Genomic DNA, 230,686 nt, shown 5'->3' on the forward strand with positions numbered 1-230,686 from the left:
TGTTGGGCCTTGAGATGGGTGCCGATGACTATATCGCCAAGCCTTTTGAGCCGCGTGAGTTATTGGCTCGTATCCGCGCTGTGATTCGCCGTCATGAGCAACCAAACCAAGCAGACAGCCAGTCAGATAGCTTGACGTTTGGCCGCTTAAGCGTATTTCCTGACAGTCATGAGGTGACGATTGATGATGAGCCGGTACGTCTGACCACGCATCAGTTTCAATTACTACACTACTTTGCCACGCATTCTGGTAAAGTACTCAATCGTGAGCAGCTCTGGCAGGCGATGCCAAATGATGACAGCTCAGACAATATCGACCGCGCCATTGATGTGCATATTTCACGTTTACGCGCCTTGATTGAAGACAACCCTCGCCAGCCCAAACGTATCATCACCGTACGCGGCGTCGGTTATCAATTTGCCACCGATCAGGTCTGATTTTTTGCTCATATTATGAGCGGCAGCACGCTATAAACGGCAGACCATATAGTAACCGTTTTGAATCGTTATAAACGTCTGATAATAGAGATGGTTTAATGCAGCACTTGGGTTTTCGCTCTTTATTTGCCAAGCTATTTGCCAGTGTGATGCTGGCGCTTATCTTATTTGCAGTGGCGATGGTGCTGTTGACCCAGCTGGTCCATGATAAAGATGCGGGAATTCGCTCCGAGGTATTGGCCACTCAGATCTTAGGGCAAATCGATCCTTTTTTGCATGAGCTAAATACCGCCATTAGCAAAGACAACCGTTTGCAGTCGCGGTTTATGCTGGCGGTCGTCAAAAAAAGCTTTGATATTTTTGACGAGTCTTTACAGGCCAAAATGGGTCTGTATGACAGCGATGGTCATTTGCTGATGCAAACCGACCACAGCGATTTGCCATTAGAGCTGCCGCCTACCCCATCTTTGTTATCACGCGTTTTCCCTTCTTTTTCTGATACCGCCACGACCCAGCAAGCACAAGTATATAGCAGCACAGGCTATACGCTGCTGTACGAATCGCGTTTACCGCCCAAAAAACCAGCCCTTTCTGCGGCATTGAACCTATTTACTGGCACCTTATTGCTGCTGCTTATCATGGCAGGGGTTTTGTGGATTATTGCTCGCACCATGACGTGGCGTATCAATCAGATGAGCCAGCAGATGACGCAGCTGGGTGATGGTGATTTTACCGTGCGAGTCAATGCGCGCGGTAATGATGAGATTGCTTCTTTGGCGCGCGGTTTTAACCAAGCGGCACAAAAAATCGAGCATTTGGTCGATGCCAATAACTTACTGCTGGCGCACGCCTCTCATGAGCTGCGCACACCCATCACGCGTATTCGCTTGCAGATTGAGATGATGGACATGCTGGCAGGCGCGCTGCCCTCTGATATCAAAGAAAAGTTTGATAAACGCGCCCAAGCCATCAATCGCGATTTGTCTGGGCTCAATGACTTGGTAGAAAGCATCTTGCTGGTCAGCCGCTTGGATGCAGGTCATGCGTTGCAGCAAGTAGAGCGCCTAGATCTATACGATCTCATCAATCAAGAGCGCCAACATTACCCTGAAGCGACGTTGATCGGCGAGCACATCGTCATCGATGGGCAGGCCTCTATGCTAACCCATTTGATTCGCAATCTATTGACCAATGCGATGCTACATGGGGTGCCGCCAGTGACCGTACTGCTATATGGCGTACAGACCATTGACGAGGCCGATAGCATCCCAGACTACCTGCTGCAAACCCTCATTTGCAGTAGTTTCGCCGACTATAATAGCTCAGACTTTGACTCCTATGATGAGACTGCGGCATCAGCGCAAGGCGACGATACCGCGCTCACAGATACCGCCGCGGCTGAAGCAGACATGACAGAGACGGTCATGACCCTGCCTGCACCGCCTATCTACAAAAACGGCGAAACGCTCGTTGACGAGGCCGCTGTCGTTAATGAGGCAGATAATACTGATGCTACTCACACTGCGGTCGACACGACAAACGACAACGCTGCTGACCGTCCTAACCACGATGCAACACCAAGCTGCGAGACGCATCAGATTAAGACATCTGCAGTAGGGGCGGATGACACGCTTGCAACGGAGACGGATGATAACGCTCTCGCTTCGGCCAATAACCATACCGCTCTTAAACCAAAGGACGCGCGCGCATCGCTATCTGAAGAAGCTGCCAAAGCTGCCGAAGAAGCTGCACCAAAGGACGCGCGCGCATCGCTATCTGTGATGACAGACTATCAGCGCTTTACCTCTGAGTTTGCGGACAAAATCAAAAAAGTCATTTGGCGTGCGCTACCTGAGAGCGCGGCGCAGGCTGATAGTAACCAGCCTCCTATCCTTGACGCGGCAGCAGCGGATAGTGACCTTACAGTACAAAAAACCAAAGACAGTCTGATGAGCAAAGGTATCAATGCGCTAAAAAATGGCCACAGCCAAAAAAGCGCCATTGCCGATAGTACAGCCACTAGCGATGATAGCAAAAAGCCAAAAGACCAAAAAACCAGTAGCAAAAACGCGACGCAGCTTGACGGGGAGGCTATGGACGCGCCGCGCAAAGAAGGCTTGTTTACCAAGCATCTCAAAAAAACCAAAACAGAGCCTGAACGCCCTCTGCCCAAATACGCGGTACTGGCCGTCATCGACGAAGGAGCTGGCATCCCTGAAGAAAAGCGCGAAGAAGTGTTTAGTCCATTTGTGCGTTTGCAACAAAAAAACAAAGGCTCAGGGCTGGGGTTATCACTGGTATCACAAATCGTCACCGCGCATCAGGGCCGTATCATCACTGATACCATCAATGGCCATACAAGGTTTTTGGTCATACTGCCAGTCAAGCATAATCCGCACTATCATCCAAATGGCTAGGACGTATTCTTATCTTGCTAGCGCAAACCCCTCTATTAAGTGTGCCTATCTAGTCTCCTTGTCAAAAACTGCTCTTATTATCTGCCTCTTTTCCTCGCCTTCCCTGCCTAATCGCTATTCATCATAAGCGAGTCGCGGATGCGCATATCCAAAGTACCCGACAATATGCTATATTAGCGCCCCTTATTATAGGGTTATGAACGGTTGTTTTTTTACCTCTTAGATGACGATAGAGGCAAAACAAGGCGTTTGTGACATTAAAAAAACCATTGAATTTTGAGCCCTCCATGAATGACATGATTGTCTTAAACGATGTGACCAAAAGTTTTTTAAGTGACCGCTCAATCAAAGACAAAGATGGCAAACCCCACTGGTTTACTGCTGTCGAGCCGACGTCACTGTCCATCCAGCAAGGTGAAATCTTTGGCCTAATGGGCTATTCAGGTGCCGGTAAATCCACCTTGTTGCGCCTGATCAATATGCTTGAGCGTCCAGATTCAGGTCAGGTCATCATCGATGGCACTGATTTGACCACCTTATCAGCCAGCGACCTACGAGTGGCACGCCACAATATCGGTATGATATTTCAACAGTTTAATCTCATGTCCAATCGCACCGTCTTTGACAACGTGGCCTTTAACCTGATGGTCGCAGGCTATCCGCGTCGTGATATTCATCAGCGCGTCATGGACTGCCTGGAGATTGTTGATCTGACTGATCGCGCCGGCCACTATCCTGCGCAGCTCTCAGGTGGCCAAAAACAGCGCGTTGGTATCGCCCGCGCGATAGCGCCTAGTCCAAAGGTGCTACTGGCCGATGAGCCGACCAGTGCCCTCGATCCTGCGACAACTCGTAGCTTGCTCACCTGTCTGCGTGATATCAACGAGCAGCTAGGCGTGACCATCGTCATCGTCACCCACGAGATGAGTGTGATTCGCAGGCTTTGCGACCGCGCCGCCTTATTACACCAAGGCAAGCTGCTTGAGGTTGCAGACGTAAGAGATGGTCTGATTCAGGCCACCACCCCGATTGGCCAAGGCTTAGTCGTTGAGGACTAATGAGGTAGGAGAAATAATATGTTAACTGGTACGGAACTATCCGCCTCGATCGACAAGCTTTTTGCGCTGCGTAAAGAGATTGTGACTGCGTTTATTGATACCTTTATCATGCTGGGTATCTCAACGACGGTTGCCATTTTGATCGGTGGGCTATTTGGAATATTCTTATTCTTATCCAGCGATAGACAGTTTTTGCAAAATAAAACACTATATGGTGTGTTAGGCGGCATCACCAACTTTATGCGCGCCTTCCCGTTTGTGATTTTAATGATTGCGATGAGTCCATTTACCAAAGCCATCGTCGGTACAGGTATCGGACCGATTGCCGCCTCTTTGGTGCTTGCGATTGCCGGCTCGTTTTATTTTGCCCGTTTGGTCGAGCAAAACCTGCGTGAAGTCCCGCGCGGTATCATCGAGGCCACCGAGTCAATGGGCGCTCGCCCCTTTACCATTATCAAAGTCTTGCTCAACGAGGCGCGCTCAGGGCTGGTACTGTCAGTGACTATCTTGTGTATCAGCTTGCTGTCATACTCTGCGGCGGCGGGTATGATCGGCGGCGGCGGTTTGGGCGATTTGGCCATTCGTTATGGTTATTATCGTTACCAAACTGAGGTGATGATTTTTATCGTGATTATGCTATCGATCATGGTCATTGCTATCCAAGCGTCTGGTAACTGGCTGGCCAACCGCTTAGACAAACGTTAAACCGCTTTGGCAAATACTTGACATTGCCAGCGACTCGGTTTATTTTTGGCAGTAATGAATCCTCTTAGCTCTTATCATAAAAAGCAGCATTACTATGTAGAATGTTGCTTTTTTAATGCTCAGGCGCGACTCACATAACCCAATCCCATGTACGAATAAGGAAATTTTATGAAATTAACAGATATCAGCCGTCAGTTGGCCACTGCCTTTGCAACCGTTGGTATGACGGGGCTCGTATTGGTGGGCTGTAACAACTCATCAGCGCCAGAAGCCAACAAAGAAGCGGCGACTGAAAACACCACAGCCCAAACGGCAGACAGCGATATCGATCCTGAGCATAGCAAAATCGTCATCGGTACCACTGAAGGTGACTTTGCCGACATGGTACGTAACCAAGTCAAAGGCGCGCTAGAAGAACAAGGTTATGACGTTGAGCTAATCGCATTTACCGACTATGTGCGTCCTAATTTGGCGCTGGCTGAAGGCGACTTGGATATCAATATCTTCCAGCATAAGCCTTATCTTGATACCTTTAAAAAAGAAAACAATCTAGATTTGGTTGAGGTATTCCAAGTACCGACCGCCCCGCTTGGTCTTTATTCAGGTAAAAAGACCAGCCTTGATGAAGCCTACAAAGGTATGAGTGTCTCAGCACCAAACGATCCAAGCAACTTTGCGCGCGCCCTTGTGATGATGGACGACCTTGGCTGGATCACGCTAAAAGACAATATCGATCCGTTGACAGCCTCAAAGACTGATATCGCGGATAACAGCAAATACGACATTAATATCGTCGAATTGGAAGCCGCACAGCTGCCACGTGCCCGTGATGAAGTTGATTTTGCGGTGATTAATGGTAACTATGCCACCGACTCTGGTATCAAATTGACCGAAGCACTGTTTCAAGAGCCAAGCTTTGCTTATGTCAACTGGTCAGCGATCAAGTCTGCCGATACTGGTAAAAAATGGGTAGAAGACGTCACCAACGCCTATAACTCAGAAGCCTTCAAAAAGTACGCGCATGAGACATTCCCGGGCTACAAATACCCAAAAATCTGGGGTGAAAACACCGCCGACGCAACCAAAGCCCCTGAAAATGCGGCTGTAGAGACCGAAGCGGCGCAGTAATTTATAACCGTGCTTCCGCGTCTATAAAAGCGCCCAATATCAATCGATATTGGGCGCTTTTTTTGCTTATCTCTCATCCGTCCGCTACGCTTCTTACGCCTTGACTCTACTGTCTTTTCTGACTCTCGTGATTACACTGACAACGTTTATCCATAAGTCAGACAGCTTTAGAGCGTGTCTTCATCTCAAAAATAATGATAAAAATGACGTTACAGCCTGTTTGTCCTTTGTAGGAAAGCGTCAACCGACCTTTTACTTTATTCTATTTTTTTCTATAGTAACTGGGTTGCCGAGTTGTTTTATTAGGGCAGGTTTTACAATCAACACTATGATACGACTGTTATTTATTCAGGTTTAAAAGCTTCTCACTCAGATGGTGACATTGATAGGTAGTGATATTGATAAGTAGTGACACTGAATTTAGTGCTTACTTGTTTAGAGAACAGTTATATAAAGAACACTTATATAAACAGCCATAAGACCACACTCAACACATAATAAGGATAATAATATGAGCAAGAAAACTTATAATATTCGTACCGCCGGCCAAGCCAATATTCCTGTGCTAGGGCTAGGTACTTGGCAATCAACAGGCCAAGACTGTATCGATGTCGTCAGCCAAGCGTTAAAAATGGGCTATGAGCACATTGATACTGCGCAAGCTTATGACAATGAAACAGAGGTCGGAGAAGGTATCAAGCAATCAGGCGTGGCGCGTGATAAGTTCTTTTTGACCACCAAGATTTTCCCTGATGATATGAAGTTTGAGCCAGAAAAGCTGATAGCCGCCGCCAAGCGCTCATTAGAAAACCTAGATACCGATTATGTCGATCTACTGCTATTACACTGGCCTGATGATCGCGTGCCATTGTCTGAAACCATTCCTGCGCTGTGTGAACTGCAAAAACAAGGGCTGACGCGTCATATTGGAGTTTCTAACTTTAATATCGCTCATATCATCGAAGCCAAAAAACACGCCGATGTGCCTATTGTCGTCAACCAAGTAGAGTTTCATCCGTTTATCAAACAAAATACCTTGCAGACTTTTTTGAATAATCATCATATTTTATTAGAAGCCTATTCGCCACTGGCGCGCGGTGATGTGTTTGACAATGAGGTCATCAAAGAGATTGCGGATAAGCATGGCGTGACACCTGCGCAAATATCACTGGCTTGGATATTATCGGACAAAAACCGTGTGGCCATTCCCAAGACGTCCAATCCCGACCATCTACAAGGCAACTTGGATGCCATCGATATCCAGCTTAGCGCTGATGAGTTAGAAAAAATCGGCAACTTGGCCCGTAGCGATGGCCGTAAAATCGAGCATCCTGACTATACGCCTGAATGGGATGACTAGGGCGTATCCTCAATTCAATCGATAGCCATCTAAATGGGCCAAAAATAGCTAAATCTGACCAAACGGTGTCAGATAGCTGACTAATATCTCGATATTATCTGCGCTATTTTCCTTGTTTGACGGCGACTTATCTCGTTTTTATCGCCATTTGCAAAATGAGGACATGCCCTAATGTTTTTATCAAAACCCACATAAAAAAGCGCCGCTAATCAAACATTAGCGGCGCTTTTGCGGTCAGTGTGGCTATTTTTGAACGCTACTGCTGCAGCGTTTGGGTCTCATGGATTGGCTCTGCTGGATTGTACTGCTCAGAAGGCGGCGTCAATCCATTGCGATTGTTTTCTTTCATAGATTTGGCAACCTCAGGCGGCATGTAGTTTTCGTCGTGCTTGGCCAGCACTTCCCCTGCGACAAAGGTCTCGCCTTGCATTTTACCTGTAGCAACCACGCCTGAGTTTTCAGCAAACAAATCTGGCAAGATACCTTGATAAGTCACAGGCACCGTCGATTCAAAATCGGTAATCGCAAACTCCACACTCAGCGGATCATTTGGTGCTCGCTGCACGCTGCCAGCGACGACCATACCACCAGCACGGATACGCTTATTTTGCGGCGCTTCCCCTTGGGCGATGGCCGTTGCATCAAAATAGTAGTCAGTCTGCTGCCCAATGGCATAGATGACCAACGCCACGGCTATCGCGGCTCCTGCCAGCGTAAACATCACCCACATCAGTTTTTTGCGACGAACTGCGTTCATACCACTACCTCATTGATGAGTCACTGTCTTATAGTCAAACCATTCTAAAAATAACATAGTGCTATTGGGATAAATGTTGCGAGCTTCGAACGATAACAGCACGCAAGTAAAATTTATACCAGTAGCGCGTTTAAATCTAAAACGGTTTTACTTTGAACTGACCATATCAGTCATATCCAATGCAATATAAACCCATAAAACAGAAAATATTAAAGAAACCACCATTAGAAAAATCTTTTTTAAATATTTTTCTAATCGTACTTTCTAATGGCTATATAGTAGCATTTTTTGCATCAATCAATAAGCCCCCAAGCCTTCATATCGCCATATAGTGACGATATAGACACCCTGGTCTTGCGGGCTAAACTGATGATATTCAGATGATTTTTTGACTATTTGGTTGTAGGACTGGAGGTGTTGGCAGTACGCTGTGCTTGCCGCGCTTGCTGGATGGTCAATTGCTTAATCAGCGCTTGTCGCTGCCTTCGGCTATAAAGAATAAAAGCCAGCACCACACCCACGGTAATCGCCCAACACGACCAGACAAACACGCCATGCTTACCCATGGTGATAAACTCAGACACGCTATAAAAATAAGGCTGCATCATCATCTCCTAGCCGTTATTTGTTTTGTCCACGAATATATTCTTTGACCCAAGCCTTGCCTTGATCGCGGTACAAAATCAAAGTATTGGTGCGATAAATCGCCAAGGTCGCCACCAGTAAATAGCTACCGACGACCATAAGCAGCAGCGGCATCCACATATCGGCTGACATTTTTGGTGCAGCGGTCAAGGTAAAAGTCGAGCCTTGGTGCAAGGTGTTCCACCACTGTACCGAGTATTTGATAATCGGCAGGTTGACCGCACCGACGATGGACAAGATAGCTGCCGCTTTGCCGCGGTTGGCGGTATGCTCAAAGGCGGCAAACAGCGCCATGACGCCCGCATACAAAAACGCCAAAATCAGCATCGAGGTCAAACGCGCGTCCCAGACCCAATACGTCCCCCAAGTGGGTTTTGCCCAAATAGAGCCGGTGATTAAGCTGATCACACAAAGCAAAAACCCCAGCGGCGCAAGCGCTTGCGCCACCAAACTGGCTGTCTTGATTTTCCAAACCAAAAAGATAACCCCCAACACCGCAAGGGCAAAATAGATGGAGATGGCCAGACTGGCTGCCGGTACGTGGATAAATATAATACGGTAGCTGTTGCCTTGTAAGTAGTCAGGCGGCGCAAATGCTAGCCCCCAGATACTACCAATCGCAAGGCAAATACTGGCAAGTATGGCAAGCCACTTGACCCAAGGCGCAAAAATGCGAAAAAACTGCTTGGTACCAACAGTGGTCAAAAAGCCTTGCCAAATGCGCTGCCACAGGCTAGGAGATGAGACATTATTCAGGTTGGGCATGAGGATAAACCTATTTACACAGCATAGTGGTTTGACAGATAGGGCATCATGGACACTACGACATCATGATTGCTACTATCCGCTAACCTGCCGGCGTTAAACACTGGATAGAATCTACAAGTGACTTGTTTGTATCGTTAATTGGCTATTATAGCAAAGTTGCCCGTTTTCAACATGCTGTTGATATAAAGGTTTTTTTTAATTGAGCCACGCCATCTTTAAGGTCACGGCAATCACCCATGGCATCACCAGCACAGAGATGATGCTGCCAGCTAATAACAGCGCTAGTATCGGCAAACCATTGAGACCTGTGGCAAACAAATCCACCGCCCCAGTGGCAAAAATCAGTACCGGAAGTTGCATGGGCAAAGCTATCAGCGGCACCAGCACAGCACCGTTTTTTAATGACAGTGTCAAACTACTGGCAACGGCAGAGAGCATCAGCAGCATCGGACTGCCAGTGACGATAGAGGCTAGTAATATCCACGCCTCAAACCAGCTAAGCTGAAATAGCGGCACCGCCAATAAGCTAAGCACCGCCACAATACCGCTACTAAAGATCCAGTGTATGACTAAGCGGATGAGCACCCAAAGCGGTAGCGATGCTCTGGCAACCACCAACTGCGCCAGCGTGCCATTATCGAGCGCGGGCTTAAACAGCCCATCAACCCCCATCACCAATGATAAGAGCGCGGCAATCCACACAGCAGAAACGCCTAAACGCTGCAATAGCGCAGGCTCACTACCGACGGCCAGCGGAAACAAGGTAATAATCACTAAAAACAGTACGAGCGGATATAACCACTGTACCGCTCCTTGCTGCTTGACCTGCCATTCGCGCCGCCAGAGCTGCCCAAAGCTGATACCGCGCGTACCGTCGGAGGTATTTGAGCGCGGCTTTGCCGCTTGCATTGGTGCAGACTGTACTGGGCTATCTGTCATGATCCATCCTTTTACTGAGACTCATCGCCCTTATACCATATAATCTGACAAATCGAGCATTTGATTGGCGACGCCGACGGCCTGATGACTGGTCATTAATATCGCACCGCCCGCACTTGCAAAGTCGCATAGCCTATCCTCCATTCGTGCCACCATATCGACATCCAGCGCGGTAAACGGCTCATCCAGCAGCCATAACGGTGTCACCGCAGGCGTCAATAAATACAATCTGGCAAGAGTAATACGCCGCGTCTGCCCAGCGGATAGATGGCTTGAGCTTACGGTCTCAAAGCCTTGTAACCCTACCCACGTCAGAGCAGCATCAATGTCAGTGCTGCTTGGCGCGATGCCATATAGATTGAGCAAAAACGTCAAGTTTTGTGCGACTGTCAGATTGGGATGGATACCCAGCTGATGCGAGACATATAGCGGCTGTACAGGTAAGCTCTCGACGCCTTGATAGCGCATGGTACCTGTCAGCACTGGCAGTAGTCCTGCCAGCTGCATCAGCAGCGTCGTCTTGCCCGTACCATTGGCACCGATGAGATGGCAGATATCCCCTGTAGACAGTGTGAGCGCGACCTTTTCGCATAGGGGAGTCTCACCGCGCTGGACGGTCAGTTCAGCGAGCGCAAGTAAGGGTGCATCCAGTACCGTCATCAAATCTCTCGTTATTTATTAAGCGTTAGCAATATTCATCACAACAAAACACCGCGTTCGTGACATAATAGTTGATGCGTTTACCATTCACAAAAACTTGTCCGTGCTTCCTAAATGAATAAGGCTGACACTGATAATCGTATTTTTTGGGGTTGATATTACCCCAGCCACACAGTATAACAAATTGTCCATCACTATGACCTCAAAACCTATGCCGACTTCACAAGATAACCCTAGTTTAGAAACCCACCCTGCCCCCTCTCAGAGGCAAACAGCAGATGTCCAGCCAAACAGCCAGTCAAACACTAGCGCTGGCGCGCCTCTCAGTCTTGATAGTATCATCGAGGCACAAGTTGGCTTTATGCAGCAATGGCTTAGGGCACAAGCAGATACCTTGAGCGTGCAGGCATGTCAGTGGTTTGGCGAGCAGCCATTATGCCAGTACCTACAGGCTGATGATTTAAAGCGCCTCATCAATGACGGCTTATTACAGCAGCCGATGAGCGACGTCATGCGCACCGATATCCGTGATATCCTGCATACCGTTATCTACCATCCGATCAATGACAATGTCCCATTGTCTGAGCTGATAGACGACACCCAAGTCGAGACCCTTGCCAGCTATGTCGGCCGTCATGACGAGCAGCGCAACGCCCTTATTCATACGCTCATCGGCAACGAAACCTTTGCTGACCTACTCACCCAGACGCTTTATCACGCTATCAATGATTTTATGGAAAATACGCTCGATAAAGCAGGTGGCGTGGGCAAACTGATGAAGCTTGGCCGCAGCTCATTTGAAAAGGCTACCAATAAAAACCTAGATGAAAAACTGCAAACTTATTTGCACCGTAATATTAAAGACTTGACGCAGCGCGCAGAGACCAACGCTCAAACGCACTTGTCTAACGATGAGGTCGCGCGGCTGTTGGTCATGGGCTGGTCACGTATCAAAGACCTACCGATCAGCGAGATACAAACATACCTAAATGACGAGGCCGATAATAACAGTATCGAGCATATCGAAGCCAGCATTCAGCAAAGCTATAACCGCTTGCGCTTATCGCCCTATCTGCGCAGTCTAGTAGCAGCCAGCATCGACACGTGGTACAGCAATCATCAATCAGACACCATTGCGGCAGTGGCGGCGAGCCTACCTATCGATACCTCGCTCGCCTCACCACTGAGCACAGCATTACGACCGATCATACAAGACGCGCTTGACAGTCCATGGTTTACCGCTCATATTCGTGAGATGCTACAAGCTTTTTATGCGCAGCCTGCTATCAAAGCTTCGTTTGCGGGGCACGGCGATGAGCCCCGCTAATCACCCAGCGCGGTAGTTGATAGGGGCGGCGTAGCAAACAGTATGGTCATCGGCAAAGTGACATTATTGTCTTTACGGTGTTATCTTTACTATATTGCATTTACTGTAACGCCCTTACTTCTCTATCGATCATGGCAATCTTATGAGTCAACGTAACAAACTCAGCTTATGGCAACGACTCAAGCGGCTGCTGACAGAGGCCGCGCCGCCTGCTGTCGTCGATGACGATAATGACGACTTGCGGCAAACCACGATCGATGATGAGCCCAATGACAGGCCGTTATCTAGCGACAGATCTGCCAGCCGTCTAGACAGCCATCAAAAAAACAATCAAAACAGCAATCTAAATAACGATCTAAAAAGCCATATAGACGCCTCTGATAATGATAGCAAGCCTATCGGCACCGCGCCTCCTCAACCTACGTCAGATAGCACTCATCAGTCGCCCGATCCTACCGACACTCATATCGATATTGTCGAGTGCTTAAAACAATACTTTGAGCAAAAACAATGGCACTATGTCTACTATCGCCCAAGCAAAGGCGATCAGCGGCAGTCGCATCATTTGTCGCTAAAGATGCAACATAAGCAGCTAAGCTGTGGCTACTTGTTTCGTGTGCCAGCAGAAAACAAGCTGCTGGCCGTATATGGCATATTGCCTTTTTTGATTCCAGAGAGTCACCAAAGTGCCGCGATGCTATTGATTACCCAAATCAACTATGACATGCTGATTGGTAATCTAGAGATGGATATCAACGATGGCGAGGTACGCTATAAATATGCTATCGATGTCGAAGCCGTCGGTATCAATGACGATATCATCGAACATGTCTTACAAAGCGTCATCGCCATGACCACAGTCGCCCATGAGCTGTTTTATGATTTGATCAATCAGCAATATCCTGCCGAAGACATGCAAACGTTACTGACAGAGCTGCGTCAACAAGCAGATTCGCGCACCTTCTTTTTGCCAACTCAGTATGTTCAGTAATCCACTGATTCTGATGGCTATCCGCAGCTTTTACAATTCCTCACCAACCCCTCATTTTCAAAGCGTTTAAACTTATCTATCCTTAAAACACTTTTCAAAAAAGACATGCTTTAACACTATGCTAAAAATTGCCTATTCTGACGTGTTTCGTTACAGCGTGCCTGACAAGCACCGCTTCCCTATGCAAAAGTACACCATGATTCCTGAGCGCTTGCTTGAAGAAGGCACCATTACCCATGATAACTTTTTTGCGCCAAAACGTCTGACAGAAGAAGAAATCTTAACCACGCATACGGCGGACTACTGGCATAAGCTTAAAACCCAAACCTTGCCGCGCAAAGAAGCGCGACCTATCGGTTTTGAGATGACCGAAGCTTTGGTTGATCGGGGTCGTCATATCGCGCACGCCACTTATGAATGTGCATTATATGCCCAGCAATACGGTGTGGCGATGAATGTCGCGGGCGGCACTCATCATGCATTTGCCGATCATGGCGAGGGGTTTTGCGTGTTTAACGATGTGTGTATCGCCAGTAATCTACTGCTTAATCGCAGGCAGGCGCAAAAGATTTTAATCGTGGACTTGGATGTCCATCAAGGCAATGGCAACGCCAGCATTATGGCGGATGAGCCGCGTGTTTTTGTCTTTAGTATGCATGGCGCCAAAAACTATCCGTTTCGTAAAGAAATATCCGACTTAGATATTGAGCTGGCGAACGATACGGGTGATGCAGAATATTTACAGATATTAAAAAACACCTTGCCGCGTTTGATCAGCGAGGTTGCACCAGATATGATTTTTTATCAGTCTGCAGTCGATGTGCTGGCGACCGATAAGCTGGGTAAACTTGGTCTCACGCGCGCTGGCTGCAAAGCTCGTGATGAATATGTGCTTGAGCAAGCAAAAGCCGCTAATATTCCAGTTGCTATCGTCATGGGTGGGGGTTATTCTGAAAATATTGAAGATGTGGTCGAGGCGCACTGCAATACCTTTCGCATCGCCCAGCAGCTGTATTTTGGTGAAATAGCTGGTTAAGGTTCAGCGCATGTATGGTGGAGACAAAAGAGTAAAATAAGATTAGCGAGGCTTATATGGCAAAGATATTGATTATTATAGGGGCTGTACTGGTCATTATCGGGGTTATTTGGCTGCTGTTTCCTAGCGCGTTTTCTTGGATAGGTAATCTGCCAGGCGATATTAAGCACACCTCAGGCAATACTCGGGTTTATTTTCCAGTGGTCACTATGGTAGTGATCAGTGTTATCGCGACCATCGTGTTAAATTTATTCAATCGCTAACCTGAAAAACACTCCCTATAGTCAACTTACTTTAAACCGAGTCAGTGCTACTGGGAGGTTGTTTGTGCAGCATCGAACGATAGCAGCACGCAAGATTTATACCAGCAGCCCGTAATAGTTGATGGTTTGATTCTGTTTGTTTCTGTTTATTACTGACTATACTACAAAAACGCCATTACCCCCTGCCAGCCCACACGCAGCCCCAGTACGGAGAGAATCACTAAAATAAGCTGACGAAAGCGTGCTTGCGGCAAATAACGACGCAAGCGGATACCAACCAACAACGTCGCAACCGACAATACACTAAATACCGCTATCAGCTGCCACTCACCACGGCCAAGCGCCATGATTGGCTCACGCAATACGATGATTTGAGCGATTTTACCCAAAAAATAACACATATTGCCGACTTTGGCGATGGTGTTTTTATCATTGCTGGCAGAGAGCAAATACATCATCAGGATGGTCGACATCGCATTGGTCGCACCACCAATAACGCCTGCACTAAAACCTACGATAATCAGTACTGGCTTGGTATCAGGCAGGCGGATTTGCTTACCAAGTAAGCTACTGACCACATAATAGCCAATGACCGCCGCCAGCAGTACTAAGATGTACGCGCTATCGACCCACAGTAGTAGCTTTGCCCCCAAAATACTGCCAAGCAGACTGGTCAACGCCAGCAGCCAGTAGCGTCTGCCATAATAGATAAAGTTTTGCCAAATACTACGGCCACCGCCAGCCAGCCACGTCAGCGCGTTGAGCAGTAATGACGGAAAAATAATCAGCACAATGGCGTATGGCAGCGGGTACATACTCGCAAGCGCAGTGGTGGTGACCAAGGTGACGCCCAGCCCGCTAATACCATGCAGCAGTGATGCTAGCGCAAAGATAGCCATCAGTAATACGGTCTGGGTACTTGTATCATCCATCATACCTACCACACCGCCTTAGCGCCCGATTTGACCCAACTGATCTGCATCACTATTCTGACATCACCATATAGCTGTGCCTTGATAGCTGTGCCGTGATTGAGCTATGACTAAGCATCGTACCGCTGCCAGAGGGTCTCACCGATAATACGGATCAACTGCTCAGCGATTTTATCCTTGCTTGCTTTTTCTAACGTGACACTGTCGTGCTCATAACGCTCGGAGAAAAACACTTGCATGGCGTTATCATCACTGGCAAATCCAATATCCGCGCGAGACACATCATTGCAAGCAATCAAATCCAAGTCTTTTGAGACAAGCTTACCGCGTGCATAACGCTCGACATCTTGCGTTTCTGCTGCAAAACCCACGACAAACAGCTCAGGATGCGCAAGCGAGATAGTCGCTAAGATATCAGGGTTTTTTACCAAGTCTAGTGTCATCGACTCTTGGGTTTTTTTGATTTTTTGCGGCGCCGCGTCTCGGGTACGATAGTCAGCGACAGCCGCAGTGGCGATAAAAATATCAGCGACTCTAGGCTCGTCATCAGTGACATGGTCGTGCATATGAGTGTGACCACCTTCGTGCTCATGCGTCTCACCGCAGCCACAGTCATCGTGATGTTCGTGCGAATGGTCATGAGAATGCTCAGAATGGTGTTCATGCTCCTCTTCGGGCATATACTGTAATGCCGTATGCGTACCTGCCACACACTGCTGAGCCGTCAGCAACATCTCTTCGGCAGACAGCACATCGATACGCGTGACATTGAGCGGCGTCGGTAAACCCACCTTGCCACCTGCTATCAAGACCACCTCGGCACCGGCGGCCACGCAAGCGCGCGCTAACGCAAAGCCCATCTTCCCTGATGAATGATTGGACAAGTAGCGTACCGGATCGATTGCCTCGACCGTCGGCCCTGCAGTAATGACCACTCTTTTACCAGCCAATAGCTGCGGCGTGGTCTGCATGGCATTGAACAATAGCACCTCGGCCAACAGCGCCTCAGGTTCAGGTAAGCGGCCGGCTCCCACATCACCGCACGCTTGCTCACCGCTGGCAGGGGCAATGATTTGATAGTTCATATCGCGTAGGGTCTGCACATTGAGATTGACCGCAGGGTGCGCCCACATCTGCTGGTTCATCGCTGGCGCAACCAGCACCGGCGCGCTCGTCGCCAGACAGACTGTGGTGAGCAAATCGTCCGCCATACCCATCGCTAGGCGTGCCAAAGTATTGGCAGACGCAGGCGCGATGACGACCAAATCTGCCCATTTTGCCAGCTCGATATGCCCCATACCCGCCTCCGCTCGCTCATCGAGTAAAGAGATATGCACCTCGTTACCCGTCAGCGCCTGCAATGTCAGAGGCGTGATAAAGGCTTGCGCGCCGCTGGTCATGATGACGCGCACATCAAAGCCTGCTTTGACAAGCAAGCGAGCAAAAATAGCGGATTTATAAGCGGCGATACCGCCGGTGATAGCGAGCACGATATTGGACATAAGCATGGCATCAATAAAAAAGTGGAAAGATAAATTGCGCTTATAGTAACAATTATGAGATAAATTGGGTAAAAATTTACGTATTTCGCCCATTTATCGATACGGGCGTGTTTATCAAAATAGCACTTTTAGGAAATAATAATGGCAATCAAGGACTGGCACGAAGACGACCGACCGCGTGAGAGACTACTCAAAAACGGGGCAGCAAGCTTGTCTGACGCTGAGATTTTGGCGATATTTTTACGTACGGGTACTCAGTCACAGTCGGCAATCGAGCTGGCGCGGCATCTTATCGACCAATTCGGTAGCCTCGCTGAGCTGTTGGCCGCCCCGCAAGACACCGTCCTCGCCTGCCATGGCATCGGCCCTGCCAAGTACGCCCAGATACTGGCCTCGCTTGAGATGGGGACACGCTACTTGGACAGTCAGCTAAAAACAGGGCAAGCGCTTGGACGCTCGCAAGTGGTCAAAGACTATATCAGCACCCAGCTACGCGGCGAGCACCGCGAGGTCTTTGCTGTACTGTGCTTGGACAACGCACTCAATTTATTGAATTTTGAGATACTGTTTACAGGTGGTATCTCCTCTTGCTCTGTCTGTATCAAACACGTCCTACGCCATGCGCTGAGTCATGCAGCCAATCAGCTTATCATCGCCCACAATCATCCGCACACCGATGCGACCCCATCGACTGCCGACAACGTGCTTACCTATGAGCTAAAAAAAGCCTGCGACCTAATCGACTTGTCATTGGTGGATCATATCATCGTGGGGCGCAACAACACGTTGTCTTATGCCGAAAACGGCTTTGCGCCTTTTTCTTAAAGGCGCCCGTAATACAGACGGTAATCAAAGTATTGATAATAAAGTCAGTGATAAAAATATCGATAGTCATCCCATAATCACCATACCTAGCGTCTTATGATACATATTTTCGACACAGCGTAGCACTTTCGCTATTGATAGTCATCGACAACTATTTCATATTGATGGCTAACTGTGTCTTTCGTAGAGATTTGACTCTCAGTATTTTGACACACGGCCATAAATAACACTTAAAAACCCACGTCAGAAAAACTATAACTATATGTATCTGACCTGCATTCACACATTTTTACGCTATTGTTTGGCGTTATAAAGGAGACAGTCATGGCAATTGGCTTATTTATTTTGGCAATATTCATTCAATTAGCCATGGTCTTGGCCATCTTTTTGATGTCCTTATCACGTGTCACAGGCAGTATCGTCGCCCTTGCCACCGTTATCATCACTGCTGTTATCAGCCCGTGGTCGCTTGTTTTGGGTATTCCAGTCGCGGTGTTGTGCTTGATACTGCTTATCTCGCCGCTGCGGCAGTCCCTTATCACCAAGCCGGTCTATAAGACGCTGGGCGGTGCGATGCCCAGCATGAGCGATACTGAGCGAGAAGCGCTGGATGCTGGCACCAGCTGGTGGGAAAAAGAGCTGTTTATGGGTGCGCCCAATTGGGACACTTTTGCCAAATATCCTTATCCAGAGCTGTCAGATGAAGAGCAAAGCTTCATCGATAACGAAGTAGAGGCGCTGTGCGCCATGCTTGATGAATGGAAAATTCAGCATGAGGATAAAGAGCTTTCGGCTGAAGCATGGCGATTTATCAAAGACAATGGCTTTTTGGGTTTGATTATTCCAAAAGAATTTGGTGGCCGAGCGTTTAGCTCTTATGCCCAAAGTCGGGTGATGAGCAAAATCGCCTCACGCTCGCCGACAGCAGCAGTGAGCTGCATGGTGCCAAACTCACTCGGCCCAGGCGAGCTGCTCATGCATTATGGTACCGATGAGCAAAAACAGCGCTGGCTACCGGGACTGGCAAGCGGTGATGAAGTGCCTTGTTTTGGTTTGACAGGGCCTGAAGCAGGCTCCGATGCAGGCGCGATACCAGATACAGGTGTGGTGTGTTATGGCAGGCATGAAGGCGAGCACGTGCTCGGCCTACGGATGAATTTCTCAAAACGCTGGATTACTCTGGCTCCTATTGCGACAGTCGTGGGCTTAGCCTTTAAGATGCACGATCCAGAAGGCTTGCTTGGGGATGCTAAAAAGACCGACTACGGCATCACTTGTGCGCTGATTCCCGCCGATCACGAGGGCGTGGTCGTCGGGCCTCGTCACAATCCTATTGGCTCACCCTTTATGAATGGTACGGTCGATGGCAAGGATGTCTTTATTCCGCTGGATTATATCATCGGCGGCGTCGAAAACGCGGGGCGCGGCTGGCGTATGCTGATGGAGTGCTTGGGCGTCGGCCGCGGCATCTCTTTGCCTGCTCTGTCCACGTCGGCCAGTGAGATGACCTATCTGTCTGTCGGTGCCTTTGCCAAAGTCCGCGAGCAGTTCAAAATCTCTGTCGGTAAGTTTGAAGGAGTACAAGACGCCACCAGCCGTATGGCCAGTCATACCTATATGTTAGAGGCGTTTCGTCATCTCGTCACCTGTGGTCTCAACCAAGGGGGCACACCATCGGTCATGACGGCCATGGCAAAATACTACGCCACCGAAACCATGCGTGAAGTGGTCAATGACGGTATGGATGTGGTCGGTGGCCGTGCAGTACAGATGGGGCCACGCAACTTTTTGGCGACGCCTTATCAGGCAATCCCTGTCTCTATCACCGTTGAGGGTGCCAATATCTTGACGCGCTCACTGATGATATTTGGTCAAGGAGCGATGCGCTGCCATCCTTATCTGTTTGATGAGCTACAACTGCTACAAAGCGAGGACAAACACCACGCTATCCGCGAGTTTGATACTTTATTCTTTAAGCATTTGGGTTATACCTTTAACCGCGGGGCAAAAGCCTTTGTCGCAGGCTATGTCGGCGGCAGCAATCATGTGCCAAGCTTTGCCGATCGCTTTACCCGCCCTTACTATAAGCACATCAACCGTTTGAGCGCCAGCTTTGCCTTGACTGCCGATATGGCGTTGGGGCTACTCGCAGGTGATCTAAAGCGTAAAGAGATGCTCTCTGGGCGTCTGGCTGATATTCATAGTCATTTATTTATCGCGACGGCCATCTTGCAGTTTTATGAGCATGGCAACAAGTCTGAAGCGGAGCGTTTGCATGCCGAAGTCGCTTTACAAAATAGCCTGTTCACCATCCAAGAAGCGTTTGAGTCATTTTTTGAAAACTTCCCAAATCGCTTTGCCGCAGCGTTGGTTGGATTTGTGACTTTCCCCAGTGGCCGCATCTTTACGCCGCCAAGCGACGAGCTAAAACGTCAGCTCGGCGATGCCTTTATGGACGACTTTGAGGCCAATCCTTTTCGCGATTACCTCAAGACCATGGTCTATTACAACACCGACGAGGACGATGTGACGGGTCGTATGGAAAACGCCTATCAGACCTTGTTGGGTATCGAGCCGCTGTGGCAAAGATTTAAAAAGGCAGAGCACAAAGACAGCTTTGCCGGTTTGAGCTTTGAAGACCATGTGGTCTATGCCAGCCAAAACGAAGATATCACCGAAGAAGAAGCCGAAGTGCTTATTCAATACAATGCCATACGTTTTGATTCACTATTGACCGATGTCTTTGACAAGCATCTATCACAAGCGCAGCCACGCTTTAACCCTCATACGCTCGAAAATGCGGTCAATCAGTTGACTGACTATGCTGAGCGCAAACGTGCGGCGCAAGCTCAGAGTGACGTCGCGCCTTATGATGAGTCTGCTACCGACACAGTCACTGACACAGCAGCCAATAGCATAGCAGCGGGCGCAGCTCACAATGCCGTAGCGGCAGAAGGCTTGCAGGCCTCAGCAGATGAGCCAACAGGCGATGATAACCCCAACCATGGTTATGAGCCTGATGGTGAGGTAGAAATGGTCGCAGAGCAAGACTCTCAAAAAGAAAGACTGGCTCAGACTGACTTTGATGACTCTCATCCTGAGATTGAGGCCTTGGATGCACGTCACCGTGACGCCGCCTCGCACCTCAATGAGCGTATGGGCAACAATCATCGTAGCACAGCCTCAGAGCGCGCTGAGCCAGACAGCGCTCAACTGCATGGCACCCAGCTTACGGACAATGCCGACCAGATAGATACTGACCATGCCAATACTGATGAAACCAATCACGACGACGTCAATCAAAAAGACAGGGCGCAAAAAACGCAGTCTATCGACGAGCACTTAGACGAGCTGGGCGATAGTGAGCCATGGCAAGACAAACATCGCCACGAGGAAAGCAAAAACTAAGCGATGAACTATTTAGAAAGTGCCTCTTTAGAAAGTGCTTCTTTAGAAAGCACGGTTGCTTATTAGCGCGTGACCTCATTTAGAGAGCTATCGATAGAATTAAGAATACGCCTAGCCTCTCATCTTGATAGACTTATGTTTTATAGTAAGGTAATTCTTACCAGTGGCCTGAGACTTAACCATTGATATATTATCTGTCATTTTTACAAAAGACTGCCGCGGTTAGGCAGTCTTTTTTTTGTCCGAGCGTTTTTGGTCATCGCACCCTTTTGATGATGACATTTAACAAAAACGCGTTGGTGCTGGCTTAAATGTCGATATTTTAGCGACGTTAGCCTAATGATTATGGTGCTTTTGGCGATTTATAGCATCGGATCTGTTTTTTGCTAAGTGATTATCTCAGCCAATTTTTTGACAAAAAAGCTTAAACCGCCTTTAATCAGTTATAGATTATTATTTAAGTTATAAAAAAATCTTGCAGCGACCTTAACAATTATTTTATATTGTCGAATAGCCTGACATGAAATGACAGACAAATTTTTGCAGATGCAACACCATCAGGCGTAAGGATGGCAATCATAAACGCATTAGTTTAGTAGCACCCTTGATACTGAATGTTGCGGATAAAAGGATAGAGTTTATGTGGAAAAATATGGGACTAACGGGCAAGATCATCGTTGCCATGGTGCTCGGTATCATACTGGGATTATTTATCAACTATTCAGGACTGAACGCTGAGGGCGGTTTTGTTAGTACATATATCACCAATGGGTTTTTGGCCATCATCGGCAAGCTATTCGTAAACTCCCTCAAAATGCTGGTCGTGCCTTTGGTACTTATCTCGCTGATTTGCGGGGTGTGCGGTATTGGTGATATTCGCTTGCTTGGACGCATAGGTACCAAGACTTTCCTAATCTATATGATGACGACCGCGCTTGCCATTGCAACTGCTATCGGGCTTGGGCTTTTATTTGGTATCGGTCAAGGCATGGAGGTTGAGACAGAAGCGGCATTTGAAGCCAAGTCTGCGCCACCTCTACTCGATGTTTTTGCAAATATCATTCCGTCAAACCCCATCAGTGCGATGGCAAATGGCGACATGCTGTCGATCATCTTCTTTGCCATCTTGATCGGTATCAGTATTTTGATGGTCGGCAAACCTGCCAAAGGGTTGGTACAAAGCTTGGAGCTGATTAATGAAGTCATCTTAAAGATGGTGACCATCATTATGAATCTTGCGCCTTATGGGGTTTTTGCGCTATTGACCAAAGCCATGGCGGAGCTGGGTTTAGATCTGATTTGGTCGTTGCTCGGTTATGTTGCGGTACTGATTGGCTCACTGGCTTTCCACTTTTTTATCACTATGATGATCGTGCTAAAGCTCTTTTCTGGTCTGTCTATTAAGACGTTTTTGGCGAAAATGCGCGAAGTACAGATTTTTGCTTTTAGTACCTCAAGCTCGAACGCCACCATTCCGATCACGCTGCGTACCGTCACCAAGCGTATGGGTGTCAACAACTCAGTAGCCTCGTTTACCGTGCCTTTTGGGGCGACCATCAACATGGATGGTACGGCCATCATGCAAGGTACGGCGACCATCTTTATTGCCAATATCTATGGTATTGATTTGGGTGTGACCGAGTATCTAACGGTTATCTTGATGTCGGTGCTGGCCTCTGTCGGTACCGCAGGCGTACCTGGTGTGGGCTTGATCATGCTGTCTATGGTATTTGCCCAAGTCGGCCTGCCCATCGAAGGTATCGGTTTGATCTTGGGTGTGGATCGTATTCTTGATATGCTGCGTACGGCGGTCAACGTCGGCGGCGATGCAGCAGTGACAGCAATCGTGGCAAAATCTGAAGATAAAATGGACGTCGCTATCTACAACGATCCTGCGGCGGGCACCAAAGACGTCTTTGATGGTCACATCGATGAAGACAATGAGCGTGAGTTCTCTCAAGTGTTTAGTGATGGCATCATGGGTAGTGAGTACGATGATATTGATCGTCGCCGCTAATCGATAAAGCGTTTATTTATTCAATCATAAAAACCCCGGCGATATGAACCCAACCCCATAAGTTGGACACAACTTATGGGGTATTTTTATGGCTGCACTGCCTATAAACAGGCTGTATCGATACTCAATAAATCACAGCTTGCGTTAGCCAATCACATACTTGGTAATCATGGCAAGGCAGACCAGCACGATAACAGGACGAATTAGCTTACTCCCCCCTTTGACCACCATATGCGAGCCAAAATACGCCCCTATCGTTTGTCCGACCATCATTGCCAGACCGACTGTCCACAACACATTACCGCCCAAAATAAAAAAAACCAGCGAGCCAATATTGGTCGATAAGTTCAAAACCTTAGCCGCGCCTGTTGCCTCGATGATCTGCCGACCACGTAGCGCCACATTACCCAGCGCAAAAAACATGCCTGTCCCTGGCCCGATATAGCCATCATAAAACCCAATCAATGGCGCCACAATTTTTTGCCACTTGCCCTCTGAGATACGCGGCGCCGCTTCCACCTCGCCAAGCTTGGGCGCAAACAAAGTATAAATCCCAATAGCGGCAATCAAAAACGGAATCAGCTTTTCGAGCAGATCCGGCGGCGACATCTGTACAGCGATGGTACCGATGACTGAGCCAATAAAAGCCCCGACAATCGCCACCTTTATATTTTTAGGGTTGATGACGCCTTTTTTTATCATCGTAATCGAGGCCGCGAGCGCACCTGATGCCGCTTGCAACTTATTGGTGCCCAAGGTTAGCACGGGCGGGATATTGGCAAGTAGCATGGCAGGAATGGTCAATAAACCGCCACCGCCCGCGATAGCATCGATAAAACCTGCCAGCGCCGCAACCGCCGCCAGCATTAAAATAATCTCGATAGAGAGTGATATGTCCATGACACTAACCTTGAAAATTTGGGGTATAAAAAAGCAAACGCAACGTTAAGATTTGTGTAAAGGCGCTCATTATAAAGATAAAACCGTAAAAAAAACCAAAAACCTAGCAAAGTCTGCTAGATTTGTTATATTCTCGGCTTTATCAGTACGCCTTTTGGTAGGCTTCGCCTGTTTAAAAAAACCGCATAAAACCGTTAACGTATTTAATTGTTTATATGAATAAGATTGTGAGAAACTAGAGCCATCGGTCTGCTGCGTCATTTTTAATGATAAGGGCAGCATGAATGATGAGGGTTTATGTTTAGGCGAAATGGATTTGAGCAAGCCAAAGTAAGAAAGCAGGCCAGAACAATTTAGAAATTTGAAGTTTTTGAATGATTTAGCACGTTTTATTTAGTTAATGAGGATAATATGGCAATACGAAGGATTAAGGCATTTTTTGAATTTGAGGCAGCAGGCGGCATCGTGTTAGCGCTGGCAGCTATCGCGGCAATGATCATTGCCAACTCCCCTCTAAGCACATGGTATGAAGGCTTTATCCATGCCCCTGTTGCCATTCAAATCGGTGATTTTGCGATTGCCAAAGACGCCCATCATTGGATCAATGACGGCCTAATGGCGATTTTCTTTTTTTTGGTCGGTCTTGAGCTCAAGCGCGAAGTGCTCATCGGTGAGCTGTCCAATGTCAAACAAATCATTTTGCCAGCGGGCGCGGCCATCGGCGGGATGATCATGCCCGCTGCAGTCTATCTACTCTTTAATTATAATGAGCCTGAGTTTTGGAAAGGCTGGGCCATTCCAGCGGCGACGGATATTGCGTTTGCACTCGGTATCTTGAGCTTGCTCGGTAGCCGTGTACCCAACTCTCTAAAAGTCTTTTTGGTATCCATTGCTATTTTTGATGATATCGGCGCGATTTTAATCATTGCTTTGTTTTATACCAGCGACTTATCTTTGACATCACTTGCTATTGCCGGCTTATGCTTGCCATTTCTTTATTTGCTCAATCGTCGTAACGTTACCAGACTCACACCGTACCTATTTATCGGTGTCATCATGTGGGTTGCGGTACTGCAATCGGGTATTCATGCGACATTAGCGGGCGTGGTGTTGGCGTTGTTTATTCCTATGTTTGATCGCACTGACCCTGAGCACTCCCCTGTCGAAGAGCTAGAGCACGACCTACACAACACCGTGGCTTTTGGTATCTTGCCACTATTTGCCTTTGCCAACTCAGGCATCTCGCTCGAAGGGGCAGGTTTTGCAGAATTATTCCACTCAGTCCCGCTTGGTATCGCCGCTGGTCTATTTATCGGTAAGCAGTTGGGTGTCATGATTATGTGTTGGCTGGTCTTTAAGCTTGGTTTTTCAACCATGCCAAAAGGGATGGATTATAAGCAAATATACGGCGCCGCTCTACTATGCGGTGTGGGCTTTACCATGAGCTTATTTATCGGAGGTCTTGCTTTTGCAGGCGACACCACGTTATTTGATGAGCGTCTAGGCATCATCATGGGCTCTATCATCTCTGGGGTTGCAGGTTACCTCATGCTAAAAGTCAGCCTAAAAGACAACGTCAGCGGCACCTCAGTCGATTTGACGCGGCCTCAGCCATAATCCATCATCAGAAAAAGGCGAGCTATTTTGCGGTTATTTAGCCAACACATAGCTCACCGCTTTCTTCTTTCAACCCTAACAGTAAAAACAATAACCGCAGAAAAACAGCATCGCAAGCCATGTTTGGATAAAGGCAGTAAGCGCAATGACACCTCGCCTCGTGACATCTAGATGCACACTGGGCGCAACTGATAGCAGCAGTCTTAGGAGATGACCATGCAGGGACTTATCAGACCTATATCGCTTAGTCTGCCTATCCTTGGCAGTATGGTTTTACTATCATGCGCGACTCTCTCCAAACAACAATGCCTGATCGGTGATTGGCAAACGATAGGCTATAACGATGGCGTAGCAGGCTACTCCTCAGAGCGCCTCGCCTCACACAGCAAAGCCTGTGCCAAAGCACATGTGACCCCTGATTATCTTGCGTGGGAGCGCGGCCGCAAGCTTGGTCTGCAACAATACTGTACGAGCAACAATGCGTACAATGTCGGTCGCCGCGGGCGCAGGTTAAACAACGTCTGCCCTGCTGCTATGGTAAATCGCCTTCAACAGGCCAATCAGCACGGCCTAGCCTACTATCGTCTAGACAACCAGCTCGACACAGACAGACGCCTATTAGATGAGTATCAAACAGAGTTTGATCAGCTTGAGAGCGGCGCAATGCTAGACTTTGCCAACGAAAAAGACGCTCGCAAACGGCTGTTGTTTTTGGCCGATGAGCTTGGGTCGATTAAACGTCGCCTCGATGACACACAAAGGCAGCTCGATATGCTCAACCACACGTCTAAATATTAGGCCATCATAAAAAGCCTACTGATAAAAACATTTGCTACCTATGGATCCAAACAATACAGCCCAGACACAGCCAGCGCGCGCGTCCAAATCGAGCCAACCTACCTTTGCATCGTATCAGCGTCATGGGCGTACCACAGCGATTGATGATCATCATGACCTACAGGTCTTAAAGCGGATCAAGCGCTATTTGCTGCCCAAAGATTTTGTCATCTCGCAAGATTTAGTAGAGGAGATGGTCGCAGGCTACGACATCGGCGACCCCCTGACAGATACGCTCGCGGCTGACGGCCTGCGTTTTGCCAAACCCTTACAGCAGCTTATCCTCGATAACAAAACCGATAATAAACTCGCAGCTTATCCGTCCTTTTGTGCACTGGCTGAGCAGTTTAGCGACCATCCTGCTTGGTTTGATCCACAGCTTGCACAGACTGGGGCCGTTGCCTATCGGCGCTATCCGCTGATGCTGATTTGGCTACTACGAAATGTGGCATTGATGGCAGGTTATAGCATCCCTGCCCTATCGCTGCCACTGATCCAAACCGGCGCGTTGATGCACGATGCCCTGCCAAGACTCATGCGCACTTATGCTTATATTTTGGCTGTCTCTGAGCATCCATTATTGCCCAAAACAAGCACACGTATGCCGCGCACACGAGTGCCTATCGATAGCGTTTTGGCGATCGGCTCTGAGGGTTGGCGTCAGTCGATTCAGGTGCGGCAGATTCACACGCTCGTACGGCAAAACTTGCTCAGTGGCAAAAACAACGCGGCAAAAGGCGTCGCCACAGAGGCCGATCAGCATCGCAATCCCGATGGCAGCTGGAACACTACTTATTGGGGTGTACCGATCAACCAAACTGATATGATTGCCACTCATCTGCAGTTCTCGTTACTGATTATGCGCGGGCTACGGCTGCTTGGCGCGCGTATCAGTAGCGAGGAGGCCGAGGGAATTTTGCATTTATGGAATCTTGCCAGTTACTGGATGGGTGTGGATTTAGAGCGCCTACCAAAGGATGAGGCCGCCTGCTGGGAGTGGCTCTACACTTACTTGTCCATTCAACAGCTAGACTTTGAGATGGGACAACCTTTAGCAAAAGCCCTACATGATCTGCCGCGGCAACTGATGGGCGAAGACAATCGCCGCGGGCGTTTTGTAGAGATGGTCAATGCCAGTGTGACACGTACTCTGGTCGGTGATGATATCGGAGACGGCTTAGCGCTACCAAAATCAAAGCTTCGGTTTGGTGTCTTATCCTCCGTGCCTATCTTGTTTGCGCTCGATACCGCCCGTCAGCACAACCAAACGGTAGCCACCAAACTAGAAGCCTTTCGCGCCAAACGTCAAGACAATATGAACTGGTGGCTCAAGAAAAACGACGCCTATTATCAATGACGCAGCAGCTATCGGCTCAGCTCATTACAATCTTACAATCGGCTGTCTTGCACGCGGTAATACCATTCTAACTGCCGATCAAAAGCTGTCTCTAATAAGCTGGCAATGACGCGGCCTGTCAGCCCCCAGACCGTCTCGCCATCGACTTGCCAGCTGGGCGTAAGTATCGTCGCCACCTGATCTTGCATGGCATATTCTATCGCGTACTCAACGGTAGGCTGCGTGAGTAACGCCTCAAAATCTGCCCAAAAAATACGTGATATCTCACCGATCTCAGGTACCAGTACCAAATCAGGCGCGATCAAAGCCACGATTGGACGCACGCTCATGCCGCTTTTGGAGGTCTGAATGGGTAGCTGACCGATTAGCTGTACCTTGTTGGGCGGGAGAGCCGTCTCTTCACAGGCCTCACGTAGCGCTGTGACGACGTTATTACCATCCCCTATCTCGTATTTACCGCCAGCGCAAGATACCTCGCCTGCATGGCTATTCATGTGCGCGGCGCGGCGCGTCAAAAGCAGCTTGGGATGGCGCTCATGGGTGATGGCCACCAGTATCGAAGCATCGGCAATGGGCGTCTGGTATAGACTGTCTAAGACACGCGCGCTGCGAGAGCTTTGCTGCGCGGTATGCAGCGCTGAATCGGCCAACGCATTTAACGTCTCTTGCTGAACCCGCTCGGTCAGTTGCCTGAGTGTCGGATAGCGAATAAAAGGTGGTATAGCAACCGACTGCTCATCTAACTGCACAGTCTGGGAAGGGAGTAACATGATCTTGCCTTATGTTTTGATCAATATGTGGCGTGACTAGCTGTAGACTAGCGTACTCTTCACGCAGCTGCATGCTATTTGTGTGACTGTTCATTTGTCATGAGGTGTTTGTCATGAACGTCTCAAATCGCATCGACAGACAGGCGCCGCGTATTGTTTTTATAAGTCAACGTGTTTTATGAATTAGCGTGACCGCTTATGACAAACGGCGGTGATGGCTTGCCACGATGCCACGGGGCTTTGCTGTCATTTATCGGACTATGATCCGCCAGCGATATGCAGCGTTACTGTTATCATGCTGCGCTACGAGCAAAATGTGTGCTATCTTAAGGCGGTGCTTGCTTATTAGAATAACATCTTGCAGCACCGCTTTACCGGTATCCTGATAGCACACACAAAAACCAACGTATGAAGGGCGGGCGCGTCTGACAATGACGGGGTGTTGTTGCCATTAGGAGTCCTGACTCTTTATCTCTTACGCTTACTACATTTATAAAGGCAGTTGATATGCGCTATTGTCTCCAATGCGGTCATCAAGCAGAACGAAAAATACCAGCCACGGATAATATGCCGCGTTTGGTATGCCCAAATTGCAACTATATTCACTACGAAAACCCAAAAGTCATCTGTGGGTCGCTGGTCGTACATAAAGACAGAGTGCTGCTATGCCGCCGCGCGATAGAGCCGCAATACGGTCTTTGGACGATACCGGCAGGCTTTATGGAAAACGGGGAAACCATGGCAGAGGGCGCCGCGCGTGAGAGTTACGAAGAAGCGGATGCGGTGGTGTTAAACCCTCATCTGTACTGTATCTACGATCTGCCAGACATCGGACAGATATACTCAATTTATTTGGCCGATCTCAAAGACGGTGCATATGGTGTCGGCTCTGAAAGCCTTGACTGTGCGCTGTTTAGCGAAGAAGACATCCCGTGGGATAGTCTCGCCTTTGAAGCGGTGCGCCGCACTTTACGAAGCTACTTTGCCGATCGACAGCAGTTTAGCCAATTGTCTGAGTTTCCTATTCATCAAGATATGATTGGCAAAGACTTGAGTATCAAACGTTTTTAAACGCCTTTAAACATTGACTCAATCATCAGTCTTTTTACTAAAAACTATAAAAGCAGACAATAACCTAGTATTGTCTGCTTCATAAATGCTCACAGTGCCAGATTGGTTTTTATCCAAAAAACACCATTAGCTCTTTATTTTGCAAACGTTAAAGCCGAGGTTTTTCACGGTTTCTTCTTTATCATAAGGCGCTAGTACTGCACGTACATGCTGTTGCCCTTGCAGGTATTGCTTGGCCACGCGCTGTAGGTCCGCCACCGTCACATCCAATATGGCGGCGCGCATCTTACGTTGCCAGTCAGCACCGCGATGGTGCAAATCAGCAAAGCAGGCTTTGACTGCCTCGCCAGCTGGAGAGCCTGGCTTATCCATACCCGAGATGATACCTAAGATGGCTTCTTCTAGCTGCTCATCGGTCTGCGGCTCATTTAGTAACCACTCAATACTGGCCTCAAAATGCGCAAAGGTCTCAGCACACTGCGGGTCGCGGTAGCTAAAGAATTTAAAAGCGCAGGCATTGGCGTCATAGCCTGCGCCGCCGCCGTAAGCACCGCCGCGCTCACGGATAGCGCTGTGCAAGTAGCCATTGCGCAGATACGGCGCTAATACCATCAAAGCAGCGGTATCAGGATGATCGGCCGCTGGCACACGATAAACGCTGGCATTATGATAGACGTTGGTCGGTACCAGCCATGCCAAGTCCTCGGCATCGAGCGCAGCGCTGCTCTCTCGTGCCTTGATGGTGTCTGTCTCGCCATTTAACGCTGCCGCAAGGTGCAGCTCGGTAAACTCACTTGGGATAGTGTCTTTGATAGTCGCATCAGAGTCACCCAATTGCGCGGCAAGCGCTGGCGCTTGACTGTCTTTCCAGCTCTCGACAATTAAGTCGCTTAAGCGCTCGGTTTGCTCAGCTTCACAAATGATCACGGCATGCTTGGGCAAGCTGATCACACGCTGGTGCAAGTCCATCAGGCTGGTTGCCAATTTATCCCACTGCGTGTCATCATCACTGGCATGCGCCAAAAAGTCTTTTAGCGCGTTTAGTGCAGGCAAGCCACTACGCACATACTCAAGCTGCGCTTGACGGCTCATACCGCGGCTGGCGGTTTGCATGGCATAAGAATGCCCAGAGCTTGCCAAATTCGACTGCCAGCTCGCTTGACGCTGCTGCAAAATTTCTTTGATACGGTCATGCTCGCTAAAGACGCTATGCTCCATGACCTCTTTGAGCAAATCAATCGCTTCAGGCTTGCGGTTGAGCGCACGGGTCGCCACCACAAAATAACTGCTGATCGTTTGGCTATCATCGATACTGGTGCGCTGGCTAATACGCGCCGTCACGCCAGAAGAATGCGCCGCTTGCTTGGCCTGCATCTCATGAGCACTCATCGAGTCAGTACCCAGCTCTGATAGTAGGCTTAAATAAATCGGTAGCAATGGATGATTGATTACCTCGTTCACAGGCAAACTACTGGTGTCCTGATTGCCAATGGCATCGGTCAACGGCACAATCACTTGATAATAATACAAGCCGTTGGTGCCTGCTTCATATTCAAACAGCGTACTGTCTTGCCCGCTTAGGCGCACTTGTTTTTGTGTGCCTTGCTTAAAGCTGATATCGGTCGGGACATCCTCCAGTCCGACTTTTGGCAATAGGCTTAAATCATCAGGCGCTGCTTGCCGCGCTGCCAAATCAAGGGCTTGCTGTTTTAAGATGGCTTTATCATCAGCGCTCAAGTCCATCGCGATGGTATCAAGACGGGTCTGCTCTGCTGCGGCAAGGCGCGCTGATTTTTCACTATCTGGCGTCAGCGTCACGCGCACACGGTGCTGATTGTCTAGCAGATGGGTTTTGATAAGGTTTGGTAGCCACTGTGCGTCTTTTACTTGCTCACGCAGCCACTGCAAATGCTCATCCACTTCCCAGACGTCGATCGGGTTGCCATCATGAATGGCAGTACTAAAGGCTTCGAGCATCAAATTTAAACCATAAGGGATACTATCGCCGCCGATATGGCGCTGATCGATCTCGATCTGATGCAAAATGGTCTCAATCGTATCATCATCGATCGGTTTACTGGCCACTTCAGTCAGTAAATCCATAATACCCTGCTCTACTGCCTCGGCATGCTCAGGGTTGGAGCCGCGTAGACCGGTATAAAATACCATCTCATAATGGCTGTCATCGAGTCCCAACAACGGACTTGGCGCTTTGCCAAGCGGATGACTGTCGAGATACGCACGCAATGGCGAGCCAGCATGCTCGACCAACACGCCTTCTAGCAGACGCAAAGCCAGACGCTGCTTGGGATCGGTGATCGATGGCAGCAGCCACGCCACCACATGATGGGTTTGGTCAGGGCCCGCCTCGTCAGCCGTATAAGTATCGATAGCGCTGATTGGCGCAGGCAGGCGCTGCTCTGGACGTGAGACGTGTTTTTTACCCGCTTCAAACTGGCTCAAAGCATCGTCATGGATTTTCGCTTGGGTCTCGGCGACCGGAATATTACCAAAGCTCATAATCACGCTGTTTGATGGATGATAATGGCTTTGATGGAACTCAACGAGCTCGGTGTGGGTCAAATCAGGAATATCCGCAGGATCACCGCCCGAGTTATAATGATAAGTGGTCGTTGGGAATAAATGATGAGCGACCGTATGATAGAGCTGGTCAATCTCGCCGCTCATCGCGCCTTTCATCTCATTAAAGACAATACCTTTAAACTGCGGTTTGTCATTTTCGTCCAATTCTACGCGGATGCCTTCTTGAGCAAAATCAAGCGGATGAATATTGGGGAAAAACGACGCATCAAGATACACAGCAAGTAAATTGAAGTAATCGTTTTTATTTTGTGTGGCGTACGGATACGCTGTCCAGTCGGCCGCGGTCATGGCGTTCATAAAGGTGTTTAATGAGCGCTTAATCATCGAAAAAAACGGATCACGAACCGGAAACCTTGCCGAGCCGCAAAGTGCCACATGCTCCAAGATATGTGCCTCGCCCTTTGAGTCCATCGGCTGAGTACGAAAGCCAACCAAAAAGGCGTTTTCATCACTTGGGTGCGCCAAATGATAATGCATCGCGCCGGTTTTGACATGCTGACTGATCAGCACGTCCATTGACAACGCCTCGATATGGCGATGCTCAATCAACTCAAACGCTGGATGAAGCGTTAGATCGGCGATAAATGGCGTGTCAGTCATAGTGATCCTTATCAAATTATAATATATAGGGTGCCGTAGTAGATGGGGCTGCTGTTTTGATAAGTCAAGCGATCTGAGCGTTAATATTCTACGTCGCCCCTTCTCTTTATGAGTCGATTGACAGGTCGTTTTGTAAGTCGCTTGATCAACAAAGTCTTATGGACTGTCTGTTAAATGCTAAATCACTTAGGGGGTTATAAAGATTGTCTATCTGGGAATACCCATAACAAAATAATGGATTTAACCCTTAACAAACACCGCCACCACTGCTACTTTGACTTCCTCCCCTCCCTAAACGGAGAGGATTCCTACTAAAGACGGCCAAGCCCGACCGCGAGAATGTTTTTTGCTCCATTAACATCTCTGTTATGGGTCGTTTTACAAGAACGACAAAACCACTCGCTTATACCAAGCCCTTCTCTACCTTTCGGACTGTCTTGGCGGGAGCCGCAACACGAGCAGGTTTGGGTGCTGTACGCTTCATTGACTTCGATATAGTGGCAACCTGCGTTCGCGCATTTGTAATCCAGTTGCCGCTTAATCTCAAACCAACCAGCATCATAGACGGATTTGGCCAGTTTGCTTGAAGTGAATGATGTTGATTTAATTTGACCAACAACGATTAGACTGTTGGCCTTAACAAGCTTTGATGTGAATTTATGGATTAAGTCTCGGCGGGTATTTTTGATCTTGGCGTGAATGGCCTTGACCCGTTTTTTATTCTTGGCTCTTTGAGCAATTGCCAGTTTTTCAGCGTATTGATGGGTGACTTTGATTTGTAGCTGATCACCCTCACTACTGACTGCCGAATCCTTGCAGCCTAAATCAATACCGACTTGGCCAGTACCACACTTAATCTTTGGAAACTCTTTGACGGTGATACAGGCATACCAGTAGCCGCGATTGTCTTGCACTAGCTCCAGAGTATTGATGCTGTACAGGGCTAGGTTATAGCTGTCCCATAGATCTATAGTAAGTTTTTTGCCTTTAGCGAGGCTTAGCTGAATAGTAGATTTAAGGCTTTTATTGCCTGATTGACGGGTTGAAAGGTGTTTTACGGCTGTCTTTTTAAAAGGAATCCAGCCCAAACTTCTTCTCTTGGCCTTTGGGTTGTTGGTACGCCAGTTGAGTTTGGCTTTTTTAAACTGTTTACGAGCCTTGGCATGGGTTTCAGAGATGGCTTGTAGGGTTTGGCTGTGCAAGTTTAAATACTCGCCACTGCCTTTGGTATAAGCGGCCAAGTCATAAGCTGAAAAGAATTTGCCTGTGCGCTTAAGATGTTTAAAACTTAATTCATTGACATAATTCCAGACAAAATTAACCGACCCAGCCAAGATATTGAGCTGAGTGGCGTGTTTGTCTTTGATGCGTAGCTTGAGCGTTTTCATGGAATAATTATGATCTCAATGGGTGTGGTTATCAAGGTATTCGCAATATTGTACGACAATGGCTGACGCCTGATATCCACGCCCTAGAAGGACGTGGTTTTACGGCGCTGGATGATAAAATAAACGTCTTAATAGGAGCTGATGATGGGCTATCAACATATTTTACTGGTCACCGACTTGTTGTCTGATGCAGATGCCGTCGCACTCAAGGCCAGACGTATCCTTGCAGGCTCTCCTGAAGCGAGGCTGTCTGTATTGCATATCGTCGAGGACGACATGGTGCGCTTTGGCTTTGAGCTGGTGCCAGCCTCCAGCCTATCAGGCGATGTCGATGGCGAGCACTGGCAAGAAGCACGAGAAAAACTGGCGCAGTTTTTGGCGCGTAATGAGCTGCATGCGGTCAACTCTGAGGTGACATCTGCTATCTCGAACAGTAAGGGTATCGTCAATTATTGCCGCGACCATCAAGTCGACTTGCTCATCATCGGCCGCCATGAGCGTCACGGTATCGCCGCATGGTTGGCCAAAGCGACAGCCGACAGTATCTTGCCAAATATTCCTTGCGACAGCTTGGTGGTCAAGCTCGACCAGCCCTTTGCAGAGTAATACGCCGCCTGCGTCATCTGTATGATGACACCTGATGACGACTTAACAGCGCTCTGTAGTAGTGCTATAGTAAATACTATCTGACATGAGGAAGACGCTATGAGTTACGAACACATACTACTGGTCACCGACTTACTCTCTGATGCCGATATCGTCGCACAAAAGGCCAAACGTATCGTCGATAACCGCCCAGGCGCTAAGCTATCCGTACTGCATATCGTCAAAGACACCATGGTCGGTTTTGGTTATGAGTTGGTCCCCGCCTCGAGCTTATACGATGAGATCGATGATGAGCGCTGCCAAGAAGCACGGGCAAAGCTGGCGCAGTTTTTGGCGCGTAATGAGCTAGACGCCGTCAACTCGCAAGTGACCACCGCCATTTCTAGCAGCGAAGGCATCGTCAATTATTGCCACAAACACGACGTCGATCTCTTGGTCATCGGTCGACACAAGCGCACAGGCATCGCCGCGTGGATCAGCGGTGCTACGGCGGACAATATCCTGCCCAACGTCCCATGCGACAGCTTGGTCGTAAGACTCGACAAACCCGTATCCAAGTAGCGCCAATAAAACGTTACTTAGTAGCGCTCAAACCGTAACGCACAAATAGTCGCGCTCAAAACCTCAAACACAAAAAGCGCGGTGTATCTACGACGCCGCGCTTTTTGTGTTTGCTCAATCGTCTTGTATCATATCTATAAAAGTCTGCCAAATCGGGCTTTGATGGCGGGCTTTGTGCCAGACCAACCACCACGTCCGTGACAAATCGATACCTGCGACTTTTACTTGTACCAGCTTTCCTGCTGCCAGCTCCGCCTCGATGACATGCTGAGACAGGCAGCCAAGACCGATATCGGCACTGACCATATGTTTGATGGCCTCCGACTGCTGAATTGCCATAATCACCTCGGCCTCTGGCAGATGTTTGAGCAGCTGCTCATCGATGATCTGCCGCGTGCCCGACCCCGCCTCTCGCACCAGTAGCGGCAGTTTGGCCAACTGTGTAAGAGTCATATGATACAGACGTTCAGTCTCTTGATAGTCTGCAAGACCTGCCAGCCATCTGCTATCGCGTTTGGCAAATATCATCAAAGTATCTGTCCGCCATGCGCGCTGCTCGATGGTCTTAATATCTGTGGGGCGCGGCATGCCTTCTACCAACGCGATATCAATATTTAACTGCTCAACCTCCGCCACCACCTCTTGCGTATTGGCGATATACATATCGACACGAGCGTCTGGCAGCACCTGATACAGCTTGGCCAGCAGCGGCGGCAAGGCATAATTACCGATGGTGGTGCTGGCGCCAATATGAATCTGACCGGCTTGATACTTATGATAATGCTCCAGCGTCAACGACTGCTCTAAGATCGCTTGCGCTTGTATATAAATAGGATGGGCATTGGGGTGCTGGTTGAGCCTGCGTCCGACCCGCTCAAATAACGGCATCTGCAGACGCGCCTCCAGCTCACTCAGCGCACTACTGACGGCCGACTGCGAGAGATGCAGCACTTCACTAGCGCGGCTGGTGCTACCAGTTTGATAAATACTCACAAACACCGCCAGTTGCTTTAGGGTAATCTTCGGTAGCGTTTGCGTGGCTTTTTTCATTGTCTCACTTGCCTTATATCCGTCTGTAGATGTATGTCACACGACCTATATTTTTTAATACACAACAGATTTAACAATCTGTCTTTTACTATAGCGAATTCAGTATAGTAAAAGACACAGTGGGACTGGGATAAATTTTTCGCAGCCTCTGTCTGCGTAGGCACAGCACGCAAGGAAAATTTAGACCAGTTCCACCTTGATATATAATGTATCTGTTTTATTTAGGATCGACTATAAGCTTGTTTTAACAACGCCTTCGTCACTGCTGGCACCTCTGCTTTTAATAGAGGTGTTTTTCACGCCACTTTTACCTATATTTTCGATAGCTTCTATCTTATTAATCTATTTTTATTATAAGTTGGCTTGTCTTATACTATCTACTCATAAGCTTATGCTTATTTTGATTATATCCATGAGGACGACGAGCCATGTATGCTTTTACACAGTCAATGAATCACCATTGCCCGCGCAACCGCCACTTAGCAGGGCTGGTGGTGGTGTTCTTTGGTAGTTTGCTGTGCTTGTGGTTGGATGCCAGCATCGATAGTTGGTCAAATGGCCGTATCGTTGGCCTCTCTCCGTTGACGCTGGCGATATTGCTTGGCATGGTACTGGGCAATACCGTCTACCCGCAGTTTGCGGAGCACTTACAGATGGGCGTGGCCTTTGCTAAGGGGCAAATATTGCGTCTGGCCATTATTTTTTATGGCTTTAAGCTGACCTTAACACAAGTCTCCAGTGTCGGAATGCCAGCGATCATGACCGATGCTCTGGTCTTGACCTCGACGTTTTTGTTGACTTACTGGCTCGGTACCAGATGGCTAAAGGTCGATAAGCAAACGACACTACTGATTGGCTCAGGGGCTAGCATTTGCGGGGCGGCGGCAGTCATCGCCGCAGAGCCTGTGATCAAGGCCGAAGCGCACAAGGTGACGATCGCTGTGGCGACGGTAGTGGTATTTGGCACCATTGCCATGCTGCTTTATCCATTTTTATACCATCTTGGCTGGCTGCAGCCGTGGCTCGACGCTCAACAATACGGTATTTATACCGGCTCCACCATTCATGAAGTGGCGCAAGTGGTGGTCGCGGGTAACGCGGTGAGCACCGAGGTCGGCAATACCGCGGTCGTCACCAAAATGATACGGGTCATGATGCTCGCGCCATTTTTGCTTATTTTATCATTTGCCTTGACCTCATCTGGTAGTGGTCAAGCTGACAAACCTTCCCTAATGAGCCGTGTGCGACAAGTGAATGTCCCTTGGTTTGCTTTTATCTTTATCTTGGTGGTGCTGTTGCACACTTGGATACCGATGTCCGATGACTTTGAGCAAAGTATGGTGATGTTAGATGATGTGATGCTGACGATGGCGATGTTTGCGTTAGGCTTAACCACACATATGAGCGCTATCAAACAAGCTGGCGTTAAGCCGCTGATTTTAGGAGCAGTGATGTTTGCTTGGTTGCTGCTCGGCGGCGGGGTGATCAATATCGCTATCAGCTCATTTGGTTAACCTGCAGCTCATTTGCCTAAAACTAGAAAGACCAACGATAGTGAAGTCGTTGGCCTTTTTTATTGCTCGTCTGTATAAGCGATAATAGCCATCATAGACGACAACTATCTATAATCCCATAACTTACGATCCTTAACTACAGACGAAAAAAAAACGAACCCAAAGGCTCGTTTTTTTATCTTGCTCTATTTATCTATAAAAGACAAATTAGATAGCAACGATGTTGTGTGCTTGTGGGCCTTTTTGGCCTTGAGTTACAGTGAACTCAACTTCTTGGCCTTCAGCCAAAGTTTTGAAACCTGAGCCTGAGATTTCGCTGTAATGAGCGAAAACGTCTGCGCCGTTTTCTGGAGCGATGAAACCAAAACCTTTAGCTTCGTTGAACCACTTAACTGTACCTTTTTGAACGTCTGACATAGTCATAACCCTGATATTTAATTTATTTGTGGTCTAATAGACCGATAACGCTTGCAAATAGCTACTGAACGATAAATATTAAAACGAAGGATTATAACTAATACTACGAGGTAATGATTTGGTGCAGAACTGCTCTTAAGCTTGGATATATTATAGGGGGAACATCCTAGTATCGCAAGCCTTATCTCAGGTTTTATGTAACTGGACTTAACTATTGCCCTATATTGGCGACTTTATTTGGCATTTGGCAGACGAAACAAATAGGCGGCAACCCCGCTACAGACCAGTGCTACCAGCCATGCCGCCCATGTCATATCAGCGGGCAGACGATAAAACAACATGGCAGTCGATATCGCCATCATGATGGTCGCAAGCCACTTAGCATAAAGCGGTACTGCATGATTTTCTTCCCAATCACGGACATATTTGCCAAAGTATTTGTGATTGATTAGCCAAAAATGAAAGCGCCGCGAGCTACGTGCCCAGCACCCTGCCGCCAGTAATATAAAAGGCGCAGTCGGCATCACGGGTAGCAAAATGCCGATGATACCCAGCACAAAAAACAACCAGCCTAATATAACAAATGTCCAACGCACTGTCGGGCTGTGGTGCTGATTGGTCTTTGGACGGTAGTAGAAGTGCTTTTTTTGGCTCATAAAGGGTGTCGTTGGATAGTGTCAGATAATCAGGTTTTGGCCGGCAAATTTATGACAAAGACGGCGGCTGATAGAACTCACTAAGGATGCCGTATCAGGAGACAGGCTACAAGACTATTTTTATGAGGGTTTTGCTATCAATCGGTATGTTTGGTTAGTGATTGGGTAAGTTAGGCCTATCGCCCTATCACGAATAAAGCAAAAAGACCGCTGCTTTATGATGATAGCGGTCTTTAACACATGTGTCATATAAATGGATTAACTATCTATCTACTCAGCAATATCTATAGCGTCATTACAATAAGCACACTGGCTCTAAAGTTGGCTTGTAGGTGTAAGAGAACTCTTGACCATTTGGATAGGCTTGCTGCAACTCAGGGTCGCTAAAGCTTTGGTTGAGTACCAGCGTTTGTTTGGGTGCCAGTTTTATGACCTTAACTTGGGAGAAGACTGGCTCGTTTTCGTATTGTAGCCCTACTGCGGTACGGTTGGGCTTTAGGTTATATTTTTCTACGGCCGCTTGCTGATAGCTACCATCGGTATAGCATTTAAAGCGATAATTGTAACTTGTGCCATCTCTGCGAAAGTTGACTACAGCGGCTTGACCGCCCATTCCTGCTGTCATTGCCCAATAGCCGTCGTAGATCTGTTGTGGCAACTGGTAGGTGTTATTGACCTGATCGTTTGGGTGTGATGGCGACATGCCAGTACTGGCACAGCCGGATAAAAACAACGCCCCGCCTAGCATGGCAGCGGTAATCTTAAGATAATGGCTCATGGCTCGTCCTTTAGTTATGAGTAAGTTGATGGGTTATAAAAGTTATATAAATGGTTTACCTTAGCACTTTAAGACAGATAGCATATCACTCTTTAATCATGGCACATTGGTCGAAACATGAGAATGAGCATTAACAATATTCACAAAAAAACGCCATCACAATCGTGACGGCGTTTTCTACTTATGCAGATATTTCTATGCTAATTACAACGCTTTTAACTGCTCCATCTGCGCTGTCATCGTTTTAAGCTGCCCTTCTAACTCAGCCAGTTTTGCCTTTTCAGCATCGACAACTTCGGCTGGCGCTTTACTGACAAAGCCTTCATTGCTCAGCTTACGCGCGATACCGTCGGCCTGCTTTTGCAGCTTTTCATGCGCTTTGTCCAGACGTGCCAGCTCAGCCGTTGGATCGATTAGCCCTTTCATCGGTACCAGTACGCGTAGCTGACCGACCATACTTGATGATGACAATGGCACCTCATCACCTTCTTTGACGATCTCTAGGCTCTCGACTTTGGCAAGCGCTTTGAACTGGTTTTTGATACGTGATAGACGCGCTTCTTCCTCATCTGAGATATTTTGTAGCAATACTGGTAGGCGTACGGCGTTACCGAGTTTCATCTCACCTCGGATATTGCGGATACTGGCGATCAGCTCTTGTAGCCATGCCATGTCCGCCTCCACCTGCTCACTGATCTGCGCATTATCAGCTTGAGGATAGGCTGCGACGACGATGCTGTCGGTATCTTTACGGCTCAGCAGTGGCGCGACAGTCTGCCAAATCTCTTCGGTCAGATACGGCATGATCGGATGGCTAAAGCGCAGCGCCGTCTCGAGCACATGCAGCAGCACGTAGCGGATTTGCGCTTTACGCTCGTCTGTCACCGAATCGTCATTGAGGCTGGCTTTGGCAAGCTCGACATACCAGTCGCAGTATTCGTTCCAGATAAACTCATAAATATCATGGCTGACCATATCGAGGCGATACTGGGCAAAGTGCTGATGGATATTGCTAATCGTCGAGTTGAGACGGCTCATGATCCATTTTTCTGGTAATTCCCAAACATCTACGTTGGCTGCTTGGTCGATAGGTTTGGCGTTACCGTCATTATCGATACAGTTCATCAGTACAAAGCGGCTGGCGTTCCAGATTTTATTACAGAAGTTACGATAGCCCTCAACGCGCTTGAGATCAAAGTTGATGTCGCGGCCAGTACTGGCAAGAGAGGTGAAGGTAAAGCGCAGCGCATCGGTACCGTAGGCTGGGATACCCTCTGGGAATTCTTTACGCGTTTGTTTTTCAATCTTCGCCGCGTCTTTGGGGTTCATCATATTGCTGGTGCGTTTTTCGACCAGCGCTTCTAGATCGATACCGTCAATCAAATCAATCGGATCTAAGACGTTGCCTTTCGATTTGGACATTTTTTGACCATTGCCATCGCGTACTAGGCCATGGACATAGACGGTCTTAAACGGCACTTGCGGCGTACCATCTTCGTTTTTGACAAAATGCATGGTCATCATGATCATGCGCGCCACCCAGAAGAAAATAATGTCAAAACCAGTGACTAACACGCTGGTCGGGTGAAAAGTCTGCAGCACGCGCGGATCGGCCTTAGGGTCTGCCCAATCTAGCGTACTAAAGGTCCATAGCCCTGAGCTAAACCACGTATCAAGTACGTCATCATCTTGGCGCAATACCACATCATCGCCTAAATTGTATTTAGTGCGAACCTCTGCCTCACTACGTGCGACATACACCTCACCTGCCGCATCGTCGTACCACGCTGGGATGCGGTGACCCCACCACAGCTGACGGCTGATACACCAGTCCTGCAGGTCAGTCATCCATGCCATATACATGTTTTTGTACTGCGCAGGGACAAATTCAATACGACCATCTTCGACCGCATCAATCGCTGGTCCCGCCAGCTTATTGACGGCGACATACCACTGATCAGTTAGCCATGGCTCGACGATGGTACCACCGCGCTCGGCACGCGGCGCTTTTAGCGCGTAGTCTTCGATGTCTTCTAGCCAGCCTTCGCTACTTGCTTGCTCGACCAGTTGCTTGCGCGCCGCAAAACGCTCAAGCCCAGCGTATTCGCTCGGCGTGGTCTCAAGCGATGGCTCACGCGTTTGCAGATCAGCATAGACCTGCATCTCAGGCAAAATGTTGGCACGCTCATCTAAGATGTTAATCAGTGGCAAGCTGTGACGACGGCCCAGCTCATAGTCATTAAAGTCATGGGCAGGGGTAATCTTGACACAGCCTGTACCAAAGTCGCTTTCGACATAATCATCGGCCACGATCGGCACCACGCGGCCTGTGATTGGCAAAGTAATGGTCTTGCCGATCAAATGTGCATAGCGCTCATCGCTTGGGTTGACGGCCACGGCGGTATCACCCAATAATGTCTCAGGACGGGTGGTGGCGACCACCAGATAGTTTTTGCCGTCTTGGGTGGTGATGTCTGTATCAGTAAAATAGTAGCGAAAATGCCACAAGCTGCCTTTTTCATCGACGTTTTCTACCTCTAAATCAGACAGCGCGGTTTGGAACTTAGGGTCCCAGTTGACCAAGCGCTTACCGCGGTAAATAAGACCTTCATCAAACAGACGCACAAACACTTCTTTGACCGCATTTGATAAGCCATCATCCATGGTAAAGCGCTCACGCGACCAATCCACCGAGCTACCAAGACGGCGAATCTGACGGGTGATGTTGCCGCCCGACTCTTCTTTCCACTCCCACACTTTATCGATAAAGTCTTCGCGCGTCATATCACGGCGGCGGATGCCTTGCGCCTCTAAGCGGCGCTCAACGACCATCTGGGTTGCGATACCAGCGTGATCGGTGCCCGGTTGCCAAAGCGTATTGTCGCCGTCCATACGGTGATAGCGGGTCAGCGCATCCATGATAGCATTATTAAAACCGTGCCCCATGTGTAGCGAGCCTGTGACGTTCGGCGGCGGCAAGGCGATAGAAAACGACTCATCCTTATCAAAAGTTGGGGCAAAATAACCGCTCTCCTCCCAGCCTTGATACATGCCCGCTTCGACATCCTTTGGGCTGTAAGCATTTTCTAATTGGCTCAAGGCGGCTTGAATAGACTCGGTCAAGTTGGTCGTGCTGTTGGTATGATTCTCAGGATTGCTCATAATAGAATAATCTTTTATTAATAATGAATGAATTCGGTCAAACAAATAACATGAAACGTAAGCGATGGGATTGATAGAGTGATTTTAACGCAGATGGCCAGATTTTGTTAGATGCTAAGGCAATTTATCGGCTTTTCGGCTTTGAAGCGCATCCATTAAACAATTAACGAACAGCAATCCCCCTCTGGCAAATATAATACGTTATAGTCATGCTATAACATATAACGTCTGTCCATATATTGGCCGAGACCTTCTGCCAGTCGGTAGCGCCCCATCATTGTCCCATAACCAGCGAGTTTACTGTGCCCAAAGATACCGAGCATAACAACACCTACCAAGCCGAGCCATCACGCAATAAGTCTACCGCAGAGGATATCGCGCGCCCTGACGATACGCCAGCCAATGACGCTGCCGCAGACCACTACCCGCCAGACCACAGCGAGGTACAAGCAACTAAGACCCTAAAGGATGAAGACCTACCCAAAGAAATCAGCGATAAAGACAAAGAAACCATCAAAAAAGTCGCAGGCGATGACAATCTAAGCCAAGCAAAAAGCTATGCCAGTATCTTAGTCGAGCAAGTGATACATGCCAAAGAAACCTTTGAGCGCTCTTTGGGCTCATTATTTACCAGTGCCTTTACCGCAGGGTTTGAGATTGGCATCAGCTTTTTTATGATTTTATCAGCCTTTACGCTACTGAACGCCGTCATACCTAGCGAGTATGCCATCGTCCTCGCCTCCTTGCTGTATCCGGTGGGCTTTATCATCGTTGTCATCGGCCAGTCGCTATTATTTACCGAGCAGACCTCCCTCCTAAGCCTGCCTGTCTTAAACAAAATCGAACCCTTGCACAAGCTGCTAAGGCTATGGGGCATTGTTATCGCAGGCAATATCGTCGGCGGCTGCCTGTTTGCCACCTTGATGATTGGCCTTGGCCTGAATATGCAGCTGTTTGGCGCCAGTGATATCGATGCTTATGCTGAGCATATTTTGGGGTTTAGATGGTGGGTCATCTTTGGCAGTGCCGTACTGGCAGGCTGGATGATGGGCATCGCGGCATGGCTTGTGACCTCAGCGCGCGATACCATTAGCCGTATCGTCTTGGTAACGCTAATCACCGGTAGTATTGGTTTTTTGGGACTACATCATAGCATCGTCGGCAACATCGAGATTTTCTCCGCCCTGCTATATGGCAATACCGTCAGTCTGTGGCGCTATTTGCTGTTTTTGATAGTGGTGCTGGCTGGCAATACGGTGGGCGGCGTGGTCTTTGTCGCGATACTAAAAAACCGCGCTTTTTTATTTGAAGTGGAGCGTATCAAAGAGCAGACCGACGACAAAATATAGTCAGTCTGATATAACATTGGCACACTTTATGTCATATGCCACTGGTATGTATTTTGCGCAGTATCAAGCAGCATCGAGCAACATCGGCACAGCGCGCAAAGAAAGCTAAACACCCGTAGCGCTGTACCTATTTTAAAATAGATTACTTATAAATATCGATGCGCGTGGCCTTAGCGCTGGTCAACACCCTATAAAACCAATACAAGGCGACACAGGGCGACTCGGATCGCTTTGAGTAGCCAGTTATAAGCGGCGAGCAGCTAAAACGCTCATCTCCACCTCTGAGCGCTTTACTTGACGATATTTGGCGCCAAACACTCTGACCAAGATACCAGCAGTCAAAAACATGATGAGGGTATAAATCGCAGGCGTCATCGACATTTTATAATTGGCCAATAGGGTCAATGCCATAAAGATAGATAACGTGCTGTTTTGTAGGCCGACTTCTAAGGTTACCGACGTTCTTTGCGCCAAATTTAGGCCGAACCACTTACTGCTATAGTAGCCAAGCGCCATGGTCGAGAGGTTGAGAAGCAACGATACCGGGCCTGTCGCGAGTAGCGCCTCGACGAGGATATCACGCTGGACATAGCTTAAAAACACCACCAAAAACGTCAAAAATATCACCCCAAATCTCGACACATAGACCTGAGAGTTATCAGCGATACGCGGCGCATAGCGTTTGATCAGCATACCGAGGCTGATAGGCACGATGGTCAACACCACCAAAGTCAGCACGGTTTTTAGGACAGGTAACTCAAACGCACTACCAGCACCCATAAAATAAATCAGCGAAAAGCTCAGCACCACAGGAATGCTAAAGACTGTGATGACACTGGCAATCGCTGTCATCGTCACTGACAACGCCACATCGCCTTTGGCCAGATAGGTAAATAAATTGGAAGTGGTGCCTCCTGGGCACAGCACCAGCAGCATGACGCCGACGGCGTATTCAGGCTCTAGAGGCATGATATTGGCCAATGCAAAGCCGATGAGCGGTAATAACAACAGCTGATTGGTCAAGCCGATACCAACTGCCTTGGGATATGTTAAAACGCGTTTAAAATCATTGGCGACGAGAGTGAGACCCATACCCATCATAATCAAAAACAAACAAATGGGGATGATAACTGAGTTGACTAAGGTGACAATTTCCAGACCTTCCATAACCACATCCTTGTAGATACTACCCGCCCAAAACCCGCAACAGCAGCCACTTTCACTTCAAAGCGTCAGCACCTGTGTATTGTTTTTTGACCAGATATAAGACCCTGCGTGGGCCGGTGTATGACAGCATTCCATGCCATCGTGTCTATACGCTCCCTCTTGGAGCGGTATAACAAAGTATATCGTTGTAAAAGCAGCTTTATCTGTTTTATTCAACGACTCATCAGTCAGATGTGACGGTCTAAGCAAGGAGAGCAAACTAGGAAGGAAAATCAGGAAGGCAAATAAAGTGTAATAGCAAGACAATTAGGGCGTGTCATCGATACTGTGTACCGCTGTGCCATAAGCAATGGCCTCCACCATGCTACCGAGCTGGTTGACATTGGTCACCTCAAGGCGCAAACCATAGATGTGATTGTAGCCTTTGGCATGTGCTTGAGTGCGCATACGTACGATGGCCTCGCGGCGCGCGCGATCCAACAGCGTCTCATAAGTGGTTAGGTTTTTGCCAAAGATGCTCAGCACCCGCGCGACGATCATTTTAAAATAATCCTGCGCGATCACGACGCTGCCGAGCACCAGCTCACCTTGCGTGTCCGCCGCCAGTTTGGGACGATAAAAACGCTCGCTTGAGACCACGATATGACCCAGCGTTTGCTCGGCTTGGCGTAGCTGCGCTAGATGCTGACGCTCATGACGGGTGCCAAAAAACCACCCCACCACAAACAATACAAGGAGCGGCGCATAGTTGATAAGCATTTGGGTGAATGACTGGTTCATGACACGTCTCTTCTTATAAAAAAGCGGATAGGCTTTTTAGGTGGTTAACCAAAAGGGTTGAAACGTGGTAAGTCATCAGCTGGCACTGCGCTTGGCTGGGTGGTCGCGGCTTGCGGTGGGCGTGATGAATCATCGTGACGATGGGGCGGCTGAGACGCTGGATCCGGCATCGGTACGGCCTTGACCGCCGTACCATAGACAAACAGCTCGGAAGCCCCTTGAGCGATACTGGAGGTCGAAAAGCGCAAGCCCACCACCGCATCTGCGCCCAGTGCTTCGGCCTTGACCACCATACGATCGATTGCCTCTTGGCGCGACTCTTCTAACAGCTCGGTATAGGCAGTCAGCTCGCCACCGACGATGTTTTTTAGCCCAGCAAACAAGTCTTTGCCGACGTGTTTTGAGCGTACCGTACTGCCATAGACCACATCCAAACGCTCAGTGATCTGATACCCTGGTAGATGCTCAAGATTGGAGAGTTGCAAAGCCATGATATTACCTTATGCATACAAAATAACAGCGGCAGCTGTTTGTTAAAACAGTTGCTACTTAAAAGAACTGACGCGTGGGACGATCTAGGTACGGTATCAGTCGTTGGTATGAAACAACAAAAACAGCTCGGTCAGATTGCCTTCGATACTATTGGCCATCTGTGCCAGCTTGTCTTCATCACGGCGCATGGCGGCCAGCTCAGGATCTTCATCATCGATACCACTGAGCACAATCATCGGTAGCGTCAATACCGCCACATCCTCGCTGGTTTCTTCATCTTCAAACCAATCACTGGCTTCCTCGCCATACATCGCATCGACAAAACCAATCGACCAAGCGACGATGTCTGACTCATCGGAGAAATCTACCGCCACTTCCTCATCACCAGCGTCTTCGTTGAAAGGCAGCTCGATGGGTGTCTCGTTTTTTAGCTCAGCCATGATAGCGGCACGCCAGCGTTTGATACCATCGACGACGTTTTCTGGAATCTCGCTCACATGACCTTCAAAAAACGCATCCAACCAATTAGGCAGCGGGCGACCGATAACGGTGGCGGTCAAAAAACCATGGGCGGCGACACTATCGAGGACGTAGGGGTTTTCTTGGGTGTCTAAGTAGTCTAGTAGTTCGTCAAAGCTTAATGGATCACTCATGAGTAAAAGTCCTTAAATGAGGGGTGTCAATCGCAAAACGATCGAAGATAGGCATGATGATGGAAGGGACAAGAAAGCGACTGTTAAAAGTTACGTATCCAAACCGTCATGATAAAAAATAAAAGCAGGCAACGCCAAATCTCGATAGAAAGATGAAGCGCTGCTGTAGAGCGGTCATTAAAAGGCTTTAGTTGACAAACATACGGCGCTAGAGCGACAGACGAATGCTGCTGGCAGAAAAAATGCCGGCACTATGACGTAGCCGCTCAGATATCGTCGTCGTCCCAATCATCGTCGTCTTCATCGAAATCGTCGAGATCATCGAGATCGTCTTTTAGCTCTCTTGCCAAACGCTTTTCTTCGAGCAGGTTATCGATCAATCGACGCTTTTCGAGGCTACTTAAGCGTGTGCGCACACTTGTCTCAGCCTCTTCTACTATCTTTGCGTCATCATCATCGACAAAGTCATCATCAAAATCGTCGTCAATATCAGCATCACTCATGACAAACTCCTATCAGTTTTAGCAAAGGTATAAAAAATACATCAATATATATATGCCTTATAAAGTCTCTGTTGAGAGTTGTCAATCCTTTTTGTCAATATGGCATATTTCCCAGTCCCAGCCAAACCTCTTTGCCAAGCGGTATTGTAGGCAATTGTACAGACTACATCGGTACAAGACAGCGCTCTTGATGAGCACTTATGAATAAGAAGCCTCTTGATTGTCGACCATCAATACCGCATTACGCACATCCGCCAACCGCTGAATCATCGCGTCATTGCCCCCATCAAATATCGCACACTCACGCTCATAGACGGTCGTTGGGCGCATGATGCTCTGTACCTGTACATGGTGGCTGATTTGTTTGAGACCTGCATTGGGCAATAAGATCAGCATTTGCTCTTTTTTGCCGATACCATGCAGCAGATGCATCATAGCTTCACTTTGTGCATCATCACTGACGCCTGCTTTGGCAGGTAACGCAAAACGCGACAGCTCGATATGCTTATCATGGATGATTTTGTTTAGCATCAAATACAGCTTGCCCAGCATCACGCCTGCCAGCGCCACTTTGGCATGGCTGTTGTCGGCTTTGAGCAGCACACTGGCTCCTTTATCATCAAAACTTGGCTCATTTATCACGCTGACACCGAGCAGTAGCGGCTGTTTTAGTAGCTCGGTCGTCGCTTGGTTGAGCAGCTGTGTGCATAGTGCCAGATATGGTAGGCGCTGGGCGGGCGCTAGACGCTCAAGCATATTAAACTCATCATGAAAGACGATTTGTACCCTGACACTATCAAATGTACGCGTGGCTGATAGGTGCGCGCTGCCATGAGCCACTTTGCCTATGTTTTGGTTATGGCTTGTTTCTGATGGCTTATTCTCTGTATGATGGGCTGACTCTGCTTTAGATGTCGCATCAACATCGTCCTTTATACCCGCACTTATATCCGAATCATGCTCGGTATCAGTCCGAGTATCAGCATCTGCAGACGTTGCGCCTTGGTGCTCTCTTATATAGCTATTGACTGCGCCATGAATGTTTAGCGTACGTACCGCAGCGCTGGCATCGGCGGTGGTTGTATTGTCAACTGTGCTCTGTGTCACCTCAACGTCTGCGGCGCGGCGGTCGTCCTCATAGCTGCTACGATCATAATCGCGCTCAGAGCCTCGCTGATCGAGCTGTCTAAACTGCTCGCGATGTAGCTCTGAGATATCACGGCTGATAGCGTTGATTTGCTCTTTGGTCGGGCGCGCAAGATAACCATAAATCAGCCATAGCAATAGATGCAGGAGCAGCATGCCAATGACAAACGGCCACTGCATGGCGATAATCTCGCCCTTGCTGATATCTTTTAGCGTCAGCGCCACACTACCGATGACCGCATCGCCTTTGGTAGCGATTTGACGGATAGTATCGCCCTGCTGCATCGGTGCGTTGCCCACTGGTACCAAGATATCATCGTTGTTGTCTTTGATCAAAATACGCGTCACGTCCTGCTCACTGGTGTAGCGATTGGCGATGACACTGAGGCTGACACGGTCTTTGTTTTCTAGCGACAGCCTCGCTTCATCTATCAGTTGTGCGACCATCTGTTCGCCTTTTAACGCACGACTTTTGCTCAACTGCTGATCAGTACTGATGACCAATAGCAGTGTCTGCAAACAAAAACTAACCAGAAGAATAATGGCAAACAACCCTTGCCGCGGCGCTAAATACGTCATGATATGGTAAACTTTTTTGGATAAATGAAATTAAAAAACGAGACTGTCGCTCATTTTTTGGCTAATTTTAAAAAATCGTCGGTCTTGTCTATTGTGCTTGCTATCATACTTACACACAGCTGTGCTTACATATCGCTATCGCTCTTATCATACAGACCAAGCGGGCGCGCTTATCATAGCTACTATAGCACCATAATAAGCCTTATAGCGTTAGCAGTTTTAGAAATTTATGTGGGCAACGCAGCCGTTTTTTGCAGACCATAATACTTTGCGCGCCATCTATAGGCGCTGACCTGTAAAACTGTTATTATTCCTAATCTTATATGAGCATACAAGGGACAATTGAGTCATGCCAAAAAATACCTCTTATTCGTTACCAAAAGACAGCAAAGCATGGCAACAAGCCGTGGATTCTGTTGCATCGCTACTACCCAACAATACGAATTTGCAAGATTTTGACGCATTGCAGTCCCTTCCTGTTTTTGCCCTTATCGTCGTCCTGCCAACTCACGTATCAGCGCTGGACATTCATCAGTATGTACAGTCTTGGGTCGATGAGCAGCCCAACTGGCATTTGGTCACCGTAGCAGAAGACGCCGATGCCAGCTTTGTCAATATCACGGTGTCTGATACCGAGCCTACAGCAGGTGATGCGCAGCGCTTGCCATTTACCCCCGTGCAGGTCTATCGCTATTTGTTGGTGCCTGTGACCGACACCTTGATGCACCCTGCCAAAAAGACGGCAGCCGCCCACATCATCGACGATCAGCTCACCACCCGCTTACGTCACGACTTGGCCAAAGCCTATAACAATACAAGCCGTACAGACAGCGGCGAGCAGCTAGATGTGGTCGATTGTCATATCCTGTCCATCGGTCATATGCTGCGCACGCACAAGCTTGCCTGCTTTGATATGGACTCGACGTTGATCGAACAAGAAGTCATCGTCGAGCTGGCCAAAACCGCTGGCATCGGCGAAAAAGTCGAAGCCATCACCGAGGCGGCAATGCGCGGAGAGATCGATTTTGATGAGTCTTTTGCCCAGCGCGTGGCGCTACTCAAAGGCATCTCAACCGATGTCCTCGATGATATCTGCCGCCGTTTGACCTTATCGACAGGCGCGCGCACCACGATCAGTGCGCTCAAAGCACTGGGCTATCATACGGTACTGGTATCAGGGGGCTTTACCTATTTTGCCAACTATATCGCCGAGCAGTTAGATATCGATGAAGTACACGCCAACGCCTTAGATATCGATGAAGGTGAAGTGACCGGTCATGTGCAGCTGCCTATCGTCAATGGTGCCAAAAAAGCCGCCATCGCCGAGCAGACTGCCGAGCGCTTAGGTATTGATATGTCACAAGTAGTCTGTGTCGGTGACGGTGCTAATGACTTACCGATGATGGCCATTGCTGATTTGGGCGTCGCTTACCACGCCAAACCCATCGTTCAAGCGCGTGCCGACGCTGCCATCAATGTCACAGGACTTGAGGGCGCGCTTTATGCTTTGGGTTATCCAGCGCTCGCCTCGACCAAGTAACGGCAAAACACACTATAGCCAGTCCTCTATAATACTGGCTGGCAAGATACTATGTACTACTGGGTGCCACGTGCTACTGGTATTTATTTTGTGCAGCATCTATCGGCGTAGGCACAGCACGTAAGAAGCATAAACACCAGTCGTGCTGTGCCTGTTCTAAAGTAGAGTAGCTATACGCTCAAAAAAGCTAGGTTGATACCTTGTCATCGACCTAGCTTTTATGTTTATCTCGTTGCATTTTTTCTTTATTAGCTTTGTTGCACTATTAGCTTTGTTTCACTCGATATTTTACCCCATCACGTATTTTTGTATAAAGGATGTACCCATGACGGCACCTCAATCACCGCGGCCAAGCGAGTCGTCAGCAGCGGATAACCAGCCAAAATCGCTAGCAGCCACTTATATCAAGGGCATGGCGATGGGCGCCGCTGATATTGTCCCTGGTGTCTCTGGCGGCACCATTGCTTTGATTGCCGGCATCTATGAGCGCCTGATCAATGCGCTTGGCAGTATTGGCCCCAGCTTGTGGCAGGTGTTTCGCGCAGAGGGCGGTTTACGAGGTTTGCTTGCGGTCTGGCGACAAGTCGATGCCACGTTTTTGTTGTTTTTGTTGCTGGGTATTGCCAGTAGTTTTGCCACGTTAGCAGGTATGATCAAGCATCTCTTAGACCATCAACCACTACTGATTTGGTCGTTCTTTTTTGGTCTGGTCGTCGCCACGGTATTTTTATTACTGACAGAGATTAAACGCTGGAATATCGGCCGCATGCTACTGTTTTTGGTAGGGATTATCAGTGCTGTGGTGATTAGCAGCCTACCAATCATGACCACCACGCCAAGCTTGCCTTATTTGTTTTTTGCAGGGGCAGTGGCTATTTGTGCGATGATATTGCCTGGGGTATCAGGGTCTTTTATTTTGCTGTTATTGGGTGCTTATGACGCTGTGTTAGAAGCGGTCGATACCATGAACCTTAGCATTCTTTTGACCGTAATCGCTGGTATGGCAACAGGGCTGTTGTTATTCACGCGGGCGCTCAAATGGTTACTAGCGCACTATTACCAAGCCACGCTCGCTCTACTGACCGGCTTTATCGCCGGCTCCTTGGTCAAAGTATGGCCGTGGAAGGTCGATGCGTTGGGGACGATCGACAGCGACGCCATTTATAACGTCATGCCATGGCAGTATCCGGCAGGCGCGCAGTGGGCAACTACGATAGGGCTAATGCTGCTTGGCGCTGTATTGGTATCCTTGCTCTCGTGGTGGGGTAATCGTCACGCTTAAGGCCGCTTATCGGCTTTGTAATTGGTGCCTAGCATTTTAAAAAACCAAACGTCAACGGTTGTCGCAAAGTCGCCTCTACCCTCTTTAGCTTTACTCAGCAAGCTTTCATAATAGTCACATTGTTATAAGAAATTCACCTTATCAATAGCGAGATGAATGATGTTAATGACTGTTTTTTCCTTTATCGGTATAGATAGCTTGAGTGGTACGGCACTGTTTGCGTATGGGCTACTGGCAGGTTTGGTGCTGGCGTTGGCGTTTTCATCACAGCGCTGGCTGCTATGGTATCTGTTTGGCGGTATGGCCTATTGGCTAGCAGTCGAGGCCGTCCAAAGCTTATTGATCAGTCGCCCAGCTCTGCTAGCGCTATCAGAGTGGCACAGCTATGTCATCGCCATGGGTATCAGCTGGTTGCCGCTGGCAGGCTGGGTGCTGTATCGAGCCATACGCTACGATGATGTCAGTCAGTCAGTACAGCAGCAGCGCGAGTTGCAAGCCGCGCGCTATATCGAGCATACGCCAGTGTATGACGACGATTATCAGCCGCGTTTTCATTGATGATGGCTAATGTTACAAGATACTAAACGCTCTCTACTTAACTACTAAAGAATGGATGGTATTTGATGGTTTATACTCTAACTATATATTTGCCGAAAAAATTCATATAAAGTACGCTATATTTTTTGTCTTATTCTTTAGGAGTTTTATGATGTTTACGCTACCTGTATTAGATATCAAGTCTGACCCGTTAGATGTATTGCTGGCAGTGATTGGCTATCGCCTCTCTATGCTGGCCGATAGTGATAATGAAGACGTACAAAAGCTGCTTGCGGATCGTGATGTGACCATCGAGCTTGCCAGCACTGAGTCTGGTATTACACGTTATTATCGCTTTGACAATGGTCAGTTTAGTCAGCAAAGTGGCCATGCAACAGAAGCCGATTTGACCATTACTTTCAAAGACTCGATGACGGGCGTAAAGCTGCTAACCAAAGGCGATTTACCAAGCTTTATGACGGCGGTACAAGAAGGCAACTTAAGTATCGAGGGTGACTACAGCTTGATGATGTGGTTCAATAAACTTGCCAAGCACATCGTGCCCACCATCCCAGAAGAATACAAACCTTATATCCAAAAGGCCAAGCCTTACGCTTATAAAGCGCAGCAGTTTGCCAATCATTGGATCGGCGTTGCCAAGCACAAACTGGGTAAGTAATCACCTATTTGCTAAAGTGTCCTTTATAACTCTATAGCTCTATATTCCTTTATTATTCTATAAAGGCTAGACTTATCAAGTCGTTGTCATTGGTGTTTTGATGGTATCGATTGCCGGTACGCTTTGGTAGCATTCTGACTTTCTAAAAAGGTTGCGGTATACTATATCGTAGCCTTTTTTATCATATAAAATCATAACCTACCCTCTTCATCATATTATAAAAGGATTTACCTTATGGCAGGATTGCTTAATATCTCAGAGCCCAGCAGCCAGCAAAACACAAAAAACAACGGTTTGGAGCCTGACTTTTTGACCGATATAAAGACCGAAGCGACGGCGCAGCCTACCTCTCATAGCAGCTATAGCCGTGATGATATCGCGCGGTTGTTTGATTTGCCATTGATGGACTTGCTGATGCAAGCACAGACTGTGCATCGTCGGCATTTTACAGCCAACGAAGTACAGATTAGCACCTTATTGTCTATCAAAACTGGCAACTGCCCTGAAGACTGTGGCTACTGCTCACAATCAGGCCACCACCGCGACACCACCAAACTGCAGGCAGAAAAACGTATCGAAGTCGATAAGGTCATCGCCGCCGCTAGGCGCGCCAAAGCCACGGGTTCGTCGCGCTTTTGTATGGGTGCAGCTTGGAAACACCCAAGCGCCAAAGACATGCCGTATGTGGTCGAGCTGATCAAAGAAGTCAAAGCATTGGGGCTTGAGACCTGCATGACCCTAGGTATGCTAGATGACCAGCAGGCCGCGCAGCTGGCTGATGCAGGGCTTGATTATTACAATCACAACCTAGATACCTCGCGGCGCTACTACGAGCAAGTGGTCAGCACCCGCAGTTATGATGAGCGCCTAGACACTCTCGCTCATGTTCGTAACTCTGGTATCAATGTCTGTAGCGGCAATATCTTGGGGATGGGCGAGAGCCGTGATGACCGTATCGACTGGGTACATGAGCTGCTAAAAATGCCCAAAGCGCCTGAATCTATTCCAGTCAATCTATTGGTGCCCATTCAAGGCACACCGATCGGTGATAAAGTCTTAGCAGAAGGCCAGCTCTCTGTGCTGGAGTGGATACGTACCATTGCGGTGACGCGTATCTGTTGTCCGACCAGCTACGTGCGCTTATCTGCTGGCCGCGAGAGCCTCTCTGATGCCGAGCAAGCTTTGGCCTTTATGGCAGGTGCCAACTCGTTTTTTTATGGTGACAAGCTATTGACCACAGGTAACGCCAGTCAATCGAGTGACAATAGGCTGATGCGTGAGCTCGGCCTCACTGCTCAGTTTGCCGCCCCTCGTGCGCCAAAGCAGGTACCTGTGCTGGATGCGATGAGTGGTCATCAATCACAGGTCGTGTTGGCGCAGTAGCCCTTTGTATGCCATTGATTGATAGCTGCGTTGGTAGTCATGTTGGTAGTTGCGCTACTAATGAGCAATATGTGCTAAGCTTGCCGACATGATGGAGCCTACGCGACCAAACAGTAAGAGAGAGGATAATGGCAGATTATTTTAATTGGATCAAAGCGGCGCATATTATTTCTATGGTTTGCTGGTTTGCTGCGATATTTTATTTACCGCGCTTGTTCGTCTATCATGCGATGAGTGAGGACAGCATCAGCCACGAGCGTTTTGCTATCATGGAGCGCAAGCTGTATCGCGGCATCATGACGCCATCAATGATAGCGACATGGGTTTTTGGCTTATGGATGTTAGGACTGGGCTGGGAGGTGTACAAAACCCAAGGCTGGCTACATGCCAAGCTACTGCTGGTGGTACTGCTCTCAGCCTATCACGGTGCTTGCGGTTTTTATCGCAAAAAGCTGATCGACAACCCACATTACAAAACCCATAAGTTTTGGCGCTGGTTTAATGAGATACCTGTTTTTGCCTTGATATTTATCGTGATTTTGGTGGTAGTCAAACCGTTTTAAAGACAGCGACACGAGCTAGATTGATCAAACCAAAACGCCCGTCATCTCTTTAGATAACGGGCGTTTTTTGTAAAGCATGTAAGGTTGCTGTGCAAAACTCATCTTCGTCTCGCTGTAGTGTTTTTATCCTGAACCTATTTATCACGCTTAAACACTTGGGCGCATGATTTGATAGACATTGCTCAAATCATACACGCGGTAACGCGCAGGCTCTCGGCGGTTTTCGCCTGCATAGCTGAGAATCAGTGCTTGCTTGGCACGCTCATCGACCCAGCCGACAAACAAGCCGCTATGCTCGACGCCATTGTAGCCGTGATTGATATAATACAGCCAGTCACCTGCTTCTATTTGACTGCTATGAGCATAAGGCCCTTGGCGGTATGTGCCTTTGTGCACCGTATCGCGCGTCACCCCTGCTCGCTTAAACACCGCATCTAAATAATCCCAGCAGCCGCCTTGAATGATTGTACGCTCATTGAGCGCCATTTTACGCGCTGTACTAATGACTTCACGCGCTGCCATACTGCTTTGGCGCTCTGCGCTACTCAGTATCGGTAAATATTCACTATCGACATTGTCATAGCTACCAGACAAAAACGCTGGCAGCACAGATGGCGCTTGATAGGCGCGCTCAGGATAGCGATATGCTGTGCGCCTCACTGGTGCAGTAACTGCCGTGTCAGCGCGATAGCTATCGGCGCGCTGAATACGAGAGCGTGTACTGATCTTAGCAGAAGGGACGGCTGAATATGATGGGGTATAACGGGCGCTCAGATCTGACTCAGCTGATTTTTGCGCGATAAGCGCACTCATACTATCGGCATGAGAGGGTGTCATGCCACCTACAAGTAGCAATAACACGCTACATGACGCTGTAATCGGGGACGATACAGACAGTGACATAGACAATGACAAACGCGACATGACTGACTCCTTGTCAAAGGTACCATTGACAATAAAAAAGCAAAATACCAGTTTTCAGTCTTACTTATAAACCATTTGGGCATAAATCTGCAAGCACTATAGTTCAGTCACTATAAACACAATACCGTGTAACTGGTATGAGCATATCGATTTTATTTCGAGCTGACTATAGCACCGCTTAGAGAAAGGAAGTCAGGCCTAAAAAAGGTAGATAGAAAAACTAAAAGGGAGGCGGGTTGTCATTCATCTTAATATTGACATGGCGTTTGCCAAATGTCTGGCCTTGTAATATCGCTTGGGCGGCTTTGGCCTCTTGTACACTCTCAAAGCCGCTGATCTGACACTTACAGCTACCATCGACATCCGTAATCTGTAGCTGCTCACCCATCAGTGTGACATTATCACTAGTGATCAGGGTAATGTGTTGACGCTTGCCTTGATGGTCATGCACCAGCTCACCACTACGCACCCACAGCACACCGCTACTGATATTTTTGCTCAAAGCTTGTTTTTGCTGCTGGCGTTTTTTATTAAAAATAAAACTACCAACGATGAGCAAAGCCAGCGCGCCAATAGCAAGGCGCTCAGGCAACAAACTCATGGCCATCGCGACTGCCACGGCACCCACGAGCAAGGCGGTACCAAACCAAAACATACCATTGTCAGCCGCTGGCGCTTGATTTTGTAAGATGATTTTGGCGCCGTCATCGTTCAGCTTGAGCATGTATCGTTACCTATTGCCGAGTATTTACTGCAAAATTAATGCGTTGTTAGAGGACGATAAGACCAAAAAAAACGTCGATTACCAGCCCAGCGCCGTCTGCTGCATGGTAATGAGCTCTGCAATGCCTTTTTCGGCCAGCGCTAGCATATCGTCTGCTTGGGCACGAGTAAACGGTTTTTCTTCGGCAGTGCCTTGTAGCTCAATAAACTCGCCTTTTTGGGTCATGACGACGTTTAGATCGGTATCACAGCTAGCGTCTTCTTCGTAGTTGAGGTCCAAGTACGCTTTGCCATCTTTCATACCCACAGAGACCGCCGCCACTAGGCCAATCAATGGATCGGCTTTGAGCTTTTTGGTTTTTTGTAGGCTCTCTAACGCATCGATAAGCGCGATGGCCGCTCCTGTGATACTGGCGGTACGCGTACCACCATCAGCTTGGAGTACATCACAATCAAGATAAATGGTGTTTTCACCAAGCTTGCTAAGATCAATCATAGCACGCAAGCTACGACCGATGAGACGCTGAATCTCTTGCGTACGACCTGACTGCTTACCGCGCGCCGCTTCGCGTTGGTTACGGGTGTTGGTCGCGCGTGGCAACATACCGTATTCGGCCGTGATCCACCCTTTACCCTTACCCTTTAGCCAGCGCGGTACACCAGACTCAACACTAGCGGTACACAGGACTTTGGTATCGCCAAAGCTGACTAACACTGAGCCTTCAGCATGCTTGGTATAATGGCGCTCAAAGCTGATCGAGCGAAGTTGGTCAAGCTCACGATTGTCAATACGCATAAAAATTCCTAGTACTTGTTTTAAAGCAGTGTTGTAAAATAAGTGTTGTCAATAAAAGGTTGCACGCGCAAAGCGGCATGAACCACAAACTCTCAGCCAGTCAATGTCTAAGCCGATGCCCGTATGACGATATCCTAACGTGGCAGCGGCGCAATAGCAAGATTCACTCCAGCCATTACGCCGCTGCAAAAAAGACGCTGGTGTTATTCTAGACCTTCCATCTTACGCAATTCTTTACGCAAAATCTTACCGACGTTTGACTTTGGTAATTCATCGACAAACTGTATATGACGCGGACGCTTATAGCCTGTCAGTTGTTTTTTACCAAAATCAAGCAGCTCTTGCTCGGTGACCTCGCCTTTTTTGACCACAAACAGCTTAGGCTCTTCGCCGCGCTGCTCATTTGGCACACCAATAGCGCCGCACTCCACCACGGCTGGATGCTCGCTCATGGCTTCTTCGATTTCATTTGGATAGACATTAAACCCTGACACCAAAATCATGTCTTTTTTGCGATCAACGATTTTGATAAAGCCTTTTTCGTCCATGATACCGATGTCGCCTGTTTTTAGGTATCCATTGCTGGTAAAGGTCTCGGCGGTTTCTTTTGGACGGTTTTGATAGCCGATCATCACCTGTGGGCCTTTGACGCAAATCTCGCCGCGATCGCCTAATGCCACTTCGTTTTCGTCCTCATCGATGAGTATCACATCAGTGCTCGAAGCTGGAATACCAATCTTGCCAGTAAACTCAGAGATGGTCATTGGGTTAAAGGCCACCACGGGCGAGGTCTCAGACAGACCATAGCCTTCAACGATAGGCAATCCTGTGATTTTATGCCACTCTTTTGCCACGCTTGGCAACACCGACATCCCGCCGCCGATAGAGGCTTTTAGATTAGAAAAGTCCAAGTCGGCAAAGCTTTCTTTGTGTACCAAACCATTAAACAAGGTATTGACCGCTGGGATAAACGAGGGCTTGTATTTGCCCATCTCTTTAATCAAACCATCCAAATCGCGTGGGTTTGGAATCAGCAGCCCTGCATAGCCTTGATACATGCTGTACATACCGCAGACCATAAAGGAGAAAACATGATACAGCGGTAATGCTGTCAAGATGACATCATTGGCATCGACATCATCATCAAAGGCACTATTCATCAAGGCACTAATCTGTAGCATATTGGCGACTAGGTTGCCGTGAGAGAGCATGGCACCCTTGGCCACGCCTGTGGTGCCGCCGGTATACTGGAGCAGCGCCACATCGCTGAGGTTCATATCTGGACGCTGGTACTTGCTGGCTGATACAGCGTTTAGCGCCTGTTTAAAGCTCACACTGTCTGGCAAGCTATAGGCTGGAATCATTTTTTTGACATGGCGAGCCACAAGATTGACCACCGCGCCTTTGACCGTGCCCAGCATATCGCCGATTTTGCACAAGATCACATGCTCGACCTGACCTTTGTCTTCGGCATCTTGATAAGTCTTAGCAAAGTTTTCGACGATAAACAGCGCTTTGGCACCGCTATCATGCAGCTGATGCGATAGCTCGCGGCTGGTATAGAGGGGATTGACATTGACCAGCACCATCCCTGCGCGAATGATACCCAAGGCCACGACAGGATACTGCAAGATATTGGGCATCATCACTCCAACCTTATCACCCTTGACCAGTCCTAGTGACTGCAAGTAGCTGGCGATTTGGCGACTGTACAAATCCAATTGCTTAAAGCTAACAGAAGCACCCATGCAGATATAGGCAGGCTTTTGCCCATAACGCCTAAAATTACGCTCAAACACATCAAGTAAAGAGGTATTGTCCTCTGGCATATCGATAGTTGCTGCGATGCCATAACGCTCATAAGCACTCAACCACGGACTGTCGCTGTCTATCGTCGGCATATCGGGAAAGGCGTTGTCTTGATATGCCTGCCTAGCAGTATGGCCCGTGGCAGCTTGATCCTTTGTCGTCTCTTTATTGATACTGTCGGTCATAATTTTCCCTAAATGTTGCCGTTAAAAACATAAAATAATCAAAAGCGCGTCATCATTTCTCGCCCTTTAGTGATGCATTGATTAAAAGCAATACATCGATTAAAAGCAGTGCATCGATTCAATGAAAGACATGCCCCAATAAAGCACCCTTATCTATCGCAGCAAATCTGTGGCTACAAAAGCTTATGAATAAAAAAACAAGGCAACACCATTGGGTTTATCATTCATAAGCTTTGCAAGTCACAAAGCCATACCACGTCATCGATAAGTGGCACCATGCCTTAGCCATACGCTAAGGTATACCTTACTGTCATTAAGATGGTTTTGCCAAACCGCTCAAGCCAAACCAACAGATATATACAAAAATAGGTCGGTGGGCACTATAGCAGTTTTATGCAAAATTCTCTATCTATGGCGATGATGTTGTACAGACAAAAATAGCAGAAAAGACAAAAAATGATAAAGCAGCAACCAGCGGCCTTATCATTTTTGTGTACGATGACATCTCGAGCAAAACCCACTCAGACTATAAAATCATAGCCCTAGTGAGTCATGAATAGCTGATCAGCTCGGCTTAAGCAAGAGCCTAACCGTGGTTTTTTTCTTCAAGCTCTCGCAAGTCTTTGCGTAAGATTTTACCCACGTTTGACTTTGGTAGCTCGTCGATAAACTCCACATAACGCGGACGCTTATAACCCGTTAAATTCTCTTTGCCATACGCGATGACTTCTTCTTCTGTCAAGCTGTCATCACTACGTACCACATAAATCTTTGGCACCTCGCCGCTTTTTTCATCATCGATACCGATGACACCGCACTCTAAGATTTTTGGATGGCCTGACATGACGTCTTCTACTTCGTTTGGATAAACGTTGAAGCCTGACACCAAGATCATGTCTTTTTTGCGATCGACAATCTTAAAGTAGCCTTCTTCATCCATCACACCGATGTCACCGGTACGGAAATAACCATCCGCCGTCATCACCTTGCTCGTGGCATCATCGCGTTTCCAGTAACCTTTCATCACCTGCGGCCCGCGCACACTAATCTCTCCGCGCTCACCAATCTCAACCTCATTACCCGCCTCATCCAAGATGGCCATATCCGTGGCTGGCATTGGCAGACCGATGTTGCCTGAGAACTCGCCTGTCCCTTGTGGGTTTGCTGAGGCAACGGGCGAGGTCTCTGATAGACCATAGCCTTGTACAATGATATTGCCCGTGATTTGCTGCCATTTTGCCGCTGTATCCTTTAGCACAGCCATACCGCCGCCCATCGACATCTCAAGCTTGCTATGATCGAGCGCTTTGAACACCTCACTATTGGCAAGCGCATTAAACAAGGTATTTACCGCTGGGAAAAACGCAGGTGGATAATCTTTGTAGGCTTTGATTAAGCTTGCGCCATCGCGTGGGTTGGGTACCAATAGTCCAATACAGCCGCGATAGAGGCCGTACATACCACAAACGGTAAATGAGAAAATATGATATAGCGGTAGTGCCGTCATAATCACTGGCTGCTCATTCATTTTTTCAAACTTATCAAAAGCCTCGCCTAAGTACGTGTCACACTGAATCAAGTTGGCAACCAAATTGCCATGCGTGAGCATCGCGCCTTTGGCCACGCCTGTGGTGCCACCGGTATACTGTAGTACCGCGACATCATCCAAACCGATGTCATTGGGGCGCTGATAGCTGGCCGCCGAAAAGCGATTAAGCGCTTTTTTGAACTTGACGCTACCATTGATATGATAGGCTGGCACCATTTTTTTGACATGGCGCACCACCGTATTGACGATGAAGCCTTTCAGCGGGCTCATCAAGTCGCCCATCGATGTCACCACCACATGATCGACCATCTCCTTGCCGATATCTTCATAGGTTTTGGCAAAGTTTTCTAATAAAATCAATACCTTGGCATCAGAATCTTCTAGTTGATGGGCAAGCTCTTTGCTGGTATAAAGTGGGTTGACGTTGACCAGCGTCAGACCTGCCCGCAGCACGCCCAAGACAGCAACGGGCAGCTGCAGGATGTTTGGCATCATTACCGCGACTTTATCGCCTTTTTTTAGGCCAAGGGACTGTAGATAGGCGGCGACCTGCTTACTATAACGGTCTAATTCTTCGTACGAGAGCTTGACATCCATACAGACAAACGCAGTTTTGCCAGCGTGATTGATGAAGTTTTGCTCAAGTATCTCGATCAACGAGGTGTCGGCGGGCGGCATATCGATATCGTACTGCATGCCAAGTTTTTCGTAAGTTTTGACCCATACTTTGTCGTTACGACGAATCAAGTTACCGTGATTTTCCATAATCTTTTCTCTCCTAGTAATAGTACGCTACCGTCCATTCATACAAATCACAGCGTGACAAACACACAAAGTCTCAAAGCGCTGGCAAACCATGATGATGGCTGTCAGGCATCGACCTTGTTGTGCATCGACCTTGTTGTATGGTGACAAGCAAACCCTATAGTGGTAAATAGCCCTTTGTTCATTAACATACACACTTTATAAAGACTACTCAATACAAAAGATTGCTACTTGCGTTCGCAAAGCTACTTGACGCTCATTAATACCATTATTATCAAATAGTTAAGTAATAAATGACTCGCCATTTCATAGATTTTCATTTTCCTGTTTATTACTAGACAATTTTCTGATTTTATACCAAACAACCCTCACTGATACGGTTATTGCTAAAGCGTGGCAAAAACGCTGGCTTTTATGGCGTGTGAAGCAAGTTGTATTATTTTACCTTGCCTGCCTGCCTGCCTGCCTGCTTGCTTGCCTGAATAGGCGCGTCACACCTTGTCGTCTATTCTGAGTTATCTCTTTTTAATTTTGCTGATATCCTTTACGATAGCACTATCTTATTTTGGCGCTGATGCGCATTATTCATACCTATTACCGATACCTATTAAAACTGATAAGTGAACCTTACTTTATGTCCGATGTTATTGACCATACCGCCCCTGCCGCCCCTTCTCATGAGCCGATGGACACCCGCTCGGTAGCGGAGTTCACCGAGCAGGCTTATCTCAACTACGCCATGTACGTCATCATGGATCGGGCGCTACCAAATATCGCCGATGGTCTAAAGCCCGTCCAGCGCCGTATCGTCTATGCTATGAGTGAGCTTGGCCTAAAATCCTCTGCTAAAGCCAAAAAGTCGGCCCGTACCGTTGGTGATGTACTCGGTAAATACCACCCGCATGGCGACAGTGCTTGTTATGAGGCCATGGTACTCATGGCGCAGCCGTTTAGCTATCGCTATCCGCTCATCACCGGTCAAGGCAACTGGGGCAGCCCTGATGACCCCAAATCCTTTGCTGCCATGCGCTATACTGAGGCCAAAATGTCTGCCTATGCCAACACCTTGCTGGCCGAGCTCGGCCAAGGCACGGTCGATTGGCAAGATAACTTTGATGGTACCTTACAAGAGCCTGTCACCCTGCCTGCGCGCCTGCCCAATATCTTGTTAAACGGCACGACAGGGATCGCCGTCGGTATGGCCACCGACATCCCGCCGCACAACCTAAATGAAGTGGTACGCGCCGCCATTCGCTTACTAAAAAATCCTGAGCTATCGGTAAAGCAGCTTACCCAATCGATACCTGCGCCTGATTTGCCCACGCCAGCTGAAATCATCACCAGCAAAAAAGACTTGCAGGCGATGTACGAAAGCGGCCGCGGCAGCTACAAAATGCGCGCGACCTACCATATCGACCCCAAAGAAAAAAACCTCGTCATCATCGATGCGCTGCCCTATCAAATCTCAGGCAACAAAGTGCAAGAACAAATCGCCAAACTCATGCTGGACAAAAAACTGCCATGGGTGACCGACATCCATGACGAGTCTGACCACGAAAACGCCTGCCGTATCGTGCTTGAGCTACGCTCTACCCGCGTCGATGTCGAGCGCGTGATGAGTCACCTGTTTGCCAGTACTGACCTTGAGAGTAATTATCGCGTCAATATGAATATGATTGGCCTAAACGGTAAACCGCAGGTCAAAAACCTCAAAGAAATCCTTGAAGAGTGGCTGATCTGTCGTCGCTCGGTGGTCACGCGGCGCTTGCAGTATCGCCTCGATAAAATCGATAAACGTTTACATATCTTGGCAGGGTTGCTGATCGCTTATCTACATATCGATGAGGTCATTCGTATCATCCGCGAGGAAGACGATCCAAAGTCAGCATTGATGGAGGGTTATGATCTGACCGATATCCAAGCCAATGCCATCTTGGACATACGCTTGCGTCAACTGGCAAGGCTCGAAGAGATTGAGCTGCGCCGTGAGCAAGATGCACTAGACGCTGAGCGCGCCACCATTCAAGAGTACTTGGACAATCCAGACAGCCTGACCAATCTGATGATTGAAGAGCTGAACGCCGATATGAAAGAGCACGGCAACGAGCGCATGTCACCACTAGCAGAGCGCGAAGAAGCGCAGGCGCTAAAAGAGTCGGATCTGGTACCAAGCGAGCCTATCACCGCGATACTCTCAAAAGCAGGCTGGATTCGCGCTGCGAAAGGTCATGACGTCGATGCCGCTGGCATGAGCTATCGCTCAGGAGACAGCTATCAAGCGCACGCACGCGGTAAGTCCAACGAGAGAATCTACGTACTCGATAGCACAGGGCGTAGCTATAGTGTCGACGCGCATAGCCTAGCCTCAGCGCGTGGTCAAGGCGATCCGCTGACCAGCGTACTCAAGCCGCCAGCAGGTGCCAGCTTTGAGCAGCTAATAACTGGTCGCGACGATCAGCGCATCATCCTCGCCAGCTCTAACGGTTATGGCTTTATCAACACGCTTGGTAACCTCGATAGCAATCAAAAAGCCGGTAAAAAAATCATCAATCTAGCGGCTGACAGTCAGCTATTGCCAGTAGCCCGTATCGACGCGCCAGCAGAAATGGCGACCCATGCTGATGGTGAAAACAGCAACGAAAACGTGGCACCTGACCATGTCGCTGTGGTGACCAATGCCGGATATCTACTGATATTTGCCCTCGATGATTTGCCCGAGCAAGCACGTGGTAAAGGTAATAAGCTGATTAAACTAAAAGACGGTGAAGAAGTGCTTGCTATCACGCCACTCAGCTTGCAAGACAGCCTAGTCATCACCGCAGGCAAACGTCATGTGACGCTAAAGCCCAATGATTTGGCCAACTATACAGGCACTCGTGGTAATCGCGGCGGTCAGTTGCCAAGAGGCTTTCAGAATGTGAGTTCGGTTGCGGTTGGGTGATTGGTTGTTAGGCTTTGAATTCTGGGCTGAAAAATCAGCCCGCGCTAGACTTATCCGCAAGCTTAAAAAGAGTAGTGATTTATGAAAATAGGACGTAATGAGAAGTGTTGGTGCGGTTCAGGAAAGAAATTCAAACATTGTCATCTTGGACGTGAGAATGAGTCTCCTGTGAATAAAGGCGAAGCTATTACTCATAGTCAAAATAACGCTTCTCGAAAGTGCTGTTATGTATCTTCTGATTTAAAGCATGAGTGCAGTAAAAAAATTATCAATGCTCATACCGTCTCAAAAAGTAGCAGCCTAAAAGAAATTGCAGATGAAAGCGGTCATGTTTTAGGATTAAAAATAAACTTAGCAAATATTATAAAAAATAAAGGAAAGCTAGTTCCAGAAAAAATAGGAATTAATCAAGCTTCTACCTTTAAAGGGTTCTGTTCACAACATGATAAGTCTCTTTTTTCTTGTATTGAAGATAGAGAGTTTGTTGGAGATGACGAGCAGTGCTTAGCCCTAATGTATCGCTCAGTAGCGAAGGAGCTTTATGCTAAAGAAGGTGGGCTTAACAACTCCGAGTTTGCTAAAAATGGTGATAAGGGTAAGCATTTATCAGATCAACTATCTATTCAAAATTTTATTGCAGATCAACAGAAAGGGATCAATGCTGCTCTCTCAGAATTATCGGAGCTTAAATCTGAGCTTGATGATCAGCTCCTAGGAAAATCAGTTGGCAATTTAAGCCATCTTATTATTGATTCAACATCACCTATGCCTGTCGCTGTTTCTTCAGTTGTTGCCCCTATGAATGACTTTGATGGAAATTTAATCCAAGATTTAGGTGACTTAAATATTGTTGCTGATCACTTAGTGTTTAATTCGTTTTCTAGTGACGGTAAAGGGTATGTAGTTTTCAGTTGGTCAAAAGACTCTGCCAAAGTGTTAAGTTTTATCAGCTCACTACTAGCTTTGGAAGATAACAAAATTTTTAGTGCGCTAATAAGGTTCTTTTTTGGAGTTGCTGAAAATACATTTATTTCACCTGTATGGTGGAACAGTTTATCGGACAAACAAAAAGATAAAATTAATAGCCTTATCATGTCGGGAATAAATCCGTTCGAGCCTAATGATAATAACTTACTGGTTGATGATGGTATTAATTTTTCGGGGTGGGAAATCGGTAATATTAGGAAAATAAATTTTTGAGTAGGATGCGTTCCGCGCACCAATAAACGCTAAAACAATCGTAGTACTTTGATATTTTGTTCGCGCAACGCTTTCTTATATAAGATAACAGTTGGAATGAGGTCTATCAATATACCAAAGCCGAACATCAAGCATATATTTAACAGCGTCGGTGTAAATACACCTAGCTTATATAAAAGAAACATCGTGCCATAGTAGCCAACATTGACCCAAAGTGACTGAAAGAACATATAATTCGTTTTACCTAAACCATATAAAGTCGCGTCTAAAATACTATTGTTGAATATGAAAACAAAATAGAATACTGACTGTATTCCAACGATATAGATTACTGTTTTTATGTCCTGCACATTCATGACATTAGCTAGAAAGCTATACCAAAACGGTATAGTAATACACCAAAGGAGAACGAACGCTAATCCCAGTAAAAAATAGCCTTTCGTGTTTCTGGTAATATTATTTACATTTGCACCAACATCTCTTTTTACCAACTCGGACAATGCTAATGCAGGTAATAACAACCAACCCCAAATAAAGCTATTAGCTACCCAATAGTTACCCTGCTCCTCAACCATATTAATCATTTTTATGATCATGACTATAAAAGCAATATTTCTGACTAGCGATTCTAATCCTGAAAATACACCTGTCGTCCACCACTCTTTCATCCATGTAAATGACATTTGATTGACCGATAAAAGCTTCAATCCATGTTGTCGTATAGAAATATAGGTGGCTAATAAAATAGCTATATTGACAATGATATTCGTCCAAGCAATACCGATAACACCCATATCCAGACTAAACTCAAAAGGTCCGAAAAACACACTATCTAACAATATAGACAGCGTCATTTGCACCGCTAACAAGCCGTAAATATACTTATCTTTGTTCAAACTAACGATAACGACTGTCATATATTTGACTAGCGTTGCAAACATGATAGCTATAGTTTCTAATCGAATATATTGCGTCGTTTCTTCAACAATCTGTCTAGACTGCTCCATAAAAATCACAATATTTTGTGAATAAACGAATAAAATCGTAGATAGACAAGCCATGATATAGTAGATTCAATTTAAAAATGTTATAGCGCTACTGGTATAAATTTTCCTTGCGTGCTGTATACACAGAGGCTGCGAAAAATTCCTCCCAGTAGCGCTTTGGAACTTATGACAGTTTTGTTTTGAACTGACTATACCCAAGATAACGATAAACCCTGTTTGAACTTTATTTTCAAACTCGTTTTTATCAGACAGAGATTTACCGAATAAATAAAACAAAGGTAAAATTAGTGCCTCTTGCGCTATCTCATAAATCAAACTTAGCCACAGTATTTGACTAGCAATATTAATTCCTGCGTCACTAGGTAAGTCACCGAGAAAATTTACTCTGACGGTTTGATAAAGTGACGGAAATACCATCATCGAGGTAAGAGCGATTAACAGTCTGATATTGATATTCTTGAACATAAGGCTTTATCAGAAATAAGACATTTGAAGTAGAGTACGTTATAAATACCCTTAGCAACAATAATTTTTAACAAATGCGCATGGAGCTCACCCTACAAATAGCTAGAGTCCGAAAACCAAACCCTAACCCTGTCGCAACCCCAAAATAGGAATAACCAAATCTTCCTCATCACTCAGATGCTGCGAGAGTAAATTGGTTACGTCCACCAAGGTTTGATGCAATTGTACTGCCAGTACTTTATCCTCAACCTCCGTTCTCGCCAGCTGATCATTTTGCGCTTGCAATTCATCAAGTAGCGCATCCAAACGCTCATGGTCGCGCCTCAATATCTCAAACCCTTCCTGTAGCTGCGGGTACATACGAATAAATTCAGGGAAAAACCCCTCGTCCTCAACACCATGATGCTGATGCAGTTTAAGCACATGCATATTGATGCGTTTCAATATTTGTGAGCGGTATTCGCTCCAGCCAAACTCCCCTGATTGATAGGCCGTACTTATCTGTGTCAAGATACGCTGGCGTTTTCGTATGTTAGTATGTACCTTTAGCCAGCCCGATGTCTTATAGGCATAATCTGCGCCAAACCATTGATCAGGCGGTAACTTATTGAATAAAAATAACCACTCCGCCTCTAGCCGACTCTCAGGATGACGCGGTGATGGAGCAAACAAATCATCGTCTAATACTTGTGGACTAGCCTTATTGTCGCTTGTGATAGAGAGAGTCATCAAGGTATCCTTAGGTCGTAGCTTTGGCTGATGGCTGGCGCTGATCATGCTCACTCAAACGTATCACCAAGCACTTATATATTTGCTATTTTATTAAAAATAACTGCACTTACAATAGATAATATTTAGATTTTATATAGGCCGTGCCCCACTCTGACCCATTAACTCAAAAGACTTACACGGTTGTTTTTTAAACATAAAGGATGCTCATGTTTATAGTAGATAAGGCTGCGACAGCCAGTATGCCTCACAAGCTGCCCATGCCAAAAGTGATATTTTTTGATATCGACGATACGCTAAGCCGCAACGGTATTATTGCAGCGCACAACAAGGCTACCCTTGAGGCGCTTGCCCAAACCGACATTAAACTGGTGATTTCTACAGGGCGCTCTAAAGCGATATTGCCGGCTGATATTTTAGCGTTGCTCGAGGCAGAGGTTTTAGACGCCATTATCTGTATGAACGGACAGTACAGCTTTGATAATCAGGGCTTAATCAGTCACTATCCGTTGTCTGCTGAGCAGGCGGACAAAATCGTGCAGTTATGCAAAACAAGCGAGCTCATTCATAAGTTTGACTCAGCGACTCATATCGCTTGGTCGGGGGAAAATGAGCGTCTACGCGAATTCAATGCCAAAACCCCCAACTCCATCGTCGATCCCCTCTACTATCTATCAAACCCTGTTTATCAGTGCTCGGTGTTTTTTAATAATCAATTCGATAAAATGCAGGATATCGACTTTGCGCGGGACGATTTAAAGCTGGTACATTGGCATCAAATTGGTGCGGATATTTTGCCAGCAAACGCCTCAAAAGCCCGTGGCATCCTAGACGTTTGTGACTATTACGGCGTAAATGCCAATGAATGTATGGCGTTCGGCGATGGTTTTAATGATTTGGAGATGTTTGATTTGGTCGGCTATGCGGTCGCGATGGGCGATGCTCAGCCTGCGCTGATCGAGCGCGCAGATTTTGTCACAGGTACCATTGAAGAATATGGTATTCAAAAGGTGCTTGAGCAATTTAAGGTGGCGTCATAAATAGAATATAGTGGGTTCAGTATAAAAACGATACAGTGGGACTGGGATAAATTTTACACAGCATCGAGCAGCGCAGGCACAGCATGCAAGGAAAATTTATACCAGTTCCACGTTGACATATAATGTATCTGTTTTATTTAGAATTGACTATAGTCTTAAGCAAAACCCTTCAAAACTCTTTTCTTTATCGCCCAAAAAAACCCTTGCCAATCGCTGACAAGGGTTTTTATTTTGCGAATAACAACTACTGAGCAGGATAATAGGTCTCTGCGCCAGGGCCGACTGGCAGACCCAGCACAAACACCCAGACAGAAAACAATATCGTCCAACCAATCAAAAAAGCCATGGAGTACGGCAGCATCATCGCCATCAAGGTTCCCACCCCAGTGTCTTTTTTGTAGCGCATTGCTACTGCCAATATAAGACCAAAATAGCTCATCATCGGCGTGATAATATTGGTGGATGAGTCGCCAATACGGTAAGCCGCCTGAATCATCTCTGGCGCATAACCTGTGAGCATGAGCATCGGCACAAAGATCGGTGCAGTCACCGCCCACTGGGCAGATGCCGAACCGAGCATAAGGTTGACCAGACCACAGATCAGGATAAAACCAACCAATAGCAGCGGTCCAGTTAGGCCAACATCACTTAAGAAGGTCGCGCCAGACACCGCCATCACCGAACCAAGATTTGACCACTTAAAAAACGCGGTAAACTGCGCGGCAAAAAACACCAGCACAATATAAATACTCAAGGAGCTCATGGCGTTGCTCATGGCATCGACCACGTCTTGATTGCTCTTGATGCTACCGGTAATCTTACCGTAGATATAGCCTGGTAGGGCAAAGAATACAAAGATAAAGACCACGATGCCTTTTAAAAATGGTGAGCCTGACACCAGACCCGTCTCCGCATTACGCAAGATGCCATCTGCAGGCACTACTGTCCACGCCAGCAATAAGCAGAATATGAGCATGCTGATACCGGCCCATAGTAGACCCTTTTTCTCAAGTGCGGAGACTTTTTCGATTTGTGTGTCGAGTACTGAGGCATCATCAGCATCTTTAGGGTTATATTTTCCTAAGCTTGGCTCAACGATTTTTTCGGTGACAAAATAACCCAGGCCACTGATCAAAAAGGTACTGGCGATCATAAAGTACCAGTTGGCCTCTGCACCGACGGTGTAGGTAGGATCGATGATACGCGCCGCTTCTTGGGTAATCCCTGATAATAAAGGATCTACCGTACCAAGCAATAAGTTAGCACTATAGCCGCCTGACACCCCAGCAAACGCCGCGGCCAGACCGGCTAGCGGATGCCTACCAAGTGAGTGAAAGATAACTGCCGCCAGTGGTATCAATACCACATAACCAAGCTCGGCGGCGGTGTTTGACATGATGCCAGCGAACACAATGGTAAAGGTCACCATTTTTTTGGGCGCATTCATGACCAGACCACGCAGGGCAGCTGATATCATACCAGAGTGCTCAGCAATACCGACACCGAGTAAGGCCACCAGCACCGTACCAAGCGGCACAAAGCCGGTAAAGTTGGTGACTAAATTTTCAACAATGCGTGCTAAACCCTCGCCGTTCAATAGATTAACGACCTCGATCATGCCATCGGCACTACGTCCGCTGGTGCCCTCAGGGCGCGGATCTATCACCGACACCCCAAAATAAGACATCACAGCTGAGAGTACCAACAGCAGCACAGACATCCAAACAAACAAAATGACCGGATGCGGCAGTAGATTACCGAGCCACTCAACCCCTTGCAAAAATCGCTGCATACGAGAACTTTTCGCTGCGGTATCAAAGTTGTTGTTTGGTGGACTGCCATTTGGTGAATTACTTCCTTGCATAGCCGCTGCTCCATTTAGAACTTAAATAAATTGATAGGTTTCAAACATATGAAAAGATTGATAAAAGATAGCGATTGAAACATAGTTGGGAAACGGAAACAAATACTTTTTGCTCATAAAACCAAATGTTTGCAATTTTGGACAATCTATAAATGACAAGGAGCCTATATACAGTGCGTTCAATATAAAAACGCTACAGTGGGGCTGAGATAAATTTTACGCAGTCTTTGTCGGCGCAGGCACAGCACGCAAGGATAATTTATACCAGTAGCGCTATAACATTTTTAAATTAAATCTACTATATTCACCAGTACAATCATCAATACAAGTAAACCAAAAACAAAAAAGCGAGAGATTAGAATATCTCTAATCTCTCGCTTTTGCAGCGGTGCAGCAGTACTGCTATTAACGCGTGCGCGCTAGCAGACCATAAATCCAGCCGCCTATTTTATAAAGCCCAATCACCAGTAAAATCAGCACCAGCGCCGCCAGCACGTAAGCCAACCAATTCGGCACGCTGCTCAGCCAACCAATGGTAAAGGCCATCCCCATGTAGGTTTCTACCGGCCAATTGACGATAGGCGTCGGTGAGCCTGAGTTAAACATCGCCATAAAAACGATGATACCAATGATGGCAGCAATCACGCCGGCACGGTTACGGTTATTCATGCTTTCTCCTAATCTTACACATATATTTGGTTTTTTAATGACTTGCTTAGTAACATACCCTGAAACGACAGCATCACCTTAGTTGGTTTTGTTGTACTTTTTATGGTGACGGTAGGCGCGGTCAAAATCTCTTTGCGCCGACCCTTTAAATCAGTAACACTAATGGTCATAATAGTATCAATCACCGTATGCAGCGTTTAGTGCTTTGTATACGCCCGTTTTTATGCCGTTTTATTGATTTGACTTTATTATTTAGGAGAGATATTTTGACACACGTATCATCATCCCAAGCGCCTGCCCGCTCTGTGGCCGGCATCGGTCGTCTATTGCCTACGGCCGTGACAAAGACTGCGCCAAAAGCCTTGCTTGCTATGGCAGTCGGCTTGGTACTTGCCAGCTGTAGTAGCTCTGACAATGCAGCAGCGGATGGCAGTTCTGGCACAAGCAATGAGACGCTTAATCTGTATAACTGGTCAGAGTATATGCCTCAAGAGATTCTCGATGGTTTTGAAGAAGAAACTGGTATCGCCGTCAATTACACCACTTTCGACTCCAACGAAGCGATGTACGCCAAGCTCAAGCTACTCGATGACTCTAGCCAATACGACTTGGCGATTCCATCGACGTACTATGTCGAAAAAATGGCCAAAGAAGGATTGTTGCAAGAGCTCGATAAATCAAAATTAAGCAACTTTAACAACCTTGATACGTCATTTACCAATACCAAGGTCGATCCAGACAATAAGTACTCGATTCCTTATATGTGGGGCAGTACAGGTCTTGCCATCAATGGTGATAGCGTCGACCCTGCGACCGTCAATAGTTGGAATGATCTGTGGGACCCGAAATACAAAGGTCAAGTGATGCTGACCAATGACGTACGCGAAGTCTTTGGTATGGCACTACTAACCCTCGGCTACTCAGGCAACAGCAGCAATCCTGAGGAAATAAAAGCCGCTTATGACAAGCTTACGACCTTGATGCCAAATGTCAAAACTTTTAACTCAGATGCCACGCGTATGCCGTATATCGAAGGGGAGACGACGCTTGGTATGACGTGGAATGGCGAAGCGGTCATGGCCAATGATGAAGGCTTGACCAGCTTGGTTTATAAATACCCATCTGAGGGTGCGATACTGTGGATGGATAACTTTGTCATTCCCAAAAATGCCAAGCAAGTGGATGCCGCGCATAAGTTTATCGACTACCTGCTTCGCCCCGAAAACGCCAAAATCGTCAGTGAAGAGATTGGCTATGCGTCGCCAAACTTAGCCGCACGCGAGATGATGGACGAATCAGTGCGCAACAATCCGGCGATTTACCCTTCTAAAGAAGTACTGGCAAAAGCAGAGTTCCAAGAAGATGTGGGTGATGAAGCCTTGCAAATGTATCAGCAGTATTGGGATAAGCTAAAAACAGGCCGTTAATAGCCATGACGTAATCGCTTAATCCTAGTAGTTCAAAAATAAAAACGCTGATCTAAGATCAGCGTTTTTTATATTATAAATGTAGATCTGTCTCGCCGCCTTTGTCCTCGATGCGGCGTTGCTCACGGCGCTGATAGCGTAGACCTGAGGCTGCAAACCACTGCGGTTTAGTCGTTTGTAACAAGTCGCTCAACTGTTGCAACTGGGTTTGCAAGGTTTGGGTCAACCAAAAGTATCCCTGCCACTCAAACGCTAAACGCTGTACGATTGGATACTCTGAGACGGCAATACGCGTAATGGGACGAAACACTTCATCACTGGGACTACGTAGCACCGCAGCCATATGCTGCATCGCTTGCGTCAACTCATGCTGATAATGAACCAATAAAACATGGTTCTCCTCATCGATTTCAATATTTGCCAAGCGCGGCGCTGCACTGAGCAGCAAATCAATCGTCCCGATAATATTACGGTGGGTACGTTGAATGGTCTCCAGCGTCTCTTTTTCGATCCCTGACTCACTTGCGGTTGCAGCGATATGTGGACGCACGGCCAGTAGGCGCTTATTGATCTGTTGTAATGTGGTGACCAACGCTCTATCAACAGGTATTTCTTCAACTGAAAAAGCCACTGGATTTGATTTATGGGTCGTGTTGCCCGCCGCTCCGTCCGCTGCATCAATATGATGGCCAACGCTTGCATATAAGCTGCTACAAGCATCAAGATTGCTACTCAATAGAAATCGCCACATCAGCGTTGATTTTAGCGGTAAAATGAGTGTGACTGCGACCGCCACGCCTGTCCCTAGCAAGATATTGAGCGCACGATAAATGCCGTCTTGACCAATACTACTATTGCCTAGATCGGAGACAATCATTAACATCGTAATACCCGTCAGCAGCCCTGTGTAGCCAAGCTTACGAACGGCCAGATAGCCAATAATGCCGCTTAATATACCGATAAGTGCATAGTCGATCCATAGCCATGCCCCTGCATTTTGATTGAACCACAACACCCCTAATGCTGTGCCAATACCTAGTAGCGTGCCCAGCACACGCTCTTTGGCTTTGGTATAGATAGCGCCTTGATACTGTAACAATCCTAAAATAATAAAAACCGTAATGGTGGTCCACTCACCATGCGGCAGGTTTGTGACTTTATTGACTAATAGCGCCAGTATGACAGCCACTCCCAGACGACAAGCATGTAACACATCTGCACGTTGATAACGAATGTAAGGCTCGATGAATGGAGCAGTAACACGCTGGTAAAAAGTTGATTTCACGCAAGGCTACTCTTTTTAGTGAATAAACGAGTTTTAGTGGATAAATGAGGTAAACGATAAAGCATATAGGGTACGCACAAACATGCTAGCAGTCGAGCTTTTATTTACCAAGCATCACTCAAAAAAAACGCCTTTTGTCTGATAAAAGACAAAAGACGTTTACATCACAAACCACTAATAAATCGTGGAATCTAAATCTAGGTAATTATACTTCTAAAAAGTCTAAGATACCTTCCGCCGCTTCGCGACCTTCCCAAATAGCCGTGACAACTAAGTCCGAGCCGCGCACCATATCGCCACCTGCAAAGATTTTGGGATTGCTGGTTTGAAATTTAAATGTCTGCTGCTCGAGCGCTAGCACGCGGCCCGAGCTATCCATGGCCACTTGCTGTCTCTCAAACCAGTCGGCAGGGCTAGGACGAAAACCAAAGGCCATAATCACCGCATCACACTCAATGATCTCTTCTGAATTTGGAATCGGCTCAGGACGACGACGGCCACGATTGTCTGGCGCGCCCAGTTGTGTGGTGACGACCTTGACGCCATTGACCTTACCATTTAGGCCGATGATTTCGGTCGGCTGACGGTTGAACAAAAACTGCACTCCTTCCTCGCGCGCATTAACCACCTCGCGGCGCGAGCCTGGCATGTTCTCTTCGTCACGACGATAAGCGCAGACGACGCGCTCGGCACCTTGGCGAATGCTGGTACGGTTACAGTCCATCGCCGTATCGCCGCCGCCAAGTACCACTACCTTTTTACCTTTTAGATCAATGTATTCGGATGGGTCTTTTTCCCAATCATTGCAGCGATTGACGTTGGCAATCAGATAATCTAGAGCGTCATAAACGCCGTCGAGCTCTTCGCCTACAAAGCCGCCGCGCATATAGGTATAAGTGCCCATTCCCATAAACACCGCGTCGTACTCGCTCAACAGCTCATCGATAGTGACGTCTGTACCGATTTCGGTCTCGAGGCGAAACTCAATACCCATGCCTTCAAAAATCACGCGGCGATTGCGCATGACGTCTTTTTCCATCTTAAACTCTGGGATACCAAAGGTCAGTAGGCCGCCAATCTCAGGACGCTTGTCAAAAACCACAGGCTTGACGCCATTTCTTACCAAGATATCAGCGCAGCCAAGACCTGCCGGCCCAGCCCCAATGATGGCAACTTTTTTGTCTGTCCAAACCACATCCGACATATCAGGTCGCCAGCCTAAGGCAAAAGCGGTATCGTTGATATATTTTTCGACATTACCGATGGTCACCGCGCCAAAACCATCGTTTAGCGTACAAGCGCCTTCGCACAAGCGGTCTTGAGGGCAAACGCGGCCGCATACTTCAGGCAAAGTATTGGTACGATGACACAGCTCTGCTGCCTGAAAGATTTGGCCTTCGGTGGCCAGCTTTAGCCAATTAGGGATGTAATTGTGAACTGGGCATTTCCACTCACAATAAGGGTTGCCGCACTCAAGACAACGATGGGCTTGCTGCGCCACCGCCTCGCTCTCAAACGGCTTATAAATCTCAACAAACTCTGTCGAGCGAGTGGCAATGTCTTTTTTGGCAGGATCTAACCGTGGTACATCTAAAAACTGAAAACTATTTTCTAAGCGTTTTGCCATGATAACTGTCTCTTCTCTAGGTGGCTTTTATCGTGGGTGGGGAGCCGCTGCGACACACTATCAGTCCATCTGATATATGTCACTGCGGGCACCGACCTGCGAAAAAACCAATGTATTAAAACGTCTCTTATACCCTATACCCGACTACTGTGGATCAGCCATGGTGGTTTTTAGGAGACTGGCAATATTCGCCGCTTTGGGCTTGACCAAGTAAAATTTGCGCACATAGTGCTCAAAGTCAGCCAATATCGTCTGGCCCCAAGCGCTGCCTGTTTTATCTACGTGGTTTTCTATCACTTGCTGCAAATAAATGCGGTGCTCTTCGGTTTGCTCGCTGGAGATACGGTTTAAATCAATCAGCTCGTGATTGCAGCGATCAAAAAAGTCGCCATCCATGTCGAGCACGTAAGCAAAGCCACCGGTCATCCCTGCACCAAAATTCAGCCCTGTCCGTCCAAGGATGGTCACCACGCCGCCGGTCATATATTCACAGCAGTGATCGCCTGTGCCCTCTATCACCGCTTGCGCCCCTGAGTTACGTACGCCAAAGCGCTCGCCTGCGGTGCCTGCCGCATATAACTTACCGCCTGTCGCACCATAAAGGCAAGTATTACCGATAATGGCGGTCTCTTGGGTACTAAAACTGGCACCCTTTGGCGGATAGATAACGATCTCGCCACCAGCCATACCTTTACCGACATAGTCATTGGCATCGCCTTCTAGCTCGATATTTAGGCCGCCTGCATTCCACACACCCAAGCTCTGCCCTGCTGTGCCCGTTAGATGCAGCTTGATTGGCATATCACTCATACCAAGATTGCCCCAGACTTGAGCGATCTCACCGGAGATACGCGCGCCGATTGAGCGATCGCAGTTGCCGATTGCATAGCTATAATCGCCGCCTGTACCTTGACGAATATTAAGCAGCATATCACTGACCATCTGCTCAGCGAGCAAGCCCTTATCAAATGGCTCATTACGCTCTACCTGACACGTTTGCGCGTTGCCAACGCTGGCTGGATGACTAAACAAGAGTGGCGTTAAGTCTAGGTGACGCTGCTTTGCAGTATTGCCTTCTAACACCTCGAGCAAGTCAGTACGTCCGACCAGCTCTTCCATACTACGTACGCCAAGGGCGGCAAGCCATTCACGTGTTTCTGTCGCCACAAACTTAAAGAAGTTAATGAGCATCTCCGCTTCACCGATGAAGTGCTCGTCACGCAACTTGGATTTTTGGGTAGCAACGCCTGTTGGACAGTTGTTTAAATGACAGATACGCAAGTATTTACAGCCCACCGCAATCATCGGCGTGGTACCAAAACCAAAGCTTTCTGCGCCAAGGATAGCGGCTTTTACCACATCAAGGCCTGTCTTGAGTCCGCCGTCCGTTTGTACCCGCACTTTATCGCGCAGGCCATTGACGCGTAGCGACTGATGCGTCTCTGCCAAGCCCAGCTCCCACGGCGAGCCTGCATGATGGATAGAAGACAGTGGTGACGCTGCCGTACCGCCATCATAGCCTGAGATGGTGATTAAGTCGGCATAGGCCTTGGCCACGCCTGTCGCGATGGTGCCAACGCCTGGACGTGAGACCAGCTTCACCGAGACCAAGGCATCGGGATTGACTTGTTTTAAGTCAAAAATCAGCTGCGCCAAGTCTTCGATAGAATAAATATCATGATGCGGCGGCGGTGAGATGAGTGTCACCCCTGGTACAGAGTAACGCAGGCGCGCGATCAGCGCATTGACCTTACCACCTGGCAGCTGTCCACCCTCCCCTGGTTTTGCACCCTGAGCGACCTTGATCTGCATGACTTCTGCTGAGCGCAAGTACGCAGGCGTGACACCAAAACGACCAGAAGCCACTTGTTTGATTTTTGAATTGCGCAGCGTGCCATAGCGTACTGGATCTTCGCCGCCCTCTCCTGAGTTTGAGCGGCCACCGATGGTATTCATCGCCATGGCGATCGCTTCATGTGCTTCTGGTGATAGAGCGCCAAGCGACATGCCCGCCGAATCAAAGCGTGTCAAGATAGCCGAGATGTCTTCGACCTCATTTACGTCAATTGAGTTATCTGTCTTTAGTTGCAACAAATCCCGCAAGGTTGCTACAGGGCGACTATTAACCAAGTCGGCATAATGACGATAATTGTCATAATCGCCTGTCCGCACAGCGGTGTGCAGGCTGTTAATCACATCAGGATTAAAGGCGTGATACTCTTTGTTAAAGACAAACTTGAGCAAACCACCTTGATCAAGGGGCGCACGGCGCTTAAAGGCGTTGGCCGCGAGTATGGCCTGATCTGCTGCCAGATCGGCAAAGGTGGCGCCTTTGATACGGCTTTGCACACCTTTAAAGCATAGGTTTACCACTTCTTCTGAGAGACCAACCGCTTCAAATAATTGTGCACCGCGATAAGAGACGATGGTTGAGATACCCATTTTTGATAAGATTTTTAGCAAACCTTTATCCAAGCCTTTACGGAAATTGACCCGCGCCTGAATCGGATCGCCAAGCAGCTCACCACTTGCCACCAAGTCATCGATAACATCATAAGCCAAATATGGATAGACGCAGGTGGCGCCAAAGCCAATTAATACCGCCACCTGATGCGAGTCACGCGCCAGCCCCGTCTCGATGATGAGATTGGCATCGGTGCGGATACCTTGGGAGATCAGATAATGATGCACTGCCCCTGTCACCATGATGGCATTGGCAGGGACTTTGTCGGCGACGATGTTTTTGTCAGACAGTACGATCAAGGTATTGCCCGAGCGGATGTTATCTGCCACTTCTTCGCAAATAGCAACGATAGCATCAGATAGCTCTAGAGTACGGTCATAGTTCAGATCGATACGAGCCATCTTGAATGCTGGATCATCCAGCGTTTCAAGCTGCTGCATCTTGCTGGCTGACAAGACTGGTGATGACAAAATAATACGATGAGCATCTTTTGCTGATGGCGCAAACACATTGGTTTCAGCGCCGAGACACGTCTGTAGTGACATCACGATTGACTCACGTAATGGGTCAATCGGTGGGTTGGTCACCTGCGCGAACTGCTGACGAAAAAAATCGCCGACATGACGAATTTGCTGCGACAGCACTGCCATTGGTGTGTCATCGCCCATCGAGCCCACTGGCTCTTGACCATTTTCGGCATTAGGACGGATGATTTCGGTGCGCTCTTCATTGGTGATGTGATACATCTTTTGTAGGGCCTTGAGTGGCTCGCCGCGGCAGGCCTGCGCCGCCAGCTGCTCTTCTAGGCGCTCATCATCACGGATACGGGTCGCTTCTTCGCGCAGCCATTTGCGATACGGGTGCGCTTTTTTTAGTAAGGTGGCTATGGCTTTGGTATCTAAAATCTGGCCAGTCATGGTATCGATGACCAGCATTTGACCGGGACCGACGCGGCCTTTTGCCAGTACATCTTTTGGCGCATAATCCCAAACACCCACCTCAGAGGCGACCGTAATGTAGCCATTCTTCGTCGTCACCCAGCGCGATGGGCGCAAGCCATTGCGATCAAGCATGCACACCGCATAGCGCCCGTCTTGAATCACCAGACCCGCTGGCCCATCCCATGCCTCCATATGCTGCGAATAAAACTCATAAAACGCGCGCAAATCCATGTCCATGCTATCGACGTTCTGCCATGCCGGTGGTACCAAAATTGACATCGCATGAAATAAGTTCATACCACCAGACATCAGTACTTCAAGCATATTATCTAAGCTTGATGAGTCAGAGCCTGTGGTATTTACAAGCGGCGTCAATTTATTTAGATTCGGCAGTTTGTCTGATTTGAGCTTTGGTGTGCGAGCTTTAGACCAGTTACGGTTGCCCGTGATGGTATTCAGCTCACCATTGTGCGCCAGATAGCGAAACGGCTGCGCAAGCGGCCAGCGCGGTAAGGTATTGGTAGAAAAACGCTGGTGGAATACCACAATATGTGAGGCCAGGCGCTCATCTTGCAAATCCAAAAAGAACGCTGGCAAGTCAGACGGCATCACCAACCCTTTATAGATAATCGTCTGAGCGCTCAACGAGCACACATAAAACAACTCATCGTCTGCCAAACGTTGCTCGGCTTTTTTGCGCGCGACAAACAGCTTACGATTGAAATCATCTGCTGATAAATCATCAGGCGCATTGACAAACACTTGCTTAAAATCAGGCAATGTCTCACGGCCTATGTCACCGACAATCGTCAAATCAAGTGGCACATTACGCCAGCCCGCCACATCCAAACCTTGTGCAGTAATCTCTTCAGAGAGTATTTGCTGGCTGTGTTTTGCTTTAGCAGCGTCGAGATTGACAAAGACCATGCCCACCGCAAAGTTATCAGTAATATCAAACTGCAGCTCGGCGGCAATTTTTTGAAAAAACTTGGTCGGCGTTGCCAACAATAGACCACAGCCGTCACCCGTCTTACCATCAGCAGCAACACCGCCACGGTGCGTCATACAGCTTAAGCTATGAATGGCTGTTTTTACCAAATCATGGCTGGCCTCACCCTCAATGTGAGCGATCAAACCAAAACCACAGTTATCAGAGAAATCATCTGGCGTGGCCAAATGCGTATGGGAGGAAATCATTGACATGGCTAGTCCTTTTAATTGAACGGGTCGCTTATCATCCAATGCGGAGCATAAACGGCTATCCGTAGGCAGAACGGGCTAATAATTAATATTCGTATATCCGAATTAATAATTGATGTGACGTTCTTATTCATCATACTCTGAGAATCAGGTTAGCACCTTGACCCTCCTAGTCATTAATGATGTCTGAACAGATAATTAATGTATGAATAGACAGTAAGTAATAGATCTTGGCAATCAGATAAAAATCGTTTTATCTGCCAGTTACTCAGTTCTCAATCACATGCTATTGTTAACTGGAGTATCGCTTGTCACCGTGTATTACCGAACGCTATGATTATATTGGCTAGGTAGTGTAACGGTGCGATGATTTATATTGAATATTTGACGCTCTGTATTTAAGCGCTTTATTCACTCTAAAAAGAGCGACCGTAAGGGAGGCTGCGCCATTTATTATCGTATAAATGCAAATAAAAATGGCGGCGCTTGGGACAACAAACAGTAGCAAAGCGTCTTATAGATTTGATGCAAGCACTCACCGAATGCTCAATAAATAGTTATTTACGATAACTATACAGAACGTCGCCCACCGTTATCTTAGTTAATGATTGGCAAAAAATCTAGTCTTTTCTATCGATTCATCACCCATATTTTGTAAGAGAACGTATTACTAATGGTTATACAACGACGAAAAACAGCAGATAAAAATGCATATAAAGGCAGGTTTCAGCTATCATTTAAGCCATGGTTCATGCAACTAAGATAGCAGAACATCAAAGCAGAAGCGGTAACTGGAGAAAATAACAACTGTCACTTGACACATAAAATACCTGCCAAAAAAAACCCACCAGTATCTTTGCTAATGGGCTTTATTACTATCGCTACGGCTATGACTCTAATCAAATCAACAGACGCAACTTAATTGCTTTTTTCTTCAATCAGCTCTTTAATACTGTCGCCGTTATTTTTGGCAGCGTTATCGTTTTTAGCTACACCTTGGTTGGTACTTTTATTGTCCGTGCCGGTATTGCTATTTTTATTGGGATTACTGTTTTTATTGCTGGCGTTATTGGCACCGCTATTTGCCGCATTGTTTGCGCCCACATTTGCCCCACTACTACTTGGCGGCTTCGGCGTTGGCACGACTGGTGGCTTCTTATTGCTACTATCACCGCCTGCCGCTACCGGTTTTTGATTGTCCGCAGGTTTGTTGCTCGACTCTTCGTTGCCTGCGGTCACAGACGACTGCTCTTCACCGCCTATGATACGCTCCTCAGTAACAGATAAGGTCTCAGAAGTGTCGATAGACTGGCGAATACTGGTCTCACTGCTACTCGGTGCGCGCCGTGTTTCATCGACGTCGTTGCTGTCATCGGCAGGTTGACGCACTGGTACTTCGCGCTTGGTCGGGCGCAAATCAACCGCGCGCACTCGCCTATTGCTCAAATCTTTTATGGGATCGGGGCGCTCATAATTATCGATGATACCGATATAGCGATTGATTTCTTCTGGCAACACGCGGACATCAGCCGGTAATTTAAAGTCCACCAGTTTTGAGGCGCCAACCGCTTCTTGCGGACTGCTCATCAGCCCATAAGTTAGCATATAACGCGCTTGGTTTTCGTCATCTAAATAGCGAAAATACGCAAACTTTTTGCGATCATCACGGCTTTCTAGATAGCTGACGATGACGTCGTTTTCGGCGACATTCATCACCTGCACTGTCCATTTGCCCTTGTTTGCTAGCAAATAGCGCTTGTCTTTGAACTCATCAGGATAGCTGCGCAAATCGCGAATGGTCGCATCAAAGCTGAGCGGCTGCACATCCGTATCCAGCTCATGCAAGGATTCTATGGTGAGCGGCTGCTCAAGCTCAGCACTAAGCGGCTGCGGCGTGGTTATCGGTGCGTTTTCGATTTTGGCACCCATCGCTGGAGTCTGACTAAACATCCAAACCAAAGCGGTAACCACGCCAAGTAGCAACGTCGCTACCAGCCAAATCAATGCTTGGCGGCGATATGCTTGGCTTGCGCTACGCGTCGTCGATCTTGGTGCTGCCATGAGAGTATCCTTGGTGAAAATAGGGTTAAGAACGCAACATAAAGACTTGTTGAAATAAATGCCAGCGGTCACGTTAGGCGCTAAACGCACATTGTCTTCACCAAACGCTTATGATTGTAAAATCAGTATCTTACGTACTGTGTGCGGCCAGCACGTCGGTTAATAGCGTGGCATCAAAGTCATTGGTCAATACCGCCTCACCCAGTGATTTTAACAAAATCAGGCGGATTTGTCCGTGTTTCACTTTTTTATCATGGCCCATCAGATCAAGCGCAGTGTCCACCGCGATCGCAGGCGGATAGATGGGCAGGTTTGCCAAGGTCAACACATGCTTAACACGCGCCACCTCCTCATTACTTAGCCAGCCCATTTTTTGTGAAAGCTCGGCGGCCTGTACCATACCTGCCGCCACAGCCTCGCCGTGTAGCCAGTTGCCGTAGCCTTGATGCGTCTCGATCACATGACCAAAAGTATGGCCAAAGTTAAGCAAGGCACGCACACCTGACTCGCGCTCGTCTTGGGCCACGATATCGGCTTTATATTGACAGCAGCGTTTTACCGCTTCACCAAGCACGGCCAAATCCAGCGCCATCATGGCAGGCAGATTGCTCTCCAGCCACTGCAAAAAACCGACATCCATGATAAGAGCATACTTGATGACCTCTGCCAGCCCTGCTGAGAGCTCACGAGCGGGCAAGGTTTTGAGTGTACTCATATCAGCCAATACCATTTGCGGTTGCCAAAAAGCGCCAATCATGTTTTTGCCTTGTGCATGATTGATGCCTGTTTTGCCGCCGACACTAGAGTCTACTTGTGACAGCAATGTCGTTGGTATCTGGATAAAATTCACGCCGCGCATAAAACTTGCCGCCGCAAAGCCTGTCATATCGCCAATGACGCCGCCACCTAGGGCGATGAGCGTCACGTCACGGTTGAAATGGGCATCCATCAGTGCATCATAAATCTGATTGATACTGTCTTGGTTTTTATACTGCTCACCATCTGGCAGCACACAGACTCTCACAGCAAAGTGCGCGGCCAGCGCTTGTTCAAATGCAGATAGGTATAAAGGCGCAACCGTCTCATTGGTGACGATTAAAACCTGACGGCCCGTGATATAAGGCGCCACTTGCTGCGCCATACTGCCATTTTTGCCCGCGTCTTCAGTGATAATAATGGGATAATCATGGCTTTGTGTCTGAACGGTTAAACCCTCAAAAAACTGTGGCGTGGCCATGAAGTACTCCTTAAATAGTGGTCATAAGCGATGAGCAGCTGACTGTCCGTCATCCATACAGTATCTATACAGTTAGCTTTGGTTATTTGGGGCGGTAATGGCAGACATATCAAACGATGCCAGCTGCTGCAAAAGTTGATTGACCATATAACGCGGATAAGTATGGCCAGTTGGCATGATGATATGCGCCACTTGACGATATAGCGGATCACGGATGCTGTAGAGATCCTGCAATATCTGCTTGGGGTTGGGCTGCTGTAGCAATGGTCGCGACTTGTCTTTTGCCGTACGCGCCATTTGCACATCAACGGGGGCATTGAGATACACGACGATGCCACGCTGGTGCAAAAACGCGCGATTTTCGGCAGACATGACCGCACCGCCACCAGTTGCCAATACAATTTGCGGTTTTTGGGTCAACTCATCGATGGCGCGTGTCTCACGCTCGCGAAAGCCTGCTTCACCTTCTTTGGCAAAGATCCACGCAATATCGGCACCTGTTTGCGACTCGATATACCAGTCACTATCCAAAAACTCACGTCCTAGCTGCTTAGCCAGCAGTTTACCGATTGTCGTTTTCCCTGCTCCCATCGGCCCCACTAAAAACACCGACGGCAATTCCTCCACCATAGTACTTACTCAGCTAAATTAGCTATGATACAACGTCATTGATATTCTGGCTAGTAACGAGCCGCGATAATTGTCCGCAAAATCTCATCCATCTTTCGGCTGACTCATAAAAAAAGCAAGCACTCAGGCTCGCTTTTTTAAAGTAGTTCAACCTGTGATTAATTCAAGCGGCTGGTACCATCATTGATGAGTTTTGGTGTGACAAAGATCAATAGCTCTTCTTTGGCATTACTACGCACATCTTTGCGGAAGGCGCGGCCAATATACGGCAAATCCCCTAAGAAAGGCACTTTATCCACGCCGTTACTGGTACGGTTTTTGAACACGCCACCTAAGACCACGGTCTGGCCATCTTCGATGATAACGTTGGTTGAGATTGAGTCTTCAGCGATGGCGACCTGATTGTTGATGATGGTCGGTGTGCCATTGGTGATGAGGAGTTGTAGGCCAATTTTACCATCAGGGGTGATGTTTGGCGTGGCCTCCAAGCTCAGCGCCGCTTCTTTAAAGCTGGTGGTGGTCGCGCCACTGGCTGAGGCCTCTTGATACGGAATCTGAGTCCCAGATGACACCTTTGCGGTTTGTTTATCCGCGGTCAAAATCTTCGGCGTCGAGATGACTTCACCGCGATTGTCCGCTTGCAGCGCTGATAGCTCAAGGTCGAGCATCACATCTGACATACTGAGCAAACCAAAGGCAATACTACCCGCTGGGTTGGCCACACCCAAATCGACGTTTAGGTTATCAGGCCGCGTGATGTCATAAGAGGGATACGAGACCGTCTGGCCGTTGACGGTGGTGGTTTCTACATCAAATTCTTTTAAATCCCACAATGTCTGGTTACTGCCACCCACCAATAAGTTACGGTTATTGGCCGCACCATTTGACAAAATACCCCAACGAACACCGATCTCTTTACTAAAGCTGTCGGTCGCACTGACAATACGCGCCTCGATCATCACCTGACGCACCGGAATATCGATTTTGCTGATCAGTTTATGAATGTTTTCAATGCTGTCTGCCACATCTTTGACAATCAAGGTATTGGTACGCTCATCCACAGTGACGGTACCGCGATTTGACAACAAAGAGTTATTGTCGTCGGCACGGTTTGAGCTACTACCAGAAGAGCCGCTGCCTTGAGAAATCAATGTCAGAACATCTTGCGCTTTAGCATAGCTTAAGCGGATGTACTCTGTACGTAACGGTGCAAAAGACTCAACCGCTTGCTGCGCTTCAAGCTCACGTGCTTCTTGCTCTGCAAGCTCTGTCGCCGGCGCGACCAAAATCACATTGCCGTTTTCACGTTTGCCCAGATTTTTACTCTTTAAAATAATATCAAGCGCTTGATCCCAAGGCACGTTGATCAGGCGCAACGTGATGTTACCTGCCACCGAATCACTTGCCACGATATTCATCTCGGTAAACTGCGCCAAAATATCTAAGACGCTGCGGATCTCGACATCTTGGAATTCCATAGACAGTGGCTCACCACTATAGACCCTTTCTTCGAGCGTCGGCTCACGCAGTAGCTCAGGCTTACTGATGCTGATATTTAGCTGATTGCCTGACTGGTACGCTTGATACTCATAGTCGTCGTTCATATTGATGGTGACGACACCATTTTGACCTTGGTTTTTGGTATCAATACTACTAACCAGACCGCTATTGATATTTAGACGACGCAGCAAGTTTCTAGGCACCGTACTGCCTGTCAAACGGACGACCAGCTTATTGCCTTGGCGTTGTACATCTACTGGAATGGCTTCATTGGCCAAAGCGATACTGATATTACCACCACCATCGTTACCTGCAGCAAAATTGACGGCGGTTAGGCCTTCATAGCTATATTGCTTACTCACTTGTGAGGCGGCAAGCTGTGGATCCAATAGCGGATTGACCCGAACCACCATCGTATCTGCGGGCACTTGGTTTTTGACCACCGTAGTATTAGTGCTATTGACGGCCGCAACAGGAACGCTACTGGTTTCTACAATGGGGGTGACAACTGCTGTGGTTGTCATGCCACTACTGTTATTCAGCACATCTTGCACAGGATCATTGGTGATTACTTGATTAACGACGGGCTGATTAACCACGGGGCGGCTAGGGTCAGTGATGGTCAGCAGCAAATCATTACCATCGACCGCTGTGGTATAGTTGCCTGCTTGCTTGAGACCCACAATGAGACGCGTGGTGCTGTCGCTGCTTAGTGTCGTGACATCATTGACCATACCGATGTTGTATTCGTTAAATCGGCTAGCCAGCCCATTTTGCACTTGTTCAAAATCTAGTACCAAACGGCTTGGATCATCTAGCTGATAGGCTGCAGGCAATGCTGGCGCACCGGCAAAGCTCAAGCGCATTTGCGTCACAGCTGGCGCAGTTTGTACCACAGAGACGTTATTGATACGCTGGGCAGCTTGGGCATGGTTACTCACTGCTACCATACTGACTGCCAATGCTGAAACGGCAAAAGCAGAAGATACGCGGTTACTCATCGTCATTACCTTGTTGTTGCGTACTGTCATTATTTATTCCTCAAAAAATCTGCCGACTTAGCTTATAGGAGAGACCAGCGACTGGGGTTTTTCGATAAACCCTGCGCGGCTGTCTGGCACAATTTCAATCAAGTTAATCTGGGTCGGCGTGATTTCAACAATACGGCCGTCATTCAATCCAAGATAATCACCTACTTTCACACTCGCAACTGAGCCATCAGGACGTTGTACCAACGCATATCGCTGACCTTCAGGCGAAACAACGACACCGCGAAAGACCAGCTGTGATAGCTCGTACTGCTCAAGCGGCCCTTTGACTCTGGTAATATCAGGGCGTACACCATCGATAGGCGTCGTCGGCCCTTGTACATTGACCAAACTTGGGGGCAAAAACGGACTGCGCTGCGTGCTTGCGCTGTATACAAAATCTTCTACCAGCTCCGCCTTAGGTGGGGGCTCAATCGGCTGCGCTGGCTGGTTGCGTATGTCATTCATCGACTGCTGTGCCATCCCTATGCGATCGCTACAGCCCGTCATCGACAACACAACCATACTTAACGCCAGTAACGTGGGCAGTTTATTTATCATCATTGACTGTCTCCTGCAGCAGCGGCATCACCTTCAGGATTTGCTTCTTTTGAACGATAGGTTTTGGTTTGTAGTACCAGATTTAGCTCTGGCAATACATCCAAGCTCGGCTGCGGGTTACTCACCTCAAAATCATGCATCGTGATGATACGAGGTAGAGCAGCCAGTCCACTGATAAAGCTGCCAAACTGATGATACTCACCCAATGCGGCAATACGTATCGGCTGCTCAATAAAAAACTCGTTTTCAATTTCAGGCTCAACCGAGATATCCTGAAAACGAATATTACTGCCCACACCAGTCATGTTGATACCCTCTACCAGCTCTGACACCCGTGTGTCTTTTGGTAGTTGATCAAGTAACGAGTTAAACTCAGCTTCCATCTGCACCACTTGCGTTTTATACGCTTCTAAGTGACGGGCGCGTGATTCTTTTTCACGATAACTATCGAGCAAGGTTTGCTGCTGGCTTTCGGCGGCATTGATTTCATCGATTTTGCTACTGATCGGCAGCGCCCATGACAAGGCGGCGATAAAAACAATGATAAGCCCTATCACCGTTACCTTGACGGGTAATGGCCAGCTACCATAGTTTTCGGAGTCTAACGACTCAAAACTGCGACGAAACTCTTGTAAGTCAAACTGCTTTTTTGGCTTTAGGTCTGCTTTTTTGATTTTGATTAGGCTTTTTTTGCGGCTCAGTTTCATAACGCACCTCCAAGCCCATCACCCTCGTCAGGTGTGGCCGTCTCTGACTGCACCTTTGTGGTTACCACAAACTGTACATAGCTGTCTTCTGGATAAACAGGGCGCGTCTGCTCACCTGTATTGATGGTGTTATTTAGCGCAGGCGCTGCCTGATAAGCACTGATGTTTTGTTGAATATTGCTGACAGCAGAGTTACCCATCCATTTACTACTATCGAGATTACGAATCAGATTGGACACCACATTTGGGTTATCTGCCAGGCCGGTCAAGGTGATGACATCCCCTTCGCGCTTGAGATTATTGAGATAAAGTGCCGACGGCATTGCTTTAGCCAAATCGTCCCATAGACGTACAGGAACAGGGCGGCGACCTTGTAAGTCTTGAATCACTTGCATGCGTGAGATAATATCTTCACGGCGCTGCTCTAAGCCATCGATTTCGCTCAACACGGTGTCTAAGCGCGCGTTTTCTTGTTCAATCAAAGCATTGGCATCGAGCTGCTCTTCAAGCTCATTGTTAAAATAGCTCCACGTAGCAAATGCGGCCAACAACGTTAGTAGTGTCACAGCTACCACAAGCGTGATAAACTCTTTATTGCGGCGTTCGCGCTCTTCGGCGCGCCAGGGTAAGAGGTTAATACGAGCCATTAGTCAAAGCTCCTTAACGCAAGACCACATGCGGCCATGAGGCTTGGGGCATCGATCGCCAGTTGCTCATTATCGATATGTGGCGCGATGGTCATATTGGTAAATGGATTGGCGATACTGACAGTCACACCCAGTTTTTGTTGCGCCATTCCAGCCAGACCGGGAATCGAGCTACTGCCCCCCGCGAGGACCACGTGATCGATATTGCTGTATTGGCTCGAAGAAAAATAGAACTGCAAAGAGCGAGTGATTTGCTGAATAGTGTTTTCGATAAACGGTGTCAATACCTCAGGATAGTAATCGTCAGGCAAGGTGCGCTCACGCTTACTCAGCGCCGCTTCCTCAGACGATAAGCCATAACGATTTTGTATTGCCTCTGTCAGCTGAGCACCGCCAAATAGCTGTTCGCGGCTATAGATAAATTCGCCATTTTTGGCGACATATAAGGTGGTTTGATTGTGACCAATATCTACCAAGGCGACCAATTCTGGTAGCCCTGGTAAATTATCTACCATCAAGCCAAAAGCACGCTCAATGGCGTGCGACTCAATATCCATGACCTTGGTTTGCATGCCGCCGAAGGTTAAGGCATCGACGCGTTGGTCGACATTCTCCGAGCGTGAGGCCGCCAGTAGCACCTGCACCATATCGTCACTGACCAGAGAAGGGCCTAAGACTTCAAAGTCCAGGTTGACGTCTTCAAGAGGATAAGGCACGTATTGATCGGCATCGAGACGTATCTGCGCTTCGCGCTCGACATCGCTGAGTGCCATATCCATATCGATGATCTTGGTAATCACTGCTGACCCTGATACGGCTGTCGCTGCATGGGCATTAGCCACTTGACAACGTCTGGCCAAACTGGCAATCGTATCACCAACGGCTTCAGTATCCACGATGAGTTTATCGACGACTACGCCTTCCGGTAGTCTTTCAATGCCATAAGATTTTAAGTGGAACATGCCTTGTTGGCGCTGTATGTCAACCAACTTTACTGAGGTGGCACAGATATCCACTCCAATCAAATGTCGACTTTTGGGAGTAAATAGCCTCACAAACTCTATACCTTATATTAAGTGTACAATCTGATAGTTATTTGTAATAATTGAATACAATACTTTACTTAATAGATAGATTCAAGCATTTAAAGTATATATTAAGGCTAACTTACACATTTATTATGACCTCCCTATTTCGTTCAAGGTATAATGCACTATCTGTTGCAAATCATTAATTAATAAGTCTTATTATGGCCAAAAAAAATGCTACTGCTCACATTATTCACTTTTTGGTAGGGCTATTTATCGCTTGTTTAGCCTTGGCGGTTGTCCTAGCAATGGCAGTTCCTATTGGCTTTTATGGCATGGCCATGTATTTATCGCCTACCCTGCCAAGTACGCAAGAGATAAAAACCGCGACGCTAGAAATGCCATTGCAGATATATAGTAGTGATGACAAACTCATCGGTCAATACGGCAATCGTTTATCATTACCGATCACTTTTGAGGAAATCCCTGAAGATCTGACTCATGCTTTTTTGGCCGCAGAAGATGCGTCTTTTTTCCAGCACAGTGGTATCAGCATTAAAGGTTTAGGTCGCGCAGTCACCGAAGTGGTGACCGATGATGATAGTCAAACAGGTGGCTCAACCATCACCATGCAGGTGGCCAAAAACTACTTTTTGAGCCCAGAGCGTACCTTAAATCGTAAACTAACTGAGCTGTTTTTAGCTCGTAAAATAGAAGACGAGCTCAGTAAAAACGACATTTTGACCCTTTATGTCAATAAGATTTATTTGGGTGAAGGCGCTTACGGCATCCGTGCGGCCGCCAAAAAATACTATAGTAAGTCACTAGACAACCTCACCATTGCAGAGATGGCAATGCTGGCAGGTCTGCCAAAAGCCCCTTCTAAGTACAATCCTGTCGCCAATCCTGAGCGCGCCCTGACCCGCCGCAACTGGATCATTGGCCGTATGCATGAGCTGGGTTATATCAGTCAAGCGCAGCATGATGAAGCAGTCAACTCCCCCATCGGCATCAAGCTCTATCAAGAAAAACTCGATGTTAATATGCCTTATTTGGCAGAGATGGCACGCTCTACCTTAGTAAATCGCTATGGCGAGCAGGTCATGCATGGCGGCTGGCGCGTACGTCTGACCGTCGATAGTAAAGCGCAAACCGATGCAGAGGCCGCCGTACTCAAAGGTCTCATCGCTTATGAGCATCGCCATGGCTGGCGCGGCGCTGAAGCGAATGATGAGCCATTAGAGAACTTCCGTCGGTATAGTAACCTATCACCTGCCAAAGTGACAAAAGTAAATGCTCGTAGTTTTGAGGCCACTATCCCCTCGGGTGAGACGGTGACGGTTAACTGGTCTGGGATGAGCTGGGCGCGCAAATACATCTCTGCCGATCGTATCGGTTATTATCCAAGTAATGCCAGTCAAGTCGTCAGTAAAAACGATATTGTGCGCCTGATTCCGACAGCAAGCAACCGCTGGCAGCTGGCTCAAATTCCTGACATACAAGGCAGTCTGGTTTCATTAAACCCAGAAACAGGCGCGCTCAATGCTTTGGTCGGTGGTTTTGATTTTAACCACAGCAAGTTTAACCGAGCGCTGCAAGGCTGGCGGCAACCTGGCTCTACCATCAAGCCTCTAGTCTATACCGCAGCCCTAGAAAAGGGCTACCGCCCTGATAGTATCGTCTCAGACCGCCCTATCCAAGTTGGAGACTGGAAACCCAAAAACTCTGACGGGCGTTTTTTAGGAGACATCACCTTACGTCGCGGTTTGTATCTATCGCGCAATCTTGTCTCTATTCGTCTGTTACAGGCCGTCGGTATCTCTGATACTCGTACATTATTAGACGAGTTTGGTCTCGATAAAGAAAAGCTGCCAACTACCCTATCGTTGGCATTAGGTACAGGACAAGCGACACCGCTACAGATGGCCACCGCTTATGCAACCTTTGCCAATGGCGGTCACCGCATACAGCCTTATTTTATTGAGCAAATTTATAACTACAATAACGAGCTGCTTTTTCAGGCCAACCCGCAGCAAGCCTGCGCCTCATGTTTCAATGAGCAACTAGAACGCGTCAACAAAAAACTGCTAGAAGACTATGATAGCGCGCTCGAACAAGCGGCAACTGTAGATGCAGCAGCAGACTCAAAAGACCGTGATACCGAAGCAGGTACACAGAGCGATCAAAGCCATATCTATGATGCCAGTCCGCAATCAGATCGCCTAAAAGCGCCTGCAGTACAGTACGTGATGGCCAAACAAGCACCGCGTATCTTAAAGCCTAGAGTGGCCTTTGAGATGGCAGACATATTACGTGATGTTGTACAGCATGGCACGGCAAGAAGAGCAAAAGCACTGGGACGTGATGATATCGGTGGTAAAACTGGTACCACCAACGAAGCAAAAGACGCTTGGTTTGCAGGGTTTCATCCCAGTAACGCAACCGTCGTCTGGATGGGCTTTGACCAACCATCGACCATGGGTCGGCGCGAATACGGCGGCGTGGCAGCGCTACCAGTATGGATTGACTTTATGAAAGCCCAGCTCAAAGACACCCCTCATCAATGGGTCTCTATCAATAATCGCTCAAAATCCAAAAAACAAAAACAAAAAATCATAGAAATGACGGATGATGGTATCGTTACTAGCGATGAAGACGACAATACGCCTACCGACACTGTATCAGAAAAACCTGTCAAAACCAGCACCCAGCAGCGCAAGCCGCCAGCACCTGAGCCGGTCGAAGACGAGCGTTCAGCACCAACGACCCGTCATGATAGCGTACCGCAAAATCCGCTATCGGTAACCCCGGTGGAGCGTATGCCAGCCATGCCTGAGTAGCCCTAGTATGAGTATGGTTAATTCATTTTAAAACCGATACAGTGCAGCTTGTATGAGTTTTGCGCAGCATCTGTCAGCGTAGACACAGCAAGTAAGAAAAATGTATACCAGTTGCACGTTAATTTGAAACTATCGGCTTTATTTTGAACTGGCTATACTTTATATAAAAAGCGTGTTTGACCATGATCAAACACGCTTTTTTCTTGATGCTGTCATGTAAGGTAGGGCCAAAAAGCCGTTAAACAACAGTATGGATTAGGGTGGTTAAAACTCAACCATACCCGCACGCAGCTGATCTATCAGCTCTAAGAGCTGCTGACGCCACTCGCGGATGGTGGCTTCATCTGGCAGCCACTGATTCGATAACGTCACAACGTTGACAATAAGATCAGTCGCTTTTGCCGTATCTCTACTCGCACTTAGCGTCTCATCAATCACTGTATCTGGCGGTACCGCATACAAGCTACGCTGATACGCGCGCTCTATGTTGGCCACAAAGCCCTGCTGCTGCAACTGTTGTAAACGCTGGACTTCAGGCGATACCTGCGTGCGCGCACTTAGTGCTTGCTCGATGTCGCACAATGTCGGCGCTGTCATGTTTAAACCATAAAAATGTCCAAGCTCCTGAGTAAAAGCCAACAACGCACCATATAAATGAAAAATAGCGGTTTCACAATGAGCCTGATATAGCTGCTTATCATTACTACTGTCCGCCGCTTGGCAGGCAAGACGACAAAAATACAGCTTTTGATTGGTGCGGTCTGCTTGATACTTGGCAACACGGGTTTTACCAGCCATTGGTGATTTATCCTTCTATAAGATATTAAGTGAGGGCTTATTTCTCAGTGTACTATTTTTTTGGATAACAGTACCACGTCTTTCTGACTTTTGTACGTGCACAAAAAAGCCAGCAACATAGGCTGGCTTTTTTGACAGTGATAAGACATCAAAGACAATTAATTGTCTTGATTTAGTTCTTGCGCAAAGGCTTCATCAAAGCTTGCAAAGTCTTTACTATCGGTGCTGGCCGTCATATCAAAAGCTGCGTTTAGATCTGACTCTTGCAGTTTTTGCTCTGCTTTTTCTTTACGGGCTTTGTGATAAGCAAGCCCCGTACCAGCAGGAATCAAGCGACCAACGACCACGTTTTCTTTTAGACCACGTAGCTCATCAACTTTACCTGTTACCGCAGCAGCAGTTAGGACACGAGTAGTCTCCTGGAACGACGCCGCTGAGATAAAGCTTTCTGTTGCCAGACTTGCTTTGGTGATACCAAGCAATTGACGCTCATACTGAACTGGGAATTTATTCTCAGCTTCCAGTTTAGCATTCAAGGCTATGACATCAGCGTACTCGACCTGATCGCCTTTAAAGTGGTTTGAATCACCGCCATCAGTCACTTCAACTTTGCGCAGCATCTGACGAATAATAACTTCGATGTGCTTATCGTTGATTTTTACACCTTGCAGACGATAGACGTCCTGTACTTCGTTGACGATATAATCAGCAAGGGCGGTTTGACCTTTTAGACGTAAGATGTCGTGCGGGTTTTGCGGACCATCAGCGATGATCTCACCGCGAGCAACAGTCTCGTTTTCGAAAACGTTGATTTGACGCCATTTCGGGATCAGCTCTTCATGCGTCTCACCATCTTCGTTGGTGATGATAAAGCGGTTTTTCCCTTTGGTTTCTTTACCAAAGCTGACCACACCGGTCATCTCTGCCATGATGGCATGATCTTTTGGACGACGTGCTTCAAACAAATCAGCCACACGTGGTAGACCACCGGTAATATCCTTGGTACCTGATGACGCTTGTGGTACACGGCCTAATACCGAACCTGCGGCTACTTTCTCACCGTCGCTGACGCGGATGATGGTTTCCGCTGGCAAGAAATAAACCACTTCTTTGCCTTCATCCGTATTCAAGATGATAGCAGGACGCAAATCTTTAGCCGAGCTTGAACGGTCACGAGTCGCTAAAATCTCAAACGAGCTCATACCCGTTGCATCATCGACTTTGACCGTCGCTGTCGAACCATCAATGATATCGCTAAAGCGTGCCGTACCGGCAAACTCTGTGATAATTGGGTGCGTGTGTGGATCCCATTTAGCGATGGTCTGGCCACCTTCGACTTGCTCTTCGTTTTTCACCAGAACGCTTGAACCATAAGGCACTTTATAGCGCTCACGCTCACGACCAAGCTCATCGGTCAACGCAAGCTCTGCTGAACGCGAGACGATAACCAAGTGGCCATCAGTGTGTTCAACCGTTTTCATGTTTTCAAAATGCACTTGACCTGCATTACGTGCTGAGATGCTGTTGTCCACAGATGCTGAGCTTGCTGCCCCGCCCACGTGGAAGGTACGCATGGTCAACTGAGTACCAGGCTCACCGATGGACTGCGCTGCCATGACACCGACTGACTCACCGATATTGACCTTATGACCACGAGCCAGATCACGACCATAACACTGTGAACACACGCCATGCTCAACTTCACAGGTGATCACTGAGCGTACCCAGATGTCATCAATGGCGTTGTTGTCTAGTACATTTACCCAATGCTCATCTATCAACGTACCCGCTGGAATCAAGACTTTTGACGGATCGTCATTGTACGTCACATCACGCGCGGTCACACGGCCAAGAACAAGCTCACCGAGTTTTTCGATGATCTCACCACCTTGGATGTGCGGCTTCATGAGCAAGCCTTCTTCGGTACCACAGTCTTCGCTGGTCACAACCAAGTCTTGCGCCACATCGACCAAGCGACGCGTTAGGTAACCTGAGTTAGCCGTTTTTAGGGCAGTATCAGCAAGACCTTTACGCGCACCGTGCGTCGAGATAAAGTACTGTAGTACGGTCAAACCTTCACGGAAGTTGGCCTTAATCGGTGTCTCAATGATTGAGCCATCTGGTTTTGCCATCAAACCACGCATACCAGCAAGCTGACGAATCTGCGCGGCACTACCACGAGCACCAGAGTCTGACATGATAAAGATAGAGTTAAATGATTTTTGCTCGTCTTCTTCGCCTTGGGCGTTGATGACTTTATCGGTCGCTAAGTTATCCATCATCGCTTTAGCGACTTTATCGTTGGTACGCGACCAGATATCGACGACTTTGTTATAACGCTCACCTGCAGTCACAAAACCTTGCTCAAACTGATCTTCAATTTCGCGAACTTCAGCTTCGGCGGTTTCGATGATTTGTTTTTTCAGCGGCGGAATCACCATATCATCAATACCGATTGACACGCCTGATAATGTCGCTTGAGCAAAACCAAGATACATCAATTGGTCAGCAAACATGACACTTTCTTTGACGCCGACTTTACGGTAGCAAGAGTTGATCAAACGCGAGATGTTCTTTTTGGTCATCTCTTGGTTACACTCATCAAACGACATGCCTTGTGGCATGATGTTCCAGATAAGCAAACGACCAGCCACCGTTTCTTTTAGAGTGACTTCTTTGCTTTCGTTGCCCTCTGCATCGACGTGCGTTTCTGTCACACGCACTTTAATTTTTGCGTTGACATGCAAGTCGTTTGAACCAATGGCACGCAAAGCTTCGTTGACGGTCGAAAATATCATGCCTTCGCCTTTGGCATTGATCGACGAGCGGCTAATGTAATACAGACCAAGTACAACGTCCTGTGAGGGTACGATAATTGGATCACCGTTGGCAGGCGATAGGATGTTGTTGGTTGACATCATCAATGCGCGCGATTCGAGCTGGGCTTCTAGCGTCAATGGCACGTGTACGGCCATTTGGTCACCATCAAAGTCAGCGTTAAACGCGGTACAAACCAGCGGATGCAATTGGATCGCCTTACCTTCAATAAGTACCGGCTCAAATGCCTGTAAGCCCAAACGGTGAAGCGTTGGCGCACGGTTTAGTAGGACTGGATGCTCACGGATAACCATGGCCAGCATATCCCATACTTGCGGCTCTTCACGCTCTACCATCTTTTTGGCGGCTTTAATCGTTGTGGCAAGGCCATGCGATAGCAGCTTGTTGTAAGTAAATGGCTTGAACAACTCAAGTGCCATTTTCTTTGGCAGGCCACACTGATGCAGACGCAGGGTCGGACCAACAACGATGACCGAACGACCAGAATAGTCAACACGTTTACCAAGTAAGTTTTGACGGAAACGGCCTTGCTTACCTTTGATCATATCTGCCAAGGATTTCAATGGACGTTTGTTACTACCAGTAATGGCACGGCCACGGCGACCGTTATCAAGCAAGGCATCGACTGATTCTTGTAGCATACGTTTTTCGTTACGTACGATGATATCAGGCGCACTTAGCTCGAGCAGACGCTTTAGACGGTTATTACGGTTGATAACGCGGCGATACAGATCGTTTAGATCTGATGTCGCAAAACGGCCGCCTTCTAGTGGTACCAACGGACGCAAGTCTGGTGGCAATACTGGTAAGATATTCATTACCATCCACTCAGGCTTGTTGTTCGAGTCACGGAACGCTTCTAATAGTTTTAGGCGCTTAGACATCTTTTTGAGCTTGGTTTCAGAGCCTGTTTGCGGGATCGCTTCGCGCAGCTCATCAATCTCGATATCGATATCGATGTCTTTGAGCAGGTCTTGTACCGCTTCTGCACCCATTTTGGCGGTGAATTCGTCACCGAACTCTTCTAGGGCTTTGTAGTAGTCTTCATCATCGAGCAGTTGGTACTTCTCTAAAGAAGTCAGGCCAGGCTCAGTGACGATATAGCTCTCAAAGTATAGAACGCGTTCGATATCGCGTAGGGTCATGTCGAGAAGTAGACCGATGCGGCTTGGCAGAGACTTTAAGAACCAAATGTGCGCAACAGGGCTTGCAAGGTCAATGTGACCCATACGATCACGGCGAACTTTGGCAGTGGTGACTTCTACGCCACACTTCTCACAGATAACGCCTTGGAACTTACGACGTTTGTACTTGCCGCACAAGCATTCAAAGTCTTTGACTGGACCAAAAATTTTGGCACAAAACAGACCATCACGCTCAGGCTTAAATGTACGGTAGTTGATTGTTTCTGGTTTTTTAACTTCACCATGTGACCACGACTTAACCACATCAGGGGCGGCTAAGGTAATTTGAATACTATCAAACTCTTGATTACCGCTAGCGGTAGGGCTTTGCATGATATCGAGTAAATCTTTCAAGTTGCTTCTCCGTTATCTTTATAATCATCTAGCAGCATATTGTCGACGCCAAGTTAGATGAATGAAGGCAATGAATCGGGTTGAGACAAATCACCAAAAGCAGTCGCCATAAGCGTACTACTTTTGGTTGACAACTAAGTTAAACAGCAATCTTTCTGCTTTGGGTTTAGTTGCTTTGTTTTAACTCAATATTAATACCCAGTGATTTGATTTCTTTGGTCAGTACGTTGAATGACTCAGGCATACCTGGATCCATGTACTGCTCACCATCGACGATGTTTTTGTACATACGGGTACGGCCTTCGACGTCATCTGATTTCACTGTCAGCATCTCTTGCAATGTGTAGGTTGCGCCGTACGCTTCTAGTGCCCATACTTCCATCTCACCGAATCTCTGACCACCGAACTGTGCTTTACCACCTAGTGGCTGCTGGGTGACCAGTGAGTAAGAACCCGTTGAACGTGCGTGCATCTTGTCATCGACCAAATGGTTAAGCTTGAGCATATACATGTAACCCACGGTCACTTTACGGTCAAACTTCTGACCGGTACGGCCATCATACAAGGTTTGCTGACCATCACGATCCATACCAGCAAGCTCTAGCAAGTCTTTGACTTGATACTCGTGAGCACCATCAAATACTGCTGTACCCATCGGCACGCCATCACGTAGATTGTCTGCTAATGCCAAGATATCATCATCAGACAAGCTGTCTAGATCGACTGACTCACCACCGACTTGGTTGTAAATCTTGTCTAAAAACTCACGTAACTCTTTGATTGCCGCCTGTGCTTTTAGCATACCGTCAATCTTTTCACCCAAGCCCTTAGCCGCCATACCCAAATGCGTCTCAAGCACCTGACCGATGTTCATACGCGATGGTACACCTAGCGGGTTCAATACGATGTCAACGGTATTGCCATGCTCATCATACGGCATGTCTTCGACTGGCATGATGCGTGATACCACACCTTTGTTACCATGACGACCGGCCATTTTATCCCCTGGCTGGATACGACGTTTCACTGCCAGATAGACCTTAACGATTTTTTGGACGCCATGCTGCAAGTCATCACCAGCCGTTAATTTGCGTTTTTTCTCTGCAAATTTCACATCGATGTCTTTTTGCTTATCGACCAAGTAATCAGCGATCTGCGTGAGACGCTCAGAGATCTCTTCTTCGACTGGCTGGATGTCAAGCAGCGTCTCAAGACTCATCTCTTTCATGTCAGCCAACGCCATGACTGTGCCGGCTTTTAGACCAGCGCCGCCACTGACTTTTTGACCATCAAGCAAGGTACCAATACGGCCGCGAGCCGCTTCTTCAAAGATACGTAGCTCTTCTTTTAAATCTTTACGATAGCTATCGAGCTGCGACTTCTCGATTGCTTTGGCACGCGCGTCTTTTTCGACGCCATCACGGGTAAAGACTTGTACGTCGATGACCGTACCTTTGCTTGATGTTGGCACTCGCAATGAGGTGTCTTTTACATCAGCAGCTTTTTCGCCAAAGATAGCCCGTAGCAATTTCTCTTCTGGCGTGAGCTGCGTCTCGCCTTTTGGTGTGACTTTACCAACCAAGATGTCGCCTGCGTCTACTTCAGCACCGATATAAACGATACCTGCTTCATCAAGGTTTGAAAGCGCCGCTTCACCAACGTTTGGAATATCAGCAGTGATTTCCTCTGTTCCAAGCTTGGTATCACGCGCCACACAAGTCAACTCTTGAATATGAATGGTGGTAAAGCGATCTTCTTTGACGACTTTTTCAGAAAGCAAAATCGAGTCTTCGAAGTTATAACCATTCCACGGCATAAAGGCGATACGAATGTTTTGACCAAGCGCCAATTCACCCAAATCGGTTGATGGGCCATCAGCTAGAATATCCCCTGACGCGATTTCGTCGCCTTGGTTGACAATGATGCGCTGGTTGATACAAGTATTTTGGTTTGAGCGCGTGTATTTGATCAAGTTATAGATATCGATACCCGCTTCGCCTGCGACCATCTCCTCTTCGTTGACACGCACGACGATACGCGAGGCATCGACGTCTTCGATCACACCGCCACGCTTGGCGATCACACATACGCCAGAGTCACGCGCGACGTGACGCTCCATACCCGTACCCACTAACGGCTTATCCGCACGTAGCGTCGGAACCGCCTGACGCTGCATGTTTGAACCCATCAATGCACGGTTGGCATCATCATGCTCTAGGAATGGAATCAAACCTGCGGCAACCGATACTACCTGACTTGGTGACACATCCATATGCGTCACTTTTTCTGGTGGCATACGGACAAATTCACCATAACTACGCACGCTGACCATCTCATCGCTTAGCTCACCATTTTCACTCACTGGCGAATCTGCTTGAGCAATGACCGTACCAACTTCTTCGATGGCTGATAGGTATTCGATCTGGTCAGTTACTTTGCCATCAACCACACGGCGATAAGGCGTTTCTAAGAAACCAAAGCTGTTGGTTTTGGCAAAGGTCGCTAGTGAGTTGATCAGACCAATGTTTGGACCTTCAGGCGTCTCAATCGGACAGACACGGCCATAATGGGTGTCATGAACGTCACGTACCTCAAAGCCTGCACGCTCACGGGTCAGACCACCTGGGCCAAGCGCGGATACACGGCGCTTATGCGTGACTTCAGACAATGGGTTGTTTTGGTCCATAAACTGTGACAACTGACTTGAGCCAAAGAACTCTTTGATAGCAGCTGCTACTGGTTTTGAGTTGATCAAATCTTGTGGTGACAAGTTGTCTGATTCTGCTGAGCTTAAACGCTCTTTGACCGCACGCTCTACGCGCACAAGGCCCACGCGGAACTGGTTCTCTGCCATCTCGCCCACTGAACGAATACGGCGGTTACCTAAGTGATCGATATCGTCGACTTCACCGCGACCATTACGAATCTCAATCAGCTCTTTTAACACATTGATGATGTCATCATTGGTCAACACACTACGCGCACGCTGGATATCAGCATCGTCAGTGTCCTCAAACTCAAGACCTAGGCGACGGTTAAACTTCATACGACCGACGTTTGACAAGTCATAACGATCGGCGTTAAAGAACATGCTCTCAAACAGCTTTTCAGCGGTCTCAACCGTTGGTGGCTCACCTGGGCGCATGACTTTGTAGATCTCAATCAATGCTTCTTCACGGCTAGAAGTGGTATCAGCACGTAGCGTATCGGCGATATAACTGCCTTGATCGATATCGTTGGTGAACAAAATGCTAAACTCTTTGAGTGCATCACTGGCTTCGAACGCACTGAGCTTGACCAACAATTCATGATCGATGAGCGTATTGGCATGAGCAATCACGTCACCATTGACCACGATATCTTCAGCCAAGATGCGCTCGTATAGATATTCATCAGGCACAGCAATTTTCGTCATACCCGCTTGCTCTAACTGACGGATACGGCGAGCATTGATACGTTTGCCCTGCTCGACGATGATATCACCATCAGGTGACACGATATCGAACTGCGCCATCTCGCCGCGCAGACGATCAGCGACCAGATCAATCTCAAACTGCTCTTCACCCTTATAGACTTTTACTTTATCAAAGAACAAATCTAAGATTTCAGAGGTCGTCAAACCAATCGCACGTAAGATAATAGACGCAAGTAACTTACGACGACGGTCAATACGAGCAAAAACTAAGTCTTTGGCATCAAACTCAAAGTCGAGCCATGAGCCGCGATAAGGGATGATACGAGCGTTGTAAAGCACCTTACCACTTGAGTGCGACTTACCTTTATCATGATCAAAGAACACACCAGGCGAGCGGTGCAACTGTGATACGATGACACGCTCAGTACCGTTGATAATAAAGGTACCGTTATCAGTCATCAGTGGCATCTCGCCCATATAGACGCTTTGCTCACGGATGTCTTTGATCGCCGCTTTACTGTCTTTATCTTTGCTGTCTTTGTCCTTGATAATCAAACGGATCTTGACACGTATCGGTGCTGCAAACGTTGAGCCACGCAAGATACACTCACGCTCATCAAACTCAGGCTCGCCTAAGTAATATTCAACGAATTGTAGCTCTGCATTACCAGAATGACTCTCAATCGGAAAAATAGATGAAAAGGCAGCTTGCAGACCAGTATTCTCACGAGCTTTCGGCTTTTTGTGCTCTTGCAAAAATTGCTCATAAGAATCTACTTGAATAGACAGTAAATAGGGAATGTCCATTACAGTGGGCAATTCAGCAAAACTTTTGCGAATACGCTTTTTTTCAGTATAAGAATATGCCATCGAGAGTCCTTACAGTAAACGTGGAAACAAATTAAAAGCGTGGCATGCGTGCATAAATACTATGCAAACATAGCAACGTAAACGTTAATATAAAACAGGTGTTCGTGTTCAGTTTATATCTTTTGTTAATGACTACTTTACTACCAGTGCCGGCTTAGCACCCTTATCAAGTTTTGTCATCAGCATCTAGGTCTTTTACCTAGACCATCCAACCAAAACCCCATCAGCTGTCACTCATCAAAACCAATATCGTCGCTGATATCTACCGTCTACGAGCCTACATACTGACAGTACAACCATGCAAAATAAATAACCTAAGATAAACAGCTTATTAGAACTAATAATATTGGGGATAACTATAACTTTTAGAATCAGTGTAAACTATAGCGTTAATGGAAAAGCATGCAGACACAAAAAAACGCCAAACATCTCAAGACGTTTAGCTCATATCACTGATTTTAAAAACTGGCATGTGTGCTTGCATGTATATCGTCTGTCCTTTTGATGGGTATCCACCGTGATGTTGCATACGTATGTTGGCAGACACAAAAGGTCAAGCTACGAATTATAGTAAAAAAAAGCTGGCAATGCAAGGCATTACCAGCTTTTTTTTCGTACAGTGTTAAACTTATTTTAGTTCAACAGTTGCACCAGCTTCTTCAAGTTTCTTTTTCAACTCTTCAGCTTCGTCTTTAGACGCGCCTTCTTTGATTGGTGCTGGAGCACTTTCAACCAAATCTTTTGCTTCTTTTAGGCCAAGACCAGTTGCTTCACGTACGGCTTTGATAACGCCAACTTTCTTGTCGCCGAAGCTAGCAAGAACAACGTCAAACTCGTCTTTTTCTTCAGCAGCAGCAGCGCCACCAGCAGCAGCAGCAGGTGCAGCAGCAGCAACAGCAGCAGTTACGCCGAATTTTTCTTCCATATCGCTGATTAGCTCAACGATGTCCATTACTGACATTTCAGCGATTGCGTTTAACACATCTTCTTTAGATAGTGCCATGAGAACTCTCCGTTATCTGATAAAAATTAATTGATTTTAATATCGCTTTGGTCGTTTGCCAAATATGCAAATAGAGCTGGCAATACAGTACAACCAGCGATGTCAAAGTTACGTTAAAACAAGCAATTAAGCAGCTTCTTTTGCGTCTTTGATTGCCGCTACAGTGCGAACGAACTTGCCAGGAACAGCGTTCATAGTCTGGACAAGCTTGGTCACTGGTGCGTTCATAGTTGCCATCAAGATAGAGATTGCTTCGTCGCGAGTTGGTAGCTTCGATACGCGCTCTAGCTCTTCTGGACCATAAACTTCACCACCGACTGATACTATTTTGGTCTCTAATGCTTTGTTTTCTTTGCTAAAGTCGAAAACGACTCTGGCAGCAGAACCCAAATCTTCCATAGAGAAAGCCAAAAGTAGTGGACCAGTCATACGGTCTGACATGCTCTCAAAATTAGTGCCTTCAAATGCGCGTTTTGCTAGGGTGTTTTTCACCACTTTTAAAACGACGCCTTTTTCACGAGCTTGTTCGCGCAGCTTAGTAAGCTGTGCAACACCAAGACCGTGATATTCGGCAGCTACTGCTGAGTAAGCATTAGCAGCAACTTCAGACACTTCAGCCACAACTTGTTGTTTTTGTTCTAGCGTTAATGCCATAAGTTGACTCCTTTAATCTTATCAATCCGCTCAACTTTTAGTTAAAAACGATCAGCTAAGATTGACTTGATACGACACGTTATTCATAACTTCTAAAAATAGAGTTTATTCATAACGACTGATTACGGCACCGTTATCAGACTGACATCGAGTGATAGATTGGTATAAATACCGGTTTATCGGCTCTTATCAACAACTGGGTGGGTCACCGTCTGCGTAGGACAACTAAGATTTTCATCTGTCGTCGATTAACAAAAGCAGCTTACCGTCATCACTAGCTATCAAAAGACCACTTAATAATGACGTAAAACCGCTCTCTACCTACGGTCTTAGACAGCATAGCGTTTGCTACGCTGACCTAATTCTTTAAAACAATATAGACTCTTTATTCAAAATCGTTGAATATCGAGTAATTTTTATACAAAAAACTATTTAGCCACGCGATAAGGAACAGGATCGATAGTGATGCCTGGGCCCATGGTGCTAGACAAGGTGATTTTCTTAATGAATGTACCTTTAGACGTCGCAGGCTTAGCGCGCTTTAGATCTGAGATCAATGCTTGAACGTTTTGGGCAACTTGTTCAGTCGTGAAACCAACTTGACCGATAGTTGTGTGAATGATACCCGCTTTGTCAACACGATACTGTGCTTGACCAGCTTTGGTATTGGCCACAGCTTCCGCAACGTTTGGCGTTACTGTACCAACTTTTGGGTTAGGCATTAGGCCACGTGGACCTAGGATAGTACCTAGTTGACCCACCACACGCATCGCATCTGGAGCTGCGATAACAACGTCAAAGTCCATGTTACCGGCTTTAATGTCTTCTGCTAGGTCTTCAAACCCTACAACGTCTGCACCAGCTTCTTTGGCGGCTTCAGCAGCAGCGCCTTGAGCGAATACGGCAACGCGTTTGGTTTTACCAGTACCCGCAGGCAGGTTGGTAGCACCGCGAACGACTTGGTCAGATTTACGTGGGTCAACGCCCAAGTTTACTGCGATGTCGATAGACTCTTTAAACTTCAAAGGTGGCAAATCGTTTAGGATTTGAACCGCTTCTTCAAGAGTGTATAGCTTTTCGTTTTCAATGCGATCAGCGATTAGCTTTTGACGCTTAGTAAGTTTACTCATTTACACACCCTCCACGGTAATACCCATTGAACGAGCGGTACCAGCGATGGTACGAACAGCAGCGTCAAGATCAGCAGCAGTCAAATCTGCGTCTTTAGTTTTCACGATTTCTTCTAGTTGTGCACGATCAACTTTACCGACTTTTGCGGTGTTTGGCGTACCAGAACCTTTCGTGATACCAGCAGCTTTACGTAGTAAAAACGCAGCTGGTGGTGACTTCATGATAAAGGTAAAAGACTTATCGTTATATACCGTGATTTCTGTAGGAATCGGCAGACCTGGCTCTTGGTTAGAGGTCGCTGCGTTAAACTCTTTACAGAACGCCATGATGTTCACGCCTTTTTGACCCAAAGCTGGACCAATCGGTGGTGAAGGGTTTGCTTTACCTGCAGGCACTTGCAGTTTGATGTAACCATCAATCTTCTTAGCCATGATATTCTCCTAAATGGGTGATAGCGCCAAATCAACATGGTAGAAACCTTGTCGAAAAACAGCTCCCCGGTTAATGAACTTTATAGGTTTAGTCTAATTTTTCAACTTTACTAAACTCAAGCTCGACCTGAGTCGGCCTATTAAATACGTTTACGGTCAGATGTAGTTTAGACTTTTCATAATCCACTTTTTCTACCAACCCTTTAAAGTCAGTAAATGGACCATCGATGACCAACAATTCTTCGCCTGGCTCAAAGAGCGTCTTAGGACGTGGGTCAGCTTCAGTCTGATTCAGACGGTTCAAAATACGATCCGCTTCTGCCTGCGTGATAGGTGCTGGCATCTCTGGCGTACCGCCAATAAAGCCCATAATACGTGGACAGTCTTTGACGATGTGCCACGTGTTGTCATTCATTTCCATCTGGATCAATACATATCCTGGAAAGAATTTACGCTCACTCTTACGCTTTTTGCCGTCTTTCATTTCGACGACTTCTTCTGTCGGCACCAACACATCACCGAACGAATCAGCAAACTCACTGCGGTTGATACGATCAGTTAATGAACGCTGTACTTGCTTTTCATATCCTGAAAATGCTTGGACAATATACCAACGCATATCACGCTCCTGATCATTATAAATAAGTCGTTATCCGTCCATTTTGGTCTTGCCCACTAATACGTGTGACTAACCAATAAAGATACCAACGAACCAATTAAAGAAGTTATCCAACAACCAAATAAAGAACCCAACAATCGCAATCACGACAAGCACTTGCCATGTGTATTGAAAGGTTTCGTCTTTACTCGGCCAGGTCACTCGGCGTAGCTCAACCGCAGCGTCTTTTAGTAAAATTTTAAAAGCGCGACCCTGATGGGTTAAGGCCAAACACACCAAAGCAACCACAACCAAAGCAACAATGATGCCAATACGCACCCAGACATCGTTGGCTGGCTGCCAATAACCGGGTAAATACTGATTGACCAATGTTGCTGCAATTAATACTACTGCGGCTACAAGCCACAAAATCAAATCTTTGATTGAGCCTGTCTTAGCAACCTCGACCGCAGTGGTCTTATTGCCTGCTGAGACGTGCTTACCTTTAGTCAGCATCGAGCTCGCCGTCGCCTTGGCATCAGATAACGTATTCTCGAGGTTATCTTGATTATTGCTCATAAAGAACTCGCTTCGGAGATGGTGAGGTACAACAAAGATGTGATAAGAAGATGGCAGGCGATGTAGGACTCGAACCTACAACCCTCGGTTTTGGAGACCGATGCTCTACCAATTGAGCCAATCGCCTATGGGTGTAAAGGACAGCATTATACAATATTTAGCATAGAATGCAAGCCCTTAGCGGTAAAATTATCATTTTTACCGAGCTTTGCTCTTAGTCATTTTGCGGCTACATCAGTCTTACTTGGGTAAATAAATAAGTAAAAATCGATGTCCCAACTGACTTATTAAAAGCAGCGTTAATATAGCAAGCTCTCATAAAAAACACAATAGACTAAAAACAAAAAGAACGGTATTTTTACTTACTGCAGTTATTGATAGTTATAGCTTTAAAAAACATACTTTATGAAGTACCACCTTCCCTGCCCCTTTCCAATAAAACCCCATAACCCTCTATAAGCGCCCAAAAAAAAGCCACCCTATAAAGGATGGCTTTTCACTACTCAATACTCGGTGTCAGCTTGCGCTGAGATCAGTATCGCTTAGCCTTTTACGTTAGCTACCACACCAGCACCTACAGTACGGCCACCTTCACGGATAGCAAAACGTAGGCCTTTGTCCATAGCGATTGGGTGGATAAGCTCTACGCTCATCTCAACGTTGTCACCAGGCATGACCATTTCTGTACCGTCTTGTAATTGGATTGCGCCAGTTACGTCAGTGGTACGGAAGTAGAACTGTGGACGATAGCCGTTTAGGAACGGAGTATGACGACCACCTTCTTCTTTTGATAGTACGTATACTTCGGCGTCGAAGTTGGTGTGCGGAGTGATTGAACCTGGCTTGGCTAGTACTTGGCCACGTTGGACTTCTTCACGCTTGGTACCACGGAGTAGTACGCCACAGTTTTCGCCTGCACGACCTTCGTCTAGCAGTTTGCGGAACATCTCAACACCAGTACAGGTGGTTTTTTGGGTGTCTTTGATACCGACGATTTCGATTTCGTCACCAACTTTTACGATACCAGATTCAACACGGCCAGTTACAACGGTACCACGACCTGAGATTGAGAATACGTCTTCGATTGGCATTAGGAATGCTTTGTCGATGTCACGCTCTGGCTCTGGGATGTAGGTGTCTAGGGTGTTTAGTAGTTCTACGACTGCTGGTTCGCCGTATTTGCCGTCGTCGCCTTTTAGGGCTTGGGTGGCACTACCTTTCATGATTGGGGTGTCGTCACCTGGGAAGTCGTAGTCGTTTAGGAGTTCACGTACTTCCATTTCGACGAGCTCTAGCAGTTCTTCGTCGTCTACTAGGTCACATTTGTTCATGAAGACGATGATGTATGGTACGCCTACCTGACGTGATAGCAAGATGTGCTCACGAGTTTGTGGCATTGGGCCATCAGTTGCTGATACGACTAGGATTGCGCCGTCCATTTGTGCGGCACCGGTGATCATGTTTTTAACGTAGTCGGCGTGACCTGGGCAGTCAACGTGGGCGTAGTGACGGGTGTCGGTGTCATACTCTACGTGTGAGGTGTTGATGGTGATGCCACGTGCTTTTTCTTCTGGGGCTGAGTCAATTGACGCGTAGTCTTTTGCTTCGCCGCCTGAGGTTTTTGCTGCTACGGTTGCGATAGCGGCGGTTAGGGTTGTTTTACCGTGGTCAACGTGTCCGATGGTGCCGACGTTGACGTGTGGCTTGTTGCGTTCAAACTTGGCCTTTGCCATGGGTAATTCCTCTTTTTTTGGNGTTTTTGCTGCTACGGTTGCGATAGCGGCGGTTAGGGTTGTTTTACCGTGGTCAACGTGTCCGATGGTGCCGACGTTGACGTGTGGCTTGTTGCGTTCAAACTTGGCCTTTGCCATGGGTAATTCCTCTTTTTTTGGGGTCGGCGCTTAACTAATATAAATATTAAATTTCATATAGATAAAAGCTAAAGCAGTAGAGACCACATTAAAATAATTGTTAAAAGGTTGCACATACTAATGTGCAGATATTATAAGAAAATCACGGCCAATAACAAGTCTTTTAACAAGTTATTGGCGGATTCTTCGCTGACAATATAAAGATATGCTTTATATTGTCATTTTATGAGCGTTATTTACTCGTCATCATCTTTAGAGTTGTACTTAGAGATGATAGATTCTGCAACTGATTTTGGAATCTCAGCATACTTCTGGAATTCCATTGAGTAAGTTGCACGGCCCTGTGACATTGAGCGCATTTGTGTGGCATAACCAAACATTTCTGCTAATGGTACTTCAGCACGAATTTGCTTAGTACCACCAGGCAAGTCTTCCATGCCTTGGACCATACCGCGGCGGCGGTTTAGATCGCCCATGATATCGCCCATATATTCTTCTGGCGTTTCAACTTCTACTTTCATCACAGGCTCAAGTAGTGCTGGGTCTGCTGCCAAGAAGCCTTTACGGAACGCGATTGAACCAGCCATTTTAAATGATAGCTCATCCGAGTCGACGTCATGGTAAGAACCATCGTACAAGGTCGCTTTTACGCCAACCACTGGGTAGCCTGCAAGTACGCCGTTTTGCATACGTTCTTGGATACCTTTGTCGACCGCACCGTGATACTCTTTTGGTACCACACCACCAACAACTTCTTCAGCGAATTCGTACTCAACATCACCTGCTGGATCAAGCGGCTCAAGACGTAGCCAAACGTGACCAAATTTACCACGACCACCAGTCTGACGTACAAACTTGCCTTCTTGTTCAACTGAGTTACGAATGGTCTCACGATAAGCAACCTGCGGCGCACCGATGTTTGCTTCTACGTTAAACTCACGCTTCATACGGTCAACCAAGATCTCAAGATGTAGCTCACCCATACCACTGATGATGGTCTGACCAGACTCTTCGTCTGTGCGAACGCGGAATGATGGATCTTCTTTGGCCAAACGACCTAGAGCAATTGACATTTTTTCTTGGTCAGCTTTGGTCTTTGGCTCAACTGCTAGAGAGATAACTGGATCTGGGAATTCCATACGCTCTAGCGTGATGACGTTGTTTTCGTCACAAAGCGTATCACCCGTGGTTACGTCTTTCATACCTACCAATGCGGCGATATCACCTGTACGGATTTCTTCTAGCTCTTGTTGAGAGTCTGCCATCATCTGTACGATACGGCCAACACGCTCACGCTTCATTTTTACTGGGTTATAAACGCTAGCGCCTTGCTTAACCACACCTGAGTAGACACGAACGAAAGTTAGGCTACCAACGAACTTGTCGTTCATGATTTTGAATGCTAGTGCTGAGAACGGTGCATCATCAGAAGCTTCACGAGTCGCTTCAGTTTCATCTTTATCGTTCAAGATACCACTGATTGCTGGTACGTCGATTGGTGCAGGTAGATACTGAATAACCGCATCTAGCATCTTTTGTACACCTTTGTTTTTAAAGGCAGTACCACAAAGCATTGGGATGATTTCGTTGTCGATAGTCAACTGACGAAGTGCGCTGTGGATTTGCTCTTCAGTCAATTCACCATTTTCAAGATACTCATTCATCAATTCTTCTGAAGCTTCAGCAGCGTTTTCTACGAGATACTCACGGTATTCTTCTGCTTTGTCTTGTAGCTCAGCTGGAATCTCACGCTCTTCATACTGCATACCTTGAGACGCTTCGTCCCAATAGATAGCTTTCATGGTGACTAGATCGATAACGCCTTCAAAGTCATCTTCTTTCCCAATTGGGATAACCAATGGTACTGGCTTGCCGCCTAGACGCGTTTTGATTTGATCGATGACGCGATAAAAATCCGCACCAACACGGTCCATTTTGTTAACAAACGCAAGACGTGGTACTTTGTATTTGTTTGCCTGACGCCATACGGTCTCAGACTGTGGCTGAACACCGCCTACTGCACAGTAAACCATGCAAGCACCATCAAGAACACGCATAGAACGTTCAACTTCGATAGTGAAGTCAACGTGACCTGGGGTATCGATGATGTTGATGCGGTGTTCGTCAAACTGCTTAGCCATACCTGACCAAAAACAAGTTGTTGCTGCTGAGGTAATAGTGATACCACGCTCTTGTTCTTGCTCCATCCAGTCCATAGTGGCTGCGCCATCATGTACTTCGCCAAGCTTGTGGCTAACACCGGTATAAAATAAAACACGCTCAGTAGTGGTCGTCTTACCAGCATCGATGTGCGCTGAGATACCAATATTGCGATAGCGCTTTAGGGGAGTTTTACGAGCCATAGTGTTTTCCTAGGGAAATTCGTGTATATAATAATGTGTTGTGTCTCTGCCTAATACTCTATGACAAAGCGGTGAGCTTCGTAATATTACTTACTGATTATTGAGCCTAATACGGACAAAAACAGAGCAAATACTAAGAATAGTGTGGCATCAAATTCGGGATGCTCTCTAGCAAAAACTGTACTTCTCAGAGAAACATCTTGATAGATGTCCGCCACCTCAGTCATTAATAAATAACATTTATATATGACGGAACGATGATGGCGGCAATCAGTAGAATAAACAACAATGTAGGACTAATGAGCATGAGCCATTAGTCTCAAGCTACTATTAAAAAGCAGCTTAGAAACGGTAATGCGAGAATGCTTTGTTGGCATCTGCCATGCGGTGAACTTCGTCACGCTTTTTCATAGCAGCGCCTTTGCCATCAGCAGCGTCATTCAATTCGCCTGCCAAACGTAGAGACATTGATTTTTCAGAACGCTTAGCAGCAGCTTCGGCTAACCAACGCATTGCCAAGGCAGTACGACGGGAGGGGCGTACTTCCATTGGTACTTGATAGGTAGCACCACCCACACGGCGAGCTTTTACTTCGACCATTGGGCGTACGTTTTCTAAGACTTCTTCAAAGAAAGCTACTGGATCTTCGATATTACGTTTTGCACTAACTGTCTCAAGTGCACCATAAACGATACGCTCAGCAGTAGATTTTTTACCATGACTCATTACATGGTTGATGAATTTTGCAACAGTTTGGCTACCAAACTTAGGATCCGGTAGGATCTCACGGGCAGCAACGACGCGACGTCTTGGCATAATAAATTTCCTTGTCTTCAGGAGTGTCCAACATTCACAACATCATACTTGTCATCATAGAGCATAGTGATGAGTTGTCAGTTAGCCTTACTGCATGGTGGTATGTTTAAGGGTAAGTTACATCTTATCAATCTAATTACCGTCGACACCGAACCCATGCACAGTTATTGGGTAGTACTAAAAGCTGAGCAAATAACGTTTAGTTATTAAACTTTAGGCTTCTTAGCACCGTACTTAGAGCGACCTTGCTTACGGTCTTTAACGCCTGCGCAGTCAAGTGCACCGCGAACGGTGTGATAACGTACACCTGGTAGATCTTTTACACGACCACCACGGATAAGAACAACACTGTGCTCTTGTAGGTTATGACCTTCACCGCCGATGTAGCTTGATACTTCATAGCCTGAAGTCAAACGTACACGACATACTTTACGCATGGCAGAGTTTGGTTTTTTTGGCGTGGTAGTATATACGCGAGTACATACACCGCGGCGCTGTGGGCACGCTTCCAACGCAGGAACTTTTGACTTTTCCTTGATGGACTTGCGGCCTTTACGAATCAATTGGTTAGTTGTTGCCATAAGGCATCCTTCTCCCGTTTGGTATAAAACAAAAAAATGGGGAAACACGCCAACTATCTGACATAAATGCCAGATTTTGACGCACCCATTTTTAGGACAGTGTATTATAAAGAGTTGTTGCTGCTATTTCAACCACTTATGAATGGTTTCACTTTACAATCTGTGGTAGATATGCATGCAGCTACTTACTATAACATTTTATCTATTTTTCGTTAACTATCATGCAGCGAGAACCACTAAAGTGTTGGCTAAGCGCCTAACACAACATAGTCGTATGCAAACCAGTAAATAAGCAAAAAAATAAACAAAGCAGGCAAGCAAATAAAGCTTGGTATGAAATAAATGGCGACATCGGCGCGTTTTTCAAGTGCGTGTGAAGCCCCTGCGCTAGGCTTAAACCTCGCTTAGAATCCGCTTAGAGGCCAAGGTCCGCCTGTTATCTCTCTAACGCGCCCCTAAGTAATATATGGCTGCTGCGCCTACTTATCAGCGGACGATTGCTCTGCAGAATTTTTATCAGCCTTTGTCTTGTCGCTATTTCTTACGTTTTTATCTGCTGTGTCTTTATGCTCTTTGCTTTTAGTATCTTTGTTTTCAGCATCCTTCTTCGCTGACTCTTTTGCTGTGTCTGTGTTTTTTGCGTCTGTTTGCTCAGCCTGCTCATCTGTTTTTTGCGCATTATCGCCGGCTTTATCGACCTCAACTTCACTACTGCTGTCATCAGTGATAGCACGGTTTGCCAATTTGGCTTCTGGGGCAAAGGTTGCTTGCGCCACGCCGATGACCTCATCAATCAGCTGGCTGTTGTAACGCATACCGATAACGACAGCGGTGGCGGGCAGTAAGCGGCGCACCCATGACAAGTTAATCTGGTCTAAATCAATACCCACTTGACTGGCGACGCGGTCTACTTGCTCGGCATAAAAATTGACGTTTTTATTTTTTAAGCCGAGGTTTTTTAGCTCATTATGCAAGCCGTTGTTTTGTGCATTGTCTAGCAGCCCTTTACCAATGCCTATACCCGCCAGCAGCGCTTGTTTTTCTTGCATTTTACTCAGGTCGGCATTGGCAAGCAGTTCATAAGCCATCTTGGTGCCTTGCGTGCCGGTCAGCGGTTTGTTGTATACAGCCGCCAGCTGATAAACGGTACGTAGAGAAACCAATAGCAACCATAAAGTGTCAGCAAGCAGTCCTGGCAATCCTGCCAAGCCTGTCAGACCGCCCATGGTCGCAAGTGCGCGGTTTTGGTTGGCGATATCTGTCGCTAAGGCATAACGCTGCTCGTCATCTAAGCTCTCGATATTGGCAAAGCGATGCTCATGAGGCAAATCAATCTGACTCCAGTTAAAAGCGAGCTTGGCCACTTGCGCAAATGCGCCATCAAGGGTCGATTGAAACAAGCTATTGGGCACCACTTTTTTGGCGTATTTACCATAAGTAGCAAAACGTGGGCCAAGCAGCTGCTGAGTGGCCTTTAGCGTCTGCTCACGAAACAGGTCTTGCTGATAGTCGTCGTCCCCTAAATTTACGGCTTTGTATTGACGCGGCTTGCTGGTTTTGGCATTCATGCCATCAATCACAGCGCCCATACGCTCTAAATTATTGCGGGTAAATGCGCCGATACTGCTGACGCCCTTCGAGAGAGTGCTACGCTTTGCCATCTGGTTGTCCTTAATATGATGAATGGTTATTGTATTATTTAACAATCAACGCCAATCAGCTTTATGCTGAGTGTGGTGTTTCTTAGTTTTGTTATTGCTATTTGTCATGCGCCAAGCTCGTGATACATGATAACTCGTCATATATGATAAATAGTATTTGAAGAGGTGTCATCTTAGTCAATTATCTGTCTGCCTGTCAGTGCCAACAATGTTATTGCCGTCACCAGTTTTGTATCTAAAAGTATAACGTGTTTATAACTGTTTTTTCTTATGATGACAGATGAGCATGGGTTTAATAAGCATGTACTGTTGGCCGCTTTTGCTGATAGCTGTAGCGCTATTTGGTGCTTGGGGCAGTTTTGTGATTATTTTGCACTTGTACAAAGATTTTGGGGCACTGATACGGTATCATAAGCGCTGCCCTCAAGTGCTATACTCTCAAGCTTATCGTATCACTTACTTACTATTATTATCAGTACCATTATCTAGAGCCTGCTCATCTCAAAGATGAGGTTTAGTAAAAACCCGCTCTAGACGACCTATAAGTCAAATATAGGGACAGCAATTACTAAAAATTATTACTCAGAAGGAATAGAATATGCGCCGCGTTGTTATCACTGGAGCAGGGATTGTCTCTTGTATCGGACATGATTTAGCCACTGTCGCTACTGCACTCAAACAAGGACAGTCTGGCATCACATTTAACGAGTCTTATGCTGAGCACGACTTTAAATCTCAGGTCAGCGGCAGTATTGATCAGTCGACGATAGATACCAGTGGCATCGACCGTAAACTAAAACGTTTTTTTAGTGACGCCAGCCTTTATGCTTATGTCAGTGCATTGAGCGCCATCGAGCATGCAGGCTTGTCACTTGAGACCATCAATAGCAACCCGCGAGTTGGGGTGGTGGCAAGCTCGGGCGGTGCATCGACAGAAAACATCGTCAGTGCCATCGATGCGATGCGCGCCAAAGGTCTGCGCGGCGTCGGCGCGATGGCGGTACCAAAAACCATGGGCAGCTCGGTATCGGCCGCACTGGCCACAGGACTTAAAATCCAAGGGGTGTCTTACTCTCTTAGCTCAGCTTGTGCCACCTCGACACATTGTATTGGCCATGCTGCCGAGCTGATTCAACTTGGCAAAGCCGATGTGGTACTCGCTGGTGGTAGTGAGGCTGAGCACTGGACCCAGTCTTGTATGTTTGATGCCATGGGCGCGGTCAGTACTCAATATAATGACACACCAACCCTTGCCTCTAGAGCTTATGACAAAGACCGTGACGGCTTTGTCATCGCGGCAGGTGGCGCGATGGTGGTGGTCGAAAGCCTAGAACATGCCGAGGCACGCGGCGCCAATATCTTAGCAGAAATCGTCGGCTACGGTGCCAGCTCTGATGGCGCTGAGATGGTCGCCCCTAGCGGCGAAGGCGCAGTGCGCTGTATGCAACAAGCCTTGGCAGATGCAGGGCTAGAGAGCGTCGACTATATCAATACCCACGGTACCAGTACGCCACTGGGCGATATCACCGAGCTCAAAGCCATCGCGCAGGTGTTTGATGGTGATATCAGCAAAGTACCTGCGATCAGCTCTACCAAGTCGATGACTGGTCATAGTCTCGGCGCTGTCGGCGCGCAAGAGCTGATTTATTGCCTACTTATGCTACAAGAAGGATTTATCGCCCCAAGCATCAATGTCAAAGCGTTAGACCCTGCTGCTAAAGGCTTTGATATCGTCACTGACAAGCGTGACGCATCACTTGAGACCATCATGAGCAACAGCTTTGGCTTTGGCGGTACCAATGCCACATTAATCATCAAAAAGTTTGACGCCTAAATAATGCCTGTAAACACTCATTCTACCAATCACATAAACCCCACCCCATCGCCAGCTACTCACCCTAGCTGGCGTTTTGGTGCGCTGGGTGCAGCTGAGCTGTTGCCAAAGCTGCAGCGCCACTTACTCAAGCAAGACGCTCAGGCCAACTGGCAACTGGTTTGGCTAAACAATGCTGGACGGCCAGTGATTGGCTTGCTGCCCAAAATGGCTTGGTCTGTCTATGCGACCACCACACCCGAGCCCAGACAGCCTGCCGCTTATGCCATCGTTGGCCGCCGCCGTGGCGAAAAGCACGCGGCCACTTACCGCTCCATGAGCTATGAAGCATGGCAAGAAGTGCTCATTGCCTATGGTCGAACCCATCAGACCGACACAAATAGCCAAGCAGATCCTAGCGCGCCACCGCACTATCACCACGGGCTGATAGGATTTATCGGCTATGACATCGCAGCTCACGAGCTGAGCCCAGCGGGCGCTATCGAGCTGGCGGCGCAGCCCTGTGCGGTATTGGGGCATTACGACATATATCTGACGCCCTGCGATAGCGGTCATGGCTGGGCGCTACGTACCGTAGGGCTTTATACAGTAGCAGATGAGACGGACCCAACGCTTGACTCGCTGATATCCTGCTTAGACTCACTAGAGCAACAGCTATCTAAAGCAACTAATAGCATTGCAAAAACGCCTGCGCCATTATACCTACAGCCGCGCTGGCACCAACATGACTATCAAGCCGCTTTTGATAAAACCCAATACTACCTAGAGCAAGGCGACTGCTATCAGATCAACCTGACCCAAAAATGGACAGGACAGCTGACGAACCAGAGTACATCCACTCAGGCCATAAGTCTGATCGATTATTTGCCAGCGCTCCATCAAAACACCCAAGCGCCCTTTGCAGGGTACTTACAAACCCAGCCGCATGATGACGATAGGTTTGATAATAGCGACAATAGCCTCGATGCTCGTAACCCGCATAGCGTTAACGCTCAATTTGAGCTATTAAGCTGCTCGCCTGAGCTGTTTTTTACCTTTACCAAAGAACCTAATAGCGGCAAACATCATATCATCACCAAACCCATAAAAGGCACCATGCCACGCAGCACCAACCCCACACAAGATAATGCCTATAAGCAGCAGCTGATCGATAGTGAAAAGGATCGCGCCGAAAACGTCATGATCGTCGACTTATTGCGTAACGACTTGGGCAAGTATGCCAAAATCGGTAGCGTCAAAGTGCCCAAGCTGTTTGCTATTGAGAGCTTTAGCAATGTCCATCATATGGTCAGCACCATTCGCGCCGAGCTAAAAGACGACACCCATCCGCTTACGGTGTTGTTTGGCAGCTTGCCAGCAGGCTCTATCACCGGCACGCCCAAAAAACGCGCTGTCGAAATCATCTCTGAGTTGGAACAAGCACCGCGCGGCGCATACTGCGGTACCATGGGCTATATGAATTTTGATGGAAGTGGACAGTGGAATGTACTGATACGCACGCTACAAGCGCGCCATGCGCCGCAGCAAAACACGCAGGTCAATTTATGGGCGGGCGGCGGTATCACGGTGGCCTCTGACTGCGATGCTGAGTATCAAGAGTGTCTGGATAAAGTGGGCAATCTATTGGACGTGCTGGCGCAAAAACCCTGACATAAAAAAGCCTGCACAGTATGATACTGACAGGCGTTATGATACTGACATGAGTTGACGCTACCTACTCAGCAGCGCTATCTATCGTATTGCTATCTGCATGCAATACCGTCAGCGCCGCTATTAATCTTTGGTGCTGCTCGGCGGTACCGACCGTGATACGCAGATACTCATTGATGCGCGGCTTGTCAAAATGACGCACGATGATGCCTTGCTCACGTAGGGCGGCGGCGACCTCGCTGGCATTGCCCTCTTTAGGACGTGCAAACACAAAGTTGGTATGCGAAGGCAACACCTCATAGTCCAATGCTTGTAAGCCTGCCGTCAACGACTCACGTAAATCAATCACTTGCTGACGCGTTTGCTCAAAATACTCTACATCTAACACACTTGCCGTCGCCCCAGCTTGCGCCAATTTATCGAGCGGATAGCTGTTAAAGCTGTTTTTCATGCGTGTTAAGGCTTCAATTAATGAGGCATTACCAAAGGCCATCCCAACGCGCAAACCTGCCAGTGAGCGCGATTTGGAAAACGTTTGGGTGACCAAAATATTATCACACTCGTTGATAAGACTCACAGCTGAAACCTCAGTCTCCAAACTACCCTCTTCTACTTGCGCAAAGTCGATATACGCCTCATCAATCACAATCACCGAGTTTGAATGCTCGCTTGCCAATTTACGAATATCCGCAAGCGATAATAGCAGTCCTGTCGGCGCATTGGGGTTGGCGATAATGATGCCACTACAAGGCTGACGATAAGCATCCGGATCGATACTAAAATCGTCTTCTAGCGCAATTTGCACCAGCTCTATACCAAAAGTATGGGCATACACTGGATAAAAACTATAGCCAATGTCAGGCGAGAGCACAGGGCGCTCTTTTAAGAAAAAACTGGCAAATACCAGCGCCAGCACTTCATCTGAACCATTGCCGACAAACACTTGATTGGCATCAAGGTCATATAGCTGAGCCAAAGCGGCGCGCAACTCATCAGACTCAGGCGCTGGATATAAGCGCAAATCATCCGCCTGCTGCGCTAAGACCTGAGCAATGGCCTCACCAACTTTAGGTGAGGGTGGAAACGGGTTTTCGTTGGTGTTTAATTTACATAAATTGTCGTGTTGCGGCTGCTCACCTGGTACATAAGGTGACAAGTTACGTGCTTTGGATGACCAAAGTCTGGTATCTATCTTTAACTCATTCATAAGTTATCCTACTATTAGCCACAAAGACTATCAAAGTTTACAGACCTAATATTTAAAAAACTAACGCTTGCTCGTTGGCGTAAAAACATACGCCACTCTGACACGCCGATTATTGATAACGATAACGAGCTGAGCGCGCGTGGGCTTCTAAGTCCTCGCGCTGCGCTAAAATATCTGCCGTTTCGGCCAAAGGCTTACTGCCCGCTTCGCTACAATAGATGATAGAGGATTTTTTTTGAAAATCATAAACACCAAGCGGTGAAGAAAAACGCGCCGTCCCCGATGTCGGTAGTACATGGTTGGGGCCTGCACAGTAATCACCGATGGCCTCAGGGGTGTGACGTCCCATAAAAATCGCCCCAGCATGACGAATATTAGCGAGCAAGGCATCAGGCTCATCGACCGACAGCTCTAAATGCTCAGGCGCCACGCGGTTGATCACTGCCATGCCCTCCGCACGGTCTTTGACCAAAATCAGCGCGCCGCGGTTTTGTAATGAGTCGCGCGCGATATCCGCTTTTGGTAGCTCGCTCAAGGCTTTTTCGATTTCAGCTGCCACCGCGTCGAGCTGCTCGCGACTGGTCGTTACAAAGATGGCTTGGGCGATACGGTCGTGCTCTGCTTGTGACAACAAATCCATCGCCAACCAGTCTGCGCGATCTTGCGCCTGCCCTTCTGCGTACACCAGCACCTCAGAGGGGCCAGCAATCATATCGATGCCCACTTGACCAAATACCGCGCGCTTGGCCGCAGCGACGTATTTATTACCAGGGCCGGTGATTTTGTCCACGGCTGGTATCGTCTCGGTACCATATGCCAACGCAGCAACCGCTTGGGCGCCACCGATGGTAAAGACTCGGTCCACTTGTGCCAAGTGTGCCGCAGCCAGCACCAGTGGATTGATCACACCATTAGGCGCTGGCACAACCATGATAACGTCACTCACGCCAGCGACTTTGGCTGGGATGGCATTCATCAGAACCGATGAGGGATACGAGGCCAGACCACCTGGCACATAGATGCCGACGCGATCCAGCGGGGTGATTTTTTGCCCCAAACGGTTGCCCAGCGCATCTTCATACTGCCAGCTGTCTTGGACTTGGCGCTCATGGAAGCTCTGTACGCGCGCAGCTGCCGTGCTTAGGGCGGTTTTCACCGTATCGTCTAATTGCTCAAAGGCCTCAGCAAGTGCCTCCTTAGATAGCTCTAGTTCTTGCATGGTAGTCGCTGGATGCTGGTCAAATTGCTGAGTCAATGCCAGTACCACGCTATCACCCTGATGACGCACTTGCGCGATGATATCATCAACAGTCGTTAACAAATCGGCATCATTGACCGTCTCAAAAGCAAGCAACTCGGTCAACTGGCTATCAAAATCGGCATCTTGGGTACTTAACTGGCGCATGAGCTAATCCTATATCTGAGCATGTATGCTACGGAACATTAACGAGTAAAAACAAGCGAGTCTGATACTGTGATACGTATCTGTGGCTAGGGCGTGTCCTCATTTTAAAAATGGCGATAAAAATGAGATAAATCGCCGTCAAACAAGGAAAATAGCGCAGATAATATTGAGATATTAGTCAGCTATTTGACACCGTTTGGCCAGATTTAGCCATTTTTAGCCCATTTAGATGGCTATCGATTGAATTGAGGACACGCCCTAGAGTCCGGTTTAGATTATACTGGGCTTTTATGTTTTGACAAACCCATACAATAAAACCAGTTTAGCACGCTATGCTTATCATAGAGCGCCAAACTGGTTTAAAAATTTGCATCACTGTACTTAATATTACCAATGAAGCACATTGTCTTTGCAAGTATGGATGAGTGACACACTAAGGCATCAAACACTGAGCTGTTAAGCACTCGCAATGCTGTCTTTAAAACTGTCCAAAATTGGCTCAAGCAAGGCAAACTTACGCTTGTAACTGACTTGATTGACAATGAGGCGTGACGATACATCGCAGATATGGTCACGGGCTTCAAGGCCGTTGGCACGCAAGGTGTTCCCTGTATCGACCACATCAACGATGAGGTCTCCGAGTCCAACCAGCGGTGCCAGCTCCATCGAGCCGTATAGTTTGATCACATCGACCTGCTGGCCTTGGCTGGCAAAATACGCCCGAGCCACATTGACGTACTTGGTAGCGATGCGCAGACGACGATTGGGCAATGGCGCGTCTTTTACGCCTGCGGTCATCAATTTGCACTGGGCAATCTGCAAATCCAGCAGCTCATACACATGGTTGGCACCGTGCTCAAGCAGTACATCTTTACCCGCCACACCAAAATCCGCAGCGCCATGCTCGACGTAGGTCGGTACATCACTGGCACGCAAGATTAAGACGCGTACATTGGGGTTTGAGGTTGGAAAAATAAGCTTACGCGAGGCTTCAGGGTCTTCTAACAACTCAACGCCCGCTGCGCGCAGCAAAGGCATGGTCTCTTCTAAAATACGGCCTTTAGATAAGGCCAGCGTTAAGCCTAAAAATTCCTCATTGACTTGGTTTAATAAACCATCATTTGATTGGCGGGTGCTTGCTTCGGTCATAATGACATCGTGTCCATGTACAGTTGGCATCCCCGATAGCGGGGCGTGAATTTATCATTGCTAAGCGATGGGGTAAACCTTCATGCACCAATCATTGAAGTGCTTGACGCATAAGGGTTTACTGAGTCGTTCAGTGTCTGACTGACTTAAGGCATAGTTTTATGTAGTTGCTGATAAAAACCAGCAAAAAACTGCCGCCTAGTCGTTGCTGTTGTTGCTATTGATACGTTCGATATTGACGCCGAGCGCACGCAGTTTGCTTTCTACGTTTTCATAGCCGCGATCGATATGATAAATACGATCGATCAAGCTCTCACCTTCGGCGGTCGCCGCGGCCATCACCAAGGACATCGATGCGCGTAAATCGGTCGCCATCACGGGCGCGGCGGTAAAGTTTTCGACGCCTGTAACTACGGCAGTATGACCGTCCACCTGAATGGATGCGCCCAAACGATTGAGCTCTGGCACGTGCATATAGCGGTTTTCGAAGATATTTTCGATAAAGGTACTGGTGCCATCGGCCAGACAGCTAATCGCCATGAGCTGCGCCTGCATATCTGTTGGAAAACCAGGATGCGGCTGAGTGCGAATATTGACAGGTCTTGGTCGACCCGTCATTTGCGCGCGAATCCAGTCATCACCTGTGGTAATCACCGCGCCCATATCTTCAAACTTCTCTAGCACAGGGGTCAATAACAGCGCAGAGGTGTTTTTGGCCAATACATCACCGCGAGTCATCAGCGCGCCTGCCAGATAAGAGCCTGTCTCGATACGATCCGCCACTACTGAATACTCACAACCATGCAAACGCTCAACGCCTTCGATGGTCATGGTCGAGGTACCAATGCCGCTTATCTTGGCACCCATCGCGACCAGCATGTTGGCCAAATCCACCACTTCTGGCTCCAGCGCGCAGTTGCCAAGCACTGTAGTACCTTTAGCAAGGGCAGCCGCCATGATGACGTTTTCAGTGCCGCCGACCGTGATCATGTCAAATGAGAAGTTACAGCCGATTAGTTTGCCGCCTTTTGGCGCTTGCGCTTTGACATAGCCGTTTTCGACGCTGATAGTAGCGCCCATGGCTTCAAAGGCTTTGAGATGCTGATCGACAGGACGCGAGCCAATCGCGCAGCCACCTGGCAATGAGACTTCTGCTTCGCCAAAACGTGCCAGCAACGGCCCCAATACCAAAATCGACGCGCGCATAGTCTTGACCAGATCATAGGGCGCATAAAAATTATCGATGGTTTTGGTATCGCACGTGACCGTATCACCTTGTTTTTGAATGTGGATGCCCATACCACCGATCAATGCAATCAGGGTACGCACATCTTGTAGCGATGGCACATTATGTAATGTCGTTGGGGTCTCAGCCAATATCATGGCCGCAAGTAACGGCAGCGCGGCATTTTTGGCGCCTGAAATCGTAACTTCCCCTGCAATACGACTACTACCCGTGATTAAAAATTGATCCATAAAAGTGGCAACCTAGCGATGAGTATAAAGAGATGAATATAAAAAATAAAAACCAAACCACCAAAACCTGCGATTTAGACAATAAATGAAGCAGCAGGCTTGAGGCGTCTAATTAACAGGCTTAAGCATAACGTCTCATCATAAAGAGTGACGTTTATCCTTTTGATTGAGCGTCCCACTCAGCGGGCGTCAATGCTTGAATATTGAGCGCATGAATATCTCCGCTGGCAATCTTGTCATTAACCAGCGCATATACCGCTTGCTGACGCTGAACGCTGCGTTTGCCTTCAAAGCTGGCATCGACCACGCGCACATCAAACTTGTTGCCTTGATTGGCCGCTTGAATAAAAGCGTCTGGAAAATGAGTCTGTAAAAATGCAATCAAGTCGTCAGCGTTCATGCTCATAAATCTCTCTGCCTTAAATATAAAATAGGGTATGAATATAAAGTGAAGACATTATAACAAGAGTTTGGCTATCTTACAGTATTGTCTTGCTTTACCATGTTTTATGATGCAGTAGCGACCAATCAGTAGTGCCCACAATGCCTTTCACCCTTTATCGTTATTTAAGGGCGTGATCTAGGTAGCTAAGCACTTGCGCGCGCACGTCATTGACCCAGCGTAGCGGCGGTGCCATCGCCCCAATACTGGTCGCATGGCTGGCACCTGCTATTTCACCGTTTTTGACAGAAACGCCAGCTGCTTTTAGTGCTTGCGTCATCTTGATGGTATTGCTGTCGTGGACGATGTCGTCTTTTTCGGCCGTCAATAATAAATAAGGCGGCTGCTTTCCTTTGATATGACGATCGGGCATCACCTCATCTGGCGTGGCAGCGGCGGCAAAGGCCGATGCGCTATCAAACTTACGAAAGTCATAACTGTATGGCCCCGCGATGCCGACGACTGTCCCTACAGCGCTTGGCTTGATATGATAAGGGGCCAAAAATTCCTCGTTGGCGACCGCTGCCACGGCGTTGAACGCTCCAGCAGAGTGCCCAACCACCGCCACACGAGCAGGGTCAGCATACAAGCTGGCCGCGTTGTTTAGGCTCCAAGCGATCGCCTGCGCGGTGTCTTTGACATAAGCGGGATAGACATGCTCAGGCGCCTTACGGTAATTGATCACCGCTGTGACATAGCCTGCCTGCGCCAAACTCTGGCCGACAAAGGCGTATTGCTCTTTGCTCCCGCTCTCCCATGAGCCGCCATGGACAAACACCACCATCGGATAACGATCACTGATCGCGCTTTGTGCCGTCATGGCACGGGTCAACGGCTTGGGGTAATAAATATCTAAATCCTGTAAGGGCTGATCGCCGTACAAGATGTCTTTGCTGACCCCAACACCGCCGCCTGAGGTAATTCCATTGACAAGAGTCAAAGGTGATAATGCCTGCGCGCTTTGACTTGCCAGCACCGCGCCGCCAATTGCCAACAACGCCGCGCCCGTCACTTTTAGCACCTTCTTACTTGCTGCTTGAGTGTCAGCGCTTTTTGTATTTGTCTTGTGACGGTGCTGTTGCTTGTGGCCATCATCATGGTCATGATGCCGCTTGCGTGTTTTGAGATCCTTCATCGCCAGTGTCCTTTTTTATGTCCTTATTAGCCATATTTATCAGCTTGGGTGTGTGACACATTGACTGGGGCAACATTGGCTCACGACTTTGATCATAAGCCCTTATTCACTTATCACCAATTATTTATCGCTCGCCACGCATCATCAGTCGCTTACCGCGGATTATTTATAGCCATTCATATAGTCACTCATCTAGCCATTCATTTACAGAGTAATCAGTTTACTGGCTGCCAAAAGACTTCTCGTGTTTTTGCTGTTACTCGTGTTTAGGCTTCTTGTCATCAGCGGCGGCTATATCAGCGCCAAATACAATCGAGGCACTGGCTCACGATGAAATGAGGTATTTACGGATTTTGATAAATATCGACATTCTCACTAGCAGAAGCCTCACTAGCAGAGGAGTCGATAGGCGAACCCTCTTCGGTCACCACTATAGGCGTGGTGGCTCGGGCTGGGCTGGGCGCGACTGCACTACCCGGTTCATCAGCAACGCGCGCGGCAGCCGAGCGCTGCACAACTGGCGCTAACGCCGGATTGGCCAGATTGTCCTCATACATAATATCGTCTTCACCAATCTTTACCCCTCTATCGTCGACAACGGTCGTCAATAGCACAAGCTCGATCACTCCTACGGTGCTGTTGGCGATATCGATTAAGTGGCTTTGCTGCGTCGGTGTCACACGTCCCATGACATAGACCACGCCGTTGTTGCTCACCACCTTGATTTGGGAGGCTTTGACGCCGTTACTTGTCGCGACTTTTGCCAGCATTTTTGAGGTGATATAACCATCATGGACAGTCGAGCTATAGCCCTTTGAGGCACTGACGGTCAGCTCATTATAGACACGGCGCACATCTGGCATGGAGCTGACGACGTTTTCTATCTCCGTCTTGATCGCAGCACTTGGCACCTCACCGGTCAGCAGCACTTCACTATTAAAGCTATCGATACTCATGCGGCTGGTCTGCTGCAAGTCTTCTTTTAGGCCATAAACATTGATTTTGGCAGTGTGTTCGATGCTACGATCCAGCAGGCGCTGCGGAATGGTACGCTCAGTCATGGGCACACCATAAGTCCCTTGTGTACTGTTGGTCAGATAATTGGTGGTACAACCCGTACTAATGACGCTTGCCAGCAGCACAGCACCTATCGTCATGCGGTATGATGAGCCAAAAATAGCAGTGCGCAAGTGCATCCGTGTCATGATTTACCTCTTAGAGCCTGATGAAATAAGTAAGATATTGGCGATGATTGATGAGCAAGGCATGTCATCGCTTTTTTATTGAGCTACTTTACTCAATTTTTTGGGTGAACGCTTAGGCTTTTGGTAACGATAACTCAACCGACAAGCACCTTGGCATCGCTCACGCACGCTCAGACTCATTAATACAACAAGAATCATCATCGAGCGCGCCAAGTGTACTCAGTAATTATGCTCAGTCATATAGGTAAAAAAGCCAAGCCCGCCTTACCAAGCATTTGCCATAAACGCGCCTATCAGCCACTGCGGCGACTCAGACATGTGGGCTTCTGCGAGTTTGTGCTTGCCTGCGGTATCATAAGCAATGACATCAAACCGGCAATCAAAATCTCTATACTCAGGGTGCTGCTGCAAAAAATAGCGTGCTGCCTTGATGAGTTTGTTTTGCTTGGATTTGGTGACGCTCAGCAGCGCATCGCCAAACCCTGATTGGCGCCGTTGACGCACTTCGACAAACACTAGGGTCGACCATGCCGCGCCCGTCTCTAGCATGACCAAGTCAAGCTCGCCGATTTTGGGTTGTTGCCAGTTTTGTGCAATCAGCGTCAAGCCTTGCGCCTGCAAAAACGCACAAGCGCGCTGCTCAAACAAGCTGCCTTGACGCTGCTTGGGCGAGCTAAGGCGTAAGGGTTTGTGATGGGTCATAAGAGCAAGATACCTGCTGAACATTTCAGAATTATCATAGCACAACATGATAAACTAACCACTTTTGCGCCTTGTCTATATATTTGGTCTGTCACCATGGCCTGCAGTCATGAGATTGTTACGGTCTTTATTATGATGTTGTGCTAAAGACCACACATCAAACGCCAAGATAGAGCGTGGCGCTATATTGTATGCCCGACTTTTACAACAGAGGTTTTCATGTCCATCCCTACCGCGATGCCAGCTTGTTTATATATCGTTGCCACGCCGATTGGTAATCTGAGCGACATGACGCCGCATGCCATCGATGTCTTAGAACAAGTGGCCATCATTGCCTGTGAAGACACCCGCACCTCCGGCAAACTGCTATCGCACTTTGGTATCCATACCAAAGACAACAGTAGCGAGGCTGACGCGCCCAAAGCGCATAATAAGCTATGGGCCTATCATGAGCACAACAGCGCCATCCAAACGCCAAAGATTATCGAGATGATCCAGCAAGGCCATTCCGTCGCTTTGATCAGTGATGCTGGCACACCACTAGTCAGTGACCCAGGCTATCAGTTGGTACAAGCGGCGCATGCCGCTGGCGTGAGAGTATCACCTGTGGTGGGTGCATCGGCTGCCATTGGCGCGCTATCGGTCGCAGGGCTGCCATCAGATCGTTTTAGCTTTATTGGGTTTTTGCCTGCCAAAACTCACGGTCGCCAAAAACAACTGACCGCCTTAACGACACGCACCGAAACCTTGATATTTTATGAAGCGCCGCACCGCATTCTGGCAAGCTTAGCGGACATGGCGGCGATATTTGGCGCTGATCGTGAAGTGGCGTTTTGCCGTGAGCTGACCAAAACCTTTGAGACTGTGCACAAAAGCACGCTTGGCAACTTGGTTGAGTTTGTCAAAGCCGATGACAATCAGCAGCGCGGCGAAATCGTCTTGGTAGTCGCAGGTGACCATACCGCACAAGACGCCGACGACATCAGTGTGCACGATGCGTTACTACAACGTCTACTGGAGGATTTATCGGTCAAAAAAGCCGCCGCCTTGGCCGCTGATATCACTGGCGTGAAAAAAAACGCGCTCTATCAGCGCCTGCTTGAGCTACAAGCAAAATAGCTTGTGGTTATAAAAAATACTATACCAACAAATTAATCATTGAGTGAGGAGAGAGCAAATGTACGATGTAATGGCGATAGGCAACGCCTTGGTGGACCACGAGTACCTACTGTCCGATGCTGCCCTAGAAGAGACGGATCTGACCAAAGGCAATATGACGCTGGCGGCTATCGAGGAGCAGCAGCAGCTACTGGCGTACTTCAAACTGGCAGAAATCGCACCCTCAAAACAAGCTGGTGGCGGCTCAGCGGCCAATACCATGTACACCTTTGCCAGCCTCGGTGGCAAGCCATTTTATGCTTGCCGCGTCGGTGATGATGCTCAAGGTGAGTTTTACCTAAAAGACTTGCACACTGCAGGCGTCGCTACTTCAAAAAAATCCGTACATACAGGCGGCGTCACAGGCTCTTGTGTGGTGGCGGTGACCGAAGATGGCGAGCGTACCATGCAAACCTATCTTGGAACCTCAAGCGACATCACAGCAGAAAACGTCGATTTTGACGCGCTGACGCAAGCCGACTGGCTGTATCTAGAAGGCTATCTGGCAATGACTGAGAGCATTCAACCTGCGATGACCAAACTGCGCCAGCAAGCAGGTATTCATAACGCCAGAATCGCGGTGAGCTTCGCCGACCCTGCGGTGGTGAAGTTTGCCAAAGACGGCCTACTCAATATGCTCGGCAATAAAGTTGCAGTGATATTCTGTAATAGCGAAGAGGCCAAGCTATTTACTGACAAAAAACAAATCAAAGCCGCCGCCCGCGCACTCCTTGAGCATTGCCAGACCGCAGTCGTCACCGATGGCGCGAATGGCGCAATCATCGCTCATAAGTCAGATGACCACTCAGAGCTGGAGATTTATGAAGTCGCCACGCCAGCGGTGGCCAATGTCATCGACACCAATGGCGCAGGTGATAACTACGCGGGCGCTTTTTTATATGCGCTATCGCAACACTATAGCCTGCCTGAGTGTGGTCGTCTGGCAAGCGCTGTCGCCGCCCAAGTCATTCAGCAATTTGGCCCGCGCCTTGTCTCCCAAGACTATAAAGAAATTGCGCAGCGCGTATTATCCGCTTAATAAACATATAATCTAAGCGATATTTCGTGCCAAATAAAAGCCCATATCTTATCGATATGGGCTTTTTTGTGACGTATAAATAGCGTACGGATATGACCAGTATGACGATATTAAGCCGCAGCCAATGCTTGTGCCAGATCGGCTTTGATGTCGTCGATATGCTCGATACCGATAGAGAGACGCACCATGTCAGCACTGACCCCAGCGTTGGCAAGCTCTTGCTCATTGAGCTGGCGATGGGTGGTGGTCGCTGGGTGACACGCCAACGATTTGGCATCACCGATATTGACCAAGCGCGTGATCATCTTCAGCGCATCGATAAAGCGGGCACCAGCCTCCAGCCCGCCCTTTACCCCAAAGGTTAAAATAGCAGAAGGCGTACCTTTCATGTATTTTCTGGCCAGCTCGTGCTCAGGGTGGTCCGATAGACCTGCGTATTTAACCCACGCAACTTTGTCATGATCGCGCAGATACTCAGCGACGGCCTGGGCATTTTGTACATGGCGCTCCATACGTAGGCTGAGCGTCTCCATACCTTGCAAAATACCAAAGGCATTTAATGGGCTGATTGCCGCCCCAGTATTGCGTAGCGGTGCCACACGAGCACGAGCGATAAACGCCGCAGCGCCGACGTCTTTGACAAAGTTGACACCGTGATAGCTCTCATCTGGGGTATTGAGCAGCGGGAAACGCTCAGGATAGTCGCCCCAAGGGAACGTACCACTATCGACAATCGCGCCGCCGATCGAGGTGCCCGTACCGCTCATGTACTTGGTCAATGAATGAATGACAATATCCGCGCCAAACTCAAACGGGCGGCAGAGCGCAGGCGTCGCCACCGTACTATCGATTACCACAGGCACGCCATACTCGTGAGCGATATCACTTAGCGCTTGGATATCTACGATATTGCCCAGCGGATTGCCGATACTCTCAGCAAACACCATTTTGGTCTTGTCATCGATAAGATCGCGAATTGCTTCTGGCTCTTTGTGGTCAAAAAAACGTACTTCAATGCCTTGACGCGGTAGCGCATGGGCAAACAAATTATAAGTACCGCCATATAGCGTCGATACCGCAACGATATTATCACCCGCTTCACAAATCGTCTGAATGGCATACGTGATGGCCGCCATGCCTGACGCCACCGCCAGCGCTCCGATACCGCCTTCTAATGCAGCCACCCGCTCTTCTAGTACCGCATTGGTTGGGTTCATGATACGGGTATAGATATTGCCTGCGACCTTGAGATCAAACAAGTCAGCACCGTGCTGGGTGTTGTCAAACGCGTATGAGCTGGTGTGATAAATGGGTACGGCGACCGCTTTGGTCGTTGGCTCAACTTGGTATCCGGCATGGATGGCCAAGGTTTCAAGACGCGGTGTATTTTGGTTTTGCTGGTCTGGTTGTCCGTCACTCATACTGTGCTCCTATGTAGGTATTTATGATTCAATAAGGATATCATGATAAAAAATGTCAAATCGTTATCTTTACGCCGCTGTCGCTAAACGCCATCTACAAAAACGATAGGCATAAAAAAAGCTGAGTTAATCATAACTCAACTTCTTTATGAAAATAATAGCAAATCATTCATCTCTTAATGACAAAAACTCATAAGCGACCATACTATTTGATCTAAGTAGCTTTGTTTAAGATTTAAGTAGCGTTGTCTAAGCTGAATGGTTTGAGCGACTTTGCCGCGCCGATTATTTATAATACGCATTTTCAGTACGACTGTGGTCGGTTTCGTCAACCACTTGCGTCAGCTCAGGAATCTGCTGCTTAAGCTGGACTTCGACACCTTGGCGCAAGGTCATATCCACCGCTGAGCAGCCCTGACAGCCACCACCGAACTTTAGCACGGCTGTCAGACCAACGCCTTCTTCGTCGATCAGCTCTAGCAAGTCCACCATACCGCCGTGCGCGGCCAAGCCTGGGTTAATCTCTGATTGCAAGATATAGTTGATACGCTCTTCGACACTGGCGTCAGCACCGACCTTTGGTACTTTTGAGTTTGGCGCACGGAAGGTGAGCTGCCCACCAAAACGGTCTTTATTATAATCAATCACCGCATCTTCTAAGTACGGCACTGAAGCCGCCTCGATAAACGCAGAAAAATCGTCATACGTGAGCACCAAATCCGCGCTGTCTTCTTCGCCTGGCTGATTGTACGCCATGCAGCACTCGGCGCGCGGCGTACCTGGATGCTCAACAAAAATACGGACACCGATACCGTCGGTGTCTTGCTTGGCCAACAAATCGGCCAAATAACCTTGCGCCGACTCTGTGATAGTGATGTTACTTTTTACGTCCGCTTGCTCAGTATCTAGCGCTGACTCATAGTCTGCTGACTGATCCAACTGATTAGCAGCTTGATTATGCTCACTCATAATGTTTCCTATGTGTTATGACACAAACGCGATACCTGTCGTGGCTACTGTGTCGTGAATGTAGAGTGTGTAACGATAAGGGGGTACCAACTGCACCGATTTATCATCTGATGGGCGTGTCTGTCACGGGTTGCTCACGCCGACCAAGGCTTTGTGGCATTTATACTCATTATTATAGCGTATTCAGGCGACAATTCCGACTGCCCCACTGTGAATTAACATCGCTTGCAGACAGCCTTGCCCTGTGTCTGATCGTTGATATGCTCTCCTTTATATAAAGACGACTCTCATATTTATCAAGCAGCACCTCCGAGGTTGTTTATCAACGCTTGACGCTTTGACCTCTAATGCTCTAATTCCTAGCGCCTTATTTCTGACAACTTTATTATTTATCGCTCAATTTGCTTCATTCATGTACTCATTTGGCTAGGTTGGTCACAAAACGGCCATCAAAGACTCATCAATTATGGTATAACTAAGCGGCAGTTATAGGGATATTGTGATAAAAACTGAGGGTAAAAGAGCGCTTTATGATGACACGGACGCGGCATCTAGTGACGACCAAGGACGGCGAGCAAATAGCCGTTTGGCGGGTAGCAAACAGTATCAAACAACACGCAGACGCAACGGCTGGCGCACCTTGCGCCCCTGACACAAGCGTCAAAGCACAAAATATATTTTTGACCCATGGCACCTTTTCAGACAAACAAACCTGTCTAAAAATCGCCGAGTATCTGGCCGGTCTGGGCCATCAGTGCTACATCATGGAGTGGCGCGGCCATGGCGACAGCCCAGCTCCTAAAGAAGCGTTTGATTTTGAGACCGTCGCAACCTATGATTATGAGGCGACTTTTCGCTACTTTTTTGATGAATTACAACTCAATAATCTGCACTGCGTCACCCATAGCGGCGGCGGCGTGGGCCTAACGATGTTTTTGATTCAATATCCAGATTATATCGATAAAATCAACAGCGCTACTATGTTTGCCTGTCAAGCGTTTGGGGCGGCCGCCAGCCCTATCAGCTACGCCAAGATACTTGCCGCCAAGCTTGTGACAAAAGCGGTCGGTTATATCCCTGCCAAAAAGCTCAAACTGGGGCCGATCAACGAAAGCTATCACACCATGAACCAGTGGTTTGATTGGAACTTGCAACAAAACTTTAATAGCAGCCGCAAACAGTTTACCGACAATGCCCCTTTTGATTATCGACAGCACATGCCGATGGTTACGATGCCTATCTATGCCATCAGTGCCAAGGGTGATAACTTCATCTCCCCAACCGCTGGCTGTCGGCGGTTTTTTGATGCCTTTAACCGCGCTACTAATAGCAGTCCTTCTTCTGCCCCCACCTCTACTAATAATAACGCTACCAATGTCTTTCGAGAGTATGCGCGCAGCCATGGTGATTTAGACGATTATACCCATAGCCGCATTATGATTAGCCGTCATGCAGCGACAGAGATTTGGCCAACAGTCGCCGCTTGGATCGAACAGCACGTCAGATGACTTGATCGTTATAGTCGATTCTAAATAAAACAGATACATCATATGTCAATGTGGAACTGGTATAAATTTTCCTTGCGTACTGTGCCTGCGCCGCTCGATGCTGCGTAAAATTTATCCCAGTCCCACTGTATCGTTTTTATACAGAACTCACTATATGCCGCCAAATGATCACTACCGTAAAGGCGTTAGCGTCTGCTCGATCCTTTTTTGGTAAATCAGCAAACCCATACTCAGCAAACCCATACACGGTATAAAACATCTTTGCACTTGTCAGTGGCACTGCTGCTGTGTCATATTGGCAGCATGGTTTTTAACCTTTATTTTTATTATTGACATATCAATGGCAGGACAGTGGCACATATGGGTGATTCAGTAGAGCAGCAAACAGATAAGCGCAGACACTATCGTTATCTGGTCTTTATCGGACGTTTTCAGCCTTTTCATCGAGGGCATAAAGCAGTCGTCGACGAGGCGCTACAGCGCGCTGATGAAGTGATTATGCTGATTGGCTCAGCCAACCTACCACGCAGCCTACGCAATCCTTTTAGCGTCGCTGAGCGTGCCGCGATGATTAAGGGCGCGTACTCATCTACTGATGCCGCGCGCATCCACTGCGTGGGGTTAGATGATGCACTATATAATGACACGCGCTGGCTTCAATACGTACAAGCCGGCGTCAAATCTATCACAGGTGATTTGCAAAGTGATATCGGCCTGATAGGCCACTCAAAAGACAGCTCGTCGTATTATCTATCATTGTTTCCCAACTGGGATTCTGTCTCCGTTCCCAATTATCACAACCTATCAGCCACGCCTATCCGCGACAGCTATCTGATGGGGGCGACGCCAACACCTGAGCGTACGCCTGAGTCCACCCGTCAAGTGCTCGATGATTTCAAAAAAACTGAAGACTATCAACAGTTGCACGAAGAAGCCGATTTTATCGATAAATATAAAAGACAATGGCAGGCTGCGCCCTATCCGCCCACCTTTATGACTGCTGATGCGCTGATTGTACAATCAGGCCATATCTTATTGGTAGAACGCCGCAGCATGCCAGGACGTGGGCTTTGGGCGTTGCCCGGTGGGTTTGTGAACCCAAAAGAGACCTTGTTTGATGCCTGTATCCGTGAGCTACGCGAGGAGACACGGCTCAAAGTCCCTGAGCCAGTATTACGCGGCTCTTGCCATAGTCAGCATACCTTTGACGATCCGTACCGCTCCGCGCGCGGTCGTACGATTACCCAAGCGTTTTATTTTCAGCTAAAAAACGACCCAAAAGGCTTGCCCAAAGTCAAAGGCGGCGACGATGCGGCCAAGGCTTTTTGGCTACCGCTGGCTGAGCTGGACGCCACCATGATGTTTGAAGACCACTATGCGATCATTACCAAAATGGTAGGGCTATAATAGGCAAACAACAGTAGGCAAACAGCGCGCTGAGTCTTTATGATTATTGTGTTAAAAGCAGGCTAAGTAACGTTTTTATGCCGGCACCGATAGACGGTAACGGCTCACCGCCGCAGCTGTCATATAACAAGGCAGCCGCGGCATCTCAACGCAGAGGAGTTCTGTGATGTACACTGGCAATCTGAGTAATTTACTCTTAAATAGCGACAGCTACAAGACCTCACATTGGGCGCAATACCCAAGCGGTAGTGAGTATCTGTCAAGCTATATTGAGGCGCGTAAAGGCGACTACGACGTGGTGTTTTTTGGTCTGCAAGCTTTTATCAAAGAGTACCTCAGCACCCCTATCACCCATCAAGATATCGATGAAGCCGAAATGGTCATTCAAGCGCATGGCTTGACGTTTAACCGTGCAGGCTGGGAGCGTCTGGTCGATAAACACGGTGGCTACCTGCCACTACGTATCGAGGCCGTCCCTGAAGGCAGCATCGTCCCTGTCTCAAACGTCGTCTGCCAAGTCATCAATACCGATCCTGAGTTTTACTGGCTACCAAGCTATATCGAGACCGCACTGCTACGCGCTATTTGGTACCCCTCCACCGTCGCTAGCGTCTCGCATTACTGTAAAGGCATCATTCGTCAGGCCCTAGAAAAGTCTGCCGACAATAGCGACTCGCTTACGTTTCGGCTGCATGATTTTGGCGCGCGCGGTGCCTCTAGCCAAGAATCAGTCGCTTTAGGCAGTTTGGCGCATTTAGTAAACTTTGCAGGGACTGACTCGATGACGGCGCTGGTCGCCGCCAGCCGTTGGTATCGGATGGATAAAGACATGCCAGCGTTTTCGATTCCGGCCGCCGAGCACAGTACCATGACCGCTTGGGGCCGCGACGGCGAGACAGCCGCCTTTGCCAATATGCTCACGCAGTTTGGCGGCGCGGGCAAAAGTGTCTCTGTGGTCTCTGACAGCTACGACTTATGGAACGCCATAGATAATATCTGGGGCGGCCGCCTCAAAGACGAGGTCCAAAACATGGGCGGCACACTGGTCATCAGACCAGACAGCGGCGAGCCTGCCAAAGTGGTACGCGAAGCTTTAGAGCGCTTGGCTGTGAAGTTTGGCACCACCATCAATAGTAAAGGCTATAAGGTATTGCCAGATTATGTGCGTATCATCCAAGGTGATGGTATCAGCCCAAACACTTTGGGCAGCATCATCGATGTGGTGCTAAAGGCTGGGTTTAGCGCGGATAACATCACCTTTGGAATGGGCGGCGGATTATTGCAGCAAGTCAACCGCGACACCATGAGCTGGGCGATGAAAGCCAGCGCCATTTGTATCGATGGCGTTTGGAAGGATGTCTATAAGGACCCTGTGACCAGTCGCTCAAAACGCTCAAAAAAAGGCCGCTTGGCGTTGATCAATCAAACCCAAGGCCAACCAAAAACCATCAAACTCGACGACTTATCGACTGCTGACAACCTACTACGCGATGTGTATGTCGACGGTGAGCTGTTGATCGACGACAGCCTGACCACCATTCGGGAGCGTGCAGGATGGTAGCTTCTCTAAACTTATCCAAAAAAGATATGCTGCTTGCGCCAATTTATCTGTATCAAGGTATCAAGGTCAAACGTGATACGGTACGCCTCCCTGAGCCTACCGGTGAGAGATGCGGCCGGGTCACTCTAGTGTCAGCGACTAAGACGCTCGCCCAAGCATCGAAGCCTGCGCTACAGTTGATGATCGTCGGCGACTCCGCAGCAGCAGGGGTCGGGACGTTGACACAGCAAGAAGCGCTGGCAGGCAAGCTAATCCCCATTCTGCAGCAACAGCCAATTATTCATAGCCAGTTTGCTGAGATTGTTTGGTCGTTGCAGGCGACGACGGGGCACACCAGCTTTGATATTTTGCGGCGATTGTATGTGCTGTCTGCGCCCAGCGAGCCTGTTGATATCATGGTTTTGAGCGTCGGGGTCAATGACACCACAGCGAACGTCTCCCCCGACCAGTGGCAACAGCAACTCGAGCAGATCATCACCATTGCTCAGCGCAAATTTGGCGCGCGCAAGACTGTCTTCTCAAGCCTACCACCGATGGCACAAATGCCAGCACTACCCGCGCCGCTCAACGCCTTTATCGGTGCCAAAGCCGTGGCACTCGATAAGGTATTACAAAACGTGTGTCAGGCTCAGGGCGGTGTACACTACATGGCCGCTGACTTTGCGATGATGGCCGAAATGCACAGCGGCAGTAGCCCCATTGATAGCGCGGCGATGTTTGCCAGTGATGGCTTTCACCCCAGCAGCTTGACTTATGGCTTGTGGGCGCAACAGTTGGCGGCGCTAATCGCACAGCTCCTTGAGCGCTAACAGATGCTGGCTGATTTGACATAAAAAAACCGCTGATTATTCAGCGGTTTTTTTATACTGCGCCATATGACATGACGCGATAAGCGCATATTACTCAGCAGAGTCAGCCGCTTTTTTGCTACGGCCACCGAATGCACCAAAGCGTTTGTTAAAGCTAGCAACACGGCCTTCAGTAGAGGTTTTACGCTGCTCGCCTGTATAGAATGGGTGCGATGCACTTGAGATATCAAGTGGGAAGTATGGGTATTCTTTACCTTCGTACTCACGAGTGGCTTTTGTGCTGACCGTTGAGCGAGTCAAGAAAAACACATCAGCGTTGGTGTCGTGAAACAAAACTTCTTGGTAGTTAGGATGGATATCTTTACGCATAATAATCTCTCTATGTCCGATGTATGTATCAGGTGGCTTGATGAGCAATCAAACACATGCTGGCATACGTAACTGAGGCACTAAGGACATGTCTAAGAGTGGCAACTGCATCACTGGCTTATTCCAGCACCCAACACCACGCCTCTGTTCACTTAGCCTTTCCCCAGCGGGAAAATCAAACCGCGATTTTAACGGTTTTTGGCATTTGATGCAAGAGCGTGTCCCAACTTTGCGCGGCATTTTTCTTAATGTGTACTGTTACAAAAGCCGGATTATTTTACAAACATCAACGCTACTTGCAGCGGTCACCCTTTATCGTTTGGGCTAATTTTTATTCTAAAACCACCAGACTTCCTACCTTTTATACCAAGGCGCCTTATCGCTTTATACAGGCTCTGGGTTGTCTTGCTCTCGGCTCTACTGACAAAACTCATGCATGTACTTACGTATTTGTCATCTTATGCTCGCCTCAACTTTCGTAAAATATCCCCTATATTAAAACAGCTTTATACGAATGATCAGCATTGACTAACAATGACGATAAGATGTTGAAGTTGGCGATAGGCGCACGCATATCAAAAGCGACCGACCCTATAATTAATAAGTGCAGCCTAAGCGCGGCTCAGGCTATTAAGGATATGACAACGACAATGACGCAATCCGTTTATCACAACACCAATTCTAACCATAGCGGCATACCAGCCAGTACAGCCACTGATGAAGCATCGGCGAAGACGGCGGACATGCCGCGACCGGCAAAGCGTGTGGGTATCTTAGGCGGCGGCACGGCAGGCGCGACGATTGCCATTCGCCTGGCTGCATTGGGGCTTGAGACGTATGTGTTTGAAAAAAAACAATCTCTCATCGACGGCCCACCAATGTGCCACTTGCATGCCGGCGGCAACTTGTATCGCGAAATCCCTGACGAAGACTGCGTCGCCTTACTCAAGCAGTGTATCGATATTTTGCGCTTATACCCTTACACCATCGATGTGCGCCCCACCGTGTTTGCCGTCCCGACACGCGATGAGGGCTTGCCTGAGGATTTGTTACCACGCCTTGATATTTTGACAGACGCCTATCGCGAGCTGATCGCGCAGGACCCAAACAATAAAGTCTTGGGCGAGCCTGAGGACTACTATCAGCTCTATAACCATGAGCAGTTGCTGGCGCTGGCCGAGCGTGAGCAAGTCGCCATTCCTCGCAGCGTCGATGAGTGGATGATACCAGTTGCCAAGTATCTGGATTTAAACAAAGTCAAGTTCCCGCTTATCGTCGTCCAAGAGTACGGCTGGAATATCTTTCGCCTCGCCGCGTCAGCACAGCTGGCATTGGCAGAGTATGAACACGCTCATGTGTTTACCGATACGACGGTGACACAGGTCATGCCTGTCGATTGTGAAAACTGTACAAACGCCGATCACCATGTGACCAAATGGCGCATCGACTACCAATCAGCAAGCAGCTCGACAGAGGCGGTGCAAAAAGACGCTATCGAGGTCGACTACCTGATCAATGCGTGCGGATTTCGTACGGGCATCATCGATGATATGGTCGGTGTCGCCGTCACCCGTATGGTCGAATTTAAGTCCTCCTATATCACCCACTGGGGCGAAGCTGGTGGTCAGATACCCGAGATCATCGTCTACGGCAATCGCGGCACCCCTGAGGGGATGGCGCAGCTGACGCCTTATCCTGATGGTTATTTCCAGATTCATGGCATGAGTCATGCCATTACTTTGTTTGATGATGGGTTGGTGGCGTCGAATACTGACAGCGCCCAGCCCAAGCTACCGCAGCAGTACGTACACTACATCGAGGATGGCTGGGACAAAGCGCCGCTACAAGCGCGTAGCCAACAAGCCATCGAGTATGTGGCGCAGTTTGTACCGACCTTTCATAGTGCTCGTAGCGTTGGCAATGCCCTATATGGTGGGCAGCAAATCCCTGGAGAAGACGATACTTTGCGCGTCGCTGACGTCAGCTTGTACGCCGATATCCGCTATGCCCGTGCAGAAAACGTCAAAGCCTCCTCGACCTTGATTGCAGCGGATCAAATCGTCAATGAGCTGGCTGAGCTGGGTTTGGTGACAACAGATACGCCCGCAAACCGTCACCGCTATGCTCATAAATGGCCATATCTGGCGCACAACGATAGCTTGACCATCGATAGTGTGGCTCGCGAGCTGGCTGAGCAGCGCGGTTTTCCAGTGGCCATGGCGGGAGTAAACCATGGTATCCGTGAGGCCATACTGTCTAGCTTATGAGGCATCGCTTATCTTGGCTTATTTTTGCTTCTATAGTCGATACACTCTAAAAATATCATAGCGCTACTAGGATAAATTTTGCGCAGCCTCTGGGAACGCAGCACGCAAGTAAAATTTATACCAGTAGCGTGTTTAAATCCATAACAGTTTTACATTCAGCTAACTGTATCTCGCTCACAGCGCAGACGAGGCAAAACTCCTACTCAATAATTCAATAAAAAAAGCGCAGACCACCGCTATTAGATGGTCTGCGCTTTTTGGCCTCTGAGCGTCTTGTTCTCTAAGAGCCTTAATCTCTGGGTTTGGCAGTCTGTGAGACTTTGCACACTTTAGCTTTCGCTGCCCGCCATTTTTTCGGTATCGACAGCATCGTCGATGGTGACCACCGTCTTTAGCATCTCAATCGCTTCACCGATGGTATTACACACCACCAGACGCGCCAAATCTTCTTGCTTCATAAACCCTTGCTCAGCGGTATAGGCCAAGTGCTCTATCATCCGGTCATAAAACCCATTGATATTCAGAATAATCATGGGTTTTTCGTGCTGATAAAGCTGACGCCACGTGGCAATCTCCATGATCTCCTCGAGCGTGCCAAGCCCACCTGGTAAGGTGATAAAAGCATCGGCATACTCTGCCATGACGGTTTTGCGCGTATGCATGGTGTCGGTCAAATGTAGGCGCGTCAACTGATTGTGAGCGATTTCGTGTTTGAGCATAAAGGTTGGAATCACACCGACCGCTTGAGCGCCGCCGTTGACGACCTCATCCGCCACCGCCCCCATCAGCCCGATGCTAGCACCGCCATAGACCAGACCCATGCCGTTTTTTGCCAGCGCAAGTCCCAGCTCGCGAGCGGCTTGCTCATACACCTCATGATTACCTAGGCGCGAGCCGCAATACACCGCAACCAGCGGCATGGTCAGTGAGGATTTATCAACGGCTTTTTCGATATTGGTGATATCTTGACTGGTGATGACTTCATAAGTGTCGTTATTGATTTTCATTTGCATAGTGCTTCCTTAATTTTTATATTATTGTTTTTAGGTGAGTGCTCAGTTGACTGATGACGATAAAAATGTGACAAAGCGCCGCTCCAGTCATAGCGTATAGAACTTACAAGTCATCATTGCCCGCCTCAGCTACCCTCATTTATCTTAACATAAGCGGTGCTGTTACATGAGCTTGATATCATCAAAGCTGCGCATCAGAGTTTCATAACGGACTGACCATCACGCCGTTAGAGCCAGCAGAGCTGCCCAAACCTTGTAGCCGCCACAACCATAAAACACCAGCCCCCACACTATAGATCAGACCATAAGGCCAACTCATGGAAGAGCCGCAAAACTCCCTACCAACAGACAGCCATGTCATAAAAACCGATGCCCTGAGTATCATGACTGAACGCAATCAGCCGCTAGCCGCGACAGTATATCGCCCGCAACATACAACAAAATCGGCGGTCATGATAGCGCCTGCCACTGGTATTAAACGTCAGTTTTATCACCATTTTGCCACTTATTTGGCCACGTGCGGTTTTGGTATATTGACCTTTGACAACGAAGGTATCGGCGAGTCGTTAAGCACTGAGCTGCCCAAATGTGACGCCTCATTGATCAGTTGGGGGCGTCATGACCTGCCAGCCGTGCTTGATGCCCTGCAAGATGAGTTTGCCGATACCACATATCACATCATCGGTCACAGTGCCGGCGGTCAGCTGATTGGCTTGATGCCAAACTATCGGACCGTACAGTCTGTATTCAATGTCGCCTGCTCGTCAGGGCAAATCAAAAACATGGACATGCCCTATAAGCTCAAGGCCATGGGTTTTATGGATGCTTTTATTCCACTTAGTAACTTGGTATTAGGCTATACACCAGCGGATAAAATCGGTATGGGCGAGCCATTACCACGCGGCGTTGCTCGGCAGTGGCGCGAGTGGTGCAATGGCGCAGGCTATATTAAAACCGCCTTTGGTCACAGCATACATACTCATTTTTACGATGAGCTTAGCATGCCCGCTTTGTGGTTAGGGTTTAGCGACGATGATATCGCCAACAGCGACAATATAGACGACATGATACGTGTGTTTACCAAGATGCCGGTCAAAAAGCGTTTTTATACCCCGCAAGATTTTGGTTTAAGTCATATCGGTCATATGCGCTATTTTAGTCGCCGCACCCATGCAAAAGCCCCAGCACTATGGCAAATGGCGGTGGACTGGTTGGAGCAGCAGCGTTAGAGCATGGCTTTTTAAGGCGTCAATCTTTTTGCGCATCTTCTGCTTTGACACGTTGACGTAGAGCAGAGTACAGCGACGGCTGCAAATTATGGATATTACCTAGCATCCACTTGATATAGCCAATGGGGACTTCGGTGATAAGTCGGCCTTTATATTTGCCAAATGGCATCCTACTGGCAGGATTGGCTTGATTGGCGATGGCATGAGCCGCGGCAAAGTCTGTCGGCGCGATTTGTAAACGCGTGCAGCATGCTTGATACAGCAAATAACACATACGGGCGTCACCCAGCGCATCATGGGCGGCGCAGGTCAGCTCACTCGCTGCAGACTTACCCAGCAGTTGCTCGATACATTTAGACTGACCGTAGTAGCGCCACTCTGGGAAGGCCACACGGGCGAGCCGCACCGTACAGATCAGCTTGGTAGTCGGACGGCCTATCACGCGCCAGTCAAAGCGCACATTATGGCCGATGAGGTAGGTGGGCAAATCAAACGCTTGTAGATCAAAACGCTCAAGACCCGCCACATCATCGTCGGTGATACCGTGTACTTTGATGACCACCGGTGAGATGGCACGGCCACTATTAAAGTACTTCATCCACTCAAACCCCGTCGCTACGTTGATGGTAGCAACCTGAATCGGTCTTGGGTCACGGCCTTGATCGGTTTCGGTATCGATAACCAAAGCAGTATCAGTCAGACTTGGCATATTGAGGCAATCAGTCATAAAGCTCGCTGTAGCACGTTGGATATCCATAATCGATAACAGTCTGTTTTATCCAGCGCAAACAACGCACGGTATCCCACAGACTGCCTTGTTGTTTATGGGGCTAAAAGCCAAAGATAACAAGCAGATATAACAATGCGATACAAACCTGCTAGCGCAGGTCTCTTATAATATCTATGACCATACTGACAAAGGATCGCTATGATTGCCGATGGCAACAAGCCACCACCAAGGCCCAATCCACCACCGCGGCCTAGGTTTTTTCGCCGCCTGCTCAAGCTGCTGATTAGAGCAGCAGTATTGTTGATGTTATTGTTTCTATTAGACAGATTATGGCCCAGCATCAGCCAGCAAACCCAATCCTTTGTCATCGCCAAATGGCAACAGCTCAGCTTATTGCAGCAAGATCTGCCAACAGAAAACAGCCTGCCCTCGCCACTGCCTCAGCAAAACCTAAGCGACACGTGGGGCGCAGCGCGCAGTCAAGGCCGCACACACGAAGGGATCGATATATTTGCCGCGCGAGGCACACCGATACAAGCGACGACAGCAGGCATCGTCAGTAAGGTTGGCGAAAACACCCTAGGCGGGCGTGTGGTGGTCATCGTCGGTCCTGGCGGCGCTGGCCACTACTATGCGCACTTAGAGGAGTATGCCGATATCGCCCCCAATGACTGGGTCGATACGGGTGATATCATCGGCTATGTCGGCGATAGCGGCAACGCCAAGGGCACACCGCCGCACGTACATTATGGGATTTATATCCAAGGCAATGCGGTCAACCCCTACCCGCTTTTACAAAAATCCGAGCCTGCCCGGTAGCCTGTCATGATAAGCACGACGATTGCTTGCGTATCCATCTGACATTGGCTAATAGCTATCAAACCTCAGCTAATGGCAGCAGAGCGCACGTAATTTGGCGGAAACACCGCACTAAATGTCGAGCCGCTGCCTTCTACCGACTTGATTTGTAGGTTGGTTTCATGCTGGTATAAGACGTGTTTGACGATAGCCAGCCCTAAGCCTGTGCCACCTGTGGCACGGCTACGACCCTTGTCGATACGATAAAAACGCTCTGTCAGGCGGGCAATGTGCTGCGGCGCAATACCGATGCCATTGTCCTCGACGGCAAAACGGCAACCCTCTGCTGTTTTGGTCCAGCTGACGGTGATATCGCCACCTTTTGGCGTGTATTTAATCGCATTGATCACCAGGTTGGATAAGGCACTGGTCAGATATATCTCTGAGCCGTACAGCCCATCATAGGTATCTATCTGTAGATGGATGCTATGACCGTACTCTTGATTGTAGGCCTGTGCATCATCATAGATATGAGTCAGCAGCTTGATCATATCGATATAATGCAGCTCATGAGTCTCTTCGATTTCGATACGCGATAGCAGCAATAAATCATTGACGATTCTATTCATGCGCGCTGTCTGCTGGGTCATCAGCTCAAAGCCGCGCTTCCAGTGCGGCGGCATGTCTGGCTGATCCGAAAAGTTCTCTAAATACCCCATCATCACGGTCAGCGGCGTACGCAGCTCATGCGAAACGTTGGCCACAAAGTCGCGGCGCATCTCTTCTAGATGATGCAGACGCGTCACATCGTAGATGATCAATAGCTTTTCGTCGGCAAATGGGGTCAGCTCACACTTTAAATAGCGCTCAGGCGCGCGCCATGACTTTATATGTACGCCTTCGTCAGCCAGCGTCGGCGCTTGATAGTACTGACGAAACTCAGATGCGTCAATAAAGTCAAAAATACATCGGCCTTTATCTGCTGCCTGCAATAATAGTAAATCTTCAGCGGCCTGATTCCACCACTCCAGACCATCACTGTCATTGAGTAAAATCACCGCATCGCGCAGCGCCCGCAGCGCACTTCTTATTTTTTTTAATTGATCGGTGGTGTTTTGTAGCGCTATCGGCTCTGAGATATCTTGTTCGGTACATTGCTTTGACATTATGTTACTCATCCATTTTTCGTGACCTATTTTTTTGCCCTACTTGTTATCTCGTTATCATTATGATGATTATCCCTATCTGCTAATTGGCCCTTACTGATAATCACTTACTGATAATTATGGTGATTATAGCTGGACTGGCAACAGAATTGCGGTGGCTATTTTGACAGTATGAGCGCCGATCATTTGGCCTCAACAACGCTTGAGAAGCGATAACCAGTACCGCGCACCGTTTGTATCAGCTTATCGCAGTCATGAGGGCGCAGCAGTTTGCGTAGGCGTTTGATATGCACATCGATGGTTCTGTCTTCGATATAGACATTGCCGCCCCACACTTGATCAAGCAGCTGGGTGCGCGTATAGGCACGCTCAGGATGGCTCATAAAAAACGCCAACAACCGATATTCGGTCGGTCCGACATCGATGATTTGCCCAGACGCCATGACTCGCTGGCTTTTGGGGTCGAGGCTTAACTTTCCTATCTCAATATTCTTGTCGGCGCTCAAAGCATTGCTACGGCGCAACACCGCTTTGATCCTTGAGATCAGCTCGCGCGTCGAAAAAGGCTTGGTCATATAATCATCTGCACCCGCATCCAGACCGTGCACCTTGCTGTCCTCTTCGCTTTTGGCTGTCAGCATGATGACGGGTATCTCAGCGAGTAGCTCATCACTTTTGAGCATACGACAAAAATCAATGCCGCTTTTGTCCCCAGGCAGCATCCAATCTAGCAAAATCAGCGCTGGCCGATGGTCGACCACTTGTTGGTGCGCCTCTGGTACGTCCGTTGCCTGCAAGCTATCAAAACCAGCCATCTCTAGCGTCATTACGACCATCTCGCGGATTGCAGGTTCGTCTTCAACAATCAAAATTTGCTCATTATACATAGGGTATTCTCAGTGATAAGGGACAAAACAGACGTATAAAAAAGAGCGATAATCACTCGCCACTGCTTGCCTATTAAACGCGGTAATTGTGACAGTTTGATGACATTTGTCATTTAAGCGGCTGCTATAGACCAAGCCACTTTCCTTAAACAGATGGCACTCACCATCATGATTCATATTTGATGCTTTAGCTCACGTCTAATATAAAATTCAGTGGCCCATCATTGATACTCGCAACCTGCATGTCTGCGCCAAACTGACCCGTCGCTACCTGAGGGTGCTGACTGTTGGCATAGTCGATTAGCTGAGCAAACAGTACGCGCGCCGCCTCGGGTGGCATAGCACCGCCAAAATCAGGACGCCGGCCTTTGTCGGTCTTCGCCATCAGGGTGAACTGTGATATCAGCAGCAGCCCGCCAGCGACTTGCTGGACATTTTTGTCCAGTTTGCCATATTTGGTAGGGTCATCGTCGTTTTCAAAAATACGATAGCCAAGGATTTTATCAATCATTCGCTTGGCCGTTTGTAGGTCGTCTTCAGGCCCCAAACCGATATATGCCAGCACGCCGCGCTCGATACGCCCGACACAATCCCCATCGACGCTGACGCTCGCACCATGTACCCGCTGTATCAATGCTTTCATTTATGCTCCCCTTTACCAATTATGCTCATACAAACTTAGGCCGTCCATGATAAAATATCATCATTTATTTGCCTATTTATTACTCTCTCACCTTTATTTTGGTCGCCATATTATGAATCTATTCACTACCTTGCAGCAGCTTGTCCCGCAACAAAAGCTCAGTAAAGTCGCTGGCCGTTTGGCTGCCAGTCGCCACCCCTATGTCAAGCGCACCTTTATTCGTAGCTTTGCAAAAGCCTATCATATCAGCTTGGATGAGTATGAGCGCCAAAACTTAGGTGCTTATGAGAGCTTTAATGACTTTTTTACTCGCGAATTAAAAGCAGACGCGCGCCCTATCAACGCCACGCCGCAGGGGATTGTCAGCCCAGCTGACGGCATCATCTCGCAGCTCGGTCAGATTGACGATCATAAGCTTTTGCAAGCCAAAGGGCGCTACTATGATATCGGCCAACTGCTGGCCGATAGCGAAGATGGACATTATTTTGCCGATGGCAGTTTTGCCACAGTCTATCTGGCACCCAGCAATTATCACCGCGTGCATATGCCATTTGCTGGTACCTTGACCAAAACCCGCTATGTACCGGGCACACTGTTTTCTGTCAACAACACCACGGCTGCCAACATACCTGACTTGTTTGCGCGCAATGAGCGTTTGGTGTGCCTGTTTGATACCGCCTACGGCAAAGCTGCGGTCGTGATGGTCGGTGCGATGATCGTCGCTGGTATCGAGACAGTCGCCACTGGCAAAATCAGCCGTACCGACGATATTCAAGAGGCCGAGCACGACATGAAGCTTGAAAAAGGCGATGAGCTTGGTCGCTTTTATTTAGGTTCAACAGCAATAGTAGTGTTGCCAAAAGGCGCAGAAGCCGACTGGCAAGACAGCATGCAAGCCAATAGTGTGGTAAAAATGGGACAGCTATTGGGTATGGCTAACGCTAGATAATCTGTCTATTTTTTAATGGCTATCTATGTGACCATAGTTGATCACTCTAAAATAAGCACAGTGCTACTGGGATGATTTTTGGTAGCATCGAAGGGTCGCAGCACGCCGATTTGTTTTTTGGCAGCGTGTGCCAGTTTTGCGCCGCTGCCGATAGGTGCCGCGGTCAGCGTTAGCCGTACCAAGCTAGCGATTTTATTGGTCATGCATCGATTAGCCAGCCTTGCTTGGTCGCATAGTCGATACGCTGTGACAGCCAGTCATGAATAGGCGGAAAGCTGTCTTTGATAAAGGCATGCGCGCCAGCCACCTGCGAGCGCGTCACCCCCAGCTCAATCCACGTCTGCCCGTTGGTATTGAGGTTGAGCAAAAACGGCAATAAGCGATCCACCACCCGTAGCAGCTGCGCTTCTTTGCTATCGCCGGTCTCCTGTGCTTCCCAGACCGCTGCTAAGTTAGCAATGCCATTGCCACGCTCCACTTGCAAACGCGCCATGCCTTGACGCTCCTCGATATGCGCCGTATGACGCGTATTGTCGTATAAAAAAGTATCACCAGCATCAATCTCACCCAAATCATGAACCAGCGCCATCTTGAGCAGCTGCTCGTGATTGACGTCTAGCGCAAACAATTCAGCAATCGACCAACACGCCATCGCCAAATGCCAAGAGTGCTCAGCTGAGTTTTCGCGGCGGGTGGTCTGGGTGACATAGCTGCGCCGATTGACGCGCTTTAGCGCATCTAATTCTAATAAAAAATGCGTCACATCATCAATATCGATATGATCAGCAAAGGCATTGTCATTTAAAGTTGTCGGGTGGATTGAATGGTTGGATGGCATGTCTCTCTCTTAAGCAATCAGCAAATGTAGCGCTCATTTTAGTACAAAACCCGACCCTAGACGTAAAAATAGCGCTGATGTAGTCGAGTTCAAATAAATCAGATACATGGCTATCAAGTCGCTCAATGAAACGTTGTTTTTCTTGCGTACTGTGCCTACGCCGACAGAGGCTACGAAAAACAACATTTCATCTCACGGTATCGTTTTTATATCGAATTGACTATAGTCATCAAGCGCGATTTTTATATCTGACCCACACACTTGCGGCAGCACAAACAAAGCAATTTGAACAAAAGGTTATTTGATCAAATTGCTGATGGTTTTAAACGCCGGATCTTGACTACTGCGGCACAGCTCAAACAAGATAGACTCAACCGTGCTGATCACTCCACCTGCGCGGCGAATACGGCGAATGGCTTGTTTTTTGTCATACGGAAATCTCGAACCGACAGCGTCCCCGATGATGACCGGCTGCATACCGTTGTCTAACAAATCAAGCGCCGTTTGCATGACGCATACATGCGCCTCTGCTCCAAACAGCAACACAATACTGCGGTTTTGCTGCGCCAAATGGTGCCATGACTCATCGTTATCACACGCACTAAAGGTCACTTTTTCAAAGCTTTTGGCATTGTTATCTGCAAGCACCTCACGAATCTCAGGCAAGGTATCGCCAAGGCCTTTTTTATACTGCTCGTTGAGCATGATAGGGATATCAAGCGCCTGCAACCCCTTAATCAGTGTCATGGTTTTTTTGACGATATTTTCATGATCATAGATATGCGGGGTAAGGCGCTCTTGGACATCGATCAGCATCGCTTGGGTGTTTTCGCGAGCGATACGATACGTGCGATCGGTAATCATGGTAGACATAGTACACTCCTTGTACGGCTGATAGTTGCAACTAAAAATATTTTAGAACGAATATTAAATGAGCATTAAATAAATATTATAAATTGATATTAATAGTGTCTTGGTCACTCTTATTTAGTCACAGTTTTCTAAATGCGTCAATGGAGATACGCTTTATTGAACACTCGTCATTACTTGAACACACTTTGCGACGTGCGCCATTAACCCTCTCATTATATTCACAAAAAACCCCTAGCCATCATAGCTAGGGGTTTTTTATAACATATTTGGTCGACAAATGTTACAAATTATCTACCAATCCAAAAATTAAACACGTTCAATCACAGTGGCGATACCTTGGCCAAGGCCGATACACATGGTTGCAAGGCCAAGCTCGGTGTCAGACTGCTCCATTGCATTTAGCAAGGTAACCGTGATACGAGCACCAGAACAACCTAGTGGATGACCCAGTGCAATCGCGCCACCATTGATGTTGACGATGTCTTGCTTGTCCGTCAGGTTCAAGGCTTTGAGTACAGATAGACCCTGGGCGGCAAAGGCTTCGTTTAGCTCGATGGTCTGCATGTCATCGATGCTCATGCCAGCGCGCTTTAAGGCTTTGTTGGTCGCAGGTACCGGACCGTAGCCCATGATAGCCGCATCACAACCAGCGACAGCCATGCTACGAATACGAGCGCGAGGCTTTAGACCAAGATCTTTGGCTTTTTGCGCGCTCATGACCAGCATCGCTGAGGCACCGTCAGAGAGTGCAGATGACGTCGCAGCAGTCACTGTACCGCCTTTAGGGTCAAAGGCTGGGCGCAGTTTTTGCATTTGCTCCATCGTCGCATCTGGGCGAATCACTTCATCGACGGTACATAGCTGCAGACGGCCATCTGCATCATGACCTTCGATGCCGATGATTTCATTGTCAAAACGGCCTTCAGTGGTGGCAGCCCACGCACGGCGATGTGACTCAAGACCAAAGGCGTCTTGCTCTTCGCGGGTGATGTTGTTCATACGGCCCAGCATTTCAGCGGTCAAGCCCATCATGTTTGAGGCTTTAGCATAGTATTTAGAGGCTGCTGGGTTGAGATCCACGCCATGCATCATACCAACGTGACCCATGTGCTCAACACCGCCGATGATAAAGACATCACCTTGACCGGTCATGATTTGCGCGGCAGCGGTATGTAGCGCCTGCATAGAAGAGCCGCATAAACGGTTGACCGTTTGGCCGCCAGCAGTCTTTGGAATACCAGCCAGCAGGCCGATATTGCGGCCGATGTTTAGACCTTGCTCTAGGGTTTGGTTGACACAGCCCCAGATGATGTCTTCGACATCGTTGGTGTCAAAATCGTTGCGCTCTACCAAAGCCCGCACCAATTCTGCTGAGAGATTATCAGCACGAACATGGCGGAACATACCGTTTTTAGATCTTCCCATCGCCGAGCGTACGCCATCTACGATGACCACATCTTTTGGACTTAAAGTTGTCATACTATCTTCCTTTTCAATTTTTATTGTCAGTGTTGTCGATTTAATCGGGCTCTATAGCCATCTATCACGCGATCCGTACATCAGTACGATAACTATCTAGATGTTTTCGCGCTGGATATTATCGCGGCAGGCCAGACCTGATAAAACCGACCAAAACGGTGCGTCTGCTATTTTTTTATCACCGATAGCGACGTCAGCAAACGCACCCCACTTATCCTAATACGGTATGCTCGTTACGCTGTGGCGTAAAAAGTCTCGCCAGCGGCTGCCATGTCGCGAATCTTTTGCGGCGCTTCATAGGCTTTGCCAAGGTGTGCGTATTTTTCGCATAGTGCCAAGTAGTTATCGAGACCCATTTGGTCGATATAACGACAAGGACCACCGCGGAATGGCGGGAAACCAACACCCATAATCATCGCCATATCCGCCTCACTTGGCGTGCTGACGATGTTGTCTTCTAGGCAGCGTACGGTCTCATTACAGAAAGCCAGCATGGTGCGGTCGATGATGGTTTGATCATCAAACTCTTTTTTGTCGCTATCTGTCGTGGTTTTAAGTAGCTCATAAGTGGCGTCGTCAGCGACTTTCTTTGGCTTACCGCGCTTGTCGGTTTCGTACTTATAGAAACCAACGCCATTTTTCTGACCCAGACGCTCGTTTTCATATAGATGCTCAATCGCCCCTTTATAATCAGGCTTCATGCGGTCAGGGAATCCTTCTGCCATCACTTCTGCGCCATGTACGCCCGTGTCTAAACCGACGACGTCGATTAGGTAAGCAGGACCCATCGGCCAGCCGAATTTTTCCATGACTTTATCGACATGGACGAAATCAGCACCTTCTTTGAGCAGCAAGTCAAACGCGCCAAAGTATGGGAAGAGGACACGGTTTACCAAGAAACCTGGGCAGTCGTTGACCACCACTGGCACCTTGCCCATCTTGGAGGCCAGCGCAACGGTCGTCGCGATGGCTTCTTCAGAGGATTTCTCACCGCGGATCACTTCAACTAGCGGCATACGGTGTACTGGGTTAAAGAAGTGCATACCGACGAAGTTTTCTGGACGCTCAAGCACTTCTGCTAAATGCGTAATAGAGATCGTTGAAGTATTCGAAGCCAAAATCGCGTCTTCTTTGACTAAGCCTTCGACTTCTTTGAGTACCGCGTGCTTCACTTTTGGATTTTCTACTACTGCTTCGATAACGATATCAGTCTCGCTAAAGTCGCCATAGTTCAAGGTAGGACGGATACGGCTTAGCGTTTCGCCCATTTTCGCTGGGGTCATCTTTTTGCGCTCGACCATTTTACCTAGTAGCTTGCTGGCCTCGCCCATACCTAAATCCAATTGCTCAGATTTGATATCTTTCATGATGATCGGCAAGCCTTTACTAGCGGCTTGATACGCGATACCGCCGCCCATGATACCTGCGCCAAGTACGGCCGCTTCATTGATTTCATGTGCTTTTTTGCTGTGTTTTTTGGCCAGTTTTTTGACCAACTGATCGTTTAAGAACAGACCGACCAAGCTCTCAGCTTGCGGGGTTTTTGCTGCTTTGGCAAAACCTGCCGCTTCGACTTCGATTGCTTTGTCACGTGGCAGATTGACATGCTTTTCGATCGCTTCGATCGCGATCGCAGGCGCTGGGTACTGCTTCGGATTGGCTTTAGAGAAGATCATGCCTTTGGCACTGTTAAACGCCATCGCTTGTTCAAGCTGATTTAGCTTTACAGGATTCAGCTTCTCTTCACGCTTGGCTTGCCAGTCAAGCTCACCTGAGATACATTTTTTCACTAGGTCAATCGCAGCGTCTTGCAGATCATCAGCAGAGACGGTCGCATCTACCAAGCCTAGTTTTAGCGCTTCTAGTGGTTTTTTTGGTTTACCTGTAGCGATTAGCTCAAGCGCATTGTCGATACCGATGACACGCGTACTACGTACCGTACCGCCGAAGCCCGGGAAGATACCTAATTGAGTCTCTGGTAGCCCGATGATGGCTTTGTCGCTCATGACGCGATATTCACAAACCAAGGTCATCTCACAACCACCGCCTAGCGCTGCGCCATTGATAGCCGCTACTTTTGGAAATGGCAGATCTTCAAAACGGTTAAAGGTCTCATTGATACTCACCACCCAGTCTTTGATCTCGTTTTCTGGGTTTTTAAATGAGCCAACAAACTCTGTGATGTCAGCGCCCGCGATAAACACGCCTTTGCTTGAAGTGACAATAAGGCCTTTGACATCGTCGGCTTTTTCTAGTGCGCTCACCGCTTCACCAAACTGTTTGTTGGTCTCGGCATCAAACTTGTTCACGCTCTCATTTTCGGCGTTGTATTGCATGTTGGCGATGCCATCTTCTAGCATTGTCACCGTGATGCGATTTCCTTGGTATACCATTTGAAACTCCTTGCTATATAACGAAAGCTACGTTTTGGATTACAATCAATAGCCAGTTACTGTTAGTAAAATGGGTAATAGCACTGTGCGCCGCCTTCAAGACAAACATCGTCATGACGACAAACCACTAGCGGGCGCACAGTGAAGATATCTTTATTATCCAGCGCTCATAGTAATGTACTTATTTTTACGTCGCTTGTACAACATCGTTTGGCGCTTTGTTTATATATTACAGGTATCTACTACGGCTGTCGGTGCTGATTGGGGAGCGCCATCGCATGTAGATGCAGCGATGACGGTTTGGGCAGTCCGGCTCACTCACGCCGGCGACTGCCTTTATCAGCCCATTTCCACGGCAATTAGTGTAGGGGATTATGCCCCTCACTGTCACAAGCTAATACCATACTCACAAGTCACTCTTAAGTCGAGACTCGCCTTTACCTAGTGGCTAACGTGCTTTAAGTGACCAGTTGTATACTCAGTGGACAGCCGCCTCATCACAACACATTCAATCACTAAATAACACGGGCAATACGTAACGAGGGTTGGCTGCAGGGCGTACTGCATTACATATGGCATTGTCTCTTGTGTTTTTTAGCGTGTTTTTTGACAAAAAACTGCCAAAAATTTGGCGCGGATATTACGCGCTTCATAAGCAGGGCCTGCTATCATGCTACACTATCGCTATTTTTCTTGTCTCTCTTATAAATGGTTGGATTATGACTGTCTCTCCTACTTCTGGCTTTATGTCTTTTTTGCGTATAAATGACGGCGCGCATGATAATGCTGATCACCATATCAATAATAAAACCAAGCAGTTTCATCAGATTGTGCGCACGCAGGTTGCCAAAGATATCGAGGTGTTATTTGCGTATGCCAAGCTGCCAAGCCCGCTGCTGGATGCCTGCCAATATGTGACGACGGGGCAAGGTAAGCTGGTGCGTCCGCTACTGGTCGCTAGCGCCTTTGCCAGCGTGAATGATGACCGTTGGCAAAGCAAGGCGCAGCCTATCAGCCCAGATATCTCTGAGACCATGACGCAAGGCAACACGGCAAACCCTCTATTAGAAAACCTGTTAGAAAACGACTCCGATTATGATATGGCGCGCCGAGCGGCATTGGCCGTCGAGCTGTTGCATACCTATTCATTGGTACATGATGACTTGCCCTGTATGGACGATGACGCGCTGCGCCGTGGGCAGCCAACCGCGCATATCGTCTTTACCGAGGCAACCGCCCTACTGGCAGGGGACGTGCTCCAAACCCTCGCTTTTGAGGTACTGACCGCAGAGCTGCCGACTTTTGCGCCATTTGATGCCGTAATAGCCAGTCAGCTGCTCGCGGTATTTGCGCCGCGTGCTCGCCGTATGGTCTCAGGGCAAACGCTGGATCTCAATGCCGAAGCCAACCCCGACATTACCCAAAGCCAATTAGAAGCCGTCCACCGTGATAAAACCGGCGCGCTCATCGAAGCGGCGATGCTGATGGGCGGGATTTGTGCTGGCGCGACCGCGCAAACGCGCATGGCGCTACAAGAATGCGCCCAGCATATTGGTCTGGCTTTTCAAGTCCAAGACGATATCTTGGATGTCACCACCAGCACCGACACCCTTGGTAAACCTGCTGGCAGCGATGAAAAACTGGATAAATCCACTTATGTCAAACTGATGGGGGTTGAGCAGGCGACCAGCTATGCGCAGTCGCTGTTTAATGACGGACGCGCCGCCATCTTGCGTGAGTTGAGCGGCAGTAAGGACACCAACGCCTTATTGGCACTCATCGAATGGCTATGGTCACGTAAAAAATAAGCTGAGCAATAAACATTAAAAACGATAAAAGGTGGTCAACATGGACGGCACCCCGACACCGCGTATCTACCTTGGCACCGGCGGCTATAGCGATACTGACCTGCTGGGTACGCTATATCCCAAGGGTACCAAAAAGACTGACTTTTTGCGCGAATATGCTCGTCAATACGGCGCGGTCGAGATCAATAGCACCTTCTACGCGCCCATCGGCCAAAAAGCCTTTGCTGGTATGATCGATAAGGCCTACGTACAAGCCGATAGCGAGTTGAAGTTTGCGGTAAAGCTGCATCAAGACTTTACCCATGCGCGCAAAGGCACAAGCGAGCACGCACAAGCATTTTTAAACGCCCTATCCCCACTCATCGAAGCCGATGCGCTCGCGCCTCTACTATTGCAATTCCCCCATGGCTTTGATCGTACTCGTGAGCATCGGCTGTATCTAGCCAATCTGGTCAGTTGGTTTGGCGACTACCCACTCGCCATTGAGTTTCGTCATAACGCATGGCACACTCCGCAAGTGGTCGATAGCTTTGTCAAGCAAGGTCTCATTTGGGGTAGCGTTGACTATCCTAAAGTCAGCGGTCTACCACCATCACGATTGATATTTACCGAGCGCACAGGCTACCTGCGTATGCATGGTAATAATCTGAACTGGTGGGATGCGATGAGCGCCAGCGATCGGCATGACTATCGCTACTCTGAGGCGGAGATGCAGGACTGGGCGCAAGCGATTGCCAATCAGCGTCAGCACTTTGACACGCTCTATATCTTTTTTCAAAACACCGTCAACGCGCATGCTTATTATAATATTGCGATGTTACGTGAGGCGTTGGGTAGGTTTGGATTTGAGGTGATCTGAACAAGTTGAATGTTAAAACGTGGCGTGTCCCCTACATACCAACGATTGTTTTAACCTTTGTTTTATATGAATAGCAGAAGGCCCTTAAGATATAGGGTATTTAGTTTGAGAATTTGCTTTTATAAATGGTGCGCAGGGCACACCCTACAGAAACTAATTTTTGATAACAGTAAACCAAAAAAAGGACGCCTCTCAGCGTCCCCTTTTCTACTTATAAAGTAAATCAAATACTTAATGACTACAGATTATTTCTCAACACCCGCATCTTGACCTTTATATTTTGCATTTGCGTAGTCCCAGTTCACTAGCTTGTCTAGGAACGTATCGACATAGTCAGGACGACGGTTACGATAATCGATGTAGTAAGCGTGCTCCCATACGTCACAAGTCAATACCGCGACTTGACCATGGGCCAATGGGTTGTCAGCGTTACCAGTCTTCGCGATTGATAGTTTACCGCCGACTTTATCAGCGACAAGCCAAGCCCAACCAGAACCAAACTGTGAAGTTGCTGCGTTTTTGAACTCTTCGCGGAACTTGTCATAGCTACCAAAATCTTCTTCGATTTTTGCTTTGAGATCACCAGTCGGTTCGCCGCCGCCGTTTTCTGGGGTCATGCAGTTCCAGTAAAACGTGTGGTTCCATACTTGCGCGGCTTGATTAAACATGGTTTTCTTGCTGTCATCTTTTGCCGTCGCTTCGATGATCTCTGGCAATGTTTTGTCTTCTAAACCAGAGCCTGGTAGCAAGTCGTTTAGTTTATTGACATACGCCGCATGGTGCTTGTCATGATGGTATTCTAGCGTTTCGGCACTGATATGTGGCTCTAGCGCGTCTTTTGCATAAGGTAGATCTGGTAGTTTAATGTTTGACATAATTATTTTATCCTTGCTTATTTGCCGCTCTTATCTCACCTGCCCCACAGAGGCAAGCAACATACCGAGCTAAATTGGCTGAGTTTATTGTTTGAGATGAATTTTATCGCTTAATACTCTTGTCGTTTAATACATGATATTTTTACTCACAATATCACGTATTGTCATGAATCCAAAAGTAACATTAGTGTTATTTTTTGCCCGAAAGCCAAGTGTTTGACTTCGCGGGCGTTTATTAACTTAATATTCACAAGCTATAAGATATCATTCACTGAATCTTGGCACCTATTATAGCAACAGTACGCGACAATATCAGTTACTAAATGTTATGGACGATACAATCTGTATAGCAATTGGTTATTCATCGAGCCACGCTATCTGGTTGTTTGAGCTTAACCGGTATAATAAATGGGCGGATGCGAGCCATTATGCATGCCTACTCTATTTAGCCTACCGCATTTACTGGTAACGTCTTTTTTGTCCCTCGACTTGAAGGAATGATTTTATGAGCACTACCACAGGCCAACTATCTGGTCACCCCGTACCATTGCCAAATGAGGCAACCGCTGCCAGCCAGTGGGTACTCGCCAGTAATAACAAAGGCAAGCTTGCTGAGTTTAAACGTCTATTTGAGGCGGCAGATTTGGATGTGACGATCGTCCCGCAAGGCCAGCTTGATATCGATGATGCCATCGAGGATGGGTTGAGCTTTGTAGAAAACGCCATCATCAAGGCGCGTCATGCTAGCCGTAGCAGCGGATTGCCGGCGATTGCCGATGACTCAGGATTATGCGTGCCCGTATTGGGCAACGCGCCTGGCATCTATTCGGCGCGCTACGCAGGCGAACATGGCAATGATGCTAAAAACAACGCCAAGCTCATCGCTGACTTGCAGCCTATTCGTAAGCAAAACCCAAACGCACCCATTAAGGGGATGTTCGTCTGTGTACTAGCGCTGGTCCGTCACGCTGATGATCCGCTTCCGATTATCGCTCAAGGGTTATGGCAAGGCGAGATATTAGACGCGCCACATGGCGATGGTGGTTTTGGTTATGATCCACTATTTTGGTTACCCCAATTAGAGGCAACGGCGGCAAGTTTGGATAGCGCTCATAAAAACCAAATCAGTCATCGCGGCCAAGCCATTCGGCAGTTATTGGCGCAGCTACCGCTATGATAGTTGACGCACTCTAAAACAGTGTTAGCGCTAATGATGCATGTCATCAAACATAAGGTAAATAAAGAACGCTTTATAGGCAAACAGATAATTTTTACTTTAATAAACAGATAGATTATACTGTTCTACTTTTAAAATTTTGTTGAAGGCCGTTATTTGCCTGTATAATTCAGCAAAAAGCGTTATTATGCGCGGCATAAACGGTTTATTATTGATATTTGATAGCGTGTACTCAAACGCTGCCTGACAGCGCTTGGCTTTATAGCCGTGGCGCAGTTAGGTTATAGGGACGCCTGAGGCGATTGCTTAAAGGCCAGCTGAGCGACTGCGCGCTATCACTATCCCCTATTTATTCCAACGGCAATCAGCAGCACACGCCCGTATTTTGAGGTGCGATTGTCTATCATTATTATTTAACCCTAAAGGTGTAATTAACATGGCTACAGATTTGCAAGTCACAACCAACAAGCTATCTAATAAAGAGACTCAGCTGACGGTTAAAGTCCCCGTGGAAAAAATCCAAAACAAAGTAGAAGGCCGCATCAGCCAAGTGGCGAAAACCGCCAAAATCGACGGTTTCCGTAAAGGCAAAGTGCCAATGTCGCACATCCGCTCACAGTACGGTGCGGGCATCCAGCAAGAAGTGATCAACGATGTGATCCGTGATACGGTCTTTGAAGCGATCAAAGCTGAAGACATCCGCGCTGTTGGCATGCCAAACATCGACGACGTCAAACTAGAAGACGACTTTTTGGTGTATCAAGCCACTGTTGAGATCTTCCCAGAAATCGACGTACAAGGTATCGATGAAATCGAAGTTGAGCGTCACACTGCAACCGTCAGTGACGAAGACGTCGACACCATGATCGAAAACCTACAAAAGCAGCGTCAAGAGTACGTTGAAAAGAAAGGCAAAGCAGCCAAAGACAACCAAGTGACCTTTGACTTTGAAGGCTCTATCGACGGCGAAAAATTTGAAGGCGGCTCAGCTGAAGACTTCAAATTGGTCATCGGTAGCAACCAGATGATTCCTGGCTTTGAAGCGGGTATCAAAGGCATGAAAGCTGGCGAAGAAAAAGTCATCGATGTGACCTTCCCAGAAGATTACCAAGCAGAAAACCTAGCCGGTAAAGAAGCACAGTTCAAAATCAATGTAAAATTGGTGGAAAGAGCCAAGCTACCTGAAATCGACGACGAGTTCCTAGAGCTATTTGGTGTGACCGAAGGCGGCGTTGAGAAGCTAAAAGAAGACGTACGCAAAAACATGGAACGTGAAATCAAAAACGCTGCGCGTAGCCAAGTGAAGCAAGCGACTTTTGATGCATTGCTAGAAAAGAACGAGTTTGACGTACCAAGCGCCATGCTAGAGCAAGAAATCGAGCGTCAGCGTAACATGATGATGCAGCGTTTTTCTCAGCAGTTCGGCGCTAGCGCTGACAGCTTTGACAAAGACATGCTGCCAAATGAGCTGTTTGAAGAGCAAGCGCTACGTGCTGCCCGTCTTGGCATCATTGTCGCTCGCGTCATCGACACCGAAGGCCTAGAAGTTGACCAAGAGCGTGTCGAAAATTTCATCAAAGAAGCGGCAGAAAACTACGAAGACCCAAGCGAAGTCATCGAGTACTATACCAATGACAAGCAGCAACGCGCCAACATCGAGTCTGTGGTACTAGAAGACCAAGTAGTAGATTACTTGATCAGCCAAGGTAAAGTAACTGACAAAGAAGTCAGCTACCAAGACCTGCTCGCCGCTCAGCAGCAGCAAGCAATGTAATCTCGCTTAGTCGTCCAGCCAGACCATTACGATCATCGCTAAACACGGGTGATCATTGGTAACGACGACCAAGGTAATACAAAAATGCCCTAACCATTGTGTTAGGGCATTTTTCTTGGTAGATAGTTATTGATGGATAGAGTACTGGCACGACTGACTTTTTATCGAATGTTTTTCATCATCGTTTATGACCAACCCCTTGATAAATGGTTGCAGACGCCTTATTAATAGACAGTCATTTATCAATTTTCACATTAAAAAGTTACTATTGCCTCAATAAAAAAGTTACCATTAGCTCAATTATTTTTTAGCGACACCTAGATGGTTTTATGGTGATAGTTTTATGGCATCTGGCTCGTACTAGGTATAAACGGCCGTATTTACAATGATAAGCCGTCAGCAAAGCTTGGCCACTCGCTACCCTCAAACCCTTTATTTTATGGACTTATACATAGGACATCTTTATGACAGATTATGATCGCATCACCGCCAACCCGCATTTTGATATGTTGATGAGTGCGCACAACGACGTACAAAATATCCAAAGCGCTCCGCAGTCTGCCTTAGTACCCATGGTGGTCGAGCAGTCTTCACGTGGTGAGCGCTCGTTTGATATTTTCTCGCGCTTGCTGCGTGAGCGTGTGATCTTTTTGACCGGTCAAGTCGAAGACCACATGGCCAATCTTATCGTTGCTCAGTTGCTATTTTTGGAAGCAGAAAACCCAGACAAAGACATTCATTTATACATCAACTCGCCAGGCGGCTCAGTCAGTGCCGGTTTGGCAATTTTTGATACCATGAACTTTATCCAGCCTGAGGTATCGACCATCTGTATGGGCGGCGCGTATAGTATGGGTTCATTCCTATTGGCAGCAGGCCAAAAAGGCAAGCGTTACTCACTTGCCAATGCACGCGTGATGATTCACCAGCCATCAGGCGGCGCGCAAGGTCAAGCGACCGATATCGAGATTAATGCCCGTGAAATCCTCAAAATCCGTGATCGCCTAAACCGCATTTTGGCTGAGCGCACCGGCCAGCCGCTTGAAAAAATCGAAAAAGACGTCGAACGTGACTTTTGGCTAGATGCGCAAGAAGCCAAAGAGTACGGTCTGGTCGATGAAGTACTAGAGCGTCGTCCGACTTCGTTGTAGGCTTTGGGCGCCGCGCCATCATCGCGATATCCGCAGCCATTTTGTTACATTTTATGCCTGAGCACTTGCTGTTTGGGCATTGATGGACATACTCAGAATACTTATAAGCTTTAAATTTTAGGAGCGCCTTTTATGGCAGAAGATAACACCCCACAGTGCTCATTTTGTGGCAAAGCCAAAAGTGACGTACAACAGCTCATTGCCTCTGACGACGCCAATATCTGTAATGAGTGCATCGAGCTATGTACCGACTTAATCGCAGACAGCGCCGAGCAGAGCGACGATAGCGATATTGACACCTCGTGGGTCAATAAAAAACTACCAACGCCAAAAGAGATACGCGCCAAGCTTGATGAGTATGTCATCGGGCAGGACGCGGCCAAAAAAGCCTTGGCGGTAGCGGTTTATAACCATTATAAACGCCTAAAAGTCAGCCAGACTTTGGCCAATGACAACAAAACAGCCAAGATTGGCGCTGATGATGCCATGGTTGAATTGGCAAAAAGCAATATTTTGCTGATTGGCCCAACCGGCTCTGGTAAAACACTGCTCGCGCAAACCTTAGCGCGCCTGCTCGACGTGCCTTTTGCCATGGCCGACGCCACTACCTTGACCGAAGCAGGCTACGTCGGTGAAGACGTCGAAAACATCGTGCAAAAACTACTGCAAGCGGCTGACTATGATGTGAGCAAAGCTGAGCAAGGTATCATTTATATCGATGAGATTGATAAAATCAGCAAAAAAGGCGACAACCCGTCTATCACACGCGATGTATCGGGCGAAGGCGTACAGCAAGCCCTGCTCAAGCTAATCGAAGGTACAGTTGCTGCTATCCCGCCTCATGGTGGCCGTAAGCATCCACAGCAAGAGCTGATCCAAGTCGATACCAGCAACATCCTCATCATCGTTGGTGGTGCGTTCGCTGGCCTCGACCAAGTGATTCAGCAGCGTACCGAAAAAGGCGGTATCGGTTTCAATGCGGATGTCAGCTCAAAAGACGACAGCCGCCGTAGCTCAGATTTGCTTCAGCAAGTCGAGCCTGAGGATTTGATTAAGTTTGGTTTGATTCCTGAGCTGATCGGTCGTCTGCCGGTACTGGCCGCGCTCGAAGAGCTGGATGAAGAAGCGCTGGTGAAAATCTTGACCGAGCCCAAAAACGCGCTGGTCAAACAGTACAAGTATTTGTTTGATATGGAAGGCGCTGATATTGAGTTTACCGAAGAAGCTCTCGATGCCATCGCCAAAAAAGCCATGGAGCGCAAAACAGGCGCGCGTGGTCTGCGCTCTATCGTAGAAAACGCCTTGCTAGAAACCATGTATGAGCTACCATCGATGAAAAACGCCAAAACCGTGATGGTCGATGAGTCGGTCATCAATGAAGGCAAAACGCCTAAAATTGCTTAATCTGAGCATGACCAAAGATAGCAGGACAAATGGTAGGCTATCTTGACAATAATCCTAAAAAAAGCGTCTGGCAGCAGTGCTCAGGCGCTTTTTTGTGTCCGCTCGTCTGTATGCATAAATATATATGCCCAAGCGCACAAAAGGCGTATAAAAAACCCATAAAAAATGACAGTGGCGTTTATCAAACCTTGTCAGGGAGACGCATAAATCATGCTAAGGTAGATTATCCATCTAAGCCCGTATCTTTGGTAGCGATAGCGCGCCTGCGACATGCGGTTTAGATACCCACCAGGATGATGATGACAAAGGATTGTTTATTATGCGCAACCACATGGCCACTATGGCAAGCTCGCTACGCCGCCACCTTCCTATCGCCTCTCAACAAAATCACGACATAACGCCATATTATCGTGATCATGTCGCTGCTATCACGGGCGCAGGCTCTGGTATGGGGCGTGAGCTGGCAATTCATTTGGCAAAAATGGGCTGTCACCTTGCCCTATCTGATATCAATCCTGAGCAGCTGGCGCAGACCAAAGCGCTGCTCATCGGCTACGATATCGACGCTTGCACCACAGTACTTGATGTCTCAGACCAAAAAGCCGTCGCAGCCTGGGCAGAGGCGGTGATGAATGAGCATGGCAAAGTCAATTTTATCTTTAACAATGCAGGCGTGGCGCTGTATTCTACCGTAGAAGGCAGTAGTATCAGCGAGCTTGAATGGGTGATGGATATTAATTTTTGGGGTGTGGTCTATGGCACCAAGGCGTTTTTGCCTTTGATTAAAAATAGTGTCAAAGCCACTGAAACGGACAATAGCAATCACACAGACAAAAACGCCCGCCAGTTTTCTGAGCATGGTCATATTGTCAATATCTCCAGTCTCTTTGGACTGACCGCCCAGCCCTCACAATCTGCCTATAACGCCAGCAAGTTTGCAGTGCGCGGCTTTACCGAAAGCTTGCGCCAAGAGCTCGATATCCAGCGCTGCGGCGTATCAGCGACCTGTATCCATCCAGGTGGTATCAAAACCAACATTGCCAATAGTGCACGCGGTAATGACAGCATCAATGACATCGGCATGCGTACTGGCCCCAAAGCCATCAGAAGTTTTAATAAGTTTTTGAAGTTCGATGCCAGTGAAGCCGCTTGGCTTATTTTGCAGGCGGCCGCGACCAACCAGCGCCGCTGCCTGATTGGCAACGATGCCAAAATGATCGATGCCGTACAGCGTATCTTTCCCTCGGCATATAGCCAGATACTAAACGACGCCAACAAACTCTCACGTAAGCTCAAACCGCGACGTGCCAAAAAACCCAATCATGGCAGATAACTTTTTCTTGTTCTATCTTGAGTCGCCTCACTATAAAACAGACACAGCACAACTGAGGGCAGTTTTGCATCGCTTCTGTCGGCGTAGGCGCAGCAATCAAAATTGACACTCATCGCATATGAGACAGTTACCTACTGGTTTTACTTAGAATTGACACAAAAAGGCGCTTAACCCATGTGTGGTTAAGCGCCTTTTTTCGATTTATCGCTCGCGTCCACTCGCTACAAGAACGGGTCAATGGCTGCTTTCAGCGTTCGATGAACGGCACGCCACTGGATCTAGATTCAGTGGAGATGAATGCCTTTATTTCTTATATGACATGGCTATCACAAGATATGCCGATTGGGTATCGCCAGAAGGCCGTGGGTTTGTCAAGGTCGACAACACGCTGACCCCAGACCCCGTCAAAGGCAAGGAGATATTTGCCAAGACCTGTAGCACCTGTCATGGTGACAATGGTGAAGGTCAATACAATGATGACGGCGCAGGTATGGCGCGTACCTATAAGGCAGCAGCTTTTGTGAAAGGTAAAATTCCGTTTGGTCAAGGCAATACCCTAACCGATCAAGAAGCCATCGATGTGGCCAGCTACTTCACCCACTTGCCGCGCCCCGTCAAAGCCAACAAAGACAAAGATTGGCCAAAAGGCGGCGCGCCGGTTGATGTACGCCGTTAGCAAAGGTCAGTGGTTTAGACAATAAAAACACTCAGATAAAAAGCCCAGCTATAAATACACTGGGCTTTTTTGCGGTATGCATAACCATCATAGTAATACTTAAGGTAGCTTCATATCACCTTCTACCAGCCAGCCCATACGCCGCATCACATAAGCGACAACACCGGCAATCACGGCTGGCAGCACAAACATCAATAACACAATCGCCGTCCATAGCTGTGCGGTGCTCATCAGTCCTTGCGAGGCCTCGATAACGCCAAATACCCCGACCAACCCCGCCGTCCCCATGCCAGCGCCAGTTGCGGTACATGCCAGCCCAAAGCCGACGGTCGCAATAGGGCCGACGATGGCGCTTGCGATGACCGCAGGCAATAGCACCAATGGTTTTTTTAGTACATTGGGAATCTGTAGCATACTGGTGCCAAGCCCCTGAGAGATCACCCCACTCATGCCGTTGTCCTTAAAGCTCGCTACCGCAAAGCCGATCATGTGCGCCGCACAGCCCACCACTGCCGCACCGCCTGCCAGCCCGCCAAGCCCGATAGCGATACAGATGGCAGCGCTGGAGGTGGGAAGTGTCAGCAAAATCCCCACCACCACAGCTATCACCACCCCCATCAATAACGGCTGCAGCTCAGTAGCCGCTTGGATACCTTGTCCAATAGCGCTGACGGCAGCGACGATGGGCGGATTAAGTAGGGCACAAACCAGCAACGCCACACTACATACCACCAATGGTACCAACAAAATATCAAGTTTGGTTTTACCTGAGACCCACGTACCAGCACGATACGCAAATACCGATGCCAAATACGCGCCAATCGGATTGCCTGGTATGGCGACAAAAGTCGCAGGTGCGCCTACCTGAGCGGTAAATAGCGTCCCTGCCATTAGCGCCTCGGAGTGGGCACCGAGCATACCAGCGACCAAGCAACTGAGCATCACCAGCGTCGGTGCTTTTAGATAGTACGCAATACCCACACCGATACCCGCCCCCATCATGACTGAAGCCAGCTTGCCGACAGCCACCAGTGCTGGCAAATTTAACCAACCACCGATTTGCGAGATAATAAGGCCAGCTATCAAGGTGACAAACAAGCCCAACGCCATGCCAGTAAAAGCATCAATAAAATACTTTTGAAAAAAAGCCTTAATGACACCGTGGGGTGCTACTGCGTGCGATACAGTCATAGCCATGCTCTTTGTAAGTTTTGGAGATAAATTGTGGTCAAATAAGGAAAATAGCGCCGTTCATATCGGGATATTGACCAGCTATTTGACGATGGTTGGCAAAATTTAGCCATTTTTAGCCCATGTAGATAACTATCGAGTGAATTGAAAACACTCCCTAAAACAAACGATAAAAAAGGCGTCGCTCGTACCAGTAAGCGACGCCTTTGTTTATAAACGAATCATCCTCCTAAGCTGCCGATGCTAGCGGCGCTGCTCGACGATGATAGAGTCGATGCCGTTATTTTGTAGGCGCTGCTGGGCTGTGGTCACCGCTTGACGATTATTCATCGGCCGTGAGATGACCTGATAGATAGGCAAGCCATTACCTGTGGTGTTTTTTACCACTCTTGCATCGACACCTGCCATCAGTACTTGGGCGCGGCGACGATCTGCTTCATCAGCATCACCAAAGCTATTGATCTGCAAAATGTAGGTGGCTGCCGGTTTGGCGGCCTGTACGCTAGCGGTTCCGGCACCTGAGTTAGTGCTACGGTTAGGGTTAGCGCCATTACTATTGCTAGTAGGCGCAGGGCCATCGTAAGTGGCGTCTTCTTCGACAATGACAATCTCATCACTGTTTTCGGCTTGATTAGGCGCTGTCACTGTGCCATCCGCGATACCGACATTGTCTGACTCATCATCACGACTGGCGCTACTATCCTGCGGCTGAGTGACGACTACATCCGGCTCAAAGGCATTGATATCGCCTATTGCACTGTTGCCCACCTCGGCGATGTCTTCATCAGGAATCGTCGCCATTTCTTGACTGGGCAATATGTCATAAAACTCATAATCACCATTATCCGTGTCGGTATCGACACGCGGCTGTACCTGACGGTCTGGGTCATCGTCGGCGGCACTATCTGCTGGACTAAAATCAAACAATGGCGAGAGGTAGATAAACACCCCAATCATCAAGGTCAGTATCGCCCCGACGAACATCCATAATAAGCCTGACACACTACTGGTTTTGCGCTTTTCGGTCGCGCCTTTAGGTTTTTTGGCTAGCATGGATCTGGTTCTCCCTACTGAATCTAACTATCATTAAATTACGCTTATCGGCCGTCTCTTTATACTACATGCTAGACGGGGCAGACAACCCTAATAAATTAAGTCCGTTGGACAATACTTGACGCACCGCTTTTGACAACCGTAGACGCGCCTGCATCAATGCCATCTCATCAGTGCTCGGTGTCTCACCTGATGTCAAGCTCACTGGCAAGATGCGGTTGCTGTCGTACCAGCCATGAAACAGTGCGGCCAGCTCTTTTAGATAATTGGTCAAGACGTGCGGCTCGTAGCCGGTTGCCGCGCGCGCCAAGGTCGCAGGATATCCTGCTAGCAGCTTGATCAGCTCATCTTCATTAGGAGCGCTTAGCCTCGTTTGCTGCGCTTGACCGATGGCATCATCTACCATAAAGCCACTGTTTTCAAGCTTCTCTAACACGCGGCAGACACGCGCATGCGCGTACTGAATGTAATAGACTTGGTTGTCTTTACTTTGCGACTTGGCCAGCTCCAGATCAAAGTCCACATGCACTTCAGGCTTACGCGCCACATAATAAAAACGCGCCGCATCGTTACCCACCTCACAGCGCAGCTCGCGCAAGGTGACAAATTTGCCTGAGCGTGACGACATTTGTACTTTTTCACTACCGCGCCATAAGGCCACAAACTGTACCAATACCACATCGAGGCGCGCCTCATCGATGCCAAGCGCAGTCAGCGCCGCTTTTACCCGCGGGACATAACCATGGTGGTCTGCGCCCCAGACGTTGATGACTTTATCAAAGCCGCGGTCAAACTTGTTTTTGTGATAAGCAATATCAGAGGCAAAGTACGTCGTTTGCCCATTGGCTCGGCGTACCACGCGGTCTTTTTCGTCACCAAAATCGGTCGATTTAAACCAAATATTGCCATCTTTTTCATACAGATAGCCTTTGTCGTCTAGTATCTGTAAGACAGGCTCGATCTCGCTATCGATTGAGCGCTCGCTAAACCAGCACTCATAACGCACCCCAAAGTCATTTAAATCATCTTTGATATCCGCCAAGATACTGCTCAGCGCAGCGTCTAAAAACAGCTCATAACCCTCGCCTAGCAAGGATTTGCTATTGGCAATCAAGCCATCGATATGAGCTTCTTTGTCGCCTGATACCAGTGTTTTTTCGCCATCGGCATTGGTATCAAAGATAGCATCTGCTGGTACGTCTTTGGCGACGTCAGCGAAAGAATGAACGTAGCTGTCACCATGCTGCACCTTTAGAGTCTGTGCGATATCTCGGACATACTCACCTTGATAGCCATTGACCGGAAAGGTCACCTGCTCGCCGTTTATCTGCAAATAACGCAAGTAGGTGCTGGTTGCCAAAATATCCATTTGGCGACCGGCATCATTGACGTAGTATTCACGCGTGACGTCATACCCCACCGCCTCTAGCAAATTGGCGACACTCATACCGAACGCTGCGCCGCGACCATGACCGACATGCAGGCTTGAGGTTGGGTTGGCAGAGACAAACTCGACTTGAATTTTTTGCCCGACAAATTGCTCGCTTAGACCAAAACGGTCTTGTAGCTCAAAGATATCTGCTAATACTGCAAACTTGGCATCGCTGTTCAAAAACACATTGATAAAACCAGGGCCGGCGATTTCAACTTGGCGAATGTCTTGATTATCAGGCAACGCGGCGACGATTTTTTCAGCCAGCATACGCGGATTGCTCTTGGCTGCTTTGGCTGCCGTCAGCGCGATGTTACTGGCAAAATCACCATGGCTCAAATCCTTGGTACGGGTGATCTGGCTATTGTTTTTCCAATCAGCTGGCAAGATGTCTTGCGCCTGTAAGGTTTGAACAGCTTGGTCAAATAATGCGGTTAAGGTATCGATTTGGGCTTGTGACATAGGGTATAAACTCAGTTAAATAAACAACAAAAACGGTATGAAATATGACGAATGCGAGCAGTCGATATGGGATTATTATAATAGCGACAGGCTATGCAAAAGAGACATTAGTACTAAAAAACAAGTAACCTATAAATATAACAATCTTTGTGCTGTATTGCACTATTTACGATAAAATTAGTGTCAAAATACAACACTTTAAGCCCAATTTGCCCCTCAGTATTGGCTATCTGATAAAGACGGTGCGCGCCGCGCTAAGCGTGGCAAAACGCCCACATTATGATTGTAGCGTTACTGTTGTCCAAGGCTTTGCGGTAGTTTATACCCAGTACATTCCACGCTATAATGACGGTTTGTCTTGCTGTAGTGAGGCAATACGCCCAATTGCAGCCGAGTCGCCTGCCATTATCCAGACGATAAAATAATAAAGACAATCAGACAACGCGTTACCACTTTATAGGAATATCTTATGTTTGCTATTGCTGCTAGTACCATCACCAGCTGGGGGTTGTACGTCTTACTACCAATATTTATCGCCTTTTTATTTTTTATTATGTGGGACATCTCTAAAAAATCTGAGGCTGGACGCGCTGGGACGTTTTGGATCTTTTTGGCACTGGGTGCTGGGTTTGTGGGCTTTTTACTCAAGCTCTTACTAGAGGTCGCCTTTGAGAGATGGTTGATCTAACCTATGCTCTAGGGTCCTCAATTCAACCGACAGTCATCCAAATGGGTTCGAAGCGGCTAAACAGCGACCAAACACTGCACTGTTTTACTGTGCTATTTTTTGGCAATAATGGTCGCGCGCATCGGGGCAGGATAGCCTTCTACAGTTTTTGTTCGGTCATTAGGATCTAAAAAATCTGCTAAAGAGTGATATGTCATCCATTCGGTTTGGCGCTGCTCATTGGTCGAAGTCGTGGCCACATCGACGCAGCGCACGTCTGTAAACCCTGCTTTTTCAAGCCAGCCGATTAACGCTGCAACAGAGGGTAAAAAGTACACATTATTCATCTGCGCATAGCGGTCATGCGGCACCAGTACAGTATTGGCATCGCCTTCGATTACCAACGTCTCAAGCACCAGCTCGCCGCCTTTGACCAGCTGCCCCTTTAGCTGTTGCAAATGCTCAAAGGGTGACTGACGATGATAGAGCACCCCCATACTAAACACCGTATCAAATAGCTGACTATGCTCAGGTAAGGCTTCGAGTGGGACGGGGATATAATGCGTTTTATAACTATCAGCCGCGCCGACAAAATGCCGAATCGCCATAAACTGATGATAAAACAAGCAAGAGGGATCGATGATAATGACCGTCTCTGCGCCACCCCCTGCCATACGCCAGCCATGATACCCAGAGCCGCCGCCGACATCGAGCACGCGCCGTCCTTTTAAGGTGCCCAAATGCGGCGCAACTCGCTGCCATTTCCAGTCACTGTGCCACTCGGTATCGATCTTGATACCTGACGCATCATCGCCGATTTGACCACCGATCTGAAACGGCCCTTTGCGCCACGGCATCAGCTGCTTTAACAGCGCCGTTGTTTGCTTGCGCTGCGAGTCGCTCAGGTTTGCCTCAATGGTCAATACATCAGTGTCTAGATGAACAGCATCGACGACCAATTCTGGCAAACGCGCCACCGACGCCTGATAAGCTGGCGCGTGCGCATAGTTGGCTTTGTCTTTGATGGCACCCAGCCATGTTGGCAACTGGGTCAGCCACTCATAAGCCGTCGGCTGCTGCTGCGCAAGTGTTAGCAAGGTCAAATACAGCTCACGTTCGGCGCGCAAGATAGTGTCATTAAGCATAAAAGCGAATTACCATGTGGATCAAAAAGTAAGGTTAAAAATTGCGTCCTCAAAGAAAGGCTATTTAAACGCCACAATCGAGACAAAGTTCAAAAACTGAAACCACGTCAGATGCCGCGCAAAACCCACCTCATCCAAACGCTGATGGTGCCCGCCTAAGGTATCGGTGATAAGGACGTTTTCTAGCGCATTACGCTTGCCGCTGATTTCCATCTCGGTATAGCCATTAGCGCGCTTAAAGTCATAATAGCGCTCAACCAGCCACGCATCATACTGCTCATCAAACGCATGGGTTTTTTCGGTCAACACCAATATACCGCCCTCGCTCAGTGCATTATAGATATTCTCTAAAACCGCCACTCTATCGGCGGCTGGCAAAAACTGTAGCGTTAAATTTAAAATCACCATATCGCATGGCTCAAGTGTCACATCGCGGATATCGGCGGTGACGACTTCGATATCGTGCTCAGGATAGTTATCATTGAGCACAGTCGTCGCTTTTGTGGTCATCGCAGGCGAGATATCTATCGCTTTAATCTGTAAATCCTGCGGCGCAAATTCCCCAGCCAGCGCCATGCTAGCTGCACCAAGTGAGCAGCCCAAATCATACACACGGCTGACACGGCGGCCATCATCACCTTGCTGACGGTACTTGCAATGACGCCGAGCAAAGATAGGCAACATCGCCAGCACTTGACCATAACCTGGTACACTACGACGAATCATATCTGGAAAACACGCCACCACCTGCTCATCAAAAGAAAAGCGCGCCGCTTTATCGAGAGGTGTGGTAAATAAAGTGTCATGCTTGATAGTGGCAGGATTGGATTGGCTCATGGGGCGACTCGTTTTGATAATAGCAAAAGCCCATTATAACATTACTGTTTGTTACTTATCGCCATCAGATGCCCTGCTAAGCTAAATAGGTCACGCTAAGGGCAATCAATTGATGACTGAAGCAGTCGTTAAACCAACCGTGTCATTGAGTTGATAGAGCCTTTAAGCAGGTCGTTGAAAGTTGAAAAATGACCGTCTGCAACCAACACTTACACCAGTAGCGCTATGTCACTTTTAGAGTGAAGTGATTATATAATCTGAGCGTCTCTTTATAATAATAGGAAAAATTATGCAAACCATTATCTTAGGCGGTGGCTGCTTTTGGTGCACCGAATCAGTCTTTTTGTCCGTAAAGGGCGTAGCGTCCGTGACCTCAGGTTATATGGGCGGCGACGCAGTATCGGCCAACTATGAGGCCGTCTGTAGCGGCACCACAGGTCATGTAGAGGTTATCAAAGTCGATTTTGATGACACTGTTGTCCCTCTGGAGGTGATACTTGATGTTTTTTTTGCCACTCACGACCCCACAACCAAAGATCGTCAAGGCAATGATGTCGGCAGTCAATATCGTAGCGTGGTGTTCTATACAGACGATGAGCAAAAACCAACCGTCGATCGCACCATCAACAAACTGCGCGATATGGGCGTCAACGTCGTCACAGAAGTCCATCCTGCTATGACGTTCTATAAGGCTGAAGAGTCGCACCAAAACTTTTTTAATAGAAACCCAGGCCAAGCCTACTGCAACTTTGCCATCCCGCCCAAACTTGCCAAACTGCGTAAAGAGTTTAGCGAATATATGGTCAATTAACTGACGCGCCATCACGGGTGCATCATTCGGCAAGTAACTCACCTATAGTCAGTTTGCTATAAAAATGTTATAGCAAACTGACCAGTAAACGCATGACTCTTTTATTTAGAGTCGACTATATAGCTTGCTATATATCCGTCATCGACGGCTAAGCATTTGCTAAAGGCCAGCTGTCAGGACGTACCATCACGCTATGCGCCGCAGTTATTACTCACGCTTATTTACGATCAAGATAAAGGAGCTGGTGATAGACGCAGACACCGGTATTGTGGAGGCGACAGATACGACGCCTTGGTTTGGTTTTCAGGACGATGTGGTGATACGTATCACCGATGCAGGTAGCAAGCGGCTGGTCGATATTCGTAGTAAATCAAGGATTGGTGGCAGCGATTTGGGCAAAAATGCTGAGCGTATTCGTCGTTTTATCAAAGAGCTGGATAAGACTTTAGAGTCGTAACGACATCCTTTAGAAGCTTGGCACGCAGCAAAAACCGCTTACAACCTCACGCCTACGTCAATTTATAGTAACAGGGTGCTGCGACCGCTTTTCTTTATTATGTAGATTGGTTACTCTAAGTAAATATGACGATTTTGCACTTTATGCTGTTTTATTGATCGCTCTTATTTATAACCATTACTTATCATCACGTCCCATCACCATTTCTCATAATAATTTTGACGTTTATAGGATATTTTCATGCGTTTGACTTCTCTTTCGACCCTATCCATGCTGGCTACGGCTATCGGTCTGAGCTTTGCCAGCACTGCCCAAGCGGCCAAACCACCAGCGCCAGACTTGTCCAATAGCGAGTTTCAGCAGTGTCTAGATAGGCTAAAAGGCTCTAGTAAGTTTCGCGGCGTAGACAGCTTTACCTTCAACAACTATCGCCCAGCTCAGCCCGACCCTAGCGTTATTCAGTCGCTTAACTATCAGCCCGAGTTTCAAAAAGATGTCTGGGATTACCTATCGGCGCTGGTGGACAAAGAGCGCGTCGAAGATGGTATTCGTGCCAAGCACCAATGGCGTGATACACTGCGCCAAATCGAATCGCGCTATGGCGTAAAAGCCGAGCACGTCCTTGGCGTCTGGGGCGTGGAGTCCAACTTTGGTCAGACACTAGGTAAGAAACCGCTATTTGAATCCTTAGCGACTCTCTCCTGCTTTGATCGTCGCCAAAACTACTTTCAGGGGGAGTTTGCTAACGCGCTCAAAATCGTCCAACGCGGTGATATCGTACCAAACGACATGACAGGCTCGTGGGCTGGCGCCTTTGGGCAAACGCAGTTTATGCCGAGCACCTTTTTGGAGCTGGCCGTCGACTTTGATGGCGATGGTCGCCGCGACCTCGTCAATAGCGTACCTGATGCACTAGCCTCTACCGCCAACTTTTTGGACAACCGTGGCTATCGTACAGGGGAGCCGTGGGGTTATGAAGTCAAACTCCCTGATGGCTACTGGGCGGCGTCCAACCGTAAAAACAAGAAATCCATGAGTCATTGGCGCAGCCAAGGTCTGACATTGGCAAATGGTAGCCCGCTGCCCTATGATTTGAGTAGTGCAGGACTGCTATTACCAGCTGGTATAGAAGGGCCGGCGTTTTTGGTTGGTAAAAACTTTGACACTTTTTACTCGTATAACGCGTCAGAAAACTACGCATTGGCCATCGCGCACTTGTCAGATCTGATCACGCGCGAAGACAGCAGCAAGACAGATTTTATCACTGCGTGGCCCACAGATGACCCAGGTATCAGTCGCCAACAAGCCAAAGACATCCAGCAAGCACTGCTCGATGCTGGCTATGATATTGGCGGCGTCGACGGCATCATCGGTGACAACACTCGTACGGCTATTCAGCAATACCAGACCAGTCACGGTATCTTCCCAGCTGATGGCCGTGCAGGGCAAAAATTTTATCGTGCTATCGTTGGCAGTGCGGCCCCAAGCCCGCGCTCGTATGGTCACTCATACTCTCAGCCCACCAATAGCCAACCCCTAAACCCAGCACCCGCCGATCGTATGGGGCAATTGATCCAGCAGCAGACCACCGCGCCAAGCGCTTACTCTCAGTCGCCGCAGCCCTCTACGTCTAGCAACCCGCGCTATCGCCGCGTGATCGGCAGCGACGGTACTATCAAGCTGGTACGTATTGATGCAGGCTCATAACCGCTAGGTTTTATCGCTCTCTCTGATAGCAAAAAGGCCACGCTATAGCTAGCGTGGCCTTTTTATGTATTTTAAGACGAGACCTTTAGGACGATACATTTAACAAATCAGTTTCTAGCTTTGTCTTTTTCACAAACCTACGTTTTGATCCTCTGATCATAGTGACACGGTGTTATACGATAGGCGGCGGATTGGGCTTACCATTGTCGCCATCCCAGTTTTCCCGTGCCTTGTCGTCTAGGTCAGCAGGGGTTTTTGGCTCCCACTTGCCATTTTCTTTCCACGTCTCATCACCCCAATCCGCATCTTCTTCTTTTCTATCCAAGTCTTTGTAGGCCTGGCTAGGGTCGATGCCGCGGCGCTTCATGTCGGCAACTTGCTCTTCTAGGGTGCGAAACTGATCGGCATCATGCATGGCTTTTTCTAAGCCGTCGATTTCATGGTTGCGCTCATCATATTTAGAATTGCTCATGTCCACTCTCCTTAATTATTCAGTGATCGTCAATGATACGTATCTCAGCGCTATTGTATGATGTGTTATCGTTTTAGTGATTTTGTTCTTTAGTCATGTTCGTTATTTCGTTCATGGCCTTCGGCTATCGACTGAACGTGCACTGACTCATGATTCTTATTATCACCAGTCCTGCTCAGATTCACAACCTCTGCCACGTATGCTTTGTATTACAAAACGTAGTCGCGCGCGCAGATGCTTGCGGTATATCTGCTCGAGACAGCTACTGCTGGAGGACTACTGAGGAAAGTAAACCAATAAAGAAAAGTAAACCAATAAAGAAGAGAAAAATTTAAAAAAGGCAGATTAAGACTGAGACGGGGTGTTTTTTAACAAGTTTTTTGCATAAAAAGTCAGCTTCCATAGCTCCTGCGATACCCGTGTGCCATAGGTGGTCAGCTGTATCCAATTGGCACTGACCAGCTGACGCTGCAAGACGTTTAAGTCGTCTTGTGATATCTGACAGCGCGCAACCGCGTGGACATTTGGCATGTCTTGCTTGACGTCTGCTTCAGCTTTTGATGCTATCAGTCGGTTGATGGCGGTTTGTAAACCATAGCTAGAGAACGTCGAGGGAATCTTTGATAAGGCGCTCAGTACCTCTTGCCATGTCAGCGTCATCGGCCGTGTCACATCTGTCAGGTTACCCCCTGCATAGGCTTGCGCACTATAGGAGATATCAAAGGACTCTGTCAAAACGATGGGGTTACTGACATTATCTTCTGCAAAGCTGGCTTTGGGCTGCTCATGACGGTAGACAAGATTATGTTGGGTCAGGCTGTGTTTGTTGATGGCTTTTTTGGCGGACAGCCGCTCAGCGGGTTTTTGCATAGTGGCTTGTTTGCTAAACTCAATGACCTCGTCACTGGCCTTTATCCAGCCGCCCGTGACTTTATGTGCAGCAATGATGGTGTGATAGGCTTGTACCAGCAGGCTTTCGATTTCATCAGCATTGTCATAGTAGTATATGCGATTGTCTTGCTTGGTCACTGCGTTGATAAATTCTTGTAACTGGCGGCTGATGGCGCTGTCTGGCGGCTGGTTTTTGATTAAGACCAGTAAAGGCTTGAGCTTGGCTTTGACATTTAGATAGCTCAAATGCATTTGGCTGACGCCGGTTTTTTGTGCGGTGCCATAGCTATCACCGATTACCATCAACGCATAGTCGCAGGAGTCGATGCATTGGCGCCCATATAACGATGCCTTTGACAGTTGGCTTGACACATCATAAGTCAAAAAAGCGCGCGCCTGAAAAAATATCGCTAGGTTATCCAATACCAGCAATTGATCATTGTCAGCGCATATGACGTGGATATGATAGCGACGGTTTGGCACAATCACCTCTAAGCTTCAGTCGTGACATAAGTAACGAGCAGATAAAATAAAGCACAAATATCTTGTTTTGCACAGACTAGCATAAACTTATAGAAATGGAATTATTTTATTTCGACTACAGCAGTTTCATCGTCATATAGGCGCGCCTGACACTCAAACCGCTGATCAGAAAAACCATGATAGCACTTATTTAAAAGCGTATTGCAAAACGGTCTCTTGTCCGACCAACTGTTTTATCAAAGCGCCCAACGTATCGTCATATTTGCTGGCATAAAAAGTCAATGGCAGTCGAATACTAGGCGATATTTGATGGTTTGTCGCTATCGCTCGGTGAGCGTTGTTGTCATTCTCGCCATCATCATTGCAATATTCATTGATATGGTTATTATCATTGCCTTTAATATTAGCACTTGCCAATAGCTGATTGCTCAGTAGCAGCTGCTTGACCCGCTCTGCAATCGCCTGGCCTGAGTCCAATACCTGTATCGATAACTGCTGGCGCGCAATTTCCTCCAACAAAAAACCCTTAAAAAACGGATAATGCGTGCACCCAAGGACCAACTGATCGATACCAGCTTGCGCGAAGACCGTGAGCTGCTGACGTAAACGCCGCGCGGTCTCGTCCGCCTCTGGCATGCCCGCCTCCACCCATGGCACTAGTAGAGGGTCAAAGTACTTAGTCACTTCTACATTATTGGGCAAGGCAAACGCATCGATAACCTTGTTTAGTAACGCACCATTTAAGGTCGCCTTGGTCGCCAGCACCGCCACGTGATGGGTATTGCTGGCCAGTACCGCTGGTTTTAATGCTGGCACCAATCCCACAATAGGAAGCTGCGGATAACAACGCCTAGCCGTCTCTAGCGCATAGGCAGAGGCACTGTTGCAAGCGATAACGATAAGTTTGCAGCCTTGCTGATACAGCCACTCGATCGCTCTTAATGTCAGTCTCTCAATATCGGTGCTGTCACGATTACCATAAGGGACATGTAGCGTATCGGCATAATAGACATAGCGCTCAGCAGGCAGCTGCTCGGCCAAATGCAGATACACAGACAGACCGCCTACCCCCGAGTCAAATAAGCCTATCGGTGCGTTTGGGTCGGCATGATAAGTCGTTGCCTCAGCTGCCACCTTATGAGCAGCAGCCTGCCAGATAGCCGCTGTCGTCATGTGTTTGGCTAGCACAGCCTCAGGATGTGCCCTATCCACGTTTAGCGCGTCATTTTTGCTCATACCCTTCATGGCTGTACTGTCGTTTTTTTGGTCATATCGGTATCTTTATACTACTGATTGCGTGATTTGTCGGTAGTCAATCAAACTGCTACACACATCCTGTCACGCTTTGCTATTTATTGTTTGTGCTGCAAAGTAGCAATAGCTTCAGGCCTTGATAGCTTAAGTTATTGCTAATTTGATTGGTACATTAATTGGTACGTTAAGACATTGATATGTTAAGGCATCGATAATTGATAGCATTGCCCGCCACTTTGTAAGGTTAATATCGTCTCGCCGTTTTGCTCTGTCAGCTCACCAATCTCAGCCAAATGATAAAACGTATTGCGGCCGATCAGCGCCATCAAGCCCTGTCTGACGAGCATATACGGACGTATCTGCTGCTCGGCTGCTTGTTGCTGATGGTCTTTGGCGTTTTGTGTATTATTGGCTTGAGCGCTGCTGGCCTGAGGCTGACTCTCGGCATGCTTGTCTGGTGCATTAGGATTATACGCCTTTAATACGATTTTGTGCTCGTCATCTAGGCGAACGACATCGCCTGTGGTCGTGGTAAACTCCAACCAACGCAGGCCTGCTTCCTCAACGATACCCACATCGTTGATCAATAACGGCGCATCTTCAACTTGAATACGAATTTTTTGTACAGGCGTCTTTAAAAAGTACTCTGTTTTGCCCTGATTTTCTTCTTTCCACAAAATCGTGGCAAACAGACTCACCAATGACTCTCTGGTCATTTGCCCGCCTTCGTGCCACCACTCGCCATTTGCCTTGATCACCAAATCCATATCCGTCACTTGCTCAGGATGCCAGCGTTCTAGGGGAGGTATGGATCGCCCCTCGCGCGCCCCAGCAGTGGTCTTTAGATACTGGCTCAATGCGTCCACACTATTTAGGTCTAATGGCGCGTCGTTTGGGGCTTGTGGCGTATCGTTTTGATGTTTATTGGCTTGCTTGTTATGGCTATCCATCTTATGATTTCCTATCTAGTATGCAAAGTTTGGCAAATCTATTATGACTATAAATTTTAGTTTCAGGTATGATGAATCTTTGTCGTCAATCAATCATCATAATTAGCTCATTATTTTAATTTTACCTTAACATCGATACTCACAAATGCGTATCGTGTTTGTAGGACTTTTCTTTTATAATGAGTAACGATTTTTCATTTACGTGTTTTTATTTACATGGTTAAGTGGGTGCTGTATCGCTGTATCAATGAGGCGTTTTTTAAGGTGTTGATATCTTTGCATAAATGGTTTGTCGCAAAGAGCCCAGCTCATTGTTATTGATACGGCGCAAACAGTTTTTATCGGGCAGCCATATGTCGAGTGACGTTAGCGCCACAAGTCTATTATTTAATTGTTAAGCTAATGATGCCCTGAGATAAGCCACCATAAGTTTAGGAGTAGGTATGCAAGAGCAAGACAATCAAAAGCCAGTCGTTGATGGCGATACTGTAGCGACAGATACGGTCGAGCAAGACGTGCAAGCACAAAGCGTGGCTGCAGAGCCTGAGATAGAACGCGAGTCTATGGAGTTTGATGTCATCATCGTCGGCGGCGGTCCTGCAGGTTTGTCTGCGGCTATCCGTCTGCGTCAGCTTGCCATTGAGGCGGGCAATGATGAGTTTATGGTTTGTGTGGTCGAAAAAGGCTCTGAGTTTGGCGCTCATACCTTATCTGGTGCAGTCATCGAGCCACGCGCGCTCAATGAGCTCATCCCTGACTGGAAAGAAAAAGGTGCCCCGCTCAACGTACCTGCGACCGAAGATCGTTTTTATTATCTTAATTCAGCCACGCGCTCGACCAAAGTACCTGACCCCTTAATCCCAGCACCGATGCACAACGATGGCAACTATATCGTCTCGCTAGGCAATGTGGTGCGCTGGCTTGCCGTACAGGCAGAAGAGCTAGAAGTGATGATGTTCCCAGGTTTCCCTGCCGCCGATATCTTATATAATGATGACGGCTCAGTACGTGGTATTTTGACAGGCGATATGGGTGTGGCGGCTGACGGTGAGGCCAAGCCAAGCTTTGAGCCAGGCTATGAGCTACTGGCCAAATACACCATCTTTGCTGAAGGTAGCCGCGGTCACTTGGGCAAACGTTTAATCAGCCGCTTTAGTCTCGATAAAGACGCTGATCCTCAGCATTATGGTATCGGTCTAAAAGAGCTGTGGGAAGTGGCACCTGAAAAACATGAGCAAGGCGTGGTCATGCACGGTCTTGGCTGGCCATTGACCGAAACTGGCTCGACGGGTGGCTGGTGGTTGTATTTCGACGAAAACAACCAAGTCAGCTTTGGTCTGGTGGCAGATTTGTCTTATCACAACCCATATATGTCGCCATTTGATGAAATGCAGCGCTTAAAGACGCACCCTGTTATCAAAAATGTATTAGAAGGCGGCAAGCGTATTTCCTACGGTGCCCGTGCCCTGACCAAAGGTGGCCTAAACTCTCTACCAAAATTCACCTTCCCAGGCGGCGTGTTGGTCGGTGACGATGCTGGTTTCTTAAACCCAGCCAAAATCAAAGGCACGCACACCTCGATGAAATCAGGCATGCTCGCGGCTGAGGCGATTTTTGAGGCGCTGCAAGCCGACCGCCAGCACGACGAAGTGGTGGCTTATACCACTATGTATAAAGAGTCGTGGTTATATCAAGACAACTATGAGTCACGCAACTTCTCCCCTGCGATACATCGCATGGGTCTGTTTATGGGCGGCGCCTTTACCTTTATCGAGCACAATCTATTAAAAGGTAAAATGCCACTGACCCTGCATGACAACATCCCTGACTATGATCAGCTAGAGCGTGCCAACCATGCCTATCAGCCGACCTACCTAAAACCAGATGGTAAGCTGGTATTTGATAAGCTGTCATCAGTATTTATCTCTAATACCAACCACGCAGAAGATCAGCCAACACATCTTAAGCTCACTGACCCAACGGTGCCAGTGTCGATTAACCTGCCCCTCTATGCCGAGCCTGCGCGTTTGTACTGCCCAGCGGGCGTCTATGAAGTGGTCAAGGATGCCGAAGGCGCAAAATTCGTCATCAACGCGCAAAACTGCGTACACTGTAAGACTTGTGATATCAAAGATCCATCACAAAACATCACTTGGGTCACGCCAGAAGGCGGCGGTGGCCCCAACTATCCAAACATGTAATGGTGTTGGAGAGCCTTGAGCAGTCATCTGCTCACCGCTGAGCAATAAAAAACCGCCCTTAATTTATAAGGGCGGTTTTTTAGGGCGTGCTGAACAGTCACAAATAGGCACTGCCATGGTTGAATGGTAAATACGCCCTAATACTTATACATTCAATGTCTCAATTAAATGACGCGACAATCCATCTTAATCTGTCCAAGCGTCACGGTTGGCTTCGTCTTTTAATTTGACAAAATCATCAGGGTCAAATTTGATTTGTGTACCTGATTTGCCTTCTTTAATTTGACGCTCGTAGTCACGCAGTATGCGTAGCGCCACAGGAGACAAGAGAAAAATAGCCACCAAGTTGACGAGTGCCATCATACCCATGGATAAATCCGCAAAGTTCCAAATCGCAGGCAGGCTGGCGATGGCACCAATAAACACCATTCCCAATACCATAAAGCGGAATATCATGATCATTACTTTGGCGTTTTTGGCGCCTGAGATAAACTCAAGGTTTGACTCGCCATAGCTGTAGTTGGCAATGATGGAAGTAAAAGAAAAGAAGAAAATGGCAATGGCGACAAAGATAATACCCAAATCACCCACGTACTGCGACAACGCCAGCTGTGTCAGCTGAATACCTTCTTGCTCGACATTGGGGTCGACCACACCTGACAAAATGATGATAGCAGCCGTTGCGGTACAGATCACCAGCGTATCCATAAACACGCCGAGCATTTGCATAAACCCTTGCACCGCGGGATGGTCAGGATGGCTTTTGGCCGTGGCTGCCGCATTGGGCGCCGACCCCATGCCTGCTTCGTTAGAAAACAGTCCGCGTTTGATACCGTTGATCATCGCCTGAGCGATACCATAACCGATGACCCCGCCCGCTGCTTGCTCAAATCCGAAAGCTGATTTTACGATCAAGGCGATGGCAGCTGGGAATTGGCTAAGGTTGGTGATGATAATAAACAGTGCCAATAAAATATATAAAATCGCCATGATAGGGACGATTTTGCCCGCGATACGAGCCACCGAGCGCAGCCCTCCAAACACCACAGGCGCGACCAGTGCCACCAATACAAGACCTGTCATCCATGTTGGCACGCCAAAGGCTTCGTTGGTCGCTTGTGCGATGGTGTTGGACTGTACGCCATTGAAAGCAAGACCAAAGGCCACGAGCAGACACAGTGAGAAAAATATCGCAAGCCAGCGTTTACCTAAGCCTTTTTCGATATAGTAGGCCGGTCCACCGCGGTACACATTGTCGTTGTGAGGGACTTTGTATGCTTGGGCGAGCGTCGACTCGATAAAGCTGGTCGACATACCAACCAGCGCGGTCATCCACATCCAAAACACTGCACCTGGGCCACCGAGATAAATCGCAATCGCAACCCCTGCCAAGTTACCCGTACCCACACGCGCCGCCAGCGACGTCATCAATGCTTCAAATGAGCTGATACCGCCATTTTTGCGCCCTTGGTTGGAGACGCGCAGTAGCTTCCACATATGACCAAAATGGCGAAACTGAATAAAACGTGTCACGACAGTAAAATACAGACCTGCGCCAATCAGTACAAACATCAGCAGACCATACCAAGGGTTATTGGCAATCAACCAATCATTATTCCCCCAGATAATACTGACACCATAATTTACGAGGCTGTTAAACCACCCTACTATCCCTTCACTCATATCAACTCCTCGTGAATACTTTTTAAAATTTGCTTATTTTTTGCGTTTTATATCAAATAAACGCCATTAAAACCAGCATACCATGCTCAGTTGTCAAATCTGCTGTGCATTTTATAGAGATTCGGTGCGTCACAACCATCACGTTTACTTATCGGTTCACTATATTTATTTTTAAAATAAATACTACAAGCCTCTCCTATCCTATAGAATGATAAAAGTAACCAATTTACTGCATAAAGTAAGCTGGAGGTGATGGTTTTTACATACTGTCATCCACCTATCAAGTATTTATTACTAATGGTTATGCAGGATTTTTGGTTTATGCCTATTTTTTTGCAGTGACGCAGACTTGAAAGTGATAGACTAAATTTTATAGGCATTGTGACTTATTGAATATTCACTTATTGTCATGATTGTTTGGCATACTAAAAACTTTAAGACGCTTGTCAGGAAGACGAGACGGTAATCAAAGACAGTGGATGGTCTGCCCCCTCCTTTCTTCCTCAAATATTGTTTGTTATAGCGCTCTTAAATACAGTGATCTTGGCAAATAGTCATCATGCTAAATCAGCACTCGCGTTATCTGCTCGCCAGTACGTGATTGTCAGATGTCTTTATCAGACTGACGAGACTGAGATCTACCATGATATTTTAGGTAAGACAAAAGGAGTTGTCCTATGGAAAACCACAACGATCCATCCGGTTATTGGCGCGCCAATGTCCGTCTCATTTTAGGTAGCCTAATCATTTGGGCACTATGTTCTTATGGATTCGCAATTTTATTGCGTCCCCTCTTAGCAGGTATCAGAATCGGTGGTACTGACTTAGGTTTTTGGTTCGCTCAGCAAGGTTCCATTGGCGTATTTATCATTCTAATTTTCTTCTACGCGTGGCGTATGAATAAGTTGGATAAACAATACGGCGTAGACGAGGAATAGAGCATGAGCCAATATATAATTAATATTATTTTTGTAGGAGCGTCTTTCGCGCTGTACTTCGGTATCGCGATTTGGGCACGTGCTGGGACCACCAGTGAATTCTATGTGGCAGGCGGCGGCGTACATCCAGTTGTAAACGGTATGGCTACCGCTGCTGACTGGATGAGTGCCGCGTCATTTATCTCCATGGCAGGTTTGATTGCTGCTGGTGGTTATGGTGCTTCAACTTATTTGATGGGCTGGACAGGCGGTTATGTACTACTCGCTATGTTGCTTGCCCCATACTTACGTAAATTCGGTAAGTTTACGGTTCCAGACTTTATCTCCGATCGCTTTTATTCCAAGACAGCAGCGATGATTGCGGTGGTTTGTCTGATTGTGGCATCGACCACCTATGTTATCGGACAGATGACTGGTGCAGGTGTTGCTTTCTCTCGCTTTTTGGAAGTGGAGAATGACACAGGTCTTCTCATTGCCGCGGTAGTGGTGTTTTTCTACGCAGTACTAGGCGGTATGAAAGGCATTACCTATACACAGGTCGCTCAGTACATCGTCTTGATGATTGCCTATACCATTCCGGCTGTCTTTATCTCGCTTGAGCTGACCGGCAACCCTATTCCAGGTTTGGGTCTGTTTTCTACGCATGCTGAGTCCGGCGTTCCTATTTTGACCAAGCTTGATCAAGTAGTCACTGATCTTGGTTTTGCTGCTTATACTGCTGATGTGCCAAACAAGCTTAACATGGTACTGTTTACGCTATCACTTATGATTGGTACAGCAGGCCTACCACACGTTATCATTCGCTTCTTTACCGTACCAAAAGTCGCTGATGCGCGCTGGACAGCGGGTTGGACACTAGTATTCATCTCGCTATTGTACTTTACTGCTCCAGCGGTAGGTGCGATGGCTCGTCTAAACCTCATTGATACGGTCTATCCACAAGGGGTTGCAGAAGCATCTTTAGAGTATGATCAACGTCCAGACTGGATGGCAACATGGGAAGACACAGGGCTTATCAAGTATAACGATCTAAACAATGATGGTCGTATCCAGATGTATAACGACAGTGGACTTGGTGCCGCTCAAGTAGCCCTTAACACCGCTGAAGCAGAAGGTGGCGATGTCACCGCTGCTACAGCAGAAGTCGCCAAGGCGCAAGCCGCTCACGACCAAGAGCTTGATGGACGCTTTGCTGAAGCAGGTTGGGCGGGTAATGAGCTGGATGTCAATAACGATATCTTAGTCTTGGCCAACCCAGAGATTGCTCAGCTGCCACCTTGGGTGATCGGTCTTATCGCTGCTGGTGGTTTGGCAGCTGCGCTATCGACTGCGGCAGGATTGTTGCTGGCCATCTCGTCTGCCATTAGTCACGACTTAATCAAACGAAACCTCAACCCAAACATCACTGATAAAGGAGAGCTACAAGTTGCTCGAATCTCTATGGCGATTGCGATTGTGGTGGCAACGTGGCTTGGCCTAAATCCGCCAGGGTTTGCCGCACAGGTGGTGGCCTTGGCCTTTGGTATCGCTGGCGCCTCCTTGTTCCCAGCACTGATGATGGGTATCTTCTCTAAGCGTATTAATAACTTAGGTGCTATCTGCGGGATGCTCGCCGGCCTTATCACGACCTTGGTATATATCTTTGTCTTTAAAGGCTGGTTCTTTATCAGTGGTACTGCCAACTTCCCCGATACCGCAGAGTACTGGTTGTTTGGTATCTCACCGCTGTCGTTTGGGGCCATTGGCGCGCTGATTAACTTTGCAGTCGCCTTTATCGTTTCTTATTCGACAAAAGCGCCACCGCTGCACATCCAAGAGCTGGTTGAAAGTGTTCGCTCTCCGCGCGGCGCTGGCGGTGCCATCGACCACTAGGCGTACGAGCCATGTTGACTCTATAATCAAACCAAGCTAAAAGGATAAATGTTGAACGTCACTTTTTTTCTTGGAATGATTATAGATATCATACGTAAAGTGTCACTCACAGGCAGGCGCTGCTTGTGAGTGATTTTTTTATCCCTTTAGGTGCAGAATAAGTCTTGGATGGTTGCCAGATTTGTTTTTGCCTAAATAAAGCACAAGCCGCTCTAACCGATTAAGAAGGAAGATTTTATGCTTTTTGAGTTTATTGCCACCATGGCCGCAGCGTTTGGTATGGCTGGACTGGCACTGATCATAACTCACCTTAGTAAACTAGCGGGCAAACGCGCACCAAAGTGGCTGGTGCCACTCTTTGCAGCGATTGGCATTTTTACCTTCCAAATTCATCAAGAATACAACTGGTATTCTCAGCAAGTCAGCAAGTTACCCGCGGGCGTAGAGGTGGTCAAAACAGCAGAGAGTCGCACTTGGTTTCGGCCCTGGTCTTATGTCAAGCCGCAAATACTGCGTTTTATCGCCGCAGATATCAAAAATGCCCGTGTCCAAGTAGACAATGCGGATATGCACTTAGTCACTCTTTATTTGTTTGAAAGACGTAGAAGCGTACAAAAAATCCCGCAAGTCATCGATTGCGCGGCGCCTGCGCGTGCAGATTATATATTGCCAAAAGTAGGTAGCATCCTATCGCTTGATGAGCATGTGCAGCAAACCAGCACATGGCACCCATTGACCAAAGCGGATTCTTTATTTATCCGTGTTTGCACAGATAGTAATCCATAACGCCTCTGGCATATTTAGCGTATAGAGCCTACCTGATAGGTATGTTTGGAGTTGGCACCCAATAGCAGACCGGCGCACAAGCCGCCGAAATGCGCGGCAAATGAAATGCCTTGCTGCGGCATCAAACCTTGCTTGATAATCAACCAATAGCCTGTACCCATGACAATACAAGCGAGCAGGTAGCCCCAACGTCTGGCAAATACCGCGCCGCCGATCATATACCCAATCATGGCAAAGCATAGCCCCGATGCGCCGATATGAATAGAAGACGGCGAACCGATGACCCAAGTGACCAACCCTGAGGCAATCACCAGCTTAATCACCGTACGATAGGCGTTTTTTTCAAACAAGCCAAACAAAAATAAAATCTGCAACAACGTGATGGTATTGCCCAATAAGTGAGAAAAGTTGCCGTGCATTGTCCATGAAGCGACTACCCCTATCATGCTACCCACATCTAAGGCGCGGGGTACAATACCAAACACATTCCAGATGCCAAAAAATACCGTTTCATTTAAAAAAAACATCCCCCACATCGGCATCAGCACAAAAGCATATAGTCCGATGACTTGTTTGACCCGTGTCATGATGAGAGAAAATAACTGCTGCCCATTCATATCGTGACCTACCCTTGACTCTATGCTTTGTATTTAATATTTATGCTATAGTCGATTCTAAATAAAACAGATATAGTCGATATAGTCGATATACTCTAAAAATGTCATAGCGCTACTGGGATGCTATTTTTAAACGTAGGTTGCGCAGCCTCTGGGAACGCAGCACGCAAGTAAAATTTATACCAGTAGCGCGTTTAAATCCATAACAGTTTTACATTCAGCTAACTATACATTGTCTGTCAACGTGGAACTGGTATAAATAGCAGACTGTTTTCTTTATCAGCGGCCAAATAGCTATCACCATGTAGCAACGAGGCTGAATGATAAGGCACCAAAGCCGTTGGGATAAAACGGCGCGCCGCATCGATATGCTGGATTGAATCATCAAAAAAGATATGCGGCGCAAAGGTTCTGAGCACTGCTGTCTTTTCTAGTCCACCCAAAAAAAACGCCATATCGACATTGACGCCCCACTCTCGCAATGTTTTGATGGCCCGCAGATCAGCAGGGGCATTGCGAGCGGTTACCAGAGCGATTTTTATCGGAGAGTAGCTAAGCCCTGCTGGCAGACGCTCTTGCAAGTTTGAGAGCTTAATCAAGAGCTCGGCATACGGCCCCTTCTCTATCGGCAAATCCCGCATTTTGGCTTCACGGTCATGAAAGGCGCGTAACCCTTTTTGCTTATAAAGCAGCTCACCTGAGTCATCAAAAAGCACCGCATCACCATCAAAAGCGATACGCAGCTGCTGAGTATCCAGCTCATAAGTATTGACAGGCGTCGCATCCAAGATGGCACACGCACAAATATTGGCATCCGCAACTTGCTGAGCGTCCTCGCGATTGGTGGTCAAAAACAAGTCCACATTAAAATCATCGATATAAGGCGCCACCGGGCTACCTGAGATAAAAGCTGATCGAGAAATATTGAGGCCATGCTCACGAATGGCATTGAGAACCTGAATACCAGTATCAGGGCTGCTTTTTGAGACGATAACCACTTCTACCAATGGCGTCTCGATACCTGCGTCCTGCGCCTCGCAATCATGGCAATAATTATTCAAATTTAACAATGCTTTAATAAGCGGATAGCCGGCTCCAATGCTGAGCGAATCATTCTCGCGTTCAGCCATATAGTCACGGAACTCTTTAATCGCCTCGCTGGGTCGCTGCTGTAATAATGCTATCAGATGATTTTCAGACTCTGATAAATCAAATAAAGCGGTTGCTGATATCGCAACGATCAAGGTATTGGTAAAATCAACTGCCATAGCTTTCTCTATTTATAAAAACTTTGTTAAAAAAATTATGTTAAAAATATCAAACGACCAGTTTACTACATCTACCTCAATCTATAATGTTAAGAAATTTCTATGAGTAAACCTTTGTTTTATGACGGATTAAAAGACATAAAAAAAGCCTGCATACACAGGCTTTTTATTTTTTAATAAATCAGGTCTATAAGTAATTCTATATTATTAATAATGATTAACTAAGGTCAGTATCTTCATTAATGACAAAGCTCACAATCATAATGACATGATACTTATTAATCTTACCATCGGTAATACCAACTTTCTGCTCTTTTACCCAAGCACCTTGAACATTGTTAACGGTTTTGGCGATACGCGCCACGCCTTTTTGAATAGCATCTTCAAAACTTGTTTCTGAGGTGCTGCTTACTTCAATATTCTTTGCAATAGTCATAATCATCTCATCCTTGTGATTATTAATTTTTATGATATTAAGTTCATTTATAAAAGCCCATGTTTCTCTAGTAATTCTGCATCGATAACATGAACTGTAATAATCATAGCTTTAATAAGTCATCTCAACAATACATAGCTGTTAAGTTATGTATTAGGATATGTAAAATAGTTTTCTAACCTCAACCGCTAGACAAAGAAAAGCCCCCTAACAATTAAGTTAGGGGGCTTTAGGAATAGGGAGCTGACGATGACCTACTCTCACATGGCCGAAGCCACACTACCATTGGCGCAACGATGTTTCACTTCTGAGTTCGGGAAGGGATCAGGTGGTGCCATCGTGCTATTGTCGTCAGCAAAGGGGGTTAGATATGAGTCTATGTTTGTTTTACTTATTTGACTAAGTATCACTTATCCTAACTGAATCAAGGATAACGGTGATATCGATATAATGCTTGATACAAACCACTTGGGTGTTGTATGGTCAAGCCAAACGAGCAATTAGTACAGGTTAGCTACACGCATCACTGCGCTTCCACACCCTGCCTATCAACGTCCTAGTCTTGAACGGCTCTTTAGGGAAATCTAATCTTGAGGTGGGCTTCCCGCTTAGATGCTTTCAGCGGTTATCCCATCCGAACGTAGCTACCGGGCAATGCCATTGGCATGACAACCCGAACACCAGCGGTTCGTCCACTCTGGTCCTCTCGTACTAGGAGCAGATCCTCTCAAATTTCCAACGCCCACGGTAGATAGGGACCGAACTGTCTCACGACGTTCTAAACCCAGCTCGCGTACCTCTTTAAATGGCGAACAGCCATACCCTTAGGACCTGCTTCAGCCCTAGGATGAGATGAGCCGACATCGAGGTGCCAAACACCGCCGTCGATATGAACTCTTGGGCGGTATCAGCCTGTTATCCCCAGAGTACCTTTTATCCGTTGAGCGATGGCCCTTCCATACAGAACCACCGGATCACTAAGACCTACTTTCGTACCTGCTCGACTTGTGGGTCTCGCAGTTAAGCGCGCTTTTGCCTTTATACTCTATGAACGATTTCCGACCGTTCTGAGCGCACCTTCGTACTCCTCCGTTACTCTTTAGGAGGAGACCGCCCCAGTCAAACTACCCACCATACATTGTCCTCGGTATTGTTATACCTGAGTTAGAACCCCAACATGACCAGGGTGGTATTTCAAGGATGGCTCCACCAAGACTAGCGTCTCGGTTTCAAAGCCTCCCACCTATCCTGCACAAGTCAGGTCAAAGTTCAATGTAAAGCTGTAGTAAAGGTTCACGGGGTCTTTCCGTCTAGCCGCGGGTACACAGCATCTTCACTGCGATTTCGATTTCACTGAGTCTCTGCTGGAGACAGCGCTGCCATCATTATGTCATTCGTGCAGGTCGGAACTTACCCGACAAGGAATTTCGCTACCTTAGGACCGTTATAGTTACGGCCGCCGTTTACTGGGGCTTCGATCAAGACCTTCGCATACGCTAAGCCCATCAATTAACCTTCCAGCACCGGGCAGACATCACACCCTATACGTCCACTTTCGTGTTTGCAGAGTGCTGTGTTTTTAATAAACAGTTGCAGCAGCCTGGTATCTGCGACTGCCAATAGCTTACGGAGCAAGTCCTTCACCATCAGCAGCGTACCTTCTCCCGAAGTTACGGTACCATTTTGCCTAGTTCCTTCAGCAGAGTTCTCTCAAGCGCCTTGGTATTCTCTACCTGATCACCTGTGTCGGTTTAGGGTACGATTCGTTTATGACTATCGCTTAGAAGCTTTTCCTGGAAGCATGGTATTTGCCACTTCGTCCTACAAGTAGGACTTGCTATCAGATCTCGGTATGAAATAGCCCGGATTTACCTAAGCTATAAACCTACATCCTTCCACTCAGACAACCATCGCTGAGCTGGCATAACCTTCTCCGTCCCTCCATCGCATCATAAACAAGTATCGGAATATTAACCGATTTCCCATCGACTACGCCTTTCGGCCTCGCCTTAGGGGTCGACTCACCCAGCCCCGATTAACGTTGGACTGGAACCCTTGATCTTCCGGCGTGCGAGCTTTTCACTCGCATTATCGTTACTCACGTCAGCATTCGCTCTTGTGATACCTCCAGCATGCTTTACAACACACCTTCACAGGCTTACACAACGCTCCCCTACCACTTGAAAACAAATTCAAATCCGCAGCTTCGGCTCCTAGTTTGAGCCCCGTTACATCTTCCGCGCGGGCCGACTCGACTAGTGAGCTATTACGCTTTCTTTAAAGGATGGCTGCTTCTAAGCCAACCTCCTAGCTGTCTATGCCTTCCCACCTCGTTTCCCACTTAACTAGGAATTTGGGGCCTTAGCTGGCGGTCTGGGTTGTTTCCCTCTCCACGATGGACGTTAGCACCCACCGTGTGTCTCCCGGATATCACTCATCGGTATTCGGAGTTTGCATCGGTTTGGTAAGTCGGTATGACCCCCTAGCCGAAACAGTGCTCTACCCCCAATGGTGTTCGTCCGAGGCGCTACCTAAATAGCTTTCGGGGAGAACCAGCTATCACCGAGTTTGATTAGCCTTTCACCCCTATCCACAAGTCATCCCCTGGCTTTTCAACGACAGTGGGTTCGGTCCTCCGGTGCCTGTTACGGCACTTTCAACCTGCTCATGGATAGATCACTCGGTTTCGGGTCTATACCCTGCAACTAGACGCCCTATTAAGACTCGGTTTCCCTACGGCTCCCCTAAACGGTTAACCTTGCTACAGAATATAAGTCGCTGACCCATTATACAAAAGGTACGCGGTCACCCAACAAGTGGGCTCCCACTGCTTGTACGCACACGGTTTCAGGTTCTATTTCACTCCCCTCACAGGGGTTCTTTTCGCCTTTCCCTCACGGTACTGGTTCACTATCGGTCAGTCAGGAGTATTTAGCCTTGGAGGATGGTCCCCCCATCTTCAAACAGGATTTCTCGTGCCCCGCTCTACTTAATATGTTAACGCTAATGTTTCGAATACAGGACTATCACCTACTATGGTCAGCTTTCCCACGCTGTTCTTCTACATTAGCATTAATCGGCTTCTCCCCGTTCGCTCGCCGCTACTAGGGGAATCTCAATTGATGTCTATTCCTAAGGGTACTGAGATGTTTCACTTCCCCTCGTTCGCTTCTTGTACAAGTACAAGATACTTACCTTATGGTAAGTGGGTTTCCCCATTCAGAAATCTCCGGATCACAGGATATTGCCGCCTCCCCGAAGCTTATCGCAGGCTGTCACGTCTTTCATCGCCTCTGACTGCCAAGGCATCCACCATGTGCGCTTAATTACTTGACCATACAACCCCAAAGGGTCTTTGTCAGCAATTATAACGATATCACCTATGTTTACGCTTGATTCAGTTCTCTTTACTTTGAAGACTAGCCCTTGGGATAACAAACAATGTCGTTAAAAGGCTAGTCTTCAGGTTAGCAATAACATGTGAAATGTTATTGCTAACCCAGACTCATATCTATGTTTTTAAATAGTCTCTATGCTCTCGTCAAGTCATAGATTTCCGTATAAAACAGAAAGAAGTAATCGTGTCTTTGTTCAAAGATAAATCACTTGTTTCTATTTAATACCTATTGTATTTATTTGCACTCTAAGCTACCGAGGTTGTAGTGGTGGAGCCAAACGGAGTCGAACCGTTGACCTCCTGCGTGCAAGGCAGGCGCTCTACCAACTGAGCTATGGCCCCATGTATAATGGTGGGTCTAGGTGGACTTGAACCACCGACCCCCGCGTTATCAACACGGTGCTCTAACCAGCTGAGCTACAGACCCTAGTACGTCCTAAAACGTAAGCTTAAACTAAAGAACAACTTGTTGTGAATTCTTGCTGACCGAATGCTGTCTATAAGGAGGTGATCCAGCCGCAGGTTCCCCTACGGCTACCTTGTTACGACTTCACCCCAGTCATCAACCACACCGTGGTGATCGCCGTCCTAAAAGGTTCGGCTAACCACTTCTGGTGCAATCAACTCCCATGGTGTGACGGGCGGTGTGTACAAGGCCCGGGAACGTATTCACCGCGGCATTCTGATCCGCGATTACTAGCGATTCCTACTTCATGGAGTCGAGTTGCAGACTCCAATCTGGACTACGATAGGCTTTTTGAGATTCGCATCACATCGCTGTGTAGCTGCCCTCTGTACCTACCATTGTAGCACGTGTGTAGCCCTGGTCGTAAGGGCCATGATGACTTGACGTCGTCCCCGCCTTCCTCCAGTTTGTCACTGGCAGTATCCTTAGAGTTCCCGGCTTAACCCGCTGGTAACTAAGGACAAGGGTTGCGCTCGTTGCGGGACTTAACCCAACATCTCACGACACGAGCTGACGACAGCCATGCAGCACCTGTATTCTAATTCCCGAAGGCACTCCCGCATCTCTGCAGGATTCTAGATATGTCAAGACCAGGTAAGGTTCTTCGCGTTGCATCGAATTAAACCACATGCTCCACCGCTTGTGCGGGCCCCCGTCAATTCATTTGAGTTTTAACCTTGCGGCCGTACTCCCCAGGCGGTCTACTTATTGCGTTAGCTGCGTCACTAAGTCCTCAAGGGACCCAACGACTAGTAGACATCGTTTACGGCGTGGACTACCAGGGTATCTAATCCTGTTTGCTACCCACGCTTTCGAGCCTCAGTGTCAGTATGATGCCAGGAAGCTGCCTTCGCCATCGGTATTCCTCCAGATCTCTACGCATTTCACCGCTACACCTGGAATTCTACTTCCCTCTCACCTACTCTAGCTTAACAGTATCAGATGCAGTTCCCAGGTTAAGCCCGGGGATTTCACATCTGACTTATTAAGCCACCTACGCTCGCTTTACGCCCAGTAATTCCGATTAACGCTTGCACCCTCTGTATTACCGCGGCTGCTGGCACAGAGTTAGCCGGTGCTTATTCTGCAGCTAATGTCATCGCATATGGGTATTAACCATATGGTCTTCTTCACTGCTTAAAGTGCTTTACAACCAAAAGGCCTTCTTCACACACGCGGCATGGCTGGATCAGGGTTCCCCCCATTGTCCAATATTCCCCACTGCTGCCTCCCGTAGGAGTCCGGGCCGTGTCTCAGTCCCGGTGTGGCTGATCATCCTCTCAGACCAGCTACAGATCGTCGCCATGGTAGGCCTTTACCCCACCATCTAGCTAATCCGACTTAGGCTCATCTAATAGCGAGAGCAGTAAACTGCCCCCTTTCTCCCGTAGGTCGTATGCGGTATTAATTCGAGTTTCCCCGAGCTATCCCCCACTACTAGGTAGATTCCTAAGTGTTACTCACCCGTCCGCCGCTCGACGCCTGGGAGCAAGCTCCCATCGTTTCCGCTCGACTTGCATGTGTTAAGCCTGCCGCCAGCGTTCAATCTGAGCCATGATCAAACTCTTCAGTTTAATCTATCTGAAGCCTTTACCTATAAATAGGAAGATGACTTCTAATCTTGGCTCATTTATCTAGCAAATCGCTTAAAATTATGTTCGTAATGAATTAACTTTGAGTTTTTCTGCTGAGTAAATGATAATTTTTATAGTTAGAATTAACTCCCGAAAAGAAGTCAAAACCAACTTTATTTTTTAGCATTCTGTATCAGCAAAAATCCACACAAGTTGTTCTTTAGTTGTGCTTTTAAATAGTGTCTCTTCACTGTCGTCCAGTTAAAGAGTTATATATCTAATAACTAAGCAATGTGCTTATCGTTATTAGCGAGCCGACTATCATATCATAACGATTTGGTTTGTCAAGCTTTTTTATAATTTGTTTCTCAAGGTTCGCTGCGTTNCACTGTCGTCCAGTTAAAGAGTTATATATCTAATAACTAAGCAATGTGCTTATCGTTATTAGCGAGCCGACTATCATATCATAACGATTTGGTTTGTCAAGCTTTTTTATAATTTGTTTCTCAAGGTTCGCTGCGTTATTACTATGTAATTTACTCTAGTAATGCTTAGCTCGTCCTGATGAGGTGCGTATTATAGACGCTTTATTTGGTAAGTCAAGAACTAATTTGGTTTATTTTAAATCAGTTGGTTAGACTTGGAGTTTAAGAGTTTAAAATGATGATTCATTCTTTAAATGAGTCACTCTTTAATCCGCCTTCCCTTTCGACTGGGTGGCATTATACGCGTATTTGGGTGGGGGTCAAGGGGCCAGACTTATTAATTAAGAGGTTATTTGGCATGATGATTGATAGTTGATATATATCAAACAGTTAACAGGGAAAATAATTTACCGCTAATCTCAATTACTCTGCTTTAGCGTTTAGCCCTCTTGGTTCTCAGACGACGTTATTCTATCTATGCTTCTTTATGTATCCTTTATAGCTTGCCCATTTTTTCAAAAAAAGCTTTATAGGCGGCGATTTTTTTGTCTAACGCCAAAGGATAAGCGCGCGAGGTGGAGGGCAGACGATATAAGGTCAGTTCTTTGACGGCGGGGTCTTTGTCATGATGCTGCCAACGATAAGGATACTGCATGCTTTGATTGGTCTTAGGATGCTTGGATTTGGCGGGTGGCTCCGCTAGTAGGCTTAGCAAGACCTCAGTTGCTTTGCCGCCAGTGGTAAAGAGCGTCTTAACCTTTGGTACTTGCAGCAAGATATTATCTAAATCCACTGGGGTAACGACGGTTAAGTGTTTGTCCGACGCATTTCCGGTCTCACGAATGGCTTGCTTCACCGTCGGGCACGAGGCAATACCGCGATCAAACATAAAGTCGCGAATACGCTCAGGATCAAAACGCTTTTCGCCCTCTACTCTAAAGTAATCAATATCGTCAAAAAACACGCCACCATAAATACGCCACATATCATTATAAAAGTTTGGATAGTGAAAGCGCATTGCCCATTTATCAGCGGTCGGTGGAAACGTGCCCATCATCATTACACTGGCATTTGCAGGCAGTACTGGGGCAAACGGATGGGTTTCTACTTTTAAAGCATCGTCTTTTGACAATGCTGCGTCGATTTCTGTATGAGACATGGGGTGCTGGTTGCTAGTTGGTTGATTGGTCATAAGATTCTTCATCAAAAAAGCGGTTTTTTTGGTATCATAGCAGGCCTAAACACTACTTCACCGACCCTGACGTCATATAGTCATCCATAATAGTAAAACATAGTCGATTTAATACAACACAGCATCCTCATTGATGCGCTCAATACGTGGCCGATTACCATAACAACTCAACTTTATTGGTAATATTTTGCGCGGTAAGCATGTTGTGATAACTCTATATATGTCGCCATTTATGTAGTCAAAGAGAATCGTGCTGTCAAGAGATAAAAGCTCTAGGCGCGGTTGTTAGGTAGGCTAAGCTTACTATGGATGCGCTAAAGTCGGGGTAACGTGTGGTAAGTGTTTGTATCTTTTATACTAATGGCAACCGCAGCGACTGCGCAAGCATCAGACCCAGAACCAAGCCAAAACCAAGAGAGTACTTATGAGTGACTTAAAAATTACTGTAATCGATCATCCGCTAGTCCGTCATAAACTCAGCCTAATGCGCGAAAAAGACTGTAGCACTTATAAATTTCGTACATTAACCAAAGAGCTTGCGCGCTTGATGGCGTACGAAGCAAGCCGTGATTTTGAAATTGAGACCTTCCCAATGGAAGGCTGGTGTGGTGAAATCACAGGTGAGCAAATCATCGGTAAGACGGCAACCATCGTACCTATCTTACGTGCCGGCATTGGCATGCTAGATGGGGTACTCGATTTGATCCCTACGGCCAAAATCTCTGTCGTCGGCTTACAACGTGACGAAGAAACCTTGCAGCCTGTGCCTTTCTTTGAAAAGTTCGTCAGCCACATGGACAAGCGCCCTGCCCTAATCATTGATCCAATGCTAGCCACAGGTGGCTCGATGGTCGCAACCATTGAGATGCTAAAGAAAAACGGCTGTACCAATATCAAGGCGTTGGTATTGGTAGCGGCTCCTGAAGGGGTGCGTTTGGTCAACGAAGCACATCCTGATGTGACTATCTATACCGCTGCGTTAGACAGCCATTTAGATGAGCACGGTTACATCATCCCAGGTCTAGGCGATGCGGGCGATAAGATTTTTGGTAAGCAGTTATCTAATAGATAAGTCTCATTAGGGTAAATAAAGCCGTCATCAAAATCATGGCAACAGCAGACAACATCAATAATAAGGATAGATCATGAACGTATTGATCACAGGAGCAAGTGCAGGGTTTGGTAAGGCGCTGGCAGAGCGTTTGGTCGCAGGCGGTCACCAAGTGATCGGTTGTGCCAGACGCCGCGATAAGCTTGATGCACTGGCAGCTACATTGGGCGAGGCGTTTTTGCCGGTGGTCATGGATGTGAGTGATACAGTGTCTATCCCGCAAATCATTGCTGACTTGCCGGCTGGCTTTCAGCACATCGATGTTTTGGTAAATAACGCTGGGCTAGCGCTCGGCACTGAGCCTGCCCATGAGGCAGATCTCAACGACTGGATGCGTATGCTCGATACCAATATCAAAGGTCTGGTGGCGCTGACCCACGCTGTACTACCTGCGATGGTGGCGCGCGATAGCGGTTATGTCATCAATGTCGGCTCTATCGCTGGCAGTTGGCCGTACTTTGGCGGTAATGTCTATGGTGCGACCAAAGCCTTTGTCAAACAGTTTAGCTTAAATCTGCGCGCGGACTTAGTCGGTACGCAGGTGCGCGTCACCAATCTTGAACCAGGTAATGTCGCGGGCACTGAGTTTTCGAATGTGCGCTATCATGGCGATGACGAAAAAGCCGCCAAAGTCTATGACGGCTTTAAAACCATGACTGGTGAGGATATCGGCGATATTTTATTGTGGTTGATTGAATCGCCCGCCCATATCAATGTCAATCGCTTAGAAGTGATGCCAGTGGCGCAAACTTATAATGGTCTGACCATTGCGAAGCAAGGCTGTTAAAAGCTTAGCCGGCCGTTTTGCTCTCTAACGTAACTCATAAGACCGAAGCAATATAGTCTCATCTATGTTGCTTCTTTTTTTGGGTTGAATTTGAATTTCTTTGACCAGTGTCACCTGCTGAAAGTCCAAAATCAGCACTTCATTTCGAATGCGCTCACTGGTGCGCTTATTATGGCGAATAGGAAACCCTAAGAGGTGTTTGCCGACGATGGTTAGCTGATTGACTACCGTCTGTGTAGATTGCACAGCACGGCTACTTGGCTGCGCATCGATGATAGCAGTCGCAGGATTGACCGTGGTGGTTAGCAGCTTGGTTTGTCGTACCTGCTTTGGCATACCACCTGCAAAAAACAGCACCTGCCCCAGCGGTAAATACTGCGCATGCCGCGTCAGCTCACGGCGAAATAATGCGGGCATATCGGTATTAAAGCTGTCCTCGCTTTGCCGATAAAAAGCGGTAAAGTTCCGATGCAAATAGCGGCCAAACATACTGCTATTAATCCAGTCCTGATACACCTCATTGGCTAATAACTGTTGTGTAAAATCCTGAGCATCAGGCATGCCCTCTGCGCTTAGCATCGCGACTAGTAGCGCCTGCGGGGTCGCAAAAGTTTGCTGCTGCCAGCGCTGTGGATACAAACTACTATCAAGCAAGGCTAACGTCGATTTGCTCATACACTCTTCCTTTATGTCACTGATGATCATTGATCGGCCGCTCATCCCTTAACCTGCTCGCCGCTATTACCGCTAGGCATTTTTTATGCTATGGTCAGTTTAATTGTTTTAATATAGCAGGGTTTTATCAGTGGCAAAACGTTTGCGTCAGCGCGATGCTCTGCTCTGCAATAAGGTATCATACCTGATGAAAACCAACCTATTTGCTGTGCCGCGCCCTGCTTTGCTCAATCAGTATCAGCTGCATACAAAAAACATCGAGGTGGCAAAAGGCACGCTGCTACCCATGTCAGTTATCGGCCGCGGCAAGCCGGTGCTACTGCTCCATGCGTACGGGATGGATGCACGTGAGTTTTTGCCATTCATCCTGCCTTTACTCGGTCACTATACGTTTTATCTGCCGCATTTACGCGGGTTTGGAGCCGCAAAGGATATCGAGTTGAGTGAGTTTGATTTTTTGCGGCAATACGCCGATGACCTCCATGTTGTCATTGAGCAAATTTGTTTGGCACGCAACATAGACGCATTGCCCGTCGCCGCCATCTCGATGGGTGCACAAGTGATGTGGGCGTATTTTTCGCGTTATGGCAGCGCAAGAGTCAGTCGTTATTTAAACATCGACCAAAGCCCTGCGATTCATAACCAGCCTGACTGGCAAGGCGGTTTGTTTGGTACGCGGCAGCGCGAGGTGTTTGCAGTCTTTCATAAGGTGGTGAATATGACGCTGCCGTATATTCAGCTCGAGAGTTTTACCCACCTGCCCTTTGCGCTCAAGCGCCGCGTCACTGATGTCGAGCGACAGTTTTCCTTACTATCCGTCAACCGCAGACGCTCAAAAGCGTTTATACAAGCGATGACTTATAAGAACGATCCTAAGCTTGCGCTCTATGACCACCGCATTTGGCAGCATAAGATGCGCTGTTTGCAAGCATACTTAAATCTGGAGTACGATTTTCGGGCGGTGATAGAAAAAGTTACTACTCCAGTCGTGAACTTAATCGGAGGTCGCTCACAGCTCTATAACGCTAAGTGGCAGCAACAGGTAACGCAGATGCTACCCAACGCCACAGAAATCGTTTTACCGCACTCAGGTCACGCCGTACCGCTTGATGAGCCTATTGGTTTTCATAAAGTATTAAAGGAATTTTTTGAGAATAATTTATGAGTAGGAACTAAAAAAGCGACCTATGAAGGGTCGCTTTTGTTGTGCTATTCATTAAAAGGCTGCTCGTTTAATCCGTGAGCTTTTTTATCAACTCGAACCTTGGTATTTCTCTGCCTTCTCGCATAATGGTCTCAGCAAACATCGCCAACGGCCGCACCCAAACGCCATACTCACCGTAAAGACAACGATAGACCACAAGCAACTCTTCGGTTTCTGAGTGCCGCGCGGTATGCAATACTTGATACAGGCTGCCTTTATAATGGCGGTAAATGCCTTGGGCTACCGTACTTTGAATTTGTTGAGACATAAACCACTCATTTATATTGATAATTAAAAGATTAATAGATGCTTTGTACTTTTGCTGTAAGCTTAGACTTGATGTCTGCCCATTCAGAATAGATCATGCTATACATCACGGTATCTGAAATAACGCCGTCACGGCGTACTCGATTGCCACGGATCACGCCATCTTTTTTAGCACCTAAGCGCTCGATGGCTTGTTGTGAGCGATGGTTGTCAATATCTGTACGCCAGCCTACAGTTTGATATTGTAGCGTTTCAAATACATAGGTGAGTAGCATGAGCTTACAAGTCGTATTCACATGCGTGCGCCAATACGATTTGGCATACCAAGTATAGCCAATCTCTAATCTTTTGGTAGTCGGCAAAATGTCATGGAAGCTGGTTGAGCCAATCGCTTTACCAGTACGCTCATCAATGACGGCAAAAGCTTGTCTATCCGTCATTGAATCTGCAACATTAATATAATCAATGACCTTGTCTGGCTCAGGTACAGACGTCACGTTTATTTTCCACAGCTCACCATCTTGGCAAGCCTCAACCAAGTCAGCGGTATGATTTAGCGTTAATGGTTCAAGGATAATGCCATTGCTTGATAACGTAACCCGTTCTAGCATTTATCTCTCCTCAAGCCATTATTGATGTGAACAATCACTTAAGCAACCGTCACTTTTGCATAGGCTTTTTTGCCCGCTTGGATGACGACGGTCTGACCTGAGGTTAAGCTAAAGCCTGCATCGACCACTTCGCCATCGACTTTTACTGCGCCGCGTTTGACCATATCTTTAGCCGCTGAGTTGTTTTTGGCAAGTTCAGCTTGGTTTAAGATTTGGGTAATAAATAGCGCGTCCGCTCCTTCTAAGTTTAATACTACCTCTGGCAAATCAACTGGCAGCTCACCATCTGCTAAGACGTTACCGGCAGACTTGTGCGCATTAGCTGCAGCATCAGCATCATGGAAGCGCTCGATTAACTCTTCAGCGAGGATACGCTTGATCTCTTGTGGATTGCGACCGTTTTCCATCTCGTTCATCAAGCCTTCGACTTCATCCATCGGCTTAAAGCTTAAAAACTCAAAATAACGGCGAATCAAGGTATCTGGCATCGATAGCAGTTTTTGGTACATGGTGCCCGGCGCATCATAAATGCCCACATAATTGCCAAGTGACTTCGACATTTTATTAACGCCATCTAGGCCTTCTAAGATTGGCACGGTGATACAAACTTGTGGCTCTTGACCATAGCGACCTTGCAGGGTGCGACCCATTAGGATGTTAAAGGTTTGGTCGGTACCGCCAAGCTCGACGTCAGCTTTGAGCGCGATAGAGTCATAGCCTTGCACCAATGGGTACAAAAACTCATGGATAGCAATGGGCGTTTGCGCCGCGTAGCGTTTGGAAAAATCATCACGCTCTAGCATACGCGAGACCGTCAACTGGCTTGATAGCTGAATCATGTCCCCTGCCGACATGTCGTTGAACCACTCAGAGTTAAAGACAATCTTGGTTTTTTCTTTATCCAAAATCTTAAAGACTTGCTCGGCATAGGTCTGGGCGTTGATTTTGATTTGCTCATCACTGAGCGGCGGACGCGTGCTGTTCTTACCCGAAGGGTCGCCAATCTTGGCCGTATAATCACCAATAAGAAAATAAATCTCATGACCTAAGTCTTGAAAATGCTTGAGCTTATTGATGAGTACCGTATGGCCTAAATGCAGATCCGGTGCAGTAGGATCAAAACCGGCCTTAATACGTAGCGGGCGATTCAGTTTAAGCTTAGCGACTAAATCCTCTTCGGATAAAATTTCTTGAGTACCGCGCTGAATCAGGGCCAGTTGTTCTTCTAGAGTGTGGGTTTGAGTGGTCATGATGCTCTCTTTATTGTCTTTATTAAATTAAAAGGGTAACGCGTCTGGGCGAATGCTCCCGAGTGCCAAAGTACGATTAGCAGCGTCAAATTCGTTTAGTCTACTAGATATAGCATCTGCTCTATATTAGTACCTGCACTTGTTTTTCCTGCTACTCTATTTTTGCAAACGGGATTGACGTTTCGTAGCCAGTAAAAGATGTTAGAATTTGAGGGATATACTAGCGTTTTTTAAGGTAAATTGCCATGGCCAACCCTGTCCAGACCACGAATGACCCAGAAAGTAATCAGATTTTAGCGGCTGACCTTTTAGCAGCTGACGAAAGTGCCCATTATGCATCGCTCACTGATGCGTTAGAGCAAACGGTGTTTGAAAGCTTTGATGACGGTCTATATATCGGCATGATGTCTGGCACCAGCTTGGATGGGATGGACGCGGTGCTTTGTCAGTTTGCAAGTGATAGTGAGAACACACAGCAACCGCTGCAGCTCATCACAAGCCATAGCCAAAACTTTCCAGCGCGTCTGCGCGAAGTGCTGCTCGCTCTGTGTCAGCCTAATGGTATTCAAGCGTTGACGCCGAGTGCTGATGAGCCAAACAACCAGCCAAATAGCGAGCTGGACTGGTTTGGCTGGGCAAGCAAAACCTATGGCGAGTTTGCCAGCGAGGTGGTCAATAATTTATTGCAGCAGTCAAATACCGGTAGCGAGTCGGTGCTGGCGATCGGCTGTCATGGACAAACCGTGCGTCATCGTCCACAAATGGCGGTCACCTTACAACTGCTCGATGCCAATATCATCGCTGAGCGCACCGCTATCAGTGTGGTCAGTGATTTTCGGCGCCGCGATATGGCAGTTGGCGGTCAAGGCGCGCCTTTAGTGCCAGCCTTTCACAAGGCTTTATTTTCTGACTCCGCTAGCACTCGTATCTTACTGAATTTGGGCGGTATTGCGAATATTACTGTGCTGCCAGCTAATGATGATCCGGTCATAGGCTATGACACCGGCCCTGCCAATCTTTTGTTAGACGCTTGGGCCAAACAGCATATTGATAAAGACTATGATCAAGATGGGGCATGGGCGCAGTCAGGACAAGTGATCGAACCACTACTTAATCAACTCTTAGAGCATCCATTCTTTGCCCAGCCTCACCCTAAAAGTACCGGACGCGAGGACTTTAATTTATCTTGGTTAAAGTCTGAGCTACAAGCCTTTGATAAAACGGCGACCGATACACGCTATTCAGCCGCTGACGTACAAGCGACACTGACCGAGCTAACCGCTATCAGTGCTTGCGATCAGATCAATCAGTTTATTAGTAATCAAAAACAAAGCAGTGTTTATGTATGCGGCGGCGGCGCGCTAAATGATTACCTGATGACGCGGCTACAAGCACACCTGCCCCATTGTCATGTCACCACGACCGCAAGCTTAGGTCTGGATCCAGCTTGGGTCGAAGCCGTTGCTTTTGCTTGGCTGGCGCGGCAAACCTTGATGGGCGAAACCGGCAATCTACCTGCGGTAACAGGCGCCAAAAAGGGCGTGGTATTGGGTCAGGTATGTTTTGCCTAGTCGGTCAAATTTTAGTTTACATACGTACACTTATGTGTTTTATAATGACGGTTAAAATACCTTCTTTTTAGGATCGCACGTACAGGATATATCGCATGAGCCAACATAGCAGTTCACCGAACGCGCAAGCCGCCCCTTCTAATGCTGGCACTACCCAGCAAACGCCGCGCCAAAAGCCGCCGCATTATCAGCGCCCAGATGAGATGCGTGTCGTGGTCACGGGTATGGGCGCTATCACGCCACTTGGCCTCGATGTCGATAGCTCATGGGCCAAGCTCATCAATGGCGAGAGTGGTATTACCCCTATCAGCCATTTTGATGCCACTGATTACCGTGCACAAATCGCTGGGGTGATTAAAGACTTCGATGCCAAACAATACATGAACGCCAAAGACGCGCGCCGCTATGATGAGTTTATGCATTATGGTGTGGCGGCCTCAGCCATGGCGTTAAAAGATGCGGGGTTCATCGATGAGGTGAGCGCGGCCGATGCACCGGTACAAGGCGTCGACGCTGAGCGATTTGGTATCATCTTAGGCTCGGGCATCGGCGGTATTCAGACCATCGAAAACAGCCGCGATACCCTACGCGAAAAAGGCGCTGGGAGAGTATCGCCTTTTATTATCCCAGGCTCGATCGTCAATATGGCCGCAGGATTGGTTGCGATCAAACATACCCTAAAAGGCCCAAACCTCGCCACTTCAACTGCGTGCACCACTGCCACGCATGCGATGGGACTCGCGGCACGCTTGATCGCTTATGGTGATGCAGATGTGATGCTCGCTGGAGGTAGCGAAAAAGGCTCAAGTCCACTTGGCATGGCAGGGTTTGGGGCGATGCATGCGCTCTCTACACGCAATGATGAACCAACCAAAGCCTCACGGCCATTTGATAAAGACCGTGATGGTTTTGTGCTCGGCGATGGCGCAGGGGTGGTGGTACTCGAAAGCCTCGCTCACGCCAAAGCGCGCGACGCTACGATATTGGCCGAGCTGGTCGGTTTTGGCATGAGCGACGATGCCAGCCATATCACCGCGCCCCCAGAAAACGGTAGCGGTGCCGCTCGAGCAATGAAAAACGCACTCAATGATGCGGGCATCGAGCCTGACGTAGTGGGCTATGTCAATGCTCATGGCACCAGCACCCCCGCCGGCGATGTCGCTGAGTCCATCGCTATCGAAACCGTCTTTGCGCCTGTCAAAGACAGCATCTTGGTCAGCTCAACCAAATCAATGACAGGGCACCTACTGGGCGCAGCTGGGGGTATTGAGGCCATCTTTACCGTTCGCGCGCTGCAGCAACAGCATGTACCGCCAACCATCAACCTAGACAATGTCGAGGACAACTGCAACCTCGATTATGTCGCGCACCAATCCCGAAAAGTGGACAATTTACAATATGCCGTGTCCAACAGCTTTGGCTTTGGTGGTACCAATGGCTCTTTGATATTTGCTCGTTGGCCTGTCACCGCCTAAATGCGACCGTCTGATACAGCGCGTTGTAACTTTGGTGTCAGATTTGCTACGTTTGTGCACTTGCAGCCCCTTATCGTACTTGCGTATGATAAGGGGTAATTTTTGTACATTTATGGAAGATACCATGTCAAGCTACTCATTTTCTCATCAGTTTTATCAGCGCTGGACGTGTGCTCCTGAGCCTGTACGCGCCGCCATTACCCAAGAGCTAAAAGACATCATCACCTTGCTACAAACCCAGACGCCGTTTGAAAGCTTTGTATTTAGCACGCCTGATCTAGACACTCATGTCGATGAGCTCTACGACAACCACGATGCCGAGCAGGCCATTGCAAAAGCCATCGCCGATAAGCAAGCGCAAGCGGATGCCAAAGCAAAACAAGAAAAAATAAAAGCAGCAGAGGACGCAAAGCGACAAGAAGAGATAGCCTCAAAGGCACAAGCCGCACAAAAACAATCGCTACATAAGCCAGCAGCAACTGATGATCAAGAAAATAATACCCATCCAGCCGTCCGTCAAGAGCCCCACCAAAGCACCAAATCAGACGCGCCTGACACCGATAGTAAAACTGACACAGCGCAAGCTGGCATAGCAAAAACACAAAGTAATAAAGACGCTACCACCAGCACCCAGCCGCAGACCGTCCGTGCCCCTGAGCGCAGCGATGAGGAAGCACAAACGGCTGATCAGCAAACCACTCATGATAAAAACCATGATGCCAATGTCAAAGCGGTCAAAGCCATCAAAGATAAGGCCAGTACAGCCATCAAGCTGACACTAAAAGAGGAGCCATCTAGCGCCGCGCATCAAGCGCTCCTCCATGAGCTCGAGATGCAGATCGATGACTATCTCAGTGAACAGATGATGCTGATGTCAGAAAACCTCAAATCATGGCTCCATGCTGAGGTGGCACAGCAATTGGGTGAGACAGAGGCTTTAGATCAGCCTGTCGTCAATTCCAAATAAAAAGAGTAAAGCTATGCCAGCGTGCTACTGGGTTGGTTTTAGAGTGGCTTGAAGATTGGGGATTGGCTATATGCCCAATAAAGACAGCCAAAAACTATAGATATCGTCTGATAATTTCAAAAAATAAGCCCCGTAAATATTTACGGGGCTTATTTTTTGGGCGTCTACTAGGGCGTGTGCTCATTTCAGAAATAAAGACACGCCCTAAGGCTTTCGATTAAATCGCCTGGGTGCGCTCAGTCAGCCAATCAAGCGCTGCACCAGCAACGCGATCTTTTAGCTCAGCATAAACTTGACGATGGTAGTCGTTTAGCCACTCAACCTCTACTTGATCGAGCAATGATTTATCAAGTAAACGGGTATCAATTGGGCAATAAGTGACGGTCTCGAAGTGTAAAAACTCACCAAACTCACTCTCGGTAGGGTTCGCAACTGAGGTGTTGACCACCAAGTTTTCGATACGAATACCCCATTTACCTTCGCGGTATAGGCCTGGCTCATTACTGGAGATCATACCTGCTTTCATGGCGCGCTCTTTTGGCGTACTGGCACTATAAGCAATGACTTGCGGGCCTTCATGGACGTTTAGGAAGTAGCCAACGCCATGCCCTGTACCATGACCGTAATCCATTTGTGCTTGCCACAATGGCGCACGGCAGATCGCATCGATGAGTGGCGAGGCGATACCATCAGGAAAAGAGGCGCGCGCAAGCGCGATATGCGCTTTTAGTACTGTGGTAAAGTCGCGCTTGTGCTCATCGCTGACTTGCCCGATACCGACGACGCGAGTGATATCGGTGGTGCCGTTTTGGTACTGTGCCCCTGAGTCGATCAGCAACAATCCACCCTCACCCTCAGCGACATCAAGGTAGCTGAACTTTTCTGGCGTTGCTCGATAATGCGGCAGTGCACCGTTTTCATTAAAGCCTGCAATCGTCGGAAAGCTCGGCGAAACATAATGCGGCTGCTGACTACGCACCTCAATCAGCATACTATCGACATCCAGCTCACTCAGACGCTCGCCGTCTGCTAAACGCTGCTCAAACGTGGCAAAAAACTCACACAAGGCCGCACCATCTTGGCGCATGGCTTCACGGACATGCTCGATATCGGCATCAGACTTGACAGATTTGAGTAACGTGCTGGGGGCGATTTGCTCGATAAAGCCCACATCGTCGGCCATCTTTGATAGCGTACCCACTGCCACTTTATTTGGGTCTAGCAGCAGCAAATCCTCTGGAGTCAGTGCGTTCAAAGCGTCTTGTACTGCGTCATAATCAGCAAGCGTGATACCACTGTCTTCTAGGGCTTTTGCGATATCGCTGCTGACTTTGCTGTTATCGACAAACAATGTCGCACTGTCTGCACTGATGAGCATATGCGCCAAAAACACGGGGTTATAATCGACATCGCTGCCGCGCAGATTGGTCAGCCAAGCGATGTCATCTAAGCTTGAGAGCAGATGGTGAGTGGCGCCAGCCTCCTGCATCCCTGAGCGTACCGCAGCAAGCTTATCGGTCGCAGATTGCGCCACAAACTGCGCATCATGCTGGTATAGCTTCGCTGATGGCAATGCTGGACGATCTGTCCAAATCTCTGTCAGTACGTCACGCTCGGTGATGAGGGTAATGTCATTGGCATCAAACGCATCTAACAGCTTGTCTTGCTCCGCGATAGACAACACATTACCATCGACCGCCACACTATCGCCTTCTGCTAAATGCGTCACCAACCAATCGATATGGTTTGGCTGACTTGGTGCCAGTTTTTCTAAGCTGATACCTGTACCCTTCAGCTGGGCGGCGGCATGTACCCAATAGCGGCTGTCCGTCCACAGACCCGCAAAATCGGCGGTGACCACTAGAGTACCGACAGAGCCTGTAAACCCTGACAACCACAAACGCGCCTGCCAATACTCTGGTAGATACTCTGATAAATGCGGATCCGCTGACGGTACGATGATGGCCGTTAGGTCTTGGGCGGCCATGCGCTCCCGTAAACTTGCGATACGATCATGAATGTGTTGTTTATTCATTAAAATTTTCCTTATTGATTTCGAAAACAGTGGGCAAGCGAGGTTGTATTAAAAAAATACGACGACGCGGCGACTATGGATAGTCGTCTTATTGGCGCGGGTAAATGAGTAAGTGCGTATTGAATCGTGTTGAATGATCAATAGCCATTGATGCAAATACTGACCATGCAGAAGTGATAAATAGCCAGATATTATTAAGATGTTTGGGCAGATGACAAGCTTTCAATACTGGAATAAAAAAATGCTTGAACAAAAATATGTCATGGCTTGAGCAAGACCTGTCACGGATAAAAACGATAAGACGTGCTACCAACCATGGTAACACGTCTCATCATCAGCCTACTTATTGATGCACGGACTTAGCACTTGGCTATCCTAACCATTTGCTCAAACGCATCCGCTAACTTTTTTGGTGTCGTTTAGCTGACATGATCGGACTGTTCGCTATTTTTGAGCATGGTACTGATGGGCTTGGCCAATAGCAACAAGATAACCGCCGTCACTACCAAAAAGACGGTCATGGTCGTAAATAGCGTTGGCAAGCCTTCAATCTTGTCCGCTGAGACATGACCACCGAAAAATGCAGCAACCAAGTTACCCATGGCGACAGAAGCAAAAAACAGCCCCATCATCTGACCTTGCATACCTTTTGGCGCAAGTTTGGTCATCGATGACAATCCTACTGGACTCAGGGCCAGTTCACCAAGCGTCAACAGCAACAAGCTACCGACCAGCCATAAAGGTGATGCTAGGCCAGTCTCATTGGTCAAAATATTTTTTGAGGCGATAATCATCAAGCCAAAACCTGCCGCAGTAATCAACATGCCAAGCGCAAACTTGACCATACTGTTTGGCTCGATACCTCTATTACCCAGCTTGACCCAAAGAATACTGACAATAGGAGCGAGCAACAAAATAAACAGCGGGTTTAGCGACTGAAACCAAATGCTTGGTATCTCAAACCCTAAGACATTAAGGTCAGTATAGCGATCAGCAAATAAGTTAAATGAGGTTGGCTGCTGCTCAAAGCTTGACCAAAACAGCGTCGAGCCGATAATCAAAATAAAGCAAATCAACAAACGCAGCTTATCGGTTTTATCAAGGCGCGGTGAGACAAACATCACGGCAAAATAGCCAATCACCACAGCCGCGATGATATAGGTCATATACTCTGCGACCATGCTTGCCTCAAACGGCATGATACCGGTGGCGACCAGCACGATCACAGCCACCAATAATGCTACAAATCCTGCGACCCAGCGTCCGATATTATGATAGCGATTGTTAGAGCGCTCCCACTCAGCACTGATGCCTTTGGCTTTGGCATAATGGGTCAATGTTTTTTGGGCAGAAAAACGATAGATAAGTAGCGAGATGAGCATCCCCAAACCACCGACCCCAAAGCCGACATGCCACATGCCTTTTTCTTTAAAGACCCCAACGATCAGCGCGGCCAATAACGCGCCGATATTGATACCCATATAAAACAAGGTAAAACCACTATCACGGCGCACATCACCTTTGGTATACAGCGCCCCGACCATCACCGAAATACAGGTCTTAAATAACCCTGAGCCCAAAACAATACAGATCAGACCGACAAAAAACAGCGTCATACCAAACATCGCCGAAAGCGCGATACATAAGTGACCAAGGGCAATAATGACACTACCCCACCACAGCGCGCGCTCTTGTCCAAGCCAGTTGTCTGCCAGCCAGCCGCCAGGGACGGCCGCCAAATACAATGAGCCAGCAAAGATACCATAGATAGCAGAAGCGGTGACTTCATCAAACCCAAAACCACCACTGCCTACCGTCGCCACCATAAACAATACCAATAGCGGGCGAATACTATAATAAGAAAACCGCTCCCACATCTCCGTAAAAAATAGCGGACGCAGCGGCTTTGGATGCCCCATAAAACCGTTTTCTAGCAATTCTAATTCAGCGGCACTCACCGCTGAATTTGCTTCTTTGCTCATAAGATTATTCCTTTAAAGACCACTTTAATAATGACCAAACCCCTATTTATTCAGATAAGCGGTCATATAAGAGCAATATTGCTTCACCTGTCTATCGGCAAGTAAAGAATTAATTGGTCAATAATTATACAGTGGCTCACAAAAAAATCGCCCTCAGTAGCTGAGAGCGAGTATTTGTGGCATTGCCAAAAGACAAATATCAGTCACTATGACAAGATAACTATCTTGTCATAATGAAAAAAGACAGCCCGTATCTAGGGCGTGCCCTCAATTCAATCGATAGCCATCTAATTGGGCTAAAAATGGCTAAATCTGGCCAGACGGTGTCAAATAGCTGACGAATATCTCGATATTATCTGCGCTATCTTCCTTGTTTGACGGCGATTTATCTCATTTTTGTCGCTATTTTTAAAACGAGGACACGCCCTAGGCAAAAACAGCTTATTGTGCGACAGTTTCACCCGCTTCCACGTCGCCATCCGCTTGCTCTGCGGTTAAATCAGCATCGGCAACCGCCGCTTGGCTGACCGTACCAGCGGCAGTGGCGGTGCCTGCTTCTGCTGCTACCACGGTACTATCTGCATCCGCTGGCGTCACAGTCGCATCTGCCGCTGGCGTAGTTGCGGCCGCTTCTGCTGTTTCCGCTGGGGCTGCATCGTCCTGAGCCTCTGCATTGGCCGCCGCTACTGGCGCTGCTTCGTCAGCGGCGACTGCAGCTTCGGTCGTCTCAGCAGTGATATGCTCGCCCGCTGGACGCAAAAATGCAGAAACACCGATAAGTAAGACAATACCTAAAAACAAGGCTGTGCCGACTAGAGCATATAACAGCTCTTTTTTTGGGTTGTTATTGACGATACCTTCTGACATATCTTATCCACCTTGCACAAAATATTTGAAATATTGACCCATTATATCGCAATTTATAGCGATTTGTTAAAACCCTTAAGTATTTAAAGGATTTATTATGGGCAGTTTTTCTCCATGACTTGAGCGCCTTAGCGTTATTATTTGCTTTAAATGGCGCACCACGACGAATCAACAGCAAAACTACTTACCCAAGCGCGCTCTTGTCGTTGCCCGCTTGCCCAGATAACTCAATAACAGCAGCAGCGCCACCACAAACAAGACAGGATAATGACCGACACGCATAAACGGTGTGCTACCTGTCCGCGCTTGTACATCACCGCGCAATACGGTACGCTCAAACTGCGGCGCCCGCTCAACGATACGGCCTTTGTGGTCGATGATGGCGGTGACACCGGTGTTGGTCGCACGCATAAACCAGCGGCCGTTTTCAAGCGCGCGCATCTGGACCATTTGCAGATGCTGGAGCGGACCTGCCGAGGTGCCAAACCATGCATCATTTGAGATGGTCAATAAAAAGTCTGTACCGATGGCGTTTTTGCGCGTGGTATCAGGATAGGCCACTTCATAGCAGATGGCAGCGCCCAAATTGTGCCCACGCACCTGTAGCGGCGACTGCGCCTCACTGCCGCGACTATAGCTCATAACCTCTTGACTACCTGCAAGGTTTGGCAAAATATCGAGCAGCCCTTCAAATGGAACATACTCACCAAATGGCACCAAGCGCTGTTTTTTGTACAGTCCTTCTGCCTCGGCACCCAGCGCAATCACGCTGTTATAAAATGGCGGATACTTATCTTGAGCTTCATCAAATGCCGCTTCATCCTTATAAGGAATACCGGTCACCCACGTGGTATTGGTGGCTTTGGCCATTTTGACCATCTCATTGATAAAGCCGATCGCATCGGTCTGAAACATCGGAATCGACGACTCAGGCCACAAGATAATATCACGTCCCCACTCACTGCGAGTCAACGTGGCATAAATCTTGAGCGTCTCTATTTGATACTCAGTCAGCCATTTTAAATCTTGCGGAATATTACCCTGAATCAATGACACCGACACATCAGGCGTGCCTTTTGGTTTAGTCCACTGCGGATTGATCAGCCACAATGAGGTGCTGACAACCAATAGTGCAATCGAAGCCACCATATAGCCTGCGCGGCGACGCAGTAGCTCGACTAAACTGGCTGCCAATAATACCGCCACAAAAGACACTGCAAACACACCCGCCACTGGCGCAAGTGACGATAGCCAATACTGCTCTGTAAAGGCGTAACCGACAAACAACCAAGGGAAGCCAGTAAATAACCACGTCTTCATCCACTCTTGCAGCACCCAAAGCGCGGCAAAAGACAGGGGCTGCTTGCCGACCATCTTATTAAACACCAGCGCCAAAAAGCCATGAAACAAGCCCATACCAAGGCCCATCAGCGCAATCATAATTAGCGCCAGCCACACTGGCGTATCGCCATAGACATGGATTGAGGTATACAGCCAAAATGCCCCGACGCACCAAAGCCCAGTACCATAAGCTTGACCGATAACAAAAGCACGCTTGCCCGTCATATCAGGCATCAGTAAGGCATACAAAATAGCAGGCGACACCAACGCCACCGGCCAAAAACCATACGGCGCGAGAGCAAAGATAAACACTGCGCCTGCCAGCCACGCAATCAATATGGTCAACACCAGCGGCAAGCCCTTGGGCTTATCGGGGTTTAGACGTTTTTGCAAATCCACAGTAGACAGACGCATAGCAGTTATCCAAAACCTTATTTTTCAGTCGTTTAAAGCTTAAATATTAACTTTGATTTATTCGGTGAGCGCTGGATTGATAGCCAATCGTTAGCTGCTCAATACAGCGCTCAAAATTAAACCTGCCCATGATACCAGTCTAAATCAATCAATAGGTAACATTGCGTTGCAAAATACCGATTTTAAAAGCAAAAAAAACACGACCGCAATCGTGTTTTTTTATATTTAAATGCCGAGCTGATCTTTAAGTGCCAAGATTAAGTGATAAACATCAATAAATTAATGGCTACCTATTAATATTTGCTGGTCAGCATTGATTTTAGACAGCTCAAGATTTTGAATAAAGCGCCCTTCAACATCGGTAATGGTAATTTGCCAATCGTCTATCACCACACTCTCCCCTTCCAAATCACCAACATGACCGAGCGCTTGCATGACCAAACCGCCCATAGTATCAACATCGGTATCATCAAAGTGGGCGCCAAGCTCATCGTTACAGTCTTCAATCACTGTCGATGCTTGCACGCGCCACGTATTTGGTCTTTCAGGATCGGCGACGATATTATTGATATCACTGTCTTCATCGAAGTCATCATGCTCATCGACGATATCGCCGACGATCTCCTCGAGTAAATCCTCCATGGTGACCACCCCTGCAAAGTTGCCAAACTCATCGACGACGATTGCCATGTGCACTTGGGTGCGCTGCAGTGAGCGCAGCAGCGTGTCTGAGCGCGCCGTTTCGCTGATATATAGCGGCTGCCGTACCAGATCTCTGAGACGCTTGCTGTCGATTTTGTCTTCTTGGTCGCGCACCATGTGCACTAAGATAGGAATCAAATCTTTGGCAAGCAAGATGCCGATGACCGCATCATCATCTTGGCTATCAAATACTGGGTAACGCGAGTGGGTGGTGTCGAGGATGATATCCATCACCTCAGCCAGACTTGCGCTTTCGTGCAGTCCGATCACTTGCGGACGCGGCGTCATAATCTCGCGGACTTGAGTGGCAGGCAGATCGAGCACGCCTTCTAACATATCGACAGTATCAGGCTCTAAAAACTGACGAGAGTCCTGTACCAAACGAATCAATTCATCACGGGTTTCGGGGGCGGTCGATAGCCAGCGTTTTAAGCCGCGCATCGACCAACTACTCGGGCTGGGAGTGTCGTCAGACATGATGATGTGGTTTAACCTCTTTAGTTAATAGCAGTAATCAAAGAAAATAGTGAATAGCAATTAAAATCTTAACCGTAGATGGGGATTAAAATAGCAAATAAAACAGCGATTTTATATTTAGGCAGTAGTCAAAATATTTAAATAAAGATCAAATTATCCATACAAATCCTATCATAGCGATAAATAACAACTATATAAGTATAGATAAAAATAGACCAGCCTAATAAGTTTCACTTTATCGTAAGGCTTACGGACATTCAACGACAAATTCACTCAAATTGTATTGTCAGTGTGTTATGAATTTTGCTATGGTCAAAGCCTTCATTCCTCAAAGTCAAACCTATGTCGCTACGTGCATTTTTTTCTCGCCTGCTCTCGCCGCTCGCAAACAGCAATCGCTTAGAGCATGGGGCAGCTTATGAGCGCCAGCAAAAACGGACTTGGCGCTATTACCTCACGCAGTTTTTAATCGTTACTACGTTGCTCCTATCTGCTATTTGGCTGTTAATGGCAATTTGGTATCAGTTTGGCATGCGCTCGCCGATTACGTGGCTTACAACCCTTGTTATAATCGGCATTTTAGCGGCGCTGGCTAAGGCAGCTTATGCAACAAAAAGGCATTGGTCAAAAAGACTAAAAAATCGAGGTAATCAGCCATCAAATAATTCAGCAGTGCCGCATAAAAGAGTAACCGTTAAATGGCTCATTGGTTTATATGGCGCAGTTTGGTTTATCGGTTTGGGCTGGTTTTTTTCTATCGAAGCCAAGCAGCAGCGCGACTGGATGGCAGAGGTCAGCCAGCAAGTCTCCTATGAGCGAGACGCGAGCAACCCTAATATAATCACCCTCAAAAATGTACGCAATTTTGACTGGCATACCGATACAGACGCCACCGAGCGCTGGGACACCCGTACCATTGATATGTCCAAACTCTCGGGCGTCGATGTCACCAACTCATACTGGATGGGGCCACTGATTGCTCATACCTTGGTCAGCTTTCGCTTTGAGGATGACAGACCGCTTGCCTTCTCATTTGAGATTCGTAAAGAAGCAGGCGAGTCTTTTTCGGCGCTGGCTGGGTTTTTTCGGCGTTATGAGCTTAGCCTGATTGCTAGCGAGGAGCGTGATATTATCTATACGCGCAGCAATGCGCGCGGCGAGCAGGTTTATCTGTTTCCTATCAGCAATTTGCAACAGCATGAAGTGAGGTCACTATTTGAATCTTATCTAACGGCGGCTGATGATTTGAACGCTAAACCCACTTGGTACAACACGTTGATTAGCAACTGTACCAATATTATTTTTTATATGGCGCGTATCGTCAGTGGCGAGCGTTTGCCATGGGATTATCGGATTTGGGTCTCTGGGTGGCTGCCAAACTATCTATACGATGTCGGTATGCTCGACGCCAAGCCCAACAGCGGCGCGCAGAATTGGTCGATGGATACTTGGTACGAGCGCACTCATATCAATCCAAAAGTGCGTGGTTTTGATAATTTAGCAGGCAGCAGCGTAGTCAATAGCCGCGAGTTCTCCAAGCAGATTCGTCAGAATATTCCTATCCCGCCATTGGCTGACTCAAAAGCGGCAGCTGAAGCCAAAGCACAATTTGCGGCGCATGCCGCCGCGCCATAAACTCACTACTCGCCATAAACTAACGATAAGAGTCTAAATGGATACCGCTAGGGCTGTACCCATGTCACCACCCGCTCCTCCATCTCTTCATCTGTCATACCAACCTCAGAGACACAGCGCCCTGCCACCCCGACATTGGCTGCGCGCATCTGCTGCTCGGTGCGCGCCGCATCGCCAGTCAATAACAAATGCCAACTTGGGAGCTCCTGCCCTTTATACAAGCGTTTATAGGCGCAGTGTGATGGTAGCCACATCATGTTGGGCAGGTTTTCCATCGTGAGCTGAATACAGTCAGGCACATACTCTTGACGCGTGGCATAGTGCTGACAATGACCCGTCGCACAGTCCATCAGCTGACAGGTCACATCGGTATACTCAACCACCGCTTCGGCGTCATCATCATCGATATATTTGATCAGGCAGCAGCTACCGCAGCCATCACACAAAGCCTCCCATTCATGATGCGTCAGCTCTGATAAGGCAAATCGCGACCAAAACTGCAGCCGCAAGGTGGCTGCCAGCTCACCATCGCTATCGGCAAACAAGCTTGCATTGGCGGGCACAACAGGCTTTGACACTGGTTGCGGCGTCGGTGACTGTTCAGCAGTTGGTGATTGTTGGCTGTCGGCAAGTTGGTTGAGCAAATTGAGTGTCATAAAGGTGCAGTAGCATTTTGATAAAGAGCGTTACAGTATTATAGCTGTTTTTGCGAAGCATGGGCGTTAAGGTACTAAAAGTAAAAAAAACGATTTACTATAAATAAAATTCATAACATAAAAAAGGACAGCACTATGTCAATTAAGACGTTTGAACTTATCAGCACCACCAAAAACGGCGTCGAGCTCATCAGCTATGTGGCGCTACCAGAAGACGCATCGGAAGAAAACCCAGCGGCCGGCATCTTGGTCGCACCAGAATGGTGGGGCGTGGTCGATCATCCAAAATCTGTGGTCGAGCGTTTGGCAAAAGCAGGCTATGCAGCGGTGGCAATGGACGTCTACGGTGAAGGCAAATTGACCAGCGATGCGGCGATGGCAAACATGTGGATGGAGCAAGTACTTGCGGACCAAGACATGCTGATGGATCGCTGTCGCCTTATCCTCAATGATTTTAGCGATCAGTTGGCTGTTGATGGTAGCAACTTAGGCGCGATTGGCTACTGTTTCGGTGGTAAAGTCGTGCTTGATATGGCGCGCGATGGCATGCCACTAAAAGCTGTCGCGACATTCCACGGCAACCCATCAGCAAAACAGCCTGCGGACAAAAACTTTACCGCCAAAGTCTTGGTCGCGCATGGTCGTGATGATTCGATGGTATCGATGGAGGCGATAGAAGGTCTAAAATCTGAGCTGGATGCGGCCGATGTCGACTATACCATCGATGTGTATGACAATGCCAAGCACGGCTTTACCAACCCCCATGCCGATGAGCGCGCAGCCAAAAACGATGTCGATCTCGGCTACAACGAAGCTGCCGCCAAGCAAAGCTGGGATAATATGCTTGAGTTTATGAAAAGTAACTTAGCATAGACGGCTATTATGAGAAGGCCACTATCATAGGGCTTTTATAAAACCTATATAAACCGAAAAAAGAGCCGCTGATTTATAAGCGGCTCTTTTTTTAGTTGAGCAGCTTTAGGTACATGATGCTTCTTGTACTCGGACGCAAATCGCGTCATTATCACCTCATCATCAAGCAAATTGAGTGACGAGGATGCTATATCTGTTAATGAATCCGCTGGGCTGGCTGGCTTTTACCATTTTATTCATCATTGCTTCGGTGCTATATATTAGTATCCATAGACAAATCCAGCAGTTGCGCCGTGAGATGGCAGCGCTACAAGCTGAGCTCAAGCAATATAAAGACAGTATAGACGCTGCATCCAACGCGCACTCTGAGCCATCCTCTCAAGATACAGAGCATCAGCAGACAATGTCACAACCACCCGTGCTTTCTGAGCGGCCAGAGTTGCCAGAGTCAGCAAACCGGCCTTTATCCGAGCTACCTACACCCCCTTTACCTGCAGCTTCATCACTATCGATAGAAAATCGACAAGCCACTGCAACCATAGAACCTGATGAGCGCTCCTTACCTATCGTCACCTCACTGATTTATTCTATCAAAAGCTGGTTTTTTGGCGGTAACTTGGTCGTGCGTGTCGGGGTAATCGTCTTACTCATCGGTGTAGTGCTTTTGCTGCGCTTACTGAGCGATTATATCGAGATTCCGATTACCATAAAGCTCATTGGTATTGGCCTGATGGGATTGGGACTGGCGGCGTTGGGGATACAATTGGCAAAAAACCGCTTTGCTTATGGCATCACCTTACAGGGTGCGGGCTTAGCGACGGCTTATTTGACCGTCTTTTTTGCTTATAGCTTCTATCAGGTGCTCGCAAGCGTGCCAAGCTTTATTGGACTTGGCCTTTTATCAGCTGTCACCATCGGTCTCGCTGTGCGTCAAAACGCCTTACCGCTGGCTTTATTGGCCTTGTCTGGTGGATTTTTTGCGCCTGTATTGACCGGTGAAGACACCGGCAGTCTGGTCGCCTTATTTAGCTATTATCTGCTGTTAAACGTCACCGTTGCTGTCATTGCTCACTACCGTACTTGGAAAATGCTCAATCTGCTCGGCGTGTTGGTCACCTTTGGACTGGCCTACTATTGGGGCGCGACGAACAATCTAAACGCTACCATTGAGGCGCAGCGCTGGACATTGGTATTGCTGGTGACGCTGCATGTATTGCTATATTTGTTTGTCGTCATTCGCTACGCCCAGCACATCATCGCTTATAACACATTAAATGAAACAGATATCGCCCAGATGACTGTAGGTAGTATTTACGGTACAAACCCCAGCACAGATGCCAGTACGAACAACAATACAAAAAACAGCGCAAACAACATCTATGTCTTCCCTATTGATACGGGTTTATTGTTTTCCGTACCGATATTGGCCTTTGGTTTATTTGCGGCGTTGTTAGACGCTATTCCTCATGCGCTGACCCTCACTAGTGCTGTTTTAGCGGTGATTTATTTGGGCATTGGCTGGATATTTGTACAGCGCAGTCAACGATATGCCTTAATCACTGAAGGCATGCTGGCGTTAGGATTTGGATTTTTGGCATTAGTAATTCCGCTGGCTCTCGATGCTGAGTGGATTGCCTTTGGCTGGTCGGTTCAAGGGCTGGCGTTGGTATGGTTTGGTCGGCGCTCGCTACGCGCATGGTCGGTGCTATTTGGGCTAGGATTACAGCTGCTGAGTATCGCGATGCTGATGATAACTGTGGTCTTTACAATCAAAGATTATCCAACACTGGCCTTGACGATTTCGGCGCTCAGCTACCTCGCCGCCATGTTTGTCTTACGCGCCAGCAACGCCCCTATGGATGACAAAAACAGCCAGCGTCACGCCGATCAGACGCTGGTGAAATACGCTAACACATTGGGCATCGGTGAACCCGCTACCAAGCAGTGGCTGGCTTCAATCAATAGCCAAAGTATAGCGTTTAACCTAATGTGGCGCAGTCCGAGGTTGAGCCGTTTTTTGACGTTCACCGCCGTGGTCTGGCTGCTGTATGTATTGGTCATCGATCTTGATCAATGGCTTGCCAACTGGCACATCGCAACGACAGCGCTGCTAGGATTGGCCGCGTTAACCAGCCTTGTCCTTTATTATGCCATCAATCAATATCGTTCTTGGTTGGAGATTCGGCAGTTTTGTCATGGTTTACTGTTGTTATTGTATGCCACGCTACTGTTTCAATTACCGCAAAGATATGAATTTTATTATCAATGGTCGACCTTTCATTGGTCGATATTTATTGCTTTGCTGATAGGCGGGTTGGTCATTGGGCAGTTATGGCTAAAGACATGGCATAAAGCAGCTGAGTTAACACGTTTTGATAGCGCAAGCTGGCTTGGAGCAGGCATTATTGTTTTAGCAGAAGCCATGCATTATGGCTTACCTGACTCAAAAGGTGTCATGACTGTTTTAGTACCAGTTGCCTTTATGTTGGCTGGATTATGGTGGACACAGCGTCATGCTATGGCTAAATATCATGATGAGCAGTCAAACACGCACTCAAAAGCCGCAACCTCAGCCTTTCCGCTCGCTTGGTTTGATTGGTCTCAAGCACTGTTAGACAGCGCCAAAATCTTTGTACCTATCACCTTAGGCTGGGCGCTGTTTACCAATTTTACTTATGATGGGGTGATTTGGGCCTTGCCTTATTTTCCGCTATTTAATTTATACGATCTGACGTTATGGCTGGTGGTGTTTTATGCCTTGGGCGTTTATTTACTTCGTCAGCCACGTGGTAGCGGTTCGAGAAATCTATTAAAAGCCATTCCTAAAAACGATATGCTACTTATTGTCTTAGCGCTGATTGGCCTTTGGATAGGTTCGAGTATGTTGGTCAGGACGCTGCATGCCTTTATCGGCACGCCATTATGGACTGGCAGTGTATATGGAGTTACTGGGGGCGCGTGGAATAGCGAGCAAGTACAGACGGGATTGACGATTTTGTGGACGCTCATTGCCTTGGTCGCGACCATCAGCGCTAGCCGCTATGGACAGCGCACGCTATGGTTTATGGGCATTGGATTACTGGGCGCGGTGGTGCTAAAACTGGTCTTGGTTGACTTGTCACAGACCGAGGCGATTTGGCGGGTGATTTCGTTCCTTGGTGCAGGCAGCTTGATCTTGGTCATTGGCTATTTAGCGCCGCTACCACCCGCGCGCAAGGACTTAGTAGACTAGGACGTACTCTCAACCCAATCGATGAGCCTATAGATGGGCCAAACATAAAGACACGCCCAAATCCGCATGACAGCCTGCCTGAAGCCTGACATAAAATGGTAACGTGGCAACAAGGCGACTGGATAACATTGGGTGCTGACGCTGGTTGTGTAGTAAACTGAACATCATAAAAAAGTAGACACTGATGGTCTTACTTTTAGCATTTTTATAAAAGGTTATGAAAGCAGATGGATAAAAGAGCGAATATTCAGTGGTTCCCTGGGCACATGAACAAAGCCCGTAACGAAATCAAAGAAATCATGCCGCAGATGGACGTGGTCATCGAGGTGATTGACGCCCGTATTCCTTATAGTAGCGAAAACCCCATGGTCGCAGCACTACGCGGCGAAAAACCCGTCATCAAAATCTTAAACAAAGCCGATCTCGCCGACCCTGATCTGACCCAAGCATGGATGGCGCACCTTGAGCAGCAAGCGGGCGTCAAAGCCATCGCGTGTGACAATAATAAAGCCGATGACGTCAAGCGCATCATCGCTCTATGCAAAAAAATGGTGCCCAATAAAGTTGGCACCGGTCGCCAGATCAAAGCCATGATCATGGGCATTCCAAACGTTGGCAAATCGACTTTGATCAATACCTTAGCAGGGCGTGCAGTAGCAAAAACTGGCGACGAGCCTGCAGTGACCAAGTCGCAGCAGCTGATCAAACTCGATGATGACATCATGCTCTATGACACCCCTGGTATGCTCTGGCCAAAGGTCGAAAACGAAAACTCTGGCTATCGCTTGGCGGCGACCGGCGGTATTCGCGATACCGCGTTTGACTTCGCCGATGTCGCCAGCTATACCGCTGAGTATTTGTTGAGCGCTTATCCTGAGCTGCTAAAAACTCGCTATAAAATTGACGAGCTGCCCAAGACCGATTGGGAGTTTTTTGAAATGGCAGGGCGTAACCGAGGATTTATCAAAAAAGGCGGAGTCGTTGATACCTACCGCATGTCTGAGATTTTGATCAATGAGCTGCGTAGTGGCAAGCTTGGACGTATTACCCTTGAAACTCCAGCGATGATCGAAGCGGAAGAAATCATCGTCGCCGAACAACGTCTAGCGGCAGAAGAAAAAAAGAAAGCCCGCGAAGAAGAAAAGCGCTTGCGCCGATTAAAAACGCGGAAGAATCGGAAGTAGATTGACCAACAATATAAGCTTTTATGAATCCATTAATACCCTCAGCAAAAACCATTCAAATCTACCTGCCCACAGGTAACCCTCGTGGGCTGCGTGTCGCTGAAATGACCATACGCACCGTGCGTCTGATTGAAGTGCCGCGCATTCATATTGCAGATTTTTTAAGTATGCCCGACGCCAAGCAAGTAGGCTTATACTTTCTAATTGGTGATACCGATAGCACGGACAAACCTCTACTCTATATTGGGCAAACAGGCGATTTAACCCAGCGCCTGAAAAGCCATCATAATGGTAAAGATTTTTGGACAAGGGTGTTTGTCATGCTCTCTACCAACAACACCATTACCCAGACGCATGCGCTGTATATGGAACATAAAGCCATTCAAATTGCCACAGATGTCGGGCGCTACGATTTGCAAAATGGCAATAATGGCAGCAAGCCGCATACGCCAGCACCGCTGCAAGCAGACTGCGAAGAGCTGTTTCACACATTAGATATTTTACTGTCTACCCTCGGGCAGCCAGTTTTTGAAGCAATCGGTATTGAGACTCCTAATAATAAAGCCTACCAGCCACTGATATCAGATACCTGCCAGTCTCCCCAAGACACACCAGCAGTCGTACCTGACAAGCAACCAATGCTGTTTTATTGCAAAGCCAAAGACTGTGATGCTCAAGGCTACTACGATAATGACGGTTTTGTTTTGTTAAAAGGGTCGCTCATCCGTAAAATTCATACACCATCATTTAGTAAATGGGGCATCAATAAAAAACGTGAAATGTTAGCAAACAAAATATTAATCGAGCACGATGACAACACTTACAAAGTGGTCAAAAACCACTTGCTGACAACACCTAGTGGTGCAGGACAAATTGCAACAGGACGTAATGCAAATGGGTGGCTAGTCTGGAAAAACAAAGCTGGCCAGACGCTTAGCGATATTTACCGCTAGTAAATCAACCAGATAATCACCATATAGGATAAACGCTTTGCTTAAGTGTAACCAAAGCGCCCTTTACTTATTGCCAATTTTATAAGAGCCTATGACTCAACCTACTGCCATACCCGACACTCCCTTTTCTCAACCCACTGACGCATTAGACTCTTTCTCGCCGCGCCTACTCGATTGGTTTGCCGAAAATGGTCGCCATGACCTACCGTGGCAGCAGCATCAGACCGATACGCCCAACCCTTACATCGTTTGGCTATCCGAAGTCATGCTCCAGCAGACACAAGTCACCACCGTGTTGCCCTACTTTGCGCGCTTTATGGAATCGTTTCCGAGCGTGCAGGATTTGGCCGCCGCAGAATGGGACTTGGTTGCCGAGCATTGGGCGGGGCTTGGCTACTATGCACGCGCGCGTAATTTGCATAAAGGCGCAAAGCAACTGGCCGAGATAATTGACGAGACCGGTGATTTTCCGCAGACGCTAGCAGGCTGGGAAGCCATCTCTGGCGTTGGGCCGTCGACCGCTGGGGCGATTATGGCGATGGGCTTGCACAAGTATGGCGTCATCTGTGATGGCAATGTCAAACGCGTCCTTACCCGCTGGGCGGCTATTGAGGGCGATATCACCAGGTCTGCCACCACCAAGACGCTATGGGCGTTGGCAGAGCGTTTAACACCTGTCGATGACTCAGGACGGTTTGCGCAGGCGATGATGGACATGGGCGCAACGCTATGCACGCGTAGCAAGCCTGCCTGCTTATTGTGTCCACTACAAGAGGACTGTCTTGCCCATGCACAGGGACGCGAAACCGACTATCCAGTCAAGGCAAAAAAACAGCCCAAGCCCAGTAAGTTTAGCAATGCGCTTATCATCAAAGATACGGACGGCAAAATACTATGGCTACAGCGCCCTGACAATGGTATTTGGGGCGGACTATGGAGTTTGCCATTACAGTTTGTAGAAAAGGTTGATGGTAAAGCGAACACTAAGGCTACTGTTAAAAAGACGCTAGCTAGCGATGATAAGCCATCAAACACAGCAAATGACGTACGCAGTAATGAAAAAGTCTATGAGACAGAATTTACCACCGCTGAGCAGATTATTCATGAGTGGTTAGATAAGCATAATGTGATAGCCGCACCCATTAATCAAACCTTGATTGATGATGCGCCTATCAAGCACTCATTGACCCACTTCCATTGGTATTTGACGCCGCGATCCGTCACTTTAGACAATAAGCAAACAACCGCATTGAGTACAGCCTTGCAAGCGGCAGAGATTAATCTTCATTGGTTGACCGCAGATGATGCGCGGGCAACACTTGGATTACCGCGGGCGATGGTAAAGATTTTAGAGCGGTAAGTACGTATAGTCGAACCACTATAAATAAACACAGTGCTACTGGGATGAATTTTGCGCAGCATCTGGGTACGCAGCACGCAAGGAAAATTTATACCAGTAGCACGCTGGCATAGCTTGTATTTTTTTATTTAAGATTTGGGCACCCGCAAGCGCATCAATCCTTCTTGTTGCACCGTTGCGACGAGCTTACCATCTTGCCAAAACTGCCCATGATTTAAGCCTTTGGCATTAGAGGTGGTATCGCTCCACATGTCGTATAGTAGCCAATTATTTAGGTCAAAGGTACGGTGGAAGTGCATCGAGTGGTCGATACTGGCCGCTTGTAAGCCACTGGTCATAAAGCTGACCCCATGCGACATCAGCCCTGTACCGACTAAGTAAAAATCAGACGAAAATGCCAATAGCGCTTGCTGAATCGCCACCGGCTGATTGCCCAGCTCGCGGATACGCAGCCAGTTGGCTTGTTTTGGCTTCATCGGCTCGGGATGGATAGGATCACGCGGTTTGACAGGCTTAATCTCGACATGACGACGACGCATAAAACGTGCTTTGAGCGCATCTGGCACTTTGCCGACGTACTCTTCTTTTAAATCTTGCTCGGCAAGCAGGTCGTCTGGTGGCGGATAGACAGGCATATCTTCTTGATACTCAAGCCCCTCCTCCATCGGCGAAAACGAGGCAATCATCGAAAAAATCACTTGCTCAATAGGCGCTTTGCCGCGTACTTCTTTATACTGAATCGCGGTCACTTCTCGCGCAGAGAGGCTACGCCCATCGCGTAGACGGCGTACTCGATAAATCACTGGCTGGTTGATATCACCGCCACGCAAAAAATAGCCGTGCAGTGAATGGCAGGGTTTGTCTTTATCCAGCGTATGGGCAGCTGCCATGATTGCTTGCGCCAAGACTTGCCCACCAAAGATACGACTGCCCACATAGTCATGGCTTTTCCCTTCAAAGACATCAGGGCTCACTTCAATAAGCGATACGGTAGCAAGCAGTTCATCAATCAGTTGCGAATAATCAGACATGACGATAGGTTTCCTTATTTTTATCAAAAACGCGGCGCGGCTGCACCAACCCACCTAATGATAGCCAGATGATATAACGGCAAACCTGCTGCGTTTGAATGTAAAATAATATGAAATCACTTGCTAAAAATACACAAGAGAGATGTTAGAACGAAATTTTAGCGTAAAAATACAGCGATAGCAGCGCTATACACGTATTTATTATCCACTGAAAGGCTAAACATATTACCCAATATCCCGCGCTTTGACCAGTTATGAGTCGCTTACCCGCCAGTCTTGACCGCCTTTTTTATCTCATGACAAAAGTACCCGCTGATGGCTTACGCACACGCTTGGCTATCACAAGGTTTGAGGCAGATGTATCTATCGCAGCATCAGTGCATCAGCCGAATAAAAAACGAGATGATCGGCGCATCTCGTTTTCATTGCTATGCTTCGTTTATGGCTTGACCGCTACCAATACGCGGATAGAGTCTGGTACCAGCGATAGGTTGCCTAATGCCTGCTCGCCTTGTGCTTTTAGCTGCTCTAAGCGCTCTACTTCTTCTGGACGTACATTGGGGTTGATGGTTTGTAGATGTTTTAGGCGCTTGATTTCACGCGACCACTGCTGATTGAAACGGGCGCTTGCTTGCTCACCGATTTCTGCCAGCTGCTGGCGGGCGATCTCTTCGGCGTCGTAGTAACGCTGCTCGATCACATCACCGCGCACCTTGATGACTTGGCGGGCGCGGTTTTTGTCCAGTCGCTCGATATGCGGCATAATCATATCGCTACTGATGCGCGCTGACAGATCATTGCCTTGCTCACTGATAAATACCCGAATGTTTTGCGTGGTGATAGTCGCAGGCAGATTGAGCACTCTTGGCGCGATGGCCTCGACACGGAAGTTTACCTCGAGCAGCACCATGCCTTGTGGCACGACCGCGCTTTTTAGCATCGCCACCGTGGTATTACCAAAGGTGCTGGTGCTGGCCAACTCGTAAATCGCGCGCATCAGCGGATGCTCATGGGTAATAAAGTCGATATCTTCACGCAGCAATGCCTGCCCACGATCAAAGGTCAAGGTCATCCCATCTTCATCGCCCAGTGGCAGGCCATCGATGTACTCACTGATCTCAGTACTATCGATAGGAGCGATGACCCACGAGCCATCGCGCTGGATACTATGATCGATATTGGCAGAGGCAAAAAAGCGCTCCATAAAGTGTGGCAGCAGATTGTGCTGATCAAAGTCAATCATGGCATCTTTGATACGCCCAGCGACACGTGGACGGCACGAATTGTACTCCAGCAGACGGTCACGGCCAGCTTGTAGCTGCGCTTCTAGCCCTAGGCGGGTTTTTTTCGCTTCGGTGATGATGTCTTGTAGCATGGCACGGTTGTCGGGCGTATCAGCACTCTCTAGCACAGGCTTTAGCGTTTGGATGTATTGCTCTTGCACACTTTGGGCAGTCGGTGATATCTGACTAAACATATTGAGCGCTTTGTCATACCAATGATATAAACGCTCCTGCGCGGTGCCCTGTACATAAGGGACGTGAAGCATGATCTGCTGCGTCTGGCCGATACGGTCTAGGCGGCCTATGCGCTGCTCTAGCGTGTCTGGATTGGCAGGTAAGTCCCACAGTATCAGCTGGCTTGCAAACTGGAAGTTACGACCTTCTGAGCCAATCTCTGAGCAAAGCAATATCTGCGCGCCCTCGGAATCAGCAAAAAACGCCGCCGCTTGGTCACGCTCAAGCAGTGTCATCTGCTCGGTAAAGATAGCAGTCTTAATGCCTGCATGTAAGCGCAGTACCGCCTCAAGACTCTCAACCGTCGCTCCACTACGAGCGATCAATAGCACTTTTTGATGCTTTAGCTCACCGCGCAAGATATCAATCAACCAAGACACACGTGGGTCATCTTCTAGCCAGCCACCATCGGGCTGGTTTTCTTCGCCCCACAGCTGCTCACGCAGTTTGCCCGTGGTTTGGTAGCTATCAACCCATGCGTCAGGCAGGGGCAGTGGATACGGCTGACGGCTTCGTCCATAAAACCCTTTGACACTCTCACGAGTATTGCGAAATAAGATACGGCCGGTACCATGACGGTCCAGTAGCTCGTTAAGGGCATAAGTACGCAAGCGCTCATCGTCATTGATTGCGCCTAGCTCATCCATACTAATGTCTAATAAATGGCTCAAAGCTGCGATTTGCCCATCACTCAGCGGCTTGTCTTCTATCAACACGCCAGCGACGGCAGCGGTTTCGGCAAAGGCTTCTTGCCCATCGATAAACTCATCCAAATCATCAAAGCGATCAGGATCTAGCAGGCGCAAACGCGCAAAATGGCTTTGCGCGCCGAGCTGCTCAGGCGTTGCGGTCAGTAGCATCACCCCAGGCGTCTCTTCAGCAAAGTCAGCAATCAAATCGTATTTGTCATTGCCGCCCTGCTCTTCATCCCAGTGCAAATGGTGCGCTTCGTCGACGACCAATAGATCAAAGCCCGCTTCCATCGCTTGATCGTACAAATCAGGATGATCAAGCAACAAATCCATGCCCGCGATGATACATTGCTCGGTGGCAAAGACGTTTTGTTCAGGATCATGCTCTTTGATCGCGGCAGTACGTACCAAATCAAACAACGCAAAATTTAGGTTAAAGCGGCGACGCAGCTCGATCATCCACTGGTATTGCAGACTGTCTGGTACCAAGATAAGTACGCGCTCAGCCTTTCCTGTGATTAGCTGCTGATGAATGATTAAGCCCGCTTCGATGGTTTTACCCAGACCCACTTCATCGGCCAAAAGCACACGCGGCGCGATACGCTTGCCGACCTCGTGAGCGATATACAGCTGATGCTCGATAATATCGACACGCGCGCCCATTAGGCCTTTGAGCGGATGGCCTGCCAGCGCCGACTGCATGCGCAAGATGTCTTGGCGCAGCTCGTACCAGTCGCCACGCTCGATGCGACCAGCGAGCAGACGCTCAAGCGGCTTGGCAAGCGTGATATTGGCCGCGAGTCGGGTTTCCATGATACCGCGCTCATGCTCATCGACGCTGTACTTGAGCACACCCATCACCTCGTCTACCGCATTGACCGTATAGCCGTTGCCATCTTGGTCATAAATGCTATCGCCCGCCTTAAATACCACGCGCGACAGTGGCGCTGAGTTTTTGGCATAAACACGCGTCTCCTCGCTTTGCGGAAACAAGATGTGCACACAGCGATCATCCACATCGATGACCACACCCAAGCCAAGCTCAGACTCTGTATCAGATAAATAACGTTGGCCAACGGCGAATTCAGTACTGTGCAGTGAAGCGATAGAGGTAGTCATAAGGCGATGTCTTTTTTGTACTCAGGTAATAAGAAATAAAATAGATAGCAATGGCCGCTAATGGTGGCTGTGCATAGGGTAACACCCATTTAGTCGACAGCTAAGGTAGACCATTATATAACGTTAGCGGCTAGATGAGTGCGTTTAGTTGACTTTTCAAGTAGACAATTGTGACAGCGCTTGGGTTTCTCAGGTTTTTATGGTTTGGTTTTTGACTAAACCCACCGACGTGCTACATTAAGCCTCACCCCCATAAAGCCTTAAAACCATAGAAAAAATCAATACAACAATCAATTCATCAGGGAGTCAATATGCGAGCGGTTTTTTTAGACAAGGGTACTTTTTCGGACGGTATCGATTTGCCAGCCCCAGCTGGGATTACAGATTACATGACTTATCATGACACGCCAAAGGACAACCACGTCATCCTCGAGCGCTGCCGTGACGCCGATATCATCATCACCAACAAAGTCCAAATAGACGCTGAGGTGATCGGTCAACTGCCCACCCTCAAGCTGATTCAGCTGACTGCCACAGGGATGAACAACGTCGATCAAGACGCTTGTGACAGACATCATGTCACCCTTTATAACGTCGCAGGTTACGCGGTCAAAAGCGTGCCTGAGCATACCTTTATGCTGATGCTCAATGCCATGCGCGCAGGCATTCATTATCATCAAAAAGTCGCCGATGGTACATGGCGCGACAATGGCAATTTTTGCTTGCTCGACATACCGCTGATCGACTTAGAAGACAAGACGCTCGGCATCATCGGCGTCGGTACCATCGGCAAGCGCGTCACCGAGATTGCACGCGCCTTTGGCATGACGGTGTTATGGGCGGAGCATCAAGGGCGTGCGCCGCGCAGTGCAGACTATACCGCCTTTGATGACGTACTGGCACAGTCAGATGTATTGAGCTTACATTGCCCACTGACCGCACAAACCCAGCATCTTATCAATAAGGACACCTTGGTCAAAATGACCAAGCAGCCCTTATTGGTCAACGTTGCTCGCGGCGGCATCGTCGATAGTCAAGCATTGGCAACTGCCATCCATAACGAGCAAATTATCGGCTACGCCAGCGACGTGTTTGAGCAAGAGCCGATCACGGCAGATGACCCGCTACTCAGCCTCAGCGAGCATCCACGGGTGATATTTAGCCCGCACAATGCTTGGGGCAGCAAAAGCGCGCAACAGACCTTATGGCAGATATTAACTAAGCAGGTGAGCGACTTTATCGAGCACTGTCATCAACCCTAAATAAAGCTGGCAGGCAAGATACTAGGCCGCGCCCTCATTCTAAAGCAGGTAAAAAATGCGGACATGCCCTAACCGCAAAACCGTAGCCAGTCGTCCTTTACGTTGCGATACTTAAGCATGATGCGATCACTGATATCGTTATTGCTCATATGGTTAAGTCATCATCTGGTTCAGTGGCCAGATTAAAACGGGCACGGACTCTCCCAGTCCATCCACGCACCCAGTGTCGGGTGCTTTAGGCGTAACTGCTGTGCGTGCAAGTTTAGTCGCGGGGCTATCATCAGTGCCGCCCCTTCGGCATAAATCGGATCACCAATCATCACATGACCGGCATGCACCATATGCACACGTAACTGGTGACTACGGCCCGTGACCGGCTTTAGTAGCACGCGCGTGACGGTCTGATCATTGCACATTTCGTGAGCCAAGACCTCATATAAAGTCAGCGCCTGTTTGGGCCAATCGTGATCGACGATATGGCGCGGTTTGGTCGTGGGCTCATAACGCACCGGCACCGATATCTCACCGGTCGCCCCAATACCTTCCCATTGGCCAAAGACGCGTGCTTGGTAGCTTTTTTGTGGCAACCGCTCAATAAACTGCTTACTAATATGGCTTTGGGCAGCGGCATTTTTGGCAAAAATCAGTAGCCCTGAGGTGTCCATATCCAAGCGGTGAATGAGTTTGACGGCTGGATTGACGCGCTCAAGCCGCGCAAGCAAGCTGACCTTAAGGGTTTTGCCATCGACGCTGAGGAGGCCTGCTGGCTTATCCACCACCCAAATATCGTCATCTTCATATACTGTAATGTCTTGGGCAAATGTTTTAAAAAACGCCAGCGGATACGCGCACTCTTGTCGGTTTAAGGCGTTGACTTCTTCTTCAGTAAAAGGCATAAAAATCGGTTACTTATATAAATTAGAGTAAAGATGACATGATAGAGGCAATGACATAGAAAAAAAACCAAAAAGTGATAAGTGACAGCGCACTCACTGGCTGTAGGGTTGTGTTTCGATTTATTGTATCAATCGTAATTGTTAAACAATTTAACCAGCCTGCATCTGTCAAGTAAGAACAAACATGTTAATATGATGGCACATTCTCACCATTTCGAAACGACTCTTTAGCCGCTTATCATTACTTTATACCGCGGGTCTTTAGCTACACAAAGCCGCGATAAATTGATGAACGACGATAAAGACAATAAAACAAGAGAGATAACTATGTCAGACCTAATCGTAAATACCACCGATGCAAATTTTGACCAAGACGTGCTGCAATCAGACCTGCCTGTATTGGTAGATTTTTGGGCGGCGTGGTGTGGCCCTTGTAAAGCCATCGCGCCTATCTTAGAAGATCTAGCCAGCGAGTACCAAGGCAAAGTAAAAATCGTCAAAGTCGACGTCGACAACAACCCACAAGCCGCCAGCCGCTTTGGTATCCGTAACATCCCAACGCTATTTGTCTTTAAAGACGGCGAAAAAGTTGACTCAGTCATGGGCCTACAGCCAAAAGCAGAGCTAGCCAAAGTACTTGATAAGCATCTATAAGCACTGTTATCAGTGTCGATACGCTCGTGTCAGTCTATCTGCTGCGAGTGTCTACACGTCATAATAGATGCCAATCAGTAAAAAACCATTGTCCCGCTAAGATAATGGTTTTTTGCTCGTTTTTTATGCAAAAAAACCATTAATACGACTTTTTTGGCAAAATTTATTGACAATGCCATTGTGAAGACCGTATAGTCTGCTGACAAGAGAAAACGAACCGTTTTCCTAAGTGTCTTGTCGCTATTCTCCTCGTGTTTATCAACAAAAACACAATCGTCATTATAAACACCATTACTGAACGAAATGACTAAACACAATTACTGATACTGAGTTTTTGACGCAGACTCTTATGTAGCCTTCTGTATCTTTATTTCTTATTACCTTGCACTCTATTCTTGCAACTTGTACATAAGTCAACACGCAATACCCAAACTACATAACTCTGGCTCTGTGCTCGCGCCCTCTATCGCCATACTATCGTTGTTTTAATCAATGTCGTGACTTGTGCTGCTAATGGCATCTCTCATCTGATCAATTGCTAATGACCTACCTATGAATCTAACTGAACTAAAGAAAAAATCAATCTCTGAGCTATTGGCCATCGCCAAAGACATGGGTCTTGATAATATGGCGCGTAGCCGTAAACAAGACATTATCTTCGCTATCTTAAAGACCCACGCCCGTAACGGCGAAGCCATCTATGGTGACGGCGTGCTCGAGGTCTTACCCGATGGCTTTGGCTTTTTGCGCTCATCAGAGGGCTCTTACTTGGCAGGCCCTGACGACATTTATGTCAGCCCCAGCCAAATCCGCCGCTTTAGCCTAAAGACAGGCGACAGTATCGCTGGGACGATTCGACCACCAAAGGATTCTGAGCGTTATTTTGCGCTACTAAAGGTCGGCGAGATTAACTTTGATACCCCCGATCGCTCACGTCACAAGCTGATTTTCGAGAACCTCACGCCATTATTCCCCACCGAGCAGTTAAAGCTAGAATTAGGTAACGGTACGACCGAGGATTTGACAGGCCGTATTATCGACCTGATTGCCCCGATTGGTAAAGGCCAGCGCTCTATCATCGTCGCGCCGCCAAAAGCCGGTAAAACCATGCTTTTGCAATCGATTGCCCAGTCTATCACCCGCAACAACCCCGAATGCTATCTGATCGTCTTGCTCATTGATGAGCGTCCAGAAGAAGTGACCGAGATGGAACGCACGGTACGCGGTGAAGTCGTTGCCTCAACCTTCGATGAGCCGCCGCAGCGCCACGTACAAGTCGCCGAAATGGTCATCGAAAAAGCCAAGCGCTTAGTCGAGCATAAGCAAGACGTGGTCATCTTACTTGACTCCATCACTCGCCTCGCTCGTGCGTATAACACCGTCATTCCATCATCTGGTAAAGTGTTGACCGGTGGTCTAGACGCCAATGCCCTTGAGCGTCCTAAGCGCTTTTTTGGCGCAGCGCGTAACGTCGAAGAAGGCGGCAGCTTGACCATCATCGCCAGTGCTTTGATTGACACCGGTAGCAAAATGGACAGCGTCATCTTTGAAGAATTTAAAGGTACCGGTAACCAAGAAATTACCCTTGAGCGTGACTTAGCCGAAAAACGCGTCTTTCCAGCGATCAATATCAAAAAATCTGGCACTCGCCGCGAAGAGCGCCTGCTTGATGAAGACAAACTACGCAAAGTCTGGATCTTGCGCAAATTGCTACAGCCAATGGATGGTGTCCAAGCCAC

The 230,686-nt window shown here is 47.9% G+C and carries 180 protein-coding genes, 3 tRNA genes and 3 rRNA genes (2 of these 186 running past the window's edge); 75 read left to right on the plus strand and 111 right to left on the minus strand.

Annotated elements, in window-relative coordinates; all coding sequences use genetic code 11:
* The 6 genes from C6W44_RS02750 to C6W44_RS02775 form a co-directional block, all read left to right on the plus strand.
* A protein-coding gene (locus C6W44_RS02750) for a response regulator transcription factor (RefSeq protein ID WP_058025471.1) crosses the window boundary here: on the plus strand, positions 1–437 show its 3' portion. 286 nt of this gene lie to the left of the window's left edge; 437 of the gene's 723 nt are visible here — the last part of the coding sequence; the start codon falls outside the window, past its left edge; its stop codon occupies positions 435–437.
* A gap of 98 nt (positions 438–535) precedes the next feature.
* Positions 536–2,854, plus strand: a complete 2,319-nt coding sequence (locus tag C6W44_RS02755; RefSeq protein WP_105244131.1) for a sensor histidine kinase — start codon at positions 536–538, stop codon at positions 2,852–2,854.
* A gap of 287 nt (positions 2,855–3,141) precedes the next feature.
* The gene (locus C6W44_RS02760; protein ID WP_172953126.1) at positions 3,142–3,912 is read left to right on the plus strand and encodes a methionine ABC transporter ATP-binding protein; all 771 of its coding nucleotides are present in this window, start codon (positions 3,142–3,144) and stop codon (positions 3,910–3,912) included.
* Positions 3,913–3,930: 18 nt separating this feature from the next.
* The gene (locus C6W44_RS02765; RefSeq protein ID WP_075100384.1) at positions 3,931–4,617 is read left to right on the plus strand and encodes a methionine ABC transporter permease; all 687 of its coding nucleotides are present in this window, start codon (positions 3,931–3,933) and stop codon (positions 4,615–4,617) included.
* A gap of 168 nt (positions 4,618–4,785) precedes the next feature.
* Positions 4,786–5,745, plus strand: coding sequence for a MetQ/NlpA family ABC transporter substrate-binding protein (locus C6W44_RS02770; protein ID WP_105244132.1), 960 nt, complete (start codon positions 4,786–4,788; stop codon positions 5,743–5,745).
* Positions 5,746–6,256: 511 nt separating this feature from the next.
* Positions 6,257–7,105 carry an aldo/keto reductase gene (locus tag C6W44_RS02775; RefSeq protein ID WP_105244133.1) on the plus strand — a complete coding sequence of 283 codons (849 nt, stop codon included), beginning with the start codon at positions 6,257–6,259 and terminating at the stop codon, positions 7,103–7,105.
* Between the two features lie 256 nt (positions 7,106–7,361).
* On the opposite strand, the gene ccmE is transcribed toward C6W44_RS02775, so the two are convergent.
* From ccmE to ccmA, 5 genes are all read right to left on the minus strand, one after another.
* Positions 7,362–7,862, minus strand: a complete 501-nt coding sequence (gene ccmE / locus C6W44_RS02780; protein ID WP_075100381.1) for a cytochrome c maturation protein CcmE — start codon at positions 7,860–7,862, stop codon at positions 7,362–7,364.
* 392 nt (positions 7,863–8,254) lie between these two features.
* The gene (ccmD, locus tag C6W44_RS02785; protein WP_105244134.1) at positions 8,255–8,467 is read right to left on the minus strand and encodes a heme exporter protein CcmD; all 213 of its coding nucleotides are present in this window, start codon (positions 8,465–8,467) and stop codon (positions 8,255–8,257) included.
* A gap of 16 nt (positions 8,468–8,483) precedes the next feature.
* Entirely contained in the window at positions 8,484–9,272 is a 789-nt protein-coding gene (gene ccmC, locus C6W44_RS02790; protein ID WP_105244135.1) for a heme ABC transporter permease CcmC, read from the minus strand.
* Between the two features lie 198 nt (positions 9,273–9,470).
* The gene (locus C6W44_RS02795; RefSeq protein WP_413772332.1) at positions 9,471–10,184 is read right to left on the minus strand and encodes a heme exporter protein CcmB; all 714 of its coding nucleotides are present in this window, start codon (positions 10,182–10,184) and stop codon (positions 9,471–9,473) included.
* Positions 10,185–10,244: 60 nt separating this feature from the next.
* Positions 10,245–10,874 (minus strand): heme ABC exporter ATP-binding protein CcmA, encoded by a 630-nt coding sequence (gene ccmA / locus C6W44_RS02800; protein ID WP_105244136.1) that lies wholly within the window; start codon positions 10,872–10,874, stop codon positions 10,245–10,247.
* Positions 10,875–11,085: 211 nt separating this feature from the next.
* Here ccmA and C6W44_RS02805 point away from each other — a divergent pair, with 211 nt between their 5' ends.
* The 4 genes from C6W44_RS02805 to C6W44_RS02820 all read left to right on the plus strand — a co-directional run bounded on the left by C6W44_RS02805 (position 11,086) and on the right by C6W44_RS02820 (position 14,491).
* Positions 11,086–12,201: a hypothetical protein gene (locus C6W44_RS02805; RefSeq protein WP_227526338.1), complete on the plus strand. Its 1,116-nt coding sequence runs from the start codon at positions 11,086–11,088 to the stop codon at positions 12,199–12,201.
* Between the two features lie 142 nt (positions 12,202–12,343).
* Positions 12,344–13,192 carry a YbjN domain-containing protein gene (locus C6W44_RS02810; RefSeq protein ID WP_105244138.1) on the plus strand — a complete coding sequence of 283 codons (849 nt, stop codon included), beginning with the start codon at positions 12,344–12,346 and terminating at the stop codon, positions 13,190–13,192.
* Between the two features lie 118 nt (positions 13,193–13,310).
* Complete coding sequence (locus tag C6W44_RS02815) at positions 13,311–14,228, plus strand: histone deacetylase (protein ID WP_105244139.1); 918 nt, start codon at positions 13,311–13,313, stop codon at positions 14,226–14,228.
* Between the two features lie 56 nt (positions 14,229–14,284).
* A complete protein-coding gene (locus tag C6W44_RS02820) occupies positions 14,285–14,491 on the plus strand; it encodes a DUF2905 domain-containing protein (RefSeq protein WP_105244140.1) in 207 nt (68 codons plus the stop codon).
* Positions 14,492–14,652: 161 nt separating this feature from the next.
* Here the strand turns inward: C6W44_RS02820 and C6W44_RS02825 are convergent, their stop codons facing one another.
* Positions 14,653–15,426, minus strand: a complete 774-nt coding sequence (locus C6W44_RS02825; RefSeq protein ID WP_105244141.1) for a sulfite exporter TauE/SafE family protein — start codon at positions 15,424–15,426, stop codon at positions 14,653–14,655.
* Between the two features lie 107 nt (positions 15,427–15,533).
* On the minus strand, positions 15,534–16,925 hold the full coding sequence (gene coaBC / locus C6W44_RS02830) for a bifunctional phosphopantothenoylcysteine decarboxylase/phosphopantothenate--cysteine ligase CoaBC (protein ID WP_105246416.1): 1,392 nt from the start codon (positions 16,923–16,925) through the stop codon (positions 15,534–15,536).
* 141 nt (positions 16,926–17,066) lie between these two features.
* Between coaBC and radC the strand changes: the two genes are divergently transcribed.
* The 3 genes from radC (at position 17,067) to C6W44_RS02845 (ending at position 23,175) form a co-directional block, all read left to right on the plus strand.
* On the plus strand, positions 17,067–17,750 hold the full coding sequence (radC, locus tag C6W44_RS02835; RefSeq protein ID WP_105244142.1) for a RadC family protein: 684 nt from the start codon (positions 17,067–17,069) through the stop codon (positions 17,748–17,750).
* Between the two features lie 324 nt (positions 17,751–18,074).
* Complete coding sequence (locus C6W44_RS02840) at positions 18,075–21,158, plus strand: acyl-CoA dehydrogenase (protein WP_227526339.1); 3,084 nt, start codon at positions 18,075–18,077, stop codon at positions 21,156–21,158.
* Between the two features lie 640 nt (positions 21,159–21,798).
* Positions 21,799–23,175, plus strand: coding sequence for a dicarboxylate/amino acid:cation symporter (locus tag C6W44_RS02845; RefSeq protein ID WP_105244143.1), 1,377 nt, complete (start codon positions 21,799–21,801; stop codon positions 23,173–23,175).
* A 144-nt stretch (positions 23,176–23,319) separates the two neighbouring features.
* Here C6W44_RS02845 and C6W44_RS02850 read toward each other — a convergent pair whose 3' ends face one another.
* Complete coding sequence (locus tag C6W44_RS02850; protein ID WP_105244144.1) at positions 23,320–24,075, minus strand: TSUP family transporter; 756 nt, start codon at positions 24,073–24,075, stop codon at positions 23,320–23,322.
* A 411-nt stretch (positions 24,076–24,486) separates the two neighbouring features.
* Between C6W44_RS02850 and nhaA the strand changes: the two genes are divergently transcribed.
* From nhaA to C6W44_RS02865, 3 genes are all read left to right on the plus strand, one after another.
* Positions 24,487–25,692 carry a Na+/H+ antiporter NhaA gene (nhaA, locus tag C6W44_RS02855; RefSeq protein ID WP_105244145.1) on the plus strand — a complete coding sequence of 402 codons (1,206 nt, stop codon included), beginning with the start codon at positions 24,487–24,489 and terminating at the stop codon, positions 25,690–25,692.
* Between the two features lie 216 nt (positions 25,693–25,908).
* The gene (locus C6W44_RS02860; RefSeq protein WP_158676689.1) at positions 25,909–26,490 is read left to right on the plus strand and encodes a DUF2799 domain-containing protein; all 582 of its coding nucleotides are present in this window, start codon (positions 25,909–25,911) and stop codon (positions 26,488–26,490) included.
* 40 nt (positions 26,491–26,530) lie between these two features.
* Positions 26,531–27,886 (plus strand): oxygenase MpaB family protein, encoded by a 1,356-nt coding sequence (locus C6W44_RS02865; protein ID WP_105244147.1) that lies wholly within the window; start codon positions 26,531–26,533, stop codon positions 27,884–27,886.
* A 32-nt stretch (positions 27,887–27,918) separates the two neighbouring features.
* Here C6W44_RS02865 and C6W44_RS02870 read toward each other — a convergent pair whose 3' ends face one another.
* Positions 27,919–28,656: an NUDIX hydrolase gene (locus tag C6W44_RS02870; RefSeq protein ID WP_100750056.1), complete on the minus strand. Its 738-nt coding sequence runs from the start codon at positions 28,654–28,656 to the stop codon at positions 27,919–27,921.
* Between the two features lie 507 nt (positions 28,657–29,163).
* Here C6W44_RS02870 and C6W44_RS02875 point away from each other — a divergent pair.
* Positions 29,164–29,727, plus strand: coding sequence for an NUDIX hydrolase (locus tag C6W44_RS02875; RefSeq protein ID WP_075100367.1), 564 nt, complete (start codon positions 29,164–29,166; stop codon positions 29,725–29,727).
* Between the two features lie 126 nt (positions 29,728–29,853).
* Here the strand turns inward: C6W44_RS02875 and C6W44_RS02880 are convergent, their stop codons facing one another.
* Both C6W44_RS02880 and C6W44_RS02885 read right to left on the minus strand, forming a co-directional pair.
* The gene (locus tag C6W44_RS02880; RefSeq protein ID WP_105244148.1) at positions 29,854–32,931 is read right to left on the minus strand and encodes an insulinase family protein; all 3,078 of its coding nucleotides are present in this window, start codon (positions 32,929–32,931) and stop codon (positions 29,854–29,856) included.
* Positions 32,932–33,242: 311 nt separating this feature from the next.
* Positions 33,243–34,319 carry an RNA-guided endonuclease InsQ/TnpB family protein gene (locus tag C6W44_RS02885; RefSeq protein WP_105244149.1) on the minus strand — a complete coding sequence of 359 codons (1,077 nt, stop codon included), beginning with the start codon at positions 34,317–34,319 and terminating at the stop codon, positions 33,243–33,245.
* Positions 34,320–34,463: 144 nt separating this feature from the next.
* On the opposite strand from C6W44_RS02885, the gene C6W44_RS02890 reads away from it, so the two are divergent.
* Together C6W44_RS02890 and C6W44_RS02895 are read left to right on the plus strand one after the other, a co-directional pair.
* Positions 34,464–34,925, plus strand: coding sequence for a universal stress protein (locus C6W44_RS02890; protein ID WP_105244150.1), 462 nt, complete (start codon positions 34,464–34,466; stop codon positions 34,923–34,925).
* Positions 34,926–35,024: 99 nt separating this feature from the next.
* Positions 35,025–35,486 (plus strand): universal stress protein, encoded by a 462-nt coding sequence (locus C6W44_RS02895; RefSeq protein WP_075100364.1) that lies wholly within the window; start codon positions 35,025–35,027, stop codon positions 35,484–35,486.
* A 114-nt stretch (positions 35,487–35,600) separates the two neighbouring features.
* Here C6W44_RS02895 and C6W44_RS02900 read toward each other — a convergent pair whose 3' ends face one another.
* Positions 35,601–36,536 (minus strand): LysR substrate-binding domain-containing protein, encoded by a 936-nt coding sequence (locus C6W44_RS02900; RefSeq protein ID WP_105244151.1) that lies wholly within the window; start codon positions 36,534–36,536, stop codon positions 35,601–35,603.
* 428 nt (positions 36,537–36,964) lie between these two features.
* Here C6W44_RS02900 and C6W44_RS02905 point away from each other — a divergent pair, with 428 nt between their 5' ends.
* A complete protein-coding gene (locus tag C6W44_RS02905; RefSeq protein WP_105244152.1) occupies positions 36,965–38,050 on the plus strand; it encodes a YeiH family protein in 1,086 nt (361 codons plus the stop codon).
* 207 nt (positions 38,051–38,257) lie between these two features.
* Here the strand turns inward: C6W44_RS02905 and C6W44_RS02910 are convergent, their stop codons facing one another.
* From C6W44_RS02910 to C6W44_RS02925, 4 genes are all read right to left on the minus strand, one after another.
* A complete protein-coding gene (locus tag C6W44_RS02910; RefSeq protein ID WP_025644841.1) occupies positions 38,258–38,467 on the minus strand; it encodes a cold-shock protein in 210 nt (69 codons plus the stop codon).
* Between the two features lie 233 nt (positions 38,468–38,700).
* The gene (locus C6W44_RS02915) at positions 38,701–39,123 is read right to left on the minus strand and encodes a YbaN family protein (RefSeq protein ID WP_105244153.1); all 423 of its coding nucleotides are present in this window, start codon (positions 39,121–39,123) and stop codon (positions 38,701–38,703) included.
* 295 nt (positions 39,124–39,418) lie between these two features.
* On the minus strand, positions 39,419–39,901 hold the full coding sequence (locus C6W44_RS02920; RefSeq protein ID WP_105244154.1) for a hypothetical protein: 483 nt from the start codon (positions 39,899–39,901) through the stop codon (positions 39,419–39,421).
* Between the two features lie 204 nt (positions 39,902–40,105).
* Entirely contained in the window at positions 40,106–43,063 is a 2,958-nt protein-coding gene (locus C6W44_RS02925) for a valine--tRNA ligase (protein WP_105244155.1), read from the minus strand.
* A gap of 302 nt (positions 43,064–43,365) precedes the next feature.
* Between C6W44_RS02925 and C6W44_RS02930 the strand changes: the two genes are divergently transcribed.
* Positions 43,366–44,412, plus strand: a complete 1,047-nt coding sequence (locus C6W44_RS02930; RefSeq protein WP_105244156.1) for a formate/nitrite transporter family protein — start codon at positions 43,366–43,368, stop codon at positions 44,410–44,412.
* 243 nt (positions 44,413–44,655) lie between these two features.
* Here the strand turns inward: C6W44_RS02930 and C6W44_RS02935 are convergent, their stop codons facing one another.
* The 6 genes from C6W44_RS02935 to C6W44_RS02960 form a co-directional block, all read right to left on the minus strand.
* The gene (locus C6W44_RS02935) at positions 44,656–45,579 is read right to left on the minus strand and encodes a bile acid:sodium symporter family protein (RefSeq protein ID WP_105244157.1); all 924 of its coding nucleotides are present in this window, start codon (positions 45,577–45,579) and stop codon (positions 44,656–44,658) included.
* Positions 45,580–45,885: 306 nt separating this feature from the next.
* Positions 45,886–46,359 carry a YbjQ family protein gene (locus tag C6W44_RS02940; RefSeq protein ID WP_105244158.1) on the minus strand — a complete coding sequence of 158 codons (474 nt, stop codon included), beginning with the start codon at positions 46,357–46,359 and terminating at the stop codon, positions 45,886–45,888.
* A gap of 44 nt (positions 46,360–46,403) precedes the next feature.
* Positions 46,404–46,850, minus strand: coding sequence for a YbjQ family protein (locus tag C6W44_RS02945; RefSeq protein WP_105244159.1), 447 nt, complete (start codon positions 46,848–46,850; stop codon positions 46,404–46,406).
* 96 nt (positions 46,851–46,946) lie between these two features.
* Positions 46,947–47,504, minus strand: a complete 558-nt coding sequence (locus tag C6W44_RS02950) for a YecA family protein (RefSeq protein WP_075100354.1) — start codon at positions 47,502–47,504, stop codon at positions 46,947–46,949.
* Between the two features lie 266 nt (positions 47,505–47,770).
* Positions 47,771–48,007 carry a hypothetical protein gene (locus C6W44_RS02955; protein ID WP_105244160.1) on the minus strand — a complete coding sequence of 79 codons (237 nt, stop codon included), beginning with the start codon at positions 48,005–48,007 and terminating at the stop codon, positions 47,771–47,773.
* Between the two features lie 198 nt (positions 48,008–48,205).
* Positions 48,206–49,732, minus strand: coding sequence for a hypothetical protein (locus tag C6W44_RS02960; protein ID WP_105244161.1), 1,527 nt, complete (start codon positions 49,730–49,732; stop codon positions 48,206–48,208).
* Between the two features lie 349 nt (positions 49,733–50,081).
* Between C6W44_RS02960 and serB the strand changes: the two genes are divergently transcribed.
* The 6 genes from serB to hemJ all read left to right on the plus strand — a co-directional run bounded on the left by serB (position 50,082) and on the right by hemJ (position 55,716).
* On the plus strand, positions 50,082–51,272 hold the full coding sequence (gene serB / locus C6W44_RS02965) for a phosphoserine phosphatase SerB (protein WP_105244162.1): 1,191 nt from the start codon (positions 50,082–50,084) through the stop codon (positions 51,270–51,272).
* A 325-nt stretch (positions 51,273–51,597) separates the two neighbouring features.
* On the plus strand, positions 51,598–52,554 hold the full coding sequence (locus tag C6W44_RS02970) for a DUF368 domain-containing protein (RefSeq protein ID WP_105244163.1): 957 nt from the start codon (positions 51,598–51,600) through the stop codon (positions 52,552–52,554).
* 165 nt (positions 52,555–52,719) lie between these two features.
* Positions 52,720–53,112, plus strand: coding sequence for an AciT family ciprofloxacin tolerance protein (gene aciT, locus C6W44_RS02975; protein ID WP_226941226.1), 393 nt, complete (start codon positions 52,720–52,722; stop codon positions 53,110–53,112).
* A 148-nt stretch (positions 53,113–53,260) separates the two neighbouring features.
* A complete protein-coding gene (locus C6W44_RS02980; RefSeq protein ID WP_227526340.1) occupies positions 53,261–53,770 on the plus strand; it encodes an SCP2 sterol-binding domain-containing protein in 510 nt (169 codons plus the stop codon).
* A gap of 234 nt (positions 53,771–54,004) precedes the next feature.
* On the plus strand, positions 54,005–55,153 hold the full coding sequence (bioB, locus tag C6W44_RS02985) for a biotin synthase BioB (protein ID WP_105244165.1): 1,149 nt from the start codon (positions 54,005–54,007) through the stop codon (positions 55,151–55,153).
* Positions 55,154–55,281: 128 nt separating this feature from the next.
* Positions 55,282–55,716, plus strand: coding sequence for a protoporphyrinogen oxidase HemJ (gene hemJ, locus C6W44_RS02990; protein WP_075100347.1), 435 nt, complete (start codon positions 55,282–55,284; stop codon positions 55,714–55,716).
* 147 nt (positions 55,717–55,863) lie between these two features.
* Here the strand turns inward: hemJ and C6W44_RS02995 are convergent, their stop codons facing one another.
* From C6W44_RS02995 to C6W44_RS03015, 5 genes are all read right to left on the minus strand, one after another.
* Positions 55,864–56,640: a hypothetical protein gene (locus tag C6W44_RS02995; RefSeq protein ID WP_105244166.1), complete on the minus strand. Its 777-nt coding sequence runs from the start codon at positions 56,638–56,640 to the stop codon at positions 55,864–55,866.
* Between the two features lie 220 nt (positions 56,641–56,860).
* A complete protein-coding gene (locus C6W44_RS03000) occupies positions 56,861–57,364 on the minus strand; it encodes a hypothetical protein (protein WP_105244167.1) in 504 nt (167 codons plus the stop codon).
* Positions 57,365–57,442: 78 nt separating this feature from the next.
* On the minus strand, positions 57,443–58,159 hold the full coding sequence (rph, locus tag C6W44_RS03005; protein WP_100750069.1) for a ribonuclease PH: 717 nt from the start codon (positions 58,157–58,159) through the stop codon (positions 57,443–57,445).
* A 203-nt stretch (positions 58,160–58,362) separates the two neighbouring features.
* On the minus strand, positions 58,363–60,153 hold the full coding sequence (locus C6W44_RS03010) for an AMP-binding protein (RefSeq protein ID WP_105244168.1): 1,791 nt from the start codon (positions 60,151–60,153) through the stop codon (positions 58,363–58,365).
* A 586-nt stretch (positions 60,154–60,739) separates the two neighbouring features.
* A complete protein-coding gene (locus C6W44_RS03015; RefSeq protein ID WP_105244169.1) occupies positions 60,740–62,467 on the minus strand; it encodes an AMP-binding protein in 1,728 nt (575 codons plus the stop codon).
* Positions 62,468–63,101: 634 nt separating this feature from the next.
* On the opposite strand from C6W44_RS03015, the gene parC reads away from it, so the two are divergent.
* Both parC and C6W44_RS03025 read left to right on the plus strand, forming a co-directional pair.
* A complete protein-coding gene (gene parC / locus C6W44_RS03020; RefSeq protein WP_105244170.1) occupies positions 63,102–65,408 on the plus strand; it encodes a DNA topoisomerase IV subunit A in 2,307 nt (768 codons plus the stop codon).
* A gap of 81 nt (positions 65,409–65,489) precedes the next feature.
* Positions 65,490–66,608: a YecA family protein gene (locus C6W44_RS03025; protein ID WP_105244171.1), complete on the plus strand. Its 1,119-nt coding sequence runs from the start codon at positions 65,490–65,492 to the stop codon at positions 66,606–66,608.
* A gap of 29 nt (positions 66,609–66,637) precedes the next feature.
* On the opposite strand, the gene C6W44_RS03030 is transcribed toward C6W44_RS03025, so the two are convergent.
* Together C6W44_RS03030 and C6W44_RS03040 are read right to left on the minus strand one after the other, a co-directional pair.
* Positions 66,638–67,669, minus strand: a complete 1,032-nt coding sequence (locus C6W44_RS03030; protein WP_413772312.1) for an MATE family Na+-driven efflux transporter — start codon at positions 67,667–67,669, stop codon at positions 66,638–66,640.
* Positions 67,670–68,203: 534 nt separating this feature from the next.
* Positions 68,204–68,809 carry a hemerythrin domain-containing protein gene (locus C6W44_RS03040; RefSeq protein ID WP_105246420.1) on the minus strand — a complete coding sequence of 202 codons (606 nt, stop codon included), beginning with the start codon at positions 68,807–68,809 and terminating at the stop codon, positions 68,204–68,206.
* 209 nt (positions 68,810–69,018) lie between these two features.
* On the opposite strand from C6W44_RS03040, the gene C6W44_RS03045 reads away from it, so the two are divergent.
* Positions 69,019–69,849 carry a Cof-type HAD-IIB family hydrolase gene (locus tag C6W44_RS03045; RefSeq protein WP_227526341.1) on the plus strand — a complete coding sequence of 277 codons (831 nt, stop codon included), beginning with the start codon at positions 69,019–69,021 and terminating at the stop codon, positions 69,847–69,849.
* A gap of 244 nt (positions 69,850–70,093) precedes the next feature.
* Here C6W44_RS03045 and C6W44_RS03050 read toward each other — a convergent pair whose 3' ends face one another.
* Positions 70,094–71,713: an AbgT family transporter gene (locus C6W44_RS03050; RefSeq protein WP_105244174.1), complete on the minus strand. Its 1,620-nt coding sequence runs from the start codon at positions 71,711–71,713 to the stop codon at positions 70,094–70,096.
* A 405-nt stretch (positions 71,714–72,118) separates the two neighbouring features.
* Positions 72,119–72,382 carry a hypothetical protein gene (locus C6W44_RS03055; protein WP_075100341.1) on the minus strand — a complete coding sequence of 88 codons (264 nt, stop codon included), beginning with the start codon at positions 72,380–72,382 and terminating at the stop codon, positions 72,119–72,121.
* 266 nt (positions 72,383–72,648) lie between these two features.
* Between C6W44_RS03055 and C6W44_RS03060 the strand changes: the two genes are divergently transcribed.
* A complete protein-coding gene (locus C6W44_RS03060) occupies positions 72,649–73,809 on the plus strand; it encodes an ABC transporter substrate-binding protein (RefSeq protein ID WP_227526342.1) in 1,161 nt (386 codons plus the stop codon).
* A 73-nt stretch (positions 73,810–73,882) separates the two neighbouring features.
* Here C6W44_RS03060 and C6W44_RS03065 read toward each other — a convergent pair whose 3' ends face one another.
* The 11 genes from C6W44_RS03065 to C6W44_RS03115 all read right to left on the minus strand — a co-directional run bounded on the left by C6W44_RS03065 (position 73,883) and on the right by C6W44_RS03115 (position 90,752).
* The gene (locus C6W44_RS03065) at positions 73,883–75,094 is read right to left on the minus strand and encodes an FUSC family protein (protein ID WP_105244175.1); all 1,212 of its coding nucleotides are present in this window, start codon (positions 75,092–75,094) and stop codon (positions 73,883–73,885) included.
* Positions 75,095–75,299: 205 nt separating this feature from the next.
* Positions 75,300–76,721, minus strand: coding sequence for a glutamate synthase subunit beta (locus C6W44_RS03070; RefSeq protein WP_105244176.1), 1,422 nt, complete (start codon positions 76,719–76,721; stop codon positions 75,300–75,302).
* A 144-nt stretch (positions 76,722–76,865) separates the two neighbouring features.
* On the minus strand, positions 76,866–81,329 hold the full coding sequence (gene gltB / locus C6W44_RS03075) for a glutamate synthase large subunit (protein ID WP_105244177.1): 4,464 nt from the start codon (positions 81,327–81,329) through the stop codon (positions 76,866–76,868).
* 915 nt (positions 81,330–82,244) lie between these two features.
* Positions 82,245–83,387: a hypothetical protein gene (locus C6W44_RS03080; protein WP_227526343.1), complete on the minus strand. Its 1,143-nt coding sequence runs from the start codon at positions 83,385–83,387 to the stop codon at positions 82,245–82,247.
* 130 nt (positions 83,388–83,517) lie between these two features.
* Positions 83,518–84,624, minus strand: coding sequence for a 3-dehydroquinate synthase (gene aroB / locus C6W44_RS03085; protein ID WP_105244178.1), 1,107 nt, complete (start codon positions 84,622–84,624; stop codon positions 83,518–83,520).
* A 72-nt stretch (positions 84,625–84,696) separates the two neighbouring features.
* Positions 84,697–85,254, minus strand: coding sequence for a shikimate kinase AroK (gene aroK / locus C6W44_RS03090; RefSeq protein ID WP_105244179.1), 558 nt, complete (start codon positions 85,252–85,254; stop codon positions 84,697–84,699).
* Positions 85,255–85,412: 158 nt separating this feature from the next.
* Entirely contained in the window at positions 85,413–87,785 is a 2,373-nt protein-coding gene (gene pilQ, locus C6W44_RS03095; protein WP_105244180.1) for a type IV pilus secretin PilQ family protein, read from the minus strand.
* A gap of 27 nt (positions 87,786–87,812) precedes the next feature.
* Positions 87,813–88,346 (minus strand): pilus assembly protein PilP, encoded by a 534-nt coding sequence (locus C6W44_RS03100; RefSeq protein WP_105244181.1) that lies wholly within the window; start codon positions 88,344–88,346, stop codon positions 87,813–87,815.
* The gene (locus C6W44_RS03105) at positions 88,343–89,050 is read right to left on the minus strand and encodes a type 4a pilus biogenesis protein PilO (protein WP_105244182.1); all 708 of its coding nucleotides are present in this window, start codon (positions 89,048–89,050) and stop codon (positions 88,343–88,345) included. The genes C6W44_RS03100 and C6W44_RS03105 overlap by 4 nt, the downstream gene beginning before the upstream one ends.
* Entirely contained in the window at positions 89,047–89,697 is a 651-nt protein-coding gene (locus C6W44_RS03110; RefSeq protein ID WP_105244183.1) for a PilN domain-containing protein, read from the minus strand. Before C6W44_RS03110 ends, C6W44_RS03105 begins: the two co-directional genes overlap by 4 nt.
* Positions 89,697–90,752 carry a pilus assembly protein PilM gene (locus tag C6W44_RS03115; protein ID WP_105244184.1) on the minus strand — a complete coding sequence of 352 codons (1,056 nt, stop codon included), beginning with the start codon at positions 90,750–90,752 and terminating at the stop codon, positions 89,697–89,699. The genes C6W44_RS03110 and C6W44_RS03115 overlap by 1 nt, the downstream gene beginning before the upstream one ends.
* A gap of 194 nt (positions 90,753–90,946) precedes the next feature.
* On the opposite strand from C6W44_RS03115, the gene C6W44_RS03120 reads away from it, so the two are divergent.
* A complete protein-coding gene (locus C6W44_RS03120) occupies positions 90,947–93,565 on the plus strand; it encodes a penicillin-binding protein 1A (RefSeq protein ID WP_105244185.1) in 2,619 nt (872 codons plus the stop codon).
* Positions 93,566–93,829: 264 nt separating this feature from the next.
* On the opposite strand, the gene C6W44_RS03125 is transcribed toward C6W44_RS03120, so the two are convergent.
* From C6W44_RS03125 to C6W44_RS03195, 15 genes are all read right to left on the minus strand, one after another.
* A complete protein-coding gene (locus C6W44_RS03125; protein ID WP_105244186.1) occupies positions 93,830–94,363 on the minus strand; it encodes a DUF6586 family protein in 534 nt (177 codons plus the stop codon).
* A 158-nt stretch (positions 94,364–94,521) separates the two neighbouring features.
* Positions 94,522–98,739, minus strand: coding sequence for a DNA-directed RNA polymerase subunit beta' (gene rpoC / locus C6W44_RS03130; protein ID WP_105244187.1), 4,218 nt, complete (start codon positions 98,737–98,739; stop codon positions 94,522–94,524).
* A 166-nt stretch (positions 98,740–98,905) separates the two neighbouring features.
* Positions 98,906–103,024, minus strand: a complete 4,119-nt coding sequence (gene rpoB, locus C6W44_RS03135; RefSeq protein ID WP_105244188.1) for a DNA-directed RNA polymerase subunit beta — start codon at positions 103,022–103,024, stop codon at positions 98,906–98,908.
* 628 nt (positions 103,025–103,652) lie between these two features.
* Complete coding sequence (rplL, locus tag C6W44_RS03140; protein ID WP_105244189.1) at positions 103,653–104,027, minus strand: 50S ribosomal protein L7/L12; 375 nt, start codon at positions 104,025–104,027, stop codon at positions 103,653–103,655.
* A 126-nt stretch (positions 104,028–104,153) separates the two neighbouring features.
* Positions 104,154–104,681 carry a 50S ribosomal protein L10 gene (gene rplJ, locus C6W44_RS03145; RefSeq protein WP_105244190.1) on the minus strand — a complete coding sequence of 176 codons (528 nt, stop codon included), beginning with the start codon at positions 104,679–104,681 and terminating at the stop codon, positions 104,154–104,156.
* A 428-nt stretch (positions 104,682–105,109) separates the two neighbouring features.
* On the minus strand, positions 105,110–105,811 hold the full coding sequence (gene rplA, locus C6W44_RS03150; RefSeq protein WP_105244191.1) for a 50S ribosomal protein L1: 702 nt from the start codon (positions 105,809–105,811) through the stop codon (positions 105,110–105,112).
* The gene (gene rplK, locus C6W44_RS03155; protein ID WP_105244192.1) at positions 105,812–106,243 is read right to left on the minus strand and encodes a 50S ribosomal protein L11; all 432 of its coding nucleotides are present in this window, start codon (positions 106,241–106,243) and stop codon (positions 105,812–105,814) included.
* Positions 106,244–106,331: 88 nt separating this feature from the next.
* Complete coding sequence (gene nusG, locus C6W44_RS03160) at positions 106,332–106,862, minus strand: transcription termination/antitermination protein NusG (RefSeq protein WP_075100322.1); 531 nt, start codon at positions 106,860–106,862, stop codon at positions 106,332–106,334.
* Between the two features lie 69 nt (positions 106,863–106,931).
* Complete coding sequence (secE, locus tag C6W44_RS03165) at positions 106,932–107,420, minus strand: preprotein translocase subunit SecE (RefSeq protein ID WP_105244193.1); 489 nt, start codon at positions 107,418–107,420, stop codon at positions 106,932–106,934.
* 51 nt (positions 107,421–107,471) lie between these two features.
* Positions 107,472–107,547: transfer RNA gene (locus tag C6W44_RS03170), tRNA-Trp, on the minus strand.
* A 415-nt stretch (positions 107,548–107,962) separates the two neighbouring features.
* Complete coding sequence (tuf, locus tag C6W44_RS03175) at positions 107,963–109,291, minus strand: elongation factor Tu (RefSeq protein ID WP_105244194.1); 1,329 nt, start codon at positions 109,289–109,291, stop codon at positions 107,963–107,965.
* Positions 109,292–109,527: 236 nt separating this feature from the next.
* Positions 109,528–111,654 carry an elongation factor G gene (fusA, locus tag C6W44_RS03180; protein ID WP_105244195.1) on the minus strand — a complete coding sequence of 709 codons (2,127 nt, stop codon included), beginning with the start codon at positions 111,652–111,654 and terminating at the stop codon, positions 109,528–109,530.
* Positions 111,655–111,996: 342 nt separating this feature from the next.
* Complete coding sequence (rpsG, locus tag C6W44_RS03185; RefSeq protein WP_105244196.1) at positions 111,997–112,470, minus strand: 30S ribosomal protein S7; 474 nt, start codon at positions 112,468–112,470, stop codon at positions 111,997–111,999.
* Between the two features lie 206 nt (positions 112,471–112,676).
* On the minus strand, positions 112,677–113,051 hold the full coding sequence (gene rpsL / locus C6W44_RS03190) for a 30S ribosomal protein S12 (protein WP_075102600.1): 375 nt from the start codon (positions 113,049–113,051) through the stop codon (positions 112,677–112,679).
* 479 nt (positions 113,052–113,530) lie between these two features.
* Complete coding sequence (locus tag C6W44_RS03195) at positions 113,531–114,712, minus strand: EcsC family protein (protein WP_105244197.1); 1,182 nt, start codon at positions 114,710–114,712, stop codon at positions 113,531–113,533.
* 598 nt (positions 114,713–115,310) lie between these two features.
* On the opposite strand from C6W44_RS03195, the gene C6W44_RS03200 reads away from it, so the two are divergent.
* Positions 115,311–116,546 carry a beta-ketoacyl synthase N-terminal-like domain-containing protein gene (locus C6W44_RS03200; protein WP_105244198.1) on the plus strand — a complete coding sequence of 412 codons (1,236 nt, stop codon included), beginning with the start codon at positions 115,311–115,313 and terminating at the stop codon, positions 116,544–116,546.
* Positions 116,547–116,549: 3 nt separating this feature from the next.
* On the plus strand, positions 116,550–118,196 hold the full coding sequence (locus C6W44_RS03205) for an anthranilate synthase component I family protein (protein ID WP_105244199.1): 1,647 nt from the start codon (positions 116,550–116,552) through the stop codon (positions 118,194–118,196).
* A 64-nt stretch (positions 118,197–118,260) separates the two neighbouring features.
* On the opposite strand, the gene hisC is transcribed toward C6W44_RS03205, so the two are convergent.
* The 8 genes from hisC to C6W44_RS03245 all read right to left on the minus strand — a co-directional run bounded on the left by hisC (position 118,261) and on the right by C6W44_RS03245 (position 126,965).
* Positions 118,261–119,403 (minus strand): histidinol-phosphate transaminase, encoded by a 1,143-nt coding sequence (gene hisC / locus C6W44_RS03210; protein ID WP_105244200.1) that lies wholly within the window; start codon positions 119,401–119,403, stop codon positions 118,261–118,263.
* 109 nt (positions 119,404–119,512) lie between these two features.
* Positions 119,513–120,808: a histidinol dehydrogenase gene (gene hisD, locus C6W44_RS03215; RefSeq protein ID WP_105244201.1), complete on the minus strand. Its 1,296-nt coding sequence runs from the start codon at positions 120,806–120,808 to the stop codon at positions 119,513–119,515.
* Positions 120,809–121,264: 456 nt separating this feature from the next.
* A complete protein-coding gene (hisG, locus tag C6W44_RS03220; RefSeq protein ID WP_105244202.1) occupies positions 121,265–121,957 on the minus strand; it encodes an ATP phosphoribosyltransferase in 693 nt (230 codons plus the stop codon).
* 198 nt (positions 121,958–122,155) lie between these two features.
* Positions 122,156–123,433 carry a UDP-N-acetylglucosamine 1-carboxyvinyltransferase gene (gene murA, locus C6W44_RS03225; protein WP_105244203.1) on the minus strand — a complete coding sequence of 426 codons (1,278 nt, stop codon included), beginning with the start codon at positions 123,431–123,433 and terminating at the stop codon, positions 122,156–122,158.
* 154 nt (positions 123,434–123,587) lie between these two features.
* Positions 123,588–123,839, minus strand: a complete 252-nt coding sequence (locus tag C6W44_RS03230) for a BolA family protein (RefSeq protein ID WP_100749029.1) — start codon at positions 123,837–123,839, stop codon at positions 123,588–123,590.
* Between the two features lie 157 nt (positions 123,840–123,996).
* The gene (locus C6W44_RS03235) at positions 123,997–125,010 is read right to left on the minus strand and encodes an alpha/beta hydrolase (protein ID WP_105244204.1); all 1,014 of its coding nucleotides are present in this window, start codon (positions 125,008–125,010) and stop codon (positions 123,997–123,999) included.
* A 344-nt stretch (positions 125,011–125,354) separates the two neighbouring features.
* On the minus strand, positions 125,355–126,215 hold the full coding sequence (locus tag C6W44_RS03240; protein WP_105244205.1) for a BON domain-containing protein: 861 nt from the start codon (positions 126,213–126,215) through the stop codon (positions 125,355–125,357).
* Positions 126,216–126,479: 264 nt separating this feature from the next.
* Positions 126,480–126,965, minus strand: coding sequence for a YraN family protein (locus tag C6W44_RS03245; RefSeq protein ID WP_105244206.1), 486 nt, complete (start codon positions 126,963–126,965; stop codon positions 126,480–126,482).
* A gap of 171 nt (positions 126,966–127,136) precedes the next feature.
* On the opposite strand from C6W44_RS03245, the gene rsmI reads away from it, so the two are divergent.
* Together rsmI and C6W44_RS03255 are read left to right on the plus strand one after the other, a co-directional pair.
* Positions 127,137–128,036: a 16S rRNA (cytidine(1402)-2'-O)-methyltransferase gene (gene rsmI / locus C6W44_RS03250; RefSeq protein ID WP_105244207.1), complete on the plus strand. Its 900-nt coding sequence runs from the start codon at positions 127,137–127,139 to the stop codon at positions 128,034–128,036.
* Between the two features lie 58 nt (positions 128,037–128,094).
* The gene (locus C6W44_RS03255; RefSeq protein WP_105244208.1) at positions 128,095–129,114 is read left to right on the plus strand and encodes an adenosine kinase; all 1,020 of its coding nucleotides are present in this window, start codon (positions 128,095–128,097) and stop codon (positions 129,112–129,114) included.
* A gap of 110 nt (positions 129,115–129,224) precedes the next feature.
* On the opposite strand, the gene C6W44_RS03260 is transcribed toward C6W44_RS03255, so the two are convergent.
* Positions 129,225–130,535: an O-acetylhomoserine aminocarboxypropyltransferase/cysteine synthase family protein gene (locus C6W44_RS03260; RefSeq protein WP_105244209.1), complete on the minus strand. Its 1,311-nt coding sequence runs from the start codon at positions 130,533–130,535 to the stop codon at positions 129,225–129,227.
* Positions 130,536–130,820: 285 nt separating this feature from the next.
* Positions 130,821–131,504 carry a Fe-S biogenesis protein NfuA gene (gene nfuA, locus C6W44_RS03265; RefSeq protein ID WP_075102549.1) on the minus strand — a complete coding sequence of 228 codons (684 nt, stop codon included), beginning with the start codon at positions 131,502–131,504 and terminating at the stop codon, positions 130,821–130,823.
* 530 nt (positions 131,505–132,034) lie between these two features.
* Between nfuA and C6W44_RS03270 the strand changes: the two genes are divergently transcribed.
* The 4 genes from C6W44_RS03270 (at position 132,035) to C6W44_RS03285 (ending at position 136,789) form a co-directional block, all read left to right on the plus strand.
* Entirely contained in the window at positions 132,035–133,012 is a 978-nt protein-coding gene (locus C6W44_RS03270) for an alpha/beta fold hydrolase (RefSeq protein ID WP_105244210.1), read from the plus strand.
* Between the two features lie 360 nt (positions 133,013–133,372).
* A complete protein-coding gene (locus C6W44_RS03275; protein ID WP_105244211.1) occupies positions 133,373–134,419 on the plus strand; it encodes a bifunctional nicotinamide-nucleotide adenylyltransferase/Nudix hydroxylase in 1,047 nt (348 codons plus the stop codon).
* A 166-nt stretch (positions 134,420–134,585) separates the two neighbouring features.
* Positions 134,586–135,980 carry a nicotinate phosphoribosyltransferase gene (locus tag C6W44_RS03280; RefSeq protein WP_105244212.1) on the plus strand — a complete coding sequence of 465 codons (1,395 nt, stop codon included), beginning with the start codon at positions 134,586–134,588 and terminating at the stop codon, positions 135,978–135,980.
* On the plus strand, positions 135,974–136,789 hold the full coding sequence (locus C6W44_RS03285; RefSeq protein WP_105244213.1) for an SGNH/GDSL hydrolase family protein: 816 nt from the start codon (positions 135,974–135,976) through the stop codon (positions 136,787–136,789). The genes C6W44_RS03280 and C6W44_RS03285 overlap by 7 nt, the downstream gene beginning before the upstream one ends.
* A gap of 90 nt (positions 136,790–136,879) precedes the next feature.
* Here C6W44_RS03285 and C6W44_RS03290 read toward each other — a convergent pair whose 3' ends face one another.
* Entirely contained in the window at positions 136,880–137,158 is a 279-nt protein-coding gene (locus tag C6W44_RS03290) for a type B 50S ribosomal protein L31 (RefSeq protein WP_075102544.1), read from the minus strand.
* Between the two features lie 743 nt (positions 137,159–137,901).
* Between C6W44_RS03290 and C6W44_RS03295 the strand changes: the two genes are divergently transcribed.
* Complete coding sequence (locus C6W44_RS03295; RefSeq protein WP_105246427.1) at positions 137,902–139,425, plus strand: FAD-dependent oxidoreductase; 1,524 nt, start codon at positions 137,902–137,904, stop codon at positions 139,423–139,425.
* Between the two features lie 329 nt (positions 139,426–139,754).
* Here the strand turns inward: C6W44_RS03295 and C6W44_RS03300 are convergent, their stop codons facing one another.
* Positions 139,755–140,438 carry a TIGR00730 family Rossman fold protein gene (locus C6W44_RS03300; protein WP_100749016.1) on the minus strand — a complete coding sequence of 228 codons (684 nt, stop codon included), beginning with the start codon at positions 140,436–140,438 and terminating at the stop codon, positions 139,755–139,757.
* A 317-nt stretch (positions 140,439–140,755) separates the two neighbouring features.
* On the opposite strand from C6W44_RS03300, the gene C6W44_RS03305 reads away from it, so the two are divergent.
* Positions 140,756–141,667, plus strand: coding sequence for an alpha/beta fold hydrolase (locus tag C6W44_RS03305; protein ID WP_105244214.1), 912 nt, complete (start codon positions 140,756–140,758; stop codon positions 141,665–141,667).
* 19 nt (positions 141,668–141,686) lie between these two features.
* Here C6W44_RS03305 and C6W44_RS03310 read toward each other — a convergent pair whose 3' ends face one another.
* Positions 141,687–142,394, minus strand: coding sequence for a putative quorum-sensing-regulated virulence factor (locus C6W44_RS03310; RefSeq protein WP_227526344.1), 708 nt, complete (start codon positions 142,392–142,394; stop codon positions 141,687–141,689).
* Positions 142,395–142,595: 201 nt separating this feature from the next.
* Between C6W44_RS03310 and C6W44_RS03315 the strand changes: the two genes are divergently transcribed.
* Positions 142,596–143,216 (plus strand): M23 family metallopeptidase, encoded by a 621-nt coding sequence (locus C6W44_RS03315; protein ID WP_105244215.1) that lies wholly within the window; start codon positions 142,596–142,598, stop codon positions 143,214–143,216.
* A gap of 65 nt (positions 143,217–143,281) precedes the next feature.
* On the opposite strand, the gene phoR is transcribed toward C6W44_RS03315, so the two are convergent.
* From phoR to dtd, 3 genes are all read right to left on the minus strand, one after another.
* Positions 143,282–144,373 carry a phosphate regulon sensor histidine kinase PhoR gene (phoR, locus tag C6W44_RS03320; RefSeq protein WP_227526345.1) on the minus strand — a complete coding sequence of 364 codons (1,092 nt, stop codon included), beginning with the start codon at positions 144,371–144,373 and terminating at the stop codon, positions 143,282–143,284.
* Positions 144,374–144,543: 170 nt separating this feature from the next.
* Complete coding sequence (gene phoB / locus C6W44_RS03325) at positions 144,544–145,248, minus strand: phosphate regulon transcriptional regulator PhoB (RefSeq protein ID WP_105244217.1); 705 nt, start codon at positions 145,246–145,248, stop codon at positions 144,544–144,546.
* A gap of 187 nt (positions 145,249–145,435) precedes the next feature.
* Positions 145,436–145,891: a D-aminoacyl-tRNA deacylase gene (gene dtd / locus C6W44_RS03330; RefSeq protein ID WP_105244218.1), complete on the minus strand. Its 456-nt coding sequence runs from the start codon at positions 145,889–145,891 to the stop codon at positions 145,436–145,438.
* Positions 145,892–146,003: 112 nt separating this feature from the next.
* Here dtd and asd point away from each other — a divergent pair, with 112 nt between their 5' ends.
* Positions 146,004–146,840, plus strand: a complete 837-nt coding sequence (gene asd, locus C6W44_RS03335; protein ID WP_105246431.1) for an archaetidylserine decarboxylase — start codon at positions 146,004–146,006, stop codon at positions 146,838–146,840.
* A 41-nt stretch (positions 146,841–146,881) separates the two neighbouring features.
* On the opposite strand, the gene C6W44_RS13365 is transcribed toward asd, so the two are convergent.
* From C6W44_RS13365 to fadB, 5 genes are all read right to left on the minus strand, one after another.
* Positions 146,882–147,043, minus strand: coding sequence for a hypothetical protein (locus C6W44_RS13365; protein WP_158676691.1), 162 nt, complete (start codon positions 147,041–147,043; stop codon positions 146,882–146,884).
* Positions 147,040–147,678, minus strand: coding sequence for an HD domain-containing protein (locus tag C6W44_RS03340; protein ID WP_105244219.1), 639 nt, complete (start codon positions 147,676–147,678; stop codon positions 147,040–147,042). The genes C6W44_RS13365 and C6W44_RS03340 overlap by 4 nt, the downstream gene beginning before the upstream one ends.
* Positions 147,679–147,975: 297 nt before the next feature.
* Complete coding sequence (locus C6W44_RS03345) at positions 147,976–148,551, minus strand: isochorismatase family protein (protein ID WP_105244220.1); 576 nt, start codon at positions 148,549–148,551, stop codon at positions 147,976–147,978.
* A 306-nt stretch (positions 148,552–148,857) separates the two neighbouring features.
* Entirely contained in the window at positions 148,858–150,030 is a 1,173-nt protein-coding gene (fadA, locus tag C6W44_RS03350; protein ID WP_105244221.1) for an acetyl-CoA C-acyltransferase FadA, read from the minus strand.
* 233 nt (positions 150,031–150,263) lie between these two features.
* Positions 150,264–152,423, minus strand: a complete 2,160-nt coding sequence (gene fadB, locus C6W44_RS03355) for a fatty acid oxidation complex subunit alpha FadB (RefSeq protein ID WP_105244222.1) — start codon at positions 152,421–152,423, stop codon at positions 150,264–150,266.
* A 746-nt stretch (positions 152,424–153,169) separates the two neighbouring features.
* On the opposite strand from fadB, the gene C6W44_RS03360 reads away from it, so the two are divergent.
* Both C6W44_RS03360 and C6W44_RS03365 read left to right on the plus strand, forming a co-directional pair.
* Positions 153,170–154,231, plus strand: a complete 1,062-nt coding sequence (locus C6W44_RS03360; protein ID WP_413772333.1) for a polyprenyl synthetase family protein — start codon at positions 153,170–153,172, stop codon at positions 154,229–154,231.
* 40 nt (positions 154,232–154,271) lie between these two features.
* Complete coding sequence (locus C6W44_RS03365) at positions 154,272–155,090, plus strand: DUF72 domain-containing protein (RefSeq protein WP_105244223.1); 819 nt, start codon at positions 154,272–154,274, stop codon at positions 155,088–155,090.
* A gap of 245 nt (positions 155,091–155,335) precedes the next feature.
* Here C6W44_RS03365 and C6W44_RS03370 read toward each other — a convergent pair whose 3' ends face one another.
* Complete coding sequence (locus tag C6W44_RS03370) at positions 155,336–155,965, minus strand: superoxide dismutase (RefSeq protein WP_105244224.1); 630 nt, start codon at positions 155,963–155,965, stop codon at positions 155,336–155,338.
* Positions 155,966–156,470: 505 nt separating this feature from the next.
* Between C6W44_RS03370 and rdgB the strand changes: the two genes are divergently transcribed.
* The 6 genes from rdgB to C6W44_RS03405 all read left to right on the plus strand — a co-directional run bounded on the left by rdgB (position 156,471) and on the right by C6W44_RS03405 (position 163,480).
* On the plus strand, positions 156,471–157,142 hold the full coding sequence (gene rdgB, locus C6W44_RS03375; protein ID WP_105244225.1) for an RdgB/HAM1 family non-canonical purine NTP pyrophosphatase: 672 nt from the start codon (positions 156,471–156,473) through the stop codon (positions 157,140–157,142).
* Between the two features lie 436 nt (positions 157,143–157,578).
* Positions 157,579–158,916 carry a trigger factor gene (gene tig / locus C6W44_RS03380; RefSeq protein WP_105244226.1) on the plus strand — a complete coding sequence of 446 codons (1,338 nt, stop codon included), beginning with the start codon at positions 157,579–157,581 and terminating at the stop codon, positions 158,914–158,916.
* A gap of 512 nt (positions 158,917–159,428) precedes the next feature.
* Positions 159,429–160,067, plus strand: coding sequence for an ATP-dependent Clp endopeptidase proteolytic subunit ClpP (clpP, locus tag C6W44_RS03385; protein WP_172953052.1), 639 nt, complete (start codon positions 159,429–159,431; stop codon positions 160,065–160,067).
* Positions 160,068–160,199: 132 nt separating this feature from the next.
* Positions 160,200–161,471 (plus strand): ATP-dependent protease ATP-binding subunit ClpX, encoded by a 1,272-nt coding sequence (clpX, locus tag C6W44_RS03390; RefSeq protein WP_105244227.1) that lies wholly within the window; start codon positions 160,200–160,202, stop codon positions 161,469–161,471.
* A 319-nt stretch (positions 161,472–161,790) separates the two neighbouring features.
* Positions 161,791–162,804 carry an SDR family NAD(P)-dependent oxidoreductase gene (locus tag C6W44_RS03400; RefSeq protein WP_105244229.1) on the plus strand — a complete coding sequence of 338 codons (1,014 nt, stop codon included), beginning with the start codon at positions 161,791–161,793 and terminating at the stop codon, positions 162,802–162,804.
* Positions 162,805–162,982: 178 nt separating this feature from the next.
* Positions 162,983–163,480 carry a c-type cytochrome gene (locus C6W44_RS03405; RefSeq protein WP_227526346.1) on the plus strand — a complete coding sequence of 166 codons (498 nt, stop codon included), beginning with the start codon at positions 162,983–162,985 and terminating at the stop codon, positions 163,478–163,480.
* A 99-nt stretch (positions 163,481–163,579) separates the two neighbouring features.
* Here the strand turns inward: C6W44_RS03405 and C6W44_RS03410 are convergent, their stop codons facing one another.
* The 3 genes from C6W44_RS03410 to argS all read right to left on the minus strand — a co-directional run bounded on the left by C6W44_RS03410 (position 163,580) and on the right by argS (position 167,618).
* The gene (locus C6W44_RS03410; RefSeq protein ID WP_105244230.1) at positions 163,580–164,671 is read right to left on the minus strand and encodes a PTS transporter subunit IIC; all 1,092 of its coding nucleotides are present in this window, start codon (positions 164,669–164,671) and stop codon (positions 163,580–163,582) included.
* Between the two features lie 243 nt (positions 164,672–164,914).
* A complete protein-coding gene (locus tag C6W44_RS03415) occupies positions 164,915–165,724 on the minus strand; it encodes an SPOR domain-containing protein (RefSeq protein ID WP_105244231.1) in 810 nt (269 codons plus the stop codon).
* A gap of 64 nt (positions 165,725–165,788) precedes the next feature.
* Positions 165,789–167,618, minus strand: a complete 1,830-nt coding sequence (gene argS / locus C6W44_RS03420; protein WP_105244232.1) for an arginine--tRNA ligase — start codon at positions 167,616–167,618, stop codon at positions 165,789–165,791.
* Between the two features lie 469 nt (positions 167,619–168,087).
* Here argS and C6W44_RS03425 point away from each other — a divergent pair, with 469 nt between their 5' ends.
* Positions 168,088–168,306 carry a DUF2788 domain-containing protein gene (locus C6W44_RS03425; RefSeq protein WP_075102521.1) on the plus strand — a complete coding sequence of 73 codons (219 nt, stop codon included), beginning with the start codon at positions 168,088–168,090 and terminating at the stop codon, positions 168,304–168,306.
* Between the two features lie 92 nt (positions 168,307–168,398).
* Here the strand turns inward: C6W44_RS03425 and cmoB are convergent, their stop codons facing one another.
* Together cmoB and cmoA are read right to left on the minus strand one after the other, a co-directional pair.
* Entirely contained in the window at positions 168,399–169,430 is a 1,032-nt protein-coding gene (gene cmoB / locus C6W44_RS03430) for a tRNA 5-methoxyuridine(34)/uridine 5-oxyacetic acid(34) synthase CmoB (RefSeq protein WP_105244233.1), read from the minus strand.
* Between the two features lie 60 nt (positions 169,431–169,490).
* Positions 169,491–170,267, minus strand: coding sequence for a carboxy-S-adenosyl-L-methionine synthase CmoA (gene cmoA, locus C6W44_RS03435; RefSeq protein ID WP_105244234.1), 777 nt, complete (start codon positions 170,265–170,267; stop codon positions 169,491–169,493).
* A 289-nt stretch (positions 170,268–170,556) separates the two neighbouring features.
* Between cmoA and msrA the strand changes: the two genes are divergently transcribed.
* The 3 genes from msrA to C6W44_RS03450 all read left to right on the plus strand — a co-directional run bounded on the left by msrA (position 170,557) and on the right by C6W44_RS03450 (position 173,242).
* Positions 170,557–171,078 (plus strand): peptide-methionine (S)-S-oxide reductase MsrA, encoded by a 522-nt coding sequence (msrA, locus tag C6W44_RS03440; protein WP_105244235.1) that lies wholly within the window; start codon positions 170,557–170,559, stop codon positions 171,076–171,078.
* Between the two features lie 193 nt (positions 171,079–171,271).
* Positions 171,272–171,535 (plus strand): DUF1499 domain-containing protein, encoded by a 264-nt coding sequence (locus C6W44_RS03445; RefSeq protein WP_105244236.1) that lies wholly within the window; start codon positions 171,272–171,274, stop codon positions 171,533–171,535.
* 240 nt (positions 171,536–171,775) lie between these two features.
* A complete protein-coding gene (locus C6W44_RS03450) occupies positions 171,776–173,242 on the plus strand; it encodes a lytic murein transglycosylase (protein WP_105244237.1) in 1,467 nt (488 codons plus the stop codon).
* Positions 173,243–173,414: 172 nt separating this feature from the next.
* Here the strand turns inward: C6W44_RS03450 and C6W44_RS03455 are convergent, their stop codons facing one another.
* The 4 genes from C6W44_RS03455 to C6W44_RS03470 form a co-directional block, all read right to left on the minus strand.
* Complete coding sequence (locus C6W44_RS03455) at positions 173,415–173,714, minus strand: hypothetical protein (RefSeq protein ID WP_075102515.1); 300 nt, start codon at positions 173,712–173,714, stop codon at positions 173,415–173,417.
* 345 nt (positions 173,715–174,059) lie between these two features.
* Positions 174,060–175,088, minus strand: coding sequence for a DUF4062 domain-containing protein (locus tag C6W44_RS03460; RefSeq protein WP_105244238.1), 1,029 nt, complete (start codon positions 175,086–175,088; stop codon positions 174,060–174,062).
* Positions 175,089–175,274: 186 nt separating this feature from the next.
* Positions 175,275–176,324: a glutamate racemase gene (gene murI / locus C6W44_RS03465; protein WP_227526347.1), complete on the minus strand. Its 1,050-nt coding sequence runs from the start codon at positions 176,322–176,324 to the stop codon at positions 175,275–175,277.
* 218 nt (positions 176,325–176,542) lie between these two features.
* Complete coding sequence (locus tag C6W44_RS03470) at positions 176,543–177,292, minus strand: DUF1285 domain-containing protein (RefSeq protein WP_105244239.1); 750 nt, start codon at positions 177,290–177,292, stop codon at positions 176,543–176,545.
* A 563-nt stretch (positions 177,293–177,855) separates the two neighbouring features.
* Between C6W44_RS03470 and C6W44_RS03475 the strand changes: the two genes are divergently transcribed.
* Positions 177,856–179,493, plus strand: coding sequence for an electron transfer flavoprotein-ubiquinone oxidoreductase (locus C6W44_RS03475; protein ID WP_100749110.1), 1,638 nt, complete (start codon positions 177,856–177,858; stop codon positions 179,491–179,493).
* Positions 179,494–179,679: 186 nt separating this feature from the next.
* Here C6W44_RS03475 and C6W44_RS03480 read toward each other — a convergent pair whose 3' ends face one another.
* Entirely contained in the window at positions 179,680–181,176 is a 1,497-nt protein-coding gene (locus C6W44_RS03480) for an alanine/glycine:cation symporter family protein (RefSeq protein WP_105244240.1), read from the minus strand.
* Between the two features lie 677 nt (positions 181,177–181,853).
* On the opposite strand from C6W44_RS03480, the gene C6W44_RS03485 reads away from it, so the two are divergent.
* The 3 genes from C6W44_RS03485 to C6W44_RS03495 all read left to right on the plus strand — a co-directional run bounded on the left by C6W44_RS03485 (position 181,854) and on the right by C6W44_RS03495 (position 184,772).
* Positions 181,854–182,114: a DUF4212 domain-containing protein gene (locus C6W44_RS03485; RefSeq protein WP_105244241.1), complete on the plus strand. Its 261-nt coding sequence runs from the start codon at positions 181,854–181,856 to the stop codon at positions 182,112–182,114.
* A gap of 3 nt (positions 182,115–182,117) precedes the next feature.
* Entirely contained in the window at positions 182,118–183,986 is a 1,869-nt protein-coding gene (locus tag C6W44_RS03490) for a sodium:solute symporter family protein (RefSeq protein WP_105244242.1), read from the plus strand.
* 237 nt (positions 183,987–184,223) lie between these two features.
* Positions 184,224–184,772 carry a hypothetical protein gene (locus tag C6W44_RS03495; RefSeq protein WP_105244243.1) on the plus strand — a complete coding sequence of 183 codons (549 nt, stop codon included), beginning with the start codon at positions 184,224–184,226 and terminating at the stop codon, positions 184,770–184,772.
* Positions 184,773–184,786: 14 nt separating this feature from the next.
* Here the strand turns inward: C6W44_RS03495 and C6W44_RS03500 are convergent, their stop codons facing one another.
* From C6W44_RS03500 to C6W44_RS03540, 9 genes are all read right to left on the minus strand, one after another.
* Positions 184,787–185,389 (minus strand): rhomboid family intramembrane serine protease, encoded by a 603-nt coding sequence (locus C6W44_RS03500; protein WP_105244244.1) that lies wholly within the window; start codon positions 185,387–185,389, stop codon positions 184,787–184,789.
* 239 nt (positions 185,390–185,628) lie between these two features.
* Positions 185,629–186,657 (minus strand): 5'-nucleotidase, encoded by a 1,029-nt coding sequence (locus C6W44_RS03505; RefSeq protein WP_105244245.1) that lies wholly within the window; start codon positions 186,655–186,657, stop codon positions 185,629–185,631.
* Positions 186,658–186,874: 217 nt separating this feature from the next.
* Positions 186,875–187,093 carry a dodecin family protein gene (locus tag C6W44_RS03510; RefSeq protein ID WP_105246437.1) on the minus strand — a complete coding sequence of 73 codons (219 nt, stop codon included), beginning with the start codon at positions 187,091–187,093 and terminating at the stop codon, positions 186,875–186,877.
* Between the two features lie 241 nt (positions 187,094–187,334).
* Positions 187,335–187,449 (minus strand): 5S ribosomal RNA (gene rrf / locus C6W44_RS03515).
* Positions 187,450–187,572: 123 nt separating this feature from the next.
* Positions 187,573–190,429: ribosomal RNA gene (locus C6W44_RS03520) — 23S ribosomal RNA — on the minus strand.
* A 327-nt stretch (positions 190,430–190,756) separates the two neighbouring features.
* A tRNA-Ala gene (locus C6W44_RS03525) sits at positions 190,757–190,832 on the minus strand.
* A gap of 8 nt (positions 190,833–190,840) precedes the next feature.
* Positions 190,841–190,917: transfer RNA gene (locus tag C6W44_RS03530), tRNA-Ile, on the minus strand.
* A gap of 73 nt (positions 190,918–190,990) precedes the next feature.
* A 16S ribosomal RNA gene (locus tag C6W44_RS03535) occupies positions 190,991–192,530 on the minus strand.
* Together the 16S, 23S and 5S rRNA genes with 2 tRNA genes alongside form the textbook arrangement of a ribosomal RNA operon.
* A 921-nt stretch (positions 192,531–193,451) precedes the next feature.
* Positions 193,452–194,114, minus strand: a complete 663-nt coding sequence (locus tag C6W44_RS03540) for a DNA glycosylase (RefSeq protein WP_105246439.1) — start codon at positions 194,112–194,114, stop codon at positions 193,452–193,454.
* Between the two features lie 457 nt (positions 194,115–194,571).
* Between C6W44_RS03540 and upp the strand changes: the two genes are divergently transcribed.
* Together upp and C6W44_RS03550 are read left to right on the plus strand one after the other, a co-directional pair.
* Positions 194,572–195,219, plus strand: coding sequence for a uracil phosphoribosyltransferase (gene upp / locus C6W44_RS03545; RefSeq protein WP_105244246.1), 648 nt, complete (start codon positions 194,572–194,574; stop codon positions 195,217–195,219).
* Between the two features lie 73 nt (positions 195,220–195,292).
* Positions 195,293–196,045 (plus strand): SDR family NAD(P)-dependent oxidoreductase, encoded by a 753-nt coding sequence (locus C6W44_RS03550; protein ID WP_105244247.1) that lies wholly within the window; start codon positions 195,293–195,295, stop codon positions 196,043–196,045.
* Positions 196,046–196,069: 24 nt separating this feature from the next.
* Here C6W44_RS03550 and C6W44_RS03555 read toward each other — a convergent pair whose 3' ends face one another.
* Positions 196,070–196,720 carry a hypothetical protein gene (locus tag C6W44_RS03555; RefSeq protein ID WP_105244248.1) on the minus strand — a complete coding sequence of 217 codons (651 nt, stop codon included), beginning with the start codon at positions 196,718–196,720 and terminating at the stop codon, positions 196,070–196,072.
* Between the two features lie 187 nt (positions 196,721–196,907).
* Here C6W44_RS03555 and C6W44_RS03560 point away from each other — a divergent pair, with 187 nt between their 5' ends.
* Positions 196,908–197,885, plus strand: coding sequence for an alpha/beta fold hydrolase (locus C6W44_RS03560; RefSeq protein ID WP_105244249.1), 978 nt, complete (start codon positions 196,908–196,910; stop codon positions 197,883–197,885).
* Between the two features lie 67 nt (positions 197,886–197,952).
* Here the strand turns inward: C6W44_RS03560 and C6W44_RS03565 are convergent, their stop codons facing one another.
* From C6W44_RS03565 to tyrS, 3 genes are read right to left on the minus strand one after another with little or no spacing between them, the layout of a single operon-like run.
* Positions 197,953–198,192, minus strand: a complete 240-nt coding sequence (locus tag C6W44_RS03565) for a DUF1653 domain-containing protein (RefSeq protein WP_105244250.1) — start codon at positions 198,190–198,192, stop codon at positions 197,953–197,955.
* Positions 198,193–198,223: 31 nt separating this feature from the next.
* Positions 198,224–198,802: a GNAT family N-acetyltransferase gene (locus tag C6W44_RS03570; protein ID WP_105244251.1), complete on the minus strand. Its 579-nt coding sequence runs from the start codon at positions 198,800–198,802 to the stop codon at positions 198,224–198,226.
* Positions 198,803–198,840: 38 nt separating this feature from the next.
* Positions 198,841–200,052: a tyrosine--tRNA ligase gene (gene tyrS / locus C6W44_RS03575; protein ID WP_105244252.1), complete on the minus strand. Its 1,212-nt coding sequence runs from the start codon at positions 200,050–200,052 to the stop codon at positions 198,841–198,843.
* A gap of 245 nt (positions 200,053–200,297) precedes the next feature.
* Between tyrS and C6W44_RS03580 the strand changes: the two genes are divergently transcribed.
* From C6W44_RS03580 to C6W44_RS03590, 3 genes are all read left to right on the plus strand, one after another.
* On the plus strand, positions 200,298–201,623 hold the full coding sequence (locus tag C6W44_RS03580) for an anhydro-N-acetylmuramic acid kinase (RefSeq protein WP_105244253.1): 1,326 nt from the start codon (positions 200,298–200,300) through the stop codon (positions 201,621–201,623).
* Positions 201,624–201,826: 203 nt separating this feature from the next.
* A complete protein-coding gene (gene fabF, locus C6W44_RS03585) occupies positions 201,827–203,098 on the plus strand; it encodes a beta-ketoacyl-ACP synthase II (RefSeq protein WP_199774504.1) in 1,272 nt (423 codons plus the stop codon).
* Positions 203,099–203,222: 124 nt separating this feature from the next.
* On the plus strand, positions 203,223–204,065 hold the full coding sequence (locus C6W44_RS03590; RefSeq protein WP_227526348.1) for a hypothetical protein: 843 nt from the start codon (positions 203,223–203,225) through the stop codon (positions 204,063–204,065).
* Between the two features lie 217 nt (positions 204,066–204,282).
* Here C6W44_RS03590 and C6W44_RS03595 read toward each other — a convergent pair whose 3' ends face one another.
* The 5 genes from C6W44_RS03595 to C6W44_RS03615 all read right to left on the minus strand — a co-directional run bounded on the left by C6W44_RS03595 (position 204,283) and on the right by C6W44_RS03615 (position 211,883).
* Positions 204,283–206,100 (minus strand): aminopeptidase P family protein, encoded by a 1,818-nt coding sequence (locus tag C6W44_RS03595; protein WP_105244256.1) that lies wholly within the window; start codon positions 206,098–206,100, stop codon positions 204,283–204,285.
* A gap of 419 nt (positions 206,101–206,519) precedes the next feature.
* Complete coding sequence (locus C6W44_RS03600) at positions 206,520–208,082, minus strand: peptide MFS transporter (RefSeq protein WP_105244257.1); 1,563 nt, start codon at positions 208,080–208,082, stop codon at positions 206,520–206,522.
* Positions 208,083–208,523: 441 nt separating this feature from the next.
* The gene (locus C6W44_RS03605; protein WP_105244258.1) at positions 208,524–208,949 is read right to left on the minus strand and encodes a hypothetical protein; all 426 of its coding nucleotides are present in this window, start codon (positions 208,947–208,949) and stop codon (positions 208,524–208,526) included.
* Between the two features lie 180 nt (positions 208,950–209,129).
* Positions 209,130–210,704, minus strand: a complete 1,575-nt coding sequence (lnt, locus tag C6W44_RS03610) for an apolipoprotein N-acyltransferase (protein WP_105244259.1) — start codon at positions 210,702–210,704, stop codon at positions 209,130–209,132.
* Positions 210,705–210,983: 279 nt separating this feature from the next.
* A complete protein-coding gene (locus tag C6W44_RS03615) occupies positions 210,984–211,883 on the minus strand; it encodes an HlyC/CorC family transporter (protein WP_105244260.1) in 900 nt (299 codons plus the stop codon).
* A gap of 342 nt (positions 211,884–212,225) precedes the next feature.
* Between C6W44_RS03615 and C6W44_RS03620 the strand changes: the two genes are divergently transcribed.
* Complete coding sequence (locus C6W44_RS03620; RefSeq protein WP_105244261.1) at positions 212,226–213,518, plus strand: DUF4105 domain-containing protein; 1,293 nt, start codon at positions 212,226–212,228, stop codon at positions 213,516–213,518.
* 47 nt (positions 213,519–213,565) lie between these two features.
* Here the strand turns inward: C6W44_RS03620 and C6W44_RS03625 are convergent, their stop codons facing one another.
* The gene (locus tag C6W44_RS03625; protein ID WP_227526463.1) at positions 213,566–214,039 is read right to left on the minus strand and encodes a YcgN family cysteine cluster protein; all 474 of its coding nucleotides are present in this window, start codon (positions 214,037–214,039) and stop codon (positions 213,566–213,568) included.
* A gap of 270 nt (positions 214,040–214,309) precedes the next feature.
* On the opposite strand from C6W44_RS03625, the gene C6W44_RS03630 reads away from it, so the two are divergent.
* The 5 genes from C6W44_RS03630 to mutY all read left to right on the plus strand — a co-directional run bounded on the left by C6W44_RS03630 (position 214,310) and on the right by mutY (position 221,776).
* A complete protein-coding gene (locus C6W44_RS03630) occupies positions 214,310–215,047 on the plus strand; it encodes a dienelactone hydrolase family protein (protein ID WP_105244263.1) in 738 nt (245 codons plus the stop codon).
* 184 nt (positions 215,048–215,231) lie between these two features.
* Positions 215,232–218,279, plus strand: a complete 3,048-nt coding sequence (locus tag C6W44_RS03635; protein WP_105244264.1) for a DUF2339 domain-containing protein — start codon at positions 215,232–215,234, stop codon at positions 218,277–218,279.
* 227 nt (positions 218,280–218,506) lie between these two features.
* Entirely contained in the window at positions 218,507–219,463 is a 957-nt protein-coding gene (gene ylqF, locus C6W44_RS03640) for a ribosome biogenesis GTPase YlqF (protein WP_105244265.1), read from the plus strand.
* A 23-nt stretch (positions 219,464–219,486) separates the two neighbouring features.
* Positions 219,487–220,416: a GIY-YIG nuclease family protein gene (locus C6W44_RS03645; protein ID WP_105244266.1), complete on the plus strand. Its 930-nt coding sequence runs from the start codon at positions 219,487–219,489 to the stop codon at positions 220,414–220,416.
* Between the two features lie 91 nt (positions 220,417–220,507).
* Positions 220,508–221,776 (plus strand): A/G-specific adenine glycosylase, encoded by a 1,269-nt coding sequence (gene mutY, locus C6W44_RS03650; protein WP_105244267.1) that lies wholly within the window; start codon positions 220,508–220,510, stop codon positions 221,774–221,776.
* Positions 221,777–221,904: 128 nt separating this feature from the next.
* Here the strand turns inward: mutY and C6W44_RS03655 are convergent, their stop codons facing one another.
* A complete protein-coding gene (locus C6W44_RS03655; protein WP_075101950.1) occupies positions 221,905–222,807 on the minus strand; it encodes an acyl-CoA thioesterase in 903 nt (300 codons plus the stop codon).
* A gap of 439 nt (positions 222,808–223,246) precedes the next feature.
* Entirely contained in the window at positions 223,247–226,135 is a 2,889-nt protein-coding gene (gene rapA, locus C6W44_RS03660) for an RNA polymerase-associated protein RapA (RefSeq protein ID WP_105244268.1), read from the minus strand.
* A gap of 311 nt (positions 226,136–226,446) precedes the next feature.
* Here rapA and C6W44_RS03665 point away from each other — a divergent pair, with 311 nt between their 5' ends.
* On the plus strand, positions 226,447–227,397 hold the full coding sequence (locus C6W44_RS03665; RefSeq protein WP_105244269.1) for a D-2-hydroxyacid dehydrogenase: 951 nt from the start codon (positions 226,447–226,449) through the stop codon (positions 227,395–227,397).
* A 182-nt stretch (positions 227,398–227,579) separates the two neighbouring features.
* Here C6W44_RS03665 and C6W44_RS03670 read toward each other — a convergent pair whose 3' ends face one another.
* On the minus strand, positions 227,580–228,293 hold the full coding sequence (locus C6W44_RS03670) for an RluA family pseudouridine synthase (protein ID WP_105244270.1): 714 nt from the start codon (positions 228,291–228,293) through the stop codon (positions 227,580–227,582).
* Positions 228,294–228,581: 288 nt separating this feature from the next.
* Between C6W44_RS03670 and trxA the strand changes: the two genes are divergently transcribed.
* Positions 228,582–228,947 carry a thioredoxin gene (gene trxA, locus C6W44_RS03675; protein ID WP_158676692.1) on the plus strand — a complete coding sequence of 122 codons (366 nt, stop codon included), beginning with the start codon at positions 228,582–228,584 and terminating at the stop codon, positions 228,945–228,947.
* A gap of 552 nt (positions 228,948–229,499) precedes the next feature.
* Positions 229,500–230,686, plus strand: partial view of a transcription termination factor Rho gene (rho, locus tag C6W44_RS03680; protein WP_075101945.1) — the 5' portion only. It continues 82 nt past the right edge of the window; 1,187 of the gene's 1,269 nt are visible here — the first part of the coding sequence; its start codon is at positions 229,500–229,502; its stop codon lies off the right edge, out of view.

The organism is Psychrobacter sp. Marseille-P5312, from assembly GCF_900291405.1.
In the GTDB taxonomy this organism is placed as follows: domain Bacteria; phylum Pseudomonadota; class Gammaproteobacteria; order Pseudomonadales; family Moraxellaceae; genus Psychrobacter; species Psychrobacter celer.

Excerpts from the sequence above, each read along its gene's own strand:
- C6W44_RS03425 (WP_075102521.1), top strand. The coding sequence starts at position 168,088 with ATGTTTGCTATTGCTGCTAGTACCATCACCAGCTGGGGGTTGTACGTC.
- C6W44_RS02810 (WP_105244138.1), top strand. The coding sequence starts at position 12,344 with ATGAGTCAACGTAACAAACTCAGCTTATGGCAACGACTCAAGCGGCTG.
- C6W44_RS02840 (WP_227526339.1), top strand. The coding sequence starts at position 18,075 with ATGGCAATTGGCTTATTTATTTTGGCAATATTCATTCAATTAGCCATG.
- C6W44_RS03050 (WP_105244174.1), bottom strand. The coding sequence starts at position 71,713 with ATGCAAGGAAGTAATTCACCAAATGGCAGTCCACCAAACAACAACTTT.
- C6W44_RS02860 (WP_158676689.1), top strand. The coding sequence starts at position 25,909 with ATGCAGGGACTTATCAGACCTATATCGCTTAGTCTGCCTATCCTTGGC.
- C6W44_RS03315 (WP_105244215.1), top strand. The coding sequence starts at position 142,596 with ATGATTGCCGATGGCAACAAGCCACCACCAAGGCCCAATCCACCACCG.
- C6W44_RS03200 (WP_105244198.1), top strand. The coding sequence starts at position 115,311 with ATGCGCCGCGTTGTTATCACTGGAGCAGGGATTGTCTCTTGTATCGGA.
- nfuA (WP_075102549.1), bottom strand. The coding sequence starts at position 131,504 with ATGAGTGAGCATAATCAAGCTGCTAATCAGTTGGATCAGTCAGCAGAC.
- phoB (WP_105244217.1), bottom strand. The coding sequence starts at position 145,248 with ATGTATAATGAGCAAATTTTGATTGTTGAAGACGAACCTGCAATCCGC.
- C6W44_RS03205 (WP_105244199.1), top strand. The coding sequence starts at position 116,550 with ATGCCTGTAAACACTCATTCTACCAATCACATAAACCCCACCCCATCG.
- C6W44_RS03045 (WP_227526341.1), top strand. The coding sequence starts at position 69,019 with ATGTTTATAGTAGATAAGGCTGCGACAGCCAGTATGCCTCACAAGCTG.
- ccmA (WP_105244136.1), bottom strand. The coding sequence starts at position 10,874 with ATGACGGTACTGGATGCACCCTTACTTGCGCTCGCTGAACTGACCGTC.
- C6W44_RS03630 (WP_105244263.1), top strand. The coding sequence starts at position 214,310 with ATGTCAATTAAGACGTTTGAACTTATCAGCACCACCAAAAACGGCGTC.
- C6W44_RS03560 (WP_105244249.1), top strand. The coding sequence starts at position 196,908 with ATGAAAACCAACCTATTTGCTGTGCCGCGCCCTGCTTTGCTCAATCAG.
- C6W44_RS03025 (WP_105244171.1), top strand. The coding sequence starts at position 65,490 with ATGAAAATAGGACGTAATGAGAAGTGTTGGTGCGGTTCAGGAAAGAAA.
- hisG (WP_105244202.1), bottom strand. The coding sequence starts at position 121,957 with ATGACCGAAGCAAGCACCCGCCAATCAAATGATGGTTTATTAAACCAA.
- hisD (WP_105244201.1), bottom strand. The coding sequence starts at position 120,808 with ATGCGCCAGTTAAGTACCCAAGATGCCGATTTTGATAGCCAGTTGACC.
- C6W44_RS03540 (WP_105246439.1), bottom strand. The coding sequence starts at position 194,114 with ATGTCTCATACAGAAATCGACGCAGCATTGTCAAAAGACGATGCTTTA.
- asd (WP_105246431.1), top strand. The coding sequence starts at position 146,004 with ATGAATCTATTCACTACCTTGCAGCAGCTTGTCCCGCAACAAAAGCTC.
- C6W44_RS03270 (WP_105244210.1), top strand. The coding sequence starts at position 132,035 with ATGATGACACGGACGCGGCATCTAGTGACGACCAAGGACGGCGAGCAA.
- argS (WP_105244232.1), bottom strand. The coding sequence starts at position 167,618 with ATGTCACAAGCCCAAATCGATACCTTAACCGCATTATTTGACCAAGCT.
- rpoB (WP_105244188.1), bottom strand. The coding sequence starts at position 103,024 with ATGGCATATTCTTATACTGAAAAAAAGCGTATTCGCAAAAGTTTTGCT.
- serB (WP_105244162.1), top strand. The coding sequence starts at position 50,082 with ATGCCAAAAAATACCTCTTATTCGTTACCAAAAGACAGCAAAGCATGG.
- C6W44_RS02910 (WP_025644841.1), bottom strand. The coding sequence starts at position 38,467 with ATGTCAGACGTTCAAAAAGGTACAGTTAAGTGGTTCAACGAAGCTAAA.
- cmoB (WP_105244233.1), bottom strand. The coding sequence starts at position 169,430 with ATGCTTAATGACACTATCTTGCGCGCCGAACGTGAGCTGTATTTGACC.
- C6W44_RS03275 (WP_105244211.1), top strand. The coding sequence starts at position 133,373 with ATGGGTGATTCAGTAGAGCAGCAAACAGATAAGCGCAGACACTATCGT.
- C6W44_RS03615 (WP_105244260.1), bottom strand. The coding sequence starts at position 211,883 with ATGTCTGACGACACTCCCAGCCCGAGTAGTTGGTCGATGCGCGGCTTA.
- C6W44_RS03570 (WP_105244251.1), bottom strand. The coding sequence starts at position 198,802 with ATGCTAGAACGGGTTACGTTATCAAGCAATGGCATTATCCTTGAACCA.
- cmoA (WP_105244234.1), bottom strand. The coding sequence starts at position 170,267 with ATGAGCCAATCCAATCCTGCCACTATCAAGCATGACACTTTATTTACC.
- upp (WP_105244246.1), top strand. The coding sequence starts at position 194,572 with ATGAGTGACTTAAAAATTACTGTAATCGATCATCCGCTAGTCCGTCAT.
- bioB (WP_105244165.1), top strand. The coding sequence starts at position 54,005 with ATGGCAGGATTGCTTAATATCTCAGAGCCCAGCAGCCAGCAAAACACA.
- rplJ (WP_105244190.1), bottom strand. The coding sequence starts at position 104,681 with ATGGCATTAACGCTAGAACAAAAACAACAAGTTGTGGCTGAAGTGTCT.
- C6W44_RS03255 (WP_105244208.1), top strand. The coding sequence starts at position 128,095 with ATGTACGATGTAATGGCGATAGGCAACGCCTTGGTGGACCACGAGTAC.
- C6W44_RS03240 (WP_105244205.1), bottom strand. The coding sequence starts at position 126,215 with ATGACACGGATGCACTTGCGCACTGCTATTTTTGGCTCATCATACCGC.
- C6W44_RS03580 (WP_105244253.1), top strand. The coding sequence starts at position 200,298 with ATGGCCAACCCTGTCCAGACCACGAATGACCCAGAAAGTAATCAGATT.
- rapA (WP_105244268.1), bottom strand. The coding sequence starts at position 226,135 with ATGACTACCTCTATCGCTTCACTGCACAGTACTGAATTCGCCGTTGGC.
- hemJ (WP_075100347.1), top strand. The coding sequence starts at position 55,282 with ATGGCAGATTATTTTAATTGGATCAAAGCGGCGCATATTATTTCTATG.
- C6W44_RS02955 (WP_105244160.1), bottom strand. The coding sequence starts at position 48,007 with ATGAGTGATGCTGATATTGACGACGATTTTGATGATGACTTTGTCGAT.
- C6W44_RS03670 (WP_105244270.1), bottom strand. The coding sequence starts at position 228,293 with ATGCCTTTTACTGAAGAAGAAGTCAACGCCTTAAACCGACAAGAGTGC.
- C6W44_RS02865 (WP_105244147.1), top strand. The coding sequence starts at position 26,531 with ATGGATCCAAACAATACAGCCCAGACACAGCCAGCGCGCGCGTCCAAA.
- C6W44_RS03305 (WP_105244214.1), top strand. The coding sequence starts at position 140,756 with ATGGAAGAGCCGCAAAACTCCCTACCAACAGACAGCCATGTCATAAAA.
- C6W44_RS03475 (WP_100749110.1), top strand. The coding sequence starts at position 177,856 with ATGGAGTTTGATGTCATCATCGTCGGCGGCGGTCCTGCAGGTTTGTCT.
- C6W44_RS03450 (WP_105244237.1), top strand. The coding sequence starts at position 171,776 with ATGCGTTTGACTTCTCTTTCGACCCTATCCATGCTGGCTACGGCTATC.
- C6W44_RS03015 (WP_105244169.1), bottom strand. The coding sequence starts at position 62,467 with ATGGAAAATCACGGTAACTTGATTCGTCGTAACGACAAAGTATGGGTC.
- C6W44_RS03000 (WP_105244167.1), bottom strand. The coding sequence starts at position 57,364 with ATGCTCAAGCTGAACGATGACGGCGCCAAAATCATCTTACAAAATCAA.
- C6W44_RS03120 (WP_105244185.1), top strand. The coding sequence starts at position 90,947 with ATGGCCAAAAAAAATGCTACTGCTCACATTATTCACTTTTTGGTAGGG.
- C6W44_RS03230 (WP_100749029.1), bottom strand. The coding sequence starts at position 123,839 with ATGAGCATGAACGCTGACGACTTGATTGCATTTTTACAGACTCATTTT.
- tyrS (WP_105244252.1), bottom strand. The coding sequence starts at position 200,052 with ATGACCACTCAAACCCACACTCTAGAAGAACAACTGGCCCTGATTCAG.
- C6W44_RS03055 (WP_075100341.1), bottom strand. The coding sequence starts at position 72,382 with ATGAATAACCGTAACCGTGCCGGCGTGATTGCTGCCATCATTGGTATC.
- C6W44_RS03415 (WP_105244231.1), bottom strand. The coding sequence starts at position 165,724 with ATGCTAGCCAAAAAACCTAAAGGCGCGACCGAAAAGCGCAAAACCAGT.
- phoR (WP_227526345.1), bottom strand. The coding sequence starts at position 144,373 with ATGAGTAACATAATGTCAAAGCAATGTACCGAACAAGATATCTCAGAG.
- C6W44_RS03490 (WP_105244242.1), top strand. The coding sequence starts at position 182,118 with ATGAGCCAATATATAATTAATATTATTTTTGTAGGAGCGTCTTTCGCG.
- secE (WP_105244193.1), bottom strand. The coding sequence starts at position 107,420 with ATGAGCAATAATCAAGATAACCTCGAGAATACGTTATCTGATGCCAAG.
- ccmD (WP_105244134.1), bottom strand. The coding sequence starts at position 8,467 with ATGCAGCCTTATTTTTATAGCGTGTCTGAGTTTATCACCATGGGTAAG.
- ylqF (WP_105244265.1), top strand. The coding sequence starts at position 218,507 with ATGGATAAAAGAGCGAATATTCAGTGGTTCCCTGGGCACATGAACAAA.
- rplA (WP_105244191.1), bottom strand. The coding sequence starts at position 105,811 with ATGAGTAAACTTACTAAGCGTCAAAAGCTAATCGCTGATCGCATTGAA.
- C6W44_RS03010 (WP_105244168.1), bottom strand. The coding sequence starts at position 60,153 with ATGACCGACAGTATCAATAAAGAGACGACAAAGGATCAAGCTGCCACG.
- C6W44_RS13365 (WP_158676691.1), bottom strand. The coding sequence starts at position 147,043 with ATGACCAATAAAATCGCTAGCTTGGTACGGCTAACGCTGACCGCGGCA.
- C6W44_RS02935 (WP_105244157.1), bottom strand. The coding sequence starts at position 45,579 with ATGGAAGGTCTGGAAATTGTCACCTTAGTCAACTCAGTTATCATCCCC.
- radC (WP_105244142.1), top strand. The coding sequence starts at position 17,067 with ATGGCAATCAAGGACTGGCACGAAGACGACCGACCGCGTGAGAGACTA.
- C6W44_RS03360 (WP_413772333.1), top strand. The coding sequence starts at position 153,170 with ATGTCTTTTTTGCGTATAAATGACGGCGCGCATGATAATGCTGATCAC.
- C6W44_RS02820 (WP_105244140.1), top strand. The coding sequence starts at position 14,285 with ATGGCAAAGATATTGATTATTATAGGGGCTGTACTGGTCATTATCGGG.
- C6W44_RS03500 (WP_105244244.1), bottom strand. The coding sequence starts at position 185,389 with ATGAATGGGCAGCAGTTATTTTCTCTCATCATGACACGGGTCAAACAA.
- C6W44_RS03100 (WP_105244181.1), bottom strand. The coding sequence starts at position 88,346 with ATGATGATAAATAAACTGCCCACGTTACTGGCGTTAAGTATGGTTGTG.
- ccmE (WP_075100381.1), bottom strand. The coding sequence starts at position 7,862 with ATGAACGCAGTTCGTCGCAAAAAACTGATGTGGGTGATGTTTACGCTG.
- C6W44_RS03080 (WP_227526343.1), bottom strand. The coding sequence starts at position 83,387 with ATGGCAGCACCAAGATCGACGACGCGTAGCGCAAGCCAAGCATATCGC.
- C6W44_RS03245 (WP_105244206.1), bottom strand. The coding sequence starts at position 126,965 with ATGTTGTGCTATGATAATTCTGAAATGTTCAGCAGGTATCTTGCTCTT.
- C6W44_RS03235 (WP_105244204.1), bottom strand. The coding sequence starts at position 125,010 with ATGAAGGATCTCAAAACACGCAAGCGGCATCATGACCATGATGATGGC.
- nhaA (WP_105244145.1), top strand. The coding sequence starts at position 24,487 with ATGGCAATACGAAGGATTAAGGCATTTTTTGAATTTGAGGCAGCAGGC.
- tig (WP_105244226.1), top strand. The coding sequence starts at position 157,579 with ATGGCTACAGATTTGCAAGTCACAACCAACAAGCTATCTAATAAAGAG.
- C6W44_RS03290 (WP_075102544.1), bottom strand. The coding sequence starts at position 137,158 with ATGCGTAAAGATATCCATCCTAACTACCAAGAAGTTTTGTTTCACGAC.
- C6W44_RS02890 (WP_105244150.1), top strand. The coding sequence starts at position 34,464 with ATGGGCTATCAACATATTTTACTGGTCACCGACTTGTTGTCTGATGCA.
- C6W44_RS02995 (WP_105244166.1), bottom strand. The coding sequence starts at position 56,640 with ATGTCGCGTTTGTCATTGTCTATGTCACTGTCTGTATCGTCCCCGATT.
- C6W44_RS02760 (WP_172953126.1), top strand. The coding sequence starts at position 3,142 with ATGAATGACATGATTGTCTTAAACGATGTGACCAAAAGTTTTTTAAGT.
- aciT (WP_226941226.1), top strand. The coding sequence starts at position 52,720 with ATGACTGTTTTTTCCTTTATCGGTATAGATAGCTTGAGTGGTACGGCA.
- C6W44_RS02940 (WP_105244158.1), bottom strand. The coding sequence starts at position 46,359 with ATGAACCAGTCATTCACCCAAATGCTTATCAACTATGCGCCGCTCCTT.
- C6W44_RS03600 (WP_105244257.1), bottom strand. The coding sequence starts at position 208,082 with ATGAGCAAAGAAGCAAATTCAGCGGTGAGTGCCGCTGAATTAGAATTG.
- C6W44_RS02850 (WP_105244144.1), bottom strand. The coding sequence starts at position 24,075 with ATGGACATATCACTCTCTATCGAGATTATTTTAATGCTGGCGGCGGTT.
- dtd (WP_105244218.1), bottom strand. The coding sequence starts at position 145,891 with ATGAAAGCATTGATACAGCGGGTACATGGTGCGAGCGTCAGCGTCGAT.
- C6W44_RS03195 (WP_105244197.1), bottom strand. The coding sequence starts at position 114,712 with ATGGCAAAGCGTAGCACTCTCTCGAAGGGCGTCAGCAGTATCGGCGCA.
- C6W44_RS03635 (WP_105244264.1), top strand. The coding sequence starts at position 215,232 with ATGCTATATCTGTTAATGAATCCGCTGGGCTGGCTGGCTTTTACCATT.
- rpsG (WP_105244196.1), bottom strand. The coding sequence starts at position 112,470 with ATGCCAAGACGTCGCGTCGTTGCTGCCCGTGAGATCCTACCGGATCCT.
- ccmC (WP_105244135.1), bottom strand. The coding sequence starts at position 9,272 with ATGCCCAACCTGAATAATGTCTCATCTCCTAGCCTGTGGCAGCGCATT.
- C6W44_RS02875 (WP_075100367.1), top strand. The coding sequence starts at position 29,164 with ATGCGCTATTGTCTCCAATGCGGTCATCAAGCAGAACGAAAAATACCA.
- C6W44_RS02925 (WP_105244155.1), bottom strand. The coding sequence starts at position 43,063 with ATGAGCAATCCTGAGAATCATACCAACAGCACGACCAACTTGACCGAG.
- C6W44_RS03105 (WP_105244182.1), bottom strand. The coding sequence starts at position 89,050 with ATGAAACTGAGCCGCAAAAAAAGCCTAATCAAAATCAAAAAAGCAGAC.
- C6W44_RS03605 (WP_105244258.1), bottom strand. The coding sequence starts at position 208,949 with ATGTCAGAAGGTATCGTCAATAACAACCCAAAAAAAGAGCTGTTATAT.
- C6W44_RS02765 (WP_075100384.1), top strand. The coding sequence starts at position 3,931 with ATGTTAACTGGTACGGAACTATCCGCCTCGATCGACAAGCTTTTTGCG.
- fadA (WP_105244221.1), bottom strand. The coding sequence starts at position 150,030 with ATGACAACTTTAAGTCCAAAAGATGTGGTCATCGTAGATGGCGTACGC.
- C6W44_RS03445 (WP_105244236.1), top strand. The coding sequence starts at position 171,272 with ATGCGCCGCAGTTATTACTCACGCTTATTTACGATCAAGATAAAGGAG.
- C6W44_RS02805 (WP_227526338.1), top strand. The coding sequence starts at position 11,086 with ATGCCGACTTCACAAGATAACCCTAGTTTAGAAACCCACCCTGCCCCC.
- C6W44_RS03565 (WP_105244250.1), bottom strand. The coding sequence starts at position 198,192 with ATGTCTCAACAAATTCAAAGTACGGTAGCCCAAGGCATTTACCGCCAT.
- C6W44_RS03370 (WP_105244224.1), bottom strand. The coding sequence starts at position 155,965 with ATGTCAAACATTAAACTACCAGATCTACCTTATGCAAAAGACGCGCTA.
- C6W44_RS02945 (WP_105244159.1), bottom strand. The coding sequence starts at position 46,850 with ATGGCTTTGCAACTCTCCAATCTTGAGCATCTACCAGGGTATCAGATC.
- clpX (WP_105244227.1), top strand. The coding sequence starts at position 160,200 with ATGGCAGAAGATAACACCCCACAGTGCTCATTTTGTGGCAAAGCCAAA.
- fadB (WP_105244222.1), bottom strand. The coding sequence starts at position 152,423 with ATGGTATACCAAGGAAATCGCATCACGGTGACAATGCTAGAAGATGGC.
- C6W44_RS02845 (WP_105244143.1), top strand. The coding sequence starts at position 21,799 with ATGTGGAAAAATATGGGACTAACGGGCAAGATCATCGTTGCCATGGTG.
- C6W44_RS03470 (WP_105244239.1), bottom strand. The coding sequence starts at position 177,292 with ATGGATAGCCATAACAAGCAAGCCAATAAACATCAAAACGATACGCCA.
- C6W44_RS03040 (WP_105246420.1), bottom strand. The coding sequence starts at position 68,809 with ATGACTCTCTCTATCACAAGCGACAATAAGGCTAGTCCACAAGTATTA.
- C6W44_RS02900 (WP_105244151.1), bottom strand. The coding sequence starts at position 36,536 with ATGAAAAAAGCCACGCAAACGCTACCGAAGATTACCCTAAAGCAACTG.
- coaBC (WP_105246416.1), bottom strand. The coding sequence starts at position 16,925 with ATGTCCAATATCGTGCTCGCTATCACCGGCGGTATCGCCGCTTATAAA.
- C6W44_RS02980 (WP_227526340.1), top strand. The coding sequence starts at position 53,261 with ATGATGTTTACGCTACCTGTATTAGATATCAAGTCTGACCCGTTAGAT.
- C6W44_RS02815 (WP_105244139.1), top strand. The coding sequence starts at position 13,311 with ATGCTAAAAATTGCCTATTCTGACGTGTTTCGTTACAGCGTGCCTGAC.
- C6W44_RS03295 (WP_105246427.1), top strand. The coding sequence starts at position 137,902 with ATGCCGCGACCGGCAAAGCGTGTGGGTATCTTAGGCGGCGGCACGGCA.
- nusG (WP_075100322.1), bottom strand. The coding sequence starts at position 106,862 with ATGCGTTGGTATATTGTCCAAGCATTTTCAGGATATGAAAAGCAAGTA.
- C6W44_RS03260 (WP_105244209.1), bottom strand. The coding sequence starts at position 130,535 with ATGAGTGACGGACAACCAGACCAGCAAAACCAAAATACACCGCGTCTT.
- C6W44_RS03345 (WP_105244220.1), bottom strand. The coding sequence starts at position 148,551 with ATGTCTACCATGATTACCGATCGCACGTATCGTATCGCTCGCGAAAAC.
- trxA (WP_158676692.1), top strand. The coding sequence starts at position 228,582 with ATGAACGACGATAAAGACAATAAAACAAGAGAGATAACTATGTCAGAC.
- C6W44_RS02905 (WP_105244152.1), top strand. The coding sequence starts at position 36,965 with ATGTATGCTTTTACACAGTCAATGAATCACCATTGCCCGCGCAACCGC.
- C6W44_RS03310 (WP_227526344.1), bottom strand. The coding sequence starts at position 142,394 with ATGACTGATTGCCTCAATATGCCAAGTCTGACTGATACTGCTTTGGTT.
- C6W44_RS03030 (WP_413772312.1), bottom strand. The coding sequence starts at position 67,669 with ATGGCTTGTCTATCTACGATTTTATTCGTTTATTCACAAAATATTGTG.
- gltB (WP_105244177.1), bottom strand. The coding sequence starts at position 81,329 with ATGTCAATGATTTCCTCCCATACGCATTTGGCCACGCCAGATGATTTC.
- C6W44_RS03485 (WP_105244241.1), top strand. The coding sequence starts at position 181,854 with ATGGAAAACCACAACGATCCATCCGGTTATTGGCGCGCCAATGTCCGT.
- C6W44_RS03110 (WP_105244183.1), bottom strand. The coding sequence starts at position 89,697 with ATGGCTCGTATTAACCTCTTACCCTGGCGCGCCGAAGAGCGCGAACGC.
- C6W44_RS03285 (WP_105244213.1), top strand. The coding sequence starts at position 135,974 with ATGGTAGCTTCTCTAAACTTATCCAAAAAAGATATGCTGCTTGCGCCA.
- rplK (WP_105244192.1), bottom strand. The coding sequence starts at position 106,243 with ATGGCTAAGAAGATTGATGGTTACATCAAACTGCAAGTGCCTGCAGGT.
- rpsL (WP_075102600.1), bottom strand. The coding sequence starts at position 113,051 with ATGGCAACAACTAACCAATTGATTCGTAAAGGCCGCAAGTCCATCAAG.
- C6W44_RS03505 (WP_105244245.1), bottom strand. The coding sequence starts at position 186,657 with ATGGCAGTTGATTTTACCAATACCTTGATCGTTGCGATATCAGCAACC.
- C6W44_RS02960 (WP_105244161.1), bottom strand. The coding sequence starts at position 49,732 with ATGACGTATTTAGCGCCGCGGCAAGGGTTGTTTGCCATTATTCTTCTG.
- C6W44_RS02970 (WP_105244163.1), top strand. The coding sequence starts at position 51,598 with ATGACGGCACCTCAATCACCGCGGCCAAGCGAGTCGTCAGCAGCGGAT.
- C6W44_RS03125 (WP_105244186.1), bottom strand. The coding sequence starts at position 94,363 with ATGGCTGGTAAAACCCGTGTTGCCAAGTATCAAGCAGACCGCACCAAT.
- aroB (WP_105244178.1), bottom strand. The coding sequence starts at position 84,624 with ATGGCCACGCCACAGTTTTTTGAGGGTTTAACCGTTCAGACACAAAGC.
- C6W44_RS03300 (WP_100749016.1), bottom strand. The coding sequence starts at position 140,438 with ATGCAAATGAAAATCAATAACGACACTTATGAAGTCATCACCAGTCAA.
- clpP (WP_172953052.1), top strand. The coding sequence starts at position 159,429 with ATGAGTGCGCACAACGACGTACAAAATATCCAAAGCGCTCCGCAGTCT.
- pilQ (WP_105244180.1), bottom strand. The coding sequence starts at position 87,785 with ATGACAGTACGCAACAACAAGGTAATGACGATGAGTAACCGCGTATCT.
- C6W44_RS03495 (WP_105244243.1), top strand. The coding sequence starts at position 184,224 with ATGCTTTTTGAGTTTATTGCCACCATGGCCGCAGCGTTTGGTATGGCT.
- C6W44_RS03280 (WP_105244212.1), top strand. The coding sequence starts at position 134,586 with ATGTACACTGGCAATCTGAGTAATTTACTCTTAAATAGCGACAGCTAC.
- C6W44_RS03550 (WP_105244247.1), top strand. The coding sequence starts at position 195,293 with ATGAACGTATTGATCACAGGAGCAAGTGCAGGGTTTGGTAAGGCGCTG.
- C6W44_RS02915 (WP_105244153.1), bottom strand. The coding sequence starts at position 39,123 with ATGAGCCAAAAAAAGCACTTCTACTACCGTCCAAAGACCAATCAGCAC.
- rdgB (WP_105244225.1), top strand. The coding sequence starts at position 156,471 with ATGAGCACTACCACAGGCCAACTATCTGGTCACCCCGTACCATTGCCA.
- C6W44_RS03340 (WP_105244219.1), bottom strand. The coding sequence starts at position 147,678 with ATGCCATCCAACCATTCAATCCACCCGACAACTTTAAATGACAATGCC.
- mutY (WP_105244267.1), top strand. The coding sequence starts at position 220,508 with ATGACTCAACCTACTGCCATACCCGACACTCCCTTTTCTCAACCCACT.
- C6W44_RS02885 (WP_105244149.1), bottom strand. The coding sequence starts at position 34,319 with ATGAAAACGCTCAAGCTACGCATCAAAGACAAACACGCCACTCAGCTC.
- C6W44_RS02920 (WP_105244154.1), bottom strand. The coding sequence starts at position 39,901 with ATGAGCCATTATCTTAAGATTACCGCTGCCATGCTAGGCGGGGCGTTG.
- fusA (WP_105244195.1), bottom strand. The coding sequence starts at position 111,654 with ATGGCTCGTAAAACTCCCCTAAAGCGCTATCGCAATATTGGTATCTCA.
- C6W44_RS03595 (WP_105244256.1), bottom strand. The coding sequence starts at position 206,100 with ATGAATAAACAACACATTCATGATCGTATCGCAAGTTTACGGGAGCGC.
- C6W44_RS02755 (WP_105244131.1), top strand. The coding sequence starts at position 536 with ATGCAGCACTTGGGTTTTCGCTCTTTATTTGCCAAGCTATTTGCCAGT.
- C6W44_RS02825 (WP_105244141.1), bottom strand. The coding sequence starts at position 15,426 with ATGATGGATGATACAAGTACCCAGACCGTATTACTGATGGCTATCTTT.
- C6W44_RS02770 (WP_105244132.1), top strand. The coding sequence starts at position 4,786 with ATGAAATTAACAGATATCAGCCGTCAGTTGGCCACTGCCTTTGCAACC.
- rplL (WP_105244189.1), bottom strand. The coding sequence starts at position 104,027 with ATGGCACTATCTAAAGAAGATGTGTTAAACGCAATCGCTGAAATGTCA.
- C6W44_RS02950 (WP_075100354.1), bottom strand. The coding sequence starts at position 47,504 with ATGAGTGATCCATTAAGCTTTGACGAACTACTAGACTACTTAGACACC.
- C6W44_RS03070 (WP_105244176.1), bottom strand. The coding sequence starts at position 76,721 with ATGGCAAAACGCTTAGAAAATAGTTTTCAGTTTTTAGATGTACCACGG.
- rsmI (WP_105244207.1), top strand. The coding sequence starts at position 127,137 with ATGTCCATCCCTACCGCGATGCCAGCTTGTTTATATATCGTTGCCACG.
- murA (WP_105244203.1), bottom strand. The coding sequence starts at position 123,433 with ATGGATCAATTTTTAATCACGGGTAGTAGTCGTATTGCAGGGGAAGTT.
- C6W44_RS03410 (WP_105244230.1), bottom strand. The coding sequence starts at position 164,671 with ATGACTGTATCGCACGCAGTAGCACCCCACGGTGTCATTAAGGCTTTT.
- C6W44_RS03655 (WP_075101950.1), bottom strand. The coding sequence starts at position 222,807 with ATGTCTGATTATTCGCAACTGATTGATGAACTGCTTGCTACCGTATCG.
- murI (WP_227526347.1), bottom strand. The coding sequence starts at position 176,324 with ATGAGCAAAAATGACGCGCTAAACGTGGATAGGGCACATCCTGAGGCT.
- C6W44_RS02795 (WP_413772332.1), bottom strand. The coding sequence starts at position 10,184 with ATGCAAGCGGCAAAGCCGCGCTCAAATACCTCCGACGGTACGCGCGGT.
- parC (WP_105244170.1), top strand. The coding sequence starts at position 63,102 with ATGTCCGATGTTATTGACCATACCGCCCCTGCCGCCCCTTCTCATGAG.
- fabF (WP_199774504.1), top strand. The coding sequence starts at position 201,827 with ATGCGTGTCGTGGTCACGGGTATGGGCGCTATCACGCCACTTGGCCTC.
- C6W44_RS03665 (WP_105244269.1), top strand. The coding sequence starts at position 226,447 with ATGCGAGCGGTTTTTTTAGACAAGGGTACTTTTTCGGACGGTATCGAT.
- msrA (WP_105244235.1), top strand. The coding sequence starts at position 170,557 with ATGCAAACCATTATCTTAGGCGGTGGCTGCTTTTGGTGCACCGAATCA.
- C6W44_RS02775 (WP_105244133.1), top strand. The coding sequence starts at position 6,257 with ATGAGCAAGAAAACTTATAATATTCGTACCGCCGGCCAAGCCAATATT.
- hisC (WP_105244200.1), bottom strand. The coding sequence starts at position 119,403 with ATGAATGAGTTAAAGATAGATACCAGACTTTGGTCATCCAAAGCACGT.
- C6W44_RS03510 (WP_105246437.1), bottom strand. The coding sequence starts at position 187,093 with ATGACTATTGCAAAGAATATTGAAGTAAGCAGCACCTCAGAAACAAGT.
- C6W44_RS03590 (WP_227526348.1), top strand. The coding sequence starts at position 203,223 with ATGTCAAGCTACTCATTTTCTCATCAGTTTTATCAGCGCTGGACGTGT.
- C6W44_RS03365 (WP_105244223.1), top strand. The coding sequence starts at position 154,272 with ATGGACGGCACCCCGACACCGCGTATCTACCTTGGCACCGGCGGCTAT.
- C6W44_RS03480 (WP_105244240.1), bottom strand. The coding sequence starts at position 181,176 with ATGAGTGAAGGGATAGTAGGGTGGTTTAACAGCCTCGTAAATTATGGT.
- C6W44_RS03555 (WP_105244248.1), bottom strand. The coding sequence starts at position 196,720 with ATGAGCAAATCGACGTTAGCCTTGCTTGATAGTAGTTTGTATCCACAG.
- rph (WP_100750069.1), bottom strand. The coding sequence starts at position 58,159 with ATGCGTATTGACAATCGTGAGCTTGACCAACTTCGCTCGATCAGCTTT.
- lnt (WP_105244259.1), bottom strand. The coding sequence starts at position 210,704 with ATGCGTCTGTCTACTGTGGATTTGCAAAAACGTCTAAACCCCGATAAG.
- C6W44_RS03455 (WP_075102515.1), bottom strand. The coding sequence starts at position 173,714 with ATGAGCAATTCTAAATATGATGAGCGCAACCATGAAATCGACGGCTTA.
- C6W44_RS02880 (WP_105244148.1), bottom strand. The coding sequence starts at position 32,931 with ATGACTGACACGCCATTTATCGCCGATCTAACGCTTCATCCAGCGTTT.
- C6W44_RS02870 (WP_100750056.1), bottom strand. The coding sequence starts at position 28,656 with ATGTTACTCCCTTCCCAGACTGTGCAGTTAGATGAGCAGTCGGTTGCT.
- aroK (WP_105244179.1), bottom strand. The coding sequence starts at position 85,254 with ATGGTGGAGGAATTGCCGTCGGTGTTTTTAGTGGGGCCGATGGGAGCA.
- C6W44_RS02895 (WP_075100364.1), top strand. The coding sequence starts at position 35,025 with ATGAGTTACGAACACATACTACTGGTCACCGACTTACTCTCTGATGCC.
- C6W44_RS03620 (WP_105244261.1), top strand. The coding sequence starts at position 212,226 with ATGTCGCTACGTGCATTTTTTTCTCGCCTGCTCTCGCCGCTCGCAAAC.
- C6W44_RS03400 (WP_105244229.1), top strand. The coding sequence starts at position 161,791 with ATGCGCAACCACATGGCCACTATGGCAAGCTCGCTACGCCGCCACCTT.
- C6W44_RS03645 (WP_105244266.1), top strand. The coding sequence starts at position 219,487 with ATGAATCCATTAATACCCTCAGCAAAAACCATTCAAATCTACCTGCCC.